This window comes from Glaciihabitans arcticus, from assembly GCF_004310685.1.
In the GTDB taxonomy this organism is placed as follows: domain Bacteria; phylum Actinomycetota; class Actinomycetes; order Actinomycetales; family Microbacteriaceae; genus Conyzicola; species Conyzicola arctica.
In genome coordinates this window covers 2,703,531-2,926,791 of sequence record NZ_SISG01000001.1, presented here as the reverse complement: position 1 = coordinate 2,926,791, position 223,261 = coordinate 2,703,531, and the positions used below count along the sequence as shown (strand labels likewise).

The 223,261-nt window shown below is 66.9% G+C and carries 217 protein-coding genes, 4 tRNA genes and 1 pseudogene (1 of these 222 running past the window's edge); 91 read left to right on the top strand and 131 right to left on the bottom strand.

Going from position 1 to position 223,261, the window contains the following annotated elements; genetic code table 11:
- The coding region (locus tag EYE40_RS14265) for an HNH endonuclease signature motif containing protein (RefSeq protein WP_130982655.1) at positions 1-508 on the top strand (508 nt) is incomplete at its 5' end.
- Between the two features lie 216 nt (positions 509-724).
- On the opposite strand, the gene EYE40_RS14260 is transcribed toward EYE40_RS14265, so the two are convergent.
- From EYE40_RS14260 to EYE40_RS14245, 4 genes are all read right to left on the bottom strand, one after another.
- Complete coding sequence (locus EYE40_RS14260; protein WP_130982653.1) at positions 725-1,879, bottom strand: M23 family metallopeptidase; 1,155 nt, start codon at positions 1,877-1,879, stop codon at positions 725-727.
- A gap of 317 nt (positions 1,880-2,196) precedes the next feature.
- Complete coding sequence (locus EYE40_RS14255) at positions 2,197-3,015, bottom strand: inositol monophosphatase family protein (RefSeq protein ID WP_130982651.1); 819 nt, start codon at positions 3,013-3,015, stop codon at positions 2,197-2,199.
- Between the two features lie 108 nt (positions 3,016-3,123).
- Positions 3,124-3,519: a hypothetical protein gene (locus EYE40_RS14250; RefSeq protein WP_130982649.1), complete on the bottom strand. Its 396-nt coding sequence runs from the start codon at positions 3,517-3,519 to the stop codon at positions 3,124-3,126.
- Between the two features lie 118 nt (positions 3,520-3,637).
- Positions 3,638-3,722 (bottom strand) — tRNA-Tyr (locus EYE40_RS14245).
- A 147-nt stretch (positions 3,723-3,869) separates the two neighbouring features.
- Between EYE40_RS14245 and EYE40_RS14240 the strand changes: the two genes are divergently transcribed.
- A complete protein-coding gene (locus EYE40_RS14240) occupies positions 3,870-4,895 on the top strand; it encodes a LacI family DNA-binding transcriptional regulator (protein ID WP_130982647.1) in 1,026 nt (341 codons plus the stop codon).
- On the opposite strand, the gene EYE40_RS14235 is transcribed toward EYE40_RS14240, so the two are convergent.
- A complete protein-coding gene (locus EYE40_RS14235; RefSeq protein WP_161972405.1) occupies positions 4,879-5,655 on the bottom strand; it encodes a lytic transglycosylase domain-containing protein in 777 nt (258 codons plus the stop codon). The genes EYE40_RS14240 and EYE40_RS14235 overlap by 17 nt on opposite strands.
- Before the next feature lie 23 nt (positions 5,656-5,678).
- Here EYE40_RS14235 and EYE40_RS14230 point away from each other — a divergent pair, with 23 nt between their 5' ends.
- The 4 genes from EYE40_RS14230 to cls are packed head-to-tail and all read left to right on the top strand — an operon-like array spanning position 5,679 to position 8,329.
- Complete coding sequence (locus tag EYE40_RS14230) at positions 5,679-6,167, top strand: YajQ family cyclic di-GMP-binding protein (RefSeq protein WP_130982643.1); 489 nt, start codon at positions 5,679-5,681, stop codon at positions 6,165-6,167.
- Positions 6,168-6,170: 3 nt separating this feature from the next.
- On the top strand, positions 6,171-6,416 hold the full coding sequence (locus EYE40_RS14225; protein WP_130982642.1) for a hypothetical protein: 246 nt from the start codon (positions 6,171-6,173) through the stop codon (positions 6,414-6,416).
- Positions 6,413-6,865 carry a DUF6176 family protein gene (locus tag EYE40_RS14220; protein ID WP_240034829.1) on the top strand — a complete coding sequence of 151 codons (453 nt, stop codon included), beginning with the start codon at positions 6,413-6,415 and terminating at the stop codon, positions 6,863-6,865. Before EYE40_RS14225 ends, EYE40_RS14220 begins: the two co-directional genes overlap by 4 nt.
- 9 nt (positions 6,866-6,874) lie before the next feature.
- Positions 6,875-8,329 carry a cardiolipin synthase gene (gene cls, locus EYE40_RS14215; protein ID WP_130982640.1) on the top strand — a complete coding sequence of 485 codons (1,455 nt, stop codon included), beginning with the start codon at positions 6,875-6,877 and terminating at the stop codon, positions 8,327-8,329.
- An 8-nt stretch (positions 8,330-8,337) separates the two neighbouring features.
- On the opposite strand, the gene EYE40_RS14210 is transcribed toward cls, so the two are convergent.
- Genes EYE40_RS14210 through ubiE form a run of 3 tightly spaced genes read right to left on the bottom strand, consistent with a single transcriptional unit; the run spans position 8,338 to position 11,626 of the window.
- Positions 8,338-9,690, bottom strand: coding sequence for an FAD-dependent oxidoreductase (locus EYE40_RS14210; RefSeq protein ID WP_130982638.1), 1,353 nt, complete (start codon positions 9,688-9,690; stop codon positions 8,338-8,340).
- A gap of 26 nt (positions 9,691-9,716) precedes the next feature.
- On the bottom strand, positions 9,717-10,808 hold the full coding sequence (locus EYE40_RS14205) for a polyprenyl synthetase family protein (RefSeq protein WP_130982636.1): 1,092 nt from the start codon (positions 10,806-10,808) through the stop codon (positions 9,717-9,719).
- Between the two features lie 50 nt (positions 10,809-10,858).
- On the bottom strand, positions 10,859-11,626 hold the full coding sequence (gene ubiE, locus EYE40_RS14200; protein WP_130982634.1) for a bifunctional demethylmenaquinone methyltransferase/2-methoxy-6-polyprenyl-1,4-benzoquinol methylase UbiE: 768 nt from the start codon (positions 11,624-11,626) through the stop codon (positions 10,859-10,861).
- Positions 11,627-11,678: 52 nt separating this feature from the next.
- On the opposite strand from ubiE, the gene EYE40_RS14195 reads away from it, so the two are divergent.
- On the top strand, positions 11,679-12,929 hold the full coding sequence (locus tag EYE40_RS14195) for an isochorismate synthase (RefSeq protein WP_130982632.1): 1,251 nt from the start codon (positions 11,679-11,681) through the stop codon (positions 12,927-12,929).
- A 14-nt stretch (positions 12,930-12,943) separates the two neighbouring features.
- Here EYE40_RS14195 and EYE40_RS14190 read toward each other — a convergent pair whose 3' ends face one another.
- Genes EYE40_RS14190 through EYE40_RS14180 form a run of 3 tightly spaced genes read right to left on the bottom strand, consistent with a single transcriptional unit; the run spans position 12,944 to position 15,900 of the window.
- Positions 12,944-13,762, bottom strand: coding sequence for a PPK2 family polyphosphate kinase (locus tag EYE40_RS14190; RefSeq protein WP_130982630.1), 819 nt, complete (start codon positions 13,760-13,762; stop codon positions 12,944-12,946).
- Between the two features lie 10 nt (positions 13,763-13,772).
- Positions 13,773-15,560: a 2-succinyl-5-enolpyruvyl-6-hydroxy-3-cyclohexene-1-carboxylic-acid synthase gene (menD, locus tag EYE40_RS14185; RefSeq protein ID WP_130982628.1), complete on the bottom strand. Its 1,788-nt coding sequence runs from the start codon at positions 15,558-15,560 to the stop codon at positions 13,773-13,775.
- Positions 15,538-15,900 carry a PLD nuclease N-terminal domain-containing protein gene (locus EYE40_RS14180; RefSeq protein ID WP_240034828.1) on the bottom strand — a complete coding sequence of 121 codons (363 nt, stop codon included), beginning with the start codon at positions 15,898-15,900 and terminating at the stop codon, positions 15,538-15,540. Before EYE40_RS14180 ends, menD begins: the two co-directional genes overlap by 23 nt.
- A gap of 39 nt (positions 15,901-15,939) precedes the next feature.
- Between EYE40_RS14180 and EYE40_RS14175 the strand changes: the two genes are divergently transcribed.
- Positions 15,940-16,191, top strand: coding sequence for a DUF4229 domain-containing protein (locus tag EYE40_RS14175; protein ID WP_161972404.1), 252 nt, complete (start codon positions 15,940-15,942; stop codon positions 16,189-16,191).
- Between the two features lie 20 nt (positions 16,192-16,211).
- On the opposite strand, the gene EYE40_RS14170 is transcribed toward EYE40_RS14175, so the two are convergent.
- Together EYE40_RS14170 and EYE40_RS14165 are read right to left on the bottom strand one after the other, a co-directional pair.
- Positions 16,212-17,186, bottom strand: a complete 975-nt coding sequence (locus tag EYE40_RS14170; RefSeq protein WP_420810058.1) for a 1,4-dihydroxy-2-naphthoate polyprenyltransferase — start codon at positions 17,184-17,186, stop codon at positions 16,212-16,214.
- A 9-nt stretch (positions 17,187-17,195) separates the two neighbouring features.
- Positions 17,196-18,302, bottom strand: a complete 1,107-nt coding sequence (locus EYE40_RS14165) for an AMP-binding protein (protein WP_130982624.1) — start codon at positions 18,300-18,302, stop codon at positions 17,196-17,198.
- A gap of 55 nt (positions 18,303-18,357) precedes the next feature.
- Between EYE40_RS14165 and EYE40_RS14160 the strand changes: the two genes are divergently transcribed.
- Both EYE40_RS14160 and EYE40_RS14155 read left to right on the top strand, forming a co-directional pair.
- Complete coding sequence (locus EYE40_RS14160; RefSeq protein ID WP_130982622.1) at positions 18,358-19,599, top strand: ATP-binding protein; 1,242 nt, start codon at positions 18,358-18,360, stop codon at positions 19,597-19,599.
- The gene (locus EYE40_RS14155) at positions 19,589-20,608 is read left to right on the top strand and encodes a hypothetical protein (protein WP_130982620.1); all 1,020 of its coding nucleotides are present in this window, start codon (positions 19,589-19,591) and stop codon (positions 20,606-20,608) included. The genes EYE40_RS14160 and EYE40_RS14155 overlap by 11 nt, the downstream gene beginning before the upstream one ends.
- On the opposite strand, the gene EYE40_RS14150 is transcribed toward EYE40_RS14155, so the two are convergent.
- Genes EYE40_RS14150 through EYE40_RS14140 form a run of 3 tightly spaced genes read right to left on the bottom strand, consistent with a single transcriptional unit; the run spans position 20,602 to position 22,119 of the window.
- Positions 20,602-21,498 (bottom strand): 1,4-dihydroxy-2-naphthoyl-CoA synthase, encoded by an 897-nt coding sequence (locus tag EYE40_RS14150; RefSeq protein WP_130982619.1) that lies wholly within the window; start codon positions 21,496-21,498, stop codon positions 20,602-20,604. The two genes, EYE40_RS14155 and EYE40_RS14150, sit on opposite strands and share 7 nt — an antisense overlap.
- Before the next feature lie 16 nt (positions 21,499-21,514).
- On the bottom strand, positions 21,515-21,730 hold the full coding sequence (locus EYE40_RS14145; protein ID WP_130982617.1) for a hypothetical protein: 216 nt from the start codon (positions 21,728-21,730) through the stop codon (positions 21,515-21,517).
- Between the two features lie 14 nt (positions 21,731-21,744).
- Positions 21,745-22,119 carry a hypothetical protein gene (locus EYE40_RS14140; protein ID WP_130982615.1) on the bottom strand — a complete coding sequence of 125 codons (375 nt, stop codon included), beginning with the start codon at positions 22,117-22,119 and terminating at the stop codon, positions 21,745-21,747.
- Positions 22,120-22,188: 69 nt separating this feature from the next.
- Between EYE40_RS14140 and EYE40_RS14135 the strand changes: the two genes are divergently transcribed.
- Positions 22,189-23,169 carry an o-succinylbenzoate synthase gene (locus tag EYE40_RS14135; RefSeq protein ID WP_130982613.1) on the top strand — a complete coding sequence of 327 codons (981 nt, stop codon included), beginning with the start codon at positions 22,189-22,191 and terminating at the stop codon, positions 23,167-23,169.
- 53 nt (positions 23,170-23,222) lie between these two features.
- On the opposite strand, the gene EYE40_RS14130 is transcribed toward EYE40_RS14135, so the two are convergent.
- The 6 genes from EYE40_RS14130 to EYE40_RS14105 form a co-directional block, all read right to left on the bottom strand.
- Entirely contained in the window at positions 23,223-23,999 is a 777-nt protein-coding gene (locus EYE40_RS14130; protein ID WP_130982611.1) for a CHAP domain-containing protein, read from the bottom strand.
- A gap of 320 nt (positions 24,000-24,319) precedes the next feature.
- The gene (gene ccsB, locus EYE40_RS14125) at positions 24,320-25,237 is read right to left on the bottom strand and encodes a c-type cytochrome biogenesis protein CcsB (RefSeq protein ID WP_130982942.1); all 918 of its coding nucleotides are present in this window, start codon (positions 25,235-25,237) and stop codon (positions 24,320-24,322) included.
- Between the two features lie 50 nt (positions 25,238-25,287).
- A complete protein-coding gene (gene resB / locus EYE40_RS14120; RefSeq protein WP_240034827.1) occupies positions 25,288-26,880 on the bottom strand; it encodes a cytochrome c biogenesis protein ResB in 1,593 nt (530 codons plus the stop codon).
- Positions 26,858-27,595 (bottom strand): cytochrome c biogenesis CcdA family protein, encoded by a 738-nt coding sequence (locus EYE40_RS14115; RefSeq protein ID WP_130982940.1) that lies wholly within the window; start codon positions 27,593-27,595, stop codon positions 26,858-26,860. Before EYE40_RS14115 ends, resB begins: the two co-directional genes overlap by 23 nt.
- Entirely contained in the window at positions 27,592-28,185 is a 594-nt protein-coding gene (locus EYE40_RS14110; protein WP_130982610.1) for a TlpA family protein disulfide reductase, read from the bottom strand. Before EYE40_RS14110 ends, EYE40_RS14115 begins: the two co-directional genes overlap by 4 nt.
- Entirely contained in the window at positions 28,182-28,820 is a 639-nt protein-coding gene (locus EYE40_RS14105) for a histidine phosphatase family protein (RefSeq protein WP_130982608.1), read from the bottom strand. Before EYE40_RS14105 ends, EYE40_RS14110 begins: the two co-directional genes overlap by 4 nt.
- 64 nt (positions 28,821-28,884) lie before the next feature.
- On the opposite strand from EYE40_RS14105, the gene aspS reads away from it, so the two are divergent.
- Both aspS and EYE40_RS14095 read left to right on the top strand, forming a co-directional pair.
- Entirely contained in the window at positions 28,885-30,210 is a 1,326-nt protein-coding gene (gene aspS / locus EYE40_RS14100; protein WP_130982606.1) for an aspartate--tRNA(Asn) ligase, read from the top strand.
- 75 nt (positions 30,211-30,285) lie between these two features.
- Positions 30,286-30,465 (top strand): YegP family protein, encoded by a 180-nt coding sequence (locus EYE40_RS14095; protein ID WP_130982605.1) that lies wholly within the window; start codon positions 30,286-30,288, stop codon positions 30,463-30,465.
- Here EYE40_RS14095 and EYE40_RS14090 read toward each other — a convergent pair.
- The 5 genes from EYE40_RS14090 to EYE40_RS14070 form a co-directional block, all read right to left on the bottom strand.
- The gene (locus EYE40_RS14090) at positions 30,462-30,761 is read right to left on the bottom strand and encodes a Dabb family protein (protein WP_130982603.1); all 300 of its coding nucleotides are present in this window, start codon (positions 30,759-30,761) and stop codon (positions 30,462-30,464) included. The two genes, EYE40_RS14095 and EYE40_RS14090, sit on opposite strands and share 4 nt — an antisense overlap.
- The gene (locus tag EYE40_RS14085; RefSeq protein WP_130982601.1) at positions 30,758-31,012 is read right to left on the bottom strand and encodes a glutaredoxin family protein; all 255 of its coding nucleotides are present in this window, start codon (positions 31,010-31,012) and stop codon (positions 30,758-30,760) included. Before EYE40_RS14085 ends, EYE40_RS14090 begins: the two co-directional genes overlap by 4 nt.
- A gap of 63 nt (positions 31,013-31,075) precedes the next feature.
- Entirely contained in the window at positions 31,076-31,174 is a 99-nt protein-coding gene (locus EYE40_RS14080) for a 30S ribosomal protein bS22 (protein ID WP_003792170.1), read from the bottom strand.
- Positions 31,175-31,281: 107 nt separating this feature from the next.
- Positions 31,282-31,476: a helix-turn-helix domain-containing protein gene (locus tag EYE40_RS14075; RefSeq protein WP_130982599.1), complete on the bottom strand. Its 195-nt coding sequence runs from the start codon at positions 31,474-31,476 to the stop codon at positions 31,282-31,284.
- A gap of 89 nt (positions 31,477-31,565) precedes the next feature.
- On the bottom strand, positions 31,566-32,036 hold the full coding sequence (locus tag EYE40_RS14070) for an ArsR/SmtB family transcription factor (RefSeq protein ID WP_130982598.1): 471 nt from the start codon (positions 32,034-32,036) through the stop codon (positions 31,566-31,568).
- Between the two features lie 72 nt (positions 32,037-32,108).
- On the opposite strand from EYE40_RS14070, the gene EYE40_RS14065 reads away from it, so the two are divergent.
- On the top strand, positions 32,109-33,530 hold the full coding sequence (locus EYE40_RS14065) for a TrkH family potassium uptake protein (protein ID WP_130982596.1): 1,422 nt from the start codon (positions 32,109-32,111) through the stop codon (positions 33,528-33,530).
- Positions 33,523-34,194, top strand: a complete 672-nt coding sequence (locus tag EYE40_RS14060; RefSeq protein ID WP_130982594.1) for a potassium channel family protein — start codon at positions 33,523-33,525, stop codon at positions 34,192-34,194. The genes EYE40_RS14065 and EYE40_RS14060 overlap by 8 nt, the downstream gene beginning before the upstream one ends.
- A gap of 67 nt (positions 34,195-34,261) precedes the next feature.
- On the opposite strand, the gene EYE40_RS14055 is transcribed toward EYE40_RS14060, so the two are convergent.
- Together EYE40_RS14055 and proC are read right to left on the bottom strand one after the other, a co-directional pair.
- Positions 34,262-34,771 (bottom strand): hypothetical protein, encoded by a 510-nt coding sequence (locus EYE40_RS14055; protein WP_130982592.1) that lies wholly within the window; start codon positions 34,769-34,771, stop codon positions 34,262-34,264.
- A gap of 112 nt (positions 34,772-34,883) precedes the next feature.
- On the bottom strand, positions 34,884-35,720 hold the full coding sequence (gene proC / locus EYE40_RS14050) for a pyrroline-5-carboxylate reductase (protein WP_130982591.1): 837 nt from the start codon (positions 35,718-35,720) through the stop codon (positions 34,884-34,886).
- Positions 35,721-35,734: 14 nt separating this feature from the next.
- Between proC and EYE40_RS14045 the strand changes: the two genes are divergently transcribed.
- Entirely contained in the window at positions 35,735-36,697 is a 963-nt protein-coding gene (locus EYE40_RS14045; protein WP_130982590.1) for a cation diffusion facilitator family transporter, read from the top strand.
- Here the strand turns inward: EYE40_RS14045 and tadA are convergent.
- Positions 36,694-37,146 carry a tRNA adenosine(34) deaminase TadA gene (tadA, locus tag EYE40_RS14040; protein ID WP_240034826.1) on the bottom strand — a complete coding sequence of 151 codons (453 nt, stop codon included), beginning with the start codon at positions 37,144-37,146 and terminating at the stop codon, positions 36,694-36,696. The two genes, EYE40_RS14045 and tadA, sit on opposite strands and share 4 nt — an antisense overlap.
- A 24-nt stretch (positions 37,147-37,170) precedes the next feature.
- On the opposite strand from tadA, the gene upp reads away from it, so the two are divergent.
- Together upp and EYE40_RS14030 are read left to right on the top strand one after the other, a co-directional pair.
- A complete protein-coding gene (upp, locus tag EYE40_RS14035) occupies positions 37,171-37,803 on the top strand; it encodes a uracil phosphoribosyltransferase (protein WP_130982588.1) in 633 nt (210 codons plus the stop codon).
- Positions 37,804-38,067: 264 nt separating this feature from the next.
- Complete coding sequence (locus tag EYE40_RS14030) at positions 38,068-38,784, top strand: winged helix-turn-helix domain-containing protein (RefSeq protein ID WP_130982586.1); 717 nt, start codon at positions 38,068-38,070, stop codon at positions 38,782-38,784.
- A 72-nt stretch (positions 38,785-38,856) separates the two neighbouring features.
- On the opposite strand, the gene EYE40_RS14025 is transcribed toward EYE40_RS14030, so the two are convergent.
- The 4 genes from EYE40_RS14025 to EYE40_RS14010 form a co-directional block, all read right to left on the bottom strand.
- Complete coding sequence (locus tag EYE40_RS14025) at positions 38,857-40,863, bottom strand: glycosyl hydrolase family 28-related protein (RefSeq protein WP_130982584.1); 2,007 nt, start codon at positions 40,861-40,863, stop codon at positions 38,857-38,859.
- A gap of 158 nt (positions 40,864-41,021) precedes the next feature.
- Positions 41,022-41,801 (bottom strand): arginase family protein, encoded by a 780-nt coding sequence (locus EYE40_RS14020; protein WP_130982582.1) that lies wholly within the window; start codon positions 41,799-41,801, stop codon positions 41,022-41,024.
- 44 nt (positions 41,802-41,845) lie between these two features.
- Positions 41,846-42,871: a hypothetical protein gene (locus EYE40_RS14015; RefSeq protein ID WP_130982580.1), complete on the bottom strand. Its 1,026-nt coding sequence runs from the start codon at positions 42,869-42,871 to the stop codon at positions 41,846-41,848.
- Positions 42,868-43,227, bottom strand: a complete 360-nt coding sequence (locus EYE40_RS14010; RefSeq protein WP_130982579.1) for a PadR family transcriptional regulator — start codon at positions 43,225-43,227, stop codon at positions 42,868-42,870. The genes EYE40_RS14015 and EYE40_RS14010 overlap by 4 nt, the downstream gene beginning before the upstream one ends.
- 147 nt (positions 43,228-43,374) lie before the next feature.
- On the opposite strand from EYE40_RS14010, the gene EYE40_RS14005 reads away from it, so the two are divergent.
- Complete coding sequence (locus EYE40_RS14005) at positions 43,375-43,755, top strand: hypothetical protein (protein WP_130982577.1); 381 nt, start codon at positions 43,375-43,377, stop codon at positions 43,753-43,755.
- 78 nt (positions 43,756-43,833) lie between these two features.
- Here the strand turns inward: EYE40_RS14005 and EYE40_RS14000 are convergent, their stop codons facing one another.
- From EYE40_RS14000 to EYE40_RS13990, 3 genes are read right to left on the bottom strand one after another with little or no spacing between them, the layout of a single operon-like run.
- Positions 43,834-45,897, bottom strand: coding sequence for a S9 family peptidase (locus tag EYE40_RS14000; protein WP_130982575.1), 2,064 nt, complete (start codon positions 45,895-45,897; stop codon positions 43,834-43,836).
- 29 nt (positions 45,898-45,926) lie between these two features.
- Complete coding sequence (locus EYE40_RS13995) at positions 45,927-47,111, bottom strand: hypothetical protein (RefSeq protein WP_130982574.1); 1,185 nt, start codon at positions 47,109-47,111, stop codon at positions 45,927-45,929.
- A gap of 45 nt (positions 47,112-47,156) precedes the next feature.
- Positions 47,157-47,912 carry a hypothetical protein gene (locus EYE40_RS13990; protein WP_130982572.1) on the bottom strand — a complete coding sequence of 252 codons (756 nt, stop codon included), beginning with the start codon at positions 47,910-47,912 and terminating at the stop codon, positions 47,157-47,159.
- Positions 47,913-48,777: 865 nt separating this feature from the next.
- Here EYE40_RS13990 and EYE40_RS13985 point away from each other — a divergent pair.
- Positions 48,778-49,212 carry a MarR family winged helix-turn-helix transcriptional regulator gene (locus tag EYE40_RS13985; protein WP_130982570.1) on the top strand — a complete coding sequence of 145 codons (435 nt, stop codon included), beginning with the start codon at positions 48,778-48,780 and terminating at the stop codon, positions 49,210-49,212.
- On the opposite strand, the gene EYE40_RS13980 is transcribed toward EYE40_RS13985, so the two are convergent.
- A complete protein-coding gene (locus EYE40_RS13980) occupies positions 49,209-50,114 on the bottom strand; it encodes a hypothetical protein (protein WP_130982568.1) in 906 nt (301 codons plus the stop codon). The genes EYE40_RS13985 and EYE40_RS13980 overlap by 4 nt on opposite strands.
- Positions 50,115-50,172: 58 nt before the next feature.
- On the opposite strand from EYE40_RS13980, the gene EYE40_RS13975 reads away from it, so the two are divergent.
- Both EYE40_RS13975 and EYE40_RS13970 read left to right on the top strand, forming a co-directional pair.
- Positions 50,173-51,540, top strand: a complete 1,368-nt coding sequence (locus EYE40_RS13975; RefSeq protein WP_420810057.1) for a cryptochrome/photolyase family protein — start codon at positions 50,173-50,175, stop codon at positions 51,538-51,540.
- Positions 51,541-51,698: 158 nt separating this feature from the next.
- A complete protein-coding gene (locus EYE40_RS13970) occupies positions 51,699-53,861 on the top strand; it encodes an acyl-CoA dehydrogenase family protein (RefSeq protein ID WP_130982564.1) in 2,163 nt (720 codons plus the stop codon).
- Between the two features lie 16 nt (positions 53,862-53,877).
- On the opposite strand, the gene EYE40_RS13965 is transcribed toward EYE40_RS13970, so the two are convergent.
- Genes EYE40_RS13965 through EYE40_RS13955 form a run of 3 tightly spaced genes read right to left on the bottom strand, consistent with a single transcriptional unit; the run spans position 53,878 to position 55,887 of the window.
- Positions 53,878-54,756 carry a carbohydrate kinase family protein gene (locus EYE40_RS13965; protein WP_130982562.1) on the bottom strand — a complete coding sequence of 293 codons (879 nt, stop codon included), beginning with the start codon at positions 54,754-54,756 and terminating at the stop codon, positions 53,878-53,880.
- On the bottom strand, positions 54,749-55,657 hold the full coding sequence (locus tag EYE40_RS13960) for a pseudouridine-5'-phosphate glycosidase (RefSeq protein WP_130982560.1): 909 nt from the start codon (positions 55,655-55,657) through the stop codon (positions 54,749-54,751). Before EYE40_RS13960 ends, EYE40_RS13965 begins: the two co-directional genes overlap by 8 nt.
- Positions 55,654-55,887: a TM2 domain-containing protein gene (locus EYE40_RS13955; protein WP_130982559.1), complete on the bottom strand. Its 234-nt coding sequence runs from the start codon at positions 55,885-55,887 to the stop codon at positions 55,654-55,656. Before EYE40_RS13955 ends, EYE40_RS13960 begins: the two co-directional genes overlap by 4 nt.
- 259 nt (positions 55,888-56,146) lie before the next feature.
- On the opposite strand from EYE40_RS13955, the gene EYE40_RS13950 reads away from it, so the two are divergent.
- Positions 56,147-56,662 carry a hypothetical protein gene (locus tag EYE40_RS13950; RefSeq protein ID WP_204742254.1) on the top strand — a complete coding sequence of 172 codons (516 nt, stop codon included), beginning with the start codon at positions 56,147-56,149 and terminating at the stop codon, positions 56,660-56,662.
- A 155-nt stretch (positions 56,663-56,817) separates the two neighbouring features.
- Here EYE40_RS13950 and msuE read toward each other — a convergent pair whose 3' ends face one another.
- The gene (gene msuE / locus EYE40_RS13945) at positions 56,818-57,420 is read right to left on the bottom strand and encodes an FMN reductase (protein ID WP_130982557.1); all 603 of its coding nucleotides are present in this window, start codon (positions 57,418-57,420) and stop codon (positions 56,818-56,820) included.
- Positions 57,421-57,520: 100 nt separating this feature from the next.
- Between msuE and EYE40_RS13940 the strand changes: the two genes are divergently transcribed.
- From EYE40_RS13940 to EYE40_RS13915, 6 genes are all read left to right on the top strand, one after another.
- Positions 57,521-58,834, top strand: a complete 1,314-nt coding sequence (locus EYE40_RS13940) for an O-acetylhomoserine aminocarboxypropyltransferase/cysteine synthase family protein (RefSeq protein WP_130982555.1) — start codon at positions 57,521-57,523, stop codon at positions 58,832-58,834.
- Positions 58,831-60,147, top strand: coding sequence for an LLM class flavin-dependent oxidoreductase (locus tag EYE40_RS13935; protein WP_130982553.1), 1,317 nt, complete (start codon positions 58,831-58,833; stop codon positions 60,145-60,147). Before EYE40_RS13940 ends, EYE40_RS13935 begins: the two co-directional genes overlap by 4 nt.
- A gap of 117 nt (positions 60,148-60,264) precedes the next feature.
- The gene (locus tag EYE40_RS13930) at positions 60,265-61,254 is read left to right on the top strand and encodes a MetQ/NlpA family ABC transporter substrate-binding protein (protein ID WP_130982552.1); all 990 of its coding nucleotides are present in this window, start codon (positions 60,265-60,267) and stop codon (positions 61,252-61,254) included.
- Positions 61,255-61,261: 7 nt separating this feature from the next.
- A complete protein-coding gene (locus tag EYE40_RS13925; protein WP_130982550.1) occupies positions 61,262-62,290 on the top strand; it encodes a methionine ABC transporter ATP-binding protein in 1,029 nt (342 codons plus the stop codon).
- On the top strand, positions 62,290-62,952 hold the full coding sequence (locus tag EYE40_RS13920) for a methionine ABC transporter permease (protein WP_130982548.1): 663 nt from the start codon (positions 62,290-62,292) through the stop codon (positions 62,950-62,952). The genes EYE40_RS13925 and EYE40_RS13920 overlap by 1 nt, the downstream gene beginning before the upstream one ends.
- Before the next feature lie 19 nt (positions 62,953-62,971).
- Positions 62,972-64,042 carry a DNA glycosylase AlkZ-like family protein gene (locus tag EYE40_RS13915; protein ID WP_130982547.1) on the top strand — a complete coding sequence of 357 codons (1,071 nt, stop codon included), beginning with the start codon at positions 62,972-62,974 and terminating at the stop codon, positions 64,040-64,042.
- A 10-nt stretch (positions 64,043-64,052) separates the two neighbouring features.
- On the opposite strand, the gene EYE40_RS13910 is transcribed toward EYE40_RS13915, so the two are convergent.
- Positions 64,053-64,541, bottom strand: a complete 489-nt coding sequence (locus EYE40_RS13910; protein ID WP_130982545.1) for an FBP domain-containing protein — start codon at positions 64,539-64,541, stop codon at positions 64,053-64,055.
- A gap of 226 nt (positions 64,542-64,767) precedes the next feature.
- On the opposite strand from EYE40_RS13910, the gene EYE40_RS13905 reads away from it, so the two are divergent.
- Positions 64,768-64,986, top strand: coding sequence for a hypothetical protein (locus EYE40_RS13905; RefSeq protein WP_130982544.1), 219 nt, complete (start codon positions 64,768-64,770; stop codon positions 64,984-64,986).
- Between the two features lie 6 nt (positions 64,987-64,992).
- On the opposite strand, the gene EYE40_RS13900 is transcribed toward EYE40_RS13905, so the two are convergent.
- The 3 genes from EYE40_RS13900 to EYE40_RS13890 are packed head-to-tail and all read right to left on the bottom strand — an operon-like array spanning position 64,993 to position 67,633.
- Positions 64,993-66,633 (bottom strand): MDR family MFS transporter, encoded by a 1,641-nt coding sequence (locus tag EYE40_RS13900; protein WP_240034825.1) that lies wholly within the window; start codon positions 66,631-66,633, stop codon positions 64,993-64,995.
- A gap of 18 nt (positions 66,634-66,651) precedes the next feature.
- Positions 66,652-67,260, bottom strand: coding sequence for a TetR/AcrR family transcriptional regulator (locus tag EYE40_RS13895; RefSeq protein ID WP_130982542.1), 609 nt, complete (start codon positions 67,258-67,260; stop codon positions 66,652-66,654).
- 40 nt (positions 67,261-67,300) lie between these two features.
- Positions 67,301-67,633 carry a nuclear transport factor 2 family protein gene (locus EYE40_RS13890; protein ID WP_130982540.1) on the bottom strand — a complete coding sequence of 111 codons (333 nt, stop codon included), beginning with the start codon at positions 67,631-67,633 and terminating at the stop codon, positions 67,301-67,303.
- A 54-nt stretch (positions 67,634-67,687) separates the two neighbouring features.
- On the opposite strand from EYE40_RS13890, the gene EYE40_RS13885 reads away from it, so the two are divergent.
- Complete coding sequence (locus EYE40_RS13885) at positions 67,688-68,086, top strand: PIN domain-containing protein (RefSeq protein WP_130982539.1); 399 nt, start codon at positions 67,688-67,690, stop codon at positions 68,084-68,086.
- Here the strand turns inward: EYE40_RS13885 and EYE40_RS13880 are convergent.
- The 5 genes from EYE40_RS13880 to EYE40_RS13860 all read right to left on the bottom strand — a co-directional run bounded on the left by EYE40_RS13880 (position 68,083) and on the right by EYE40_RS13860 (position 71,198).
- Positions 68,083-68,979, bottom strand: coding sequence for an SDR family oxidoreductase (locus EYE40_RS13880; RefSeq protein ID WP_130982537.1), 897 nt, complete (start codon positions 68,977-68,979; stop codon positions 68,083-68,085). The two genes, EYE40_RS13885 and EYE40_RS13880, sit on opposite strands and share 4 nt — an antisense overlap.
- A 90-nt stretch (positions 68,980-69,069) precedes the next feature.
- Positions 69,070-69,780 (bottom strand): MBL fold metallo-hydrolase, encoded by a 711-nt coding sequence (locus EYE40_RS13875; RefSeq protein WP_130982535.1) that lies wholly within the window; start codon positions 69,778-69,780, stop codon positions 69,070-69,072.
- A gap of 4 nt (positions 69,781-69,784) precedes the next feature.
- Complete coding sequence (locus EYE40_RS13870) at positions 69,785-70,114, bottom strand: TFIIB-type zinc ribbon-containing protein (protein WP_130982534.1); 330 nt, start codon at positions 70,112-70,114, stop codon at positions 69,785-69,787.
- A 62-nt stretch (positions 70,115-70,176) separates the two neighbouring features.
- The gene (locus EYE40_RS13865) at positions 70,177-70,677 is read right to left on the bottom strand and encodes a hypothetical protein (protein ID WP_130982532.1); all 501 of its coding nucleotides are present in this window, start codon (positions 70,675-70,677) and stop codon (positions 70,177-70,179) included.
- Positions 70,678-70,772: 95 nt separating this feature from the next.
- The gene (locus tag EYE40_RS13860) at positions 70,773-71,198 is read right to left on the bottom strand and encodes a VOC family protein (protein ID WP_130982531.1); all 426 of its coding nucleotides are present in this window, start codon (positions 71,196-71,198) and stop codon (positions 70,773-70,775) included.
- Between the two features lie 99 nt (positions 71,199-71,297).
- Between EYE40_RS13860 and EYE40_RS13855 the strand changes: the two genes are divergently transcribed.
- Positions 71,298-72,269 (top strand): helix-turn-helix transcriptional regulator, encoded by a 972-nt coding sequence (locus tag EYE40_RS13855; protein ID WP_130982529.1) that lies wholly within the window; start codon positions 71,298-71,300, stop codon positions 72,267-72,269.
- Positions 72,270-72,275: 6 nt separating this feature from the next.
- On the opposite strand, the gene EYE40_RS13850 is transcribed toward EYE40_RS13855, so the two are convergent.
- Positions 72,276-73,391 (bottom strand): zinc-binding alcohol dehydrogenase family protein, encoded by a 1,116-nt coding sequence (locus tag EYE40_RS13850; RefSeq protein WP_130982527.1) that lies wholly within the window; start codon positions 73,389-73,391, stop codon positions 72,276-72,278.
- A gap of 81 nt (positions 73,392-73,472) precedes the next feature.
- On the opposite strand from EYE40_RS13850, the gene EYE40_RS13845 reads away from it, so the two are divergent.
- On the top strand, positions 73,473-74,036 hold the full coding sequence (locus tag EYE40_RS13845) for a TetR/AcrR family transcriptional regulator (protein WP_130982525.1): 564 nt from the start codon (positions 73,473-73,475) through the stop codon (positions 74,034-74,036).
- A 141-nt stretch (positions 74,037-74,177) separates the two neighbouring features.
- Positions 74,178-74,426 carry a hypothetical protein gene (locus EYE40_RS13840; RefSeq protein ID WP_130982524.1) on the top strand — a complete coding sequence of 83 codons (249 nt, stop codon included), beginning with the start codon at positions 74,178-74,180 and terminating at the stop codon, positions 74,424-74,426.
- On the opposite strand, the gene EYE40_RS13835 is transcribed toward EYE40_RS13840, so the two are convergent.
- Positions 74,423-76,954: an MMPL family transporter gene (locus EYE40_RS13835; RefSeq protein WP_130982522.1), complete on the bottom strand. Its 2,532-nt coding sequence runs from the start codon at positions 76,952-76,954 to the stop codon at positions 74,423-74,425. The two genes, EYE40_RS13840 and EYE40_RS13835, sit on opposite strands and share 4 nt — an antisense overlap.
- Before the next feature lie 76 nt (positions 76,955-77,030).
- On the opposite strand from EYE40_RS13835, the gene EYE40_RS13830 reads away from it, so the two are divergent.
- Entirely contained in the window at positions 77,031-77,597 is a 567-nt protein-coding gene (locus tag EYE40_RS13830) for a TetR/AcrR family transcriptional regulator (RefSeq protein ID WP_130982520.1), read from the top strand.
- On the opposite strand, the gene EYE40_RS13825 is transcribed toward EYE40_RS13830, so the two are convergent.
- The 16 genes from EYE40_RS13825 to EYE40_RS13750 all read right to left on the bottom strand — a co-directional run bounded on the left by EYE40_RS13825 (position 77,594) and on the right by EYE40_RS13750 (position 88,831).
- The gene (locus EYE40_RS13825; protein ID WP_130982518.1) at positions 77,594-77,956 is read right to left on the bottom strand and encodes a hypothetical protein; all 363 of its coding nucleotides are present in this window, start codon (positions 77,954-77,956) and stop codon (positions 77,594-77,596) included. The two genes, EYE40_RS13830 and EYE40_RS13825, sit on opposite strands and share 4 nt — an antisense overlap.
- Before the next feature lie 84 nt (positions 77,957-78,040).
- Positions 78,041-78,421: a response regulator transcription factor gene (locus EYE40_RS13820; RefSeq protein WP_130982517.1), complete on the bottom strand. Its 381-nt coding sequence runs from the start codon at positions 78,419-78,421 to the stop codon at positions 78,041-78,043.
- 73 nt (positions 78,422-78,494) lie between these two features.
- A complete protein-coding gene (locus tag EYE40_RS13815; RefSeq protein ID WP_130982516.1) occupies positions 78,495-78,710 on the bottom strand; it encodes a DUF1232 domain-containing protein in 216 nt (71 codons plus the stop codon).
- Positions 78,711-78,763: 53 nt separating this feature from the next.
- On the bottom strand, positions 78,764-79,426 hold the full coding sequence (locus tag EYE40_RS13810) for a response regulator (protein ID WP_130982514.1): 663 nt from the start codon (positions 79,424-79,426) through the stop codon (positions 78,764-78,766).
- Positions 79,423-80,613, bottom strand: coding sequence for a sensor histidine kinase (locus EYE40_RS13805; RefSeq protein WP_161972403.1), 1,191 nt, complete (start codon positions 80,611-80,613; stop codon positions 79,423-79,425). The genes EYE40_RS13810 and EYE40_RS13805 overlap by 4 nt, the downstream gene beginning before the upstream one ends.
- A gap of 20 nt (positions 80,614-80,633) precedes the next feature.
- Entirely contained in the window at positions 80,634-81,731 is a 1,098-nt protein-coding gene (locus EYE40_RS13800; RefSeq protein WP_130982511.1) for a fatty acid desaturase family protein, read from the bottom strand.
- Positions 81,732-81,807: 76 nt separating this feature from the next.
- The gene (gene ppk2, locus EYE40_RS13795; RefSeq protein ID WP_130982509.1) at positions 81,808-82,614 is read right to left on the bottom strand and encodes a polyphosphate kinase 2; all 807 of its coding nucleotides are present in this window, start codon (positions 82,612-82,614) and stop codon (positions 81,808-81,810) included.
- Between the two features lie 94 nt (positions 82,615-82,708).
- The gene (gene msrA / locus EYE40_RS13790; protein WP_130982508.1) at positions 82,709-83,224 is read right to left on the bottom strand and encodes a peptide-methionine (S)-S-oxide reductase MsrA; all 516 of its coding nucleotides are present in this window, start codon (positions 83,222-83,224) and stop codon (positions 82,709-82,711) included.
- A 2-nt stretch (positions 83,225-83,226) separates the two neighbouring features.
- A complete protein-coding gene (msrB, locus tag EYE40_RS13785) occupies positions 83,227-83,685 on the bottom strand; it encodes a peptide-methionine (R)-S-oxide reductase MsrB (RefSeq protein ID WP_130982506.1) in 459 nt (152 codons plus the stop codon).
- Positions 83,686-83,798: 113 nt separating this feature from the next.
- A complete protein-coding gene (locus EYE40_RS13780) occupies positions 83,799-84,344 on the bottom strand; it encodes a hypothetical protein (RefSeq protein WP_130982504.1) in 546 nt (181 codons plus the stop codon).
- Positions 84,341-85,210 carry a methyltransferase family protein gene (locus EYE40_RS13775; RefSeq protein WP_130982503.1) on the bottom strand — a complete coding sequence of 290 codons (870 nt, stop codon included), beginning with the start codon at positions 85,208-85,210 and terminating at the stop codon, positions 84,341-84,343. Before EYE40_RS13775 ends, EYE40_RS13780 begins: the two co-directional genes overlap by 4 nt.
- A gap of 15 nt (positions 85,211-85,225) precedes the next feature.
- Entirely contained in the window at positions 85,226-86,302 is a 1,077-nt protein-coding gene (locus EYE40_RS13770) for a DNA glycosylase AlkZ-like family protein (RefSeq protein WP_240034824.1), read from the bottom strand.
- Positions 86,303-86,311: 9 nt separating this feature from the next.
- Positions 86,312-86,914 (bottom strand): phosphoribosylanthranilate isomerase, encoded by a 603-nt coding sequence (locus EYE40_RS13765; RefSeq protein ID WP_204742253.1) that lies wholly within the window; start codon positions 86,912-86,914, stop codon positions 86,312-86,314.
- Positions 86,915-86,942: 28 nt separating this feature from the next.
- Complete coding sequence (locus EYE40_RS13760; protein WP_130982500.1) at positions 86,943-87,923, bottom strand: zinc-binding alcohol dehydrogenase family protein; 981 nt, start codon at positions 87,921-87,923, stop codon at positions 86,943-86,945.
- On the bottom strand, positions 87,920-88,342 hold the full coding sequence (locus EYE40_RS13755) for a MarR family winged helix-turn-helix transcriptional regulator (RefSeq protein ID WP_161972402.1): 423 nt from the start codon (positions 88,340-88,342) through the stop codon (positions 87,920-87,922). The genes EYE40_RS13760 and EYE40_RS13755 overlap by 4 nt, the downstream gene beginning before the upstream one ends.
- 48 nt (positions 88,343-88,390) lie before the next feature.
- Positions 88,391-88,831 (bottom strand): MarR family winged helix-turn-helix transcriptional regulator, encoded by a 441-nt coding sequence (locus EYE40_RS13750; RefSeq protein WP_130982497.1) that lies wholly within the window; start codon positions 88,829-88,831, stop codon positions 88,391-88,393.
- A 71-nt stretch (positions 88,832-88,902) separates the two neighbouring features.
- On the opposite strand from EYE40_RS13750, the gene EYE40_RS13745 reads away from it, so the two are divergent.
- Genes EYE40_RS13745 through EYE40_RS13725 form a run of 5 tightly spaced genes read left to right on the top strand, consistent with a single transcriptional unit; the run spans position 88,903 to position 93,133 of the window.
- Positions 88,903-89,943 (top strand): LLM class flavin-dependent oxidoreductase, encoded by a 1,041-nt coding sequence (locus EYE40_RS13745; protein ID WP_240034823.1) that lies wholly within the window; start codon positions 88,903-88,905, stop codon positions 89,941-89,943.
- Positions 89,936-90,640: an NADPH-dependent F420 reductase gene (locus EYE40_RS13740; RefSeq protein ID WP_130982495.1), complete on the top strand. Its 705-nt coding sequence runs from the start codon at positions 89,936-89,938 to the stop codon at positions 90,638-90,640. Before EYE40_RS13745 ends, EYE40_RS13740 begins: the two co-directional genes overlap by 8 nt.
- A 9-nt stretch (positions 90,641-90,649) precedes the next feature.
- On the top strand, positions 90,650-91,774 hold the full coding sequence (locus tag EYE40_RS13735; RefSeq protein ID WP_130982493.1) for an epoxide hydrolase family protein: 1,125 nt from the start codon (positions 90,650-90,652) through the stop codon (positions 91,772-91,774).
- A 19-nt stretch (positions 91,775-91,793) separates the two neighbouring features.
- Positions 91,794-92,153 carry an ArsR/SmtB family transcription factor gene (locus EYE40_RS13730; protein ID WP_130982491.1) on the top strand — a complete coding sequence of 120 codons (360 nt, stop codon included), beginning with the start codon at positions 91,794-91,796 and terminating at the stop codon, positions 92,151-92,153.
- A gap of 2 nt (positions 92,154-92,155) precedes the next feature.
- Entirely contained in the window at positions 92,156-93,133 is a 978-nt protein-coding gene (locus EYE40_RS13725; protein WP_130982489.1) for an SRPBCC family protein, read from the top strand.
- Positions 93,134-93,169: 36 nt separating this feature from the next.
- Here EYE40_RS13725 and EYE40_RS13720 read toward each other — a convergent pair whose 3' ends face one another.
- The 3 genes from EYE40_RS13720 to EYE40_RS13710 are packed head-to-tail and all read right to left on the bottom strand — an operon-like array spanning position 93,170 to position 96,350.
- Positions 93,170-93,991 carry an SDR family NAD(P)-dependent oxidoreductase gene (locus EYE40_RS13720; protein WP_130982487.1) on the bottom strand — a complete coding sequence of 274 codons (822 nt, stop codon included), beginning with the start codon at positions 93,989-93,991 and terminating at the stop codon, positions 93,170-93,172.
- A 41-nt stretch (positions 93,992-94,032) separates the two neighbouring features.
- On the bottom strand, positions 94,033-95,616 hold the full coding sequence (locus tag EYE40_RS13715; RefSeq protein ID WP_130982486.1) for a transporter: 1,584 nt from the start codon (positions 95,614-95,616) through the stop codon (positions 94,033-94,035).
- Entirely contained in the window at positions 95,598-96,350 is a 753-nt protein-coding gene (locus EYE40_RS13710; protein WP_130982484.1) for an ABC transporter ATP-binding protein, read from the bottom strand. The genes EYE40_RS13715 and EYE40_RS13710 overlap by 19 nt, the downstream gene beginning before the upstream one ends.
- A gap of 171 nt (positions 96,351-96,521) precedes the next feature.
- Between EYE40_RS13710 and EYE40_RS13705 the strand changes: the two genes are divergently transcribed.
- Entirely contained in the window at positions 96,522-98,489 is a 1,968-nt protein-coding gene (locus tag EYE40_RS13705) for an APC family permease (RefSeq protein WP_240034822.1), read from the top strand.
- Here the strand turns inward: EYE40_RS13705 and EYE40_RS13700 are convergent.
- Together EYE40_RS13700 and EYE40_RS13695 are read right to left on the bottom strand one after the other, a co-directional pair.
- Entirely contained in the window at positions 98,482-99,024 is a 543-nt protein-coding gene (locus EYE40_RS13700) for a DUF6611 family protein (RefSeq protein ID WP_130982482.1), read from the bottom strand. The genes EYE40_RS13705 and EYE40_RS13700 overlap by 8 nt on opposite strands.
- Positions 99,021-99,560 (bottom strand): hypothetical protein, encoded by a 540-nt coding sequence (locus tag EYE40_RS13695; RefSeq protein ID WP_130982480.1) that lies wholly within the window; start codon positions 99,558-99,560, stop codon positions 99,021-99,023. The genes EYE40_RS13700 and EYE40_RS13695 overlap by 4 nt, the downstream gene beginning before the upstream one ends.
- A 171-nt stretch (positions 99,561-99,731) precedes the next feature.
- On the opposite strand from EYE40_RS13695, the gene EYE40_RS13690 reads away from it, so the two are divergent.
- From EYE40_RS13690 to EYE40_RS13675, 4 genes are all read left to right on the top strand, one after another.
- A complete protein-coding gene (locus tag EYE40_RS13690; RefSeq protein ID WP_130982478.1) occupies positions 99,732-100,226 on the top strand; it encodes a hypothetical protein in 495 nt (164 codons plus the stop codon).
- Between the two features lie 14 nt (positions 100,227-100,240).
- On the top strand, positions 100,241-101,257 hold the full coding sequence (gene corA, locus EYE40_RS13685) for a magnesium/cobalt transporter CorA (RefSeq protein ID WP_130982477.1): 1,017 nt from the start codon (positions 100,241-100,243) through the stop codon (positions 101,255-101,257).
- 101 nt (positions 101,258-101,358) lie between these two features.
- On the top strand, positions 101,359-101,904 hold the full coding sequence (locus tag EYE40_RS13680) for a PadR family transcriptional regulator (protein ID WP_130982476.1): 546 nt from the start codon (positions 101,359-101,361) through the stop codon (positions 101,902-101,904).
- Positions 101,905-101,956: 52 nt separating this feature from the next.
- Positions 101,957-103,627: an ABC1 kinase family protein gene (locus tag EYE40_RS13675; RefSeq protein WP_130982933.1), complete on the top strand. Its 1,671-nt coding sequence runs from the start codon at positions 101,957-101,959 to the stop codon at positions 103,625-103,627.
- Here the strand turns inward: EYE40_RS13675 and EYE40_RS13670 are convergent.
- On the bottom strand, positions 103,624-104,415 hold the full coding sequence (locus EYE40_RS13670; RefSeq protein ID WP_130982474.1) for an SDR family NAD(P)-dependent oxidoreductase: 792 nt from the start codon (positions 104,413-104,415) through the stop codon (positions 103,624-103,626). The two genes, EYE40_RS13675 and EYE40_RS13670, sit on opposite strands and share 4 nt — an antisense overlap.
- An 85-nt stretch (positions 104,416-104,500) precedes the next feature.
- On the opposite strand from EYE40_RS13670, the gene EYE40_RS13665 reads away from it, so the two are divergent.
- Genes EYE40_RS13665 through EYE40_RS13655 form a run of 3 tightly spaced genes read left to right on the top strand, consistent with a single transcriptional unit; the run spans position 104,501 to position 106,116 of the window.
- Positions 104,501-104,977, top strand: coding sequence for a MarR family winged helix-turn-helix transcriptional regulator (locus EYE40_RS13665; RefSeq protein ID WP_130982472.1), 477 nt, complete (start codon positions 104,501-104,503; stop codon positions 104,975-104,977).
- A gap of 28 nt (positions 104,978-105,005) precedes the next feature.
- Positions 105,006-105,392 (top strand): MmcQ/YjbR family DNA-binding protein, encoded by a 387-nt coding sequence (locus tag EYE40_RS13660; protein ID WP_130982470.1) that lies wholly within the window; start codon positions 105,006-105,008, stop codon positions 105,390-105,392.
- Positions 105,393-105,447: 55 nt separating this feature from the next.
- Positions 105,448-106,116, top strand: a complete 669-nt coding sequence (locus tag EYE40_RS13655) for a VOC family protein (RefSeq protein ID WP_130982468.1) — start codon at positions 105,448-105,450, stop codon at positions 106,114-106,116.
- Position 106,117: 1 nt separating this feature from the next.
- On the opposite strand, the gene EYE40_RS13650 is transcribed toward EYE40_RS13655, so the two are convergent.
- Positions 106,118-107,026 (bottom strand): DMT family transporter, encoded by a 909-nt coding sequence (locus EYE40_RS13650; protein WP_130982467.1) that lies wholly within the window; start codon positions 107,024-107,026, stop codon positions 106,118-106,120.
- 137 nt (positions 107,027-107,163) lie between these two features.
- Between EYE40_RS13650 and EYE40_RS13645 the strand changes: the two genes are divergently transcribed.
- From EYE40_RS13645 to EYE40_RS13635, 3 genes are all read left to right on the top strand, one after another.
- A complete protein-coding gene (locus tag EYE40_RS13645; protein WP_130982465.1) occupies positions 107,164-107,892 on the top strand; it encodes a VIT1/CCC1 transporter family protein in 729 nt (242 codons plus the stop codon).
- Between the two features lie 114 nt (positions 107,893-108,006).
- Positions 108,007-108,576: a DoxX family protein gene (locus tag EYE40_RS13640; protein ID WP_130982463.1), complete on the top strand. Its 570-nt coding sequence runs from the start codon at positions 108,007-108,009 to the stop codon at positions 108,574-108,576.
- Entirely contained in the window at positions 108,576-109,007 is a 432-nt protein-coding gene (locus tag EYE40_RS13635) for a pyridoxamine 5'-phosphate oxidase family protein (protein ID WP_130982462.1), read from the top strand. Before EYE40_RS13640 ends, EYE40_RS13635 begins: the two co-directional genes overlap by 1 nt.
- A 1-nt stretch (position 109,008) precedes the next feature.
- On the opposite strand, the gene EYE40_RS13630 is transcribed toward EYE40_RS13635, so the two are convergent.
- Together EYE40_RS13630 and EYE40_RS13625 are read right to left on the bottom strand one after the other, a co-directional pair.
- Positions 109,009-109,647: a response regulator gene (locus EYE40_RS13630; protein WP_130982460.1), complete on the bottom strand. Its 639-nt coding sequence runs from the start codon at positions 109,645-109,647 to the stop codon at positions 109,009-109,011.
- Complete coding sequence (locus tag EYE40_RS13625; protein WP_161972401.1) at positions 109,644-111,185, bottom strand: GAF domain-containing sensor histidine kinase; 1,542 nt, start codon at positions 111,183-111,185, stop codon at positions 109,644-109,646. Before EYE40_RS13625 ends, EYE40_RS13630 begins: the two co-directional genes overlap by 4 nt.
- Positions 111,186-111,495: 310 nt before the next feature.
- On the opposite strand from EYE40_RS13625, the gene EYE40_RS13620 reads away from it, so the two are divergent.
- Positions 111,496-111,756 (top strand): DUF3253 domain-containing protein, encoded by a 261-nt coding sequence (locus tag EYE40_RS13620; RefSeq protein ID WP_130982456.1) that lies wholly within the window; start codon positions 111,496-111,498, stop codon positions 111,754-111,756.
- Positions 111,753-113,216, top strand: coding sequence for a cryptochrome/photolyase family protein (locus EYE40_RS13615; protein ID WP_130982454.1), 1,464 nt, complete (start codon positions 111,753-111,755; stop codon positions 113,214-113,216). Before EYE40_RS13620 ends, EYE40_RS13615 begins: the two co-directional genes overlap by 4 nt.
- Before the next feature lie 3 nt (positions 113,217-113,219).
- On the opposite strand, the gene EYE40_RS13610 is transcribed toward EYE40_RS13615, so the two are convergent.
- On the bottom strand, positions 113,220-113,528 hold the full coding sequence (locus EYE40_RS13610) for a biopolymer transporter Tol (protein WP_130982452.1): 309 nt from the start codon (positions 113,526-113,528) through the stop codon (positions 113,220-113,222).
- A 78-nt stretch (positions 113,529-113,606) separates the two neighbouring features.
- Here EYE40_RS13610 and EYE40_RS13605 point away from each other — a divergent pair, with 78 nt between their 5' ends.
- From EYE40_RS13605 to EYE40_RS13595, 3 genes are all read left to right on the top strand, one after another.
- Positions 113,607-114,284, top strand: coding sequence for an HAD family hydrolase (locus EYE40_RS13605; protein WP_130982450.1), 678 nt, complete (start codon positions 113,607-113,609; stop codon positions 114,282-114,284).
- 14 nt (positions 114,285-114,298) lie between these two features.
- Positions 114,299-114,730 carry a VOC family protein gene (locus EYE40_RS13600; protein WP_130982449.1) on the top strand — a complete coding sequence of 144 codons (432 nt, stop codon included), beginning with the start codon at positions 114,299-114,301 and terminating at the stop codon, positions 114,728-114,730.
- Between the two features lie 71 nt (positions 114,731-114,801).
- The gene (locus tag EYE40_RS13595) at positions 114,802-115,383 is read left to right on the top strand and encodes a DedA family protein (RefSeq protein ID WP_130982932.1); all 582 of its coding nucleotides are present in this window, start codon (positions 114,802-114,804) and stop codon (positions 115,381-115,383) included.
- Between the two features lie 3 nt (positions 115,384-115,386).
- Here the strand turns inward: EYE40_RS13595 and EYE40_RS13590 are convergent, their stop codons facing one another.
- From EYE40_RS13590 to EYE40_RS13580, 3 genes are all read right to left on the bottom strand, one after another.
- Complete coding sequence (locus EYE40_RS13590) at positions 115,387-115,836, bottom strand: MarR family winged helix-turn-helix transcriptional regulator (protein ID WP_130982448.1); 450 nt, start codon at positions 115,834-115,836, stop codon at positions 115,387-115,389.
- 10 nt (positions 115,837-115,846) lie between these two features.
- Positions 115,847-117,520 carry a DHA2 family efflux MFS transporter permease subunit gene (locus EYE40_RS13585; protein WP_240034821.1) on the bottom strand — a complete coding sequence of 558 codons (1,674 nt, stop codon included), beginning with the start codon at positions 117,518-117,520 and terminating at the stop codon, positions 115,847-115,849.
- A 69-nt stretch (positions 117,521-117,589) separates the two neighbouring features.
- Positions 117,590-118,258 carry a dihydrofolate reductase family protein gene (locus EYE40_RS13580; protein ID WP_130982447.1) on the bottom strand — a complete coding sequence of 223 codons (669 nt, stop codon included), beginning with the start codon at positions 118,256-118,258 and terminating at the stop codon, positions 117,590-117,592.
- A 113-nt stretch (positions 118,259-118,371) separates the two neighbouring features.
- Between EYE40_RS13580 and EYE40_RS13575 the strand changes: the two genes are divergently transcribed.
- The 3 genes from EYE40_RS13575 (at position 118,372) to EYE40_RS13565 (ending at position 121,159) form a co-directional block, all read left to right on the top strand.
- A complete protein-coding gene (locus EYE40_RS13575) occupies positions 118,372-119,178 on the top strand; it encodes a DUF1206 domain-containing protein (protein ID WP_130982446.1) in 807 nt (268 codons plus the stop codon).
- Positions 119,179-119,303: 125 nt separating this feature from the next.
- Positions 119,304-120,584 (top strand): HNH endonuclease signature motif containing protein, encoded by a 1,281-nt coding sequence (locus tag EYE40_RS13570; protein WP_130982445.1) that lies wholly within the window; start codon positions 119,304-119,306, stop codon positions 120,582-120,584.
- Positions 120,585-120,652: 68 nt separating this feature from the next.
- On the top strand, positions 120,653-121,159 hold the full coding sequence (locus EYE40_RS13565; RefSeq protein WP_130982444.1) for an AAA family ATPase: 507 nt from the start codon (positions 120,653-120,655) through the stop codon (positions 121,157-121,159).
- Here EYE40_RS13565 and EYE40_RS13560 read toward each other — a convergent pair.
- Together EYE40_RS13560 and EYE40_RS13555 are read right to left on the bottom strand one after the other, a co-directional pair.
- Complete coding sequence (locus tag EYE40_RS13560) at positions 121,156-121,797, bottom strand: winged helix-turn-helix transcriptional regulator (protein WP_130982443.1); 642 nt, start codon at positions 121,795-121,797, stop codon at positions 121,156-121,158. The genes EYE40_RS13565 and EYE40_RS13560 overlap by 4 nt on opposite strands.
- Positions 121,798-122,232: a VOC family protein gene (locus EYE40_RS13555; protein ID WP_130982442.1), complete on the bottom strand. Its 435-nt coding sequence runs from the start codon at positions 122,230-122,232 to the stop codon at positions 121,798-121,800.
- 136 nt (positions 122,233-122,368) lie between these two features.
- Here EYE40_RS13555 and EYE40_RS13550 point away from each other — a divergent pair, with 136 nt between their 5' ends.
- Positions 122,369-123,268 carry a serine/threonine-protein kinase gene (locus tag EYE40_RS13550; protein ID WP_161972400.1) on the top strand — a complete coding sequence of 300 codons (900 nt, stop codon included), beginning with the start codon at positions 122,369-122,371 and terminating at the stop codon, positions 123,266-123,268.
- Here the strand turns inward: EYE40_RS13550 and EYE40_RS13545 are convergent.
- The gene (locus EYE40_RS13545) at positions 123,239-124,081 is read right to left on the bottom strand and encodes a helix-turn-helix transcriptional regulator (RefSeq protein ID WP_130982440.1); all 843 of its coding nucleotides are present in this window, start codon (positions 124,079-124,081) and stop codon (positions 123,239-123,241) included. The genes EYE40_RS13550 and EYE40_RS13545 overlap by 30 nt on opposite strands.
- A 106-nt stretch (positions 124,082-124,187) precedes the next feature.
- Here EYE40_RS13545 and EYE40_RS13540 point away from each other — a divergent pair, with 106 nt between their 5' ends.
- Positions 124,188-125,111 (top strand): SDR family oxidoreductase, encoded by a 924-nt coding sequence (locus tag EYE40_RS13540; RefSeq protein WP_130982439.1) that lies wholly within the window; start codon positions 124,188-124,190, stop codon positions 125,109-125,111.
- Here EYE40_RS13540 and EYE40_RS13535 read toward each other — a convergent pair.
- From EYE40_RS13535 to EYE40_RS13525, 3 genes are all read right to left on the bottom strand, one after another.
- Positions 125,108-125,902, bottom strand: a complete 795-nt coding sequence (locus EYE40_RS13535; protein ID WP_130982438.1) for an alpha/beta hydrolase — start codon at positions 125,900-125,902, stop codon at positions 125,108-125,110. The two genes, EYE40_RS13540 and EYE40_RS13535, sit on opposite strands and share 4 nt — an antisense overlap.
- Before the next feature lie 26 nt (positions 125,903-125,928).
- The gene (locus tag EYE40_RS13530; protein WP_130982437.1) at positions 125,929-126,723 is read right to left on the bottom strand and encodes an SDR family NAD(P)-dependent oxidoreductase; all 795 of its coding nucleotides are present in this window, start codon (positions 126,721-126,723) and stop codon (positions 125,929-125,931) included.
- A gap of 61 nt (positions 126,724-126,784) precedes the next feature.
- Positions 126,785-127,597 (bottom strand): helix-turn-helix domain-containing protein, encoded by an 813-nt coding sequence (locus tag EYE40_RS13525; protein ID WP_161972399.1) that lies wholly within the window; start codon positions 127,595-127,597, stop codon positions 126,785-126,787.
- A gap of 64 nt (positions 127,598-127,661) precedes the next feature.
- Between EYE40_RS13525 and EYE40_RS13520 the strand changes: the two genes are divergently transcribed.
- Complete coding sequence (locus EYE40_RS13520) at positions 127,662-129,044, top strand: MFS transporter (protein WP_130982435.1); 1,383 nt, start codon at positions 127,662-127,664, stop codon at positions 129,042-129,044.
- On the opposite strand, the gene EYE40_RS13515 is transcribed toward EYE40_RS13520, so the two are convergent.
- The 3 genes from EYE40_RS13515 to arr all read right to left on the bottom strand — a co-directional run bounded on the left by EYE40_RS13515 (position 129,041) and on the right by arr (position 131,398).
- Positions 129,041-129,895, bottom strand: coding sequence for an AraC family transcriptional regulator (locus EYE40_RS13515; protein ID WP_130982434.1), 855 nt, complete (start codon positions 129,893-129,895; stop codon positions 129,041-129,043). The genes EYE40_RS13520 and EYE40_RS13515 overlap by 4 nt on opposite strands.
- A 90-nt stretch (positions 129,896-129,985) precedes the next feature.
- The gene (locus EYE40_RS13510; RefSeq protein ID WP_130982433.1) at positions 129,986-130,843 is read right to left on the bottom strand and encodes a patatin-like phospholipase family protein; all 858 of its coding nucleotides are present in this window, start codon (positions 130,841-130,843) and stop codon (positions 129,986-129,988) included.
- Positions 130,844-130,987: 144 nt separating this feature from the next.
- On the bottom strand, positions 130,988-131,398 hold the full coding sequence (arr, locus tag EYE40_RS13505; RefSeq protein WP_130982432.1) for an NAD(+)--rifampin ADP-ribosyltransferase: 411 nt from the start codon (positions 131,396-131,398) through the stop codon (positions 130,988-130,990).
- A gap of 38 nt (positions 131,399-131,436) precedes the next feature.
- Between arr and EYE40_RS13500 the strand changes: the two genes are divergently transcribed.
- Together EYE40_RS13500 and EYE40_RS13495 are read left to right on the top strand one after the other, a co-directional pair.
- Positions 131,437-132,591, top strand: a complete 1,155-nt coding sequence (locus EYE40_RS13500; protein WP_130982431.1) for a N(5)-(carboxyethyl)ornithine synthase — start codon at positions 131,437-131,439, stop codon at positions 132,589-132,591.
- Between the two features lie 21 nt (positions 132,592-132,612).
- A complete protein-coding gene (locus EYE40_RS13495) occupies positions 132,613-133,110 on the top strand; it encodes a GyrI-like domain-containing protein (RefSeq protein WP_130982430.1) in 498 nt (165 codons plus the stop codon).
- A gap of 5 nt (positions 133,111-133,115) precedes the next feature.
- On the opposite strand, the gene EYE40_RS13490 is transcribed toward EYE40_RS13495, so the two are convergent.
- Both EYE40_RS13490 and EYE40_RS15560 read right to left on the bottom strand, forming a co-directional pair.
- Positions 133,116-133,493, bottom strand: a complete 378-nt coding sequence (locus tag EYE40_RS13490; RefSeq protein WP_130982429.1) for a bleomycin resistance protein — start codon at positions 133,491-133,493, stop codon at positions 133,116-133,118.
- A gap of 40 nt (positions 133,494-133,533) precedes the next feature.
- Entirely contained in the window at positions 133,534-134,988 is a 1,455-nt protein-coding gene (locus EYE40_RS15560) for a methylglyoxal synthase (protein WP_204742251.1), read from the bottom strand.
- Positions 134,989-135,060: 72 nt separating this feature from the next.
- Here EYE40_RS15560 and EYE40_RS13475 point away from each other — a divergent pair, with 72 nt between their 5' ends.
- The 3 genes from EYE40_RS13475 to EYE40_RS13465 all read left to right on the top strand — a co-directional run bounded on the left by EYE40_RS13475 (position 135,061) and on the right by EYE40_RS13465 (position 138,152).
- A complete protein-coding gene (locus tag EYE40_RS13475; protein ID WP_130982428.1) occupies positions 135,061-135,951 on the top strand; it encodes a LysR family transcriptional regulator in 891 nt (296 codons plus the stop codon).
- A 38-nt stretch (positions 135,952-135,989) separates the two neighbouring features.
- Entirely contained in the window at positions 135,990-136,574 is a 585-nt protein-coding gene (locus tag EYE40_RS13470; protein ID WP_130982427.1) for a GNAT family N-acetyltransferase, read from the top strand.
- A gap of 135 nt (positions 136,575-136,709) precedes the next feature.
- Positions 136,710-138,152 (top strand): MFS transporter, encoded by a 1,443-nt coding sequence (locus EYE40_RS13465; protein ID WP_130982426.1) that lies wholly within the window; start codon positions 136,710-136,712, stop codon positions 138,150-138,152.
- Positions 138,153-138,200: 48 nt separating this feature from the next.
- Here EYE40_RS13465 and EYE40_RS13460 read toward each other — a convergent pair whose 3' ends face one another.
- Genes EYE40_RS13460 through kduI form a run of 7 tightly spaced genes read right to left on the bottom strand, consistent with a single transcriptional unit; the run spans position 138,201 to position 145,994 of the window.
- The gene (locus EYE40_RS13460; protein ID WP_130982425.1) at positions 138,201-139,685 is read right to left on the bottom strand and encodes an aldehyde dehydrogenase family protein; all 1,485 of its coding nucleotides are present in this window, start codon (positions 139,683-139,685) and stop codon (positions 138,201-138,203) included.
- Between the two features lie 26 nt (positions 139,686-139,711).
- Entirely contained in the window at positions 139,712-140,719 is a 1,008-nt protein-coding gene (locus EYE40_RS13455) for an ABC transporter permease (protein ID WP_130982424.1), read from the bottom strand.
- Positions 140,716-142,257: a sugar ABC transporter ATP-binding protein gene (locus EYE40_RS13450; protein WP_204742250.1), complete on the bottom strand. Its 1,542-nt coding sequence runs from the start codon at positions 142,255-142,257 to the stop codon at positions 140,716-140,718. The genes EYE40_RS13455 and EYE40_RS13450 overlap by 4 nt, the downstream gene beginning before the upstream one ends.
- Entirely contained in the window at positions 142,254-143,297 is a 1,044-nt protein-coding gene (locus tag EYE40_RS13445; protein ID WP_130982423.1) for an ABC transporter permease, read from the bottom strand. Before EYE40_RS13445 ends, EYE40_RS13450 begins: the two co-directional genes overlap by 4 nt.
- Positions 143,298-143,299: 2 nt before the next feature.
- Positions 143,300-144,379, bottom strand: coding sequence for a sugar ABC transporter substrate-binding protein (locus EYE40_RS13440; protein WP_130982422.1), 1,080 nt, complete (start codon positions 144,377-144,379; stop codon positions 143,300-143,302).
- A 32-nt stretch (positions 144,380-144,411) separates the two neighbouring features.
- Positions 144,412-145,173 carry an SDR family oxidoreductase gene (locus EYE40_RS13435; RefSeq protein WP_130982421.1) on the bottom strand — a complete coding sequence of 254 codons (762 nt, stop codon included), beginning with the start codon at positions 145,171-145,173 and terminating at the stop codon, positions 144,412-144,414.
- Positions 145,170-145,994 carry a 5-dehydro-4-deoxy-D-glucuronate isomerase gene (kduI, locus tag EYE40_RS13430; RefSeq protein ID WP_130982420.1) on the bottom strand — a complete coding sequence of 275 codons (825 nt, stop codon included), beginning with the start codon at positions 145,992-145,994 and terminating at the stop codon, positions 145,170-145,172. The genes EYE40_RS13435 and kduI overlap by 4 nt, the downstream gene beginning before the upstream one ends.
- Before the next feature lie 116 nt (positions 145,995-146,110).
- On the opposite strand from kduI, the gene EYE40_RS13425 reads away from it, so the two are divergent.
- From EYE40_RS13425 to EYE40_RS13405, 5 genes are read left to right on the top strand one after another with little or no spacing between them, the layout of a single operon-like run.
- Positions 146,111-146,893, top strand: a complete 783-nt coding sequence (locus tag EYE40_RS13425; RefSeq protein WP_240034820.1) for an IclR family transcriptional regulator — start codon at positions 146,111-146,113, stop codon at positions 146,891-146,893.
- Between the two features lie 19 nt (positions 146,894-146,912).
- On the top strand, positions 146,913-147,146 hold the full coding sequence (locus tag EYE40_RS13420) for a tautomerase family protein (RefSeq protein ID WP_130982419.1): 234 nt from the start codon (positions 146,913-146,915) through the stop codon (positions 147,144-147,146).
- Complete coding sequence (gene eda, locus EYE40_RS13415; protein ID WP_130982418.1) at positions 147,139-147,774, top strand: bifunctional 4-hydroxy-2-oxoglutarate aldolase/2-dehydro-3-deoxy-phosphogluconate aldolase; 636 nt, start codon at positions 147,139-147,141, stop codon at positions 147,772-147,774. Before EYE40_RS13420 ends, eda begins: the two co-directional genes overlap by 8 nt.
- Positions 147,771-148,688, top strand: coding sequence for a sugar kinase (locus tag EYE40_RS13410; RefSeq protein WP_130982417.1), 918 nt, complete (start codon positions 147,771-147,773; stop codon positions 148,686-148,688). The genes eda and EYE40_RS13410 overlap by 4 nt, the downstream gene beginning before the upstream one ends.
- A 24-nt stretch (positions 148,689-148,712) precedes the next feature.
- The gene (locus EYE40_RS13405) at positions 148,713-149,237 is read left to right on the top strand and encodes a GNAT family N-acetyltransferase (protein WP_130982416.1); all 525 of its coding nucleotides are present in this window, start codon (positions 148,713-148,715) and stop codon (positions 149,235-149,237) included.
- 67 nt (positions 149,238-149,304) lie between these two features.
- Here the strand turns inward: EYE40_RS13405 and EYE40_RS13400 are convergent, their stop codons facing one another.
- Together EYE40_RS13400 and EYE40_RS13395 are read right to left on the bottom strand one after the other, a co-directional pair.
- Entirely contained in the window at positions 149,305-159,474 is a 10,170-nt protein-coding gene (locus EYE40_RS13400) for a beta strand repeat-containing protein (protein ID WP_130982415.1), read from the bottom strand.
- A gap of 76 nt (positions 159,475-159,550) precedes the next feature.
- On the bottom strand, positions 159,551-161,782 hold the full coding sequence (locus tag EYE40_RS13395; protein ID WP_161972398.1) for an Ig-like domain-containing protein: 2,232 nt from the start codon (positions 161,780-161,782) through the stop codon (positions 159,551-159,553).
- Between the two features lie 196 nt (positions 161,783-161,978).
- Between EYE40_RS13395 and EYE40_RS13390 the strand changes: the two genes are divergently transcribed.
- Positions 161,979-163,094 (top strand): family 20 glycosylhydrolase, encoded by a 1,116-nt coding sequence (locus EYE40_RS13390; RefSeq protein ID WP_130982413.1) that lies wholly within the window; start codon positions 161,979-161,981, stop codon positions 163,092-163,094.
- Positions 163,095-163,179: 85 nt separating this feature from the next.
- Positions 163,180-163,575, top strand: a complete 396-nt coding sequence (locus EYE40_RS13385) for a hypothetical protein (protein ID WP_130982412.1) — start codon at positions 163,180-163,182, stop codon at positions 163,573-163,575.
- Between the two features lie 100 nt (positions 163,576-163,675).
- Here the strand turns inward: EYE40_RS13385 and EYE40_RS13380 are convergent.
- From EYE40_RS13380 to EYE40_RS13345, 9 genes are all read right to left on the bottom strand, one after another.
- A tRNA-Arg gene (locus tag EYE40_RS13380) sits at positions 163,676-163,748 on the bottom strand.
- A 55-nt stretch (positions 163,749-163,803) separates the two neighbouring features.
- Positions 163,804-164,196, bottom strand: a complete 393-nt coding sequence (locus tag EYE40_RS13375) for an MmcQ/YjbR family DNA-binding protein (RefSeq protein ID WP_130982411.1) — start codon at positions 164,194-164,196, stop codon at positions 163,804-163,806.
- A 39-nt stretch (positions 164,197-164,235) separates the two neighbouring features.
- Positions 164,236-164,391, bottom strand: a complete 156-nt coding sequence (locus EYE40_RS15410) for a hypothetical protein (RefSeq protein WP_154071866.1) — start codon at positions 164,389-164,391, stop codon at positions 164,236-164,238.
- An 82-nt stretch (positions 164,392-164,473) separates the two neighbouring features.
- On the bottom strand, positions 164,474-165,145 hold the full coding sequence (locus EYE40_RS13370) for an ABC transporter ATP-binding protein (RefSeq protein WP_130982410.1): 672 nt from the start codon (positions 165,143-165,145) through the stop codon (positions 164,474-164,476).
- Positions 165,145-166,035, bottom strand: a complete 891-nt coding sequence (locus EYE40_RS13365; RefSeq protein ID WP_130982409.1) for an ABC transporter ATP-binding protein — start codon at positions 166,033-166,035, stop codon at positions 165,145-165,147. Before EYE40_RS13365 ends, EYE40_RS13370 begins: the two co-directional genes overlap by 1 nt.
- Positions 166,032-168,575 carry an FtsX-like permease family protein gene (locus EYE40_RS13360; protein WP_130982408.1) on the bottom strand — a complete coding sequence of 848 codons (2,544 nt, stop codon included), beginning with the start codon at positions 168,573-168,575 and terminating at the stop codon, positions 166,032-166,034. Before EYE40_RS13360 ends, EYE40_RS13365 begins: the two co-directional genes overlap by 4 nt.
- The gene (locus tag EYE40_RS13355) at positions 168,575-171,778 is read right to left on the bottom strand and encodes an ABC transporter permease (RefSeq protein WP_130982407.1); all 3,204 of its coding nucleotides are present in this window, start codon (positions 171,776-171,778) and stop codon (positions 168,575-168,577) included. Before EYE40_RS13355 ends, EYE40_RS13360 begins: the two co-directional genes overlap by 1 nt.
- A 62-nt stretch (positions 171,779-171,840) precedes the next feature.
- The gene (locus tag EYE40_RS13350; protein WP_130982406.1) at positions 171,841-172,563 is read right to left on the bottom strand and encodes an SDR family NAD(P)-dependent oxidoreductase; all 723 of its coding nucleotides are present in this window, start codon (positions 172,561-172,563) and stop codon (positions 171,841-171,843) included.
- Between the two features lie 41 nt (positions 172,564-172,604).
- On the bottom strand, positions 172,605-173,375 hold the full coding sequence (locus EYE40_RS13345; RefSeq protein ID WP_161972397.1) for a LuxR family transcriptional regulator: 771 nt from the start codon (positions 173,373-173,375) through the stop codon (positions 172,605-172,607).
- Positions 173,376-173,503: 128 nt separating this feature from the next.
- Here EYE40_RS13345 and EYE40_RS13340 point away from each other — a divergent pair, with 128 nt between their 5' ends.
- Both EYE40_RS13340 and EYE40_RS15695 read left to right on the top strand, forming a co-directional pair.
- Positions 173,504-174,877 carry an FAD-binding oxidoreductase gene (locus tag EYE40_RS13340; protein WP_161972396.1) on the top strand — a complete coding sequence of 458 codons (1,374 nt, stop codon included), beginning with the start codon at positions 173,504-173,506 and terminating at the stop codon, positions 174,875-174,877.
- Between the two features lie 46 nt (positions 174,878-174,923).
- Complete coding sequence (locus EYE40_RS15695; RefSeq protein WP_130982403.1) at positions 174,924-176,384, top strand: FAD-dependent monooxygenase; 1,461 nt, start codon at positions 174,924-174,926, stop codon at positions 176,382-176,384.
- 39 nt (positions 176,385-176,423) lie between these two features.
- Here the strand turns inward: EYE40_RS15695 and EYE40_RS13330 are convergent.
- Positions 176,424-178,466 (bottom strand): annotated as a pseudogene (locus tag EYE40_RS13330) (MMPL family transporter); the annotation flags it as partial.
- Positions 178,467-178,553: 87 nt separating this feature from the next.
- On the bottom strand, positions 178,554-181,868 hold the full coding sequence (locus tag EYE40_RS13325; protein WP_240034819.1) for a 3-keto-alpha-glucoside-1,2-lyase-like domain-containing protein: 3,315 nt from the start codon (positions 181,866-181,868) through the stop codon (positions 178,554-178,556).
- 319 nt (positions 181,869-182,187) lie between these two features.
- On the opposite strand from EYE40_RS13325, the gene EYE40_RS13320 reads away from it, so the two are divergent.
- Genes EYE40_RS13320 through EYE40_RS13310 form a run of 3 tightly spaced genes read left to right on the top strand, consistent with a single transcriptional unit; the run spans position 182,188 to position 184,067 of the window.
- Positions 182,188-182,799, top strand: a complete 612-nt coding sequence (locus EYE40_RS13320; protein WP_204742249.1) for a hypothetical protein — start codon at positions 182,188-182,190, stop codon at positions 182,797-182,799.
- Positions 182,800-182,805: 6 nt separating this feature from the next.
- Positions 182,806-183,792: a COG1361 family protein gene (locus EYE40_RS13315; RefSeq protein WP_130982400.1), complete on the top strand. Its 987-nt coding sequence runs from the start codon at positions 182,806-182,808 to the stop codon at positions 183,790-183,792.
- A complete protein-coding gene (locus tag EYE40_RS13310; protein WP_130982399.1) occupies positions 183,789-184,067 on the top strand; it encodes a hypothetical protein in 279 nt (92 codons plus the stop codon). Before EYE40_RS13315 ends, EYE40_RS13310 begins: the two co-directional genes overlap by 4 nt.
- Here the strand turns inward: EYE40_RS13310 and EYE40_RS13305 are convergent.
- From EYE40_RS13305 to serS, 7 genes are all read right to left on the bottom strand, one after another.
- A complete protein-coding gene (locus EYE40_RS13305) occupies positions 184,028-184,615 on the bottom strand; it encodes a DUF6624 domain-containing protein (RefSeq protein ID WP_130982398.1) in 588 nt (195 codons plus the stop codon). The two genes, EYE40_RS13310 and EYE40_RS13305, sit on opposite strands and share 40 nt — an antisense overlap.
- Positions 184,616-184,648: 33 nt before the next feature.
- On the bottom strand, positions 184,649-185,149 hold the full coding sequence (locus tag EYE40_RS13300) for a cysteine hydrolase family protein (RefSeq protein WP_204742248.1): 501 nt from the start codon (positions 185,147-185,149) through the stop codon (positions 184,649-184,651).
- Positions 185,150-185,217: 68 nt separating this feature from the next.
- Positions 185,218-185,306: transfer RNA gene (locus EYE40_RS13295), tRNA-Ser, on the bottom strand.
- A gap of 93 nt (positions 185,307-185,399) precedes the next feature.
- Positions 185,400-186,635 (bottom strand): LCP family protein, encoded by a 1,236-nt coding sequence (locus tag EYE40_RS13290; RefSeq protein WP_130982397.1) that lies wholly within the window; start codon positions 186,633-186,635, stop codon positions 185,400-185,402.
- Between the two features lie 31 nt (positions 186,636-186,666).
- Positions 186,667-186,751 (bottom strand) — tRNA-Ser (locus tag EYE40_RS13285).
- Positions 186,752-186,854: 103 nt separating this feature from the next.
- Positions 186,855-187,658 (bottom strand): HAD family hydrolase, encoded by an 804-nt coding sequence (locus EYE40_RS13280; RefSeq protein WP_130982396.1) that lies wholly within the window; start codon positions 187,656-187,658, stop codon positions 186,855-186,857.
- Entirely contained in the window at positions 187,655-188,920 is a 1,266-nt protein-coding gene (serS, locus tag EYE40_RS13275; RefSeq protein WP_130982395.1) for a serine--tRNA ligase, read from the bottom strand. The genes EYE40_RS13280 and serS overlap by 4 nt, the downstream gene beginning before the upstream one ends.
- A gap of 52 nt (positions 188,921-188,972) precedes the next feature.
- On the opposite strand from serS, the gene EYE40_RS13270 reads away from it, so the two are divergent.
- On the top strand, positions 188,973-189,947 hold the full coding sequence (locus tag EYE40_RS13270; RefSeq protein ID WP_130982394.1) for a diacylglycerol/lipid kinase family protein: 975 nt from the start codon (positions 188,973-188,975) through the stop codon (positions 189,945-189,947).
- Positions 189,948-189,953: 6 nt separating this feature from the next.
- Here EYE40_RS13270 and pheA read toward each other — a convergent pair whose 3' ends face one another.
- Both pheA and EYE40_RS13260 read right to left on the bottom strand, forming a co-directional pair.
- Positions 189,954-190,886, bottom strand: coding sequence for a prephenate dehydratase (gene pheA, locus EYE40_RS13265; RefSeq protein WP_130982393.1), 933 nt, complete (start codon positions 190,884-190,886; stop codon positions 189,954-189,956).
- Positions 190,887-190,938: 52 nt separating this feature from the next.
- Positions 190,939-191,640 (bottom strand): hypothetical protein, encoded by a 702-nt coding sequence (locus tag EYE40_RS13260; RefSeq protein ID WP_130982392.1) that lies wholly within the window; start codon positions 191,638-191,640, stop codon positions 190,939-190,941.
- Between the two features lie 134 nt (positions 191,641-191,774).
- Between EYE40_RS13260 and EYE40_RS13255 the strand changes: the two genes are divergently transcribed.
- A complete protein-coding gene (locus EYE40_RS13255; RefSeq protein WP_154071865.1) occupies positions 191,775-193,151 on the top strand; it encodes a protein kinase domain-containing protein in 1,377 nt (458 codons plus the stop codon).
- On the opposite strand, the gene EYE40_RS15405 is transcribed toward EYE40_RS13255, so the two are convergent.
- Positions 193,152-193,307, bottom strand: a complete 156-nt coding sequence (locus EYE40_RS15405) for a hypothetical protein (protein ID WP_154071864.1) — start codon at positions 193,305-193,307, stop codon at positions 193,152-193,154. It abuts the gene before it with no gap.
- Positions 193,308-193,408: 101 nt separating this feature from the next.
- Between EYE40_RS15405 and pgm the strand changes: the two genes are divergently transcribed.
- On the top strand, positions 193,409-195,040 hold the full coding sequence (gene pgm / locus EYE40_RS13250) for a phosphoglucomutase (alpha-D-glucose-1,6-bisphosphate-dependent) (protein WP_130982390.1): 1,632 nt from the start codon (positions 193,409-193,411) through the stop codon (positions 195,038-195,040).
- Positions 195,041-195,196: 156 nt separating this feature from the next.
- Here pgm and EYE40_RS13245 read toward each other — a convergent pair whose 3' ends face one another.
- The 3 genes from EYE40_RS13245 to EYE40_RS13235 all read right to left on the bottom strand — a co-directional run bounded on the left by EYE40_RS13245 (position 195,197) and on the right by EYE40_RS13235 (position 198,706).
- Positions 195,197-195,793, bottom strand: a complete 597-nt coding sequence (locus tag EYE40_RS13245) for an amidase domain-containing protein (RefSeq protein WP_130982389.1) — start codon at positions 195,791-195,793, stop codon at positions 195,197-195,199.
- Complete coding sequence (locus EYE40_RS13240; RefSeq protein ID WP_130982388.1) at positions 195,793-196,566, bottom strand: M15 family metallopeptidase; 774 nt, start codon at positions 196,564-196,566, stop codon at positions 195,793-195,795. The genes EYE40_RS13245 and EYE40_RS13240 overlap by 1 nt, the downstream gene beginning before the upstream one ends.
- Before the next feature lie 106 nt (positions 196,567-196,672).
- Complete coding sequence (locus EYE40_RS13235; RefSeq protein ID WP_130982387.1) at positions 196,673-198,706, bottom strand: hypothetical protein; 2,034 nt, start codon at positions 198,704-198,706, stop codon at positions 196,673-196,675.
- Positions 198,707-199,044: 338 nt separating this feature from the next.
- Here EYE40_RS13235 and EYE40_RS13230 point away from each other — a divergent pair, with 338 nt between their 5' ends.
- The 7 genes from EYE40_RS13230 (at position 199,045) to EYE40_RS13200 (ending at position 207,100) form a co-directional block, all read left to right on the top strand.
- Positions 199,045-200,796: an MDR family MFS transporter gene (locus tag EYE40_RS13230; protein WP_130982926.1), complete on the top strand. Its 1,752-nt coding sequence runs from the start codon at positions 199,045-199,047 to the stop codon at positions 200,794-200,796.
- 207 nt (positions 200,797-201,003) lie between these two features.
- On the top strand, positions 201,004-202,284 hold the full coding sequence (locus tag EYE40_RS13225; RefSeq protein ID WP_240034817.1) for an ABC transporter substrate-binding protein: 1,281 nt from the start codon (positions 201,004-201,006) through the stop codon (positions 202,282-202,284).
- A 96-nt stretch (positions 202,285-202,380) separates the two neighbouring features.
- Positions 202,381-203,403 carry a carbohydrate ABC transporter permease gene (locus EYE40_RS13220; protein ID WP_130982385.1) on the top strand — a complete coding sequence of 341 codons (1,023 nt, stop codon included), beginning with the start codon at positions 202,381-202,383 and terminating at the stop codon, positions 203,401-203,403.
- A complete protein-coding gene (locus EYE40_RS13215; RefSeq protein WP_130982384.1) occupies positions 203,400-204,290 on the top strand; it encodes a carbohydrate ABC transporter permease in 891 nt (296 codons plus the stop codon). The genes EYE40_RS13220 and EYE40_RS13215 overlap by 4 nt, the downstream gene beginning before the upstream one ends.
- Positions 204,287-205,729, top strand: coding sequence for a GH1 family beta-glucosidase (locus tag EYE40_RS13210; protein WP_193554515.1), 1,443 nt, complete (start codon positions 204,287-204,289; stop codon positions 205,727-205,729). Before EYE40_RS13215 ends, EYE40_RS13210 begins: the two co-directional genes overlap by 4 nt.
- Before the next feature lie 44 nt (positions 205,730-205,773).
- On the top strand, positions 205,774-206,796 hold the full coding sequence (locus EYE40_RS13205) for a LacI family DNA-binding transcriptional regulator (RefSeq protein ID WP_130982383.1): 1,023 nt from the start codon (positions 205,774-205,776) through the stop codon (positions 206,794-206,796).
- 19 nt (positions 206,797-206,815) lie between these two features.
- Positions 206,816-207,100, top strand: coding sequence for a GNAT family N-acetyltransferase (locus tag EYE40_RS13200; RefSeq protein WP_130982382.1), 285 nt, complete (start codon positions 206,816-206,818; stop codon positions 207,098-207,100).
- Positions 207,101-207,112: 12 nt separating this feature from the next.
- Here EYE40_RS13200 and EYE40_RS13195 read toward each other — a convergent pair whose 3' ends face one another.
- The 5 genes from EYE40_RS13195 to EYE40_RS13175 form a co-directional block, all read right to left on the bottom strand.
- Positions 207,113-207,430, bottom strand: a complete 318-nt coding sequence (locus EYE40_RS13195; RefSeq protein WP_130982381.1) for a hypothetical protein — start codon at positions 207,428-207,430, stop codon at positions 207,113-207,115.
- Positions 207,431-207,467: 37 nt separating this feature from the next.
- Positions 207,468-208,517, bottom strand: a complete 1,050-nt coding sequence (locus EYE40_RS13190; protein WP_130982380.1) for a lipoate-protein ligase LplAB — start codon at positions 208,515-208,517, stop codon at positions 207,468-207,470.
- 9 nt (positions 208,518-208,526) lie between these two features.
- On the bottom strand, positions 208,527-209,405 hold the full coding sequence (locus tag EYE40_RS13185) for an alpha/beta fold hydrolase (RefSeq protein WP_130982379.1): 879 nt from the start codon (positions 209,403-209,405) through the stop codon (positions 208,527-208,529).
- 65 nt (positions 209,406-209,470) lie between these two features.
- A complete protein-coding gene (locus tag EYE40_RS13180; RefSeq protein WP_130982378.1) occupies positions 209,471-216,118 on the bottom strand; it encodes a family 78 glycoside hydrolase catalytic domain in 6,648 nt (2,215 codons plus the stop codon).
- A 46-nt stretch (positions 216,119-216,164) separates the two neighbouring features.
- Positions 216,165-222,176, bottom strand: a complete 6,012-nt coding sequence (locus EYE40_RS13175) for a family 78 glycoside hydrolase catalytic domain (protein ID WP_130982377.1) — start codon at positions 222,174-222,176, stop codon at positions 216,165-216,167.
- 192 nt (positions 222,177-222,368) lie between these two features.
- On the opposite strand from EYE40_RS13175, the gene EYE40_RS13170 reads away from it, so the two are divergent.
- Both EYE40_RS13170 and EYE40_RS13165 read left to right on the top strand, forming a co-directional pair.
- Positions 222,369-222,785 (top strand): MarR family winged helix-turn-helix transcriptional regulator, encoded by a 417-nt coding sequence (locus EYE40_RS13170; protein WP_240034816.1) that lies wholly within the window; start codon positions 222,369-222,371, stop codon positions 222,783-222,785.
- Positions 222,786-222,790: 5 nt separating this feature from the next.
- Positions 222,791-223,261, top strand: the beginning of a protein-coding gene (locus EYE40_RS13165; protein WP_130982375.1) for an MFS transporter. 822 nt of this gene lie beyond the right edge of the window; the window shows 471 of its 1,293 coding nt (coding positions 1-471); its start codon is at positions 222,791-222,793; its stop codon lies beyond the right edge, outside the window.

Genomic DNA, 223,261 nt, shown 5'->3' with positions numbered 1-223,261 from the left:
TGGACCGGTGGTGAAGATTCTCGTGGCCGCTGAGTCGCTCGACACCCGCACCGGTCACGCCCGGATCGAGGGCTCACCGACGCCGGTGTCCGTGCAGACGGCGGAACGTTTGGCGTGCACCGGCACCACCGTCCCGATCCTGTTCGACAGCGCCGGTCAGATCCTCGACCTCGGACGGGAACAGAGACTATTCACCAAACGACAAAAACAGGCCCTCGCCGCCCGGGACGGTGGCTGCATGTGGCTCGGCTGCGACCGACCCGCCTGCTGGACCGAAGCCCACCACATCGACCACTGGGTAAGAGACGGCGGCAACACCAACACCGCCGACGGCATCCTGCTCTGCAAACACCACCACCTGCTGCTCCACAACAACCACTGGGAGATCCTCCGCACCGGGCCCGAATACCGGCTGGTTCCGCCACCGGATCTCGACCCCGACCAGACCCCCATCCTGCTGCGCTCCAAAAGCGCCGCCCTCACCGAACTACTAGCCAGAACACGATGACCGGCGCCAACCTGCCCACGGTCAGCTCAGGCGACCTAAGCCCCCACCCGCTACGAGAAGGACCCCGCCACCACACCCCACCCGTTGCTCATCCGGGCGCTCACCAAGCGATCGAGAAACGGTTCTTTGATCCGTGCAATCAACCGGCGCCCGGGACCACGAGCACCGCACTCACCTCACGCCCGTTACCGGCACGCGTCATCACTTGTGCTGAGATCAACCCGCGTTGGTGGCGTTCTTGGTCAGCCAGGCGAAGGGGTCGACCTTGATCTCGCTGACCATGAGTTCGAAGTGCAGATGAGGGCCTGTGGCTACGCCGGTCGCACCGACGAGACCGACGAAATCGCCGACCTTGACGAGATCACCGACCTTCATTGGACTCGAGTTCATCTGCATCCCCGCGTAGACGCTCGTGATCTTGGAATTGCCGATCAGGTGCTCGATACGCACCTGGTTGCCGATTCCACTGTTCGTCACCTCCGTGAAGACGACGGTACCCGCAGCGATGGCGGTGATCGGCGTACCATCACCGGGAGTGAAATCGACACCCTGGTGGAAGGTCGAACACCCACGGCACGGGGCCACCCGCTCGCCGTACCCGTCCGTAATCGGCACCGCGTACGCGAATGGCCAACGGATCGCACCCGTCGTCGCCTTGTAGGTGTAGCTGCGATTGCCGTAGCGCTCCCGCAACTGCTCAGCGTAGGAGGTGACTGTCGGCAGTTCCCGTTTTGGAGATGCCGCCGCTGCGACCACGTCACTGGAGACGGCCAGTGCCTGGCCGGGCACGAACTCAGTCTCCGCGAGAGCCTCCGGATCGGCGACCGGCCCCATGATCGCATTCGCCGGCACCGAGACACCAACCAACAGGGCGCCCGCGAACAGCATGGCGACCATGGAGAAAAGGCGGGAGGAGACAAGAGCCGACCGAGGCGAGCGTGCCGCGGCAGCCCGAAGACGGGACTTCTCGCGCGCGGTCAGCCGTCGCTTACGAACGGGGCCGCCTGTGCGCTTCGGGTAAGCGGTGGCGACGAAGGGCGGTAACTCCACGCTCTCCGCGTGCGTGGTCGATGGCGAGGGAAGAGCCGGGACGACTGCGGAGCCCAGACTCGCTGGGTCGGATGCGACCGAAGAAGCGGCCGCGTCGATCGGCACGGCGTGCTCGACCCGCGAGTGCTGCACGGCAGCGACAGTGGGTTCGCTACCGGTGCGCTCCGACGCATTCACGGTGAAGAACTGCTCGAACGGGTGGGAAGCATCAATCGGCGGGCGAACCGCCGCGGATGACGGAGACGGGGCCGACAATCCAGCCGCCTCGAGCTCGCGGCGCTGGCGGCGAGTGAGAGGCTGCTCGGTCGAAGGATCGGTCACGGGCGAAGCGCCCCCGTGCCCAAGGCGGATACGAAGAACGAGCCGAATGAAGCCGAATCGAGGTTCCGCGAAATGCCACGCACGCGTAAGGCCATCTCGGGTACTCCTCTAAAAAGTTATCGGCGCACAGCACGGGCCGATCCAGTTCTTCGGGTGGTCACCGCGGGGCTCACAGGCCTCCGGGCAACGGATTTCTCCACGTTAGCCCCTTTGCCCACGACCAGCCACCCCACGAAGAGGAGGGGGAGACCGCCGGAGCCACTGCGAACTCTTGGGCACGACTCGTTCAGACTCTGAACGCGCGGGACAAGCGGCGGTCAGACGCCGAGCTCGACCAGGCGTGCCTCGAGCACACGCGCCAACTCCGGCTCGGCGGCGAGGATGAAGTCGCGGCTGGGAGCGGCATCCCGAAGCCCCTTGACTGTCGCACCCGCCTCACGGGCGATCAGGGCGCCGGCCGCATGATCCCACGGGCTCAACGTGCGCTCGAAGTAGGCGTTGAGGCGCCCCGCCGCGACAGCGCACAGGTCGAGGGATGCGGTGCCCATACGACGGATATCCCGCACCTGAGGCAGCAGGCTCGCGACGAGCGCACCCTGCACTCCACGCATATCCGAGTCGTAGGCGAAACCGGTGCCGACCAGCGCCTGTCCGATCGGTACGGGCGGGGCGACGGCGAGCCGGGCGGGCGTGACGGCCGCGGCATCCCCGAGGTATGCGCCACCGCCCTCGGTCGCGGTGTACACCTCTCCGGTCGCCGGGTTGAATACGCATGCGGCGAGCGCACGCCAGACGAGCGGGTCCGGTCCGCCCTCGACAACAGCGATGCTTACCGCGTAGTGCGGAAACCCGTACAAGAAGTTCACCGTGCCGTCGATTGGATCGACGATCCAGGTGAGCCCGCTTGCGCTCTCGCTCGCGTCGCTCTCCTCGCCGTAGAAGCCGTCGTCCGGCCGCGCATCGGCGAGCAGCGCGCGGATGAGCGCCTCGGTCTCCCGGTCCGCCTCCGTGACGATGTCGACCGGGCTTGACTTCGAGGCCGCAACCGAGACACCCTCCCTGCGGCGTCGAGCGGCCAGTTCGCCCCCGGCCAGGGCTGTGTCGCGCGCTATCCGGAGCAGATCGTCGAAGGACATAGAACGAGCGTAGGCCGCGCGGCCGGGTTGTGGTGTGTGCGCGGGCCCATCCACCGCGGCCGAACAAGCGCTGGCCCGATCAACCAGGACGAGCTCACAGCCGCCGAACTATTGCTCCGTGTCCCACGCGTAGTACGCACCCTGAGTCTCGAACACCATCCAGCTCCCGCAGTCGTAGCCCTCCGTGAGTACCGTTTTCGGCCACCAGCCCACCCCCAGATCGGTCGGCGTGCCCGAGATCGGCCCGGGCTCACAGTAGGTCGCGGTGATCCCGCCCGGCGACGTCCAGCGCAGCCGAGCCCCCGCCGACGAGCTCACCGCGAGATCGACGTTTTCGGCATCCAGCGGCAGAATGCCCGGGATGTGCGCCGCCAGCTTCGAATTGAGCGCCTCCGCGTCGTCGGCGAAGTGGGTGTCACTCACGGTCGGGCCGCCGAACGCCGCGCAACCGCCGAGGACCGTAGACGCTGCGACAACGGACAAAGCGAGCGCGATGCGATTCATAACAGCAGTTCACCGCAGGAGCGGTGGGGCCCGCGTCGGGCGGGAGGGTGAGCGGTGTCATCCTCAGGACTGAGTAGTTAACCAGCAAAGGCCCCGGCGAACCGGGACCTTCGTGTACTGGTGGCAAGTGAGGGATTCGAACCCCCGAAGTTGAAAACGGCTGATTTACAGTCAGCTCCCTTTGGCCGCTAGGGTAACTTGCCAAGGCGCCCTCGTCCACATGTATTCATCTGACCGAACGCGCTGAATAAGAATAGCGTGCCTTTCGCCTGAGCAAAATCGCGCCGCCGGCGAGGGGCGTCCGAGAAGCGTGCAGCTAGGATTCGGACAGCGAAAGAGGTACCGCACCCATGCCTGGAATCATCGAAGTTGCCCAGCTCGCCGGTGTCTCGACGGCCACCGTCTCCCGCGCGCTGAGCGGCAACGGCCACGTGTCCGCCGCGACCCGCGACCGCGTGCAGGCTGCGGCCCTCGAGCTCGGCTACGTCGTCTCATCCAATGCGTCGAGTCTCGCGACCGGACGCACCAAGAACGTCGGTGTGGTGATCCCGTTCCTCAACCGCTGGTTCTTCAGTTCGGTCATCGAAGGCGCCGAGCAGGCTCTGCTGACCCACGGCTACGACCTGACCCTCTATAACCTGAGCGGTGGCGGCGACGAGCGCAGGCTCGTGTTCGAGCACTTCCTGCTGCGTAAGAGAGTGGATGCCGTGATCGCCATATCCCTCGAACTCACCCCGGGAGAGGTCGGCCGCCTCCTCGCAATGAACAAGCCGATCGTCGGCGTCGGCGGCCCCCTGCCCGGGGTGCGCACCCTGAGTATCGCGGATGTCGAGCTCGGCCGTCTCGCCACGGAGCATCTGCTCTCGCTCGGCCACCGCAGCATCGGGCACATCGGCGAGACCGAGGAGTCGGAGACGGACTTCCACGTGCCCACCAACCGCCGGGCCGGCTACGAGTCAGCACTGCTCGCTGTCGGTGTGCCTGTCGACCCGGAGCTGTTCCGCTCGGGCGACTTCACCATCCAGGGCGGCTATGCCGCGGCGAAACAGCTGCTCGGCAATCCCCGCAAGCGCCCGACCGCGGTGTTCGCGGCATCCGACGAGATGGCGATCGGTGCGATCCTCGCCGCGCGCGACCTCGGACTCACCGTGCCGGGCGACGTGTCGATCATCGGCATCGACGACCACGAGCTGGCCGAGTTCTTCGGCCTGAGCACCATCGCGCAGTTCCCGGCGGCGCAGGGCCGACTCGCGGTCGAGATCCTCATGGACCAGCTGCACCCCGGCCACCGCGACCAGAGCACGGTGAACACGCCCCTCAACTACGAGCTGGTGGTGCGCTCGAGCACCGCGCGCCCGGCTACCCCTCGTCGTTAGCCCGGGCCGCGTCCAGGTACTCATTCGCCTTCGCCGCGACCTTGATGAGGTAGGAAGGCGCGGAGTTGTACGCGGCGATCGCGCGCTTCCAGCCCTCCTCGGTGCGCAGGTCCCCGCCCGCTCGGCACAGGTAGTGCGCGGCGGCGAGGGCCGCGTCGTCGATGTTCTGCGCGTCGGCGACACCGTCGGCGTTCGCGTCGCCCAGCCAGTTGGCTGCAGCCTGCGGGATGAACTGCATCGGGCCGACCGCACGGTCGATGTCGTCCAGCCCATCGAAGGCGCCGCCGTCGGTGTCGGGGATGTTGGCGGTATCCCCGCCATCGAGGATCACGCCGTAGATCGGCGGCGTCGTCACGCCATCCTCGTCAATGATCGAACCGCCGTGCGTGCCGTGTCGGCTCTCGACATAGCCGATCGCCGCGAGGGTGTTCCAGCCGATGCCGCAGCCGGAGGTGAACTCGTTCTTCGCGATCGCCGAACCCGCGTAGGCGGTGAGTGCGCGCTCCGGGATGCCCGTCTCGGCCGACAGGGAATCCAGCCACACCGGGTCGGTGAGCAACCCGATGTTGCCCGGCGTGCGATCGTCCCAGAGCGGGGGCAGGGCAGCCTGCTGCGACCAGGTGGGCACATTGGCCTCGACCGGTTCGGACGGATGACTGAGCCGCTCGATGGGCGCGAGCAGCACCCACACTCCCGCGACCAGTACTGCGAGTCCCCCGATGATCGCTGCGGCAATAATCGCTATTCGTCTCGAAGGCACGGTCTTGGTTCTACCATGGGGGCATGGCAGATTCCACATTCGACATCGTCAGCAAGGTCGACAAAATGGAGGCGGACAACGCCGTCAACCAGGCGCAGAAGGAGATCCAGACGCGCTACGACTTCAAGGGCGTCGGCGCATCGATCGAGTGGAGCGGCGAGAAGCTTCTCCTCAAGGCGAGTGCCGAGGAGCGCGTCAAGGCCGTTCTCGAGGTGCTCGAGCAGAAGTTCATCAAGCGCGGCATCTCGCTGCGCGCCCTCGACACCGGGGAGCCGTTCGCGAGCGGCAAGGAATTCCGCATCGAGATCTCGCTGAAGAACGGCATCTCGAGCGAGGACGCGAAGAAAGTCTCCAAAATCATCCGTGACGAGGGGCCGAAGGGCGTCAAGTCGCAGATCCAGGGCGACGAGCTGCGCGTGCAGTCGAAGAGCCGTGACGACCTCCAGGCCACCATGGCCCTGCTCAAGGGCAAGGACCTGGACGTCGACCTGCAGTTCGTAAACTTCAGGTAGTACATGGACGTCGGCCTGGTCGCCCTGATCGTTGTCGCACTGTTTGCTGCGAGCATCGCGTTCTGGCCGACCTGGTTCCGGTGGGAGAACGATCGCAAGCGCGCGAAGGATCCGAGCTACCGCGCGCCCACCGTGCTCGGGGTCTTCGACGAGATCTATCGCCCGGACGCGCATGCCGCGAGCCAGATCGCCGAGGCGGAGAGCGTCATCCCGGCACCCGCACCGAAAGCAGGGGGCAAAAAGAGATGACGGAACCGTTCACCCCGTTTCGCCCGGATTTCGAGTTCGTCGGGCATCCGATGCCGCCGACAGTGCCGGCCGGGCTGAGCCTCGAGCTCAGCCGCGCGAAGCTGCTCGACGGCAAGGAGGCGCAGCTCGACGAGTGGATGCAGATGCTGACCGATCGCTACGAGGAGTGCGTCGCCACCCTGCCGGCCGAGCGAGCGGCCTTCGAGGCGACCTTCAAGCACACCGAGGCGGACGGTTCGGTGTGGATGTACCACCTCGCTGTGATCGGCACGGAGGGCGGCGGTCTCGACACGAGCAACCCGGTGGATGCCGCACACGAGGACTATGCGAAGCGCACGAAAGAGCGCGGCTGGGAGGAGCTTCAGCCGCTGTTCATGCTCGCACCGACCCATATCACCGACGCCCTCGCAAGCTGGGGGAACACCGGGATAGCCCCGAGCCCTCGGTAGACTTCGGCCATGACGGCTGATGATTGGTGGAAGATCGCCCTCGGCGTCGGATTCGGCATCGACCTGGTCATCCGGGTGCTCTCGGTCATTATCATCCCGCGCAATCGACGCCCGCAGACGGCCATGGCCTGGCTGCTCGCGATCTTCTTCCTGCCCTTCGTGGGCATCCTGCTGTTCCTGCTGTTCGGCAGCCGACGCCTGCCGAAGAAGCGTCGCCTGAAGCAACGCGAGATCAACGACTACATCCTCGACACCACCGAGGGATTCGACGACGTCAGCCACGACCACCCGTGGCTCGACCCGGTCGTCGAGTTGAACCGAACGCTGGGCGCCATGCCGCTGGTCGGCGGAAACACCGCGAAGCTGTTCGGCGAGCCCGTCTCCTCACTCGCCGCGATGACCGAGGCGATCGACGGCGCCAAGAAGTACGTGCACGCGGAGTTCTACATCTTCGCCCACGACAAGACGACCGCACCGTTCTTCGACGCGCTCGAGAACGCCGTAAAGCGCGGCCTGCACGTGCGGGTGCTGCTCGACCACGTCGCCGGCCTGCGCACCAAGGACTACTACCGCACGGTGCGCCGGTTCAACCGGATGGGCGTGGACTGGCACCTGATGCTGCCGATCCAGCCGCTGCAGGGCAAGTGGCAGCGCCCCGACCTGCGCAACCACCGCAAGATCCTCGTGGTCGACGGGACCGTCGCCTTCACCGGTTCGCAGAACATCATCGACCCGAGCTACAACAAGCGCGGCAACATCAAGCGCGGACTGCAGTGGAAGGACCTCATGGTGAGGTTCGAGGGTCCGATCGTCGCCGGCATCAACGCGCTGTTCGTGACCGACTGGTATTCGGAGACCGACGAGCTGCTGCTGCGCGAGACAAGCGACGTGCCACGGCCGAAGCTCACCAACGCCCTCGACGCGCAGGTGGTGCCAAGCGGTCCGGGCTTCGCGGGAGAGAACAACCTGCGCCTGTTCAACTCACTGCTCTACATGGCGCAGGAGCGCATCATGATCTCGAGCCCCTACTTCGTGCCCGACGAGTCGATGCTCTACGCGATCACGACAGCCGCGCAGAAGGGCATCCAGGTCGACCTGTTCGTCTCGGAGATCGGTGACCAGCCGCTCGTCTACCACGCCCAGCGCAGCTACTACGAGGCGCTGCTCAAGGCCGGCGTGCACATCTGGCTCTACCGCTCGCCGACCGTGCTGCACTCCAAGTTCTTCACGATCGATGACGAGGTGGCGGTGATCGGCTCGAGCAACATGGACATGCGCTCGTTCAGCCTCAACCTCGAGATCTCGGTCATGGTGCACGGCCGCAGCTTCGTCGAGGATCTGCGCGGCATCGAGGCGGAGTACCGCTCGAAGAGCCGCGAGTTGAGCCTCGACGAGTGGATGGAGCGCCCACTCCCCGCCCGCGTGCTCGACAATGTCGCGCGCCTGACCGCCGCGGTGCAGTAGCGGTCAGCTCAGGCCTTGTTGCTGACCGTCACCATCTCGTCGCGGGGCACAACCTTGATGCGGGTGCGACCCACGGCCTCGCCGAGCGCGAGCTCGTGCTGGTCGAGGTTGTGCCAGCCGTCGAGGTTCGTGAACTCGACACCGCGGTCGCGGAGCAGGGCAACGATGGCCTCCTCCTCGGGGTGTGCCGGAGCCCACCAGTTGGCCTGATCGTTGATGACGTGGCGCACGGTCTCCATGGCGTCGCTCTTCGTGTGGCCGATGAGGCCGACCGGTCCACGCTTGATCCAGCCGGTCGCGTAGACCCCTGGCACCAGCTCGTCGTTGTCGTCCAGCACCTGGCCTTCGCGGTTCGGGATGACGCCGCGCTTCTCATCGAACGGGATCCCATCGAGCGGCGACCCGAAGTAGCCCACCGCGCGGTACAGCGCCTGGATCGGGATCTCGCGGATCTCCCCTGTGCCCACAACGCCGCCGGCACCGTCGGGCTTCGTGCGCTCCCAGCGATAGCCGGTCACCCGGCCCTCTTCACCGAGCACCTCGAGCGGCTTGGCGTAGAAGTGCAGGTGCAGGCGACGGGATGCGCCACCGACCTCGCGCTCGCGCCACTTGGTGAGCACCCGGTCGATGACCAGCACCTGCTTGTTCGTGGCGATGGCCGCCTTCGACGCCTCGTCGTAGTCGAAGTCCTCTTCGTGCAGAATCATGTCGACGTCGTTCAGTTCCCCGAGCTCGCGCAGCTCGAGCGGCGTGAACTTGACCTGGGCGGGTCCGCGGCGTCCGAAGACGTGGACGTCGGTGACCGGCGAGGCGGCGAGACCGGCGTGCACGTTCTCGGGGATCTCGGTCGGCAGCAGGTCTTCGGCGTGCTTGGCGAGCATTCGAGCGACGTCGAGGGCGACGTTACCGTTGCCGATCACGGCGACCTCCTTCGCCTCGAGCGGCCACTCGCGCGGCACGTCGGGGTGGCCGTCGAACCAGCTCACGAAGTCGGCGGCGCCGTAGCTTCCGTCGAGGTCGATTCCCGGGATGGCGAGGTCGGCGTCGCGCACGGCACCGGTGGAGAAGATGACGGCGTTGTAGTGCTGCTTGAGATCGTCGAGCGTCACGTCGCGACCGTAGAGAACATTGCCGAACAGGCGGATGCGACCGGTATCCAGAACCTCGCGAAGGGCCGTGATGATGCCCTTGATGCGCGGGTGGTCGGGGGCGACGCCGTAGCGCACCAGCCCGTAGGGCGCGGGCAGCTGCTCGAACAGGTCGATCGAGACGTCGAACTGCTTCTCGGCCTTGAGGATGATGTCGGCCGCGTAGATGCCCGCGGGTCCTGCTCCGACGATGGCCAGCCTGAGCTTGGTCACAGTGTTTCTTCCGTTCCTGGGTGGGGTTAGTTGCTGCGCTCGACGACGGTCTCCGCGAAGCGGGACAGCGCCTTCTTCACCGGACCGTTGGGCAGGGGCGCAAGCGCGTCCACGGCCTCCCGGGCCCAGCGGTGGGCTTCGGTGCGGGTTCGGGATGTCACGTCGTGCTCGCGCAGCTCGGCGATGGCCCCGGCGAGAGCCGCGTCATCCACCGTCGTTCCCTGCTCGGCAGCGTAGAAGGCCGCGTTCACGTCGCGCTCGAGTCGGGTGAGCAGGTCGGCCGCATCGAGGTCGGTCGCCGCGAGCTCGCGCAGGTAGAGCAGGGGCAGGGTGGAGACACCGCTGCGCAGGTCGGTGCCGGCGATCTTGCCGGTCTCCTCGGTCTGCGGGGAGAGGTCGATGATGTCGTCGATGAGCTGGAAGGCGACACCGATCTTCTCGCCGAACTCGACGACCGGCAGGCGGTACTCTTCGGGGGCGTTCGAGAACAGCACACCGATCTCGGCCGCGGCCGCGATGAGCGAGCCGGTCTTGTCGGCGAGCACCTGCAGGTAGTGCTGGATGGGGTCCTCGCCCGCGCGCGGGCCGAGTGTCTCGTGCAACTGCCCGAGGCACAGGCGCTCGAAGGTGTCGGCCTGCAGGCGGATGGCGCGCTCCCCCAGGCCGGCCACGAGTTTGCTCGCGCGGGCGAACAGTAGGTCGCCGGTGAGGATCGCGACCGAGTTGCCCCACACCGCCTGGGCGGAGGGGACCCCGCGGCGCATCTGCGCCTCGTCCATCACGTCGTCGTGGTACAGCGAGGCGAGGTGCGTGATCTCGATCGCCTTCGCGCCCTTCATCACGTTGTCGTTGTTGCCGTCACCGAGCTGGGCGGTGAGGAGGGTGAGCACCGGGCGAACGCGCTTGCCGCCGGCCTCGAGCAGGTAACGGCTCGTCACGTCGGCCATGTCATCGGCGAAGGACATCTCCACGAGAAGTCCCTGCTCGACGATCTCGAGGCCGTCTTCGATCGCCTTGACGAAGCGGCGCTCATCGCTCGAGGCGAAGAGTTTCTCCCCGAGTCCGAGGGATGAGCTCAGCGTGTTGCTGCGACGAGCAAGCGGAACGCTCGAATTCACTCTCTGGCCGATCTGCAGGGAAGCCGCGACGGCCTCGGTGGGTGGAAGTTCTAGGACGCCTGGGTCTTCACAGGACGGGTGACGGCGCTCTTGCGCTTGGCGACGGAGGCGAGAACCGTGGCCTCGATCGGCTTGCGACCGCGGTGCAGGGCGACGACGCCGGCAGTGAGGTTGCGGTAGGCGACGCGGGTGAATCCGACACCGCGGATCCAGCGGCTGAGCTCGCCCTGGTCGGGCCACGCCTTGATCGACTCGTTGAGGTAGGTGTACGCCTCGGCGTTGGAGCTCGTAACGCGCACGATGGTCGGCATCACGTACTTCATGTATGCGCCGTAGCCGGCGCGGAGGATCGCACGCGGCGGTTTTGAGAACTCGCAGATGACGAGGCGGCCACCGGGCTTGAGCACGCGGTACATCTCGGCGAGCGCGGCGCGCGGGTCGTTGATGTTGCGCAGTCCGAAGCTGATGGTGACGGCGTCGAACACGTTGTCGCCGAACGGCAGCTTCTCGGCGTTGGCTTCGATAAACTCGAGCATCGGGTGCTTGCGGCGACCCTCGGCGACCATGCCGGCCGAGAAGTCGACGGCGACGACGCGAGCGCCGGTCTTCGTGAGGGCTATGGATGACGTTCCCGTGCCCGCAGCGATATCCAGGATGCGCTCGCCCTCCTGCGGGTCGATCGCCCGCACGGTCGCGAAACGCCACAGAACAGCGTTGCCCGCCGAGAGCACATCGTTGGTGCGGTCATAGTGGCGTGCAACGCCGTCGAACATTCCCGCGACCTCGTCGGGCTCCTTGTTCAAGTCGGCTTTCGTCACCCCCCAAGTCTAGTGAGAAAGCTGTTCGCCAAGCGGGGAGTACGCTGGAGAGGTGAGCGAACCAGCGGCAGTCCTACCCGCCCTCACCGTCCGAACCCTCGCGCTCGACGAGATCGGACCACTCGTCCCGCTCCTCGATCCCCGCGATCCGCTGCTGTTTGTGCGCCGCGGACAGGGCGTGGCTGGCTTCGGCGAGGCCGTTCGCCTCGAATTCACCGGCGAGGACCGAATGCGCGAGGCCTCCGCAGCCTGGCGCGAACTGGTCTCCCTGTCGGAAGTCAGCGATGCTGTGGATCTGCCGGGCACCGGCCTCATCGCGCTCGGCTCCTTCGCCTTCTCCCGTGACTCGGCCGCGACAAGCGTGCTGATCGTTCCGTCGGTGATCGTGGGTCGCCGTGACGGCAAGGCCTGGATCACCCGGATCGTGACCACCGGCTCCGATGCTCCGGATGCCCCGGTCCCCACTCCCACCGCATTCGGGCCTGAGTACCGTATCTCCCTGCTGCCGGGGGCCATGAAGGCCGAAGCCTTCACTGCCGCCGTGGACTCCGCGATCGCGGCCATCGCCGCCGGTACCGTGCGCAAGGTCGTCATCGCCCGCGACCTCGTGGGCCACCTGCCCGAGGGCGCCGACCTGCGCCGCGTGCTCAGCGACCTCGCGGTCGGCTACCCGGACTGCTTCACCTACTCCGTGAACGGCTTCATCGGTTCCAGCCCCGAGACGCTGGTGCGCGTCGATCACGGCGAGGTCAGCGCTCGCGTTCTCGCCGGGAGCATCGGGCGGGGCAGCGACGCCGACAGTGATCAGGACGCGGCCGTTGCGCTCGCGACATCCACCAAAGACCTGGACGAGCACGCGTTCGCCCTCGCCAGCGTGCTGCGCGTGCTCGAACCGCACAGCAACACGCTCATGGCGAGCGAACTGCCGTTCACCCTCAAACTACCCAACCTGTGGCACCTCGCAAGCGACGTCGAGGGACGCCTGAGCGACGGATCCAGCTCGCTCGATCTGATTGCGGCACTGCACCCGACGGCCGCGGTCGCGGGCGCGCCGACCGGTGAGGCGATGGACCTCATCGAGCAGCTCGAACCCTTCGACCGCGGACGCTACGCCGGACCGGTCGGCTGGGTCGGCGCGAATGGCGACGGCGAGTGGGCCGTAGCGTTGCGCTGCGCTCACGTGTCGAGCACCGGACGCATCACCGCCTACGCGGGCGCCGGCATCGTGGTCGGGTCCGAGCCCGAGCGGGAGCTCGCCGAGACGAAGATGAAGTTCCGGCCGATCGTCGAGGCCTTTAGGTAGCGCGGGGCTTACCGCTAGCTATCCGCGAGCCGCGCCTTCTGCTCGTCCACGTCGTAGTCGGCCTTCGGCCAGTCCAGCTTCAGTTCGCGCATCTTCTCGAGGAGCAGGCGCTGCACCGCGAGGCGGGCGTACCACTTGTGGTTCGCGGGAATGACGTGCCACGGGACATCCCCCGTTCGCTCGATCGCGACCTGGTAGGCCTGCTGGTAGTCGGCCCACAGGGCGCGCTCGTCGAGGTCGCCGGGGTTGAACTTCCAGTGCTTGGTCGGGTCGTCGAGGCGGGCCTCAAGGCGCTCCTTCTGCTCGTCCTTCGAGATGTGCAGCATCACCTTGATCAGGGTGGTTCCGGATGCCACCAGCTCGGCCTCGAACTCGTTGATGAGCCCATACCGCTCCTCGATCGCCTCCGGTGTGGAGAAGCCGCGGACGCGGTGGATCAGCACGTCCTCGTAGTGCGAGCGGTCGAAGACACCGATGTAGCCCGCCGGCGGAAGCTGCTTGCGGATGCGCCAGAGGAAGTCGTGCTGCTTCTCCTCGTCGGTGGGCGCCTTGAACGCGAACGCCTTGACGCCCTGCGGGTTGGTGTCGCCGAGCACGTGGTCGACAATGCCGCCCTTACCCGCCGTGTCCATCGCCTGCAGCACGAGTAGCACGCTCTTCTGCCCGCCGAAGCGGCTCTCGGCAAAGAGCTTCTCCTGCAGCGTCGCGAGTTCGCCCGAGCCGAGCTCGAGAGCCTTCTCGCCGTCGGCCTTCTTGCCGGTGAAGCCGGGCGTCGAGCCGGCGTCCAGTGTCGAGAGGTCGAATCCTTCGTTGGCCCGCAGCAGCTCTTCCATGCGGTTCAGGTTAGCGCGGCAGCGGCACTTCCACGATGGTCGGGAGGTTGCCGGGGGTGAGCTTCTCGTCGAGCTGGCCACGGTTCTCGACGCGGCGGTACTCCCAGCCGTAGGCCTTCGCGAGGTTCTCGATCGACGCATCGTGCGGGGTGAGCAGCACGCGGTCGAGGTCCTCGGCGTTCGCGGATGCCGCCACCTCGAGCCCGTCGAAGATGGTTCCGCCACCGTCGTTGCCGACGATCACCTGGATGCGGGGACGCGTCTCCCCGGCCCCGATCAGCAGCGCACCGACATCGTGCAGCAGGGCCAGGTCGCCGAGTAGCACCCGGGTGACACCGCTCGCCGGGGCGCCCTCGCGGGATTGGCTGGCAAGGGCGATGCCGACCGCCGTCGAGATCGTGCCGTCGATGCCGGCGAGTCCGCGGTTGGCGTGCACGCGGACCTTCTTGCCCGGCACCACGGTGTCCGTTTCGCGGATGAGGCGGGATGCCCCGAGCACCAGCCGATCGTGCGGCCAGGTCATCCGCCACACGGCTTCGACCAGCGCACGCCTCGTCACCGGCGCTTTGAGACCGGCGAGCACGGCGCGGTTGAACGCGGCCTGGTCGGCCGGTTCGCTAGAGATCGCGATCGCGATGTCGGGGGCATCGTGCTGTTCCAGTTCGTTGCGGGATGTCGTCACCCAGCGCCCGAGCCACGACCGCGCGGCGGGCGAGTCGTCCGGCGCGGTCGTGACGCGCACGTCATCGACAAACGTATGGACGCGGTGGCCGGGGTTGTAGTCGTCGGGGGCGGCGGAGCTCACGACGATCGTCTGCACGCCCTCGCGCTGGATGAGCGCCGGCACCTGGCGGCTCAGCGTCGGATGCCCGAACACGATCACGCGCTCGACCCGGTCACCGAAGTTGGCGCGGTCGAGCAGGGCGCGGTAGTTCACGACGAGGTTGGGGCCGAAGTGCGCACCGCTCGCGACCTCAGCGAGCAGCGGTGCGCCGAGTGCGCGGGCGACGGCCTCGGCACGCTGGCCGGCGCCTGTGCCTGCGACGACGACGGTGCCGGGGGCGTAGGCGAGGTCGGCGATCCGGACGCCTGTGGCCGTTGGCAATTCAGGGCTTTGGTCAGAAGCTTCCGTTGGCTCCGCAGCGGCTGGCGTTGGAACTTCAGGACTTTGGTCGACCGGGGCCGGCGGCACGGCGCCCGAGAGCGGCTCGGTGAACGCGAGGTTGAGGTGCACGGGACCGCGCGCCGCCGCGGCGAAGGCGTCACGGGCGAGGGAGGCCGCGGCATCCCGTTCTCCTGAATTGCCAACAGCGCCCGATGAGCCCGATGAGCCCGATGGCAAGAGTCCTGAATTTCCAACGGGGGCGGGGACGTCCCATTCGGCACGGACGGCCGCACCGAAGATGCCCGGCTGCTGCGTGGTCTGGTTGCCGCCGATGCCGCGCAACTCGGCAGGTCGGTCGGCAGAGAGCACGATGAGCGGCACGCCCGAGTGGTGCGCCTCAAGCACGGCCGGGTGCAGGTTCGCGACGGCCGTTCCCGAGGTGGTGATGATCAGCACGGGGGCCGCCGTCTCCACCGCGAGGCCGAGCGCGAGAAATCCGCCGACGCGTTCGTCGATACGCACGTGCAGGCGCAGCGAGCCGGTGCGGGCGCGGTCGGCGGCGACGAGGGCGAGAGCCTGCGAGCGGGATCCCGGGCTGAGGACGACGTCGCGCACGCCGAGCCTGACGAACTCGTCGAGCAGGGCTGCAGCGAAGTCCGTGGCGGGCGCGCTAGCCCCGCGTGCTGCGGTCATCGCCGGGCTTCTCGTCGGGGTCGTCCAGGTCGCCGAGCTGGGCTTCGAGGTCGCGGATGCGATCCTGCTGCTCCTGCTCGCGGGCGAGCTTGCTCAGGTAGGCCGGGTCGTCGTCGGGCGCGACGGTACGACGGGGCGCTGAACCCTGCGCCGAGTCCTGGCCGCGGTCCTTTCCGAAGATGAACCAGAGGATTCCGCCGATGACGGGAAGGAGCAGGATGATGATGATCCAGAAGACCTTGTTCAGCGTCTTGATCTGCCAGCTCTTCGAGAGGATCACGTCGACGATGCAGAAGATGTCGAAGGCGATCACGAGGAACGGGAACAGGATGCGGAGCATACGGTCAATTCTAAGTGAGCGCGTCCTTACACTGGGATGGTGAAGTCCTGGGTCGTCTACAGCATCATCCGCGTCGCGCTTTTCTTCGGGGTGTTCGCGATCCTCATGGTGGCGAATACGCCGTTCTGGCTGGCGGCGATCATCGCCGCCGTGTTCAACCTGTGCTTCTCCTACCTCTTCCTGCGAGGTCGCCGGGATGAGCTGGTGACCGACCTGCAGGCGCGCAGAGCCGCCGGAATCGACGCGAAGTCGGACGAGGCCATCGAGGATGCGCCGGAGCCGCGCAGCTGAATAAACAGCCGCACAGCTGGCTACAGTGCGATGGCGAGCGCCAGCACGATCCCGTATACGAGCGACGCGAGGCTGGCGAGCTTGAGCGCGAGGATGAACTCGGGCGGCGTTTTGGCGGTGGACACGATGATGACCGCGGGCAGGGCGAGCATCAGCGCGACGAACCCATAGGCGGTGTTGAAGTAGAGCAGCGTGAAGCCGACGAGGATCACGAACGGCAGAATCATAAAAATGCCGAAGAGGATGCGTGACGCGCGCGCACCGATCAGCACACTCAGGGTGCGCTTGCCGGCGATGCGATCCTGCTCGATGTCGCGCAGATTGTTCACGATGAGCACGGCACAGGCGAAGAAGCCGAGCGCGGTGCCGCCCGCCCACGCCTCGACACTCACGGTGCCGGCCTGCACGAAGGTGGTGCCGGCGGTGGCGACCAGCCCGAAGAAGACGAAGACGAAGACCTCGCCGAGTGCGTTGTAGCCGTAGGGCCGCTTTCCACCCGTGTAGAACCAGGCGGCGACGATGCAGACAGCGCCCACGGCGATGAGCCAGTAGTAGCCGGTGCCGATCGCGAGCACGAGGCCGGCGACCGCGGCGATGCCGAAGAACGCGAGGGCGACGGTGAGTACGGTGCGCGGCTTCGCGGCTCCCGACCCGGTGAGGCGGGACGGACCGACGCGGTGCTTGTCGGTTCCGCGCACTCCGTCCGAGTAGTCGTTGGCGTAATTGACGGCGATCTGGATCGAGAGCGCGACGATCAGGCAGAGCAGGGCGCGACGCCAGTGGAACTCGCCGTTGTCACCGAGGATGTACGCGACCGCCGTTCCGACGGCGACCGGCGCGATCGCCAGCGGCAGGGTGCGCAGGCGGGCTCCGGCGATCCAGTCGCGAGCGGTCGCCTTCTTCACGACGGGGGCGCCGGGCGGTCGTCCGCCGGGGCGTCCGCTCACGCCACGCTTGGGGGGAAGTCGGACCTCGGTCTTCTTCGGTGTAGCCACGGCCCGATTCTAGCGAGGCGGCGCTGCGAGCAGCCTCAGCGCGACCCGATCGGGCTTGCCCGATGACAGCTGCGGGATGCCCGCAACGCTCACGATCCGCGCGGGTGCCGCATGCCGCCCGAGCGCTTCGGCCACGGCGGCCCGCACGTCCTCGAGAGAGGCACCGTCCGCCGTCGTGACGACCACGGGAGTCTCGCCCCACTCGTCGCTCGGCGCCGCGACCACAACGGCGTCTCCGAGTCCGGGCAGGGAACGCACCACGGCCTCGACTTCACCGAGCGACACCTTCAGCCCCCCGGAGATGATCACGTCGTCGAGCCGGCCGGTGACCGCGAGCACACCGTCGACGAGGGTCCCCGCGTCGCCCGTGCGGTACCAGTGCTGGCCCGCATCCACGAGGAACGTAGCGTCGGTACGCTCGGGGTCGTCGAGGTAGCCCTCCGCGAGAACCGGCCCCGCGAGCTGGATCTCGCCGTCGACGATCCGCACCTGGGTCGATCCGATCGGGACACCGTCGTACACGCAGCCGCCCGAAGTCTCGCTCGAGCCGTAGGTGCGGGTCACCCGGATCCCGCGTTCGGTGGCGAGCTCCAGCAGCGCGGCGGGAGTCGCCTGGCCGCCGAGCAGCACACGGTCGAACCGGCGCAGGGCGGCGGTCGCGGCATCCGATTCGAGAAGACGGTGCAGCTGGGTGGGGACCAGCGACGTGAAGCGCAATGGCTGGTCGAGTCGCGCAGCGGCCTCGGCGAAGCGCTCAGCGGTGAAGCCCGACGGGTCGAGGATCACCGGCTCGGTGTCGGCGGCGGCCGAGCGCACGAGCACGTTGATGCCCGCGATGTAGGTGGTGGGCAGGGCGAGCAGCCACTGCCCGGGGCCGCCGAGGGCGGACTCGGAGGCGGCTGCGCTCGCGAGCAGGGCATCCGCGGAGAGGGCGACGCGCTTGGGCCTGCCGCTCGAGCCACTCGACTGCACGACCACGCTCACGCGGCGCGCGACCTCGGCCGGGAGACCGGCGGGAGCCTCGCCCGCGAACACGGCGGGGCCGGAGCCGTCGAGTGCCGCACGCAGGGCAGGAACGAAGTCCGGTCCGGAGACCGCGCGCAAAGGTCTCGTCATCCAGCAACTGTAACCACCTTGGCTGGTAGCGAAACGTGTCACGGTAGACCGATCTGTGACACGCTTGTTGCCGAACGTCAGCGGAGTGGGGGTGCGCGTGGTCATCGAAAGTGCGTACGACCGCATCTTCCGTATTCTTGTGCTGTCGATCGGGCTCGGCAGTGTCGTGTTCACGCTGCTCGGACTACCCGGGGTGATCGAGCAGCACTACTACCTGCACCCGGCCTTCTCGATCCTCGCGATCACCATCTACCTGGGGCTGCCGCCGCTGATGGCGACCATCGCGTTCCGCGCTCCCGTACGGGTGCTGCGCGTGCTCGCGGTCACTCAGGCAACCTCGGCCGTTGTCTTCCTCGCGTTGTGGAAGCCGTCGATGGTCAGCGAGTACCTGCCGGGCGACCGCATCCCGTGGATCATCAACATCATCACCATCTCGGCCTGCGTCGCCGGGTTGGTGCTGCGGCCGGTGGTGGCGTGGCTGTTCCTCATCGTGCTCGCGGCCGAGAGCGGCGTGGTGCGGTTCCTCGCCTACAGCAGCGACGATGCCTCGCTCGCCTTCCAGGACGCCGTGATGATCACGCTGATCAGCGGGGTCATGCTCTCGCTTATCATCCTCGCGCTGCGCGCCGGGCGGGACCAGGACGCGGCGGCCGCGAAAGCGCACGACGCCGTCGCCCGGGTCGCCACGGTGCAGACCCTCGAGAGCCAGCGCGCCCGCTACCAGGCATTTATGCACGATGACGTACTCGCGACCCTGCACGCGGCCTCCCGCAACGTGCCCGGAACCATGGAGCTCACCCAGCGCAGTGCCCAGCTCGCGCTCGACAAGCTCGACGAGTTCCGCGACGGCACCCCGACCCACTCGCAGTTCACTGCGGAGGAGCTCGAGAGTCACCTGCGAAGTTCTGCCCAGCGCTCCGGTCACGAGCTCGAGGTGATCTCCCGGGCGGATGCCTCGTCACTCACGATCCCCGTCGACACCGGTGACGCGCTCGCCGAGGCGCTCGCTGAGGCCCTGCGCAACAGCGTTCGGCACGCCGACTGGCCGGACGGACGCCCCGTCACTCGCCGCGCGCAGGCCACGTTCCGCCCGGCCGGGGTCGACATCGAGATCTCCGACGACGGTCGCGGCTTCCTCGCGCGCCGCGTCGGCCTCGACCGGCTCGGCATCCGGGTCAGCATCCTCAAGCGGGTCAACTCGCAGACCGGCGGCTTCGCCTCGGTCGACTCCTCGCGCGGACACGGCACTACCGTGCGGCTGTCCTGGACGGCGGAGGGGGCCTACGGTGCCGAATGACACAACGGCAATCCTGCGGCTGACCGACTTCAGCGGCCGGCTGCTGCTCGCCTTCTACGGTCTCGCCACGACCCTGGTAGCGATCCTCAACCTCCCGGGCCTGCACTGGCCGGTGACCGGCATCGCCGCACTCGTGATGCTCTGGGTCTCGCTCGTGCTGCTGGGCCTGCCCGGCCTGCAGCCGTTCTCGCTGCCGCCGACCATCGCGCTCGTGGTGCTCACCACCCTTATCTCACTCATCTCGCCGTGGAGCATCAGGGACCTCGCCAACCCCGGCTACGCGACCTGGCACATGGGCACGGTGACCTTCATCCTGCTCGTGCTCGCGCTGCGCGGTCGGCCCGGATTCGCCTGGCTCGGCTTCGGGCTTTTTACTGCCCTCACGCTGTTCTGGACGGTGTCCACCGACCAGGCACTCATCTCCGGGGTCGAGAACGTGCTGCGGCAGGGCGCCAACCTGCTGATCGGAACCCTGTTCGCCCGCTTCCTCGTGCGAGCCAGCGAGACGATCACCGCCATCCAGTCGAAGCAGCTCACCGGTACTGCGCAGCACGCCGCCCGCGCCGCCGAGGTCGAGGAGCGCGAGCTGCAGGTCGAGCGACTCGAGCGCAACGCCCGCCCTGCGCTCGAACAGATCCTCGCGAACAAGACCTTCACCGACCGCGAGCTGCTCGACTTCGATCTGCTCGAGGCGACCCTGCGCGACGGCATCCGGGCCGCCGGGTTCAGTAGCGAGCGTCTCGCCGCTGAGACCCGCGCAGCCCGCGAGCGCGGCCTGCACGTTGTGCTGCTCGACGACCGCGGCGAAGAACTCGTCGACGGCGACCGCGAGCGCGTCGAGAACGCCCTGATCGCCGAGCTGCACGCGAGCGCCGGCGGCACCATCACGGCCCGCCTGAGCCCCTACGGCCGCGAGGACGTCGCCACGATCGTCGTTGATGAGGATGGCGTCTTCCGGCGCATCGTCGTCGGACTCGACGAGGTCGAGGTGACCTACCTGGGTCAGTAGTGCCAGGGGTAGGGCGACCAGTCGGGCTCGCGCTTCTCGAGGAAGGCGTTCTTGCCCTCGACTGCTTCGTCGGTGCCGTAGGCGAGCCGCGTGGCCTCTCCCGCGAAGACCTGCTGGCCGACCATGCCGTCATCCACCGCATTGAAAGCGAACTTCAGCATGCGGATGGCGGTCGGCGACTTCGTGAGGATATCCTGCGCCCACTCGTAGGCGGTCGTCTCGAGCTCGGCGTGCGGCACCGCGGCGTTGATCGCCCCGGTGTCGAGCGCGCGCTCGGCGCTGTACTCGCGGGCCAGGAAGAACACCTCGCGGGCGAACTTCTGGCCGACCTGTCGAGCGAAGTAGGCGCTGCCGTAGCCGGCGTCGAACGAGCCGACGTCGGCATCGGTCTGCTTGAACTTTCCGTGCTCGAGCGAGGCGATCGACAGGTCGCAGACCACGTGCAGCGAGTGACCGCCGCCCGCAGCCCAGCCCGGGATGACCGCGATGACTACCTTGGGCATAAAGCGGATGAGTCGCTGCACCTCGAGGATGTGCAGGCGTCCGGTGCTCGTGGTGCCGTCAGGGTATTGGTACCCGTCCCGGCCCCGGATGCGCTGGTCTCCCCCGGAGCAGAACGCCCAGCCGCCATCCTTGGGGCTCGGACCGTTTCCAGTCAGCAGCACTACGCCAATGCGCGGGTTCTGCCGGGCGTCGTCGAGAGCACGGTACAGCTCGTCGACCGTGTGCGGGCGGAACGCGTTGCGCACTTCGGGCCGGTTGAACGCGATGCGGGCGACCCGCCCCGCGACATCCTGGTGATAGGTGAGGTCGGTGAGGTCGGTGAACCCCTCCACCTCGCGCCAGGTGTCGGCGTCGAACAGTTCGGAGACAAAACCCTGGGCGGCCATGCTGCCAGCCTAGGTGTTAGTTCAGCACCCCGGCGATGACCACGATGCCGAGAGCGACGACCACAAGGCCGATCACGCCGACCACGATGCTGCCCAACGAGCCGGAGCGCTTCTGGCGAGCCGCGGCATCCGAAGCCCACGTGCCCTTCTCGGCGAGGGGCAGCGTCGTCTGCATGCCGAGCGCGAGGCGCTGCTGCGTCTGTTCGAGCGTTTCCTGCCGGTAGCCTGCCATCGCTCTGCCTCGTTCTAGGAACTGATCGTGTCGAGAACCCCAAGAATGCGGGTGAGGGCCAGGGGGTTGGCCAGAATACTGAGCACCACGGCGATCGCGCCCCAGCGACGGCCGAAGCCGAATAGCAGGGCGACGAGCCCGAGCAGGCCGGTGATCACCGTGCCGACGATCGCGACCGTGGCGAGGGTGCGGGCTATCGAGTAGTCCCCGCCGCCGACCGCAACGATCGCGTAGCCCTGCACGGCCGCGAAGAGAAGGGCGAGAAGGGCGGCACACGCGCCCATCAGCCAGGTGCCGCTGTCCGACTGCTCGGCGGGGGCGGCGCTGCGCGAGGTCACGCTGCGGGACAGGGGACGGAACACCTCGATGCCTGCGGTTCGCTGTGCCATGTTTGTGCCTCCCCTGTGCGCTTCACCCTAGTCCACCCTTTCCCAGCCGAACCTTGCGAGACTGGGGACATGATTCCTCAGCTTTCCGACCTGTTCGCGACGGCCCGAGTTGTGTCACTCCCCCTCGCCACCCGTTTCCGGGGCATCGACAGTCGCGAAGCCCTGCTGTTCCGCGGGCCCGAAGGCTGGAGCGAGTTCTCCCCCTTCGCCGAGTACGACGACACCGAAGCCACAGCCTGGCTCGCCGCCGGCATCGACTTCGCCTGGAACCCCACTCCCCCGCTGCTGCGTTCGAGTATCCCCGTGAACGCGACACTGCCCGCCGTTGCCGTCGCCGAGGTCGCCGCCGTGCTCGCGCGCTTCGGCTCGTGCCGCACCGTCAAGGTGAAGGTCGCCGAGCCCGGGCAGTCGCTTGCAGATGACGTCGCCCGCGTCGAGGAGGTGCGCCGCATCCTCGGGCCGGAGGGCCGCATCCGTGTCGACGCGAACGGCGCCTGGAACGTCGACGAGGCCGAGCACGCCATCCACGCGCTCGCATCGTTGGACCTCGAGTACGTCGAGCAGCCGTGCGCCACCGTGCCGGAGCTCGCCGAGATCCGCGAGCGCGTGAAGTACATGGGTGTGCCGATCGCCGCGGACGAGAGCGTGCGCAGGGCCGTCGATCCACTCGCCGTCGCACGGGCCGGGGCCGCCGACCTGCTCGTGATCAAGGCCCAGCCACTCGGGGGCATCGTGAGCGCCGGTCGCATCGTCGCCGAGGCCGGCCTGCCCGCGGTCATCTCGAGCGCGCTCGACACATCCATCGGCATCTCCATGGGCCTGCACCTCGCGGCGACCATTCCCCGGCTCGACTACGACTGCGGTCTCGGCACCGCCGCCCTCCTCGCCGCAGATGTGACGGATGAACCGCTCCTGCCCGTCGACGGCGAGCTGCCAGTGCGGCGCGTGACGCCGAGCCCCGCGCTGCTCGAGCTGCACGCGGCCTCCGCAGAGCGCACGTCGTGGTGGTACGCGCGATTGATCCGCGTCTGGGACGAGCTGACCGCTTAAACCACAACGGCCATCTCACCCGAGGGTTCGATGGCCGGTGGTCACGCCGCCGATCAGGGAGGCGGGTACAGGAAGAGTGCGACGGAACTCGAGGGGATCGTTCGCGTGTGGTACGACGCGGAGCCGTTCCAGTTGTACTCCTCGAGGAACACGGAGCCACCGGAGACGGACTTGACGTAGGCGACATGGTTTCCGTTGAACCAGGCGACGGCACCTACCACTGGGGTCGTGCTCGTCTTCCAGCCGTTGTTGGCCCAAGCGCGCGCCCACGCGGAGGCCGAACCGCCGCCGGGGGTCATGTTTGCCCAGGTGTAGGCCCACGGCTCACCGGTGACGCCCTTGTCGCGGTTGATTCGCCAGGCGACGAAGTCGGTGCACTGGCTGCCGACGTAGCGCAGCGAGGTGAGGCCGTACTGGCCGCGGAACGGGTAATCGTCGCCGGCCTGGCGCGGTCCGACGACACCGAAGGCCCCCGCACGGGCCGTGGCGCGCAGAGTCGCGGCCTTGCGCGACATGAGCTGGGCGTGAGTCTCGGCGGTGAATGCCTGGCGTTCGACGGCGATCTCAGCGGAAGCGCTCACGCTGACCGCCTGCAGGTCGATCGGGTCGACGTGGCCTTCGGCGGAGAGCAGCTCGGCCTCACCGAAGCTGGGCGGGGTTCCGATCGCGAAGGCGGGGATGGAGGTGGCGGCGAGGAAACCGGGGATGACGATGACGGTCAGGAGACCGAGGAGCTTCTTGGGGCCCTGGCGCTTGGCGGGGACAACACGCCTGACCGGGGTCGCGGAGCGGGAGGAGCGGGTCGGATACGCTGCGTTTGCAGGCGCCACGGTCGAGGTGGACTGAGCCGTGGGAGCCGCGGGAATGGGCAGCGCGAGCGCGGCCTTATCGGGCTTCGAGAGGGCTCGCCTTCTCGCAGGGGAACGCTTAAAGAGCACGGGTTTCCTAACAACTTAAAGATACAAGCATTGGCTCGCGCACCTCTAGGGAGGCACCGGCCAGCAACAGTTACGAATCGTCGGACTCATCCACGGTACGCACTTTGGGCCGTTTTGTCGCCCCTACGCCGAAAAAAGTCGTCCTCTTGGGGGATGCGCACAGCGTTTTGGCCCCCGCTCTGGGGCAGAATCGGCCGAAACCGGGTATGCGGTTAGAGCCCGCTGTACGAGTGGAGCCCCTTGAAGAAGAGGTTCACGATGGTGAAGTTGAAGAGCACGGCACCGAACCCGACCAGCGCGAGCCAGGCCGATCGCGAGCCTCGCCAGCCGCGGGTCGCTCGCGCGTGGATGTAGCCGGCGAAGATGACCCAGATGATGAACGTCCAGACCTCCTTGGTGTCCCAGCCCCAGTAGCGGCCCCACGCGCGCTCCGCCCAGATGGCGCCGGCGATGAGGGTGAAGGTCCAGAACACGAATCCGATGAGGATGACGCGGTAGGCGAGATTCTCGAGCTGGGTCGCGGTCGGCAGCGTTTCGAGAAAGCGGGGCCCGGCGCCGGTGCGCTCGCGCCGGTCCTGCAGCAGCTGTACGAGGGACAGGCCCGCGCCGATTGCGAAGAATGCCGTCCCGAGGGTCGCCACGAACACGTGGATGACGAGCCAGACCGACTGCAGGGGAACCGGCTGCGGAACGATGGCGACGTAGAAGTTGACCGTGCCGAGCCCGAGGAAGACTAGGGCGAAGCCGATGATGTACGCGCCGAGGAAGCGCAGATCCTGCCAGAACTGCACGGCGAGGAACACTCCGACGGCGATACCCGTGGCGGTGAGCGCGAACCCGTACATGTTCGACCAGGGCACATAGCCGGCAGCGATGCCGCGAGTGATGATTCCAGCGACGTGGAGGAGCCATCCAACGACCGTGAGGGCCATGGCGACGCGAAGAGAGCGCGAGCCCTTCGGGGTCGCCTCGGCCGGTACGTCCGTCGCGAGTCGCGTGAGGAGGCCGGTGCGGCCGTTCTGTCCCACCGCTGCAGCAACGGGTGTCGCCCCGACAAGCTCGGGTGCGGGCGCCGACCGGCGGGCGAGGTCGACCGTGAACGCGATGAAGGCGAACGTGTACACCGCCATCGCCGAGTACACGGAGATGAGGGAGATCGTTGCGTAGAGTTCGGTCACGTTTACACCTTATTCGGGAAGTTCGCGGCGTGCGCCGTCGCGAGGTCGGCCACAGCTTCATCCAAGCGGGGGTCCTCGCCGCGGGCGAGCCCCGCGTACTCGAGGAGGGTTGTTCCGTCGGCCTGCTGCTTCGCCTTCACCCAGACGCGACGGCGCGGGATGAAGAGTCCCGTGAGCAGGCCGCCGAGGATCAGCAGCGCGAACACGAGCACCCAGATCTGGGTCGGGTCGTGATGGATGTCGAACGATGCGAAGCGCTTGACCTCGGTGAGCTCGATGCTGCCGAGGCCGCCCGGCAGGTCGACTTTGTCGCCGAGGCCGAGCTGGATGGCGGGCACATCGGCGCCGTCGCCGGCGATCGGTGTGAGTCCGGTCGGGTTGAGCTGGTATACCGAGCGACCCACGCCGTCGTCGAGGCCGAGGTCGCCGGTGTAGACGCGCAGACTCAGCATGGGGTTGAGCAGGCCGGGAAATCCGGAGGTGAACGCCCCGGTGTCGAGCTTCGCCGCGGTCGGGTAGAAGAACCCGATCATGCCGACCTGCTCGGCAAGTCCGTCGGGGATCTTGATGACGCCGCTCGAGGTGAGCTTGGCGTCCTGCGGGAGGAACGGCGTCGAGTCGGTCCAGACGACTTTGCCCTCGGGGTCGCGCACAACGACGGTGGGCGCGTAGCCGTTGCCGAGCAGGTAGACGTCGGTGTCCTGGATGCGCAGTGGTTCGTTGACCTTGATGGTCGCCGTGGCGTCCTTCTGGCCGGGCACCGTCGTAGAGATGTAAGCCGTGTAGTCGGTGGCTTGCCCGACCGCGTCCTGATTCTCCAGCTCATAGACCGACTCGAAGCGGTCGAGGCTGATGCGATAAGGCTGCAGCCCGACAGCACTCGTCACGAAGCGTCCCGGGTTGAACGCGTCATAGTCGGCGCGCACGTTGACGAACTTCTGGCCCTCAACGATGACACGCTGGCCGGTGTAGACGAACCCGCCTCCGATGCCGGCCGCGACGAGGATGCCGACCAGTGCGGTGTGGAAGACCAGGTTGCCGGTCTCGCGCAGGTAGCCGCGCTCCGCGCTGACGCTGGATCCGTATTGTTCGACGCGGTACCCCGACTTGCGCAGCAGGGCGCGAGCGCTTGCGAGGGCTGCCTCGGGAGTGGCATCCGTTGTTCTGGTCGTGAAGCCGGCGAGACGTTCGAGGCGCGCGGGAGTCTTGGGCGGGCGAGCACGCAGCGCGTTCAGGTGGAATTTGGTGCGCGGGATGATGCAGCCGATGAGCGAGACGAACAACAGCAGGTAGATGCTCGAGAACCAGACCGAGCTGTAGGTGTCGAATACCTGCAGGGCGTCGAGCACAGGGAACAGATCGGGGTAGGCGGCCTGGTAGGCGATAACGCCATTCGGGTCCGCGGAGCGCTGCGGAACGAGCGATCCCGGGATCGCGGCGAACGCGAGCAGGAGCAGAAGGAACAGCGCCGTGCGCATGCTCGTGAGCTGGCGCCAGAAGAAGCGCAGGTAGCCGATGACGCCGAGGCGCGGCTGGGCGATGCCCGGGTCGGGAGCCGGGGAATCGATGTGGTCAGAGGGCCGGGAGGAAGCCAAGGATCACCGCCTGCAGAGAGTTGAGCCACAGCGACCACAGGCCGGAAACCATGAGCACGCCGATGAGGATCAGGATGGAGCCGCCCACGATGTTGACGATGCGGATGTTGCGCTTCACCCAGGCGACGCTCGTCGCGACCCAGCCGAAGCCGAGCGCGACAAGAAGGAACGGGATTCCGAGCCCGAGGGAATAGAAGACCCCGAGCAGGGCGCCCTGGGCGGCCGACCCGCTGTCGAGGCTCATCAGGGTGATGGTGGTGAGGGTCGGGCCGAGGCACGGCGTCCAGCCGATGCCGAACACGATGCCGAGCAGCGGTGCGCCGGCGAGGCCCGTCGCGGGCGCCCAGCGGGGCTTCACCGTGCGCTGCATAAAGCCGAACTGCCCGATAAAGACGAGGCCGAGGGCGATGACGATGACCCCGGCGATGCGGGTGATCAGTTCGCGGTGGATGACGAGCCACAGCCCGGCCGCGCCCGACAGCGCATTCATCACGGTGAAGACGACCATGAAGCCGAGGATGAACAGGCCGACACCCAGCAGGAGTCGACGGCGCCCGGCCTTGCCGTCGGAGTCGGCGAGTCCCCCGACGTAACCGAGGTAGCCCGGCACCAGCGGAAGGATGCACGGTGACAGGAACGAGATGAGCCCTGCGAGCACGGCTATGGGTATGGCGACAAGCAGCTGTCCGTCGCCGACGAGCTCCCCCACGGTCAGCCCTCTTCCGCGAGGGCGTCGCGGATGAGGGTCTTGAGCGTCGACGGACCGTCGAGACGGCCGAGGATGCGCGCGGCGACCCGACCCTCGCGGTCGATCACGAGCGTGGTGGGCACGGCGTTCGCGGCGACCGTTCCGGAGAACGCGAGCAGCAGGTTGCCGTCCTCGGCGTCGAGCACCGAGGGGTAGGTGATGCCGTACTTCTCGGCGAAGGTCAGGGAGTTCGCCGCCTGGTCGCGGGTGTTCACGCCGAGGAAGGACGCACCGTCGGAACCGAACAGCTCGTTGAGCTCCTGCAGGTCGGGAGCCTCGGCGCGGCACGGCGGGCAGCCGGCGTACCAGAAGTTGAGCACCAGCACCTCGCCGCGGTAGTCCTCGGAGGACACCGTCTCGCCGGTGTCGGTCGTCGCCTCGAAGTCGACGGCCGACTCGCGCTCGTCGACGGCTATCTCGGTGACCGTGCCGTCACCCGAGATGTAGTTCTGCTCGGTGCCCTCGCGGTATTGCTCGGCGAGGGGGTCGTTGGCACAGCCCGCGAGAAAGAGGGCTGCCGCGGCAAGGAGGGCCACGGTCGGGAGGGGGCGTTTCACACTGCTCCAAGATCGACGGATGCTGCCAGCAACTCTCGCGCAGGATCCTGATAGTTGACCTCGACGAAGCGGCCATCCCGGTGCTCGAGGGTCGTGATGCTCGAGAGCGAGCAACGGCGTTTGCGGGGGTCGTGGTACAGGGGTTTTCCGGCGACGGTGCGGGCGATCATCCAGATCGGCATCTGATGGCTGACCATGACAACCTCGCCGCCGTCCGCTTTCTCCCACGCGTCGTGCATCGCTGCCATGACCCGGGCGGCAACGGTGACGAAGGGCTCGCCCCAGCTCGGCAGGAACGGGTTGACCACAAACGGCCAGTTGCGCGGCTGGGTGAGCATCTTGGGGCCGAAGGCCGTGCTCTGGCCCTCGAACTTGTTGGTGGGCTCGATGATGCGTTCTTCGGTCTGGATCTCGAGTCCGAAGTTCTTGGCCCAGGGGGCGGCGGACTCCTGCGCTCGCTCGAGCGGGCTCGCATACAGGGCGGTCACGTTGTTGCCGGCGAGGGACTCGGCCGCAAGGGTCGCCATGCGCACACCCAGTCCGCTGAGGTGGAAGCCCGGGATACGCCCGTAGAGCACACGATCAGGGTTGTGGACCTCGCCGTGACGGACGAGATGCAGGAGCGTTGCTGGCACCCCACGAGTCTACGTTCTACAGCCTGTAGAGAAGACGAGCGCGCCACCCGAGTAAACTCTTGGGGTGACTGAACGCACCCTCATCAAGGACCTCGCCGCGGCATCCGACGGCGCCATCTCCGTATCCGGCTGGGTCGACACGATCCGGGACCAGAAGAAGGTGCAGTTCGTTGTGCTGCGCGACGAGTCGGGTGCCACCCAGCTGGTGCACCCGAAGAACTTTGCTGAGGATGGCACGCCGCTCGCCGATGAGCTGGCCGACACGATCAGCGCCCTCACGGTCGGCACCTTCCTCACCGCGACCGGTGAGCTCAAGCACGACGAGCGCGTGAAGCTCGGCGGAGTCGAGATCAAGCTCGATGGTCTCGCCGTCGTCTCCGAGGCAGCCGTCTCCCCCATCGCCGAGGACTCCAGCGGCGACAAGCGCATGGACTGGCGCTTCCTCGACCTGCGGGTTCCGAAGAACTCGCTCGTCTTCAAGGTGCAGACCACCTTCCTGCACGCGCTGCGCACCTACTGGGTCGAGCGCGACTTCATCGAGATCCACACCCCGAAGCTCATGGCCTCGGCGAGCGAGTCGAAGGCCGAGCTGTTCGAGGTCGACTACTTCGAGCGCAAGGCGTACCTCGCCCAGAGCCCGCAGTTCTTCAAGCAGATGGCGCAGCCCGCCGGCTTCGGCAAGATCTTCGAGGTCGGGCCGGCCTTCCGCGCCGACCCCTCCTTCACGAGCCGTCACGCCACCGAGTTCACGAGTGTCGACACCGAGTTCAGCTGGATCGACAGCCACGAAGACGTGATGAAGGTGCACGAGGAACTTCTTGTGGCCGGCTTTCAGGCCATCAAGGACAAGCACGGCGACGAGATCAAGGCACTCTACGACGTCGATGTCGTTGTGCCGACCGTGCCGTTCCCGCGCGTGCCGCTCGCCGAGGCGAAGCGCATCGTCGCCGAGCGCGGCTACGAGGTGCCGAGAGCGGATGACGACATGGACCCCGAGGGTGAGCGCCAGATCGCCGCCTGGGCGCTGGAGACCTACGGCCACGAGTTCGTGTTCCTGACCGACTACGCCTCGAGCATCCGCCCGTTCTATCACATGCGCCACGAGGGCGATGCTGCACTGACCAACAGCTACGACCTCATCTTCAACGGCGTCGAGATCTCGACCGGAGCCCAGCGCGAGCACCGCATCGACGTGCTGATCGAGCAGGCAAAGGAGAAGGGCCTCGAGCCCGAGGAGCTCGACTTCTACCTCGACTTCTTCCGCTACGGCGTTCCCCCGCACGGTGGTTTCGGCATGGGCCTCAGCCGCGTGCTGATGCTGCTGCTGAAGATGCCGAACATCCGCGAGGCGACCTACCTGTTCCGCGGACCGACGCGCCTGCTGCCCTAGCGTGTCGGGTGCTCTTCGGAGCACACTGGTCTCGACTCCACATCGGGAGCCACTTCACCCACAAAGGAGTGCGCCATGGCTGGAACGTTCGAGCTCTATAAGGACAGCAGGGGCGAGTACCGCTTTCGCCTGAAGGCCGGAAACGGCCAGGTCATCGCGATATCCGAAGGGTACTCATCGAAGGCGAGCGCCCAGAACGGCATCGAGTCGGTCAAGACGAACGCGCCCGGTGCGGAGACCGTCGAGGTCGACTAGACCTCGAAGTCGACGTTCGAGCGCGCCCCGACGCGGGGCTTCACAATCGCCACGACCCGCTGGTGCTCGGGATGCACCTGGTACGCCTCGAGTGCGTCGAGCGAGTCGTAGTCGGCGACGAGCGTGAGATCCCAGTTGTCGGCGTACGGCGCCACATTGCGGCCGACCTGGAAGAACAGAATCTCGGGGATCAACGCGGGCAGCGACTCGAGGCCCTCGATGATCGCGGCGGCATCCAGCTCGCGCTGCGCCGCGTCCGTTGCCGCGAGCTTCCATGAAACGACGTGCCTGATCATGCGGTTGCCTCCTCGAGGGAGCGGCGGAGCCGGTCGGCATCCACTCGCCAGATGTTGTGCACGCGGCCGTTCAGCAGCAGTACGGGTATTTCTTCGACGTATTGCTCGTGCAGTGCGGCGTCATCCAGTATCGACAGTTCGTCGAGCGTCACGGACTCGAAGTCCGCGAGCACCGTGGTGACCACCGCGCGGGCGTCGTCACAGAGGTGACAACCGGGCTTACCGATGAGGGTGAGTTTCGCGGCGGACACGGGACAAGCCTAGTTAACGACAAACAGCGCCAGGCGATGCCTGACGCTGTTCGTGGAAAATCTCTACTTCTTGTTACGACGCTGGTGACGCGTCTTGCGAAGCAGCTTGCGGTGCTTCTTCTTCGCCATACGCTTGCGGCGCTTCTTGATGACTGAACCCATAGGGACCTCACTGGTTTTTCGGAACGGACCAATCGGTCCGCTTACAGAACCGTGGAAAATATACTGCGCAAGTCTAGCGCACGAAGCAAGGGCGGAAACTCCGGGGGTCAGCCGACCTGTGAAATCGGGGTCTGGATCGCGGTCGCGACAGCAGACTCCGGGATGCGGAACGACCGGCCGAAGCGGATCGCCGGCAACTCGCCGGCGTGCACGAGCCGGTAGACGGTCATGTTGGAGACGCGCATCATGTCGGCGACTTCAGCGACAGTCAGGAACCGTACGTCGGAGAGATCTCCCGACATCGACCCACCCCGTTTCCCGTTCCGCGCACGTGTTACCAGTGTTACTGGTGTGCTGAGACGTAAGAATAGGGGTTCGCGCAACCCCGTGTCTACGACCCTTTCGGGGCATCCTTCGAGCCCATGCGGGCGAAGCGTTCGGTGACGGTCTTCGGCAGCTTGCTCGAGACGATATCCGATACGTCCTGGATGACCGTGCGCGCCTGATGCGAACGGTCCGCGGCCGCCCGTCCGATGGTGCCACCGACGTCGGCGCCCGACCATGCGCCGAAGACCGAGGGCTCACCGGAGCCGTGGAACGAGCCCGCCGCGTCGAGGAACGGAACGAGCCATCCATCAAGCTCCTGCAGGGGCGCGGGGTCGAGGTGGTGCGTCTTCTTCGCGCCCTCGCCGGTCGACACCACGAGCCCGGCCTTGCGCAGGATGGCGAGCTGTCGGGTGACCTCGGCGGCCTCGAGCGGCACGGCCGCGGCGATGGCCGAACTGGACGCGTCGCCCTCGAGAAGCACCTGCAGGATGCTGCGGCGGGCGGGGTTGGAGATCGCGTCGAAGATGTCGGCCATGGCAACAGGTTAGCGATGACCGGCTGGGGGTACCATGACATCCAGTTCGGCGTCTGCAGCGAAAGGAAGTTCATGCGCACGAAGCCTGTGTCGCGTGACTCGATCTTCGCGCGCACGCGTGACTATTTCGAGCACTTTGCGGCGGCAACGCCCGCCCGCTTCGCGATCCTCATCTTCGCGGGATTCGTGCTCGTCTTCACCGCGATCTTCCTGCTGCCGATCTCGACGGCGACGGGCGAGGTCCCCCCGCTCGCCGACGCGCTGTTCACCGCGGTGTCGGTCATCTGCGTCACGGGTCTGGCGACCGTGGACATGGCCACCTACTGGTCGCCGTTCGGGCACGCGATGATCATGCTCGGTGTGCAGATCGGTGGCATCGGGGTACTGACGCTCGCGTCCATCCTCGGCCTCGTCATCTCCCGCAAGCTCGGGCTGCGCCAGCGACTCCTCGCGGCGAGCGACTCGAATCCCCTGCGCATGAACAAGGGAGTGGCCGAGAGCCAGGCCGTGCGCCTCGGCGAGATCGGGCAGCTGCTCATCACCGTCGCGCTGAGCGTTCTGGTGATCGAGCTGTTCATCGCGATACTGCTGTTCCCCCGCATCCTGGCCGAAGGCGTGCCGCTCGGGGGCGCGGTCTACCAGTCGTTCTGGTACTCCTTCATGGCATTCACGAACACCGGATTCTCGCCGACCGTCGAGGGCATCGCGCCCTACGCGTCCGACTACTGGTTTCTCAGCGTGCTGATGCTCGGCGTCTTCCTCGGGGCCGTCGGCTTCCCGGTGATCTACGTGCTGATGCGCAACCTTCGCCGCCCGAAGCGCTGGTCGGTGCACGTCAAGCTCACCCTCGCCACAACTCTGCTGCTGTTCGCGCTCGGTGGACTCGCCTTCTTCGTTCTCGAGTTCAACAACCCGCGCACCTTTGCCGGCCTTGATCCCGGCCAGCGTTTCTTCCAACCGTTCTTCCTGTCGATGATGACCCGCTCGGGCGGCTTCTCGACCATCGACATCGCGGAGCTCAACGGCTCGAGCCTTCTGGTCGGCGACATGCTGATGTTCATCGGCGGCGGCTCCGCCTCGACCGCCGGCGGCATCAAGGTCACCACCCTGGCCGTGCTGTTCCTCGCGTCCTTTGCCGAGGCCCGGGGAAACGTCGCCATGGAGGCGTTCGACCGCCGCATCCCCGGCGACGTGCTGCGCCTCGCGGTCAGCGTGGTGCTCTGGGGGGCCACGACCGTGGCCACAGCGTGCATCATCCTGCTGCAGATTTCGGGGGCGACGCTCGACGTTGTGCTCTTCGAGGTGATCTCCGCCTTCGCGACCTCCGGCCTCAGCACGGGACTCACTGCGTCACTTCCCGACTCGGGGGTATACGTTTTGGCTGCGACCATGTTCCTGGGGCGCGTGGGAACCGTGACCTTCGCGGCGGCCCTCGCGGCGAGCCAGCGCAGGCAGTTGTTTACGAGAGCAGAAGAGAGGCCCATCGTTGGTTGACAGGATTCCCCACGACGCACCGGTGCTGGTGATCGGCCTCGGGCGCTTTGGCGCTGCAACGGCCGGACAGCTCGACCGCCTCGACCGCGAGGTGCTCGCCGTCGACGAAGACCAGGGCCTCGTGCAGAAGTGGTCGGAGCGCGTGACCCACGCGGTCCAGGCCGACGCCCGCAACATCGACGCACTGCGCCAGATCGGTGCGCAGGAGTTCGCGATCGCGGTCGTAGCGGTCGGGTCATCCATTGAGGCGTCGGTGCTCATCACCGCGAACCTCGTCGACCTCAAGATCCCGCAGATCTGGGCGAAGGCGATCAGCCAGTCGCACGGCAAGATCCTGTCGCGCATCGGCGCCAACCACGTGATCTATCCCGAGGCCGAGGCCGGCGAGCGCGTGGCCCACCTCGTCTCGGGTCGCATGATCGACTTCATCGAGTTCGACGACGACTTCGCGTTGGTCAAGATGTATCCGCCGAAGCCGATCCGTGGCATCCCGCTCGCAGAATCGCAGGTGCGCAGAAAATACGGGATAACGGTCGTCGGGGTAAAGGCTCCGGGTAAGGACTTCACCTACGCGACCCCCGAGACGGTGATCTCGAACCACGACCTGATCATCGTGAGCGGCAACTCGGCCGACATCGAGAAATTCGCGAGCCTGCAGAGCTGACCGCCGAGGTGCCCACTTCCGTGCCTCGAAGGTGGTTCGAGGCAACAGAAGTGGGCAATTCCGGAGCTTAGCCCTCCTCGGGCGTCGTCTCCTCGGTGGTGCCGTCGTCGGAGCCGCTACCGCCATCGGTCGAGCCGTTGCCGGGTCGCGTCGGGCGCGTGCCCTGCTCGGCGCCGCCGCGGCCGCCCTGGCCGGACTGCGGTCCACCCTGGCCGGGCGTGGTGCCCTGGCCGGGTCCGCCGCCGGGGAAGCCGCCCTGCTGGGCGCTGCCCGGTCCGCGACCGCCGTCAGGTATCGCGAGGCCCACGGCCAGGCCACCGCCGAACAGGAGTCCGGCCGCGAGCACGAATCCGACGGCTATCGCGGCTATCACCTTCTTCGCGAGGCGGGGGCGAGCCGGAGCCGCGACAGTCGCAGCCGCGGGGGCGGCGGTCGGGGCATCCGGAGCAGCTATCGCTGCAGGCTCGATCGGCGTCGCAGCCGCGGGAGCTATTGCCGCCGACTCGACGATCGGGGTCGTGGCGACGGCATCGTCGGGGGTGGGTTCGGTCGCGGGGCCCGGCTTCTTGGCTGCCATGTTCGTTCCTCCATCGGGCGCCTCGTGGCGCCATCTCGTGGAAACGACTCTGGAGGTCGCGGCTATCAGGACCCTATGAACGGGCTGCGGGTTGCCCCTCGTCGTGCGAGGCTCAGCCGGCGGCGAGTTCCTTCGCCCGGGCGAGCGCGGCGGTCGTTGCACGGTCGAACACCTCGCTGAGGTTCGCGTCCTGCAGCACGGCGATCGCCCGCTCCGTTGTGCCCTTGGGGCTCGTGACGCGGCGGCGCAGCTCGGCGGGATCCTCGTCGGAGTGCGCGAGCAGCTCCGATGCCCCGCGGAAGGTCCCGTTCACCATCACCGCTGCCTCCTCGGGCGTGAAGCCCATGCCGACAGCCGTGCGGGTGAGCTCCTCGATGAGGAGGAAGACGTAGGCAGGACCGGATCCGGAGATGGTCGAGAGCGCGTCGATCTTCTCCTCCGGAACGGCGAGCACATCTCCGACCGTCGCGAAGAGCGCGCGGGCCAGGTCGAAATCCTCGGGGGTCGAGCGGGTGCCCGCCGAGAGGCCGGTCACCCCGCGGCCGACGACGGACGGCGTGTTCGGCATCGCCCGCAGCACGGCGCCCGGAACGAGCGACTCCATGGTCGCGATCGTGACGCCGGCGGCAACGCTCACGATGATCGCGTCCGGCTCGAGCGCATCCGCGACCTCGCGCAGCAGGTCGGGAACCATGGCGGGCTTCACCCCGACGAGCACGATTCGCGCTCCGGCGACGGCGGCACGGTTCGCGTCGGGGTCGCGCTCGGTCGACAGCGACGTGACGCGATTGGAGGCGAGGGCATCCGCTTTCACAGCAGTGCGGTTGGTGACCCGGATGCCACCGCTCACCGTCACGTCCGGATCGAGCAGCCCGGCGAGGATGGCGCCTCCCATCGACCCGGTTCCGAGGATGGCGATGGAAGGAAGAGTTGTGCTCACGAAGGACATTCTAGGATTGGGCCATGAGCGCATCAGGTGGAACCAGGGCAATCGTCGCGGCAATGCTCGCGAACGCGGGAATCGCCGTGACCAAGTTCGTGGCCGCGGCCTTCTCGGGCTCGAGCTCGATGCTCGCCGAGGGTGTGCACTCGCTCGCCGACACCGGCAACCAGGCACTGTTGCTGCTCGGCGGTCGCCAGGCCAAGAAGAAGGCCGACGCCACCCACCCCTTCGGCTTCGGTCGAGAGCGCTACGTCTACGCCTTCGTCGTCTCGATCATCCTGTTCTCCGTCGGTGGCGTGTTCTCGCTCTACGAGGGAATCGACAAGCTGCAGCACCCGCACCCGCTCGAGAACTGGTGGATCCCGATCACCGTTCTGCTCATTGCGATCGTGCTCGAGAGCTTCTCGTTCCGCACCGCGATCATCGAGTCGAACCACGTGCGCGGCAAGGAGAGCTGGGTGAACTTCATCCGCCACGCGAAGGCCCCCGAACTTCCCGTTGTGCTGCTCGAGGACTTCGCAGCCCTCATCGGCCTGATCCTCGCCCTCGTCGGCGTGGGCCTCACCGTGATCACCGGCAACTCGACCTTCGACGCCATCGGCACCATCGCGATCGGCGTGCTGCTTGTACTCGTCGCGATCGTGCTCGGCATCGAGACCAAGAGCCTGCTGGTCGGTGAGGGCGCTAGTGCCCACGACACGACGGCGATTCGGGATGCGATCAACGCGCAGCCGCAGGTCGAGGCGCTCATCCACATGAAGACCCTCTACCTCGGCCCGGACGAACTGCTCGTCGCCGCCAAGGTCGCCTTCGGTCGGGCCGAGCGCCTCGTCGATGTCGCGACGGCGATCAACGAACTCGAGGGAAGCATCCGGGCCGTGGTCCCCGCTGCCCGGGTCATCTACATCGAGCCGGATGTCTACTCCGCACCGAACGAGGCGAACCCCGCGACCGATGCGTTCGTCATCAAGGCCGCGGATTAGCGGCGCGCGCGGAAGAACTCGAGCAGCAGGTCGGCACAGGCCTCCGCTTCGACGCCGGCGAACACCTCCACCTGGTGGCCCAGCCGCCGATCGCGCAGCAGGTCGTGCACGCTGCCGACCGCGCCGGCCTTCTCGTCCCACGCGCCGAACACCACGCGCGGGATGCGGGCGTTGAGGATCGCGCCCGCGCACATCACGCACGGCTCGAGCGTGACGACGAGGGTCGTTCCCAACAGGTGCTTGTCGCCGAGGGCCGCGGCCGCCTCGCGAATGGCCAGCACTTCCGCGTGAGCCGTTGGATCGTGCAGCAACTCGCGCTCGTTGCGACCCGAGCCGATGCGGTTGCCCGCGGCGTCGAGCACAAAGGCTGCGACGGGAACGTCGTCGGTCGCGAGCGCGAGCCGGGCATCCTGAATCGCATCGCGCATGAGCTGCTCGTAGTCGGGCATCCTGACCTCCAGTAGATTGAGCCTATGCGAGTACACGTTGCCGACCACCCGCTCATCACGCACAAGCTCACCGTGCTGCGCGACAAGACCACCCCGTCGCCGACGTTCCGTGCGCTCGCCGAGGAACTCATGACGCTGCTCGCCTACGAGGCGACGCGCAACGTGCGGGTCGAGACCGTCACGATCCAGACCCCGGTCGCCGAGACCCAGGGCCTCGCAATCTCCTCGCCCCGCCCCCTCGTGGTGCCCATCCTGCGCGCCGGGCTCGGCATGCTTGAGGGCATGGTCAAGCTCATCCCGACGGCCGAGGTCGGCTTCCTGGGCATGGTTCGCAACGAGGAGACCCTGCAGCCCGAGACCTACGCCGAGCGACTGCCTGACGACCTGTCGAACCGCCAGTGCTTCGTTCTTGACCCGATGCTCGCAACCGGCGGCTCCCTCATCGCCGCGATCGACTTCCTCTTCGCGAGAGGCGCAGTGGATGTCACGGCCGTCTGCCTCATCGCATCGCCCGAGGGTCTCGAAGCAGTCGAGGCGGCCACCGAAGGTCGCGACGTGACCATCGTGCTCGGCGCCCTCGACGAGAAGCTCAACGACGTCGGCTACATCGTGCCCGGGCTGGGCGACGCGGGAGATCGCCTGTACGGCACCGTTTGACAAATCTTGCATCGATGCAAGATAGTTGCTGTATGACTGTTCACGCGTACGCCCAGACCACCCTTGTGGTGAGCGGGTCTGCGGTGATGTGTTGTCGAATGTGTGCGTAACTGCCACCCTTCGCCGAGATCCGCAGGCAACTGCGTAGAACTCCCGGGTGACGCCTTTCATTACGGCGTTCGCCTTTGACACACCGAAGTATCCAGAAGGAATCACCCCCTCATCATCAGAGGCCCTTCACCCCCAGTCCCCAAGGACTCCACCATGTCACTTGCAACCCTTGACCGTCCCACCACTTCCTTCTCCGCACCGCGACCGGTAGCGGTTCCGACCGAAACCCCGACTCCGGATGCAGCGGCTCCCCGCCTTCGCGCGGTACCCGCCGGCACCGAAGCTCGCGGCTTTGTGCTCTACGTTGGCGTCGATGAGCTGAAGGCCGAAGCGGCCGGCACCGACCTCGGCCACCTCGTCGAGCAGCTCAAGCAGCTCGTCGCGCAGCTCGTCCCCTCCGCCGAGACCCACGCGGCTGTCGCCCTCGCCCCCCAGGGTGCCGGTGGACGCGACGTGGACGTTGTGCGCCTCGCCCTGCAGGACCCGGCAGCACTCGCCCGCCAGCGCCAGACCCCCGCCCCCGAGCTCGTCAAGCCGCGCGGCGGCGTCGTCATCGACATCTCCCGAAAGCGTGTTGCGCTCGACGGCGAGACCGCCGGCCTCACCTACAAGGAGTTCGAGCTGTTGCAGTACCTCGTCCTCCGCGAGGGCCGCACGATCGACCGTGCCGAGCTGATCGCCTCACTCTGGAACGCGAACGACGACGAGATCCCCAACGAGCGAACCATCGACGTGCACGTTCGTCGCCTGCGTTCCAAGCTCGGCGCCTACGAGGACATCGTGCGCACCGTGCGCGGAGTCGGCTACCGCTTCGACCGTCACGCCGACGTGTCGATCCGCCAGGCCACCACGCCCTCGCCCGACTTCTAAACAGGCACCAACCGGCGAAAAGTGCTCCAAACTTTCTGGTTTGGAGCACTTTTCGCTATTCGGCGGGCGTCGTCACCACGGGCTCGGGGCCGGCGGCGCGACCACCGGCGGGCGGTCGTCGCAGGTGATCGTGTTCGGCAGCTGCCACGCTCCGAACCACGGACCCGTCGTTCCCCCTCCATCGTTGCCACTGCCGCTCAACGAGAACTCCGATCCTGCGGGACCGAAGCCGAATGAGCCGCAGTTGTTGATGCCGACGGCACCGACGCCCCGGGCATCCACATTCTCGAACACGGCCGAGCCGGCGGAACGTGCGCTCACCACGGAGGTGCCCGTGCCGTCGACCCGCACATCGCGGAACACGACATTGCTGATCGAGTAGAGGTCCTTCACCGGCCAGTCGGTGACGAGCATGATCGCGTTGTAGGTGTTGTCGAGATAGTGGTCTCCGCTCACAGTGATCGCGGCATCAATGTTGCGCTCGAGGGCGAAGAACCAGATGGCGCCGAGCCCGATGTTCCAGTTGAGCTCGTAGGTGCCTGCGCGCACGGTCGTGTTGTTGGTGATGTCGAGGAAGCCCGCAAACGGCTCGGCACCGAACCGCGATCCGACCTGGATGCCGCTGCCCTCGCGAATCGGGTCGGCGATCAGGTTGTTCGAGACGGTGTTGTCAGTGCCGCCGTAGATCGCGATGCCATTGGCGAGCGTCGGGGTCTGCACAGTGTTGCGGTCGAAGGTGTTGCCCGAGTTGGTGGTCGTCTCAGCCCACATGGCGAGGCCGTCATCCCCCGTGTTGCGGATGAAGCTGTTCGTGACGCTCGAGTTCGTGACCCCGGTGTGGAAGTTCACGGCGTCCGCGATCTGGTCCACGATCTGGGTGTTGCTGATTTTCAGGTTCTTCATCGGGCCGTCGAGCCAGATGCCGACCTTGGTGTGCTGGATGTACAGCCCCTCGATCACCGAGTTGCTGAGCGCTCCGCCGATGCCGTTGACCTGGTCGGTATCGATGCGCTCACGCACGTCGCCCTGGATCGTGAAGCCGGAGAGGCGCACGTTCGCACTGCCACCGGCCGCGGCGTCCTTGCCGTAGAAACCGACACCGGTGTGCACGGATCCGTCGGGCGCCGGGGTCGTCAGCGCGACTTCCTTGCCGAAGATCGTGGTGTACCAACTGCCGGCACCCTCGATGGTGACGTTATCGACGATCACGTGGCGGTTGACCTGATACCGCCCCGGCGGCACGTAGACCTTCAGCTTCTTCGCCTTTGCGAAGGCGATGGCCTTGTCGAAGGCGACTGCGGAGTCGCGCCTACCGGTCGGGTCGGCACCGAACAGCAGCACGTTCGAGGCGACGAGCCGCACGTGCGGGGAGCCGACCTGCTGCGAGTCGAGCAGGTCGATGACGGTCCACGCCGCTGCGTTCGCCGGCGCGGTAAGCCGGATGACGTCGCCCGCGCGATACGTCTTTCCGAGCAGCAGGCGCTGCTCGTCGTAGAAGTGCATCGGCCGGAACGGCTTCGTGATCTGCGGTGTCGGGGTGGTCTGCGTGGGCACACAGGCGCACTCGGTGATCCACCAGTCGGGGTGCAGCAGCCCCGCGTTCGGGTCGTTCGTGAAGGGGTACTGGTTGTAGAGGTATGAGTATTTCGACGTGAGCGTCATCCTCTTGGTGCTGCCCTTGATTGACACGGAAAGGGGTGATTCGATGCCGCCGCCGGTCGTCGAGTCCGGGATGCTGTATCGCACGGTGATGGCGTTCGCGTTCTTCGGCAGGGTGAATTCGACGTACTGGCCGGGGAGCAGTTTCACGGCCTTGCGACCGGAGGCCTCTGCCGCGAGCGAGTATGCCATGCGGTCCGGACCGATGATCGAGCCGGTAGTGGTGGCGTTCTCGGCCTCCTGCTCGAGGAAGTCGACGGCGGCTCCGCGTCCGGCGACAAGCACGGGATCGAGTGCGGCCCGTGTGACGACCGGGGCAGCAGCTGCGGCAGCCGCCTCACCGCTCACACCCACGATCCCGGCGGCCAGGGCCACGGCGGCAAGTGCGGCCACGCCGCGGGTCAGTCTTCTCGAAGTCATCGTCGACTCGTTCCTCGTTGAGGGGAGCGCACCGTTGCGCCCGTGGCGCGGGGGACGCCGAGTGCCGCCACTGTAGAACCGTGTCCGCTCGACGCACAAGGCTTTGTGATGAATTGCCGTCGTTTTGTTGATTTCTTGCAGAACTTGCGAAAGTGCCGCTAGTGCAACGCAAGCAAGGGCTGCAGCGCGTCCGCAAGCTTCGTCGCGTCCGCGGCCGACTCGAGCTCGGCGACCTCGAGTCCAACGAGTTCGGTGCGCGCCAGAATCCCGCACAGCTCGCCGAGTTCATCAAGCGTGAACCCGTCGGCAACCCGGTATTCGGTCGCGACCTGGCCGGGCTCGAGTACGTCGCAATCGATGTGCACGTAGACGGGCCGACCGGCGATGGCCGCCTCGAGATCCTCGGGCGCGACGAGCTGCACAGCTCCGCCAGCGATCAACTCCTGCTCGGGCGGATCGATATCGCGAGCGCCGACGAGGATCGCGCGATCGGCGGAGACTCCGGCTCCGAAGCCGCTGTCCCACAGCCCCAGGCTCGCGGAGAAGGCGATGCCACCGAGGTACCAGGTGTCGGGATGGCCGGGAAGGTTGATATCGGCATGGCCGTCGAACCAGACCACGACCGCGTCGGGGCGGTAGCGCGCGACGATCGGCAGCGTTGCGATGGCCGCGGCGCAGCGATTGAGCGCGGTGATCGGGCGACGGCCGCCCTCGAACACTTCGACGTAGCGCTCGGCGAGGGATCGGAATCCGTCACTCGCCGCATCGAGTTCCGTGCGCCAGTCGGCGCCGATGGGGGTGCCGCGCGTGCCCACGGTGACCACGTCGGTCGCCAATCGGGTGGCGAGCTCCGCGCCGAGTGCGGCGGCACCCTCCCATCCACGAACGTTGCGGTCACCCGCGAGACCCTGGAACACGGTGAGGCCGGGAGCTGACATGTCTCCAGTCTGCTCCCGGCCGCGCCGTGGCGGAAGGGGGGGTGTTACTTGTCGTCGTCGTCGGCTGTCGGCACGTTCGTCGGTGACATCGGCAGCGTCGCTCCGATGAGCGGCTGCACGCGCTCGAACGGCGGGGTGGTGTCGCTCGAGCGTCGAGCGCAGGCCAGCGTCTCGTCATAGCAGTCGGCCTCGCGCTGCATCAGCGGAAAGACGTTCCATCCCCCCGCACCGGGTGCCGAGTCACGCGGAACGAGAATGACGTATTCATCGCCTTGGTTGCCCTCGAAGAAGCTCTCGCCGTATCGGGGATCCGTGATGTTGAGGGGCTCGCCGTTCTGGTCGAACAGTTGCACGTCGGTGAGCAGTTCGCCGTCCGCGCCGTAGGCGAAGACGTTGCTCACCGTCTGCCCCTCCCGCTGCAGGCCGAGCGGGCCTTCAACCTCTTCGCCGTAGCGGTAGTAGTCCTGCTGGGTGTTGTAGGTGTTGATGGCCACCCACACCGGTCCGATCGAGAGAAGGGCGAAGATCGTCGCGATGACCGGGATCACGCGACGACCGGTTTTGGGCAACCATCGACCGCGGCCCCACTGCACGCTGACCACGACCCAGGCTGCAGCCACCAGCCAGATGGCTTCGGGGATGCTCTCCCCTGAGGAGTTCAACCAGCTGATGCTGAACAGGCCGAACAGCAGCAGGCCTCGCGCGACCCACCACGCCGGCCGCATGGACGCGAGCAGGTCGGCGGTGCCGCTGAGGAACGGATTCGAGCGGATGACGCGAGCGGTGTCATCCCGAAGCTGTCGCAGGTTGTGGCGAATCAAGTCGACGTCGACCAGGCCACGGTGCTGGGTCGGACCTCGGACGGGCAGACCCGCAGCGGCGCGGAGCTCTTCCGCATAGGCGGCGGGATCACCGAGGGCGGGACCGCCGTCGGCTGCCCGCTCGGTGAGATCGGCCTCGAGACCGTCGGTCAGGTCGTCGACATCGTCAGCAGGGAGGTCATCGAGCGCAGCTCGCACTGCAGCCGCGAACTCCTCGATGGCCGGGTCGGTGGCTGTCATCGTCGTCATTTCTTCTCCCCGATCTTGCGGACGCGCGTGGCTGCGACGGGTTCGTCGAGCAGTGTGGACATGGTGCCGGCGAAGCGGTTCCAGTCGGTGGTGTGGGCTGCGAGCATGGCCCGACCCTGCGGGTTGATGCCGTAGTACTTGCGGTGCGGGCCGCCTTCGGACGGCACGACGTAACTCGTCAGCATGCCGGCCGCGAACAGGCGACGCAGGGTGCCGTACACCGACGCATCCCCGATCTCGTCGATGCCGGCCGCGCGCAGTCGGCGCACGATGTCGTAGCCGTAACCGTCGTCGTCGCGGATGACCGCGAGCACCGCGACATCCAGAACACCTTTGAGCAGTTGGGTGGTATCCACGCTCGTCCTTCCTCTATGACGGTTGTGACACTACTACGGTCTGCACACTAGTGCGGTAAGAAAGGCATGCGACACGCCGCGTTCTGCCGCTAGCCTGAGTCGGGCTCGAATCGAGCCGATCACCCCCACTCGCTGAGGAGCGACCCCATGGCATCAGTTCACGACTTCTTTCTGACCGGCGACCACGACGCCGCCAAAGCCCAGGTCGCGTCAGCGCTCCAGGCCGAGGGCTTCGCCATCACCCCCACCCCCAAGGGCGGACTGCTCGCCAAGCGCGGCAGCATGCCGATCACGCTGCTGCTCGGCGCGATGGCCGGCAAGAACTTCCAGGTCACCTTCACCGTCGAGTACCTCGTCGACGAGAGCGGCCAGCTCGTCGCGCGCCTCAGCCGCGACATCGCTGCCGGAGCCCTCAAGGGCGGCGCGATCGGCGCCAACATGACGAACAACAAGTTCGTCGACACCGCGGCTGCCCTGAGCACCGCGCTCGGCGGCACCGGCATCCTGGCGTCGTCCAAGTCCAACTAGTGCGCCTCGGGCACGTGTCCGATTTTCCGGCGAGTGTTCGAACACGCGCCCGGGACTCGGGCACGTGCCCGAACGGCTCTAGCCGAGCAGCTCGGGGCGCTTCCACTCAGCACCGTGCACGTGCTGGTCAAGGAACGCGAAGACCGTCTCGTACCAGACGACCGAGTGCTGGGGCTTCAGAACCCAGTGGTTCTCGTCGGGGAAGAGCAGGAACCTGTGCTTGGTGCTGCCGTCATCCAGAGCATGGTGCTCGGCGAGCTCGCTCCACAGGCGCAGGCTCTCACCGATCGGCACCCGGTAGTCGTGGTCGCCGTGGATGACCAGCATTGGCGTGACAATGTCGCGCACGCTGTGGTGCGGTGAGAACTCCTCCATCGCCTCTGCGGTGAAGATCTCCTGCCAGTACTGCGAGTGGTCGGTGGTTCCCGCGAACTGGTCGAGTGCCCACAGGCTCGCGTGGCTCACGATCGCGCGGAAGCGGTCGGTGTGCCCCGCGACCCAGTTGGCCATATAGCCGCCGAACGAGCCGCCCATTGCCGCGGTCTTCGTCTCGTCGATGTCGTCGCGCGCTTCCACCGCATCCGTGATCGACAGCAGGTCGGTGTACGGCTTCGCGCCCCACGAGTTCCATCCACGGGCGATGAAGTCGAGCCCGTAACCGGTCGACAGCGCGGGATCGGGCAGCAGCACCGCGTAGCCGCGCTGCACGGCGAGCAGCGGCGCCCAACGCCAGCTCCACGCGTTCCAGCTGCCGAGCGGGCCACCGTGAACCCAGAGCAGTAGCGGGGCGGGCGTCGACGCGGACGCGCCCTCGGGCAGCAGCAGCCAGCCGCGAACGCGTGCGCCGTCTTCCGCCGTCGCCTCGACCGCGGTGATGCTGCCGGGCGCCTCCAGTGCCGCCGCGGGGTTGGCGAGCGGTGTGACCTCACCCGATAGTGCGATGCGCACGGGATGCGGCGGAGAGACCCAGGAAGACCGGAGCGCCACGAGGTCACCGCTGACGGTGTCGACGGTCACGTTCGTGTACGTGAACTCGTCGTGGGTGAGTTGCTCGACCGGTCCATCGAGCGGCACCCGGAACACCGGCCCGCGACCGTCGTGGTCCGCCGTCACGATCAGCGAGGCGTCATCCGCCGCGAAGGCGATGCTCGTCGGCCAGCGATCCCAGTCGGCGGCGAGCCGGCGCGGGTCACTGCCGTCGATGCCCGCGATCCACAGCTCGACGTCCTCCGGGCCGGCGGGCGTGCTACGCACCAGACGCGTGTAGGCGATGCGGGTTCCGTCGCGGCTCACGGCGGGCGACTCGAAGTCGACACCGTCCTCCTCGACAATCACCGTCTGGATGCCCGTCGCAACCTGAACGGACACCAGCGCGAACCGTCCCGCCCGACGCTCGCGCACCTGGAGGGCGACGATGAGCGTGCTCGCGTCGGGGGTGAGTGCCTGTCCGGCGGTGTCAGCGGTGCGGCCGGGCGCGGGGGTCAGGTCAGTCGGTCGCGGGAGGTCGGCGGGGTAGCTCGGTTCGGCGTCCGGCGCCACGGCGGCCCGTGCAACCGCGGTCTCGGGCAGCTCGGACAGGTCCAGCGCGAGCAGGTGCGGTTCGGCGGGGCCGAGGTCGGCGTCCCAGTACCGCACCGGATACCCCTCGTGCAGGATCGCCGAGACCTTCTTGTCCTTGCGCTTGCCGCGCAGCTTGGCGTCGGACTCGAGCGTGTCCGAGCTTGCCAGCAGGTCGGCGGCGAGCACCACGACATCGGAGCCGGACGCGGTTGCCGCGATCGACGAGACTCCGCCCGCAAGGCGCGTGACCGCGCGAGCCTCGCCCCCGGCGGCGGGGAGCAGCCAGAGCTGGGGTGCTTCGGGATCCTTGTCGGCCGCGGCATCCGGTCTCGCAGACACGAACAGGATGTCTCCCGAGCCGGTGAAGCCCACACCCGACTCGCCCTTGGCCGAGCGGGTGAGGCGCACGGGCGCGCCCGAACCGTCGGCCGGAACCGACCACAGGGCCCGTTCGTAGGCCGTGGCATCCCGATTCAGCGTCGCGACGGTCAGGATGGCGCGCTCGCCGTTCGGGGAGAGCGCGATGCCGTCGACGCGGGAGAGAGCGATGAAGTCGTTCAGGTCCGAATAGGGGGAGGTCATGGTTCCACGCTACCCGCCTCCCCTGCAGCTCAGTCGAGCAGCACGAAGTCGCGAACGAACAGGTCGGGACTGAGTATCCCGCCGAGATTGTCGATTCGCAGCGCCTCCGTGCTCGTGCCCGAAAGAAGGTCGGTTTCAGTGATCACGAAGTCGACATTGTCGCCGAAGGGTTCTTCGGCTGTCCACATGACGTTGCCGCGTTGGTCGAGAAAAAGGCTCGCTTCCTCCGACTCGTGCGCGACGGTCGAAACCACATCGGTGACTCCGGTCTCGAGATCGGTGCTGAGGATTCGACCGCCTGGGACGATCCAGACGACTCCGTCATCGACGGGTTCGGGAGCCATCTGTGCAAACAGCATGTCCTCAGCCGTCATCGGAAACGGCTCTCCCGTTTCGGTCACGAGCGGCTTTTCGATCAGGACGCCGCTTGCGATGTTCCAGGTCTTGAGAACGGCGGCGCCGTCACCACTCTCGCCGCCGGAGACGTTGAAACTCGGGTAGCTCACACCGTCGTTGACACACGCAGCGGCACCGCCGGGTTGCAGAGAGTCGACGACACCGACCGTGCCGATCAGGAGTTCCGAATCGCCTGGGGAAATCCGGGTGAGCATTTGTCCCACCGCCCCGTCTCCCGCGTCGAACCGTTCGCGTGCCTCGCCGGTGAGGTATGGTCCCGAAGTCGGCGCGATGCCGAAGATCGCGTCGCCGCAGCGTGCGGTGACCGCGTACGCGCCCTGCACGTCGGTCCGCGCACTCTCCCCCGCCCCGGACGTCACAACGACTTCGTTGTAGCCATCGTCGGTGAAACCGTCGTTGTAGAGGCCGACCGCCTCGTCGTCGATGACGTACAGGGCCTCCTGCACATTCGGCTTCGGGCTGGGGGAACTCACCAGACGATCTGCCAGCACATAGTCGTTATCGAAGTCGGAGAAGAACAGTTCAGAATCCGCGAATTCGAGGAGTCCGCGGTCCATGCCCTTGGTGGGAAGCAGGCTCAAGGATCCGTCGCTCGCGGCGAGAGCGATGTAGCCGGGTTTTCCTTCATCGATTCCAGCGGTCTGCGGGCTCAGCACCAGCGCTGCGGTAACGCCATCGAGAGAAGCCTTGTCCGGGTCGACGAAGACACTGCCTGCTGTCGGATCAGGGCCGGAACAGGCTGTGAGCGCGATGCAGGACAGCACGAGGGCTCCCAGGAGCCGGGGGAGAGAGTGCATGGGTGAGTAAAGGCGGGCAAGGAATCCCTGCCCGCCCTATTCCTTTCAGAAGGTTTTGTACGTGGTCGTGTAGGTCGAGTCCTTGATGTCGTACGGGTACACGCCGGTCCCGCCGTTTCCGTCAATGTCGATTCCGCCGGCTTTTTTGTAGGCCGCCCACACCAGCTGCGAGCAGTTCATGTCGTCGCCATTCGCGTCTCGGTTGATGGCGAAGTTGGGGTTGTAGTCCTTGCCGCGCAGATTCGTCTGCGCGTAGGCACCCGCAGCGTTACGCTTTGTGGTCGTCACCTTCACGGACTGCTTGACGCTGGTCTTGGCCACCTTATAGTCGGCAACGGTGATCGAGCGGCTCTTCTTGCCGAGCCCCGGAGCCTCGATGAGCGTACCCGTGGTGAAGAAGATTCCCGCATGGCCGTGATTGATGGGTCCGGTATAGGCCGGCGTGACAAAGACGTCGCCACGGTTGTTGGCCAGTCCGAGGCTATAGCTCCCTCCACCGGGGCTGGAAAGCACACCGACCTTGCCGGGTCCGGTGACGGTCACCGCAGGGGCTGCAGCCGCCGCGGCAGAGACCTCAGCCTCGCGGAGGGCTTGCGCCAGCACCGCGTCGAAGGATTGTCCGGACGTCGCAGAGTAATCGGCGATGGACTCGGTCAGCAGCGCCTCGGTCGATCCGGGATTCAGCTCGACCAGCCGATCGAGCGAATCCTGCGTCGGCGCGGCAATAGCGGGGGCGGCCAGGCCCACTGCAAGCATTGCAGCGCAGGTGACGCTGGCCGTAAACAACTTGGAAATTCTCATTTTCTCTCCAGTTTCGATGGGTGGAAAGGAAAGCGACACAGAGGTCTCCTGCTCGACATCTTTCGAATTTGAAGACCCCTCACGACTCCCCCGGCGTAGAACCTATCGGCATAGCGACATCCTCGTCTACCCCCAAGCGGGAGTAGACGAATCGTGCCACGATTCATGGTTCCCCTGACGGACAGCGCGACCGCTATCGTCGTTTTTCGACCAGCGTCGCCATCTTGTCGAGACACTGCTCGAGGCTGGCCAGCGAGCTCGCTGAAGGTCCTCCTGCTGTGCTGCTCGAACCCGCCATACTCGGCGGGAGCTTTCATGGTGATGAGGATGCGCCCGCCCAGGCGCGCGTCGTTGTGTGGGATCGATCCACGTTCGCAGACGCCCTCGACAGGTGCCGCAGAACCGCCGGACCACATGGTCGTCGCAGGTTCCTGTCTCAGACATCTCTAGCTCCCTCGGTCGCTGTTTGCACGGTGCCCCTGAACGACACCCCAAAGAGAATGCGAGGGCCGCGCGATCGGAACGGTTTCGCAGACCGCCGTCAGCTAATTCCAGTCCGCAGGAAATTCTTTGACGCCGGAAAGCCCGGATTTCCGCGGAAATCCGGGCTGTCTACCCGGCCCCAGCAAACTCGCAGAAAAATAACGTTTGTATAACTAGCGCTCCGTTACCTCACCGTTATATATTCGTTGCAGCAGAAGTTGTTTGCTGTGGCAGCTGATGCGGAATGTGATTGCAGGACACTCTTGGTGCAAGGGAGAGGGTCGGTTTCTAGCCTCTGAAACCGGCCCTCAATCCTTTTAATACGTCAACTCCTCTTCACCCGATTTTCGCGAAGTCGGTGCGCGTGCATAGAGTTAGCCGCGTGAGTGACAAATCGCTGGCCGTCGATGCCTGGGAGTCCCTGTTCCGGGCGCAGGTCACGGTGCTACGAACCCTCAACACGGAGTTCCCCACCGACAAGCTGTCGTTCAATGAATACGACGTGCTGTTCAACCTGTCCCGCCAGCCCGAGCACCGGCTGCGCATCCGGGACCTGAACCGTCACCTGCTGCTCACCCAGCCGAGCGTGAGCAGACTTGTCGACCGCCTCGTGCAGCGCGAGCTCGTGCGCAAGGAGAGCGACCCGGGCGACGGCCGCGGCACCATCGTGTGCCTCACCGACGAGGGCTACGATCTGTTCCGTCGGGTTGCGGTTGTGCACGCCGACTCCATCTCGCGCCGCGTGGGCGGAGCGCTCAGCGCCGCAGAACTGCGCCAGCTCACCGCGTTGACCGAGAAGCTGCGGCTGCAGCCCTAACCGCTTCTCGAAGACTCCGGCAGCAGGGCAGCGAGGCGCCGACCCGCGCCGCGGAGCCGCACGAGTGATGCGACGCCGGCACCGTAGGCACCGATCATGCCGCCCAGCGTGCGCGGCATCTTCGCCCGCACGAGCTCGGGGCGCTTCGCCGGTGGCAGTTCGATGAAGGCGAGCAGGCAGCAGTCCGCCTGGGTGACGCGATGAAGCCCGAGCCGCCATCGGGTGTACTCGTCATCGGGCAGCACGGTCTCCCCCGGATCGAGCCCGAGACCCTCGAGCAGCGGACGCAACTCCTCTCCGCCGCCGACCCGCTGGACGAGCTCGAGCAGTGACCGGCACTCGGCCGGATCCAGCGCCTCGCGGAACTGACCGAGGAAATACTCGAGGTTGCTGTCGGCGGAGGGGCGAATCCGATCCCCCGTGAGCCGGTCGTGCGCCGCGAACATCACCGTCGTGATCTTGTCGAGCACCGGCACCTCGATGCCGTGCAGGGTCATGAACGTGCGACGCTCCCACAACTCGTCGAACGCGTGCCGCGGGTCGGTGAAGAAGCCGGGGATCACCGAGTGCACCCGAAGCGAGCAGGGCCACCCGACGTGCGTGAGGCCGAGGGTCGCTCGCGGTAGCAGCGCAAGGCCACGGCGAGGCTGTTCGAGCACCCACCCGCGCGCCCGAAGCACGCGCACAAAGGCGGACAGGTCCGACGGCGCGACAATGACCGAGACTGCACGCGAGACGCGCGGCGAGATCAGGCCGTGAACGGGGAAGACACTTCCGCCCCCGGCGACCGCGCGAATGCCGGCCTGCGCGGTTTCGAGCGCGACGAGAGCCAGCAGGCGATCCTTGCTCGCACGGAGCGCAACACCCCGCGCGGAACCATCACTCTCACTACGTCGGCCCACGTTCCCTCCCGGTAAGCGATACCACCCTACTCGGGCTGTCAGGCGCGGCACTTATCGTATGAACATGAACTCCGCGGTGCTCTCCCCCTCGATCGTTTGGCTACGTGACGACCTGCGCATCGCTGACAACCCGGCCCTGGCCGCGGCCGTTGAACGGGGCGCTCCGGTCGTTGTGCTCTATCTGCGGGATGACGTGAGTCCGGGCATCCGGCCGCTCGGTTCTGCGACGAGGTGGTGGCTGCACCACAGTCTCGTCTCGCTGACCGAGTCGTTGCGCGTCCTCGGTGCCGAACTCACGCTGCGCAGCGGCGCGGCCGAAGAGGTGCTGCCCGCCCTCGTCGCCGAGGTCGGGGCTGGAGCCGTGTTCTGGAACCGCCGCTACGGCGCCGCCCGCGAGATCGACGCACGCCTGAAGACCCGGCTTCGGGACGACGGTCTCGAGGTCACGAGCTTCCACGCGAACCTGCTGTTCGAGCCGTGGACCGTCACCACCGGCGAGGGCAACCCTTACCGCGTGTTCACGCCGTTCTGGCGTGCCTGCCTCGAGCGCGGCGTGGATCGCCAGCCGCTGCCTGCCCCGACCGCGATTCAGGGTCTGGATGTCCCGAGCGACACGCTCGACGACTGGACCCTGCTGCCCACGCGGCCCGACTGGGCCGGAGGCCTGAGAGACACGTGGACTCCCGGCGAGCAGGGTGGGCGCGAGAGGCTGGAGCGCTTTGCCGAGGACATCCTCGAGGACTATCACCGCCGCGACGAACCGGGCATCGAGTCCACGAGCGGGCTCAGCCCGCACCTGAGATTCGGCGAGGTGAGCCCGTTCCAGGTCTGGCACTACCTGCGCGCGCGGCCCCAGCCGAATACCGCCAAGTTCCTCAGCGAGATCGGCTGGCGCGAGTTCAACTGGAGCATCCTCTACGGTTTTCCGGAACTCCATAAGAAGAACTACCGCCCGGCGTTCGACGCGTTCCCCTGGGACGAACCCGACCCCGCCGAGCTTGCGGCCTGGAAGAGCGGGCACACGGGCATCCCCCTGGTCGATGCGGGAATGCGCGAGCTGTGGCACTCGGGGTCGATGCACAACCGGGTGCGCATGGTCGTCGCGAGCTTCCTCATTAAGAACCTGCTGGTCGACTGGCGGGTGGGCGAGGCGTGGTTCTGGGACACCCTGGTCGACGCCGACGAGGCGAGCAACCCGGGCAACTGGCAGTGGGTCGCGGGCAGCGGCGCGGATGCCGCCCCCTACTTCCGGGTGTTCAACCCGATCCTGCAGGAGGAGAAGTTCGACAAGGGCCGCCGTTACGTGCGGCGCTGGGTACCGGAGATCGATTCGCCCGAGTACCCCGAGCCGATCGTCGACCTGAAGAAGTCCCGCAACGACGCACTCGCCGCGTACGAGGCGGTCAAGGCCGCCCAGCCGTTGTAGGCAGTGCTGCCGTTTGGGCGGGCTCGACTGTGGAAACCTACAGCCCGATCACCCGCTCGCGGCATAGCGTTATAGCCCCTTCACGCACTGTTTCGTGTCGGCTGACGACGCTCGTACCGTGTGGAGTGAGAGCCACAGCGAGACAAAGGACACCAACGATGGTCGACACAGCTACCTCCATGCCCACATCCGGTGCCGCGGCACCAGTCGGCCACGGCGCTCCGGATGAGCCCATCGAGCGCGTCGACACCGGACCCATCGACATCTCGGGCGCGGTATTCGACTCCGAGGCTCTCGGCCGACAGCTGCTCGGCACCTGGGCGGAGATCCGCTCCGGCGCCCGCAAGCTCGCCGCCAACCCCGACCTGCACCGCATTGAGGGCCTCTCGATGGCGGAGCACCGCGAGCGTGTGCTCGGCCAGCTGCACCTGCTCGTCGCGGACGGCCAGGTCAACCTGTCCTTCCCCAAGGAGCTCGGCGGCCAGGACAACCACGGCGGCAATATCGCCGCCTTCGAAGAGCTGGTCAGCGCAGACCCCTCGCTGCAGATCAAGGCGGGCGTGCAGTGGGGCCTCTTCGCCGCGGCAATCCTGCACCTCGGCACCGAGCGTGCCCACAAGGCATTCCTGCCGGGCGCGATGAGCCTCGAGGTTCCGGGCGCATTCGCGATGACCGAGACCGGTCACGGTTCGGACGTCGCGAGCATCGGCACCACCGCGACCTATGACGAGGCCACCGACGAGTTCGTCATCCACACCCCGTTCCGTGGCGCGTGGAAGGACTACCTCGGCAACGCGGCCCTGCACGGCACCGCAGCCGTCGTCTTCGCGCAGCTCATCACCCGCGGGGTCAACCACGGTGTGCACGCGTTCTATGTTCCGATCCGCACCGCCGAGGGCTTCCTGCCCGGAGTCGGCGGCGAGGACGACGGCCTCAAAGGTGGCCTCAACGGCATCGACAACGGCCGCCTGCACTTCGACAACGTGCGGGTCCCCCGCATCAACCTGCTCAACCGCTATGGCGACGTCTCCGAGAATGGCACGTACTCGAGCTCGATCGAGTCGCCCGGCCGCCGGTTCTTCACCATGCTCGGAACCCTGGTGCAGGGGCGGGTGTCACTCGATGGAGCTGCGACCGCGGCATCCGCCATCGGCCTGCAGATTGCACTCACCTACGGCAGCGAGCGTCGGCAGTTCACCGCGGGCAGTGACACCGACGAGGAGGTGCTGCTTGACTACCAGCGTCACCAGCGCCGCCTCATCCCCCACCTCGCAACGACCTTCGCCCAGACCTTCGCCCACGACGAGTTCCTCGTGAAGTTCGACGCCGTATTCAGTGGCAAGGCCGACACCGACGACGACCGCCAGGACCTCGAGACTCTCGCCGCAGCCCTGAAGCCGCTCAGCACCTGGCACGCGCTCGACACCCTGCAGGAGGCCCGCGAGGCCTGCGGCGGGTCCGGCTTCCTCGCTGAGAACCGCCTCGTCGGACTGCGCGCCGACCTCGATATCTACGCGACGTTCGAGGGCGACAACAACGTGCTGCTGCAGCTCGTCGCCAAGCGCCTGCTCACCGACTACTCCCGCAAGTTCGTCGGCGCGGAGCCCGGTGTGCTCGCCCGCTACGTCGTCGAGCACGTCGCCGAGCGCGCCTACAACGGTTCCGGCCTGCGCTCACTGGCCCAGACCATCGGCGACTTCGGTCGCGTCGCCCGCTCCGTCGGCCAGCTGCGCGAGACCCAGGTACAGCGCGAGCTGCTGACGGATCGCGTCGAGACCATGATCGCCGAGATCGCCGGTCGACTGCGGGATGCGCGTCACCTCTCGAAGGCGGACGCCGCCGCCGTCTTCAACTCGCAGCAGAACGAGCTCATCGAGGTCGCCCGCGCACACGGCGAACTGCTGCAATGGGAGGCCTTCACCCGCGCGATCGCGGCCGCCGACCCCAACAACGTCACTGTGCTCACCTGGCTGCGCGACCTGTTCGGACTCGGCCTCATCGAGAAGCACCTCGCCTGGTACCTCATGGCCGGCCGCCTCTCGCCGCGTCGCGCCCAGGCCGTGACCGCGTACATCGACCGCCTCATCGCCCGACTGCGTCCGCACGCCCTCGACCTGGTCAAGGCCTACGGCTACACGGACGCCCACGTGCGCGCGCCCATCGCGACCGGCGCCGAGCGTGCTCGCCAGGACGAGGCGCGCGCATACTACGCAGCGGCCCGCGCTTCGGGAACCGCGCCCCTCGACGAGAAGCAGATCCTCGCGGATCGCAAGGCCGCCGAGAAGGCGGCACGCAAGGCGGCGTCGCCGAAGAAGAAGTAGCCCCGCCGGGGACGCTCTAGTGCGGGCGGGCGCCGAGGGACGACACGGCGCGGGACGCGAGGGATTCCCCGGCGCGCGCCGCGGCATCCAGATCATGGGAGACCAGCAGCGTGTGCAGGAAGCCAGCCGTGAACGCGTCGCCGGCGCCGGTCGGGTCGAGGATCGTCGTCGCGACCGCGGGAATGACCACGGGTGCGCTTCCCCGGCGGGCGACGACCACGCCGTCCGCGTCGAGGGTGAGCGCCACGATCTCGAACGATTCTGCAAGAGCGGATGCCACGGCCACGGGTTCCACGAGGCCCGTCAGCGCCCTGCCCTCCTCGAGGTTGGGCACGAGGATCGAGGCGCCCTCGAAGAAGCCGAGCGCCTGCTCGACCCCGAAGTCGGCGATGTAGCCGGCCGAGCCCGGGTCGAGGCAGACCTGAACCCCGGCGGCTCGAGCGCGCGCCATCAGTGCGGTGAAGCGCTCGGGGGCGTCCATGCCGAACAGGGTGTGCCCGGTCAGGTGTAGCAGGTCGACGCTGGCGAGCAGCTCGTCGGTGACGAGAGCAGGATCCAGAACCGCGTTCGCGCCCCGTTCGGTGAGCATGGTGCGCTTCTCACCCTCCACAATGACCACGATGGCGCCGGTCGGCAGCGACGCGTGCGTCTGCAGCCGGGACGTGACGCCGTGGCGCTCGAGTTCGAGGGTGTGGCGGGCCGCGTCATCCTCACCGACGATGCCGATGAAGGTGACGTCCGCTCCGACCGAGCCGAGCCAGCTCGCGGTGTTCGCGGCCGACCCGCCCGGGCGGAAGCGGATCGACGAGACGGTGTCGGTGTCCGTGCGGATGGGACCGCTCGGCACCGCGACCACGTCGTCGATAATGTCGCCGAAGACCAGAATTCTAGGCATGCAGCGCGGACCAGGCGGTCGCGATCTCGCCGGCGACCCGCACGTTGTTGCGTGCGAGGTCGAGGTTCACCTCGAGGCTGCGGCCCTCGGAGAGCTCCACGATGCGAAGCAGCAGGAACGGCGTCACGGCCTTGCCGCTGATGCCCTTTTCGTCGGCCTCGGCGAGCGCGATCTCGAGCACACGGTTGTGCTCGGCAGGATCCCACTGCTGGTCGAGCGGAATCGGGTTCGCGACCACGATGCCCTGGCCGTGGCCGAGGGAGTCCTGCGCGAACATCACGTCGGCGACCTGGGCCGCGTTCTCGACCGACCAGTCCAGCTGGAATGCCGACTCGCGCAGCCAAAAGCTTGGGAAGGTCTTTGTGCCGTAACCGAGAACCGGCACGCTCAGCGTCTCGAGACGCTCGAGGGTCGCCGCGATGTCGAGCACCGACTTCACACCGGCCGACACCACGGTGATCGGCGTGACGGCGAGAGTCGACAGGTCGGCAGATTCGTCGAAAGTGGATGACGCTCCACGGTGCACGCCTCCCAGGCCGCCGGTGGCGAAGACCCGGATCCCGGCCAGTGCGGCAAGGTGAGACGTCGCGGCGACGGTGGTCGCGGCGCTCGATCCCGCACCCGCAATGATCGGCAGGTCGCGCACGCTCGCTTTGGCGAGCTGCTCTTCGGAGATGCGGCGCACGCCCTCGGCGTCGAGGCCGATCTGCGCGACACCGTCGAGCACCGCGATCGTGGCCGGGGTGACGCCCTGCTCGCGCAGGATGTTCTCGAACTCGATGGCGGCCTCGTGGTTGCGCGGGCGCGGCAGGCCGTGGGAGATGATGGTCGACTCGAGGGCGACGACGGGCTTGTTGGCGGCGAGGGCCTCGGCTACCTCGGTGGAGACGACGAAGCTCACTGGATGCCCGCAGCACGGAGTCGGTTGACCTCGCGGGTCTGGCCGGCCAGCGTGAACAGGTCAATGATCGTGCCGATGCCGAAGAGCCCCGCAGTGAGGATCCAGATCACGCCGCGCGCGATCTTGCCCAGGTAGAAGTGCTGCAGACCGCAGACGAGAACGAACGAGGCGAGCCAGAAGAGGTAGGCGGTGCCGACATCCTTGGGGGGCAGCTGGGTGGTTGAGGTCATGGCTCCATCGTATGGGTGGACAGCCCGGACGACTTTCCGGGCCACCCAGCCAACTCCGGTTGCCTGCCAGCTTTCTTTGAGGTTAGGGATGGACAGCTCGGTCCCGTCGCGGAAAGCCGGGGATCGGGACATCCCGAATCTGACACCTCTGCACCCATTCGGGGGCCATTTCAGCGAGCGCCGCAATCCGAAATCGGGGGTCGCCCCGGAGTCCTATTGCACCAGGGAACGACCGGACCAAGCAGGTTCGGGGAGTCCCATGGACAAACGATTGAAGGAGTTCACCATGATGAACAACATCACGAAGAAGACCATCCTCGGCACGACCGGCGTTGCAGCAGCAGCTCTTATGGTGGGTGGCTTTGCAGCCCCCGCAATGGCTGACACCACCTCCAGCCACGACACCACGTCGTCCTGGACACAGACCACCACGAGCCTCCTCGACAACGTGTCGGCCATGGTCGGCGACATCTCCAACTCCTCCCCCGTCGTTGTAGCACCGGAGGTCGGTGACATCGGCAGCGGAAACGCCATCGGATCGGGCAACGACATCACGGCCCCGATCACCGCACCGATCGCTTCGGGCAACGACACCGCCGTTGGTTCGGGCAACGACACCGCTGTGGGAAACAACAGCGGAAACGGCAACTCGGTCGGTGGAGACACCTCCGTCGGTTCCGAGGTAGGCGACCTGGTTGATGGCGTCGTTGACGTCGACGGCCTCGTCGACGACGTGCTTAACGACGTCGACCTCAACTCGATCCTCGGCGACTAATTCCTCCCAGTAGTCCCGCAGAGGGCCCCGCGCTTCGGCGTGGGGCCTTCTGCGTGTGCGGAACACATCCCGAATCAGCGCGGGGTTCTGCCAACCGCGCGCACTCCCGCCGGGCAGCGCCGATCGCAAAACGCCGCGCGGATGCGGCGCGCGAGCTAGAGCTCGGCCTCTTCGCCCGCGAGGGTGCGCTCAATGCTCTCCTTCTCGATGAGGCTGGAGCGCACGAGCGGCAACGCCCGGGCGATCGCCTTGTCGATGCGCTCGGTGAGCTGCTCGTTCGAGATGCGGTAGTCGGTGAAGTCGGAGTCGTGCGCGTACACGCCGACCGGCAGCGCGAGCGACTGGAAGAAGCCGAACAGCGGACGCAGCTGGTGCTCGATGATGAGCGCGTGGCGCTCGCTGCCACCGGTCGCCGCGAGCAGCACGGGGGTGTCCACGAGCGCGTATTGGTCGACGAAGTCGAAGAAGTGCTTGAACAGCCCGGTGAAGGATGCCCGGTACACGGGTGTCGCGACAATGAGGAGGTCGGCGTTCTCCACGACCTGCAGCTCGGCCTCGACCTCGGCGGGTAGCCCCTTGCGGGACAGGGTGCCGGCGAAGTGCGGTCCCAGCTCGTGCAGCTTGATCACGCGGATCTCGACGGGGATGACCTTTCCGAAGGCCTCGGCGATGGCCTCGACGAGCGCTGTCGTGCGGGACGGGTCGGTGAGACTGCCGGAGACGGCGACGACGCGCAGTGCCCTCGATGATGTGGTCATCCTCCGAGCCTAGGGAGGGGGCCGCGAGCGGTCATCCCGCATGACGAAGTGTGAAGCGCGGCAGAGCCCAAACGGGGTCGTCCGTGTCACCCTGTATCGCATGACTCTCCATCGCCCGCTCGACACGGCTGTCGGGTTCTCGACCCGCCAGCTGCACGCCGGCGCGCGCCCCGGAACCACGGTGAATCCGCGAGTCACCCCGATCTACATGACCGCCGGTTTTGTCATCGACGACTTCGACCACGCGGGCGACATCTTCAACGGTGCGGAGGGTTACTCGTACACGCGCGTCGCCAACCCCACCGCAGAGGCCGTCGAGCGCACCGTTGCGCATCTCGAGAACGGCGCTGAGGCGCTGCTCGTGGGCAGCGGCCAGGCGGCGGTTGCCGTCACGCTGCTCGGCCTGCTGCAGGCCGGCGACCACCTGCTGTCGGCGAGCTCCCTCTACGAGGGCACCCGCGGCTTCCTCATCGACAACCTCTCGCGCTACGGCATCACCACCGATTTTGTGGATGACGCGAACTCCCCCGAAGCGTGGGAACGAGCCATCCTGCCCTCAACCCGCGCCCTCTTCGCCGAGTCGATCCCGAACCCGAAGAACGACGTGTTCGACATAGAGGCGATCGCGGAGGTTGCGCACCGTCACGGCATTCCGCTCATCATCGATTCGACGCTCGCGACGCCGTACCTGCTGCGTCCGCTCGACTTCGGGGCGGACATCGTCATCCACTCGGCCAGCAAATTCCTCGCCGGGCACGGTGCCGCCCTGGGCGGGGTGATCGTGGACAACGGCCTGTTCGACGTCGAGCGCTCGGGCGACCTCTTCCTTCACCTGACCACGCGCGACCGCCACGGCAACCCGAGCTTCGCGGAGCGCTCCGGCGGCCTCGCCCGCATCGCCTACCTGCGCGAGGTCATGGCCCTGCGTTTCGGACCGACGCCGTCACCGATCAATGCGTTCCTCATCAACCAGGGCATCGAGACTCTCTCGCTCCGGGTCGAGCGCCAGTCGCAGAACGCCCTCGGCGTGGCCCGCTGGCTCGAGCAGCAGCCCGAGGTGCACTCGGTCGACTACTCGGGGCTCGAGTCGAACCCGTTCCACCCGCTCGCGCTCAAGTACCTGCCGCGTGGGCAGGGCTCGGTGTTCTCCTTCACCCTGCGCGGCGGACTCGACGCGGCGCGCGACTTCGTGAACGCCCTCGAGACCTTCACCCACATGACCCACCTCGGTGACGTGCGCTCGTTGATCCTTCACCCCGGCACCACGAGCCACAATGCCCGCACCGACGACGAGCTCAGCCAGTCCGGCATCTGGCCCGGAACCCTGCGCCTCTCGATCGGCATCGAGGACCTCGCCGACCTCCTCACAGACCTCGAACGCGGTCTCGCCGCAACCCGTACGGTTGTTGCATGAGCAAGCTGCAGCATTTCGGCTGGTTCCTCGCCCGCGGCTTCGGCCCACACGGCTGGGGCCACCCGTACCTCGACTGGAACTACCGCTGGACCGAGCCCGAGCTCTACCAGCAGTCGATCCGCGAGTTGGAGCAGGCCGGCTTCGACCTGCTGATCATCGAGGATGCCCCGTCCCTGGGTAACGCGTCGACGATCGATCTACGCATCCGCCAGGCCTTCGGCGGCCCGAAGCACGATCCACTGCTGCTCGCGCCGTACCTGTTCGGGGCGACGTCGCACATCGGCGTGGTGCCGACGGTGAATCCGGCCGCGTACCTGCCGTACACCGCGGCTCGCCAGTTCGCGACGCTGCAGCACCTGAGCGGTCACCGCCTCGGCCTCAACGTCGTCACCGACACCGGCAGCGCGCGTCACTTCGGCAGCGCCGGCCCCCTCTCGCACGACGCCGCCTACGACCGCGCTGAGGAGTGGCTGGGCGGCATCCGCGACCTCTGGCGCAGCTGGGGCGACGGCGCCCTCATCGCCGACCCTGCGGCCGGCCGCTACGCCGACGGCTCGAAGCTGACCTCCGTGCAGCACCGCGGCGAGTACTTCGATTTCGACGGGCCGCTCAACGCCATCCCGTTCACCGATGGGGAACCGGTCATCGTCTCGCCCGGCGGTTCGGGGCGCGGCCTCGGCTTCGCCGGCGCCAACTCCGAGGTGCAGCTCGCGCTCGCGCCGCTCGACCCCGACTCCATTCGCGAGTACCGCGCGAAGATCCACGCCGCGGCAGTCGAGCGGGGTCGCAACCCCAGCGACGTGAAGATCCTGTTCGCGATCCAGCCCGTGCTCGTCTCGAGCGCCGAAGAGGCCGACCGGCTCGTCGCTGCCTCCGCGAATCCGGATGACGCAGCACTCCTGCACATCGCCGAGCGCCAGTCGAGCGACCTCGAGACCGACCTCACGCAGCAGGACCTCGACGCCCCGTTGGACCTGTCTATCTTCGGCGACCATGTGTCGCAGGGGAGCATCAAGCGCCTGCTCGGCGGCTACGACCCCGCCACCACCCCCCTGCGCGCAATGCTGGCCAAGCAGGCGAAGCTCGGCCGCATCGGGCAGGGCGGCTTTGTCGGAACCGCCGAGGAGTTCGCCGATCTCATCGAAAACCTGGGCGAGACGGCCGACAACGACGGCGTGCTGCTCTGGGGCGACCTGCACCCGGTGACCGTGCACCGCATTCTCGACGAACTCGTGCCAATCCTGCGTCGCCGCGGCATCCTGCGCACCGAGTTCGGCGGCGGCGGCCTGCGCGGCAACCTCAGCGACTTCTAGAACGTCACACTTCTCAACACGTTTTCGTATCCCCAGCTGGGCGACACACACTGGTAACGGCCCTCCACGAGAGAGTGCCGATCCCATCCCCTGTCCACACAGCCAGAGAGCACAGCCATGTCTGCAACACCTCCCGCCGGTGCCAACCCGGTCATCGCGCCCCCGAAGAAGAGCCGCACCGGCCTGATCGTCGGCGGCATCATCGTCGCCATAGCCGCGATCATTGCCGCGGTGCTCATCATCGTGAACATCAACGCCCCGAAGGATGCCCCGGCAGCCGAGGGGTCGAACGCCATCACGAGCGGACTCGGCTCGCCCGAGCAGCCCGTGCGCATCGGTACCGTCGGCGCGAGCGAGCCCTGGTGGACCACGTTCAAGGGCGCGGCTCTCGAGGAGGGCATCTCGATCGACGTGATCGACTTCGCCTCCTACCCGGAGCCGAACCCTGCACTCGCCGCGGGAGACCTCGACCTCAACCAGTTCCAGCACATCGTCTACCTCGGCGAGCACAACGCCGCAACCGGTGATGACATCGTTCCGATCGGCGCAACCGCCATCTACCCGCTCGGCCTGTACTCGACGAAGTACGGCTCGGTCGAGGAGATCCAGGCCGGTGACACCGTCGCCATCCCGGACGACCCCTCCAACCTCGCGCGCGGCCTGCTCATCCTGCAGTCGGCCGGCCTCATCACCCTCGAAGGCGGCGGAAGCATCTTCTCGACCCTCGACGAGGTCAGCGCCGACTCGAAGGTCACGGTCACGACCCTCGACGCGGCACTCACCGTCACGTCGCTGCCCGATGTCGCCGCCGCGATCATCAACAACGACTTCGTGACCGATGCGGGACTCACCGCCTCGGACGCGATCGCCCAGGACGACCCCTCCGACCCCAACGCGCTCCCCTACGTGAACATCTGGGCAGCGAACGCGAAGGACAAGGACAACGAGGTGCTGCTCAAGCTCGTGGAGATCTACCAGACCAACCAGGACGTGCTCGATGGCGTGCTGGAGACCTCCGGCGGAACTGCTGTCTTCCTGAAGACCGCGGTCGCCGACCTCGAGGCATCGCTCGAGAAGGTCATCGCCGACAACAAGGCCCAGGGCTAACCGGCTTATGCCCATCGTTGCCCTACGCGACGTCTCGAAGACCTATCCCGCTCGGGGACGCAACGAGAAGGAGGTACGGGCGATCCAGTCCGTCGACCTCGACATCGAGGCGGGTGAGATCTACGGGATCATCGGTTATTCGGGGGCGGGCAAGAGCACGCTGGTCAGGCTGGTCAATGCGCTCGAGCGCGCGACATCCGGAAGCATTCAGGTGAACGGCACGGAGATCACCACGCTGCCCGAACGTGAGCTGCGCAAACTGCGACTGGGCATCGGGATGATCTTTCAGCAGTTCAACCTGTTCAACTCGAAGACCGTGTGGAAGAACATCGAGTACCCGCTCGAGGTCGCCGGGGTGCCGGTCGCCGAGCGCAATGCGCGCATCTCCGACCTGCTGCACTTCGTGGGTCTCGCCGACAAGGCGGGCAACTACCCCGACCAACTCTCGGGCGGGCAGAAGCAGCGCGTGGGCATCGCGCGAGCGCTCGCCACGAGCCCGAGCATCCTGCTCGCTGACGAGGCGACCAGCGCGCTCGACCCCGAGACCACGCTCGAGGTGCTCGCGCTGCTCAAGCGCGTGAACGAGGAATTCGGAACCACCATCATCGTCATCACCCACGAGATGGACGTCATCAAGACCATCGCCCACAAGGTCGCCGTGATGGAGCAGGGCCGCGTGATCGAGACCGGAACCGTGTTCGACGTGTTCTCCGATCCGCAGACCCCGGCCAGCAAACGTTTCGTCTCGACCGTGGTGCGAGCCGTGCCCGAGGCCGACGAGCTCGCCGTGCTGCGCGCGAAGCACCCGGGCCGCATCGTGACCCTCTCCTTCGCCGACGGCAACGTCTCCCAGGCCGCCGTCTTCCTCGAGTTCGGGCGCAAGGGCGTTGGCTTCGAACTCATCTACGGCGGCATCAACGACGTGCAGGGGCGCACCTTCGGCCACCTGACCCTCGCTCTCACCGGCGAGGACTCGACCATCGACGCCGCGCTCGAGATCGTGCGCAACTCCGTCGTCGTCACGGAGGTGAAGTAATGGACCGCCTCATCAACGACCTGCAGCCGCTGCTCTGGCAGAGCGCGTGGGAGACCCTGTACATCGTCGGCCTGACCCTGCTGTTCGGCGGATTCGGCGGACTCGTGGTCGGCCTCGGCCTGTACGTGACCCGCTCCGGCAGCCTGCTGCCCAACCGCTCGGTCTTCGCGGTGCTCAACGTGCTGGTGAACACGATCCGACCCATTCCGTTCATCATCTTCCTGGTTGCGGTGCAGCCACTGATCCGCCAGCTGATCGGAACGGGCATCGGAAATACGGCGATCATCGTCACCATTTCGATCGCCGCCTCGTTCGGCATCAGCCGGGTGGTCGAACAGAACCTGCTCACCGTGCAGCCGGGCGTCATCGAGGCGGCTCGCTCGGTCGGCGCGGGCCCGTTCCGCATCATCCGCACCGTGCTGCTGCCCGAGGCGTTCGGGCCGCTCATCCTCGGTTACGCGTTCGTGTTCGTGGCGCTCGTCGACATGGCGACGGTCGCCGGCCTCGTCGGCGGTGGCGGCCTCGGTGCGTTCGCGCTGAGCTACGGCTACAAGCAGTTCAACCCGGCCGTCACGTGGACGGCCGTGCTGCTCATCGTCATCCTCGTGCAGGTCATTCAGACGCTGGGCAACGCGTGGGCGAAGAAGGTGCTGCGCCGGTAGCAGGTCGTAGGGTGAGGGCATGCACGAGCTGACCCGTGAGCAGGCGAGGCGCATCGCGGTGCGCGCGGCCGGGCTCGACGCCCGTCGCCCCCACGACGTAGTCGGCATGGTGCGGCAGACGGCCATGCTGCGCATCGAGCAGACGCCGACCGTCGCCCCCTCCGCCGACCACATCGCCTGGTCGCGGCTCGGGGCGTCCTACGAGCCCCCCGACCTGACCGGCGCCATCAGCTCGGGCCTGCTCTTCGAGCGGGGCTGGATGCTGCGACCCATGTCCGACCTGCCGCTCTTCCTCGCCGGCATGCGTACCTGGCTCGACCGCGCGAGCGCCCGCGGCTGGTTCGATGCCAACGAAGACTTCGCGCAGTCGGTGCTCGATCGCATCGAAGACGAGGGGCCGCAGACGTCCCGCGCGATCCCCGACGAGGCGGCGGTGCCCTGGCCGTCGACCGGCTGGACCAACAACCGCAACGTCACCCAGATGCTCGAGCTGCTGCACATGAGCGGCCGGCTCGCGGTCGTCGGGCGGGTCGGGCGGCTGCGCGTCTGGGATCTTGCCGAACGCGTCTACCCGGAGGTGCCCGAGGTGCCGGCCGACGAGGCGCGACTGGTGCGCAGCCAGCAGTTGCTCGCTGCGTGCGGCATCATGCGCGACAGCATCGCCGTGGCCCCGACCGAACTGCATGGGATCGTGCCCGTCGGAGAGGCCGCAACCATCGAGGGCGTGAGAGGCAAGTGGCGCGTCGACCCCGCCCAGCTCGACCTACCGTTCGAGGGGCGCGCGACGCTCGTCTCCCCCTTCGACCGGCTGATGACCGACCCGTACCGGGTGGCCAGGCTGTTCGAGTTCGACTACCTGCTCGAGACCTACAAGCCGGCGCGGTCGAGAATCTGGGGACAGTTCGCCCTGCCGATCCTGCACGGCGACCGGCTGATCGGCAAGCTCGACGCCCGCTCAGATCACGACTCGGGGCGCTTCCTCGTGCACCGTGTGCACGAAGACGAGCCCTTCAGCGCGAGAGTCCGAGCGGACGTCGACGAGCAGATCGAGCAGTTCGCCGGGTGGCTCGGGCTCGACCTGCAGCGCTAGTCCTCGGTGCTTATTCGACGCTCGCCACTCCTGCAGCGAAGTCGGAGGCCCGCACCCGCAGCGTGGCGATGCGCTTTTCGCGAGCCGCCTCGACGTCGAACCCGATGTAGGCCATCGGCGGCGTCTTGCGCACGTTCGCCGAGCACTCGAAGTTCGCACAGAGCAGCGTGCCCACCGAGTTGCCGTTGCGACCGCCGGCACCCGCACGGCGAGCTGCGTAGAGCAGGACGTCGTTGGGCAGGTGCACATCCTCACACCACGTGCACTGTGCGCGGCTGCGCGGTGCAGACTCCGCCTGCTTGAGGATGACGCCCACAATCTCATCGCCCACGGGAACCACGACGTACGCGCGGCGAGCCAGGCGAAGATCGCGCCAGCCGAGGTAGTCGATCTTGTCCCAGGCGATGGCGCTCAGGTCGGGCAGGGTCAGGTCGTTCAGTTCGCGCTTCGTCGCGTTGGCGAAGGATGCGCGGATGGTCGTGTCGCTCAGAGCGAGCATGGTTGTTCTCCAGTCGTTACAGCCCTTGAGGGCTGGAAATAGCGTGCGGGGCGCGCGGAGCTGGGGCATCCGCGCGAGGGCAGGGCTATCTCGAGCCGGCGCGTGAAGCGCCGGTGACCTCCGAACGCCCTGAGGGCTCCGGGAACGACTGGGGGAATCTCACGTCGACGAGCCTACGCCTGTAACTGTTCTCCCGCAGTTAACCTTCGCTGCGTATCGTGCCCGCATGAGCCGACCCCGCGACTATTCCGACGCGAGCACCGTGACCGGGCTGCTTGATGCCCGCCGCCTGCTGAGCGGCCTCGCGAAGAAGCACCCGAAGCGTTCGGCACAGTTGCGGCTGCGGCTGCTCGAAGCCCAGACCGACTTCAACAGCGACATGATCGACGAAGAAGAGCTGCAGGGGCGGATCGCCGAGATCGTCGACCTCGGGACCCGTTCCTAGGCGCAGCTATCTGGGGGCGTCGGCCTTTTCGCCCTCCACGGCAGCCGTCGACACCATGCGGTGCGCGGACTCGAGCTCCTCGGCCTCGGCCCCGCCGACGGCTTCACCTCGTGCGACCATGCCCGCGACATCCGACAGCTTGATCTGCTTGAGGAACAGCGACAGCAGGAACGCGAGTCCGATGAACGGCAGGAGGTACCAGAAGACCGGGGCGAGCGCGTCGGCGTAGGCCGTGACGACCCCATCCCGAATCGCATCAGGCAGTGTGGCGAGAGTCTGCGGATCGAGGGTCGCCGTCGCACCGGCGGCATCCCCGGCGCTCGCGCCTGCACCCGTGAACACGTCGGTCAGGTTGCTGGTGAGCCTCGTGGTGAAGATCGTGCCGAACACGGCGACACCGAGCGACGCACCCACCTCGCGGAAGTAGTTGTTCGTGCTCGTGGCTGTGCCGATCATGGACGGGTCGACCGAGTTCTGGGCGACCAGCACCACGACCTGCATGATAAGGCCGAGCCCCGCACCGAAGACGAACAGGAACACGCAGATCAGCCAGATGGGTGTGTCGGCGCTGAGCGTCGTCATGGCGACCATTGCGGCACCCGTCACCAGGGTTCCCAGGATCGGGAAGATCTTGTAGCGCCCCGTCTTCGTGATCGCGATGCCCGCGAAGATCGAGGTGCCGATAAGGCCGGCCATCATGGGGAGCATCAGCAGGCCGGACGCGGCCGCCGAGGTGCCCGAGGACATCTGCAGGAAGGTCGGCACAAAGCCGATCGCCGAGAACATGCCGAGGCCGAGGGTCAGACCGATGAGAGTCGCGTTGACGAACGTCGGGTTCTTGAACAGCGACAGCGGGATGATCGGGTCCTTGGCCTTCGACTCCACGAGCACAAAGAGCAGCGCGGCGGCGAGCATGCCGATGCCGAATGCCCAGGTTGCCATCGAGTCCCAGCCGAACTCGGCGTCGCCGCCGAAGTCGGTGAAGAAGATGAGGCAGGTGGTAAACGCGGAGAGCAGCACAACACCCATGATGTCGATCGGCTTGGTGGCCTTCTTGCTGGGCAGCTTGAGGGTGAACCAGGCGATCGCGAACGCGGCGATGCCGACCGGGATATTGATGTAGAACGCCCACTGCCAGGTGAGGTGATCGACGAAGAATCCGCCGAGGAGCGGGCCGCCGACGGCGGAGAGTCCGAAGACCGCGCCGAGCGGGCCGAGGTACTTGCCACGCTCCGAGGCGGGAACGATGTCGGCGATGATCGCCTGCGAGAGGATCATGAGTCCACCACCACCAAGGCCCTGTACAGCACGCCAGATGATGAGCTGCGTGAAGTCACCGGCGAAGGCACAGCCGACGGAGGCGATCGTGAACAGGGCGATCGCGACCAGGAACAGGTTGCGCCGACCGAGCACGTCACCGAACTTGCCGTAGATCGGCATAACGATGGTCGTCGCGAGGAGGTAGGCGGTGGTCAGCCAGACCTGGTGCTCGACACCGCCGAGCTGGCCGACGATGGTGGGCATCGCCGTGGAGACGATGGTCTGGTCGAGGCTTGAGAGCAGCATGCCCGCGATGAGGGCACCGAAGATGATCCAGATGCGGCGTTTGGTGAGGAGGAGTGGTCCCTCGATTGTGGTCGTGGTCACTGCGTGGCCTTTCAGGCTTTAGGGGTTCAGCACCGCACGGAGCGCGGTGAGTGATTCGGTGAGCGCGGAACCGAAGTTCTCCGCGCCATTCGGTTCGAGCAGTCGCCCGGCGGCGGAGCGCATCAGCGTACCGAGCACGTCGACGGCTGCGCGGGCTCGAGTGTCGTCCACTCCGACGCCCTCCCTCGTTGCTATGAGGGCCAGGATCTGGCCCTCACGTTCCTTGCCCATGCCGATGAAGCGGGCGAGAAGTTTGGGTTCGCGTTCGACGGCGGCCATGACCTCGAGGTGGTCCTCGACGCTGAGGCCGGCGGAGGTGACGTATCCGGAAACGATGTCGACGAGGTCGTCGATCACGTCGGGCCAGCCACGCGAGCCGCGGGCAAGGAAAACCTCGCCGAGCGCGCGGGTCTCCTCGGCCTCATCGACGCCGAGCACGGCCTGCTCTTTCGAGGGGAAGTAGTTGAAGAAGGTGCGACGGGATACGCCGACTTCGTCGCAGACCTCCTCGATGGTGAATCCGCTCAGTCCGCGCGCTGCGGTGAGCCGACGGCTCACGGAGCTGAGGCGCGACGACGTCTCGAGCCGGCGCTGCTCGGCTCGCGTGAGGGTTGCACTCTCGGTCATAAAGTGCAGTATTGCACTATATGGCTACGAGTGCAATTTGTTACCCGACCTGCCCGCCGAAGAACACCTGCGTCTCGACGAGCTGGTCGCCCTCGACGCGAATCAGCTCGACATTGCGGTAGCGCCCGCCGTCGGTAAGTTCGTACTCGTAGACATAAAGCACGCCGGTCGGGGTGGACACGAGTTCTAGCACGGTGCTCGTCGAGAAACGGTCCGCGGTCGGAAAGCAGCGCTCCATGAATGCGTCGCGGTCGATGTGATCGTCCTGCGGGCTCGTGAAGCGATAGTCGGGTGAGAGCACCCGCAGCATGGCGTCGGCGTCCTGCCGCCGGTAGGCGTCGAACGAGGCTTTGGCGACATCGATGTCTGACATGGCAGCCACGTTACGCCCGCTTGCGGTGTCAGTCGAGAGGGCGAGAATGGAGCCATGACCCGCTACGCGATTGACGCCACCACGGCCATCCGCATCGTGCGCGACGGCATCGACGTGCCCGCACACCACCAGCTCGTCGCGCCCAAGATGCTTCACTCCGAGGCGCTCTACCAGCTCTACACCGCCGTACGGCGGGGCGAGATCACCGAGAAAGACGCACACGCCGTGCTGCTCGGAATCACTACGATGAAGATCCGCCTGCTCGGAGACCGCGTCTCGCGAGCTAACGCCTGGAAGGTGGCGACACAACTCGACTGGCCCGATACCGCGCGCGCCGAATACGTGGCGGTCGCGTTGTTACAGGCCGACGCCTTCGTCACGGTGGATGACGACCTCGCCCGCGAGCTCGACGGAGTCGTCGAGCTCGCGCCCTTCGAGTCCCTCACCGACTAGGGCGTCGGCGACCCGCCGTTCACGTTCAGGGTCTCGCCCACAACGTAGCTCGACTCCCCCGACGCGAGAAACACGAAGGCGGGTGCGAGCTCTGCGGGCTGACCGACGCGACCCAGGGGGCTGTCCTGACCGAACTCGGGGAGCGCCTCGGGCGGCTGGCCGCCGGAGGCCTGGAGCGGCGTCCAGATCGGACCAGGAGCCACAGCGTTGACGCGGATCCCCTCCGGCGCGAGCTGCTGCGCGAGTGCTTTGGTGAATCCGTTGATCGCGTACTTGGTGGACGCGTAATCCACCAGTTCGGCTGATGGGCTGTAAGCCTGCTGCGAAGTCGTGTTGATGATCGTTGAGCCCGGCGACAGGTGCGGGAGCGCTGCCTTGGTCAGCCAGAACATCGCGTAGACGTTCGTCTTGAAGGTGAGATCGAACTGCTCGTCGCTGAGGTCGGCGAGCTTCGGCACGAACACCTGCTTGGCGGCGTTGTTGACGAGAATGTCGAGCCCGCCGAGTGCGGCGACGGCGACGTCGATGACGCTGACCGCGAAGTCGTGGGAGCTGATGTCGCCCGGGATGGCGTGAGCCGTGCGACCCTCGGCCTCGATGAGCCCGATGATGCGGTGCGCATCCTCTTCTTCTTCGGGAAGGTAGCTGATCGCGACATCCGCGCCCTCGCGCGCGTAGGCGATCGCAACGGCCGCTCCGATGCCGGAATCACCGCCGGTGATCAGGGCCTTGCGACCCGTGAGCCTGCCGGATCCGCGGTAGCTGTGCTCGCCGAGATCGGCTTTGTCATCGAGCTTCGTGTCGAGACCGGGGGCCTCCTGCGGCTTCGCCTTGGTCTCGATGTCGGAGAACTTCTCGGCCGGGTTGTCGAAGGTGTACTGGTCGTCGCTCATGCCTTCCACTGTCGCAAATGTGGGAACGTTGCGTGTGAAACTGGGGACTGCCCGGAGGTTGGCTGTGGTTCCGCTACAGGTTCGAGGGAACTATTGACCTGCCACAATCACGAAGTCGTCGAACACGTGTCGCCCGGGCTCGAGCGCGACGTGGGACACCGACCGGAGCCGGGAAAGCTGGGCCGGCGTCATAGGAAGAGCCGGTTCATCCGGTTGAAAGAGCGTGCCGGTCGGGTAGTCGACACCCGACTGGTTCGTCATCTCGATGTGGCAGCCCATCAGCGCGGTCACGTCGTGCGACCGCGCGAAGTCGTCGAGCAGGGCGATACTCGCGATCCAGGCCGGGGCGTCGTCGACGTAGAGCCGGCCCGGATACACCGTGTCGCCCGTCAGCAGCCAACCGGTCACCGGGTCGAAGATCGCTATTGACGTCGCATCGTGCCCCGGGATGCGCAGCACCTCGAGCACGCGGTCACCCAGATCGAGCGTGTCACCGAGCGATGTGACCAGCCCCGCGAACTGCGGGTCGCCCGCGATGTGGTCGCCGTGCTCGTGACTGTGCGCGACGACGAGTTCGCGCGAGCCGATGATGTCGTCGACGGTCTGGCGAAGGAGTGGCGCCTCGACGGTCGCACCCGTGTCGAGCAGCAGCGCCTTGGATATTCCGAGCAACAGGTAGAGGAACGGCGCCTCGTAGTCGACCGCCTTGCCCTGCCGCAGCACCCAGGTCGCGTCGTCGACGCGCTGCGCCTGGAGAGGTGGCTCGCCGGGGGCTCCGTGGATCCAGGGCTCGAAGGTCATGCGCCTAGTCAAACAGGTCGCTGAGCCAGCTCTCCTTCTTCTTGGGGCGCTGGTTGTAGCCGTTGTTATAGCCGCGGTCGGAGTCGCGCTGTCCGTACTGCGACTCGGGAGCGCGGTACTGCGGCTGCTGGGCCGGGAACTGAGGCTGCTGCGGAGCTGCCGCCGCACGGTTGAAGTCCTCGGCCGCCCGGGTGAACTCGCCGGCTGCGCGCTCGAGGATCTTGTCGAGCTCGCCACGGTCGAGCCACACTCCGCGGCACTCGGGGCAGTAGTCGATCTCTACGCCGCTGCGCTCGCTCATGACGAGGGTCGCGGAGTCGTTGGGGCACTTCATGATTCCTCCAGAGGTGGTTGCGCTCCGATTTTAGGCAACGACCGGCGGCTCATCCTGAGAGGTCACCCGTGCGCGAGCAGCTCCAGTCCGATCACCGCGAGACCGAGCACTCCGAGCGCCAGCAGCACGAGGCCTCGCTGCCACCAGGGGATGCGCGCCCGGCGCACAGCAAGGAAGCCGAAGAACACGAGGGCGATCACCAGCGCGATCGCCGAGGCGCGCAGGGCGCTGGTCGGCTCCCACACGCCGAACGCACTCACACCGAGGAAGACGATCGGCAAGGCGACCGCGCCGATCGCGCCGAGAGAGACGCCGGCGACGTGCGCGAACTCCTGCCTCGAGAGCAGGCGCTCGTTGGCAGCGATGCGCGCGATGATGTCGGCGATGAATACGGCGAGCAGCGTTCCGACGACAGCGATCGCGAGTGTTCCGATCGCCTCACCGGCGGTCACCTCGCCATGCGACATCATCGCGAGGATGACGGCGAGCGCCGTGAAGGTCACGTAGATGCGCTCCTTGAGGCGCTCGGTGATTTCCTGTCGGTCGCTGGGCGCGGATGTCATGCCCCCAGTCAACCACCGCATCAGCGCGGGCCTCTGCTAACAGTGCGCCCATGGTGGAACGCTCGCGGCTAGCAAGGGCCCGCGCGGATGGCGCACTACGACGGGTCGTAGGCGACCGCGACGTCGAGCACCCAGACGACACCGAAGGCGTCCTTGAGCATTCCGTAGGCCGGAGAGAACATCGAGGGCGCGAGGTCGGCGAGGATGGTCGAGCCAACCGCGAGCTTGCCCCACAGTTCGCTGATCTCGTCAACGGAGTCACCGCGCACCGAGACGAACAGCGACTTGTCTCCCTGGTCGTAGGGCACGCTGGCGGGCACGTCGTACGCCATGACCTGAAAGCCGTTCTCGCCGATTACCTGGCCGAATTTGATCTGCTGGGCTTCTTCGGGGATCTCGGCGCTGTACGCCTGCTCGTTAGTGACGGCGACCAACTGGCCGCCGAACACTGAATGGTAGAAGTCGAGGGCGCCCTTGGCGGTACCGCGGAAGTTGAGGTGGGGTGTGGTGATGACGGTCATGTGTACTCCTGTGTGGTGAGCCGGGCTTTCTCCGGGCAGAATCCACCCTTTCAGCCGTGTAGGACAGTTATCGTCCTAGACTCAACCTAGTGTTGAGCCATGAGTTCGGCATCCACAACTTCGCGCCTTCTGCGCCTGCTGTCGCTGCTGCAGACCCGACGGGACTGGCCGGGCACCCTGCTCGCCGACCGCCTCGACGTCAGCTCCCGCACCGTCCGCCGCGATGTCGACCGCCTGCGCGACATGGGCTACAACATCCAGGCCGCCATGGGACCGGACGGCGGGTATCGCCTCGACGCGGGATCCGAACTGCCGCCCCTGCTCTTCGACGATGAACAGGTGATCGCGCTGGCCGTTGCGCTTCAGGGCGCGACCGCCGCGGGTGCCGGCATCGAGGAAGCAGCGGTGCGCGCGCTCACCACGGTTCGTCAGGTGATGCCCTCGCGCCTGCGACACCGCCTCGACGCCCTGCGGTTCACGACGCTGCCCAGCGGTCGGGGCGAGGCGGACCCCGATGTCCTCGTCGCGCTGTCCACGGCCATTCACGCCCGGGAGGTACTGCGCTTCGACTACGCGAGCACCATTTCAGAAGAGGATGACGTCACCGTCCGCCCTCCCCGCCGCGTCGAACCCCACCACGTGGTGACGTCGGGCAGCCGATGGTACCTCGTCGCGTGGGATCTCGACCTGGGCGACTGGCGCATCTTCCGTGCCGACCGCATCATCCCGCGCACGCCGACCGGCCCGCGGTTCACGCCGCGCGAGATCCCGGGCGGCGACGTGGGCGAGTACGTGTCGGCGCGCTTCAAGGGGGCGGCCGAGAACCGCTGGCCGTGTGTGGGCACCGTCATCCTGAACCTGCCGGCCAGTCGAGTGCTGCAGTTCGCCGGAGACGGAACCGTGGTCGAGCTCGGCGCCGATCGCTGCAGCCTCGAGCTCGGGTCGTGGTCGTGGGGCGCCCTTGCGGCCTCCTTCGGACGCTTCGAGACAGCAATGGAGGTTGTCGGTCCACCGGAGCTGACGGAAGCCTTCGGCGTACTGGCCGAGCGCTACCGGACAGCCTCCGGGTAAAGACGCCTACAGCGTGACCACGAGTTTCTTCGCGGAGACTCCTCCGCGCAGGCGGTCCAAGGCGACCTGCACGTTCTCGAGTCCCGACCCGACGACTTCGGCGGCGGGCGCGGGCAGGTAGCGTCCGTCGGCGAGGGCCGCGGGCAGGAAGTCCTGCCAGAGCATTGGTCCGACCTCGTTGTTCATGAGCGTGCTGCCCCAGACGAAACGAGCCCGAACGCCGTGGCGCAGGCATCGCACCTGGAGCGCGACATTCGCCGCCACAAGCCGCGTCATGGTGCGCACGAAGGTCGCGTTAAGACCGCGGCGGCGGGGCAGATCGCCGAACGACACCGACGGGCTCGCCATGCTCACACGCTTCGCACCGGTGGCAGCCGCGATCGCGACGGCCGGCTCGGCTGACCCGGTGCCCACGGCGAGAATGCCGACAACTCGTGAATCAGCGGCGAAGCGGACGATGTCGGAGACGACCGTGGGACTCGCATAGTTGAAGACTTCGGCGGCACCGAGCTCGCGCATGCGGCCGTGGTTGCGCGGTGACGCTGTAGTCACGACCCGATAGCCGGCCGCTACCGCGAGCTGGATGGCGTTGCTGCCCACGCTCGTCGATCCGCCCCAGACGACCACGGTCTCGACGGCGGCGGGTGACGTCGCCGTGGGGTGCCGGAGGCCAAGCTGGTCCCGCTGGAACAGCGCGGACGCTGCCGTCGAGATCGCGAGCGGAAGGACTGCCGCATCCTCGAATGCCATGGTGGCGGGTATCGGCGCTGCAAGCAGCGCGCGCACCACCGTGTAGCGCTGAAAACCTCCCTCGGCCGCGTGGTTACGCCCCTTCTCCATGCCGACGGCATAACCGAGAACCCGGTCGCCGACGGCGAACCGCGAGACGCCCGGTCCAACCTCGGCCACTTCGCCGGCGACGTCCTCGCCGAGTATGGCGGGGTGCGGCAGCCAGCCGTACATCATCTGCCCTGTCGTCTGCTTGATGGCGTCGAGCGGGTTGACGGCGATGGCGCGGTTCTGGATGACGATCTCGCCAGGACCGGCGATCGGCATCGGAGCATCGCCGACCACAAGGTCGCCGTAGGGCTCGCGGAGGAAGGCTGCTGAGTTGCTGTTCATGGGTGATCCGTTCGTTATGACATTGCGTGTCATCACTGTACGGGTTATGACACACAATGTCATCACCGCTAGGATGAACCCGTGAGTAGATGGCAACCGGACGCGGGATCACGCCTTGAGCGCGCCGCCCTCGAACTGTTCATCGAACAGGGCTTCGCCGAGACGACGGTGCCGCAGATCACCGAACGCGCCGGCCTCACCACCCGCACGTTCTTCCGACACTTCCCCGACAAGCGGGAAGTGCTTTTCGCCTTCGACACTCAGCTGCCCGGGATCGTCGAGAGGCTGATGGCCGAGGCAGCGCCCGGCCTGAGCGCGATGGGCGTCATCCGGTCGGCGCTCGAAACCGTGGCGACCGTCAACCTGGTTGGCCAGCGCGAGCACCTCGAACTGCACCGCTCGATCGTGCAGTCGGACGGCGGCCTGCGCGAACGGGAACTACGCAAGCACTCGATCCTCGCCGAGGCGACCCGGCTCGGGTTCCTCGCCCGCGGCTGCGACGAACTCACTGCGACGCTCGGCGCCCACGTCGCAACCACCGCCTTCAACGTCTCCATCGACCGCTGGCTCGACGCGGGCGGCGAGCGTACCCTCGAGGCCGTTCTGCACGACGTGCTCGACGGGCTCGAGGGGCTGCTCCGCTAGTTGCCCGCGGTAGCTTCATCCGCGCGGGTTTTTGCTAACAACGAGCCTTGGGCGGTGCGCACGCGGTTACCAGAAGGCCGCGCTGATGGGCCGCCGGGAGCTGTTCATCGGTCGTTCGCCCTGGGCATTTAGAGTCCGCGCATGACCACTGACGAATTTCGCGACGTGTGGGCGAGTGACACAACGCTTCTCAGCTTCGATGGACGGGTCCTGGAGGTGTTCGGGTTCTCTGACACCGCGCGGTACCACGTTGCCCACAAGCCGACCATCACCGTCGGCAAGAAGATGGTGACCATTCGCACCGAGGGCCTCGGCCAGCATTCGTTCTTCTTCGATCAGCATCGCCGCAGCGAACTCGAGGCGTATGCCGCGAGGTTCGGCCCTTTCTAGCGCGACGGTGCAGTGACCGGCTCCGGTGTTTCGGTTGGGGCCACCGCGTGGTGCCGACGTTCGAGAGCAGCACCCTCGACGTCGACGTTCGGCAGCAGGCGGTCGAGCCAGCGCGGAAGCCACCAGGCCGAACGACCGAGCAGGAGCATCAACGCGGGCATCAGCAGCATGCGCACGATGAAGGCGTCAAAGAGCACACCGATCGCGAGACCGAACCCGACCGAGCGGATCATCGCCGACTCGGAGAAGATGAACCCGCCGAAGACCGAAATCATGATGAGAGCCGCCGCCGTGACAACCGCGCGTCCAGCATGGAATCCCTCGACCACGGCCATCTTCGCGGTGGAGCCGTGAACGTACGCCTCGCGCATTCCCGAGGCCAGGAAGAGCTGGTAGTCCATCGCCAGCCCGAAGAGAATTCCGACGAGGATGACGGGTAGGAAGCTCAGGATCGGCCCCGTGCTGTGCAGCCCGATGAGGTCGGCAAACCAGCCCCATTGGAACACCGCGACCGTCGCGCCGTAGGTCGCGAACAATGACAGAACGAATCCGCCGGTCGCGATGAGCGGCACGAGTAGCGAGCGGAAGACCAGGATCATGATGAGCAGCGAGAGTCCGACGACGAGGGCGAGGTAGGTCGGCAGCACGTCCGATAGACCCTCAGAGATGTCGATGTTGATGGCGGCCTGGCCGGCGACCCCGAGCGTGATGCCGCTGCCGATCGAGGGCAGGGTACGCAGATCGCGCACGAGCTGCTCGGTCGAGGCGCTGTTCGGTCCGCCCTCGGGGATGACCTGGAACGCTGTCAGTCGCGAGTCATCGGAGACGGCAATGGGCGCCACGGCCGTGACGTGCTCGACGTCGGCGACGGTGCGGGCGATGAGCGCCTGCTGCTCGAGCACCTCGTCATCGTCGAGACCGTCGGGCAGGGTCGCGGTGACGAGGAGCGGGCCGGTCGCGCCGGCGCCGAACTCCTCTTCCGTGACGCTGAACGCGAGGTACGACGACGACTCCTCCGGCTCGGTGGAGCCGTCGGGGAGCCCGAGCCGCATCGAGAGCGATGGGATCGCGATGACGAGCAGCACAGCCACGGCGAGCACGGCGGTGACGACGGCGCGCACCGTCGACATCTGGCGCACCGGTTTGGCCTTCGCGGCAGCCGTCACCGAGGCCGCACGCGAGCGCTTGCCGATGATACGTTCCCCCATCAGTCCGAGAAGTGCCGGGGTGAGGGTGATGGCGATGAGCACGGCGACCGCAACACACACGGCACCGGCGGTACCCATGAGGCCCAGGAAGGGCACACCCGTGACGTTCAGCGCAACGAGGGCCACGATGACCGTCATCCCGGCGAAGACGACGGCATTGCCCGCGGTGCCGTTGGCGAGTCCGATCGACTCGCGCACCTCGGCGCCCTGCAGCAGCTGCTTGCGGTGGCGGTTGATGATGAAGAGCGAGTAATCGATGCCGACCGCGAGGCCGAGCATTACGCCGAGCACGGGGGTGACCGAGGCCATCTGCACCACGCCCGAGAACGACATAACGCTGAGCACGCCGATGCCGACGCCGACGAGCGCCGTCAGAATCGGGATGGCTGCCGCGAGCAACGAGCCGAGCAGCACCAGCAGCACAACGCCCGCGAAGACGAGTCCGACCGCCTCGCCGACACCGAAGATCTGCGGCACGCCCTGCGCGATATCCGTGGAGAAGCCGACCTCGACGCCGTCGATGGGCTCGGACTCGAAGTGCTCGATCACGCCCTCCTTGGTCTCGGCGGAGAGTTCGAGGCGGGGCTTGTCGAAGGAGACGTTGACGAGGGCGGTCGAGCCGTCATCGGAGACCTGGCGGATGCCGGCGGCGAGGCCGAGCAGCTCCTCGCCGAGCTCGAGCTGGGTAGTGGCGTCGGCGAGGTCTTCGCGACCCGCGTCGACCGTGTCCTGCTGGTCGTCGAGAGCGGTGACCTGCGTCTTGAGCGCGGCGAGCTGGGCCTCTAGAGGGGCGGTCTGGGCGGCAGGAGCTCCGGCCGCCTGAGCCTGCTTGATGCCGGCTTCGAGCTGGGCCTTGCCCGCTTCGAGCTGTTCGCGACCGGCGTCCAGCTGCTTCTGGCCGTCATCCAACTGGGTGATGCCGTCTTCGATCTGGGTGCGGCCGTCTGCGACCTCGGCAGCCTGGTCGGCACGCTGCTGCTCGGCGTCGAAGGGGTCGATCACGTCGGTGACGTCAGGCAGGTCCTTGCCGTCGTCGACGAGCGCGCTGATCTGCGACTTCTGGTCGTTGGTGAGGGCCGAGCCGTTTTCCGTGGTGAACAGCACAACGCCGGAGGCGCCGGCGAAGTCGGGCAGCTTGTCCTCGAGCTTGCTGATCACGTCGCCCGATGCGGTGCCGGGAACGTCGAAACTGGAGACGAGGCCCTTGAACCCGATGGCGAAGGCGCCACCGGCCAGCGCGAAGATGATGACCCACGCGATGATCACGGACCAGGCGCGACGCGCAGAGAAGGTACCCAGTCGGTAGAGCAGTTCAGCCACAGTTTTCCCCCAAGAGAATCAGACTTCATAGACTATACGCAACGTCTCGTCTATGAACTGAACATATGATGTGAGGATGACGGACCATCGACAAGGCCCGGTCCGCAGTGAAGCGGCACGGCTCGCCATTCTCGAGGCGACAGCGCGCCTCTTCATGTCGAAGGGCTACGACCACCTCACGATGGAGGGCATCGCCGCCGAAGCTGGAGTCGGCAAGCAGACGATCTACCGCTGGTGGCCCTCGAAGGGCGACGTCGTCGCAGACTGCCTCCTCGATGGGCTGCTCCTGCCGGACAGCTTGCGTCCGCCGGAAACCGGCGACATCCGCGCCGACCTCGTCGACTGGATCACCGGCATCTTCCACGTTCTGGCCCGGCCGGACGGCGAGGGGCTGCTGCGCTCGATCATCGCGGCCGCGGCAGGCAACGCCGACGTCGGCCGCCGGATCTACTCGAGCCTCGGTGCGACCTCATCAATGGCCGATCGCATCAGGAAGGCGATCCACGAGGAGGGCCTCGCCGTCGACACCCCGATCGAGGAGGTGGGCGAGGCGATCGTGGGCGCGGTAATCCTTCGCGCGCTCAGCCGGTCGACGATCGAGGAAGCCGGAGCCCGGCGACTGGTGGGTGCGCTGCTCGGTTAGCAGCCCGCCGACTCGAGGGCCGACCGGGTCTGCTCGTCGCGCGGCTCGACGATGATGCCGCCCGCGTTCAGGCGTCCAACATCCCAACTCAGCGGGCCGGTCGATCCCTCCGCGCTGACGACGCCCACCATCTTCATGCCGGTGTTGCCCTCGACGTAGCTGAGCGGCTGCGTCACCCCGAGCTCGGCGAAACAGTCGCCGGCCTGCTGCTCGACGGCGGTCGTATACGCCTCCGGGGTCGGATTCACTGTCACTTCAGGTTCGATCACGGCCGAGGGAACCGGGTCGGATGGAGACTGCGCCGTGCATCCCGCCGAAGCGAGCACCACCAGCAGGCCGACCGCGATACGGAGCTTCATGGCACCCAGTATCGACCATTCCACCGCTGACGAGATGATCGCCGAAGGCAAGACCACCGCAGCACGCGCGATGGAGCAGACGGACTAGACCAGCTGGCTCACGATCGGCTTCAGCGCGTTCACGAGTTCGTCGAGACCGAACGGCTTGGTCAGGTACGCGTCGGCGCCGGACGCATAGCCGGCCATACGATCTTCGTGCTCGGAGCGGCCGGTCAGGAAGACGATCGGCGTCTCAACGCCGGCGGCCCGCAGCCTGGTCGCCACCTCGGTGCCGAGCATGTCCGGCAGCATCATGTCGAGCAGGATGATGTGCGGTTCGAAGGTGTCCACGGCTGCGATCGCCTCGGCGCCGGTCGGGGCGATGGCTGTGACCCAGCCCTCGAGCTGCAGTGCGCGGCGTACGATGTCGGTGAGCCCGTTCTCCTCGTCCACAACGAGGATTCGAACGGCGTGCGATGGGTGCATGGTTCTACTCTCGTCGATCGTCGCTGGGAGAACGTCCGCCCGGAGGATGCACTCGGCTACTCCATATGAAGTACTAGACCTTCGGCCGCGGCGGGTCGACCGGACCCTGGCCGCGGTTCTTGAGCAGGTTGTAGATCCAGACGGCGGCGCCGACCCAGACGGCCGCGTCGTCGACGAGACCCAGCGGACCGGTCAGCAGCTCAGGGATGACGTCGATGGGCGAGGCGCCGTAGACGATGGCGCCGACGGCGACGAGGATCGCGGAAATGGTGCGGCGGCGTGGGGTCATGCGTCGAGAATAACCGACGACGCCGACCCCACGCCCAACTCTCAGGCTCCCGATCACTCCCCCGCAGGCACGACGAGTCTGCTCTCGTAGGCGGCGACAACGGCCTGCGCCCGGTCGCGCGCGCCCAACTTCATCAGCACGTGGCTCACGTGACTCTTCACCGTCTGCTCGGCCAGGGTGAGCGCGTCGGCGATCTCGGCATTCGAGAGCCCGCGCGCGACGAGGAGCAGCACCTCACGCTCGCGACCGGTGAGGGGCGGCAGTTCTTTCGCGGCACGCGGCTTCTCCAGTCGGGCGAAGCGCTCGATCATCGTGCGGGTGACCGACGGGGAGAGCAGGGCATCACCGCGCAGCACGATGCGGACCGCGTCCACGAGCTCCGCGGGGGTCGCATCCTTGAGCAGGAAGCCGCTGGCCCCTGCCCGGATCGCCTCGAAGACGTACTCGTCCGCGTCGAAGGTCGTGAGCACGATGATCGCCGGCGCAGGGTCACTGCCACTCGCGAGGATGCGACGGGTCGCCTCGATGCCGTCGAGCACGGGCATCCGGATGTCCATCAGGACCACATCGGGACTCAGCTCGACCGCGAGGCGCACCCCTTGCTCGCCGTTCTCCGCCTGACCGACCACCTCGAAGTCGTCCTGCGCCTCCAGAAGCGCCGCGAATCCGGCACGCACCATGGCCTGGTCGTCGACGATGACTATGCGAGTGCTCATGCGCCTGCCTCCCTGCGCGGTATGCGGGCGACGACCGAGAAGCCGCCGGCCTCTGTCGCACCGGTTCGGATGTCCCCACTCACGGCCGCGACCCGCTCGCGCATACCGGTGATGCCGTGTCCGCTACCGACAGGCCGGATCCCATGCTCGCTCGCATCGTTGACCACCTCGACCGTCATGGCTGTCGGGTCGTGACTGACCCGCACCCGGATCGCCGCGTCGGGGGCGTGGCGGATCGCGTTACTGATCGCCTCCTGCACCACACGGAAGGCAGCGAGCGCGGCCGGCTCGCCGACCGGCGGCAGCTCGCGGGAGTCGTCGCCCTCGAGGGCGATCGTGACCCCGGAGCGCGAGGCCGCCTCGACCAGTGCGGGGATCTCCTCGAGCCCCGGCTGCGGGGCGAGTGCCAGCGGGCTGCCGTCCTCGCGCAGAACCCCGAGCACACCGCGCAGTTCCGCGATGGCACCTCGCGCGGCCTCCGCGATCTCGCCGAACTCCCGGGCGACCGGCTCCGGCACGCCCTGATGGCGGAACACCGCGGTGGAGGCCTGCACGTTGATGATCGACATGCTGTGGGCCACGATGTCGTGCAACTCCCGGGCGATGCGGGTCTTCTCCTCGGCGATCACGCGAAACTCGTGCTCTTCGCTCGACTCCGACCGGGCGCGGATCAGCTGCGCGCGGATCTCCCGCCATTCCCGCCAGACGATGCCGCCTGCCACGGCCACCCCGGAGATGGACGCGGCGATGATGATGTTGATCGCGGGGGCGTCGACGTACCGGGGCAGCACGAGGGCCACCGCGATGGTCGCGAGCGAAGCTGTCGCCCAACTCGCTACCGCAATCCAGCGGCGGGCCTGCAGGCCGACGAGCACGAGCGTTACCGAATGGGTGACGAGGGTGACGACCGCCCACGGCCAGGGCGCTGCATCCGAGCCGGACTGCACTACGGCGAAGAGCAGCACGCTCGCCGCGGAGATCACCCCGGCGAGTAGCGGACGCGGGATCGCGAGTGGGATGGACGAGGCGTGCAGGGCGGCGAGCAGGAAGGAGATCGCGATGGGCACACCGTAGAGCGTCGTCGACAGCGTGGCCCCGACGGCGAGCGCCGCGATCGCGATGGCGACACCGGCGACCATGAGCCAGCCGATCACAATCGACGATCGAGCGGCTTTCAGGGAGGGCACGCCCACCATTGTCCTCGCGTCTAGCGGGTTCGCAACTGCGCGGTCACCGGGCACTCGAACGGGTCGGCGTGGCCCAGCCCCACCTTCTGGAGGTAGGCGAGCACGATCCGGTAGGAGCCGACGAGCGTGGTCTCGGTGTAGGCGATGCCACGCTGCTCGCAATAGGCCTTCACGAGCGGACGAGCCTTGCCCAGGTTGCTGCTCGGCATGGTCGGAAAGAGGTGGTGCTCGATCTGGTAGTTGAGTCCGCCCATGCCGATCGCCACGAGCGGTCCGCCGCTGATGTTGCGGGACATCAGCGTCTGGCGCCGCAGGAAGTCGATGGTGAGCGTCGGCGGCACGATGGGCATGCCCTTGTGGTTGGGAGCGAAGCTGCCGCCCATGTAGACACCGAACACCGCAACCTGCACGACGAGGAACGCGAGCGCCCACCACGGTCCGATCGCCCAGACGACGAGCGCGGGGAACCCGACGAGTCGAATGGTCAGCAGCACGGCCTCGAGTGCGCGGTGCTTGACGGGCTCGGCACCAGCGACCGCCTTGATCGCATTCACGTGCAGGTCGAGTCCGGCGAGCGTCAGGATCGGGAAGAAGAACCAGTGCTGGCGAGCGAGGAAGAAGGCGGCGAGACCCGTGCGCTGGCGAGCGTCCTCGGCGGTGAAGACGATGGCACCGGGGGCGATGTCGCCATCCTTGCCCACCTTGTTCGGGTTGGCGTGGTGCTTGCCGTGCTTGTTCATCCACCAGCCGTAGCTCAGGCCGACAACGACATTGCTCAGGATGCGCGCGAGCCGCTCGTTGTTCTTGCCCGACGCGAACACCTGTCGGTGCGCGCCGTCGTGGCCGAGGAACGCCGCCTGGGTGAAGAGGATGCCGAACACCGCGGCCACAACGAGCTGGATCGGCCCCGCGCCCAGGGTGAACAGGGCGACGAAGGCCGCAGCAAACAGGGCGATCAGGATGAGACCGCGCCCGAGGTACCAGCCGTAACGCCGACGCATCAGACCGAGGTCGGTCATCGCGGCGACGAGGTCGACGTAGTCCCTGGCGTACTGCGCCTGGACGTCATCCCGATCGCGAACGGTTCTCGGGGCTTTCGTCGGGCTGATTGTGGTCATACTCCGACGCTAGATCGGCGTGTGCGGCAGCGCGTCACCCTGCGGAGCCGACCCGACCCCCTACTGCGGTACCGGTTCAGTCATCGACCAAGCCGGTAGCGATGTCCGGCACGAATCGCTGGGACTCCACCGGGGGCCGCACGTAATCCTCTGCGCTCGGCCGCTTCGGGATCTTCACCGGCTCCGGCTCGGTCACCTCGAACTCGATCTGCGAGATGAGGTGGCTCATCACATTGAGCCGGGCCGCGCGCTTGTCGTCGCTGTCGATCGTCCACCACGGGGCGTGCTCCGAGTCGGTCGCCTCGAACATGGCATCCTTCGCGCGTGAGTAGTCCTCCCAGCGAGTGATCGACTGAAGGTCGGTGTCCGAGAGCTTCCAGCGCTTCATCGGGTCTTTGAGCCGCGCCTTGAAGCGCTTCTGCTGCTCCTTGTCGGAGACCGAGAACCAGTACTTGATCAGCACGATGCCGTCATCCAGCAGCAGTTTCTCGAAGATCGGTACCTGTTGCATAAAGCGCTCGTACTCCTCGTCGGTGCAGTAGCCCATCACGCGCTCGACGCCGGCGCGGTTGTACCAGGAGCGGTCCATGAGCACGATCTCGCCGGTCGTCGGCAGGTGCTCGATGTAGCGCTGGAAATACCACTGCCCCTTCTCCCGCTCGCTCGGCTGCGGGAGCGCGACGACCCGGGCCGACCGCGGGTTCAGGTACTGGGCGATGCGCTTGATCGCGCCGCCCTTGCCCGCCGCATCGCGCCCCTCGAAGATCACGACGACGCGAGCACCGGATGCCCCGATCCACCGTTGCATCGTAACGAGCTCGACCTGGAGCCGCTCGAGTTCCTTCTCGTACGCGGCCTTGGGGGTTTTCTCGGGTTTCGACATGCGCCGAGCCTAGGCGCGTGGACGGGATTCTCGGAGGGCTTGCGTTTAACGCAGGGACGGCCCACCGATGTGGTGGGCCGTCCTGGTGGTGACGTTAGTTGGCGAGCTGGTCTTCGCGGTGCGGGAGCTTCCATCCCGGACGCACGTAGTGGCAGGTGTAGCCATTCGGCAGCTTCTCCAGGTAGTCCTGGTGCTCCTCCTCGGCCTCCCAGAACTCACCGGACGGCTCGACCTCGGTCACGACCTTGCCCGGCCAGAGACCGGAGGCGTCGACGTCGGCGATCGTCTCGAGGGCGACGCGCTTCTGCTCGTCGCTGGTGTAGAAGATGGCCGAACGGTAGGCGCGGCCGACATCGTTGCCCTGGCGATCCTTGGTCGACGGGTCGTGGATCTGGAAGAAGAACTCCAGAATGTCCCGGTAGGAGATCACGCTCGGGTCGAATACGACCTCCACGGCCTCGGCGTGATCGCCGTGGTTGCGGTAGGTGGCGTTCGGGGTGTCGCCACCCGAGTATCCGACGCGCGTCGAGATGACGCCGTCGCGACGACGCAGCAGCTGCTGCGCCCCCCAGAAACATCCTCCGGCGAGGTTCGCGGTTTCAGTGGCCATGATTAGGACTCCTTCGTGGTGAACAGGCTGCGGTAGTCACCGTAGCCCTGGCTCTCGAGCTCGGCAGCGGGCACGAAGCGCAGCGCAGCCGAGTTGATGCAGTAGCGCATGCCGCCCTCGGCGGCGGGTCCGTCATCGAACAGGTGGCCGAGGTGGCTGTCGCCGGCTGCCGAACGCACCTCGGTGCGCACAGACCAGAAGCTGCGGTCGACCTTCTTGACAAGGTGTGCGGGCTCGATCGGTCGCGTGAAGCTCGGCCATCCCGATCCGCTGTCGAACTTGTCGGTGGATGAGAACAGCGGCTCCCCGGAGACGATATCGACGTAGATACCGTCGTCGTGGTTGTCCCAGAACTCGTTGCGGAAGGGCGGCTCGGTAGCGTCGTTCTGCGTGACGGCGAACTGCTGGGGCGTGAGCTGCTCGATCGCGGTCGCGTCCTTGCGGTAGTCGGTTGTAGTCATGGGGGTGTAACTCCTTTGTGCCGCTGGCTGCGGCGCTCGTCAACTAGAACAGTGATACGTCGCGATAAGTTCCCGCGACAGGGCACTGTGCCTGTTTGTTTGCTGTGAGACCCTTAGCCGAGGAACCGTTCGACGGCGGAAAGCCAGATCGCCTTCGTCTCGGCAGCGACCTCGGCCGAGGCCAGTCCGCCGTGCTGCACCACGATGCTCGCGATGTCGCCCTTGGGTTCGCTGATCACGGTGATGGCGGTGTCGTGCGTTCCCTTGACCCGCCAGGTGATGCGCTTCTCTGTTCCACTCACGCGCGGTTCGGCTGCAAGCAGGGCCAGCACCTCTGGGTCGTTCGCCGCGAACGGCGTCCAGGTGTCGATGAGCTGCTGCATCCCGAGCTTCGTAGCCCGGCTGACACTGAGACGGAAGGTTCCGTCGGGCTGCTGGCCGGGCACGCGCCGGCCGATGTGGTGCTCGTAGGTGTTCGCCGTGGCCTGCGCCCACCAGCCGAGGTTGTCGACCATGCCGTCGAGTTCGGTCAGCAGGTGGGTGGCGATGGTGTGGTGGTCGAGCTCGGCGGCACTTATCGAGTCGAACCAGGCCAGCCAGTCGGGCCACGCGCGCCCGGTTGCTCGCTCGATGCTCTCGATTCTTGACGTCGTGGTCACGGTATCCAGCATCGCACTGTGGCCGCGTACTCGCGAAAATCTTCGCCAAAACGATGCTCGAGGTCCGCCTCCTCGAGCGGGCGCACGGCGTAGTTCCAGAGCAGCGAGCCGACGATCGCGTAGGTGACAACCAGCCACGACGAGAGGATCAGCCCCACCGCCACACCCTGCACGATGCCGGCGACGGCCATCGGGTTGCGCACGAAGCGGTACGGGCCGGCGATGACGAGACTGGTCGGCATCGCGGACGGCAGCGGCGTGCCGTGCCCGACGGTCGACATCGTAACGGCCGACCACAGACCGAGTGCGCTGGCTGCGATGAGGATGACGACCCCCGCTGCCGCGACCGGCCACCCGAGGGTGAGGTGTAGCTGCCAGCGCTGCTCGAGGAACACGATCGCGAGCGGCGCCATCACCAGGAAGAAGCCCCAGAACACCACAAGCTGGGCGACCGTGTTCGAGACGTGCCGGGTGCCCGTCGCCGACGTGAACGCGAAGGGGCCGGTCGTCATCCACTCGGTCGGAATACGGCCGAACAGCATGAGCAACAGCGCGAGCACTGAGGCGCCGGCCGCCGCCACCATGACCAGCACTCCCCAGCCGGCCTCGGTCGTGACCGTCGCGTAGAGCGCCAGGGCGAGCGCGACGAGAATCGTCCAGCCGGTGGCGACCGCCGCGGCGGGCCTCCAGCCCATGGCCGCTATCGCCGAGGCGATCACGAACAGCGGTATGTCGAAGGCGGCGACCAGCACGGGGTCGAGACTGCCGAGGGTGAGCGTTCTCACCGCCGGGACTGTGAAGACTCCGACCCACCATGCGGCTCCGGCGAGCGCCTGCACCGCGAAGTAGAGACGCGCCCAGAGCATGCGGTCAGGCTACCGTCACCACGCGCGAATGCCGACCCCGAGCCACTCCGCGAGGTTGTCGATCTCCGCGCGCACCATTTCGTACTCCTCCGCCTCGAATGGCAGGAACTCGTGCACGGCCTCGACGGTGAGGGTGTCGCGATCGCGATTGACCTCCGCCTCGAGCATGCCGACGAAGCGGTCGCCCATGAGGATCGGGTGCGAGAAGTAGCCGTATCGGCGCTGCGGCTTGGGCTTGAACTGCTCGAGCACGTACTCGAACTCGAACAGCTCTTTGAGGCGCGGGCGGTCGAACAGCATCCCGTCATAGGGGCTGAGGAAGGCGACACGACCGCCGTCGTCCTGCTTGAGCGTCGCGAGGGCGTCGGGGTGCACGCGGTACTTCTGACGCATTCCCTCGACGACGGCCGACTCGCCCGCCTCGCCGACAGGCGTCCACGGTGATCTCTGCTTGGCGATGCCGAACGCCTGCAGGCGCCGCTCGTTGCGCAGGCGCTCCGCCTCGTCGAGCTCGTACTCGGGCAGGTTCTGCGGATACACGCGCTCCGCGAGATCCCACAGGCGATGCCGTCCCTCGCGCCTGGCCACAGCCACCTCGCCCTGCCGCTGCAGCAGGTCGAGCATGTGCACCACCTGGTTGGAGCCGTACCAGCCGTCCGGCGGCACCGTCACCTCGGCCGTGTCCGGGATGTCGGTCGCGAGCAGCGGACCCTCCCCGCGCAGCCGGGCGAGCACCTCGGTGCGGAAGGTGCTGTTCGCCTCCAGCCACGCTCGTGTGCTCGCCCGCTTCGGCCACTCCCGCATGCTCGGCAGCATCAGAGGCAGCAGACTGATCGGCCGGAAGGCGCCGTCGTACTCGAACAGGTTGTGGTCCAGGTCGACGGCCTTCGTCAGCTGCGACCCCTCGTAGGCCGATCCGATGCGCGACCACAGAATCGTCTGCTCGGCTGGCGCGATCGTCGCGGTCGGGTCGATCTTGATAGCGCCGAGCTGCTCGGCTACCTCGACGACGTCGCCCGGCCGGAAGGCGTCGAGCAGCTGCGCACCCACCGCGATGCGCCGCGCCTGATCCTTCGTGAGGTGGTGCACCACGGGTCGAGGCTACCCTGAGGCTCGTGCCGCCGCCACGAAGGCCTCGATGAGCGCCGCCGACTTCACGCCACGCTCCGATTCGACACCTGACGAGACGTCGACTCCGGATGCCCCGAACTCCCGAACCCGCCGCGCGACGTTCTCCGGGGTCAGCCCTCCCGCAAGGATCCACCCCTCCGGCAGCGCGCGGCCCGCGAGCAGCGCGGCGGGGAACTCGGCGCCGCTCCCCGGATGATCGCCGTCGATCAGCACGCGACCGGGTACGGGCTCTTCGGAGACGAAGGACGAGACCGACCGGGCGCGGATCACCCGGAGGCCGGCGGCCTCGAGGGCAGCAACGTCATCCCGGCTGTAGTCACCGTGCAGCTGCGCGGTACCGATGCCCGCCTGGGCGAGCTCGGCGACGATCGAATCGACCGGCTCCGACTGGAATACACCAACGGCCTCGACGGACGGTGGAATGCGAGAAACCAGAACCCGGGCATCGGCGGGCGCGATGTAGCGCGGGCTCTTCGGCGCGAAAACGAAGCCGACCGCATCCACGCCGAGCGCTACACAGGTGTCGACGATCTCTGGCGTACGCAGGCCGCAGATCTTGATGAAGGGGGTCACGGCCCCAGTCAATCAGACCGGGCGAACGTCACGGGATGACAACGAGCTTGCCACCGCCGACCCCCGCCTCCATGTCGCGGTGCGCCTGGGCGATGTCGTCCATCGCGTACACGCGACCGATCGGCACCCGAGCGTGGCCAGACGCCACCGCGTCGATGAAGGCCTGCAGGTCGGCGCTGCTGAGGTCAGAGGCCTCGCCGGAGTAGGCGGTGAGGCGCACTCCGTTGGGAAGCCAGTCCATCGGGTAGAACTCGGGGATTGTCCACTCGTCGGAGAGCATGCCCGTGAAGCACACGGTGCCGCCGGTTCGCACCGACTGCAGGGTGTCGCGCATCACGTTCGTGCCGACGAGTTCGACCGCGCCGTCCACACCGTTCGGCACGATGTCGCGCACGGCGGCAGCGATCTCGCCGTCGTCGATCAGCACGTGGTCGACCCCGGCAGACCTCAGGAGGTCGGCACGCTCCGGGTTCCGCGTGGTGGAAAGTACCGTCATACCCCTCGCCGAACCGAGCACAGCAAGAGCGAGACCGATGGATGACGTTCCGCCGCGGATGAGCAGCGACTGCCCATCGACAGCCTGCAGCCCGACTCGCAGGGACCCTGCCGCCGTCTGCAGCATCTCGGGAATCGCGCCGAGCACTTCCCAGCCCAGGTCGCTGACGAACGGGACAACGCTTGTCGTCGGCACGGATACGTACCGGGCATAGCCGCCGTCGAACGAACGCCCCATCCCGCCCATCAGGGCGGCGACCTGTGTGCCGGGCTCGAACTCTCCGCCCGGTGCGTCGACGACGGTTCCGACGGCCTCGAGGCCCGGGATGCGCGGGAAGCTACCGCTGTAGGCAACACCTGAACGGAAGTGCAGTTCAGAACGGTTGAGGCCAAAAGCCTCCACCTTGATGAGTACCCAGCCGTGCTTCGGGGCAGGGATTGGAACCTCCTTGACGGTAAGGACCTCGGGGCCGCCCGGAGCCTCGATGACTACCGCGCGCATACTGCCGCTCACAGCGCACCGCGCAGGGAGGAGAGTTCGCTGGTCAGTGCGATCGCCCGGGCTTTCGGAATTGCTGCGCCGAGCACGGAGGCGATGTGGTCCTCGGCAATGGACCGGGCGCTCTCAAGAGACGAGGAGCCGGCCGGAGTGAGCACGATGATCGACGATCGACGATCGGTCGGATTCGATTCGCGGGCGGCCAGCCCGGCGCGTTCCAGTCGGTCCACGAGCTTGCTCGTGGCGCCGACGGTGATGGACATCCGTTCGGACACGTCCTGCACGCGCGCTCCGGATCCGATGAGGTCGATCGCGTCCAGGGCCTGGAACCGGGCGAGCGTCAGCTGAACTTCAGCGCTCAGGTGGTTATCGAGAGAGTTCCAGAGCTCGATCTCGGCTCGGGTCAGTTCGGTGAACAGGGCAACGTATGTCATGCCCGGTCCAACTGGATGCACGGGAACTATATTCCCGGGAATACACATTCACCTCGAATTGATGTGGGCACGCAGCGCGCGGGTCACGTCATCCACCTTGGCCAGCAAGTCCTCATCGAGCGCGTCGAGGAACAGCTCCTGCACGGCCCGCAGGTGCGGGGCCGAAGCACGACGGAAGAGCGAGGCGCCGGTTGCGATGAGCACGATCTCCGAGCCACGGCTGTCGGTGAGGCACTTTTCGCGACCAACCAGTCCTCGTGATTCCATGCGGCCCAGGTGGTGCGAGAGTCGGCTGCGCTCCCAGCCGACGTGGTCGGCGAGCTCGGAGGAGCGCATCCTCCTGCCGTCGGCTTCTGACAGCGCGAGCAGAACCGAGTAGTCCGCGGTGGAAAGATCTGACTCCGCGAGTAGTCGCGAGGCGAGCAGAGCGCGCAGTTCGTCACCGGTCTCGACGAAGTCGCGCCAGATCCTGAGCTGTTGGGAATTCATGTCGCCCTCCTGTAGTTGACATGTCAATCATAACGACGCATGATTGACACGTCAATTACTTGGAGGACGCAGTGAGCTTCGAAATCGGGCTGAACACCTTCGGCGACGTACCCACCGAGGGGGGCCGCACGTTCAGCGACGCCGAGACGGTGCGCCTGCTCATCGAGGAGGCGAAGCTCGCCGAGTCCGCCGGCATCGACGTCTTCAGTGTCGGAGAGCACTACCGCGAAGGGTTTGTCGATTCGGCCGGGGCCGTATTGCTCGCCGGCATGGCCACCGCGACCGAGAGCATCAAGCTCGGCACCTCGGTGACGGTGCTCAGCACCAATGACCCGGTTCGCCTCTACAACGAGTTCTCCACCCTCGACGCGATCTCGAACGGTCGCGCGCAGCTTGTGCTCGGCCGCGCCTCGCAGACGCAGTCCTTCCCGCTGTTCGGCTACGACCTGGCCGATTACGAGCAGCTGTTCGAAGAGAAGCTCGAGCTGTTCATGCAGCTGCAGTCCGGGATGCCGGTCACGTGGTCGGGCACCGTGCGCGCACCCCTCGTCGACCAGACGCTGCATCCGACCATGCGCGCCGGAGGCATCCCGACCTGGATCGGCGTCGGCGGCAGCCCCAACTCGGTCATCCGCGCGGCCCGCTACGGACTGCCGCTGATGCTCGCCATCATCGGCGGCGAACCACAGCGCTTCGCCGGGCACGTCGACCTGTACTACCGTGCGCTCGAACAGTTCGGGATGCCCCGCCAGCCCGTCGGCCAGCACGCTCTCGGCCTCGTAGCCGACACCGACGAAGAAGCCGCCGACCTGTGGTGGGAATCGTGGAAGCCCATGGTCGAGCAGATGGGCAAGGAGCGCGGCTTCTACGCCCCGACCCGCGAGCGCTACGACCTCGAGCTCGCGACCGGTGCACTTTTCGTGGGCTCCGCCGACACCGTCGCGCAGAAGATCGCGCGCATGACCCGCGAGCTGCGGATCAGCCGCTTCGACCTCAAATACGATGTGCCCGGGCTGCCGGTCGGGGCACGCGCCCGCACGATCGAACTGCTCGGCACCGAGGTCGCGCCGCGCGTGCGCGAGATCCTTGCGGAGGAGAACGTCAATGCCTAAGCCAGTCATCGGCATTTTGGGCGCCGGCAAGGTCGGCACCGTGCTCGGCCGCCTGTTCGTCGCCGCCGGCTACCGTGTCATCATCGCCGGCTCGCGGGAGGCCTCGAGGATCGCGCTGACCGTCGAGGTGCTCGTGCCGGGGGCCGAGGTCGGCACCTCCGAGGAGGTCGCTCGCAAAGCGGAGGTCGTCATCCTCGCCCTGCCGCTCGGAAAGTACCTGACCATTCCGCGCGACGCGCTGCGCGGCAAGCTGGTACTCGACGCGATGAACTACTGGTGGGAGATCGACGGATTCCGTGACGACCTCAGCGACCCGCGCGTCTCGACGAGCGAACTGGTGCAGGCGTATCTCCCCGAATCGCGAGTCCTGAAGGCCTTCAACCACATGGGCTACCACGACCTCGACGAGGGTCCGCGGCCCGCGGGTGCCCCCGGCCGCAAGGCCCTGGGCATCGCCGGTGACGATGCCGCCGACCTCGAGACCACCGCCGCCCTCGTCGATGCCGTGGGCTTCGACCCGGTGACGGTCGGCACCCTGCGCGACAGCATCAATCTCGAGCCAGGCAGTGCCCTGTTCGGCGCGAACTTCGAGAGGCAGGCGGTTCGGGATGCCGTTACCGCCTTCCCCGAGACGGAGCGCGGCCTGCTCGTGGCCGCAGCCCGCGCAGACTCGCCGTGGGTCGGTGGTGCGGCATAGCGTAGCTGCATGAGCGAGCCAGAGCTGTTTCTCATTCATGTCACCGATGCCGAATTGGCGGACCTGCGCCAGCGCCTGCGCGCCACCCGTTTCCTGCCGGACTCACCCCGACGACCGGCATCGGGCATGACCGAGGCGTACCTGCGCCAACTCGTCCACTCCTGGCTCGAGCTGGACTGGCGAGAGCGCGAGGCACAGCTGAACGCCTACCCGCAGTTCCTCGCGCAGGTCGACGGCGAGTTCCTGCATTTTGTGCACCGCGCCGCCGACCGGTCGGGCGCCCCGACGCTACTCGTGATGCATGGCTGGCCCCACACCTTCGCGCTGCAGCTCGAGCTCGTGGACCGGCTGCCCGACTTCAATCTTGTTGTACCGAGCTTTCCCGGCTTCGGGTTCTCGCCGCCCTACGCAAACGGACCGATCTCCGAAGACCGGCTCGCCCACAGCATGCACGTGTTGATGACCGAGACGCTGGGCTACGCCTCGTATTTCACCTACGGCGAAGACGTCTCCGCGAACGTCAACGACCTGATTGCGGCGACCTGGCCGGAGGAGGTCGACGGCATCATCGCGACGCACGCGCACTTCGGCACGAGCGAGGAGCGCGCCACGTATGCCGACCCGGCGGCGACGGCCTTCTTCGAGAGGATCGCCGCCACCCACGGCCCCGACGGGGCCTACGGACACGTGCAGGCGACCCGTCCCGATACACTCGCGGCTGCGCTGGGCGACTCCCCCGCCGGGCTGCTGGCGTGGCTCGCAGAGAAGCTCGTCGAGTGGAGCGACACCCCACCCGGCGACCCGAGCGGCGTCGAGAAGCGGATCGCCCGCGAGCGCATCCTCACCGAAGCGATGATCTACTGGCACACGCGGTCGATCGCCACGTCGTTCCGGCCCTACTACGAGGGCGCTGACACTCCCGGCCGAACACCGCCGGTCGAGGTGCCGGCCGCTGTGTTCATCCAGCGGCACGAGCACGACTATCCCGAGTCGGTCGCGCGCGACTTCTACCGAGACCTGCGCGTGTTCGAGCGTCTCGATGAGGGCGGTCACTTCACCGCGGCCGAAGTCCCGGATGCCATGGCAGGGCGCATCCGGGATTTCGCAAACTCGCTCTTGCGCGACTCGGCATAGGGGCGTAACGTACAACCAAATGGTTGTACAACAGGAACTCACAGACGAAGACGTGAACCGGATGTTCCGGGCTCTCGCCGATGCGACGCGACGCGACATCGTGCGCCGAACGCTGCTCGCCGAGGTATCGGTCACCCAGCTCGCTGAGTCGTACGACATGTCATTTGCGGCAGTGCAGAAGCACGTCGCCGTACTCGAGGAGGCGAGGCTCGTGACCAAGGAACAGCGCGGCCGCGAGCGGATGGTGCGGGGAGAGCCCGAACGCATCCGCCAGGCGCAGCGCCTGCTCGACCGATTCGAGGACATCTGGCGCTCGCGCGTCGATCGACTCGACGCCCTGCTCGCCGAAGACGGCACCCCACCAAACCAGAAAGGCTGATCATGCCCGTCACCTCCGTCGAGAAAGACCTCGACAATCTCACCATCACCATCGTCGCCGACTTCCCCGTGTCGGTGCGCCGGCTCTGGGACGCCTACGCCGACCCCCGCCAGATCGAGCGCTTCTGGGGACCGCCGATTTATCCGGCAACCTTTCTCCGCCACGATGCAGCGGCCGGCGGTCGCAGCGTCTACAAGATGACCGGGCCCGAGGGAGACGAGCATTACGGCTGCTGGGAGTGGACGTCCGTTGACGCACCCAACACGTTCACCGTCGACGACTCGTTTGCCGACGAGAAGGGCAACGCGAACACCGACCTGCCGACCACCCGCATGGACTTCTCGTTCGCCACGACGGATGACGGCAGCCGGCTTACCACGGTGTCCACCTTCGGGTCCCTCGAACAGCTCGAGCAGCTCGTCGAGATGGGCATGCTGGACGGCACCAAGCAGGCCATGGCGCAGATCGATGACGTGCTCGCCGACCTCGCCGCCTTCGCGACCGAGAGGGGCGCTGAGGCGCAGATCCTGAGCGACACGCAGGTACGCGTGGCACGCGTCATACGGGGCAGTGTCGAACAGGTCTGGCACGCCCACAACGACCCCGACCTCATGAAGCAGTGGCTGCTCGGACCCGACGGTTGGACGATGCCGGTGTGCGAGATCGCGACGAAGGTCGGCGACAGCTACCGCTATATGTGGGCACCCGAAGGCGGCGGCGAGGGCTTCGGCTTCACCGGCGAACTGCTCGAGGAGGACGCACCCCATCGCGCCGTCACGACCGAGGCGATGATCGGCATGGACTTCCCGGCGACGCTCAACGAGCTCAGCCTGACCCCGGTCGAGAACGGCACCCTGCTCTCGCTCGTGATCACCTACGCCAACGCCGAGCAGCGCGACGCCATCCTGGCGACCGGGATGACGGACGGCATGGAGACGAGTTACGCCCGGCTCGAGGGGCTGCTCGGCGCGAGCGTGTAGGCACCTTTGGGAGAATGGTCACGCGGCCACTGCACCCTAGGCACCGAAGCGCGGGTCCTTGTGGTAGTCCTCGCGGCGGCGCTTGAGCGCCTCGGCAACCTGGCCCGGCGAGTCATCGCCGACCAGCAGACGCAGTCGTTCGTCTGCTGGGTCGTCGATGTGGGCGAGGATGTCGGCCGCCGCATCCCCGGCACTCGTTCCCCCGCCGGTGCCGCCGTCGTTCGGCCACGGGATCTCCGCCGACCCGAACAGCTGCGTCCGCAGTTCGTCGTAGGCGGGGTTCGGGGTCGCGAAGCGCATGCTCGTCGTCCCCCAGGACGTGTCGACCCCACCGGGCTCGACGATCGTCACGCGGATACCGAAGCCGGCCACCTCGGCCGCGAGCGCCTCGCTGAATCCCTCAAGCCCCCACTTGGCCGCGTTGTAGAGGCCGAGCGTCGGCACGGTTCCGACGGCGCCGACCGTGGAGATCTGCACGATGTGCCCCGAGCCCTGCTCGCGCATTCCGGGCAGCGCAGCCTGCGTGAGCCACAGCGCCCCGAGCAGGTCGGTGTCGAAAATCTCGCGCGCCTCCTGCTCGCTCACCTCCTCGACGGCTCCGACGAGACCGTAGCCGGCATTGTTCACGAGAACGTCGAGTCGACCGAAACGTGAGACCGTGACATCCACAGCCTCGAAAGCTCCGGCCCGGTCGCGCACATCGAGGTTCTGGATGACCAGCCGCTCGTTCCCCGGCAGATCATGCTCGCCCCGCACGGTTGCGACGACGGTGTGGCCGGCGTCCAGCGCGGCGAGGGCGATCGCCCGCCCGAGTCCGCGTGAAGCGCCGCTGATGAGGAAGGTCTTCTGCGAGTCCATCACCCCACGCTAGGGCGGGTCGCTGGCAGATTCCAGAGCGATCAGGCGCGAATGACCCGCAGCCGCGCAAGCACCGACGAACCGGTGCGATCGAGAACGCGGCCGCCGATCACGACTCCGGCCCAGGCGATGCCGAAGCCCAGAACCAGCGCTGCGGCGAGCGCGAGCCAGCCGAGCAGCGGGATGCCGGTGGCGAGTGCCGCGACCCCGAGGGCGATGACGGGAAGCACGAGGGCGACGGTTGCCCCAGACACGACGTACGAGCCGACAATCGACACGGTGGCCGCACCGGGCTGGGCCGCGAACGGATTGCGGCCGGCTCGCGTGACCGGCACAACGATCCACGCCGAAGAGACGCTCACCACGCCGATCGAGACGAGGAGCGTACCGAGCGAGATGCCGAGCAGCGCGGGCAGGTCGCCCGGGCGCCCGATGATCAGGGCGACCGTCACCTGCACCACGATCACGGACGGCCCGGCGATGGCGAGCAGCGCGATCGCTCGGCCGAGCCGGTCGTGGCGGCCGCGCACGCCGGCGGCGAGCTCCGCGGCAAAGGCGGTTCCGTCATAGGAAAGGCCCGCGAACACGGCGAGCGGCAGCAGCGAGGCCACGAAGGGGCCTGCGGCGAAGGCCAGCGCGTCAATGCGGATCAGCCCCCACAGTGTGAGCATCAGCGCCGGCAGCACCGGGATGAGGATGAGCTGCCGCGCCTGCCGCGCGTCACGGAACCAGTAGATGAAGGTTCGGGCGGCCACCGCGCCGGTCGGGGATGACGGGAACCAGCCGAGCGCGCCGAGCCGACCGCCGGCGACCGCGCGAACGGGCGCCTCGCCACGCACACGGAGGTTCGCGCCGAGGGCCAGCCGCCACAGGAGCAGCAGGCCGACCAGCGTGCCGATCGCGATCGCCGAAGCACCAAGTACGCCCGCGCTGTCACCCATCGCAATACGGCCGGGGATCGACCAGACAGCACCAAACGGCGTCCAGCCGAGCACCGTTGCAACCGATCCGAATCCCTCGAGCAGATCGGACCCGCGCACCTTCGCCTCCCCGAGTCGCGCGAGAGCGAACGGGCCGGCGATCACCAGGAGCACCAGCACGGCGGTCACGATTCGTGATGCACCCCGACCGCGCAGCAGCATCCCGGCGACGGATGTCGTGAGGCGGGATCCGACGATGCAGGTAGCGGCACCGAGCAGTCCGGTGATCACGGCGACGAGAGCGGAGACCGGGTACTCGCGCCAGGCCAGGGCGGTGCCGATCGAACCCAGCACGGTAGTGACGCCGGGCACCCAGGCCAGGCCGACAAGGAACATCGCCGTCATGAGCTGCGTCGTGGTGACGGGGAACCGCGCGAGCTTCACCGGCTCGAGGGTGCGGTCGACGCCGTCGAACACCAGCGGCAGCAGCATCCAGCCGAGCACGAGGGCGCTTCCACCGAACACCACAACGGTCTGGGCGGCGATGGGGAGTGCGGTGGACGTGAACAACAGGGCGCCGAGCGCGACCGCCAGGAGACCTGCGCCGAGCATCCCGCCCACAATCACCGCAATGAGTTGCGCGGGGTTGCGTCTCAGCGAGTTGCCGAGCACGCGGAAGCGCAGCCTCAGGAGGACAGCAACCACGCCGGACCCTCCCCGCGACGGCGTCCGCCGACCAGGTCGAGGAAGCGCGTCTCGAGGTCGCCGTCGCCGCGCACCTCGTCGATGGTTCCGGCGACGAGCACGCGCCCGGCCGAGACGATGGCGACGTGGTCGCACATGCGCTGTACCAGGTCCATTGAGTGGCTCGAGACGACGACGGTGCCACCGCCCGCGACGAAGCCGTCGAGGATGTCACGGATGTTCGCGGCCGAGACGGGGTCGACCGACTCGAAGGGCTCGTCGAGCACGAGCAGTCGCGGCGAGTGCACGAGGGCAGAAGCCAGCGCGATCTTCTTGGTCATGCCCGCCGAGTAGTCGGCGACGAGACGGCCGGCCGCAGCCTCGAGGTCGAGCAGCTGCAGCAGGTCGGCTACGCGACCGGCGAGAGTCGCCCGGTCGAGGCCGAAGAGCTGTCCGGAGAAGGTGATGAGCTGCTCGCCGGTCAGCCGGTCGTAGAGGTCGACGCCATCGGCGAGGTTGCCGATCAGGCGCTTGGCTTCGAGCGGCTGCTCCCAGACGTCGATGCCGCCCACCAGGGCGGTTCCGGAATCGGGACGCAGCAGCCCGGTCGCCATCGACAGCGTCGTCGTCTTTCCCGCACCGTTGGGGCCGACCAGCCCGTAGAACGAGCCCGGCGGAACCGCCAGATCCAGTGAGTCGACGGCCGTTGCTCCGCCGAAACGCTTGGTGAGGCCGCGGAGCTCGAGAGCGTTCATGGGGCCACACTACTGCTCTGTCGACGACAGGACGCCGGGGTGAGCGGCTCGAAAATCCTCACGGAATCCTTACGCCCACACGGCTCGGCGATGCCGCGCGCAGGCGTACGATCAGGAGCCATCTGGCTCGCCATCACTTCGGCTCCCGAATTTCGCCCGCAAAAGGAACGCATGTCTGCCCCCACTGATGTCGTCGCCGCCGCTCCCACTACCGACCCGCGGGGCCCCTTCCGGCGCTGGCTGCTGAGCGGCCTGGTCGACAGCAAGGGCCGCCACGAGGGACCCTACGGAGCAGCTCCGGAGAAGGCCCACTCGTGGTGGCGGGTCATGTGCCTCACCGGCGTCGACTACTTCTCGACCCTCGGCTACCAGCCGGCGATCGCTGCAGTTGCAGCCGGACTCCTCTCCCCGATCGCGACGATCGTGCTCGTGCTGCTCACTCTGTTCGGCGCACTCCCCGTCTACCGACGCGTCGCCCGCGAGAGCTTCCGGGGTTCCGGATCCATAGCCATGCTTGAGAAGCTCCTGCCCTGGTGGGCGGGCAAGATCTTCGTCCTGGTGCTGCTCGGCTTCGCGGCGACCGACTTCATGATCACCATCACGCTGTCGGCGGCGGATGCCACGGCGCACGCTATCGAGAACCCCTTCGCCCCGGCGTGGTTCGAAGGCAATCAGGTGATCATCACCCTCGTGCTCGTCACGCTGCTCGCCATCGTATTCCTCAAGGGCTTCCGCGAGGCGATCGGGATCGCCGTCGTACTGGTCGCGGTCTACCTCGCCCTCAATCTCGTCGTGCTCGTGGTCTCGCTCGCGCACGTCGCCGAGAACAGCGTGCTCGTCACCGACTGGTGGGCGGCCCTCAACACCCAACATGGAAACCCGCTCGTTATGGTCGGCATCGCGCTGCTGGTCTTCCCCAAGCTCGCCCTCGGTCTCTCCGGATTCGAGACAGGCGTGGCCGTGATGCCGCAGGTGCGCGGCGATGCGAGCGATACCGAGTCGAAGCCGATCGGGCGTATCCGCGGAACGGGCAGGCTGCTCGCCACGGCCGCAATCATCATGAGCTCCTTCCTCATCACATCGAGCATCGTCACCACCCTGTTGATTCCGCAGAAGGAGTTCCAGTCCGGCGGCGAAGCAAACGGCCGCGCCCTTGCTTACCTCGCCCACGAGTTCCTCGGCGCCGGCTTCGGTACGGCCTACGACATCAGCACGATCTGCATCCTGTGGTTCGCGGGCGCGTCTGCGATGGCCGGTCTGCTCAACCTGGTGCCTCGATACCTGCCCAAGTACGGCATGGCCCCGCAGTGGGCGCGGGCGGTCCGGCCGCTGGTACTGGTGTTCACCGCCATCGCCTTCCTCATCACGATCGTATTCCAGGCCGATGTGGACGCTCAGGGCGGCGCCTACGCGACCGGCGTTCTCGTGCTGATCACGTCCGCCTCGGTCGCCGTCACCCTCTCGGCGCGTCGCAAAAAGCAGCGCAAGCGCACGATCGGGTTCGCCATCATCACCGTGGTCTTCCTCTACACGACTGTGGTCAACGTCATCGAGCGCCCGGACGGCATCCGCATCGCCGGGCTGTTCATCCTCGGCATCCTTGTCATCTCGCTCGTCTCGCGAGTGCGCAGGTCGTTCGAGGTACGCGCCACATCGGTCGCCCTCGACGAACAGGCCCGGGCCTTCGTCAGCGCCGACGCCGAGCGTGGCGTGATCCGCATCATCGCCAATGAACCGGATGACGGCACCGCAGCCGAGTACAAGGCGAAAAATGACGACGAGCGTCGCTACTCGCACATCCCGCGCAATTCGAAGACGATCTTCCTCGAGGTGCACACCACCGACTCTTCAGAATTCGAGGAAGACCTCGTGGTCACCGGCGAGTCAGTTCACGGTTTCCGCGTGCTGAAGGTCTCGAGCGGCAATGTGCCGAGCACAATTGCCGCAGTACTGCTGGAAATCCGGGACGTGTCGGGCGTTGTGCCGTCCGTCTACTTCGAGTGGACGGAGGGCAACCCGATCTCCAACATGCTCAAATTCCTGTTCGTCGGCAATGGCGAGATCGCGCCCGTCACCCGTGAAGTTCTTCGCGAGGCGGAGAGAGACGTCAAGAGGCGTCCCTCGGTGCACGTCAGCTAGCGCCGGCCTTGTCGGCAGCGAGTCCCTCGGCCAGTCGCTCGTACTCGATCGCCCACCGGCGTTGGAATTCCAACTCCGTGATCAGTTCAGCGCGTCGAAGGTGCTCCATCCATCGCAGCGAGTACGCGACATCCCGACGCAGTGACAGATCGCCGAGCACCTCGGTAGTGCCGTTCGCGTCCACCTCGGCGACCACCAACACGAGGGTCGACTGGCGCAGCCGGCGTGCCCGGGCGCGCACCGCCGAGACGATGAAGACACCCGCCGGCACGACCAGCAGGATTCCCAGTGGCGGCACGTCCGGGCGGAGGATCACCGCGAGCAGGAGCGCGACGCCCGCGACCAGCAGCGGGGCATTGCGGTCGAGCGCCAGCAGTCGGCGCTCCGCGGCGGTGGTTCCGGGGGCGTATACCGTGAGTCGGTAGGTGCGCCAGCCGTAACGAACCGGGGAGGTGACCTCGAGGGTTCCCCACCGGCGGCGACGACGCTCCGGTCGGGGAATGTGTTCGGCGAAGCGGTGCGCGAGAGTGCTCATGGGAGCTGGGCAAGCCATGCGGGCACGCTGTGCTCGTCGGCTCGGGACGCCCGTCGCCCGTTCATCGTCGCCGCGGCCGGCCGCGTGGGCGCGGCGAGCAGGTCGCCGATGACGAGGTCGAGCGGAAGGTCGGCCACCGCAGGATTCTCGGAGCGACCAGCGATGAGCACCGTCCCACTGTGCGCCGTGGAAACCCGTCGAATGAGGCGCAACTCGGACCAGACCACCCGGTGCTCGTCGAGAGCTGCGTCGGCCGTGATGACGAGCGCACCGGAAGGATGCGTCGCGATGCCTGTGATCGCCGTCACCAGCACGGATGTCACACTCGTCGGCGAAGGACGACCGGCGGTGCCCGGAATCACTGCCGCCCCCGTGTGCACGCAGGGTGTGCCACAGACGTCGGCCAGGTGGGACAGGGAGACGCCGGCGATCATCACGTCGTGCACCGTCGTCACCGTCGCCTCCGGCCAGAAGTCAGTGCGGAGCGGATCGGGAAGCGTGCGCCTCAAGGACGGGATCATGCGGGTCAGAGTCATGGAACAGGTCTACGCCGAGCAGTCGCAGCGTCCGCATCCCTAACGACATGCTCACGGCGTGACGACGTTGCCTAACGGAATCTTCACGCTCGGGGTGTCCCCCGTAAGCACAGGTGTGTGGATTCCGTTAGGCCCGGCGATCGGTCGCGAATCGGGTGGAAGAGTGAGCGCATGACACCATCGGATCCTCCTCAATCGCTCGCGACACAGAACCCCGTCGAGGCAAGTGAAGCCTGGCCGGCCCACACCGTTATCACCGAGGACGACGTGATCATCGCCGCAGTTTCCCTGGTGCGGCTCGCTGAGATCTGCGGCACCCCGTGCGTGCATAACGATGAGGCACATCCCGCACACCCGCACAGCGAACCGTCGAAGGGCGAACTCGCGTCAGTGGTGGTCGCCGAGGTGCAGTCGGCTGAGTGGCGCAGCGACCTGAGGCTCCACGTGACCATCAACGCCGACCTGAGCGGCTGCTCAACCGACCTCACCGAGACCCGCCTCATCGGACGTCGATCGGGCGCGTACCGGGCATCGGTCGTGCTCGAGTGCGCCACCCCGGGCGCCTTTGGATTCGCCACCGACCTGCCGGCAGACGTCTCGCGAGGCGACCTCATCGTTGTGCCTTGCCAGGGCATTTCACTGCTCCACACTGTCAAGACCAGCTGAACGATCGGAAACTCATGGCTCTCATCGACAACGGCATCTACGTGCAGGGTAAACGCACCGGCAACCCCGACACCCTCGACGAGACGTACGAGCTGATGCGGGAGCGAGACGGCATGGCGTGGATCGGGCTGTATCGTCCGGACCCGGAGGAGATCCGTTCCGTCGCGACCGAGTTCAGCCTGCACCCGCTCGCAGTCGAGGATGCATTAAAAGGGCACCAGCGCGCGAAGCTCGAGCGTTACGGCGACACCCTTTTCATCGTGCTGAGGCCGGCACGCTACCTCGACGCGGAGGAGTCCGTCGAGTTCGGAGAGGTGCACCTCTTCATCGGTCCCGGCTTCGTTGTCACCATCCGTCACGCGGAGAACCCGGACCTCAAATCGATTCGCAAGCGGCTAGAAGCAGAACCCGAGCTGCTCTGCCTTGGCCCGGAAGCGGTTCTCTACGCTGTGCTCGACGATGTGGTCGATGGGTACATCCCGGTCATCGCCGGGCTCGAGAACGACATCGACGAGATTCAGGACCAGCTGTTCGGCAACGACACCCAGGTCTCCCGTCGCATCTTCCAACTGCTGCGCGAGGTGATCGCCTTCCAGCGCGCGGCGGCGCCATTGCGCGACATGCTCGAGTCCCTGCAGAGGGGATCCGACAAGTACAAGGTCGACATCGAGCTGCAGCGTTCACTCCGGGACATCCTCGACCACGCGGTCCGCATAACTGAGCGGACACACTCCTTCCGCTCGCTGCTCGAGAATGCACTCACCGTGCACTCCACACTCGTCAGCCAGAAGCAGAACGAAGAGACGCGCAGGATGTCAGAGGCCGCACTAGCGCAGAACGAGGAAGTCAAGAAGATCTCGTCCTGGGCGGCCATCCTGTTCGCCCCTGCGCTCATCGGCACGATCTACGGCATGAACTTCACCTTCATGCCCGAGTTGGACTGGCCACTCGGCTACCCCATCGCGCTCGCTGCCATGTTCGTGAGTGGGTTCATCCTCTGGCGAGTGTTCAAGAAACGCCGGTGGCTGTGATCGAAAGCTGAACGACTGCCTCCAGTTCCCGGAAACCCGGCAATACGGGCACGCTCCGATATATCGTTGAGCGCAGGCGAACCCACAATCAGGAGGTCATCATGAGCAACCCATTCACGAGCGACTCACGCAAAGGCGACGGCTGGCCCGGCACCGCGGTGTGGGAGGCGATGGAGCAGCTGCGCGGCCAGTTCGAGCAGAAGGCCAGCTCCCGCATGGGACGCGGCGACGTGCGCGCTGCAGTACTCGCGATTCTCGCCGAGCGGCCGATGCACGGTTACCAGATCATGGCCGAGATCGAGGAGCGCAGCGGTGGCGCATGGAAGCCCAGCCCCGGCTCGGTCTACCCGACGCTGCAGCTGCTTGCGGATGAGGGACTGATCCTCGCCGAGGAGTCGAACGGTCGCAAGACGTATTCGCTCACCCCCGAAGGTCGCCTCGTCGCCGACACCGCGGGCTCTGCCCCGTGGGAGACGCAGGAGTCGCGCACGGGTGCCCGCCACGGCGCCCTGCCGAAGGCCGGCATCGACCTCGCCCAGGCTGTCGCGCAGGTCGGTCGCACCGGCAAGCCCGCCCAGGTGAACGAGGCCGTCGCCGTGCTCGACGAAGCTCGACGTAAGCTCTACTCCATCCTCGCCCAGGACTGACCGAGTGCCTCCAGCACGTCGGCAAGGAGAACAATTGACCGACGCCCGGAGCATGCGCGCCCGCTACCGCAGGATCCTGCGGTTTGCGTCGCGCTATCTCGTTCAAACCTGGTGGTACGAGCTGTTCCTGCCTCGCCTCGGGCTGCAGGTTCTCGCCGATCGCACCCGTTCGCGCCGCATGCTGCACATCGCCCGGCGCTTCCGGGTGCTAGCGATCGACCTCGGCGGTCTCATGATCAAGGTGGGGCAGTTCATGTCGTCGCGCCTCGACGTACTGCCGCCCGAAGTCACGAGCGAGCTCGAGGGGCTGCAGGACGAGGTGCCGCCGGTCGCCTTCCCGGCCATCCGAACGCTGGCGGAAGCCGAACTCGGGGTGTCGCTCGAGCGGGCGTTCCCGTTCGTCGATCCGGTGCCGGTAGCCGCGGCATCCCTCGGCCAGGCGCATCGCGCCCGCCTGTCCGAAGCCGACGCCGCCGAGAGCGGCCTGCTCGACGTCATCATCAAGATCCAGCGTCCGGGTATCGACCAGATCGTGGACGTCGACCTTTTGGCGCTTCGCAAGGTCGGCGGCTGGCTGAGCCGGGTGCGACTCGTCTCCGACCGGGTCGACATGCCCGCCCTCGTCGAAGAATTCGCGCACACGAGCCTCGAGGAGATCGACTACCTGCACGAAGCGCAGAACGGCGAACGCTTCGCGCAGAACTTCGCCGGCGACGCCCGCGTCGGTGTGCCCCAGCTGGTCTGGGAGCGCACCACCCGGCGTGTGCTGACGATGCAGGATGTCACTGCCATCAAGTCCAACGACGCCGTCGCCCTGCGCGCGGCCGGCATCGACCCGAGCGAGGTCGCGCACGAGTTCGCCGCGGTGATGTTCGACCAGCTGTTCACGCACGGCTTCTTCCACGCCGACCCGCATCCCGGCAACATCTTCATCACCCCGCTCACCGAGGGCGAACGGAAGTGGCAGTTCACCTTCATCGACTTCGGCATGATGGGCGAAGTGCCAGACGGCCTGCGGCAGGGACTGCGCCAGCTGCTCATCGCCGCGGCGTCGCGCGACGGCCGCGGCATGGTCGACGGCATCCGTCAGGTCGGCGTGCTGCTGCCATCCGCCGACACGACCGAGCTCGAACGCGCCATGACGAAGCTGTTCTCCCGCTTCGGCGGCATGGGCTTCGCCGAGTTGCAGGAGGTCGATCCGCGCGAGTTCCGCGCCTTTGCCAACGAGTTCAGCGATGTGGTGCGAACGCTGCCGTTCCAGTTGCCGGAGAACTTCCTGCTGATCGTGCGCGCGATGTCGCTCACTTCGGGGCTGTGCAGCTCGCTCGATCCGGCCTTCAACATCTGGGATGCCGTGGAGCCGTACTCGGCCCAGCTGATCCGCTCCGAGGGCGGCAACCTCGTGCAGGACGTCGCGAAACAGGTCGTGTCGGTCGCCGGCGTGCTCGCGCGACTCCCCCAGCGTCTCGACGACCTCACAACCCGCGTCGAGGAGGGCCGCGTAGCGGTTCAGACGCCGCGCCTCGACCGGCGCCTCGGCATGCTCGAGCGCACGGGACGCCAGCTCATCTCCGCAGTGCTGTTCGCCGCTCTTCTGATCGGCGGCATTGTGCTTCGCTCCGACGATGCGGTCTTCGGCACAGTGCTCATGTGGCTGTCCGTCATCCCGTTGCTGCACGCCCTGTTCGCCGGCATCGTGGCCCGTCGCGGGCCTCTGCCCTAGAACATTGTCGTGAGAACGCCGCCGTCGGCGCGGAGGGCGGCGCCGTTAGTCGCCGACGACCGCGGGCTTGCGAGGTATAGCGCGAGGTTCGCGATCTCACCCGGCTCGAGGAAGCGCTGCACGAGCGAAGTCTGGTTGCCGGCGGCGATAGCACCCTTGAGGTCGTCGGCGGCCATGCCCTGCGCTGTGGCGATTTGTTCGACGGCTGCCGCGACGCCATCGGAGTAGGTCGGCCCTCCGAGGATCGTGTTGACCGTGACTTCCGTGCCACGGGTCAGCTTCGCGAGGCCGTTGCCGAGCGCGATCAGACCCGCCTTGGTCACGCCGTAGTGCACCATGTCGGCGGGAACGTTCACGCCCGACTCACTCGCGACCATGATCACCCGACCCCAGCCGCGGTTGAGCATGCCGGGCAGCACGTGTCGCGACAGCCGCACCGCGCTCATGAGGTTCACTTCGAGGTAGCGCTGCCAGTCGTCATCCACAATCGCATCGAACGGCGTCACCTCGAACAACCCGACGTTGTTGACCAGGATGTCGACGTCGCCCAGCGCGCCCAGGATCGCCTGCACCTGTGACGGGTCTGCGAAGTCTGCGGCGAGACCCGACACCACTGCTTCGGGATGTCCCAGCCGCAGCCTTGCTACCGCCTCACGCACCCGGGCCTCCGTTCGCCCGTTGATCACCACGTCGACGCCCTCTCCGAGGAGGGCCTCGGCGATCGCGTAGCCGATCCCCTGGGTCGAGCCACTCACAAAGGCGCGCTTGCCGGTCGCTTGCAGGTCCATGACTTCCCTTCGATTTACTTGCTCAGTCACGTGAACGATAGGGCGGTTTACTTGACTGGTCAAGTTAATGGTTTACGCTTGGCGTATGACTGATGCACTGGATGGCGAGGACCTCGCGACCTGGTCGACCCTCGCGACGGTGCTCGAGTGGCTGCCGCCCGCCCTCGACGCGCAGCTGCAGCGCGACGCCGAGCTCACCCATTTCGAGTACGGCATTCTGTTCGCCCTCGCCACTGCCCCCGACCGCACGCTGCGCATGAGCGTGCTCGCCGGTTTCGCCAACAGTTCCCTGTCCCGTCTGTCGCGCGCGGTGCTTCGGTTAGAGAAGCGCGGTTGGGTGGCCCGAACCCCCGATCCGTCCGACGGCCGATCAACCCTGGCCGCGCTCACCGAGTCCGGATTGGAGCGCTACGAGCTGGCGAGTCCGGGGCACGCCGAGACCGTTCGCCGCCTCGTGCTCGATACCCTCACCCGGGCACAGGCGCGCCAGCTGCGCGAAATCTCGCGACGCATCAGCTCCGCCATTCGCGATGAAGAGGGCTGGCAGCCTCCCCTCCCCTGAGTCGCAGGTCGGGCGTACCCTGTGTGGCATGGCGACGTGGGATGACGTGAGCAGGCTCGCCCTCTCCCTGCCCCGCGTGGTCGAGGGATCGGACACCAATGGCCTCAAGTGGGAGATCAGCCGCAGGTACTTCGCATACGAGCGGCCCGTGCGCAGGCGCGACCTGGAGGAACTCGGCGACGCGATGCCCACCGGCGACCTGCTCGGCGTGCTCGTACCCGACCTCGCGGACAAGCTCGGGCTCATCGGCAGCGATCCCGAGGTGTTCTTCACCATGCCGCGCTACGCCGAGTATCCTGCAGTGCTCGTAATTCTCGACAGGGTGAGCCTTGACCAGTTGAACGAGGTGCTCATCGAGGCGTGGCTCTGCCGGGCGCCCAAGCGACTCGCGGCCGAGTACCTGGCCGGCCGGTAAGCCCTTTCCAACGTCGGCGGGTGCTACTAACGTCGCCTCACAACGGGAGGATGACATGGACGACGAATCGCAGTATCCGCAGATCCAGCCGCTGGAGTTTCACGCCAGCCCGGGAGTCGAAGACTGGCGCGTGCTGTTCTGGGGCGCGCAGGCCTTCTACTCGACCACCTCGTTTGTGCAGGGTGCCGAGTTCGTCTCAGCCATCGCCGAGATCTCGACGCGCATCGGTCACAACCCCGACGTCGACCTGCGTGCGGAGGGTGTCACCGTGCGCACCGCCTCCCAGCGCAATGGCGCGCTCAGCCACAAGGACGCCGAGCTCGCCGCCGCCATCAGCGAAGCGGCCCACGGGCTGGGCTTGGAGGCCGACCCGAGCAGGCTTATGTTCATCGGCATCGCCATCGCGCAGGACACCGACGTCGACACTCGCCCCTTCTGGGAGGCGATCACCGGCTACGACCGCCTGCTCGATGAGGACCTGATCGACCCACTCCGTCGTGGGCCGCACCTGTGGTTCCACGAACTGAACTCCCCGAGGCCGGGTCGCGGGCGCACGCACATCGACGTGTCCGTGCCGGCCGACCAGGCCGAGAAGCGGGTGCAGGCAGCCGTGGCGGCGGGCGGGCGCATCGTCAACGACACGTACGCCCCCAAGTGGTGGACTCTCGCCTCCCCCGACAATCACGGGGTCGACGTGGCGGGCTGGGCCGACTCGCAGGCCTGAGCTACTCCAACCGCGCGGATGCCTCTTCCGGTCCGGCCACGGGCACGACTTCGCGTTGGTGACGCGTGACCAGGTAGGAACCCGAGAGCACCAGCACGAACCCGATGATCGTCCACACGGTGATGCGCTCATTCAGCACGACCACCCCCGCAAGAATGGCGACGGCCGGATTGACGTAGGTGATGGCCGTCGTCCTGACCGGCCCGATCTCGGAGATGAGGGCGATCATGAGCACAAAGGCGAGGGCGCTGCAGATCACGGCCAGCACGACGATCGCGACGATGACCTCGGTCGACGGCATCGCGGTCGGCCATGCGCCCGTCAGCAGTACGACCGGCACGTAGAAGATCGCGGCCCCGGCGAGGGATACCGCCACGACCCCGACTCCGGGGAGGTCGGGCATGTACCGCGAGAGGATCGCCGGACCGAGCGCGTAACCGATGACCACAATGGCCATCTCGAGCACGCTGGGGAGGTCGGACCCGCCGACATCGAGGCCGACGAGGGCAGCGACCCCGATCATCCCGATCACGATGCCGAGCCAGTTGAGACCCGACAGCTTTGCGGGCCGACCCATGAAGAAAGCGATCGCGACACCGGCGAGCGGAACGGCGGCGAGCAGCAGCCCGGCCGTCGAGCTGGGCAGGTTGCGTTCGGCCGAACTCAGGAAGTACCACGGCACCACGATCTCGATGATCGTGTACGCGAGCATCGGCTTCCAGCGCTTGATCACGACCCAGACCTCGCGACGATAGAACGCGAGAGGCAGCAAAAGGATGGCCGCGAGTCCCGAGCGCGCCAGCACCACCATGGCCGGCTCAAGCTCCGCCACGGCGATCTTGATGAACAGGTACGGGATGCCCCAGGCCAGCCCGAGGGCGGCGAAGAGGAGGAGGGCGCGGCGATTCACGCTCTCATTGTGGCCTCGTGCACCGACACCTGGTCAGGTGCGGCAGGTACTCGTCGAAGAGTGGCTGAAACCCGTCAGTTGCCCATCGACGCGACGCAACTTAGGACATTCCATGTCGAAGTGGTTGGCTGGGCCCCATGACCGCAGCACCCAGGCCCGCGTCCCACGCGAACGAATCGCACGATTCCGGTCTCGCCGGACGACTCAACTGGCTTCGCGCCGGGGTTCTCGGTGCGAATGACGGCATTGTCTCGGTTGCCGCCATCGTCGTAGGTGTGGCAGGAGCGACGTCGACCCTTGGTCCGATCGTCACGGCGGGCACGGCCGGCCTCGTGGGCGGTGCAATCTCCATGGCCCTGGGGGAATACGTCTCGGTGAGCAGCCAGCGAGACAGCCAGCGCGCGCTGATCGCGATGGAGCGCCGCGAACTCGTCGACCAGCCGGAGGAGGAACTCGTCGAGCTCGCCCAGCTCTACGAAGCGAAAGGGCTCTCCCGAGAAACAGCGAGGGCGGTCGCCACAGAGTTGACGGCTCACGACGCTTTGAGCGCACACCTCGAGGCTGAGCTTGGAATCAGTGAAACCGATGTCGTGAGCGCATGGCAGGCGGCAGGCGCGTCAGCAGCGGCATTCCTCATCGGGGCAGCTCTTCCGATGCTCGCAATCCTTCTTCCCCCCGCAGATGTGCGGATTCCGGTCACGTTCGCGGCCGTGCTACTGGCGCTCGCCGTCACGGGAGCGACGAGCGCCCGTATCGGTGGAAGCCCCGTTATGCGCTCGACCTTCCGTGTGGTCGTGGGTGGCGGAATCGCACTAGCGGCGACATTCCTGGCCGGTTCGCTCCTCGGAAACACCGTCATCTCATGATGCTGAAGGCGCAGGACCTTCGGCCCTAACGGCAATCCCCTTGTGGCATCACCCTTGCATCATCGATCATCCGGCTCCCGCCGGGCCGTGGTCGCCCAAGGAAATGAGTTTCTGATGACCGCAACATTTGCCACAACGTCCATGCCGATAACGGCCGCCGCCGCTATCGTCCGACCACGCACCGAGACCGCGTCGCGCTACACTCTCGCCACGCTCCGTCTCGCCACCGGCTTCATCTTCCTGTGGGCTTTCCTCGACAAGACTTTCGGTCTCGGCTTCTCGACGCCCATCGAGCGCGCCTGGATCAACGGCGGCACACCCAGCCAGGGCTTCCTCATGAGCGAGGCGGTCACGGGGCCCCTCAAGGGCTTCTTCGCGAGCATCGCGAGTCCCCTGACCGATGTGCTGTTTATGGCAGGGATGCTGGGCATCGGCCTCGCGGTCATGCTCGGAGTGGGTCTGCGCATCAGTGCGATTGCGGGCACGGTGATCATGGTGCTGATGTATCTCGCCGAATGGCCCTTCACGGCTTACGCGTCATCCACCAACCCTCTCGTCGACTACCACCTGATCTACGCGCTCGCACTCATCGTGGTGGCTGCGACAGCCGCCGGTGACACCTGGGGGCTCGGAAAGATCTGGAAGACCCTTCCCGTAGTGCGCACGCAGAACTGGCTTCGCTGATGCAGGTCAGTGCCGCCAACACCGAGCTGCTGTCGGAGGCGGAGTGCTGGAACAACCTGCATTCCGTCGGGCTCGGCCGGCTCGCAACCGGCGCCAAGGGGATGGTCGACATTTTTCCTGTCAACTATCTCGTGCACGACGGGGCGATCCTATTCCGCTCCGCCCCCGGCACGAAGCTCGTCAATCTCACCGCAGCCCCGGCCGTGGCCTTTGAGGCTGACGGATTCGACGGGAGGTGGCACTGGAGCGTTGTGATCCACGGCAGGGCGACGCGTCTCTCCGAAGAGGCCGACATCGTCGAATCCGGAGTAATGAAGCTCGTGTCGTGGAGCTCGGCGCCGAAATACAACTACGTTCGCATCACTCCGACGGACATCACGGGAATCCGGATCGACCGTTTCGTCTTTCCCCGCACGAGTCTTGCCGGGTGACCTAGAGGCGTTCGTCCCCAAGCCGCGCACCGTAGACCGCGGCCTGGGTACGTCGCTCCATGCCGAGCTTCGCGAGCAGAGCTGAGACGTAGTTCTTGACGGTTTTCTCGGCAAGCTCCAGTCGCTCGCCGATCTGCCTGTTGGTGAGTCCGTCGGCGATGAGCTGCAGCACCTGGCTCTCGCGCAGCGTCAGGTCCACACCGGTCGGGTCTGAGGGAGACGGCCGATGCAACTCGGCAGCGACTCGATCGCGAAGACCCGGTGCGAGCAGTGACCGGCCGGCGGCTACAACCCGGATCCCATCCAGCAGGTTCCTGCCCCGAATGTCCTTCAGCACGTATCCCGCAGCGCCGGCGAGGACCGCCAGACGGCTCGCGTCATCATCGTCGAAAGCCGTGAGCATCAGGCAGGCGATGTCCGGGAAAGCCGAGCGGATATCGCGGCAGAGGTCGACTCCATTGCCGTCGCCGAGTTGCACATCAAGCACCACGACGTCGGGTAGCGTCGCGGCGACCCTGCCAAGGGTGCCGCGAACCGAACCTGACTCCCCGACGACTTCGAGGTCGGCTGCCGCATCGATGATTCCGGCGATCCCCCGACGCACGATCTCGTGGTCATCGACGAGGAAAACACGGATCACGGGTCACCGGTGATCGGAGCGGTCCAGATGAGAAGCGTGCCGCGCGGCGCGCGCGGATCAAGGGCGAAGGTGCCGCCATAGCGTGCGGCACGATCAGCGAGGTTCGCTGTGCCACTCGAACGCGAGGTGCCCTGCGGGACGCCCACACCGTCGTCCTCGATGCGAACGACTACGGTCGCGCCCGAGACCGAGACGTCGATGCTGGAGTCGACCGCGGCCGCGTGCCGGGCGATGTTGCTGAGGCCCTCGCGAACGACAGCGATGACGTCGGCGGCGAAATCCCCGTCGATCATGAGGTCGACCGGGCCACCGAAGGTGAGTCGCGGGGTTGCCGCGAGATGCGGCGTCAGTTCGCTGACGACCTCGAGGATACGGCTCCGCAGCCCCGGGGGCCCGGCGATCGAGCGCGACCCGAGGGTGAACACCGCGGTGCGGATCTGCGCGATTGCGGAGTCGATGGCGTCCACCTGGTCTCCGAGCTCGCCGCGGAGATCCGACGGCACTCTGCCTACCATGGATTGGAGGGTGAGCCCTGAGGCGAACAGTCGCTGGATGACATGGTCGTGCAGGTCGCGTGCGATCCGGTTGCGGTCTTGTACGAGTTCCAACTGCACGGAATCGACCCGAGCGCGAGCCAGCTCGATCGCGAGGCTCGCCTGCGCGGCGAATTCCGTGGCCATCTCGGTCTCGGCCGCGCCGTAAGCCGGCGCTCCGACCTCTCGAGCGATAGTGATGAGACCGATGGGGAGTCCGGTCGCGGAGAAGGAGAGAAGAAGGGTGGGGCCGTGCTCGAGGGCGGAATCATCGGTGACCACATACACGCGATCCGCATCCACCGCCGACGCCACGTGTTCGACGATCAACTCGAGCACATCGACCGCTGGCTCGGCCAGAAGCGCGGAGGTCACCGCAGCCGTGGCAGCACTCCACCGTTGGCGTCGTCGTGTCTCGTCGAACAGTCGTGCATTGTCGATGGCGATGCCCGCGGTCGCCGCGAGCGCCGTGACCAGATCCTCGTCTTCCTGGCTGAAGGCGCCCGCGGCCGGGTTGGTGAGGTAGAGGTTGCCGTAGACCTCGCCGCGCACGCGAATCGGGACGCCGAGAAATCCATCCATCACCGGATGATGTGCGGGGAACCCCGATGATCGCGAGTCCGCCCCGAGCTTGTCGAGTCGAATGGGCGCCGCCGCACTAACCACGGCACCGAGGATGCCGTGGCCTCGCGGCAGGTGCCCGATGGTCTGCGCGTCGCTGTCGGGAATGCCTACGTGGATGAACTGCTCCAGAAGACCATCAGGCGCGATGACGCCGAGCGCGCCGAATTGGGCGCCGACGAGTGTGACAGCCGCTTCCACGATGCGCCGGAGAACCTGTTCGAGGTCGAGCTCCTCGACGACCGATCGGTTGGCGTCAAGCAGGTGCCGCAGCCGGCCCTGGGTGGCGAGAACCCTCTGTGCGCTCACGACGAGTTCGTTGATCGTGCGCTCGAGATCCGACCGGGGGGCGTCGGGGAAGTCGAGGTTCTCGAATGTGCTCACCGTGCCTCGCTTCGTCGTGACTCGCGTGCGTGCCCTCGGAGTGTACTCCCCCATATATCCCCACGCGTGAGCGTTGCTTGAGTGCATTCCACTCTTCTGCCGTTACACGCTTCATGGTGTTGGCCACGACCCCATCTCCGTTGTGTGCTCTCGTTGCCCTGACAGGCCCGAGAACACACGATCCCGTGCGCGACGACAATCGGTAAGGGCCGAAGGTCCTTTGGTGCGCCCTGGTGGCGCTCGGCTGTGACATTGGCGGGTGTGCGCGCGAACCGGGCAGATCTTTGTCGGAACGTGGCAGCCTGAAGAGATGACTGACCAGCACGAAGAGGATGCCGCTCTCGAAGCCGCGATCCTCGAGCTGCTCGCGAAGCGCGCGGTGGGCGCCACGATCTGCCCGTCCGATGCCGCGCGAGCCGTTCGTCCCGAGGGCTGGCGAGAGCTCATGGAGCCGGCACGCCTGGCCGCGCGGCGGCTGGTCGCCGACGGAACCGTCACCATCACCCAGGGCGGCAATCCCATCGACCCGACGACGATTCACGGGCCGATCCGCATTCGACTGAACCCGTGAGCGAGCGCACGAGGTGGCTGTTCGCCGGGCAGCTTGGGGAGCGGTTCGATGACGGCGCCCGCGTCCTCATCATCGAGGCGAGGTCGGTGTTCGCGCGGCGCCCGATGCACCGCGCGAAGGCGCACCTGATCCTCTCTGCGATGCGGCACCGGGTGCGCGAGCTCGGAGACCGGGTCGAGTTCCACCAGGTCGAGCGGTACGCCGATGTCGTTGATGGGCGGGATGACCTCGAGGTCATCGACCCGACGTCGTGGAGCGCGCGGCGCTTCGTTCGCGAGCGCGGTATCCACGTGCTGCCGAGTCGCGGGTTCGTCACCAACGAGGAGGACTTTCGCACCTGGGCGCAGTCGCGCGGCAACGCCCGCCTGCTGATGGAGGACTTCTACCGGGACATGCGCGCGCGTACCGGCATCCTCATGAATGGGCCCGACCCGGTGGGCGGCACCTGGAATTACGACCACGACAACCGGCAGCCCCCACCCAAGGCGCCGACACTCGGGCTGGCGCCGTGGTGGCCCGAGGAGGACGACATCGACGCCGATGTGCGAGCCGACCTCGATCGCTGGGTCGCCGAAGGCGCGGTGACGCTCGTCGGCGACGACGGCCCGCGACGCTTCGCCGCGACCGGAGCCGAGGCCCGGCTCGCGCTCGACGACTTCCTCAGCTACCGGCTGCCCGACTTCGGCCCGTACGAAGACGCGATGCTGCAGGGTGACTGGACCATGGCGCACTCGCTGCTCAGCGCGCCGATGAACCTCGGCCTGCTCGACCCGCGCGAGGTGGTCGATGCCGCAGAGGCGCGCTATCGCGCAGGGGACGCGCCGCTCAACAGCGTCGAGGGCTTCGTCCGGCAGATCTCGGGATGGCGTGACTACGTCTGGCACCTGTACTGGCATCTTGGCGAGGGCTACCCGACGCGCTCCAATTACCTGAACGCCACAACGCCACTGCCCGAGGCCTTCCTCCAACTGGACCCCGACCTGATCACCGCCAACTGCCTGCGAGAGACGATCGACGGGATGCGCCGGCACGGGTGGGCTCACCACATCCAGCGCCTCATGGTGCTCGGAAACTGGTCGCTGCAGCATGGCTACGACCCGGTCGCCCTCAACAACTGGTTCGTCGACATGTTCGTCGACGGCACACCCTGGGTCATGCCGGCCAATGTGATCGGGATGTCGCAGCACGCCGACGGCGGCATCGTTGCGACGAAGCCCTACGCGGCGGGCGGTGCGTACATCTCGCGCATGTCGGACTACTGCGGCGGCTGCCGCTTCGACCCCAAAGTGCGTGTCGGCGAGAACGCCTGCCCGTTCACGGCCGGCTACTGGGCCTTCCTCGACCGCAACGAGTCCCGGCTGGCAGGCAATCACCGCATGGCCCAGCCCCTCGCCGGGCTGCGGCGACTGGCGGATCGCGAGGCGGTCGTCGACCAGGAGCGCCGCCGCGAGGAGTGGTGACGGCTAGTCGAGCTTCTCCAGCTCGGCGAGCGCCTCACGCGCTCGCGCTATGCGGTCCTCGACCTCGGAATCCCACCAGCGCGGACCGCGCTCGCCCAGCCCGTGCTTCGCGAGGCCGACCCGCTTGCGCGCTGCAGCGGTCGCCACGTCGTCACCCGCGCGACGAGACACCCCGACGGCGGAGCGACCCCGCCCCAGGTGGGACTTCAGCGCCTCGACGAGGTCGTCGGATAGCGCGGGGTCGGTGCGACGCCAGCGGCGTCCATTGATGACGAGCCAGTGGTCGTCATCCTGCGGCTCGGGCTTCGTCATGCCTCAACCGTAGTGACGAAGCTGGCAACCGCCCGAAGGGGCTGGCCACCGGTCGGCAGTGGGGCGTAGCGTCCTCGGATGGCATCTCCCTTCGCAGTGCTCCTCGACATCGACGGCACACTCGTCGACTCCAACTTCCTGCACGTCGACGCGTGGCAGCAGGGTTTTCAGCAAACCGGGCTGACGGTTCCCGCCTGGCGCATCCAGCGCGCGATCGGTGCCGACTCGAGCAAGCTGCTTGACCTGCTCATCACCTCGGAGTCCGATGCTGTTAAGAACGAGGCGAAAGCGCGCAACTCCGCTGTGTTCGAGACACTGATTCCGCGCCTCGAGCTGTTCGCCGGCGCGCGGGAGTTCATCGAGGCGCTCGCAAGCGAGGGCGCGCGGGTCGTGCTCGCCACGTCCGCCCCGCCCGAGGAGCTGAAGGCGCTTCTGAAGGTTCTGGATGTCGACGAGCACCTGCACGCTGTGACCAGCGCCGACGACGTGGAGACCGCGAAGCCCGAGCCGGACATCATCCACGTTGCGCTCGAAAAGGGTGAGGTTGCTGGTGACCGGGCGGTCATGATCGGTGACTCGGTGTGGGATGTGATCGCGGCCGGCAAGGCCGGGGTGCCCTGCATCGCCCTGCTCTCGGGCGGCACCGGCCGCGCCGAACTGCTCGAGGCGGGAGCCGTCGCGGTGTTCGACGACATCGCCGACCTGCACGAGCACGCGGGCGATCAGCCACTTCACGAGTTCCTCAGCGCCCTCTGACTATCCTCAATGCCATGACCGCACGGATCGCCAACATCTCCATCCACGCCGAAGACCCGGCCGCGCTTGCCAACTTCTGGGCGGCGGTCATGGGCTATCCGACGTGGGTCAGCTGGCCCGAAGACGAACTCGCGGAACTCCGGACGGCGGGAATGAGTGACGAGGAGATCGCCGAACGCGCCGAGGCGTGGGATGGCAACCCGAACCATCAGCGGTTCTACTTCACCCGCTACAACCGCGAGCGCCGACAGCGCAATCGAATGCACATCGACGTAACACCCTTCGAGGATCGCCGGGCCTCACGCCTCGAGCTCGAGACCGAACGTGATCGGCTTGTCGCGCTGGGCGCATCCCTCGAAAAGGAACTGGTCGGCTCCTGGGGCCCCTACGAGGAATACGCGATCATGATGCGCGACCCCGAGGGCAACGAATTTTGCCTGCAGTGAGTCTCGTGATCGCCACAGCCGCCCCCGCCGATTCGGAGATCGGCGGCCTCGTGGGCTTCGCACTCTCGCTCATGCAGAACATCGGCGAGTGGGGCGTCGGCCTGTTCACGTTGCTCGAGACGGTGTTTCCGCCCATCCCGAGCGAGATCGTTCTGCCACTGGCGGGGTTCCTCTCCCAGCAGGGCGACCTGAACCTCGTACTCGTCATCGTGACGAGCACTGTCGGCGCCTACCTCGGTGCCCTGCTGCTGTACTTCCTGGGCGCGAAGCTGGGGCTCGAGCGGTCGATCCGCGGTCTGTCGAAGCTGCCGCTCGTAGACCGCTCCGACTTCGAGAAGGCGGCGGACTGGTTCGGTCGCCACGGGCGATCCGCCGTGTTCTTCGGTCGGCTCATCCCCGGCGTGCGGAGCCTCATCTCGCTGCCGGCGGGTGCGGCTCGAATGAACTTGCTCACGTTCTCGATCTTCACCGTTGCCGGCAGCGCGCTCTGGAACACCCTGCTCATCTCCCTGGGCGCAGCACTCGGAACCCAGTACAACCTGATCGAGCAGTACTCGAGGTACCTCAACTACGCGGTGTACGTCGCGATTGCGGGGGTCGTCGTGTGGCTGGTCGTACGGCGCATCCGTCGCAACCGTCTCCCGGCGGATTGAGGCTCAGCTGCCGCTGATCAGCTGCAGCATGTTCACGAAGGCATGCAGGTCGTCGACCGGCTGGCTGCGCAGCAGTTCACGCAGTCGCTCCTGCTGGGCGCCCCGAATAGCGCGCACCTTGCTCACGGCGTTGGGGGTCGGGGTGAGCACGCGGGCCCGGCCGTCCTTCTCGTCGGCGCGACTGCTCACGAAGCCGAGGTCTTCGAGCACGCGTACCTGGCGACTGACGACGCTCTTGTCGGTCTCGAGCAACTGGGTGAGCGCGAAAGCGTTCGTCTCTCCCAGGCGCACGATGGTGCTGAGGAGCTTGTACCCGACAGGCTGCAGTTCGGGATGAATCTGCGCCGCCGAGTCCTTCCAGACGGCCCGGGCCCGGCCGAAGAGCATACCGAGCTGCTCTTCGACGTCAGCGATGGCCTGGTCGGAATCGCTGTGGGCCTCGGGCGCTGTCATGACGGACACGTTACCGTCCGCTAGCCGAGGTCACGCGCTCGGTGCCGTCGGCGTTCACGAGGGTGATCGTTCCGGTGGTGGTGGCCCCGACCTCCGCCTCGGCCTGGTCGATGGCCGACGACTCGGCGCTCTCGGTGATGGTCTGCGCCGCCGTCTTGGTGGAGAGCGGCTTGTTGGGCAGGAAGATGACCGCGATGAGGCTGACCAGCGCGAGCGGAACGGCGACGAGGAACGCGTCGGCGATGCCCGCACCGTAGGCGGATTCGACGATCACGCGCACTGCGTCGGGCAGCGAGCTCACGTTGGGAAGCGTTCCCGTCGCGAGCTCCTTGAGCGCGGTGACCTCGGCGGGCGAGGAGGGAACGAAGTCCTTCAGCGACGAGGTGATGTGGGTGGTGACCTGGCTGGCCAGGATCGATCCCATCACCGTCACACCGATCGCACCGGCCACCGAGCGGAAGAAGCTCACATTGGAACTCGCGGCTCCGAGCTGCTCGGGCGGAGTGTCGTTCTGCACGACAAGGGTGAGGTTCTGCATGACCATGCCGAGGCCGGCACCGAGAAGCACCATGTACGCCGAGACCAGCAGGAAGTCGGTGTCGTAGGCAAGCGTCGCCATAAGGCTCACGCCGGCGAGGATCATGACGGAGCCGAGCACCATCCAGCGCTTCCACGCGCCGAACCGGCTGATGAACTGGCCGATCAGGATCGAGGCACCCATCTGGCCGATGACCATCGGGATCGTCATCAGTCCGGACTGGGTCGGGTTGGCGCCGCGAGCGAGCTGGAAGTACTGCGCGAGGAACACACTCGTGGCGAACATCGCCACACCGACCGCGATGCTCGCGATGACCGAGAGCGTGAAAGTGCGGTTCTTGAACAGCGACATCGGCACGATCGGCTCGGCCACCATGAACTCCACGAGAACGAAGGCGAGCAGCGAGACGACCGAGACGCCGATCAGCAGGTAGCTCATCATCGAGTCCCACTCGAACTGGGTGCCACCCATGGAGACCCAGATGAGCAGGAGCGAGACTCCGAGGGCGAGCAGCGCGGCACCGAGGTAGTCGATGCGCACCTTACGGTAGCTGCGCGGCAGGTGCAGTGTGCGCTGGATGATGATCAGCGCCAAAACGGCGAAGGGTACGCCGATGAAGAAGTTGGCGCGCCAGCCGAATGCGTCGGTGATGACACCACCGAGCAGCGGTCCGCCGATGGTGGCGACGGCCATCACGCCGCCGACGATCCCCATGTACTTGCCGCGCTCGCGCGGGCTGATGATGAGGGCGACTGCGACGAAGACGAGGGATGTGAGACCACCGACACCGATGCCCTGCACCACGCGGAGGGCGATGAGGGTGGCGGTGTCCTGCGCGAATCCGGCGACGGCCGTCGCGAGGACGAAGATGCCGAGCGAGAGTTGCAGCAGCAGCTTGCGGTCGAGCAGGTCGCTCAACTTTCCCCAGATCGGGGTGGAGACGGCGGTAGCGAGCAGGCTCGCGGTGATGACCCAGGTGTAGCCGGCCTGGTCTCCGCCAAGGTCCGCGATGATGCGCGGCAGCGAGGTGGAGACGACGGTGCCGGAGAGCACCGCGACGAACATGCCCATAACAAGGCCGGACAGAGCGAGGAGGATCTCGCGCTGGCGGCGCTTCTCATCGGTCTGGGGTACAGAAGAAGACACAGGAATCCCTACAATGACAAAGTTGATTTACGTCAACTATATGTCGATAGATGACCGGTGTCAACTAATTCAGGGCGCTGCCAGCTTTCGGGTGAACTCGATGTGCGCGACACCGGACGGTGACGACGTCGTGGTGATGTCGAACCGCTCCTCGAGACCCTCCTGCCCATCCCACAGGCGAACGCCGCGGCCGAGGATGACGGGCGACACCACAACGTGCAGGTAGTCGACGAGGTCCGCTTCGAGGAACTCGCGGATCACGGTCGGGCCGCCACCGAGTCGAACGTCGAGTCCGCCGGCCTGCTCCGACGCGAGAGTCAGCGCCTCGCGGGGTGACGCATCCCGGAACAGGAAGGTCGTTTCGCCGACGAGCAGGTCGGGCCGGGAGTGGTGAGTGAGCACGACGACCGGGCTGTGGAACGGCGGCTCCTCGCCCCACCAGCCACGCCAGGACTCGTCCTCCCACGGGCCCTCCTGCGGACCGAACTTGCCGCGGCCCATGATCTCGGCGCCGATGCCGACGTTGGTCGCCTTCGCGAAGTCGTCGTCGAGCCCGGTAGTGCCAGCGCCGACGGCTTCGTCTTCGTGGCCGGACCCGCTCACGAAGGTTCGCGTCGGGAAGAACCAGTGCATCAGTCGCTGGCCGGCGTGACCGAACGGCGCCTCGAAGGTGCGGTCCTCGCCGGTCGCGAAACCGTCGAGGGAGATGGCGATGTTGTGGGCGCGGAGCTTTGTCATGGCATGACGGTAGCGCGTGCATGTGGACGTTGTACACATCCGTGGTGCCTACCGACCCGGATGGACGCGCGCAAGGGGCTCCCCATTCGGGATGCCGCCCGTAGTCTGGCGACATGAGCCCAACCATGAAGAATGCCGCCCGCTCGTCCCGCAACAGCACAGCACTGAACGTCGCGGCACGCGCCGGCTTCGCCGTGAACGGCGCGGTGAACGCCGTGATCGGCATCATCGCGATCGGCATCGCGGTCAGCGGCGGAGGCAGCGCCGACCAGTCGGGGGCCTTTGGGGCTATCGCGTCCAACCCCGGCGGACTCGTCGCGCTCTGGGTGATGGCCGTCGCGCTCGGCGCCCTCGGCCTCTGGTATCTCATCGCGGCCTTCTTCGTCACCGAGCAGGACACGAAAAAGCGCGTCGCAGCCATCGTCGTCTCCGCGGGCAAGGGAATCGCCTACCTCGCCCTGGCCGCAGCCGCCGTGAGTTTCGCAACCGGAGGTGGCAGCGACAGCTCAGAGCAGTCGACGTCGTTCACCGCGACGCTCATGGCCTCGCCCGGGGGCATCATCCTCATCGTTCTGATCGGGCTGGTGTTCTGCGGAATCGGTGCCTACATGGTGCACAAGGGCGCAACGAAGGGCTTCGAGGAGGACCTCGTGATGCCCGGCGGCACGGCCGGCAAGGGCGTTCGTGTGCTCGGGATGTTCGGCTACATCGCCCGGGGAATCGCACTGTTCATCGTCGGCGTGCTGTTCATCGTGGCCGCGTTCACGGTCGACCCGGAGAAGGCGACCGGTCTCGACGGAGCACTCAAGGCGCTCGCCGCCCTGCCGTTCGGCCAGGTACTGCTCGCGCTGGTCGGGCTCGGCTTCATCGCCTACGGTGCGTACAGCGTCGCCCGCGCGAAACTGGCCCGACTGAACTAGGCCGCTTTGCGCGACGCTCGGAGGGGCGTGGCGTGTCTTCTCCTCCACAGCCTTCGTCTGCGCGACTTATTCACAAATTATGCTGGTCAGGGCCTGTATTGCATCTCCGGTGATATTATTGGGGTATGTCTTCAGCCACCCTCACCGACGCCGAACTCCTCGCCGAGTTCGAGCAGGCCTTTGCGCTGCGTCGGCAGGTGGATGCCCGGCTCGTCGAACTCGCGGGCGAACTGTCTGCGCGGTCGCAGGCCTCCGACGGTCTCGCCGGCAGGCACGGCTGCACGAGTGCTGCGGCGTTCGTGGCCCAGCTCGGGCGCATCTCGCAGTCCTCGGCCGGGCAGCTCTGCCGATTGGGTGCGGCGACGCAGCCGCGCCTGTCGTTGCTGGGCGGCGAGATCCCGGCAGCGTTCCCCACGGTCGGCGCGGCGCTCGGCGACATCTCCCTCGATGCGGCCTCATTCATTGTGGGCGCTCTCTCCTCGGTATCGAGTCGAGCGGCAATCGACGACCTCGAGGTCGCCGAGGCAGCGCTCGTGGAGTTCGCCACCGACAACTCGGCCGACATGGTGCGCAAGCTTGCCGCGCGGTGGTGTGATGCGCTCGACCCCGACGGTGTGCTTCCCGAAGAACTCCCGGCCCAGCGTTTCCTGCGTCGCACGCAACTCGCCACCGGCATGAAGCGCTACGTCATGGAACTCGACCCGGTCAACGCTGCCTACGTCGATGCGGTCATCGATGCCGCCGTGGGTGCCGCCATCCGCAAGCCGCAGTTCGAAGATCGGGATGTCACGGCTCCCGCCACCCCCGCCGACGAGACCCCGGCGCTCCCCCTCGCCCAGCTCGCCGCCGATGCAATCGTCGACCTCGCCCGGCACGGAATCGCCTGCGACAACCGGAAGGTGCCGCTGCCCTCCACCACCGTCGTCGTACGCGTGTCGCTCGAATCGCTGCAGACCGGCATCGGACTCGCAAGCATCGACGGCTGCGACTACAGCATCCCCGCCGCCGTGGCCCGAGTCATGGCAGCCGACGCCAACATCATCCCGGCGGTACTCGGCGCGAACAGCGCGATCCTCGACTTCGGGCTCTCCCGCCGGCTCTTCTCCACAACCCAGAAACTCGCCCTCATCGACCGCGACGGAGGCTGCGGGTGGCCCGGCTGCTGCCGACCACCGAGCTACACCGAAGCACACCACATGAAATGGTGGATGGCCGACGGCGGACCCACCGACCTCAGCAACGGAGTCATGCTCTGCTCCAGGCACCACCACACCATCCACGACCTCGGCTGGACAGTATCCGTCGAAAACAACGTGCCCTGGTTCGTGCCACCCTCCTCCATCGACGCCACCCGCACCCCGCGCCGAGGCGGACGACTGCCTCAGCCCGACCTCGCCGCTGCATAGACGCTTCACGGGCAACCGATGCGCTCAGCCCGGTTGCCCCGGTTCGAGATCTGGCCTAGAACTGACGCGTGGACACCATCTTCATCAACGGCACGGTCGGCGTGGGCAAGACCACGCTCGCCGAGGCCCTGAGCGAGCTCGAGACCGAACCGCACGCGATCATCGACCTCGACGCGATCCGGCGTCTGTATCCGGCGCCACCCGACGACCCGTTTCGCCACGAACTCGAGCTCGAGAATCTCGCGGCTATCGCGGTGAACTACCGGCGGGCTGGCGCCGAGCGTTTCATCGTCGCCGGCGTGATCGAGGAAGCAGACGAGGTACGGCGCTACGTTGCTGCCCTGCGATCGACTGGTGTGTTCGTCTGCCGCCTCGTCGCCCGACCCGACGTCCTGGAAGCGCGCATCCGCCGCCGACACGCCGACGATCCCGACGGTATGACGTGGCACCTCACACGGGCCGGGGAACTGGCGAAGATCCTCGAGGAGGAGGCCCTCGACGACCTCGTACTGGATGCGTCGGACGCCTCGCCGGTCACCCTTGCGAACGACGTGCGACGGGCCGCGTGGGCCTAGGCAGCCAGGTGGAAGGTGCTCGCGAACCGCTCGAGCAGCGCGCCGCGACCGCCGAGCACCTCGACCACACCGGTCGCGATCGCGTGCTCGGGGGCGAGCTCGCCCGAGATGAGTCGGCGGATGTCCGGCCCCGCGGCGAAGGTCAGGTCGGACGGCCCGTCGCCGCGTGAGACTTCGAGGCTGGGACCGTCGACCCGGATGAACAGTTCGGCGTCCCCGATTCGCGCCGCGTACGCGGTGGACGGCAACGATGCCGCGACGTTCGACCGGAACGCGGTGCGCAGGTCCATGGTCATCGAGTCCGGCGTGATGACCTGCTCCTCGCGCGCGTCGCCGAGGGCCTTGAATCCCCAGGCGCCCAGCGCGAGCACGGCCGGCTCGAGCTCCCGACCGTAGGGCGTGAGCTCGTAAACGATCACGCGGGAGTGCGGCACCCGCCGGATGACGCCCGCGGACTGCAGGTCCTTGAGTCTCGCCGCGAGAATGTTGCTCGGGATGCGCGCCAGCCCGCCGGCGAGCTCGCCGTAACGGCGCGGCCCGACCAGCAGGTCGCGCACGATGAGCAGCGACCAGCGCTCCCCCACGAGCTCGAGGGCTCGGGTGATCCCGCCGTACTGCCCGTAGTCGCGGGCGGCCACCTAGTCCTGCTGGTTCGCGAGGGCCTCGGGCCCCTGCGCTGCGGCCACCGGGTCCATCCAGCCGAAGTCGAGGATGTTGCCGTCGGGGTCGGTCACGCCGCGCTGGTACATGAAGCCGTAGTCGGTCGCTTCCTGGGGCTGCGTGCCGCCGGCCGCAATGCCCGCTTCGACGGCTGCGTCGACGGCTTCGCGTGTGTCGAGGAAGATCGCGACAGAGGAGGTGGGGTTCGCGGCCGGGTCACCAATCGGCAACTCGGTGAAGGTCTGGAAGTACTCGCGGGTGTGCACCATGAAGTAGTTGTGGTCCTCCGAGACGACGAAGCACGCGGCGTTGTGGTCAGAGAAGTTGGGATTCAGCGTGAAGCCGAGAGCGGAGTAGAAGCCTTTTGCACGCTCAAGGTCGGTGACGGCGAAGTTGAAGAACATCTGGGGCATGGCGAACTCCTTCGTTGGTTGTGGAGTACATACTTGCAAATAACAAGTACCTCGTCAATGCCCCCAAATTGCTGGGTGAGAGCAACACCTGATGGCTGACAGCACCATGCCACCTACAATTCGAAGGTGCGTATCAATGAATAACCCCGTCACCCCCACACCCCTCGTTGCCCCTCTTCTCCTCGATCGCTACCGCCCCCAGTCGCTCATCGCGCGCGGCGGCAGCGCCCGCGTCTACCTCGGAAAAGACACCACACTGGGTCGGGATGTCGCGATCAAGGTCTTCAACGCCGGCGTCGACCTCGACGGCTACCGCGAGGAGATCGAGCTGCTGGCCCGGCTCAGTCACCACGGCGTCGTCTCGATCGTGGATGCGGGCATCGACGACTCCTCGGCGAACGATCCGCGCCCCTTCCTCGTGATGGAACTCATTCGCGGCCGAACCCTGCGGGCCGCCCTGGCCCAGCACCCGCTGTCCAGCAGGCAGGTGTCGGAGATGGCGTTCGAGGTGGCCGAGGCGCTCGACTACGTGCACGCCCAGGGCGTCGTGCACCGCGATGTCACGCCGGCGAACATCATGCTGACCGACTACGGCACACCCCTCTCACGACCCCGCGCCCGACTGACAGATTTCGGAATCGCGGTCACCAGCGAACGGGCCATGGGCCCGACGGGTCTCATCGAGGGCACCACCGCCTACCTGAGTCCTGAGCAGGCACGCAATGAGCCGCTCACCTCCGCGACAGACATCTACTCCCTGGGTCTCGTCATGCTGGAGAGCTTCACCGGGGAGCGCAGCTTCGCCACCGTGGGACGCAACGGCGCGGCGGTGCGCGTCGAGGGCGAGCCGGTCATCCCGAAGCAAATCGGGCGAAGCTGGCGTGCACTGCTGCGGGACATGACGCGCCAGGAGCCCTTCGAGCGACCCACGGCTCTCGAGGCCGCCAACGCGATCAGGGCAGCTTTGCGCCAGTCGACGCGGTCGACCGGCCCGATCAGGCTGAGGTCAACGCAGGGACTGCGCCCCAATCACTGACAGCAGCTGCAGTCGCTCATAACTCGGGCTGCCCGGGATGGCCGTGTAGACGAGCAGCGAGTGGGTGTCGGCCGGATCCTGCAGAATCTGGCAGGTGAGTTCGAGCTCTCCGACCTCGGGGTGTACGTAGTGCTTGACCGCGTTCGGCCGGATGCCGACCTCGTGCGTGGCCCAGACGTCGCGGAACTCCGCGCTCTGCTCCAGCAGGAGCTGCGCCAGCTCGGCCGCGCGGGACTCGGGGCCACGGGCCGCGATGCGCTCGCGCAGGCCCGACGCGAACATCCGGCCGAGGTGGGCGTGGTCATCCGGCGCATAGAGAAGCCGGGTCGCGGGGTCGACGAACCAGCGGTAGCCGATGCTGCGGAACGGCCCCTTCAGCGAGACCAGGTCTCCAGTGAGCGCAACCGCGAGCGGCGTCTGTTTGAGGGTCTCACCCAGCTCGGTCACGATCTCGGCCGGGGTGTCGTGCAGGCGGTCGAAGATGCGCAGCATGCCGGGGCTGATGTGATCGCCGCCCGCACCGGTGGCCGGCGGGTTGTGGCCGGCGAGGCGGAACAGGTGATCCCGCTCTTCGCGGGAGAGGTGCAGACCCTGCGCGATCGCGGCGACCATCTGCTCGGAGGGCTGCGGTCCGCGCTCCTGCTCGAGCCGCGAGTAGTAGTCGGTGGACATGTAGGCGAGAGCGGCGACCTCCTCGCGGCGGAGCCCGGTGGTGCGGCGCCGTTGCCCGCGCCCGAGCCCGACATCCTCGGGCTGCAGGGCTTCGCGGCGTTGGCGGAGGAACTCGGCGAGCCCGGTGCGGTCGATGTCCATGCACCCATTCTGCGGCCCGGCGGCGAGCGCATCCACGGATCGCCCATCCCTGTATAGATCTCCCGGGCTGCGACACGGTTGTCTCAACCGACCGACTGGAGCATCCATGCCATCCCCCACCTTCACCCTCCCCGACCTGACCGGAAAGCGCGCCCTCGTTACCGGCGGCAGCGACGGCATCGGTCTCGGCATCGCGACGAGACTCGCGGCCGCCGGGGCAGACGTCATCCTGCCCGTTCGCAATCGCACGAAGGGCGAAGCCGCCGTCGCCGCGATCGTTCGGGATGTCCCGGGCGCAAGGATCACCCTGCGTGATCTCGACCTGTCCTCCCTCGCCTCGGTCGCGTCTCTCGCCAAGACCTTGAGCAACGAGGGCGCGCCCCTGCACCTGCTCATCAACAATGCGGGAGTCATGACACCCCCGCAGCGGCAGACCACCGCCGATGGCTTCGAGCTGCAGTTCGGCACCAACCACCTGGGCCACTTCGCGCTCGTCGCCGGGCTGCTGCCGTTGCTGCGGGCCGGGCGGGCGAAGGTCACCTCGCAGATCAGCATTGCGGCGAACTCGGGCGCCATCAACTGGGACGACCTGAACTGGGAGAAGTCGTACAACGGCATGCGCGCCTACAGCCAGTCGAAGATCGCGTTCGGGCTATTCGGGCTCGAACTCGACCGCCGCAGCGTGGCGGGAGGCTGGGGCATCCGCAGCAATCTCTCCCACCCCGGCATCGCCCCGACCAGCCTGCTCGCGGCGCGGCCGGAACTCGGTCGCGAAACGCGGGCCGGCGGGCGCGGCCTCATCGGCGAACTGTCGCGGCGCGGCATCCTGCTCGGCACCGCCGAGAGCGCGGGACTGCCGGCCCTCATGGCAGCGACCGGCAGCGGACAGTTCTACGGTCCGGGCGGGTTCGCCCGGCTCGGCGGAGCGCCCGCACCGCAGAAGCTGTACTCGCGGCTCACCAGCACGGAGGATGCCACTCGCATCTGGCAGGCCTCGGAGGAGCTCGCAGGCACGAGTTTCCCGGGCTAGAAGCCCTTCGCCGCGAGCCAGGCGAGCACGTCGTCGGCGACCTCGCGCCAGCCGGCGTCGAGGGTGAGCGAGTGCCCCTTGCCCTCGTACTCGTGGTACTCGGTGACCGACGCGGTGTTGTCTGCGTAGAGCTTCGACACCTCGACCGTTACGACTTTCGGCACCGTGTGGTCCTCGGTGCCCGAGGTCAGCAGCAGCGGTCCGCGCACGGCGGTGTGGGTGTCGACCTCGGCCGGGGAATTGCGCACGAAGTTTGCGGCGGCGTCCTCGAACAACGGGCGGCCCGGGCCGGGGATCGTCCACGCGGCGTGCAGCGCGTTCGACTCCTCGTCGCTCAGCACGTTCCCGAACGCGTACTTGAACTGCTTCACGTTGAGCGACACCGTGCGGGACTTATTGGCCGGGTTGCCGAGCACCGGGAAACCCGACTTCAGCTGCGAGAAAGGGAGGACCTTAACGCCCTTGATCGGCGCGGGGTCGATCGCGACCGCCGCGGCGACCAGGTCGTTGGCGAGCAGTTCCTGCGCGATCAGCCCGCCGAAGGAGTGCCCGACGACGATCGGCTTCTCGTCGAATCCCTCGATGATGTCGGCGTAGTGGTGGCAGATCTCTGCAATGCCCTGGTCGTTCAGCCCATCCGGGTTGGCGCGCGTCGCCTCGACGGTGTCCAGGTCGCCGGGCCAGCCGGGAGCGACCGTGGTGTACCCCTTCTGCTCGAACAGGTCCTGCCACGGCTTCCATGCGGCGGAGTGGATCCAGAGTCCGTGGATGAAGACGACGTGCTTGGTCATGCGCTCTCCTTGATGGGTTCGGTGGATCAGAGGGTCTTGATGAGCCCGCCGTCGATGAGGAAGTCGGACCCGGTCACGTTGCCGGCCCGATTGCTCGCGAGCAACAGCACGAGGTCGGCCACCTCACCGGGCTGGGTGAAACGCCCGGTGGAGAAGCCGCCTTGACTGGCCACGACCGTGTCGCGGGCCGTCTCAAAATCGACCCCGAGGTTCTTCGCGGCCGTGGCAGCGACCCCGTTCTCGCCCAGCCACAGCTGGGTGGCGACCGGCCCCGGGCTGATCGTGTTGAAGCGGATGTTGCGGTCGCCGAACTCCTTCGACAGCGATTTCGAGAGATTCCAGACCGCGGCCTTCGCCGCCGAGTAGTCGACGACGGGCGGGTCAGGCAAAAAAGCGTTGACGGATCCGATGGTCACGACGTTCCCACCGCCACGCTCTACGAGCAGCGGGATCGCCGCACGCGTGGTGCGCACGGCGGCGAGGAAGCTCAGGTTGATGGTGTCGAGCCACTCCTCGTCGGTGATAGCGAGGAAACCCTCGAAGCGGAAGGTGACGGCTCCAACGTTATTCACGAGAATGTCGAGTCCGCCCCACTCGGCGGCTCGCGCGACGAGGCGAGCCGGGGCATCCGGAGTCGACAGATCAACACTCTCGAACAACACGGATCCTGCCGCGACTAGCTCATCGAGCTCCGGCGACGACGATCGCGACCCGGCGATGACCCGTGCACCCTCGGCGACCAGCTCCTGTGTGATGGCCAGCCCGATGCCCTTGCTCGCTCCGGTGACGACGGCGACTTTTCCCGAGAGACCCAGATCCATGGGGCGAGACTAGGGGTGGATGGTTGCGCCCCGCGTGCCCCGGCTGTGGCTAGTACTGCGGCTACCTGCCTGAGACGAGGCGGGCCAGTGCTAGTTCGTGGGGCGTGCCCGGTTCGGCGTAGTAGAGGAAGATCGTGTGGTCCTCGGCGCCGACGAGCGGCAGGTGGGCGTAGTGCAGGTCGAGCCGCCCCACCTCCGGATGGTTCATCGGGTGAGTGCCCTCGGTCATTCCCTCGATGTCGTGGCGGCGCCAGAGCTCGCGGAACCGAGGGCTGTCGCGAGTCAGCTCGGCGATCAGCTCCTGCACACGGGGCTGGTCGGGGGCCAGGCCGACGCGGGAACGCAGCAGCCCGATCGACCGGCCACTGAGTCCCTCCCACTCCAGGTAGAGCTCACGCAGCTCTGGATCGGTCAGCAGCACGGTGAGCGCGTTGCGCCCCGGGCGGTAGCCGGCGACCAGGGCGGCCATCAGAGGGTTCATGGCGAGAATATCGTTGTACCGGTCGAGCACCATGGCCGCCGTCATCGGCCACGAGTCGATGAGCCACTGCGTGCGGTCGATAGCCGAGGAGGAGGCCTGCGGCGCGGGCCGCTCGGTCGCCTTCACAAGCGCGTGCAGGTAGACGGTCGCCGTGTCGTCCAGTTTCAACGCCCGCGACAGTGCGTCGAGCACCTGCGTCGTCGGATTCGCCTCCTGGCCCTGCTCGAGTTTCACGTAGTACTCGGTGCTGATCCCGGCGAGAATGGCGACCTCCGACCGGCGCAGTCCGGCGACCCGGCGGCGACCCGGACCCTCGGTCAGTCCGACGTCGTGGGGTCGCAGGAGTTCGCGGCGCGCTCGGAGGTAGTCGCCGAGTTGGTGGGTACTGGGCATGCCGGATTCTATCGGCCAACAACCAACCCTCGACATGTTCACACTGTCCACATAGGATGGTGCGATGACTGCGGCAACTACCCACCAGCCCCCGGTCGATGGCGCGCGCACCTTCGCGCAGGTACTCGTCAACACCGCGGTCGCGAACGTCACCACGAGCTACCTCTGGTGGGCGCTGACCTTCTGGGTATACCTCGAGACGAGGTCCGTGCTCGCGACCGGCATCATCGGCGGCGCCTACATGCTGCTGGTCGCGATCTGCTCGATGGCGTTCGGCACGATCGTCGATCGGCACCGCAAGCACCGGGTCATGGTGTTCGCGGGTGCGTTCACGGTCGTCGCCTTCGCAATCAGTTACGGCTTGTTCGTCGCGTTCCCCGAGGCCACCCTGCTCGACCTCGGTGGTCCGATGTTCTGGATCTTCAGTGGCGTCATCCTCATCGGTGCAGTCGTCGAGAACATGCGCAACATCGCGCTGTCCACGGTCGTGACGCTGCTGATACCCGTCGACCGGCACGCGAATGCCAACGGTCTCGTGGGCACGGTGCAGGGCATCGCGTTTATGGTGACGAGCGTGTTCAGCGGTCTCTCCATCGGACTGCTCGGGATGGGCTGGACGCTCGTCATCGCCGTAGCCCTCTCGGCCGCGGCGCTGGTGCACCTGCTCTTCCTGCGCATCCCCGAAGAGGAGCCCGAGCGCGACGGCTCCCAGCCCCTCATCGACCTGCGCGGCAGCATCACCGCGGTGCGCGCGGCCAAGGGGCTCTTCGCCCTCATCATCTTCTCGACCTTCAACAACCTGGTCGGCGGCGTGTACATGGCGCTGATGGATCCCTACGGACTCGAGCTGTTCGCCGTCGAGTGGTGGGGCATCGTGCTCGGCATCTCGTCGACCGGCTTCATCATCGGCGGCCTGCTGGTAGCGAAGTTCGGGCTCGGCAAGAATCCGATCCGCACCCTGCTCACCCTCGCCGTCGTGATGGGCGCGCTCGGTGCCCTGTTCACGATCCGCGAGTGGTGGCTGCTGTACGCGGTGGGCATCTGGCTGTACATGACGCTGATCCCGGCGATGGAGGCTGCCGAGCAGACGATCATCCAGAAAGTTGTACCGTTCCAGACGCAGGGACGGGTCTTCGGATTCGCGGCGGCGTTCGAGTCGGCGGCGGCACCCGTGACCGCGTTCCTCATCGCACCGATCGCGGAGTTCCTGATCATCCCGTACATGAATTCCGACACCGGCCGCGCCTCCCTGGGGTGGCTGCTCGGAGATGGCCAGGCGCGCGGCATCGCCCTCGTCTTCCTGGTCGCCGGCCTGATCATGGTGGCGATAGCGCTGCTCTCGTTCCTCACGAAGTCGTACCGCACCATCTCGGCCCAATATCTCGAAGCGGACGACGTTGCGCCAGTCGACACCTCCGCCGAAACGGAAAGAGCCGAGCGCAGCTAGTCGCGTTCGACGGGCAGCCACAGATCGGTCGTCGCCGTGCTGAAGTCCTCCGCGCGGTCGAGCACGGCCACGATCGACGGGCCTTCTCGCAGCCGCCACGGGTTCGAGGGGAACCAGTCCGTCGCCGTCGCTGCCCACGTCTCCTGTAGCGCTGCCGGGTACGCCCCCGACGTTCGGAATACCGCCCACTCCCCCGCCGCGACCTCGATCACGTCGAGTTCATCGGGCGCATCAGTGACGGCCACCCCGTGCAGGTAGGTGAGCTCGCTCCCCTCGGTGTAGTCCGGGTCGACGTCGGCGCTCACCTGCAGCAGTCCGGCTGGCTCGGTGTCGCTGAGCGCCTTGAGTCGGGCGTGCTCAGCGGACGGCAGCGAGGCGATGAACTCCTGGATGTGCGGATTGGCGCCGCGATGGATGAGCGGCACGCGAGTGGAGTGCCCGGCGAGCCGGAATGCGGGTCGGTTGGTGATGCGAGTGTCCATGGGGTTCGTCCCTTCGACGGTCAGGCGGAACCTGAGCTGTGATTGTGAGCGAAGGGGGCCGCCGTTGCGCCGAGCCTCTGCCGGGCTGATGCCGTGCACCGCCCGGAACGCCCGACCGAATGCCTCGGTCGATCCGTAGCCGTAACGCACCGCGATGCCTAACAGGTCGCCGTCGCCGAGCTCGGCGGCGGCAAGCGTCATCCTGCGTCGCCGAATATATTCGGACAGCGGCATACCCGCGAGAGACGAGAACATGCGCCGCAGGTGGTACTCGGTGGTGCCGAGATCACTCGCGAGGCCGCTCACATCGATCTCGTCGACAAGATGCTGTTCGACGAACTCGACAACGCGGTTCAGGATGACGATCACGGGCTCCCCTTTCACAGTCAACCCTGCCTGTCGGACGAGGCCTTCACCCAACTATCGCTGTTCGATATGGTCGGGTGGGACCCCGTGCGCTCAGCCCCAGAACTCCCGGAGGGCGTCGGCAAGCTCGCCACCCTGCTCGTGCCCCGCCCGCGCTGCGGCCGGACGCAGGGACGCGTCCATCGCGTGAGCGCCGAACAGCCCCTTGTCGCTGTCGCGCGGGATAACCATCTCGACCGTGCTTCCCTGTGCGCGAAGGTCGTCGACCTGGCTGGCGAGGTGCGTGCCCCAGTCGACCGGATGCAGCGACCTGCCGCCCAGCGGCGAGAGCACGAGCACCCGGGCGTATCCCGAAGCAAGATCCGCGTTCTCGGCGTTGGAACGATAGCCGCCGTCGATGTAGCGGCCCTCGCCGATGGTGAAGACCGAGCCACCGCCCGACGTGCTCGCCGCAACGGCGTCAACGAGGTCGATGCCGCTGTCCCGGTCGAAGATGACCGGCTCACCCGTCGTGGCGTCCACGGCCGTGATCAGCAGCCTGCGGTGCGGCCACTCGCGCGCGCCGAACCGGGCAGCCACAATCCCGCGCCACTGTTCCGTCGCGTCGCTCTCGAGGGCGATTGCGCCCATCGTGCGGCGCATATCCTCGATGTCCGCAGATGCCGCGATGATGCTGCGGAATCGCTCGAGGTGATCGGACATCGGCCGGGCAGCGGCGGGTCGGGGCGGTACCGGGGGTGCGTCAAGGATGTTCGCGAACAGCTCGGGCGGTGTCGCGCTGGCCAGCTGTGCGGCGACCGTCGCGCCCGCAGAAGTGCCCACGGTGAGGTCGGCTGTTGTGATATCCAGCCCCGAATCATGGAGACCGGCGAGCAGACCGATCAGCCAGGCGTTGCCGGTGGAACCGCCGCCGCCGAGAACGAGCGCGCGGTCGTAAGAAAGTGAATTCATGGAGTGCCTTTCGCGATGTGCGTTGGGGCGCCCAGCCACAACTACGCGAATCGCGCGATGCTGTCGACGGGGGCACCCACTGGGAATACTGCGTTCATGGATGTCACCCCCTGTCGATCGGCCACGACGATGTTCGTTCGTGTCTCAGTTGATGATCTCGCCCCGCGCCTCCGAGCGCAAGTGCGCTAGCCGCTCGTGCCACGCGGCGAGAGCCTCGGGTGTCAGCCGCGTCCAGTCGGTAACCTCGCCCACGACACGCAGCGGCTCGACGCTGCGGTAGGAGCGGGTCGGGTTGCCCGGAAACTTCTTGTCGGTCACGTTCGGGTCGTTCTCGAACTCTCCGGTGGGCTCGATCTCGTAGACGCGCGGCTCGGCGTCGCCCGGGGCCAGCTCGGCTGCAAGACCCGCGCCGTTCGCGACGGCGGTGAAGTAGATGTGGTTCATCACCACCTCGGGCCGGTAGTTCGAGTTGAACCCGGCGGTGAGCAGGTCGCCCGCCCTGAGGTCGGCTTTGGTGCCGTGAAAGAACGGTCCGTGATCCAGCGGTTCGGTCATCCCGACAGTGTAAAACTCCGTGGCGCGTAGGGTTCAGTATGAGCAAAACCGAACTTCTGCGCCTCGGCGTGCTGGCCACGTCGCGCAAGGCGGACGAGCGCCGGCTGCCCATCCATCCCGCGCACCTCGAGCGCATCGACGCCGACCTGCGCGATCTGATGATCCTCGAACGCGGATACGGTGAACGCTTCGGCATCCACGACGACCAGCTTTCTCCTTTGGTCGGTGCGATGGCGACCCGGGAGGAGATCATCGCCCAGGCGGACGTCGTGCTGCTGCCGAAGCCGCAGGCCGAAGACCTGCGCGAACTGCGCGACGGCCAGGTGCTGTGGGGCTGGCCACACTGCGTGCAGGACCGCGAGATCACCCAGCTCGCCATCGACAAGAAGCTGACCCTGATCGCGTGGGAGGCCATGAACCACTGGCAGTCCGACGGCGGCTTCGGGCTGCACGTCTTCCACAAGAACAACGAGCTGGCCGGCTACTGCTCGGTGATCCACGCCCTCCAGCTGTGCGGTTCGACCGGTGACTACGGCCGCCGCCTCACCGCCATCGTCATCGGGTTCGGCGCGACGGCACGCGGCGCGGTCACCGCGTTGAACGCCCACGGCATCCACGACGTTCGAGTGCTCACCAACCGGGACGTCGCGGCCGTCGGATCCCCGATCCCCTCGGTGGACATCATCCAGTTCGAACACAACGATGAGGCGCCGTTCGAGAGCATCGTGAATACCGACGACGGCCCGGTGCATCTCGCGCCCTACCTCGCGGAGAACGACATCGTCGTCAACTGCACGCTGCAGGACCCGAATGCTCCGCTGACCTACCTGACCCTCGACGACCTGGGCGCGTTCCGCCCGGGCAGCCTCATCATCGATGTCTCGGTCGATGAAGGGATGGGCTTCGGTTGGGCCGTGCCCACGACCTTCGCCGAGCCGATGTTCACGGTCGGCGATTCCACCAACTACTACGCCGTGGACCACAGCCCGTCCCTGCTCTGGAACTCGACGACCTGGGAGATCAGCGAGGCACTGCTGCCGTTCCTGCGGGTTGCGATGGAGGGGCCGACGGCATGGGCGGAGTCGGAGACCATTCGCCGGGCCATCGAGATCGAGGATGGGGTGATCCGCAACGAGGCGATCCTGACCTTCCAGGGGCGCTCGGCGGAATATCCGCACCTTCCCAGTGACTGACGCTCGGGTCATAATCATGATGTGAGTGATCTCGAAATCGTCAGCGGTCCAGCCCTCGAGAGCCGCGGTGACGTCGCAACACTCGGCATCCGCGAGACCGTTCCATTCCGCACGATGCTGTCGAACCGCGACCGGCTGCTCGCCGAACTCGTCGAGTGGATCACGCAGCGCGGCGTCGAACCCTCTGGCCCGTTCTTCCTGCGCCTGCACGTCGTCAACATGGCCGCGGACATGGACGTCGAAGTCGGGGTGGCGGCGACCGGCCCGGCAGACGACCGGGTGCGAGCGGGAGTCCTGCCCGCGGGCGACTATGCGGTGCTTGCCTATCGCAACAAGTCGATGGCGGCGAACAAAGCCCTGCATGGCTGGATCCAGGATCAGGGTCTGGTGCTCGATACCCATCCCGAACCTGCCGGCGAAGCCTTCGCGTCTCGTCTCGAAACCTATCTGACCGACCCGCGCACCGAGCCGCGTAAAACGAAGTGGGTCGTGGAACTCGCGTTCAAGGTGCGGCGGTAGCGACCTCAGTCGCGCTGTTCGATCAGCGTGAGCTGCGTTCCGTCGATATCGACGAGGTATCCGGCCCGCAAACCCCAATCCTGCATCCGCACGGGATGAAGTCGCGGCATCCCGACCGTTCCCACCGGCACGCCTGAACCGCTCATCGAGTCGTACAGCTCATCAACATCGGCGACTCTCAGGCAGCACATGAAGTTGCTCGATGGCGGATCCAGGTCTGGCAAGGGGAAGAACTCGAGGTGCAGGTTGCCCCGAGTCAGGATCATCCAGCCGGTGTCACGGAACAGCCGTTCAAAGCCGAACCCGCCATAGAAGGACTCGGTCTCGTCGAAGTCGCGGGAAGGGAGGTTCGGCACGGCGCGGTCGCGCGAGGTAGCAGCCATGTTTTATGGTCGCAGACCAGAGCGGCTGCCGACAGTGTCGCTACGGCGCGACCGGCTCGCTGGCGAAGATCTCGGCCGGACGATCCCCAAAGTCGGGGCGGGTGAATTCGTAGTCGCCGGTGAGCAGCGGCGACGAGATCATGAAGTCCGCGCTCGAGATGTTGCACGCGACGGCGGTGTTCCAGACGGCGGCGATACGCAGTAGCGCCTTCACGTCGGGGTCGTGCGGCTGCGGTTCGAGCGGATCCCAGAAGAAGATCAGCAGGTCGATCTTGCCTTCGGCGATCAGGGCGCCGATCTGCTGGTCGCCGCCGACGGGGCCGCTCAGCAGTCGCGTTACCGACAGGCCCAGTTCGAACTCGAGCAGGGTGCCCGTGGTGCCTGTCGCAAACAGGTCGTGATGCACGAGCGTCTCGCGATTGAAGGACGCCCAGCGGATGAGCTCGGCCTTCTTGTTGTCGTGCGCCACCAGCGCGATCCGCCGCTTGATTGTCGTCGCCATGTCGACCTCCGATTCAGAGACTGCCCTGCTGGTCAGTGTACGGAACGGTTGTTGCAGGAGGGGCTTGGCGTTTACCTCGTGCACGGGAGGAATGTCGGGAGCCAGGCGGTGCCGCTGCTCGACCGACCGACCCCACGCGGTACCCGCGAGGATGAGGGCGATGCCGAGATATCCCGCGAGCCCCATGCTGTCCTGGGCGATAGTGATACCGATGATGGCGGCCCAGACCGGCTCCGTGCCGAGCAGCAGGCTGACCCGTGACGGCGAGGTACGCCGCACCGCCCAGGTCTGCACGAAGAAGGCGAAAACCGTGCAGACGAGCACGAGGTAGAGAAAGAGCAGGCCGCTGCCGGCATCCATGTTCGCGATGTACTGCGGAATCGATCCGCCCGAGGATAGCGATGCCACGGAGAACAGGGCGGCGCAGGTCGCGAGTTGCACCGTGGTGAGGTGCAGCGAATCCATCGGGCGTCTCGCGCTGAGTCGGTGCATCGCCGTGACGTGCACGGCGCGCACGATCGCCGCCACGAGAATCAGCAGGTCACCAAGGCTCGGCGGCCGGAGTGCACCGTTGCCCGCGAGCAGCACGACACCGATGACGGCGAGCGCGGCGGCGAGAAAGAACCTTCCGGACAGCCGGCGACGGGATGTCACGGACTCGAGCACGGGCGTGAATACGATCGTCAGGCTGATGATCAGCCCCGCGTTCGTGGCCGAGGTGTGCGCGATGCCGAAGGTCTCGAACGCGAAAACCGCCGCCAGCAGTACGCCGAGGATGAGTCCCACCCTCAACTCCGCTCGGGTGATCCTCGTGCGCCGTGCGATGACTATCGCGGCCATCGCCGCGGCAGCGAGCAGCATACGGAGCGCCAGGAGAGCGGCGACGGAGTCGGGCGTAACCAGCTCCTTGGCCACCAGGTAGGTGGATCCCCACGAGGCTGCGACGAGGAGCAGGAGGAGGTCGACGCGGTATCTCGCCAGGAGGGAAGTCACGTGTCTAGGTTGGGCGGGCAGCGAGCGTAAGACAAGACGGCAGTTTTCGCACGAATGGATTAGTTTGACCTTATGGAATTGGGTCAACTGCGCGCACTCCGCGAGCTCGGCGACCGCGGCAGCATCGCGGCAGTCGCTGCGGCGATGCACGTCTCGCCGTCCTCCGTCTCGCAGCAGATCAGTGCACTTGAGCGCCGCTCCCCCGTGCCGCTCACCTTCAAGGACGGACGTCGCACCGCTCTCACCGATGCCGGTCGCGCGCTGGCGGCCGCCGCGATCGACGTGGAGGTGGCGCTCGAACGGGCCGAACAGGCGGTGGCCCACTTTCAGGGCGACCCGACGGGCACCGTCTCCGTGGCGGGTTTCCACAGCGTGGGGCTCGCGCTCTTCGGCCCACTGATCGCGGCCATGCCACAGGTACGGGTGAGCGACTTCGATGTGGCGCAGGAGGACTTTCCCGGCCTCACCGCACGGCACGACCTCGTGCTCGCGCACCGGCTGGTCGGCAGCCCGCCGTGGCCTTCATCGGTGCGGGTCGAGCCCCTCCTGTTCGAGCCGCTCGACATTGCGGTGCGACGCGACCACCCGCTTGCCTCGAGAGCGTCGATCGACCCCGCGGATCTCGCCGACCAGCGGTGGGTCGCGGTGCACGAGGGCTTCCCGCTTGAGCAGGCGCTCGCGGTGATCGCGGGCGCCGGGGGAAGTCAGCCGCGCATCCAGCACCGCATCAATGAGTTTCGGGTCGCCGCCGCGGTCGTCGCGGCCAGTGGATGCATCGCGCTCATGCCCCGCTACACAACCGACCTGCGCGAGCACCCCGACGTGATTCTGCGTCCCCTCGCGCACCCGGGCCTCGGTCGGCACATCGACTGCCTGGCTCGCCCCGAGACCCTCGAGCGCGCCAGCGTGCAGGCGGTTCTGGCGCAGATCCGAATCCTGACAGCGGGTTTCGCCGAGCGCTAACCATTGAACCCGCGTTCAATGAGTCGCACAATGGTCGCATGATCGACACACACGTGATCAAACCGCTCACACCCGAGACCTTCCCCGCCTGGCAGGCGCTCGCGGACAAGCACAACGGAGTGTGGGGCGGGTGCTATTGCTCGTACTTCCACTCGGACACCGCCGACACCGTCAAGAGCGAGTACCCGCGGGTGGAGTTCAAGGAGCGTCTCGTCCACGAGGGGGTCGCCCATGCCGCGCTGGTCTTCGACGGGGATGACGCGATCGCGTGGTGCCAGTTCGGCAGCCCGGAGGAGCTCCCCAATATCTACCACCGCAAGCAGTACGACGCGGGCGAGCCGAACCCCGGGCCGTGGCGCATCACCTGCTTCTTCGTCGATCGCGACCACCGCCGATCGGGCGTCGCGTACGAGGCTCTCGAGGGAGCCCTGCAGCTCATCGCTCAGGCAGGCGGCGGCGAGGTGGTGTCGTTCCCCAACGAGCTGGTCGAGGGCAAGCGAACGTCATCCTCATTTCTGCACAACGGCACCCGCGCCATGTTCGAGAAGGCGGGCTTCACTTTCGAGCGCCATATCGGCACGAGCAAGACGGTGATGCGCAAGACGATCGCCGCCAGCGCCTAGTCGAATGGAGTTCATGCGTTAGTATGAAAGCCTGTTCGATCATGTCGATCGTAATTGGCGCAGGCATCCGTGCCTGTCTGTCAGAGGCTTGAAACCTTCAGCACTTCGTTTTCTAGAAGCCTGGAGGCTTTTTTTATGTCCGCAAACCCGCCCACCAACCGCCGCTGGTGGACTCTCGCCGTTCTGGCACTCACCCAACTGGTCGTCGTGCTCGACGCGACCATCGTCACCATCGCCTTGCCGCAGGCCCAGCAGGAACTCGGGCTCTCCGACCTCGAACGCCAGTGGGTCATCACTGCCTACGTTCTCGTCTTCGGCGCGCTGCTTCTTCTCGGCGGCCGCATCGCCGACTACTGGGGACGCAAGCGCGCCTTTATGGTCGGGATGATCGGCTTCGGCCTCGCATCGGCCTTCGGTGGACTCGCCCAGAACGGCACCGAGCTGATCGTCGCGCGCGGCCTGCAGGGGCTGTTCGCTGCCCTACTCGCCCCCGCTGCTCTCGCCCTGCTCACCGTGACCTTCGCGTCGGGTCGGGACCGCAACACGGCCTTCGCCGTCTTCGGCATCATCGGCGGAACCGGTGCCGCCGTCGGCCTGCTGCTCGGCGGCGTGCTCACCGAGTTCACGAGCTGGCGCTGGTGCCTGCTGGTGAACGTGATCTTCGTCATTCTCGGCATGATTGGCGGGGCGTTCTTCCTGACCGAGAGCAAGGCTGAGGGCGACAACAGGTACGACGTGTGGGGAACCATCACAGTCGCGCTGGGCCTCGGCTCCCTCGTCTACGGTTTCAGCCTCGCCGAGGAGGGCTGGGGATCGATCAACACGATCGGATTTCTCGCGCTCGGCGTCGGGCTGCTGGCACTCTTCGTGCTGATCGAGTCGCGGGTCGCGCAGCCGCTGCTGCCGTTGCGCGTCATCCTGCACCGAGTGCGCGGCGGGGCCTTCCTCATCCAGGCCATCGTCGGAAGCGTGCTCATCGGCGCGACGCTCTATCTCACCTTCCACTTCCAGATTGTGCTGGGAATGACGCCCCTCGTCGCCGGCCTCGCCAACGTCGCGATGACGGTCGTTATCCTGGTCGCGGTGCCGATCCTCACCAAGCAGCTTCCGGCCATCGGCCCGCGCCTGCTGATGATCGTCGGCCCGCTGTTAGCGGCGGCCGGACTCGTGTACCTCAGCTTCATCACCCCGGGCGGCAACTACTTCGTCGAGGTGCTTCCGGGACTCGTGCTGCTGGGAATCGGCCTCGCCGGCCTGTTCGTGCCGCTGCAGAATCTCGCCCTCACCGGCGTCGCCCCGCACGACGCCGGCGCCGCGTCAGCGACCGTCAATGCGGCAACGCAGATCGGTGGCTCGATCGGACTCTCGGTCTTCACCGCGATCTATGCACAAGCGGCCGAGGAGTCCGCGGCATCCGGAATCTCGCAGTTTGCCGCTTTCACCGATGGCTACTCCGCGGTCTTCATCGCCTCCGCGATCACCATGATTGCTGCGTCACTGCTGGCGGTGTTCCTCATCCGCGGCAAGAAGAGCGAGCTGCTGCCCCAGGGCGACCAGGCCGCGCCGCATCTCGGCTAACGCTGCACCTCATACCGGTTCATCACGACACCGCGGGGTGTCACCCGTCTACAGCTCGGCGATGACGGTCTTCAGCTCGGTGTAGTCATCGAGGCCGAATGAGCCCAGCTCGCGACCCCAACCCGACTCCTTGTAACCGCCACGCGGCAGCGTCACGTCATCGGCGTGCCAGGTGTTGAGCCAGACGGTACCCGCGCGAAGGCGTGCTCCGACCTTGTGGGCGTTGCCGAGGTCACGGCTCCAGAGACCAGCAGCCAGTCCGTACCGGGTGTTGTTCGCGGCCCGCACGACCTCGTCGGTCGAGTCGAACGGAATGGCGGTCACGACCGGGCCGAAGATCTCGTCGGTCTGGATCGCCATCTCCTCGGACACGTCGGTGAAGACCGTCGGCTGCACGAAGTAGCCATCGCGGTCGACGGCAGAACCACCGGCCGAGGCCGTGGCGCCCTCTGCGGCACCGCCGGTCAGGTAGCCGACGACCTTGGTGTACTGCTCGTCGGAGATCAGCGGGCCCATCTCGGTCTCGGGGTCGAAGCCGTTGCCGACCCGGATCTTCTTCGCGATCTCGGAGACGCCCGCGACCACCTCGTCGTAGACGTCGCGGTGCACGTAGAGGCGCGAGCCGTTGACGCAGCACTGGCCCTGGTTGAAGAACGCGGCGTGGGCGGATCCGACGATCGCCTTCTCGAGGTCGGCGTCGGCGAACACGATGTTCGGAGCCTTGCCGCCGAGTTCGAGCGACACCTTCTTGAGGTTGCCACCGGCGGCGGCGACGATCTTCTTGCCCACCTCGGTCGACCCGGTGAAGGCTACCTTGTCGACGTCCTGATGCGACGACAGGGCGGCTCCCGCATCGCCGAAACCGGGAACGACGTTGAGTACGCCGGCCGGAAGGCCCGCCTCGAGGAAGAGCTCGCCCAGACGCAGCGCGGTGAGAGGAGTCTGCTCGGCGGGCTTCAGCACAACCGTATTGCCGGCCGTGAGCGCGGGGATGACTTTGAAACACGCCATCACGAGCGGAAAGTTCCAGGGGACGATGCCCGCGACCACTCCGACCGGCTCGCGCCGAGTGTAGGCGTGGAACTGACGGATCTCGCTCGACATCGGGATCGTGGTGCCCTCCATCTTGGTCGCCCATCCCGCGAAGTAGCGGAACAGCTCGGCAGCCGTCGCGACGTCCCCGTCCTTCGCCGAGCCGACCGGCTTGCCGTTGTCGAGGCTCTCGAGCTGAGCAAATTCGTCAGCGTGCTCCTCGAGCAGGTCTCCCATCTTCCAAAGCAGGCGCGCACGCATACGCGGGGTGAAACGGTCCCACGCCGAACCCTCGTCGAACGCTCGCCGCGCAGCCTGCACCGCCAGGTGCACATCCTGAATACCGGCCTGTGCAACCGTCGCCAGGGGCTTGGCAGTAGCCGGGTCGATCGTCTCGAAGGTGCGACCGTCGGCTGCGTCGACCAGCTGGCCGTCAATGAGCAGCTTTCGCGGGGAGGCGAGGTACGCCGTGACGTCGTCACGGACAGCGATGGTGGGCATGGTGTGCCTTTCAGTGTGGAGCGTCGTCATTTGACGAACGCGAATTTGGAACGGTCGATGGTGAGGGAGACTGCGAGGATGACGAGGGATCCGTAGACGATCTGCTCGTACGACGGGTTGACCCCGGCGACGGAGAGTCCGACGCGCAGGACGGTGATGATCAGGACTCCGATCAGCGTACGTCCGACCCCGCCGTAGCCGCCCGTGATCGCGGTGCCGCCGACGACGATCGCGGCGACTACCGGCAGCAGCAGGGAGTCGGCGAGGTTCGGCGCGCCGCTGTAGGTGCGCGCGACCAGCAGTCCTCCCGCGAGTCCGGCGCACAGCCCCGAAGCGGTGAAGGCGCCGATCTTGAGAGCGGACACGGGCACGCCGGCGATGGCGGCCGCGGGCTCGGCGTTGCCGATCGCCTCGTACCAGCGCTTGAGCGGTGTCGCCCAGAGCAGGAGTGCGAACACGCCGACGACGGCGAAGGCGATCAAGGCCGCACTGGGGATCTTGGCCGGGCCGAGCCGCATAAAGGCCCACTCCAGCTCGTTGCCCGTCACGCCGATGGTCGATGCCCCGGACACGATGAGCCCGATGCCGGACCAGACGGCGAGTCCGCCGAGAGTGACGATGAACGACGGAATCTGCGCGATCACGTGAACGAGGCCCTGCACACACCCGGCGATGGCGCCCGCCAGGGCTGCGGCCGGTATCGCCCAGCCGCCCAGGGCGGGCACCCAGAGGGCAACCAATACCGAGCACATGGACGCCAGTGCGGCAACGGACAGGTCGATGCTGCCACAGAGGATGACCAGCATCGCTCCGACGGCAAGTACGAGCAGCGGCGTTGCTGAGTCGAGAGCGGTGAGCAGGCTGTTGGGCCGGAGGAAGTTCGGGTTCGCAACAGAGACCGAGATGATCAGGAGGGCAAGCACTCCAATCGGCATAAACCGCAGCACCTGGGCACGGATGCCGGGGGTGCGTCTCAAATCGATGGTCGTGATCGCCTCGGTGGGCTTCATGCCGGGCGGGTGCACGGTGGTCATATCATCGCCTCCAGGACGTCGACGGGGCTCGGTTTCGCGCCGGGGTCGCAGGCCAACTCGGCCGCGACCTCGCCGTCTTTCATCACGATGATGCGATGGCTCATGGCGATCGTCTCCTCGAGGCTGTCGGCCATCAGCACCGTTGCGATTCCCTGGTCACTGAGGTCGCGGATGAGCCGGTACACCTCTGACTTGGCGCCGACATCGAGGCCGCGCGTCGGGTGATCGAGGATCAGCACGCGCAGGTCGCCCGACACCATCCAGCGGGCAAGCACTGCCTTCTGCTGGTTGCCTCCCGACAGCGAGGCGAGCGGGGCCGATGTCGTGGGCGTCTTGACCCGGAGCGATTCGACCCAGTGGTTCACCACGGTCGCCTCTGCTCGGCGGTCCAGGAACGGCCCCCGGGAGACCGACGCGATGTGCGGCAGGGTGATGTTCTCGGCGACCGACATGGTCGCGACCATGCCCTCGGTGCGACGCTCGGCAGGGACGAAGCCGAATCCCTCGCGGATTGCGGGGCGGGGTGAGGAGAAGTTGACCACCTTTCCGTCGACCGCGATCTGGCCACTCGTGAGGGCCATGGCGCCGAACAGCGCGCGGCACAGCTCCTCGCGGCCCGATCCCTGCACGCCGGCCAGGCCCAGCACCTCGCCCTTGCGTATGTCGAACGAGACGGCCTGGCAGACGCCCTTGAGCGTCGCGCCCGTGACACTCAGGCGCACCGGCGCCTCGGCCACCGGGAGCTGACGGTCCTCGTGGTAGTGGCTGCCCTGGGCCTCGCGGCCGATCATCATGCGGTGGAGCTCGGCGGCATCCGTCGTCGCAGGGTCGTACTCGCCGACCGTCTGGCCGTTGCGCAGCACGTAGACCCGGTCGGAGATGCGCAGTACCTCGTCGAGGCGGTGCGATACGAAGACGACGGAAGCGTGCTTGCGCAGTCGCTCGATCTGGGCGAAGAGCAGCTCGATCTCGTCTGCGTCGAGCACCGACGTGGGCTCGTCGAGCAGCACCACCGGTTCACCGTTGCTGCGTTCCTCGATGGCCAGGACCTTGGCGATCTCGACGAGCTGCCGGTCGGCGAAGCTCAGAGTCTCGGTGATCGCCCGCGGGTCGATGTCGCAGCCGATCTTGTCCAGCTGCACCTGCGCTCGACGCGCGAGCTCCTTCCAGCGGTAGAAGCCGCCGCGCACCCCCGAACCCTCGGCGCCCAGCAGGATGTTCTCGGCGACGGTGATGTTCGGGATGAGCGACTGCTCCTGGAACACCATGCCGATGCCCGCGGCACCCGCCTGCGAGATCGAGCGCAGTTTCACCTTCGACCCGTGCAGCCGGATCTCGCCCGAGTCGGGCTGCACGAGACCGATCAGCGACTTCAGAAGCGTCGACTTGCCGGCCCCGTTCTCCCCGATCAGGCCGACGACCTCGTGGCGACGCACCTCGAACGAGATGCCGTCGAGGGCGATGGTCTCGGAATAGCGCTTGCGAAGATCGACGATCTCCAGCATCGGCGGCTCGGCAATCATCTCCTGGACGGTCATTTCACGACTCTCAATCTGCGGCGCAGGGGCCAGTTCGTGATGGCGACCGCCGCGACGACGACGAAGCCCTGCACGGCGGTCTGGAAGTTGGAGTCGACCCCGATGAGCACGAGGCCGTTGGCGAGCACAGAGACGATGAGCACTCCGACGATGGAGTGCAGCACGCCGCCACGGCCGCCCGAGAGCAGCGTGCCACCGATGACAGCGGCGGTGATCGCCGCGAAGTTGAGACCGCTTCCGACGGCCACGATGCCCGAGCCGAGCTTGATGGTGACCATCACGCCGGCGAGCCCGTAGATGGCACCCGCGAATGCGAACACCAGGGTCTTGTAGCGTCGGACCGGGATACCGGACAGCAGCGCGAGGTCCTCTGCGCCACCGACCACCCGCGCGTACCGGCCGAACCGGGTGTACCGCTCGAGGCCGACGCCGAGCAGGATCACGCCGACCGCGACGAAGGTGAGGGGCGTGAGGCCGACGATGTCGCCGGTGGCCCACGCGGTGACGCCAGCGGATCGGATCGTCGGTTGCACGCCGCCGAACAGCACAGTCGCCACCCCGATGCCGATCGCCGAGACCCCGAGCGTCGTCATGAATGACGGGATGCGCAATCGTGTCGAGAGCAGCCCGTTGGCCCCGCCGAACACGGCACCGACTCCCACCGCTAGTACGACCGCGAAGAAGCCGAGGTCTATGTCGTTGCGATTGTTGGCGATCAGCAGCGCGAAAGAGAGCGCTGACGCGGCCATGATGCCTTCGACTGAGAGGTCGATGGCGCCGAGCATCAGCACGAAGGTCAGCCCGACGGCCACGACCGCGAGCACGGCCGCAGTGTCGAGGATGCTGCGGAAGTTGCCCATGGTGCGGAACTGGGGATTGAGGATCGAGAAGCCCACGATCAGAAGAACGAGGGCGACGGGTGGGCCGAAGACGCTGATCCGGTCGGAGCGTCGCCAGGCGGCCAAACGGTTGGGCCGGACGGGACGCTCGCTGTCGCCCCGTCCGGCCGGGGGTGCTTCCCCCGGCCGAACGGTTGTCATCACTACTCCAGCGGGCCGGCGACGCGGTCGAACAGCTTGCCGCACTCGAAGTCGGCAAGGTTCGCCTTCGGCGTGAGGTAGTCGGCCGAGTTGTCGGTCGTGATCAGCACCTGCTCGGCGAAGAACTCACGGTTCTCGTTCGACAGGTCAGCTACATCCAGCTCACCGGTCAGGGCGCAGTAGCCCATCGCCAGGCCGATTCCACCCTGCCACGGGCCGTCGCTCGAGACGGTCGCGACCATGGTGCCGTCGGCGATGGCCTGCACAGCCTCCGGGACGGCGTCGATGCCGACGACGCCGACATCATCGCGGCTCGCTGCCTCGAGGGCCTTGTACGCGCCGAGCGCCATGTCGTCGTTTGCAGCCCAGACGCCGCCGATCGCGTCACCGTGCTTGGTGAGGAGCGTTCCGGTGGTGTCGAAGGCCTTGGTGCGATCCCAGTCGGCCGCCTGCTGGTCGAGCAGCTTGATGTCCGGGTACTCGCTCAGTGCCTGCTCGAGGCCGGCGAACCGGTTCTCGGCGGTCACGTTGGCGGCCTGGCCCTGTAGGGCGATCACGCCGCCCTTGCCACCCATCGACTCGAACAGGGCGACGGCGATCTGGTAGCCGGAGTCCTTGCCGTCGTAGGTGATGTGCGCGATCCACTTGTCGTAGCCGTCCCACGGGTGCAGGTCGGCCGGCTTGTTCCACTGGGTGACGACGTAGGCGCCGGCATCCTGTGCCGCCTTGACGACCGGAGTCGTGTCGGCGTCGGTGTTGGTCAGAACGTTGAGCACCATGCACTCGGGGTTGCCGGTGCTGAGCTCCTGTCGGATCTGCTCGAGCTGCTTCGGCGACTCGCCGTCGTACGTGAGGCGCTTCTGCTCGAGGTCGACCGAGGTAGCGAACTCCTGGCCACCGTCGAGCCACGACTTCTCGTAGGGGTTGGTTTCGTTGCGGACCTGGCCGACGAAGGTGATGTCCTCGGGGGCGCAGGCTGCATCGCCGCCGCCTCCACCTCCGCCTTCGGCGCTACATCCGGCTAGCGCAAACAGTGCGGCAGCGGCGGTCGCTAGGGCGAGCGCGCGGTGCGAACGCGTCATTGTGTTCACTGTGCTTTCTCCATTCAGTTTGGTCATCTGGCCATCCACCCGCCGTCGACGACGAGGGTGTGCCCGGTGACATAGTCAGACGCGGAGGATGCGAGGAATATCGCGGCCCCTCCGATGTCTGACGCCTCACCCCACCGACCGCTGGGTATGCGGCCGAGGATCTCGGAGGCCCGCGCTTCGTCTGAGCGAAGCGGGGCCGTGTTGTCAGTAGCTATGTAGCCGGGTGCGATCGCGTTGACCTGAACACCGGACGCCGCCCATTCGTTCGAGAGGGCTCTCGTGAGTCCCTGCAGACCGTGCTTGCTCGCGGTATAGCTCGCCACGCCGATGCCTCCCTGGAACGAGAGCAGGCTGGCGACGTTGATGATTTTGCCGCGACCGCGTTCGACCATCACGGCACCGATTGCCTGGCTGAGCAGGAACGCCGCGGTGAGGTTCACGTCGACGACACCGGCCCAATCCTCGGGGGTGACGTCGATCGCCGGTCCGCGGCTGATGTGGCCGGCGTTGTTGACCAGGATGTCGATGGTGTGGCTGTGCGCAAGCTCGGTGGCCACCGCGTGGGTCGCGCTCGCGTCGGCAAGATCGACGGTGACCGTGCCGGCGTATCGGCCGAGTTCGGTGAGGGCATTCTGGGTGTCGGTGCCATTGCCGTCGCGCACCGCGAGGATGACGTCTGCCCCGGCGTCCGCGAGTGACAGCGCGATTGCCTTGCCAATGCCTCGGCTCCCGCCCGTGACCAGGGCCGTGCGCCCCTCGAGCGAAAAGTGGGCGAGCGCGCTCACCTTAGTTCCGTCACGGGCACACCGGAGGTGTCGCCATAGTCGGTGTTCTCACCGGCCATCGCCCAGACGAAGCTGTAGGGCGCGGTACCCGCGCCCATGTGGATGCTCCAGGCCGGTGCGATCACTGCCTCGCCGTCAGCGACGACAAGGTGGCGGGTGTTGCTCGGCTCGCCCATGAAGTGCATAACGCGCGCGTCGGCGGGCACGTCGGTGTAGAGGTAGACCTCGGTACGACGCGGATGCAGGTGGGGCGGAAGCGTGTTCCAGACCGAGTGCGGCTCGAGGACGGTGAAGCCCATCTGCAGCTGGCAGGTCGGCTCGCCGCCGCCCCAGATGACGCGGTACAGGCGTCGGGCGCCGGCACCGCGGTCGTCGCTGATGACAACCGGTTCGACCTCCGAACGCAGGATGACGCGCGTCGGGTAGGTGGTGTGCGCGAGGGCCGAGACGAGATAGAAGCGGGCACCCTTGCCCCGGACCGCAATCTCGGATCCGCGACCGACGTAGATCGTGTCGAAGTTATCGAGGTCGTGAGCTGTGCCGTCGACCACGACCGAGCCGGGGCCTCCGAGGTTGATGATGCCCGCTTCGCGGTGCTCGAGCAGGGACTCGGTGCCCAGCACCTCGAAGCCGGAGGGCACGAGATCGTCGTCACCAGGCACTGCGCCGGCAACGAGCATCCGGTCATCGTGGATATAGGAGCCGCGGAATTCTCCCTCGGCGAAGAGGGACTCGATGAGGAACTGCGAGCGCAGTTCATCGGTCGTGGCTCCATCGACGTGGCGAGGGGAGCTTGAGTAGCGGGTAGTGATTCTCTGCATGTTTGTCACGGGCCTGTCTTCATCCTTGAACGGCATCCAGCATCTTGTACATCTGGACGATATGCCGGATGATGAACTTAGTCAAGTACAAGAACGCCATCCGATATGCTGAACGGGTGAGTGCAGATGAAGAGGATGTCGAATTTATGCCGGTCAAGTCCGCCGACCGCACACTCGAGGTGCTGGAGTACCTCAGTGCGCACGGCTCGGGCGGCCTTGTCACTATGTCGAAAGACCTCGGGATTCCGAAGAGCAGTCTGCACGGCCTGCTGCGCACGCTCGAGCATCGCGGCTGGGCGGAGTCGGATCCGACGCGCTCCTTCTACCGTCTCGGACTCAACGCCCTGATCACCGGGGCGTCCTACGTCGAGCAGGACATGGTCGTTTCCCGCACATCCGAAGTGCTCGACGAGCTCGCCGACGCGACAGGCGAGACCGTTCACCTCGGCCGCCTCGAGGGCGGCGAAGTCGTCTATATGGCCAAGCGCGAGTCGAAACATCCGCTGCGCATGTTCTCCGCGATCGGCCGACGTCTGCCGGCGCACGCGACGGCTCTCGGCAAGGCGATGCTCGCCGAGCTTCCCGACGAGCGAATCCGCGCGATTCTGCCCGAGACGCTCGCGCCTTCGACCGAGTACACGATCACGACCACCGCGGCACTCGTCGACCACCTCGCGGGCGTACGCCGGTCGGGCTACGCGATCGACGACCAGGAGGCGACACTCGGCCTCCGCTGCTTCGCCGTGACCCTGCCATTCGGCCACCCGTCGAAGGACGCGATCAGCTGCTCCGTGCCCTTCGCCCGACTGACCGAATCCCGCGAGCAGGAGATCGTCGATCTGCTGCTCGCAGCCCAACGCCAGCTCACCAACCAGTACGACTCCCGTCGCACCGGTTGAACCCCGAGAGGAAATACCCGTGCCGAACATCACCGTGCAGTTGCTCGCAGGCAGGTCGATCGACCAGCGCCGCACCTTCGTCGAGGCTGTGACGCAGAGCGCCGTCGACGCGCTCGGCGCACGCCAGCAGGACGTGCGGATCGTGTTCGAGGAGATCACGCCCGACATCGTGGCCAACGGCGGAGTTTTCGCCAGTGAAGACGCGAGCCGGGCCGGCGTCGTCGCAAGGCACGCCTCCGGAAGCGATGACTGACAGCATCGCTGCTGCGGTCGCATCGGCCGGCATCGTGCCGGTGCTCGTCATTGACGACGTGGCAAGCGGCCCACAGCTGTTCGCGGCCCTGAGCGAGGGCGGCATCCGGTGCGTGGAGATCACCCTCCGCACGGACGCGGCGCTCGGCCTCATCGAGCTCGCCGCGCGCGACTTTCCCGAGCTGCTGGTCGGCGCTGGCACGGTGCTGTCCGTCGCCGATGTCGACCGGGTGGCGGATGCCGGAGCACGTTTCGCAGTGAGCCCCGGCTTTGATGACGCGGTCGTCGCGCACTCCCTGGCGCGAGGAATGCTGCCCGTGCCCGGCGTCGCCACGGCGACCGAGGTGACTCGCGCTCGCGCGGCCGGCCTCTCGCACCTCAAGTTCTTTCCCGCCGAGCCCCTCGGCGGCGTGGCCGCCATCTCGGCGCTGTCGGGACCATTCGCCGATGTGCGCTTTATGCCGAGCGGGGGCCTCACGGCCTCGAACTCGGCGGCGTACCTCCGGAGCCCCGCGGTCTTCGCGATCAGCGGCGCGTGGATGGCGACGCGAGAGATGATCGCCGCAGGCGACTGGTCGACGATCACGCGGCTGAGCCGTGAGGTCGTGGATGCGGTCGGAACACGATGAGCGGCCGCATCGTCACTCTCGGCGAGGCGCTGGGTGTACTTCGCACCCGCGAAGTCGGCACGCTCGCTCACCTTTCTGAACTCGCCTTCGGCACCGGCGGCGCCGAGGCGAACGTTGCGATCGGGGCATCCCGTCTCGGAGCCGCGGCGGTCTACATCGGGCGCGTCGGCGCGGACTCGGTGGGCCAGCGCATCGCGCGGGAACTCCGCGCGGAGGGCGTCGATGCACGCCTGGCCATCGACCCCTCGGCCGCGACCGGAATACTCATCAAGGAGTCGCCGCGACCGGGCCAGACCGATGTCACCTTCCATCGCAGGGGCAGCGCGGGCAGCCGCATCGATCCGGCCGACCTCGAAACGCTCGAACTCACGAGCGACGACATCCTGCACGTGACCGGCATCCTCCCGGCCCTGTCGCCGAGCGGGCGGGCGACACTGGAGCGGGCTCTCGACCTGGCCGAATCGGCCGGCGCCGCGATCTCGTTCGACGTGAACCACCGATCGAAGCTGTGGTCGAGCGTCGAGGCGTCTGCCGTGTATCGGGCGACCGCCGCGCGCGCGACGATCGTCTTCGCCGGCGAGGATGAGGCCTTGCTCCTCGGTGACCTGGCATCACTCGGCGTCGCCGAGTTCGTTCTCAAGCGCGGCGAGCGCGGAGCGGTGGCCACGATCGACGGGCAGGCCTACTCGGCCGACGCCGTGAAGATCATGCCGGTCGACACGGTCGGTGCCGGGGACGCGTTCGTTGCCGGGTACCTTGCCGCCCGGCTGGAGGGAGCCACCGTGCCCGAGCGCCTCGACCTGGCAGTGCACTGCGGGGCGCTCGCGTGCCTGCATCCCGGTGACTGGGAAGGCGGACCGACCCGCGCCGAGATCGCCGCCTTCGGATCGGGAGCGGATCCCGTACGGCGCTGACCACGGACGTTCTACAGTGAACAGATGCTTCGACTCGTGGAACCAACCGCAGAACTCAGGGCCGGTTGGCTGGAGGCGCATCTCGAGTGGGGTCCGGGACTGCACGAGGACGGCTTCGGCATTCGGCCATCCGACGAACTGGCCTCGGAGACCGGGTTCTCCGCTTGGCTCGAGCGGTTGGAACGTGAGGGACATCCCGCGATAACCGAAGGGTATCAGTGCCACTACCGATGGATTGTGGACGGCGATTCCGTTGTGGGAGGCATCGCCCTGCGGGTCGGCGATGACGAGTATGTGCGGCAATCGGGTCACATCGGCTACGGCGTTCGTCCGTCAGCGCGCGGGAAGGGGGTCGCCAGCTGGGCGCTCGGTGAGATCCTCCGCCTTGCCCGCGCCAACGGCCTTGAACGAGCCCTGCTGGTGTGCGAGACAGACAATGAGCCCTCGGTAGCGACCATCACGCGCAACGGCGGCGTTCGTGAGGATGCACCCCTCCGAGCCATGAGCAGGTACTGGATTGACCTCCGCGAGGACGCCGGGCGAGGCTAGCCGCCGAATGCAGAACGGACCCGACCACACTCACGAGGAGTGCCGGTCGGGCCCGTTTTGGCTGGTGTTAGCGGGTCTCGCAGATGAAGGTGCCGGTGTTCGGGTACTTCGTCAGGCGTTCGGTGCCGGGGATGGCCAGTTCGGCCGATCCCACTGCCCCGGACGCGGCGGCCAGCTGGCGCAGCATCGACGTCATCGACGCGGACTGCGTGTTCGAGATCTTGCCGACGCCACCTCCCGACTCACACGACTTGAAGAAGTTGATCTTCGATCGCCAGTCGATCAGTCGGTCGCCCTGCACGCGGACAGCTCCACCCGTGTCACCCTGGTCGGCCTGGAGCGCGTCGGTACCCGATCCGCCGTAGAGGATGTCGCCGCCGTTGAGCGTCTGCCGAAGTCGGTCGGTGTCCTCGATCGGTGCGGCCACCTGCCACAGCTTCGAGTCACTGGTTCGGCGCTTGATGTCGAGCAGGTCGCTACCGGCCCCTCCGAATATTCGGTCGTGGTCAGCACCGCCCCACAACGCGTCCGCGTCATTGCCGCCGAAGACGACATCATTACCGGCGCCCGCGTTGACGACATCCTTGCCGGCTCCGGCGTGGATCGAGTCCGCTCCGTCATCGCCGAGGATGAGATCGTCGCCGCCGACTGCAGCCTGGGTCTGGGTGACCACCGGGATGAGCGTGCCGCTCGGACGAACCGATGCCTGCACGAAGGACTTGCTGTCCTTGATGGTGCGGTCGACAGCACCGAGCGCGGCCGCAGGAGTCGGCACGTTGAGGGCCTGATCGCCGATCAGCGCGTCGTCCCCTTCGCCACCCTGCAGGATGTCTCCCGGCACCGTCGCTCGCTCGTAGACCTGCATCGGCCGCTTCGTGCGGGTGGTGTCGAACTGGCCGTACAAGTCATCGTCACCCGTTCCACCCATCAGCTTGTCGCTGCCGGACCAGACACCGGGCACCTTGTCGGCCATGGCGACCTGTCGAACGGTGTGTGTGCCGCTGGCTCCACCGTCAAGGGTGAGGTTGGGGCCGTGACGCGTGATCCGGCCGTTGTCGCCGAGGAGCACGTCGCGGGCGTCGCCGCCCTCGAGAGCGTCGTTGCCGTCCAGCAAGCCGGCGGACGAGATGTCCGTCGCCGTCTTCGGTGCCGTCAGCAGTCGATCGACGATGCCGCTCGCGGACGACGTGATGATCGCACCGCTCGCGCTCGAGCCACCACCGACCAGATCGTCTTCACCCTCGTTGCCGAAGAGCTTGTCGGCTCCGTTGTTGCCCTCGAGGTAGTCAGCGTCCGTACCGCCGGCGAGCTCATCGTCTCCGGCCTGGCCGAACAGCAGGTCCCGACCTTCGTCGCCGAACAGGACGTCGCTGCCGCCGGTGCGAGCGGGAGCAGCCTTTTTGGACGTAGCCAGGTCGAAGAGCAGAACGGTTCGCAGTCTTGTGCCATCCGTCCGACGCTCGTTCGTCGTCTCGAGGCGGGCATTGTCACCGGCGAGCACGTCGTCGCCCGATCCACCCGACAGGCTGTCAGCGCCGTCGAGCTGGCCTGCGCCGGACCGTGCGGGCGAGATCACACCGTCGCGCGACGAGCTTCCACCGGTCAGGACGTCGTCGTCGGCCCATCCCGACAGGTCGTCGGCGCCGGCGCCACCTTCCAGCGTGTCCACGCCGTCGTTGCCGCTGAGGGTGTCGTCGCCGCCCTGGCCGAAGATCCTGTCTTCGCCCGTGCCACCCGACACAACATCGTCACCGGAGAACGCGGCTGATGCGCTCGCACCGGGGGCCGGGGCATCCAGCAGCTTCACGAAGATGCCGAGAAGGCCATTCGTCGGGATGCCGTTGTCGCCCAGGAGCAGGTCGTCGCCGCCACCGCCCGTGAGCGTGTCGCCGTCATCGGTGGTAGCCGCGGTTCCCGAGCCGCCGACGATCTCGTCGTTGTCGGTACCGCCGTCGATGACGTCCTCGCCGTCGCCGCCCTCGATGCCATCGGCACCGCTTTCGCCGGCGATGGTGTCATTGTCGCCCTGACCGAAGATCAGGTCCTCGAAGCCGCCGCCGCGCATGGTGTCATCGCCGCTCGCACTCGCGGGCCGGGTTGTGGTCGGTACATCGAACAGCTCGATCGCCACGTCGATACGGATGCGCTGCCACACGGTCCTCGTGTTCGGGATGACGATCTGCAGTCTCGCGTTGTCGCCCACGAGAACGTCTGAACCGTCCTTCTTATCCACGCCCTCGTCACCGACGACCACGTCATTGCCGTCGTCGACTCCGACCGCCGTGCGGGTCAGTGTCACGGCGCCGGTCGTCGAGGACCCGCCGATCACGAGGTCGTCTCCGTCGTCACCCTGAACGTGGTCAGAACCGGGTCCACCCTCGACGACATCCTTGCCCGGTCCACCGTAGGTGCGGTCATCGCCGGTCTGGCCGAAGACCCAGTCGTCGCCCATGCCTCCGTAGACGATGTCGTCGGGATGCTGTGCCGGGGCCGAAGCCAGGAGCGTCACGCTGGCACCGGCGATGGCCGTGCCCGTCATCGCAGCGTGGGACAGTCGGGCGTTGTCACCCAGAACGACATCGTTGCCGCCATCTCCGAGCACCTCGTCGGCGCCGTCCGCGGCACCGGCGATTTCGCTGCCGCCGGCCAGGAGGTCATCGCCCGAGCCACCGCGAAGAACGTCAGCGCCGTCATTGCCGAACAGGATGTCGTTGCCGTTGTCGCCGACCACGAGGTCGTCGCCGGCGTCACCGTTGATCAGGTCGTCGCCGGCACCGCCGCGAACGAGGTCCCTGCCTGCATCGCCGTGAACATTCACGTCGTCGCCGGCACCCGCATCGATGTAGTCCGCTCCGGCGCCGCCATCAAGGTTCGCGTCAGCTTCGTCTCCGCCGAGGATGCAGTCGCCGTTGCCGACGGCTCCGGTCATGCCGCTGAGCGGAATCGAACCGGAGTCGCCGAGCACGGTGCTCGTTCCTCGCTCGATCTTTCCGTTGCCGTCCAGGTCGACCTTGCCGTCCATGAACACAACGCCGCCCACGATTCCGGTGAAGTTGCCGGTGCCGTCCTTGACGATGCCGTCGGCGACCTTCAGTCCTTCGAGCTGGCCCGCGTTGCTCTCGCCGGAGAGGTCGCCCCTCAGGTCGACCAGTCCGTTCACGACGCTGGTCGATACCGCACAGGTGATGTCACGTGCGTTGGCGTCAGCGTCAGCATCGGCAGCCGAGCCGGTCGCGGCGACCGGTCCGTCGGCGGCGAAGTTGTCGCCGACCACGATATTGATGCCCTTCTCACCGAGGAGGAGGTCCGATCCCGCGCCGCCGGCGATGGTGTCGTCACCCTCGCCACCACGCACGAGGTCGTCTCCGGCCTCGCCGTACAGCACGTCCTTGCCGCCCGATCCGTTGATGCGGTCGTGGCCCGCGCCACCGCGGATGAGGTCATTGCCCTGGACCTTGGCCACGACGTTACTGCCGTCTCCGTCGAGCAGATCGTTGCCGTTTCGACCGCAGACGACATCGTCGCCCGCTCCGCCGGACAGGGTGTCGCTGCCCGCTCCCCCGATGACGAAGTCGCGATCGCCGCCGCCGGATACGACATCGGCACCGATGTCGCCAGACGCGCCCCCGGAGTCGCACTCGAGCTTCACTGCCTCGTCGCTCGGCAGTGTCAGTGTCGTGATCCCGGACACATTAAAGGTCTGGATGGTGTTGAGCGCATCGACGCCGCTCACCTTGACGGTCGCCTGGCTGGTGAAGACACCGCTCGCCGCGTAGTTTCCTCCCACGACGACGTCGGAGCCATCGCCTCCCGTGACGTTGTCCGAACCGTTGCCGCCGATCACGAGGTCGCCGGCGTCGAGGAGTGGTCGCACCACGTCCGGCCTGTCGGTCGGGAACAGCATGCCCGGATCGGCGCCGATGCCGCCGTCGAGAGTGTCGTCGCCGTTGTCGCCGCGCACCTCGTCAGCACCGGGGCCGCCACTGATACGGTCGTCGCCCTCGCCACCCTCGAGTTTGTCCTGGCCCTGGCCGCCGTCGAGTTGATCGACGCCGTCGCCGCCCTTCAGCTCGTCGTCGCCCGCACCCGTGCTGACCTTGTCGTTGCCATCTCCACCATCGACGTAGTCATTGCGGTCACTGGTCTCGATGGTGTCGTTGCCCGTTCCGCCCCAGATGGTCGCCCTGGGGTTGAATTCGGGAGCGACGAAGCCGTCGTCGCCTGGGCTCAACATCACCGGCTCGTTGGCGCCCTTCGTCGTCAGAACCGGCATCGCGTACATGCGCACGGTGTCGGCGTTCTCGCCGGCGTCGGCGGTGATGACGATGCCCTTCGGCACCACGTAGTTCTGCACCACGTCGAAGGCGCTGACCTGGAGAGTGATATCTCCAACGCTGTTCGCCGGAGCGAGCTGGCGAACCGTGTACTTCTCCGCCGTCTGGCCGGGGAAGGCCAGTCGATCGGACTTGCCGGACTCACCCATCGTGAGTTTGATCTCGGTCTTTGCCGCGTTCACGACGGCCAGAACCGGATCCGGCTGCTTGGCGCAGTTGAACTCGAACAGGGTGAGCCTGGGGCTTCGCACGATGTCGAACGATGTCGAGTACGAGTAGAAGAAGAGCTCGAGCTCGAAATAGAACTGCAGGAAGAACGAGATGCCCGAGGAGACGTTGAAGGCACACGAGGGGCCTGTTGCAGATCCCGCGAACTCGTCGGTGTAGATCTTTCCGTCGCCGTTCGGGTCGAACGCGTCGAGGGAGAGATCGAGGACGACTCCACCCTGGATACCCGCCGAGGCGAATCCGATGCTCACCCCGGCGCCAGCCGTCACGGTGAAGGTCAGACTGATCTCCGGGACATCCACGCCGTCTTCGAGGTCACTGATGTAGAAGCCGTTGCTGAGCAGCGCGGGATCGGAGACACCGTCGACCACGTCGTCGAATGCCTCGATGTCGCCGGGCTCGAGTCCGTTGATCTTCTTGGTCAGGCCGCGAGTGTCGAATCCGAAGGCGAAACGGCCATCGAGCTCTGCCTTTCCGCTGATCTTCGCCGTCACGGGAACCGGTCCGACCGCGAACGGTCCGAACTTCTTCGAGATCTCGGCCGAGACCCCGGCGTGGCCGAGGTCGACGTAGATGAGCGTGGCGTCACCGGTGTTGCTGAGCATGGAGAAGATCTGCTGAGTGTCCTGCAGAACGGGTACTGACACACTCGGCAGGCTCAGGTAGGCGGACTTCGTGCTGGCCTTGTCGACCTTCGTGCCCTTGGGCAGCTTCTCGTCAGCAGCCGCCTTCTCCTTGCGCGCCTTGCGCTCGTCGGGCTCGCACTCGCCCGACGACCCGCTGCCGTCGAACTTACGGGTCGAGGTGGTGCCGTCCTTCGCCGCCAGGGTCTCGGTGCACTTTTGCTTGTCGATCTGGATCGGGGACAGCGCGAAGCCGCCCAGGAAACCGGTTCCGATGGGCCGCAGGTCGGGCTCGTTGTTGTCGCCACCGCCGGCCACGAGATTCTGCAACTGCAGCAGGTTGAGAATCAGTTGGATCTTGGGATTCTTCGCGCTCGAAAGGAGCGTCATCAGGGATGTCGGTCCCTGTCCCACCATCTCGGAGAGCTCAGACACAACCGGAATGGGACGCGCAAGCGTGTCCACCACGGGGTTCAGGGGTGCCAGCCACTTCTTGGCCTTTTCGAATCCCGGGATGAGCGCCGAGTTGAACGTGGTGACGTCCACCCGCAGCACTCCGAAGCTCAGGTCTCCGTACACGCCGTCGGACCAGGTCTGGTCGATGGCACCCAGGACGTCGAAGAACTTCGCCTTGGAGGCGAAGGCTTCGAAGTAGACCGAGATCTGTCCCTCTCCACCGACGTGGGTGGCCGGCTCGACGCTCTTGTCGAACAGGTCGGGAAGGTAGGCGAGCGAGCCAGCGGGATCTGCGGGCAGCACGTCCACCCCGATAGTGGCGTCCAGCTTTGTCAGGGGTGTTGCCACGGCTTCACCGGCCTTCTGGCGGTCGACCAGGACGGAAGGGAATTTGCCGACGAAGGCGTCGATGCACCGTGCCGAATTCACATCGGCATTGACGCCGGGGTTCACGAGTGTCTCGTCGCCCGTCGGCGCCCAGCCCGACGCTCGGGTCCAGGAATGGCAGCTGTCGGCGTTGTACTTCGGCAGCTCTGCGTGAACGGTCACCGACAGCATCGGCTTCACCGGGTCGACCGGTGCCAGCGTGACGAAGGGCCCGGAACCGCGCTCGATTCCCACCGTGACGCCGAGCTTCCAGCCCGTCTTGGCGGGCACGTTGAGGTTGCTGATGATGGTCGAGCCTGCGGGGCCGACGTGGAAGGGCACCTCGACGGAAGTCGTCGGGACGGCCTTCTCCAGGGTGAGGGCGACCGTGACCTTCTGCACATCCGCGACCGTCATGGACGACTCGCACAGTTCGTCATCCGCACAGAAGATCTGCATGGGTCCTGCGGCGACGGTGAAACCGCTGACCTGGCTGTTTGCGCTGGTGAATGCGGCGGCAAGTGCGGTGTTGAGCTCGCTGATCGGTGCCGTCTCGCCGATCGACTCGACGTCGGTCAGTGCGGCCCGCGCCTGCGAGACGAACCTGTTCACGTCAGCGGGCACGTCGGCGCCTGCGTCGAGGTTCGTGCCGACCAGCGGCAGGCTCGTCGGTGCGCCGTTGGCGTCGAGAACCAGGTCGCCTTCGAGTGCGTCGGCGAGGGTAAGGGCGAGGCCGCTGAGGCCGTCGGTGAGGAACCGGTAGGCGATCGGCAGGGTGGCCGTGGCGCCACCCGTGCCACCCGAGCTCTGGTCGGCCGGGAGTGCGACCTTGACCGTCTCCATGACGGTGCCGTCGGTCGCCTTGAGCGGAAGCTCAATACATGCAGCGACCTCGGGTGCTTGCTGCGGAGTGGGATCGCCGCAGGTCTGCGGTGCTCCGGGACGAGTGCGCTCCTGGGTGAGCGAGGTCTTCACTGCGGAGATAGGAGTCCAGTTCGCGTCCGCCCCCGGCAGGGAGATGGTCGACTGAACGCCGATACCGAGCTTGATCTCGGCGGCGTCGCCGGTCTTAACCTGGGCGGATCCCAGTTCGGCATCCCGCGTCTCGAAGTTCTTGGCGACGTCGGCATCTGCGCCGTCGAGCCCGGTGATCTTTTCAGAGACACTCGTGTCGCCGCGGACCTGGGAGGTGGCATCGACCAGGTTGACCCCGACGACGTACTTCGCGGATGAGTCGAACTTCACCGGCAGGGCCACGATCTTCTGCTCGTCGTCGGTGAGCGCGCCGAGAACTCGCAACTCCTGGGTGCCTGTGGCCACCCGCAGCGGGGGCTTTCGATCACCCTTCGCCGCCAGTGAGGATTCCAACACGAGGGTCGGCGTTGCGCCGGTGGTCAGGATGAACTTCAGCTCGGGCGCGCTAACCAGCGTGTCGGGGAGGATGACCTTCTTCATCAGCGACTTCAGCGTGGTCGAGAACTCCTGCATCGATGAGACGTCATCATCCTCGGCCAATGCCTTCTTCTGAATGCCGAAGATGGCGTTGCCCAGAGTGTCGCGGGCGACGCTGATCTCGGTGGGCAGCAGATCGACCAGCGGGAAGGTGCGATCGGCACCCAGATCGGCATCCGGCGACACGAAGGAGCTGTGGACGGCCGCGAGGTCCTCGATGAGGATGTCGCGAAGTGCGTCGGGGTCGCCGTCCATGACGTAGGAGTGGCCGGGAGCCATGCCGGTGTTGGTCGCTCCGGCGAGGGCCAGCGGACCCTCGAGGCAGGTCAGTTCGTGGATGGAGTCCACCGAGAACTGCGAGCAGATCGTGCTGGGGGCACTGGGGATGCCGAGGTCGTAGAACGGCCGGGTCACGACGCGGTCTTCGCCGGTGGCACCGGTGAAGCCGAACTGCGTGATGAAGTCAGCCGTGGGGTCGACCAGTTTGTTGCCGCTGGTGCCCGTGCCCATGACGCTCTGACGGGCGGGCACCACATCGAGCAGGCGAAGCGCGTCGTAGGCGCCGGGATCGGCGGCCGTACCCGTGGTGGTCACGGTCGGGAGGCTGTCGGGAACGAGACGGGCCCATTCCGCCTCGACCTGGCCCGACTTCTGAAGCGGTCGGGTGCCGCCCTCCTGGGCTGAGTCCGACACTTTCAGCGTGGCCTGAGCGGACAGGCCGCGCTTCACGATGGGTGCCACGGCGGCTTCCTCGGCCAGAAGTCGGCTGACCGACACCACGCCGGTGGTCGAGTTGCCGCTGGGCAACGTGAGCGTCGACGTCGGAACCTTCACCGAAGCGGCGGTATCACCGCTCTGGTCGAGGGAGTATTTGGTGACATCGACATCGACCTGCAGGAACCCGATGCGGGCGACGAGCTGCGCCTCGCTGGCCAGCTTCGCCTCGACCTTTTTGATCTCGTAGACGAGTCCGCTCGTGCCCGGGCGCAGGAACACAGTGGGGTCGACGGGTGCCGCCTCGCCGTCGGTCGGCGCTGGGGCGGGCTTCTCGAGGCCGATCCCGAAGTCGGCGCTGAACGACCGACCGCTGACCGTAACCTTGGCATCGCCGGTCTGCAGCGGGTCCGCTCCCGGAGCTGCCTCGCCGGTCTGGGTGCAGTGTCGCGGCTCGTTGGGACCGGAATCGGCGGCCTGGCACAGGCCGGTGAGTCCCGTCAGTGGGGCCAGGTTGCCGTTGCCACCGGTGTTGACCGTGGTGGGCCCGGCATCCGGGAGGTCCTGACGGACCTTGATCTCAAAAGCGCCGGCCGCGTTGTCGTAGGTGACCTCGCCGCCCAGCTTAAGACCGTGGATCGCCTCGCCCAGAGACTGGATCGACGAGACAGCGGACCGGGCAGCGTAGTCGGAGCCATCCGTACCCGTGAACGTCACACGCAGTGCGGGAAAACCATCGCCGCCGGAGACGACCACGTTGTTCGTGGGCGTGCGCCCGACGGTGCCGGCCACGCCTTCCGGTGCCGTGATCGTGACGGTGTCGTCATCCGGAGCCGACCAGACGATTGCCTCGCCCGGTGCGGCGTCGCTGCCGGCGATCGCCTGGCAGTAGCGGACCTGCCCGGGGCGAGGAGCACCGGTGGGCGGGTTGGTGTTCGCGGCGCCACAGGCGATCGTGGCGGCGGCCTGCTCGGTCAGCAGTCCGAGAATCTGCGCCGACGGCGAGTAGACGCCCCCGAGCGAAAGGTCGAGGAGCGGCAGCTGCTGGTCCACTGATGCTTCGAGAGCTTCGAGAGCGCTGGAGTACTCGGTGAAACCGACGATCGCCTGGAGCTTCGTCAGGGCCGAGATGTCGGCAAGGGCTTCGTTCCGCACGGTGATCGGCTTCGAGTACGGCGCGGTCTCCGCGGCCGGACGCTTGCCCACTGTCAGGGTTCCCGTTGCGGATGCCGCCATCGTCGTGCTCAGGTCGATGCTCATCGCTACGTCGTCATCGCCGGGACCCTCTGTCGCGAAGAGGTCGGAGGCGCTGCTGAACTTGAGGTCCTCGGTGGTGATCTGTCCGCGGCCGTTGGGGTCGCGCATCTCCAGCACGGTGGTGCTGTCGATCTTCGCCGCGCCCTCGGCGTCGAGCCGAACGAATCCGTCGATGGCGGTGAAGGGCTGGATGTCGACCTGCGTGGCGGTGTCGCCCGCGTTGACGGCCCGGGTCCAGACGTGAGTGGTGAGAGTCGGAAGTTCGGGGCTTTCGACGACCGCGAACCTGCGCAGCTCGACGGCGCTCGGGTCATACCGGAATCGGATCTTCGCCTCGAGGGTCGCGGCGACTTCACCGTCGAGAGCGGCGGTGCCGAACTGCAGCTGCGCGTCCTGGTAGGACAGGGCGACAGGCCGGGCCGACGCGAGCTTGACCGTCATGATCCAGTCGCGACTATTCGCCGGCGCGCCAGCGGGCGACGTTGCATCCGCCACCGACAGTTCGTTCGTGGTGAATGCGGAGTGCAGGGTGTCGAGCGTGACGCTGGGGTGGTCGAGCAGGGCAGCGTTCACCCTCGTACCGATGGCCGTGTCCAGGGACAGGAGGTCACGCACCGACGTGTCGGTCAACGGCAGGTTGTCAGACAGCGCCGGCTGCTCCGCCGCACCAGCCAGTGCGCTGCCGAGCTCGATCAGTCCAACACGAACGTCGGAGACGGCCGGGTCAGGAGCGGCCGCCGCCGCAGGCTGAGCGACCAGGAGGGTCGATGCCATGGCGAAAGCAGTCACGGTGGCGAATGTGGCCATCGAAGCTGTACGGCGGAATGTGAGCACGGAGAACCGAGAAGTGGACACGTGTGACCTTCAGTTTCGGGTTGACAGGTCAGCGGATTCTGGCGGTGCCCGAATAATCAGCCACCGTCTTCGGCGTCGACCGAACGAGAGCTACGTAGGAGGTGTAGGCGTTGGCGTTCCGGTCCTTGATGGTGAACTGGGCCTTGCCCGAACCGCCCAATTTGCCGACCGCGACACGAGTGTGGATACCGCTGACGACGCGGTAGAGCTCCACCCGCGTGCCGGGTGCCACGGAGGCTGCGGTCACGGTGAGGCGATCGGCCCCCTTTCCACCCTTGCCGGCGACAAGGCGCGCAGTGACGGCGGATCCGAAGCGCACCGCGACATTCAGCTCCTGGCTGCCCAATCCGTCAGTGACCGTTGCCGTAACGAGAGCCCTGCCCAGCTTGGTGCCGATGAAGGTATAGGACGCCTCACCGCGAGCGTTGGTCGTACCAGTGTCCAGGGCCTCACCGCTGACCTTGTCCGGTCCGTATCGGAAGAAGTCCACCTCGTAGCCGCGGACCGGGTTGCCCAGCTGGTCGACAACCCGAACGGTCTGGGTGACCGCGGTGCCGACCCGGACGACGTCAGTGGCCGAAGAGGTGAGGGTGAACGTCGAGGCGTCGAAGTCGACATTGTAGAACGAGGCAGATGTTGCATCGCCTGCAATGTCGGTGCCCGCCTGCGAGCTTCCGGCGGCGTCGATGTACAGCTCAGTCGGCGCGTCTTCCCATGTTCCCGTTGCGGTGATGGTTGCGGGATCGAAGGAGGTCAGCCAGATGTCGCTGGCTGCGGTGAAGTCGGAGAGCTTGGAGTCATCGCTGTAGTCCCAGTTGTCGATATCGCCGGTGTAGGCGAGTTCGATGAGGTGCCGGCCGGCGCGGTTGCCGAACTGGTCGAGCGCGAGCACGTCGTAGTTGACGCTGTCGCCCGACACGGTGGGATCCACCGGATTGTCCTGCTCGCTCTCGGCCGACAGGGCTACCGACACCCGCCCGTTCAACGGGTTGGTCGAATCCCACACGGCACTCCTCGTCTGAGTGACGCCACCGACGAGGGCGGTGACGGTCGCCGTGACATTGCCGTCGTCATCGAACCCCGCGTCGCGAGCCATGCCGACCTTGAAAGGGATCTGTCCGTCGGGGCCGGTGATGCCCGTCAGCGTGGTTCCGAGCTGCTCGAGGTCGCCTGCCGGGGTGCCCACAACTGAGGGCAGGGGGCCGTGTCCGGTGGTGAAGAAGCCGTGGTCGAGAGTGATCGCATAGACCTGCCCCGCGACCGGGTCGCGGTCGGTGTCCTGGTCGCCCTGCATGCCGGGCGCCGGATCGGCGTCGAAGGTGTCGTCCGGTGCGGTGATCTCCAGCGCGCTGGAGAACGACTCTCCGGGCGTGCCGCCGCCGAGCGGGTAAATGGTCGCGCTGGTTCCCCTCGGCGAGGTGGTGTTCCACACGTAGTCGACGGCAAGGGACACCGGCGTGGCACCGGCGTTGCCGATGTCGGGAGTGGTCGCGGTGGCCGCGTGGATGACGTCGCCCAGCTCCGAGCCCTGGCCGTCTTCCGTCGGGTCGGCGAGGAGCGCGGAGAACTCTCCGGTAGGCAGGGTCGCAACCTGCAGGGTGTCCTGAACCGGGTCGCCCGCGATCGGCACGAAGCCGGCGTCGGCATCGAGGTCGGATCCGACGGTTCCGCGCGTGATGCCCAGATCGATGAGACGCCCGGCCAATCCGGTGCCGTCTTCGAGCTTCAGGCTGCCCTTCAGAGTGCGGGTCGTGCCGGGTTCGGCGCGCAGTGGGCTCGCGTCGGCGAACGTGCTCACCGCGTTGCCCACCTTGAGCGCGCGGGTGACGCCGGTGACGAGGGCGGATCCCGACTTGCCTGCCGAAATGGCGGCGGTGAGCGTGTAGGTGCCCGAAGCCTGGCCCTGAGGCACCGGCACGGCGAACTTTCCGAGGACGTCATCAGTCTGGACGGCGGTGCCGGTGGCCGGTACACGGACCACGGCGGCGGATGCGGCGAACGGCTTGATCGTCCAGAAGTACTTGAGATCGCGGGCGTCATCCACATCGACACCGGCCTTGGCCGAGTTGGTCACCTGAACGGCGACATCCCCGTCAACGTATTCGTCGAAGTCGAATGCGGCTCCATCAGTCGAGCTCGCCGCCAGAAATAACCTGACCGGTGCCTTCGCGGCCACCGCTCCAGCGGTGGGCACCACAGAGATGGCGAGGGCCACGGCGACACCGAGCCCGAGGGCGCGACCGAAAGTAACAGAGTGCATGTGATTTCCGATCATTGCGGCTCGGCTAGGGCGCCGTGGAGCAGGAAGTAAGAGTCCGGGATGTAAAAGGGTGCGGCTGAACGTAACACATAATCGCGTATTGACTGAGCAACTCGATAGCACCCGTTGGGGGGACTTTTCGGCCTCGAGTCAGGCTGGTACTTTCACTGGCCATCTGGCGAGATAGCGTGGCGCTGTGCAGACTTTCACCTCCGTGACCCGAGCGCTTTCTCGACTCGTCGTCACTTCCCTCATCATCCTTTGGGCGAGCGGGTGTGCGTCGACCGAGCAGGGCGCCGCAACCCGCGCACGCCCCGAAACCGGTGTGATGCTCGACGTCGCTCGCGCCTACTACCCGGTGGCGCTTATCGAGGGATACATCGACCTCCTCGCCGACAGCGGCGGCAGCTTTCTTCACCTGCACCTCACCGATGATCAGAACGTCGGAATTGAGAGCGAGGTTCTCGGCCAGACCCTCGTGAATGCCGATCTCGACAACGGCGTCTATACGAGTCGAGTGACCGGTCGTTCATTTCTGAGCGCCGCGCAGGCGCAGGAGATCTCCGACTATGCGGCGCAGCGAGGCATCGCCATCGTGCCTGAGATCGACACTCCCGGCCATATGGCTGCCGCGTTCGCCCTTCTCGAGGCGCGACACGGCAAGGAGTGGGTAGATCGTGTTCGGGCGGGTGAGAGTGAACTCGATACGGCGGCGCCGGAGAGTCGCGCGCTCGCAGCCGACCTCTTCGCGGAGGTGACGCGAACCTTCCCGTCGAGCCGCACCGTGCACATCGGCGGTGATGAATGGGGCGGTGACGTTTCCGCCGATGAACGCGTCGAGTGGCTGAATGCGATGGCGGCCACTCTGGGCGACCGCGAGGTGTGGGCCTGGAACGACGGGATCGATGGGGCCGCAGTCGAGCAACTGAATCCGCGCATCCACATCACGTATTGGAGCTTCGACGGCGACACAGAGAACGACGCGGAGCGCCTCGAACGCCGAGAGAGCCGGGCGAGCGCGGACGACCTGCAGACGGCGGGGATCAAGCTGCTCAACTACAACTCGTACTACCTCTACGAGGTGCCGAGCGACCTCGACACGGCAGACAGCGAGTACACCACCGCCGATCTTCGCAAGAACTGGTCACTACGGGCATGGGATGGGGACTCAGGTGCGCTGCTCGCTGCTCCCATGGCGGGTGCGGCCGTTGCGATCTGGGGAGAGGACGTCGACGATCCACCCTCTGACGATCTCCTGCGCTGGAGCACACCACACGTGATTGCGATGATCGAGACCGCGAGCTCCCACTAGTGCAGTCCAGACGGCGGCAGTCGTTGAGATGCGGGCCATCGGCTGCCGCGCCCGGCGAGGAATAGACCTCACTAAAGTGGGTGCCATGTCGACTTCTGCGGCCAGGCGGCGGGCTACCGCCTGGGCGGTTGTCGGGGTGGTTCTTGCGTTCGCTCTCGTTTACGGTGTGCGCGTTGCCTGGCTGTTCATGATGGCGACGGAAGGCGACGTCCCTGTGTCGTCCTCCGTCCAACTTCCGAGTGGCGCGACGATCGTGAGCGAGAAGAAAGACTGTGCGAACGGTGGCTGCTGGGTGGTGTTGCGGGTTGAGCCTCCAGAGGACCAGTCAGCGGAGGACCTTGCGGCGACGCTCGGGGCCACTCCGCAACTTCAGATCGCGGGTAATTTTGTCGATCCAAGAACGATCAGCGTCCAGGCTCATCCGGTCGGCCGAATACTGGAGCTCCGGCTCGACTACTGGTCACAGAAGTGGGTTCCCTGAAACTGACCAGCCCACGTTGGGGCACTTGTCTGACGCACAGGAATGCAAAAACCCCCGGCTTGACCGGGGGCTTTTCCATGACAGCGTCACGCGGGATCGGTGCGCCCGGAGGGATTTGAACCCCCGGCCTATTGATCCGTAGTCAATTGCTCTATCCGCTGAGCTACGGGCGCATCCGTGACTTTTCGCAGTTACCTGCAGAAGCCAACCTGAAAACTATACCAGCGTTCAGGGGTCGCGCGAATCCAGTGCCGCCAGCTGCCTCGAGTTGGCCATCCCGCGGTACGACGTCTCGACCAGTTCGGCCAGGAACTGCCAGTCCACACCGTCGCCGTCGATGTCGGTGCCCAGCCAGCCGAACGCCCCGGAATACTTCGGGATGAAGAAGCGCGAGTCCTCGAGGAGGGCGGGCCGCTCGGCGTCATCCGCTCGGAAGGCAAGGGTGAACGGGCGGTCCATCGAAACAGCGATGGAGGCAAAGAGATTGCCCTTGCCGGCGCGGAAGACGGGGCGGCCGCGCGAAATGACCTCCGTCGCCTCGGGCAGCGGCAGGCAGATGGCGCGCACGCGATCGACCAGCGGGTGCGCCGGATCGATGGCTTGGGGGTGCGGCTCGGCCATGGGGACAGGGTACGCCCGGGGGCGGACACTTCGACAGGTTCAGTGGCCGAGGGTCCGACGACCGGCGGAGCGCGGCACGGCGTCATTCGCCCAGTGCTCGGGGTCGACATGCATCAGCGCGCGCAGTTCGGCCTGGTGCAGGTACCAGGAGAGGGAGAGGCGGAAAGCGGAAACGAGAGCGGGGAGGAACGTCATCCCTCGACGCTAGAAGTGGGCCGAGTCTCCGGCATCGGTGATTACTCGGAGACGTCCACGGAGATCGGTGCTCCGACGAGGCTCAGGGAACGGGCAGCAGCACCCCATCGGCGAGGTGCAGCGAGGAGTCGGCGAGTGCCTGCAACGACGGATCGTGGGTCGAGATCAGAGCGGTCATCCCCTCGGCGCGCACGACGTCCTGCAGCAGCGCCATTATGGATGCCCCGGTCTCCGCATCAAGCTGGCCGGTCGGTTCATCGGCGATGAGCAGCCGCGGCGAGTTGGCGAGTGCTCGCGCTATCGCGACCCTCTGCTGCTGGCCTCCCGAGAGTTCGGCGGGGCGCTGCGCGGCGTGCCCGGACAAGCCGACGAGGTCGAGCAGGTGAGCCACCCGGGCGTTGCGTTCGGCATGGGGCACGCTGCGCAGCCGCAGCGGCAGCCCGACGTTCTCGGTGGCGGAGAGTCCGGGCAGCAGCCCGAAGTTCTGGAAGACGAACGCGAGTTCATCGCGTCGCAGGGCGGTGCGACCGGGTTCATCGAGGGCGGTGACCTCGATGCCGCCCAGATGCACCGTGCCCGAGGTAGGGGTGTCGAGTCCACCGAGACAATTGAGCAGGGTGGTCTTGCCCGAGCCCGAGCGGCCGACGAGCGCGACGATGCTGCCGCGCGGCACGCTGAACGACACGTCGCGCAACGCGTGCACGTCGCCCGCGCCCGATGTGTAGGTGCGGCTGAGATGAGAGACCTCGATCATCAGTCATCCTCCTTCGATGACGGCCACACGCCGACATGGTCGCTCTCGAGTTCCAGCCGTACCCGCCTCTTGAGGCCGAGCGAGGAGCGGAAGTCGGAGGGCAACTGCAGGCGCCCGGCCCGATCGAGCACCGCATACTCGCGCGCGATCACGGCGGAGGCACCGAACTCGTCGACCTCGGTGCGACGCACGACCTCGGAGGAGGTGCGGCCATCCCGAATGGCCACGGTGCGCTGCACCTGGCTGGACACCGCAGAATCGTGGGTGACGATCACGACGGTGGTACCAAGGTTGCGGTTGGCGGTGCGGAGGGCGGCGAAGACGTCTTCGCCGGTCGCTGTGTCGAGCTCGCCGGTCGGTTCGTCGGCGAACAGCACCTCGGGCCGGTTCGCGAGGGAGACCGCAATCGCGACGCGCTGCTGCTCGCCGCCCGACAGTTCGCCGGGCCTTCTACGAGCCTTGTCAGCCAGCCCCATCGCGTCGAGCAGTTCCGCGGTGCGCCGGATGCGACGCCGGGAACGCATGCCGGCGAACGACATCGGCAGCGACACGTTCTCCTCCGCGCTCAAGTAGGGAAGCAGGTTGCGCGCCGTCTGCTGCCAGATGAATCCGACCACCTTGCGGCGGTAGGCGAGACGGGCGGCGGGAGTCATGCGCAGCAGGTCCCAACCGGCCACCCGCGCCTGGCCTGCGGTCGGGACATCCAGCCCCGAAAGCACGTTGAGCAGCGTGGACTTGCCCGAGCCCGAAGCCCCCACGATCGCGATCATCTCACCGCGATCGACGGTCAGGTCGAGGCCCTGCAGCGCTTGCACCTCGATGTTCTCCACCTGGTAGATGCGCACGATGTTGTCGCAGACGATCAGCGCGTCCGATCCGTATTCGGTCATTCGGTTCCTCCCACACGTAGAACATCAGACAGGCGATCGCGGCGGCGCACCAGCACCTCGGCGAGCATCGCCAGGACAAGAATCAGCAGGGCCGCGGCGGCCAGCCCCACGAGGACCAGCGGCGAGATCAGGAGTGTCGGCTGCCCGACGCCACCCGTCAGCACAGCGAGGCCGAGCGACGAGCCGAGCGCGAGGATGATACCGACGCCGGCGAGCGCTCCCCCGACGACCGCCGCGACCACCACCGGGGCGATCTCGGCGAGGGCGAGCCACCAGCCGAATCGCGGTGTGATCCCCAGGGTGCGCAGCAGCGCGAGCGTCGTCGCCCGGCGACGGCTGGTCGCGAGCACCGTCGACAGCAGGGCGATCAGGGCGAGTGCGCCCGCGGCCGCGGCAGTGAGGGCGATCACCGTCGTCACCCCGCCGGCAAGTGCCGAGTCCCGCCGCTCGGCGAGCCAGCCGGAGCGGGTCAGCACGTCACCGAAATCGCCGACGGCGGCATCGGTGCCCGGTCCCATCACGAGGAGGGTGTCCGGCTTCAGGTCCGACTTCAGCCGTTCGTTGAGCGAGTCGAGATCCACGTACACGAACCTGCCGCTCAGGTAGCCGCTCGGGCCGCGCGACTGCACGCCGACGACCTCGACCGCCACCTCGTCCTGTCCGAAGCGCAGGGTGATCTCCTCCGCGCCGATTCGATCGGCAAGCTCCGGGTCCACCACCATCGGCAGCGGTTCGTTCGAGGATGCCAGCTGCCGAAGGCTCGCCGCCGGTGCCGGGCCGGGCAACTCTTCGGCGACGTCCGGGTAGCCTTCGTCCACGGCGATCGCCGTCACGAGCACGATGCTGCGCAGGCCGCCGAGTTCGACGGACGATGAGGCGACACTCCGGCTGCTGAAGGTGACGCCGGGCGCCGAGGCGACGGCCGCGACATCCTCTTCGGAAAGCACCCCGGTGACCCGCGCATCGGCACCGACCCGCTGCCAGGACGCGTCGACCTGCCCGGAGCGCACGGTGTCGACGAGCAGGCCGCTGCCGACGGCGAGCGCCATCGCGAGGGTCAGGGCGAACAACGGAAGCGGCGCGAGCGAATGCCGAGCCTGCGAGGCGCCGAGCACACCGAGCGCACCGCGCGACCGCTGCGCGAGGGCGCTGAGCCCCCGGATCACGAGCGGGTACAGCCGCATCAGCGCGAGCGTCACGACGGTCGAGAGCAGCAGCGGCGTCGCGGCGAGCAGCGGGTCGATGCCCTCCGTGGTGGTCTGCAGCAGGCCGCGCGACCGCACAGACACGATCGCGCCGGCCGCGAGGGCCACGACGGCCAGTTCGGCGACGATGCGGCGCACCCGGGCGCGCTGCACCGCGTCGTGCCGATCCGCCCGGTTCGCCGGCTGCCGAGTGCTTCGGGATGCCCCGCGCGCAAACAGCACCGCCTGCACGGGCCCGGCGAGCAGGGCGATCACGAACACCGGGATCACGGGAGTCACGGCGACCAGGAAGGGCAGCGCAATCGCAACGCCGAGCCCACACCCGACGAGGGCGGTGAGCGCCGACTCGGCGAGCGCCCGCACCCCGATCGCGGCGAGGGAGGAGCCGCGCGCCCGCTCGAGCAGCAGGTCACTCGCCCGCCGCTCCACGATCAGGCGGGAGAGCAGCACCAGCACGGCGGCGAGCACGCCCAGCGGCCCGGCGGTGAGCAGCGACAGCTGGGCGAGGGCGGCGCGCTCTCCGCGGGGGAAGTCCTCGAGCGCGTCGCCGAACTGGGTCTGCACAAGGAGCGTGGCCGTGCCCCCGGAGAGCCGGTAGGTATTCAGTTGCAGGGACCTGATGGAGCGCTCGACCTCGGCGATTCGCGCGCTTGAGAACGCCTCCGGGCGGATGGACAGTCGGATGGTCGCCTCGAGGGGCTGGAATGGCGCTATGCCCTCCGCGGTGGCGAACATGGTCAAGGGCTCATCGACGTCCCACACGCCGGGAAGGTCGCACCAGCACTCGTCATCCCCGGGCTCGACGATCCCGGAGACGACCAGGGCACCGAGCGGGCTGCCCACCTTGAGACCCTTCAGCTCCGCTCCGGCGACGGTGACGGCGACCTGGTCTGCTGTGCGGGGAAGCTCGCCGTCCACCACTGTCAATCTGTGCGACTGCGTGAGCAGAACGAGCCGGGAGGCGATCGCACCGTCGTCGGTGAACAGACTCACCGGCGGTGCGACGACGGTCAGGGACCGCTCCCCCGTGACTCGGGCTATTTCGGGGGGCAGCACCAGGTTGTCGACCAGCGCGAGGAGGTTCTTGATGGAGATGTACTGCCCCGAGTAATTCTGTTCGTTGACATCGGCCAGCACGAGAATGTCGGCGGCGGTACCTGCGGCCGCCACGGCCTCGCGTGCACCGCGATCGACGGTGCTGAGGATGATCCCCGGGATCGCGAGCGCAAGCACGGTGGCGATCGCCAGGAGGCCCGTCCAGGCGGCCAGCAATCCCGCGTTTCGGCGGAGGCGTCGACGCACCAGGAGGCCCGTCGCCGAGAACAGTGAGCGCATCAGGATCCCCCCTCGCGCAGCAGCTCGGCGGGTTCGGCGAATCGCTGCACCCCTGCAACCAGCAGCACAACGGTGGCAAGCACCAGGCCCATCTCCGCGACAAGGAGGAGGATCGAGACGACCGGCACCTGCACGATCACGGCAGGAATCGTGGGGGTGCCATCCGCGGACACGGCGACCAGAGGGCCGACGAGGAAGACGAGCAACAGGCCGATACCGACTCCGAAGAGGGCGCCCAGACCGGCCATGAGCAGTGACTCGCCGCCGATCAGTCCCACGAGGCGGCGACGGGTGAAGCCGATGGCGCGCAGCTGGGCCAGCTCGAGACGCCGGGCGCGCAGGGTTGCGGTACTGTGCGCGGCGAAACCGACAGCAGCGAGAAGCGCTCCCGCGGCGATGGCGAGCCAGAGCGCCGCCTGGGTGCCCACACGTAGCGGGGCTTCCTGCAGGGTGGTGCCGAGCACTTCAGAGCTGATCGCACCGTCGTGGGATGACACATACGCGGCACCCTGACCCGGCGCGACATCCAGCCACCACTCGTCGACCAGGGGATCCGTGGTGCCCTGCTCTGCGAGCGCCCGCGCCAGCAACTCCTGGTCGACGACAATTGTGTCGCCCTGGCTGCCCACCGCGCCGAGACCGGAGCTTCCGGCCTCGAGGTCGCTCAGCGTCGCCACGCCCGGAACCATCGGAACGATCCCGTCGAGGGAGAGTCGCACCGACGCACCACCTACTTCCGCGGAGAGAATCGCCCCGTTCTGCAGGAACAGGTCGTCGGCGAAGCGCTGGGTGGAGACGGCGGGTATGGCGGCATAGGGCTTCCAGCCGACACCGGAGACCACCAGGTCGCTCACGTTCGGCGGAACCACGAGATCCATCGCGAATTGCCATCCTTCGGGAGGCTCGACGATCTCGGGCGCGAGTCCGAGCGTGTCGGTGGTCGACGGGTTCCACTCTGTGGGGCTGTCTGGAATCCCCTTCACCAGCATTCGAATAGGGGCTCCCGGTGACTCGGCTTCATTGTCAGCGAAGAACCTGGCTTGGATCCCGACGAGTGTTTGTACGCCCTCGAATCCAGCGGAGACTTCGTGGGCGAGGCCGTCTATGGGGACCTTGCCGATCGGTTCCACCGACAGCACTCCAGCTCCATTGTCGAGGATGGCGCGCATGTCGCCACTCACACCCGAGAGCGGCGCTGACGCGTCGCCCAGCTGAACGGTGAACGTCAACCTGTCCGCGGGGAGGGTGATCCCGGTAGCGTCACCCCCGTTTGGTGCGAGCACCCTGACTAATGCATCCCCGCCCTCCTCGCCGACGCGTCCTCGCCCCATAAGTTCGCGGGCACCCGCGCTGAGTCCGAGCAGGATTGCTGAACTGCTGCTGCCTTCCGTACCGTTCTGGCCAACGCCGGCGGTACGCCGCATCACGGGTTCTGCGGCACCCCGGGCACCGCGTTCCAACTCCGTCACCTGGGCCGCGGGTACCTCGCGGTCCGCGCGGACGCGCACGGGAGCGCCCGCAGCCAATTCGGCCTGATCGACCTGCGACTGGCGCCAGGTGTCGAGGAACGCGAGTCCGAATGTTCCCACGGCGAGGGTGAGGCTGAGCAGCAGCACGGCCGCCGTCGCACGCTGTGGGCGACGACCCACCTCCCACGCCGCGAGCGCGAGTACCGCCCCGCGCGATCCTTCACCGATGCGTTCCACCAGTCGGGATGCGGCAGGAATGAGACGCACGCAGACCAGGGCGGTAGCCAGGAGCACAAGCGCGGGACCGGCTGCGAGCACCGGATCCACGGACAGCGACGACCCTGACGCCACCGGGCTGCGGTAGGACTGCAGCTGCCAGACAGCGACTCCGGCGAGGATCACGAGAACGACATCGACCCCCGAGCGCATGATGCCGGTCGCAAGGCGCGGCCGCGCTTTCGCCTGCTCGCTCGAGACGAAACTGCGCTCCCGCCCGAGCAGCGGCAGCACCAGTGCGGAGACAAAGGCCGCGGCGATGCCGCCGGAGATGATCCAGGCGATCGGCGGCAGGCCTGCATCGACGGGCATCCCGGCCCGGACCATCGGAGGCTGCGCCGCGAGCACACGGTAGGCGAGGGCCGCCAGCGGAGCGCTGGCGGCGGCTGTTACCGCGCCGACGAACACCGCCTCGACGAAGGCAAGCGCAATGATGTGTCGAAGCGAAGCGCCGCGGGCTCGCATCAACTGGCGCTCCGATGACCTCGCGTCCACAAACAATCGAGCGATCTGCGCCATCGCGGCGATGCCCAACACGAGCAACAGCAGTCCGACGACGACCACGGTCGACCGGGTTACGACCAGGCTGCCGGCAACGGCCTGGATGGAATAGGTGACATCGCTCGAATAGAAGATCGCCTCGGATCCCGATGTGACTGCGGCGGGCACGTCGGTGTTCGCGTCATCGAGCCGCTGAAGCAGTGGCTCGAGTCCCTCCACCGTGACCGCGCTGAACGTGGGCAGGTACTCGACGTCGACGAAAGCGATTCCCGCGAAGAAGGCGTCGAGTCCGCCCGGTGCGACGATCAATGGGCCGAACGCATTGGTGGGTTCGTAGAAGCCGACATCAGGCCGTGGATACACCGGATCGTTGCCCTTGCCGTGAAGCCAGTCCCTCGACCAGTACGACTCCGACGAGTCGTTCGCCAGATAGGTTCCGACAACGGTGACGTCCTGACGCGCCACCTCGATCGTGTCACCAATGCCCAGGCGCAGGGCCTTCGCAGCAGCAGCGGGGAGGGTCACGTCCTGTCCGCCCGCGGCCCATTCACCGTCCACAAGGGCGGCATGTTCGGTGATGCCGTCCAGGTCCCCCAAGTAGCCGATGGCAGGAAGTTCGCCCACGGCAGGCACTTCCTCGAAACCGCTCAGCGCGACACCCACCGCGGTGGTCGTGGCGGAGCCGGCCAGCGCGTCGGTCACCGCAGCATCCATAGCGGGGCGCACGTCGGCGATGTCGAGCGAGGGGCGGATAACGCGCAGCTCGATGGATCTCTGGCTCTCGGGAATGTCGGCGAGCGCTCCACGGATGCCGCCCTGCTCGGTGGCCGTGACGAGTAAGCCCAAAGACGTGATGAGAGAACCGGCGATGAGGGCGACGGCGATAACCGCGGCGAGGAGGCGCCATTGGGCGCCGGTTCGGCGCAGCAGCGTGCCGAACAGCCAGCTCCGCTTCACCGGGACATCTCCGTCACCCGCTCACACTACTGTGCCACGCCCTTCGACAAGATCAGGGAGTGTCAGCTCGGCGCCATGCGCAGCGCGCCATCCATGCGGATGACCTCGCCGTTGATGTAGTCGTGCTCTGCGAGCATCAGCACGAGCTGGGCGTACTCCTCGGGGCGGGCCAGCCGATGCGGGAACGGCACACTCGCCGCCAGGGACGAGCGGATTTCCGGAGACATCGCGGCCATCATCGGGGTGTCGACGATTCCGGGCGCGATCGTGTTGACGCGGATACCCGAACTGGCGAGGTCGCGTGCGGCCGGCACCGTCATCCCGACCACGCCGCCCTTCGAGGCGGAGTAGGCGATCTGCCCGATCTGCCCCTCGAAGGCCGCGACCGATGCCGTGTTGACGATCAGGCCGCGCTGGCCGTCGGCATCGGGTTCGGTTGCAGCGATGACCTCGGCCGCGAGTTGCATGACGTTGAAGGTGCCCACGAGGTTCACCTCGATCGCCTTGCGGAACAACTCCAGCCCGTGCGTTCCCTTCGATGAGAGGATGCGTCGCCCGGGCGCGATGCCCGCGCAGTTCACAACGAGTCTGAGCGGGGCATCCACGAGCGTGAGCGCCGCGGCCACATCGGCCTCGCTCGTGACGTCCGCCGCGATGACGCCGGGCGCCTCACGCAGGTCGAGACCGAGCACGGTCACGCCGCGAGCAGTGAGAGCCGCAGCCGTGGCCGCTCCGAGTCCGGATGACGCCCCCGTGACGAGAGCCGTAGTGCCGTCGAGTTTCATCGCTGCTCCATCGTCGTCGGTGAGCGGGTAGTGCTGGAAGTTTAACGCGCGGCGCCGGTCAGCTCACTGCGGGAGCGGAGTCCGAGCTTGCGGTAGGCGGCGGACAGCTGCGTCTCGACGGTGCGCACACTCACGAACAGGCGCTCGGCGATCTCCCGGTTGGTCGCCCCCTCGGCGGCGGATCGGGCGACGAGCAGCTCACGAGGGGTAAGCACAGCCTCGAGCGGGTCCTGCAGCGGCGGAATCGTCACCACCTCCGACGGCGAGCAGCGCGCAAAGGACATGTGGGCGGCATCCCCGAGCGTGCGGGACGCGAGGTACGAGGGGCGCTGCGCGCGGGTGGTCGGGCGGTGGATGAGGAACCGGGCGAGCTCGAGCGAGTCGGGGTCGAGCCGATCGATGTCGTCGAAGACCACAACGACCTGCGCCTCGCGGGCGAGCGCGCGAACCACAACGTCCATGGCCTGGTGCACGTGGGCGGGAACGAGCGGCCCGTCGGATCGGGCTCGACCCGCGGCGTGCGCGAGGGCATCCCGTTGCGTCCGCGGCATGTCTATGGCGTCGACGTTCACCTCGGCGAGCAAGTCGTGCACGATCTGGAAAGGCAGCCGGTCCGGTCCGAGATCGGCACGCGTGTACAGCACGATGACGCCCTCGCGAGCGGCGATCTGCTCGACCACGGCATCGAGCACGGCGCTCTTGCCGACACCCGACTCACCGAGGATCACCGAGCGGGTGCCGGGGGTGCCGACGCTGGAGACGAGGCGGCTGACGATGGCCAGGCGTTCCGGGGGGAGCGCGACGGGAGGCATAGGGAGAACCTTTCGGGGGCAGAGAATCAGCGGCGACCCTACCATCCGCGAATCGGCAACTCCCATACGTATGCATTTACGTGTCGCCCCGGATGCCCCGTGCTTGCCCGCTTCGTAGCGTCGATGTCATGACAACTCAGCACACCGCCCCGCTCGCATCCTCCCCCGGTGAACCGGGTTACACCGACGCGATCGCCGCCTTCAACCTCCTCCCCTCCATCACCCCAGCCCGCACGGTCGTCGCCCGCAGCGCTCTCGACGCCCAGGCAGCCATCCGCTACGCAACCGAGCGCGGCCGCCCGGTCAGCGTGATCACAACCGGCCACAGCCTCGGGTCGTCACAGCCCCTCGACGGCGCGCTCCTCGTGCGCACCGCCTTCGAGGCAACCGTGCGTGTCGACCCGCTGCGACGGACGGCTCAGATTCCGGCCGGTGCCACCTGGGCCGACGTTGTGGCCGCGGCCACCCCGCACGGGCTCGTCGCCCTGCACGGCTCGAGCGGCACCGTCGGCGCTATCGGCTACCTGCTGCGCGGCGGCCTCAGCTTCTATGGCCGCGAGTTCGGCATCGCGGCGAACAGCATCACCTCGATCACCATCGCTCTCGCGGACTCGTCCATCGTCACTGCCAGCGCGACGAGCGACGCCGAGCTGTTCTGGGCCCTGCGCGGTGGTGGAGGTGGCTTCGGGATCGTGCTCGAGATCGAGATCGAACTCAGACCCATGTGGAAGGTGCTCACCGGCATCACCATCTGGGACTCGACCCACGCGGCAGACATCATCCCGCGCTGGCTGGACTGGGCGAAGACAGCTCCGCCCGAGATCTCCACCTCGCTGCGCGTGCTCAACCTGCCACCGCTGCCCGGTATCCCACCGATGCTGCAGGGCCGGCAGGTGATCGCGATCGACGGCTCCGTCTCGATCGTCGGCCCGAACCTGCTCGGCCAGAGCGTGAGCATCGCCGACGAACTGCTTGCTCCCCTGCGTGCGTCCGCCGAGCCGATCCTCGACACCTGGGATGCCGTCGAGCCCGACGCGCTGCTGCTCACCCACATGGACCCGCCCGAGCCGCTGCCCTACATCGGTGACCACTTCCTCGTGAGCGGCGTCGACGAGGCGGACGTCACCGCACTTCTCGCCCTCATCGGCCCGGGGAGCGACTCCATGCTCTCCGCCGTCGAGTTCCGTCAGCTGGGAGGCGCAATAGCCGAGCCGTCCGCCGCGGGTGGGGCCTTCGACCGCACCGGAGCCGAGCATGCCTTCCTCGTCGTGGCCGCGATCGGCGGCCCCGCGACGGTCGAGGCGCAGCACGCGACCATGGCCGCCGCGCGCGCGGCTCTCTCCCACCGCGACACGGGATACACCGCTCCCACGTTCGTCGAATCGACCGACCAGCCGAGCCGCACCTTCGACGACTACACGGCCGCGCGGGTCGAGTCGATCCGCAGCCGAGTGGACCCGACGGGCCTGTTCTCGCTGATGGTCTCCCGCGCCAACCGCTAGCGCCGCCGGGCTATCGGGAGCAGACTCGTATCGAGGTGATTCCCCCATGGAGACCCTGAGCACTTCAGTGGTGATCGTCGGCGCCGGCCCGACCGGGCTGATGCTGGCCACTTGCCTCGCGCGGCTCGGTGTGCCGTATCTCATCCTCGATCGCAAGAGCGGCCCGACCCGCGAGTCACGCGCGGTTGTGCTGCACTCGCGCACGCTGGAGATTCTCGACCAGCTCGGCCTCGCCGATCGGGTGCTCGCCGAGGCGACCGTCGCCAGCGCCTTCCGGCCCGGATATCGGAGCACACCGTTCCGCCGCATCAACCTGCGCGCGCTGGCCGAGGGCACCACGCCGTACCCGCACCTGTACGTGCTCGAGCAGAGTCGCACCGAGGCGATCCTCGGCGAGCGGCTGCGGGAGCTCGGCGGTTCGGTGCTCTGGGAGCACGGCGTCGACGGTGTCGAGGAGACGACTGACGGCGTGCGCGTCACGGCGAGTGAGATCTCGATCGAGGCGCGGTACCTGGTCGGTGCGGACGGCAGCGCGTCACCCGTGCGCGAGCTCGCCGGCATCGCATTCGAAGGCCGCACCAATGAGCACACCTTCTACGTGATGGATGGGCACGGCGTGCGCGGCCTCGACCCTGAAGTCGTCAACGTGCGACTCGGCGAGCGCGACTTCCTGCTGACCTTTCCGATGGGCGCGGTCGACCACGCGCGACTCATCGGTGTGGTTCCCACCGGTACCGGCGTAGCGATCGACGAGGCGGATGCGCGGCTCGCCATGCAGCGCGCCTTCGGCGTGAGCTACGAGGAGTCACCGTGGTTCTCGACTTACCGCGTGCACCACAAGGTGGCGCGCGACTTCCGCGCCGGGTCCATCCTGCTCGCCGGGGATTCGGCGCACGTGCACTCCCCGGTTGGCGCGCAGGGCATGAACACGGGCCTGCAGGACGCCCACAACCTGGCCTGCAAGCTCGCCGACGTGTTCACCGGCCGGGCGCCCGACTCCTACCTCGATCGATACGCAGCGGAGCGCCGACCCGTTGCGCTGCGCCTCGTGAGCACCACCGATCGTGTCTTCGGGGCGGTCACTTCCGATCGGCTCGCAGCCCGGTTCGGCCGGCGCTGGGTGCTGCGCTTTGTGCTCCCCGTGGTCGCCGCGACGGTGCCCCGGCTCCGCGGCTCCGCGCGGATCTTCGAGTACCTGTCACAGACGCGCATCCACTACTGGATGACGCCCGGCGCACACGGCAAACGCGGGGTGGTCGTCGGGCGGCGGCTGCCCTGGAACGGCGACAACCACGAGTCGCTGCGAGCCATGGCGTGGCAGGTGCACGCCTACGGCGCCGCGCCCGAGGTTGACCTGGACCTTCCCGTCGAGCGCTTCCCGCTAGTGCGCAACAAGCGTCTTGTCGACGGAATGCTCTACCTCGTGCGGCCGGACGGGTTCGTCGCCGCCTCCGCCACCGCGGACGACGCGGCTGCGGTCTTTGCCCGGTCGCTTCCGCGGCCCTAGCCAGTTGTAGCGGCCGAGCAGCGTCATCAAAGCGGGCAGCAGCAGGCCGCGCACGATCGTCACGTCGAGCACGATCGCGAGTGTCATGCCGACGCCGACCTCCTTCATGGCGAGCAGGCTGCCCGAGGCGAAGGCGATGAACACGACCGAGATCGCGAGGGCGGCCGTGGTGACCACGGGGCCGGTCGCGGTGATGCCGCTCAGCACGGCGCGATTATTGGCAACCCGGGGATCGAGGGCGAGATCGCGACCCCGCCACTCCTCACTGATGCGCGCGAGCAGGAACACCTCGTAGTCCATCGAGAGCCCGAAGGCGAGCAGGCCGATGAGCAGCGGCGTCGTCACGTCGACGGCGCCCCACGGCTCGAAGCCGAGCAGCGTCGCCCCCCATCCCCACTGGAAGATCGCAACCACACCTCCCAGCGTCGCCGCGACCGAGAGCGAATTGAGCAGAACCGCTTTGATCGGGATGACGTACGACCGCGTCAGGTACAGCAGCAGCCCGAAGGTCGCGAGCAGCACGACCCCGAACGCCCACGGCAGGCGGGAGAGCAACTGCGACTCGGTGTCGACCACTTCGGCCGCTGAGCCCGCAACGTGCACCTCAAGGTCTGTGGGCAGCGCGCGGATGTCGCGCACGAGCCGCTGGGCGCCCGAGTCGCTCACGTCGCCCGCGGTCGCGAACTCGACGACCGTGACGTTCGGGTCGAGGTCGGGCACCGTCTCGGCGTCGGTCACGAGCGGGTGCCCGCCGATCTCGTCGAGCAGCTCCACGACGCCGGGCGCGGTGAACGGCGCCTCGATGACGACGGTGGCGGAGGGCTGGTCGAGCACCGAGAACTCCGAGAGCACAAGCTCCTGGGTCTGGCGCTGCTCCGAGGCGACCGGCAGCGAGCGGATATCCGAGCTGCCCAGGGTGAGCGAGGCGAGCGGCGCCGCGAGCAGGAGCAGCACAGCGGATGCCCCGACCGTCACGAGCACGGGTCGCTTCTGCGCGAACCCGGCGAGGCGGGCGAGCAGTCCGCGGCTGGTCTCAGCAGAGGCTGCCGAGCGCAGCGGCCAGTACCGCTTTCCCTGCACCGGGATGTGCTTCGCGAACACCGAGATCAGCGCGGGCACGAGGGTCACCCCCGCGAGTGCGGCGAGCAGCACGGCGGCCACTCCGCCCACGGCCATGCCCGACAGCAGCGAGTTGCCGAGCAGCATGAGACCCACGAGCACGATGAAGACGGCGAGGCCCGAGATGAGCACGGCCCGTCCGGAAGACGAGACGGTGCGCGCAACGACATCCTCGATCGCACCGTCTGGTGTGCGGCGACGCTCCTCGCGATAGCGGGAGATGACGAGCAGGCTGTAGTCGACCGCGAGGCCGAGACTCAGGATCGTGACGATGTTCACGGCGAACTCGTTCACCGGAACGAAGACGATGAGGGCCGAGAGCGCGAGCAGCGAGACGGCGATGACCGCGATCGCGGCCACGATCGGGAACGAGGCGACCCGGAAGCCGCCCAGCACCACAACGAGGATCAGGAAGAGCACAAGGATCGCGACACCCTCGCCGATCGACGACTCGATGATGGCTCGGTCGACGAAGTCCTGCTCGGCGAGGAACTTGCCGCCGATGAGCACGTCGGCGGGCTCGATGGTGCGCAGCAGCATGGAGACCTCTTCGGCCGCGGCGCGCAGCTCGTCTTCGCCGAGACCCTGTTCGAGCTCGACCGTCACGAGGGAGCTCGAGCCGTCATCTCCGATGAGGCCGCCGGACGTGTACGCGTCCAGAACCTCGACGACATGGGGCACGTCGCGAAGCTGCGGGATGACGTTCGTCGCGCTCTCGCGGAGCGCGGGGCTGTAGAAGTCGGTGCCGGTGATCACGGCGGTGATGATCTCGCCCTCGGGGTCGAGTGCGTCGAGTCGCTGCTGCGCGAGGGCGGAGTCGCTGCCGACCGGTGCGTCCTCGACGGGTGTGGTGTTCTCGAAGATGCCGCCGCCGAGCACGAAGCCTGCAACCACCAGGACCGCCCAGGCGGCGAGAACAACGCCGCGGCGTCGTGCGACAAAACGTCCGAGTGCTTCAAGCATGATCGGGGTGAATCCTTTCGGGGGTGGTGCACTGCGAAGTCGGGGGCGGGACGAACCCGCCCCCGACTCTGTAATCAGCTACTCAGATCAGCCGCAGTTCTTCGCGACCCAGGGCACGTCGACCGCACCTGTGCGACCGCCGCCGGTCGCCGTCACCTTCGCGACACCGGCCGGCAGGCTGGCGAGGCGCGTGGTGAAGGTGTTGAAGAGGGCAGCGCCCGGCTTCACCGCCGCCAGCGTCTTGTCACCGTAGGGGGTGCTGATGGTCACGTCCGCGTTGATCGTGTCGTTGTTCGTCGCCCGCACGGCGACGAGCGCCTTGCCTGCGACACAACGGATCTCGACGGTAGCTGCGATGTTCAGGTCGGCCGCCAGCTCCTTGATGCGGATGTTGCGGTAGGAGACCGCCTCGCCCGCACCGTGGTTCTGCACGCCCACGAAACCGGTCGAGATGTCTCTCGCGGGATCCGTGCTGGTGAACTGGTTCACGACGGTGCCGTTGAGCACGACCTTGATGGTCTGGCCCTTCACCACGATCTCGTACGAGTTCCAGCTGCCGACCGGCTTGAGAGCCGCCGTGACCGCTGCCGGAGTCGCACCCTGGAAGGTGTAGATCGAACCCGTGGTGCGATCGGCCGCGTCAGTCGCGTCGATCTGGATCTCGTAGCCCTTGTTCACGGCCACGAACGGGTCGTTGCCCGGGTCCGGGAATCCGACGAACACTCCACCGTTGTGGTCGGCGACGAGCTTCCAGTCCAGCTTGAGGCTGTACGAGTCGAACTTCTTGTCGCCGTACCAGAGCAGGCCCAGACCGCCGCTGCCCCGGAGGGAGCAGTCGTCGGTGATGCGCCCGAAGGAGCCCGGACCGGACATCTTCCACTTGTCGAAGCTCGCGAGAGTTCCGTCGAAGAGTCCGGTGTAGCCGGCCTCACCGGCGACAGGTGCGCAGATGTCCTGGCTCGCTCCGATCGACAGGGCGTCGAAGTTCACGTTGCCCTGCACGTCCGCGTCGAACTTCAGCGCGATCGTGTTGCTCCCCGCCGTGAGGGCGAGGTTGCGGGTGGCGGTGGCCCACGTCTTCCAGTTGGCGGTCTTCGGGAACGACCACGCGGGCTGCTTCACACCGTTCACGTAGAGGGCGTAGGTCTTCGTGCCCTCGAACGGGTTGGGACCGTTCGCGTAGCGCACGTTGACCGGGTAGGTTCCCGCAGTCGCGACGCTCGTCGTGAACGTGACCGACGCGCCCGCGTTGAACGTGCCACCGGCGAAACCGGAGCCCGAGTAGCCGTTGTGCTCGGTGTCGACCTTGGCGCCGCTCGCGAGAGCGGCATCCTCTGCCTCGTACCAGCCCTTGTCGGCCGGAGGAACGTACCCGGGGACCGAGTTGGCCGTGTACCAGGCCTCGGTATTCCAGAGTTCGGTGCCCGTGGACGACGCGAACGGACGCGGGGAGCGGATGTGCACAACGCGTCCGGGCTTGACGCCCGGGACCGTCACGGAGACGGTCTTCTTGTCCGCGGAGACCGACGCGCCGGAGACGACGAGCGTCTCCTCGTCGACCTTGGGTCCGCCGTAGTCGGGCGTTGCGACATAGCGCCACTGCTTCACCTTGTACGACGCAGCGATCTTGGCGATCGTCTCGTCGGAGACCGGCTTGGTGTAGTCGATGTCGAATCCGGTCGCGGTGATCTTCACGGCCTTCATGTCGAAGGTGTTGTCGCCGGCGGGGGTGAGCTTCTGCAGTCCGAAGCGGAGCTTGTCCGACTCTCCCCAGTTGCCGCCCTCACCGATGCCGCCGATGTAGATGGCGCCGTCGGGACCGGTGATCGTGCGGTTGACGCCGGCTTCGAGTCCAGCGGTGTGGCGGAAGATCGCGCCCTGGTACTCGCCGCCGACCTTCTCGAGGAATGCGCGCTGCAGTCCGCCGTAGGTCACGTCGCCGATGAGCATCTGGCCGACGAACGGTCCGTTCTTCACGAACATCGGGGAGCTCGGCGAGTTGCCGATCTCGTTCTGCGGGATCCACAGCACGGGAGGCGTCACGGGTGCGGTGTCGAACTGACCGGCAGGAGTCGTGAAGTGGTTGAAGAAGCGACCCTGCTTGATCTGAACGAGCTTGCTGGCGGGGAGCCAGCCGCCCTGGTTGTCCGTGCCGAACAGTTCGCCGGCTTCGTTCAGCACAACGCCGTTCGGGGTGCGTAGACCACCGGCGACATAGCTGACCGCACCGGTCGACCGGTTGATCTTGATCGACGTTCCGCGGTTCGCACCCGGCTGCGGCACGGTGGACGCGCCACCGTTGTTGATCGCGACCGAGAGGTTCACGTAGAAGTTCGTGTCGTCGTGCACGAGGCCGAAGGCGAACTCGTGGAAGTTGCCGCCGTCGGGCCAGCCCGCGACCTTCGTCTTGACGTCGTACTGTCCGTCGCCGTCGGGGTCGGTCAGCTTGGTCAGCTGGTACCGCTCGGAGACGTAGATGTCGTTGCCGATCACGTCGACGCCCATGGGGTTGAGCAGGCCGGTCGCGATCTTCTTGTAGGTGACCTGTCCCTGCGTGGTTGCACCGACCACGTTGTCGAGGAGGAAGACCTCACCCGGCTTCGGGTTCTGCACCCAGCCACCCGAACTCACGGAGCCTGCGGTGGTGACGACCAGCTTGTCGCCGAGGAAGGCGAGTCCGGTGACCTCGGGCTCGAAGCCCTCGGGGCGGAGGTTCGTCAGGGTGTAGTTGGGGTTGACGGCGTCGAGGCGCAGTCCGTCACCGGCGGTGTCGGTTGCTCCCTCGCAGTACTTGGTGCCGGGGGCCGTAACGCGCACGACGCCTGCCTCTGTGCTCAGCGCCGTGCTCGGCACGATGGCAAAGGCGGCGTCGCCGGGCTTCTTCCACTCGAGCTTGAGCTCCTGGCCGTCGCCGGCCTCGAAGTAGTCGATGCGCAGCGCGTGGGCACCCGCGGTGAGCGTTGCGGTGCCCTCCTTGGACGTGTTGCCGTGCAGCCCGCCGTGGTCGACGACGAGGTTGTTGTCGATCTTGAGGCGCGAGCCGTCATCGCTTGTCAGGCGGAACGTATAGACGCCCTGGTTAGCGATGTTCAGGTTGGCGGTGACGATCGACAGGAAGTTGTCGCTCAGCCCGAAGTCACCGGTGGTGACGTAGTTGATGGTCGGGGTGAGCTTGTCGACGTTCGGGGTCGTGGCCGACTTGAGCGTGCAGAAGTCCTGCAGCCCCGGGGGGAGCTGGTACGAGCGGAGCGTGACGCCCGGCTCCTGCTCGGGCTCCGCCGCCATGGCGGTGGGGGCCCATCCGGTCAGGGCCAGAAGGCCGACCAGTGATCCGGCCAGGATGGCTGCGGACCTGCGCCGAGAGAGGGGTCGTCTCTCAGCCGGGGGAATGTTAGAGGGCACCATAGCTCCTTGTTTCGAGCCAGGCGGAAGCGTCCATGCATCCTGTCGGCGTCAAGGTTCGTCAGTCTAGGCACCTTTTGACGTGTAGGTCTACAACTTTGTGATGTTGCTCGACAAATCTCCTCACGTTCACATATAGTCCTCGTGAGTCGTTGCGCTCGAAATCTGCTTGACTGGCAACAATTCGCCCCCCGTGACTCACCCGAGTCAGAATTACCCGCACGATCGTGTCAGCGAAGCCACGAGACATCCTCTCCAGGCTCCGCGCACGCTATTGCGACTGCTCTCCGCTCACGCGGACATACCCTGGAGTAAGACTTTGAACACTCGTGCATTCGGATACCGCGCCACCATCGCGGCCGTAGGAGCAACGACGCTCGCCCTCATCGGTGGCAGCGCACTCACCGCAGTCGCGGCCGATTATGGAGACGACGACGTCGCCGTGTCAGTCGCCATCGACCCGCTCGTCGCCCCCGGCAACCTCGCCATGACCGTCGCGAGCGGCACGGCAGCGCTCACCGAGAACGGCTCGACGGACGACACGCGCCAGTTCACTGGCCAGCTGCCCACCGTCACCGTGACCGACACCCGCGACGCGGCCGACATCCCGGCCGGCGCCTACTGGTACGTGCTCGGCTCGATCACCGACTTCACCGGCACCGCCGGCCAGCCCGTCATCGACTCGTCCGACAGCTTCGGCTGGGTGCCTCAGTTGGCAGCGGGCACCGATGAGGGCGCGGTGGCCGCCGGTTCGCCCGTGGACCCCGGCGAGGGCTTCATCGACGCCGAGATCTTCGCCATAGCCAACGAGTCGGCTGCAAGTGTCAGCCAGGGTTCCTGGTCGGCGAACGCGGGCCTCAAGCTCCTCACCCCGTCAACCGTCGCCCCGGGGCAGTACTCGGCAACACTCACGCTCTCGCTGTTCGAGTAGAGCTTGATGAAGCAGTTCACCCTCATTGCGGCCGCCGTCATGGCGGCCGCAATGGTCGTTCCCGCGGCACCCGCGCTCGCAGCCGGCGAGGCGTCCGTCACCTGGTCGGTCGCCCCGGCGACCGCTGACGGACCGGACGGCCGCGCCTGGGTCGAGCAGAAGATCGCACCCGGCGATTCGGTCACCGAGCATCTCGCCGTGCGCAACCTGGGCAAGACGGCCACGACCTTCGCGCTGAGCGCCGCCGACGGATACTTCACGAAGACGGGGCGCTTCAACATGCTGCAGGCCGACCAGCAGTCGGTCGCTGCCGGCACCTGGATTTCTGTGGTGGATGACGTTCTGATCGAACCGGGAGCCACGGCTGTCATCCCGTTCACCATCAGCGTTCCCGCGAACGCGACCCCGGGCGATCACGCCGCGGGCGTCGCCGCTTCGATCACCAGCAGTGGCACGACCGAGGACGGTGCGCAGATCGGCGTGAACAGCCGCGTCGGCTTCCGCGTGATGACGCAGGTGACGGGCGACCTCGCCCCCGCGCTCACCGTGACCGACCTCGACGCCGACTATTCCCCCTCGTGGAACCTCTTCTCGCCCGGCACCGTCGACGTGAGCTACGCGGCGCAGAACACCGGCAATACGCAGCTGACCTTCGGCGAGAGCGTCGACGGCGTCAGCACACCGCGGGGCGACCTGTTCCCCGGCGACTCCCGTACCGTCGCTACTGAGCCCATCAGGACCTGGCCGCTCGGGCCGATCACGATGGAGGTCGCCGTCGAGTCGACGGTGCCCTCCGACGGATCGCTTGCCGTGGCTCCCGTCACCCGCAGCGTCGTCGTCTGGGCCATCCCGTGGCTGCATCTGGCCGTGCTGCTCGGCGTCGCCATCGTGATCACCATGCTGGTGCTCGGTCGCCGCCGCAACTCGGCAAAACTCGAGCGCCTGCTCGACGAGGCGCGCGCCGAGGGACGCCAGGAGGTGATGTCGTCGTGAGGCGGCGCACGCGCGTCATCGCCGCCGGCGTGCTGGTCGCCGCAGCGCTGGTCGTCATGCCGCAGCCGGCTGTTGCAGACACCGACGGAAGCATCTCCGTCGGGGTCGACATCGCCCCGCGGCAGGAACCGACCGAGCTCGCGCGCACCGGATTCGAGCCGCTGCCCGCAGTGCTGCTGATGCTCGGGCTGACCGCCGGAGGAACTGTGGTGATAACCGCGGCGAGGCGGCGTGCTCAGTCCTCCGCACAGATCGCGGCCATCTCCTCGAGGTAGTCGGCGAGCGACTCGAGGTCGGCTGCCGCCCGGCGGGCCTCGACGTTGTCGGCATCCTTGATCGGTGTTGCGGGCTCCGGTCCGTTCGGGCCGCAGCCCACCTGCGTGCCGTAGCTCTGCTGCTTGCCCGCGCCCACCGCGACCCGGTCGGTCAGGTAGGCGAGGTTGCCGGGCGATGCCTGCCCGCGCTCGACCGCCACCTCGAGCAGCGCCAGGGCCTCGGCCTGCACCTGCGGCTGCAGGTCGGAGTGCTGGGCGATCGCCCACGCGGCATCCTCGCCGTCCTCGCCGACCAGGTCGAAGGTCGGCCAGCCGTGCTCGTCGAGGATCTCCTTGAGCCGATTCGTGCGCGCCTGGTCGCCCTCGTTGTCGACGCCGCCGGTACGGCCGGCCTGGTCCCGCTCCAGCATGGCGAGCAGTTCGTCGTGCAGCTCCTCGTCAAAGGCGACGGGGGTGGATGTCGGAGCCTCCGTGCCCCCCGGTGCCTCAGGCTGCGCGGCGCAGCCCGTGAGCAACGCGACTGCGAGCAGTACGGAGAGCCGTTTCATACCCTCCAGTTGTACTCCGCACGGAGCACAACGTCATCCCTTTTTCCAGACGCTAGCCGAGCAGCGCGACGACCTCGGCGGCCGTGCCCGTCTCGCCGAGCATCGGACATTGAAGCCGGCGTCGTAGGCGTCACGTGCCGTGGGCTCGATGCCGAAGCTCGTTGCCAAGCCCACGATGACGACCTGGGTGACCCCCGCATTGTTCAGCTGCTGCTGCAGGTTGGTTGAGCTGAACGCGCTCCAGGCACGACGCGTCATGAGCATGTCGCCCTCCTCGACGGTGACCTCGGGCACCAGCGTCACCAGTTCGGCGGGCCATTCGGATGCGCAGCGGCCGAACTCCGCGCGTCCCGGTCCGGTGCCGTCGATGGTCGCGATGACGACCGGCAGCTTGCGCTTCCGGAACTCGGCGATCACCGAAGCCGCGTTCGCGACCACGTCGGCGATCGGGTGCACCGTCGGGTTGCCGACCGTGCCGGCCTGCAGGTCGACGACGATGAGTGCCGTGCGCGCGTCGATGGTGGTGACGGTCATGTTCGACTCCATCGTGCGCAGCGGAGAAACGAAAAAGCCCCGGTCAGACCGGGGCTTTTCGAGAACTGCGGAGACGGAGAGATTTGAACTCTCGGTACCCGTTAGGGTACTCCACCTTAGCAGGGTGGTGCACTAGGCCGGACTATGCGACGTCTCCCGGGCTGCCTGTGCGGGCAGTTCCGTCAGTAATCGTAGCCGATTACCGGGGGTTGTACGAACGAGCGGATGCCGCGGCATCCGCTCGTATCGATCAGAACGGGTTGGAACAGGTCGCGTCCGCAGCGGTCTGGCCCGAGATGTTCAGCTTTTCGAGCGGAGCGCCCGTCGCCGCGGGGTCCGGAGTTACGGGCTCGGCGTTCGGGTCAACGACCGAGCCGTTGCCGTCGCCCACAGAGGCGAGCGCAAACGGCTCGTCCGCGCGGATCTTCGAGAACAGCTGGTCGACCTTGTACTGCACGGGCGCGACCTTGCCCTGGTAGATGCCGCCCTGGCCGGTGACGCCGGGGAACTGGACGAAGGTGACAGCCTCGAGCGGGATGTCCTTGAGCTTCGCAGCTATGGACAGCATGTTGTCGAGCTGACGGAGACCGCTCGACAGTTCCATCGACGAGGTCGCGGCCTGGGCGAGCGCGTACACCTTGAGCGGGTCGCCCAGGGTGTCCTTGCTCTTGAGCGTGCGGACCAACGACGAAAGGAAGACCTGCTGCGAGCTGATGCGGGTCAGGTCGCTTCCGTCGCCGACACCGTGGCGCGAACGCAGGAAGGCGAGTGCCTGCCAGCCCTTGAGGGTATGAGTACCCGCTGCCATGTCGAGGCCGGTCTTGTCATCCTTGACCGGTCCGGCGAAGCAGACGGGCACACCGCCAACGGCGTTGGACATCTTGATGACACCGTTGAAGGTGATCAGGCCGGCGAACTGGATCTTGAGTCCGGTCAGCGCCTCGACCGTGAGCACGGTGCACGCGAGTCCGCCGTAGTAGAGGGTCTCGTTGATGGGGCGACCGGTCATCGGGGAGCTCATGGCTCCGGTCTGGTTGCCGTCCTTGTCGACGCGCGGGCAGGAGGGGTAGGGGACGACGAGGTCGCGCGGGAAACTGACGGCCGTTGCGTTGGTGCCATCCGCGGACACGTGCAGGAGCATGGTCACGTCGTTGAGGTTGGCGGAGCCGCGACCGCTGCAGCCGTCATCCTCCTCGCACTTGTCGCTGCCGACGATGAGCATGTTGAATCCACCGGGGTAGGCGCCGACGCTGGGCGGTGGTGCGTCGGTGGGCTGAACGAGCTCGACACCGGGCTTGAGGTTGTTATTGAGCTGGTTGACGACGATGCCGGCGAGGGCGGCACCGCTGACGAGGACAACGACGACGCTGGCTCCGAGGAACGCGAGGATGGCACCCCAGGGGCCGGCCTTACGCAGGCGACCGTGGCGGGCTATGCCGGTCGTCTTGACTACTGATCTGTCCGAACGTGGGCGGAGTTCGCTCATCGGAGATCCCTTCGATAATGGTGCAGGGCAGCGGAGGGCGTGGGATTCGAACCCACGAATGCTTTCACATCACCAGTTTTCAAGACTGGCTCCATCGGCCGCTCGGACAGCCCTCCATAAGGAAACCAAGGTCTGAGTGTAACCGAGATCAACCCCGGCATCCTGTAGATCGACCGGTAGAAGTGACGGGGCCTCAGCATTGACCCCCGTTCGGGGGTGCTACAGCGATGCGAAGAGAGTTGCTACACCGTCGTCGAGATCGGTGCCCGTCGACTCGTTGGCCGCGGCGGTCACCTCGTCGGGCGCCTGGCCCATTGAGACACCGCGCCCCTCGACCGATGCCCACTCCAGCATCTCGATGTCGTTGCGTCCGTCGCCGACCGCGATCACCGATGAGCGCGGGATGTCGAGCAGGCTGCGCACGCGCTCGAGCGCGGTCGCCTTGTTCACGCCGTCCGGGGCGATGTCGAGCCAGGCCGTCCAGCCGACGTTGTAGCTCACGCGATGCAGGCCCATTCGCTCGACGACGGCGAGAAAATCCTCCATCTGGTGATCGGGAGAGATCACCACAACGCGAGTGGCGCGATGCGCGGAGAGCTGCTCGAACTCGACCTTCTCGCTGGACGCGCCGAGCGTGCCATCCGGAAACCAGCCGGTGTAGCGGTACAGGCCGGTCTCGTCTTCGACCGCGTAGTTCGCGTCGGCGAGGCTCGCCTTGATCGTGGTGAGCACCTCGCTCGGATCGAAGCTCTCGACGAAGGCGCGTGAGTATCCGGTGGGCGCACCCGCATCACGACCGAGCGTGATGGCGCCGTTCGAGCACACCACGTACTGCGGGGTGATCGAGAGGCGTTCGAGGATCGGCAGGGTCATCGCGACCGAGCGTCCGGTGGCGATCATGACCTCGTGGCCGAGGTCGCGCACGCGCTGCACCTCGGCGATGACGGCCTCGCTCAGGGTCCCGTCCTCGTGCAGCACGGTGCCGTCGATATCGAGCGCGATCAGCAGGCGATCGGCGCTCACGCGACGGGCTCGAAGGTTTCGAGGCCGCCCAGGTAGGGCTGCAGTGCCTTCGGGATGCGTACTGAGCCATCCGCCTGCTGGTGCGTCTCCAGAATGGCGACTATCCAGCGCGTGGTGGCGAGTGTGCCATTGAGCGTGGCAACCGGCGTGGTCTTGCCCGCTTCACCGCGATGGCGGATGTCGAGTCGGCGCGCCTGGTAGGTCGTGCAGTTGCTGGTGCTCGTGAGCTCGCGGTAGGCGCCCTGGGTCGGAACCCAGGCCTCGATGTCGTACTTGCGGGCCGCGCTCGACCCGAGGTCACCGGCGGCGACGTCGATCACGCGGTAGCTGAGCTCGCACGCCTGCAGCATCGCCTCCTGGAAGCTGACGAGGCGGTCGTGCTCGGCCTCGGCGTTCTCGGGCAGCACGTAGCTGAACATCTCCAGCTTGTTGAACTGGTGCACACGCAGGATGCCGCGGTTGTCCTTGCCTGCTGAGCCCGCCTCGCGGCGGTAGCAGGTCGACCAGCCGGCGTAGCGCAGCGGCGCCTTCTCCACGTCGATGATCTCGTCGGAGTGGAACCCGGCGAGCGCGACCTCGCTCGTGCCGGTCAGGTAGAGGTCGTCGGCGGGCAGGTAGTAGATCTCGTCGGCGTGCTCACCGAGGAACCCGGTGCCCGCCATGATCTCGGGGCGCACGAGCGTCGGGGTGATGAGCGGAACGAAGTCCTCGCTCAGTGCCTTGTCGAGCGCCATGTTCATCAGCGCGATCTCGAGGCGCGCGCCGACACCCTTGAGGAAGTAGAAGCGGCTGCCGCTCACCTTCACGCCGCGGGTGATGTCGATGGCACCGAGCAGCTCGCCGAGCTCGGCGTGATCGCGGGGCTCGAAGTCGAAGGTCGCCTTCTCTCCCACCTCGCGCAGGGTGACGAAGTTCTCCTCGCCGCCGGCGGGAACTCCCTCGATGATCGGGTTCTGGATAGCTCCGGCCAGCGTGACGAACTCGGTCTCGGCGTCTATCGACAGCTGCTGGGCTTCCTTGACCTGTGCGGCGAGCGCCTGGGCCTGCAGCACGAGGGCCTTCTTGGCCTCCTTCGGAGCGGTCGCGACCGTGCGCCCGAAGGCGTTCTGCTCGGCGCGCAGCTTCTCGAAACGCTGGATGGAGGACCGCCGCTGAACGTCTGCCGCGATCGCGTCATCGACGAGAGAGACGGACGAACCGCGTGCCTCCTGTGAGCGTCGGAGCAGGTCGGGGTTGTCGCGCAGCAATTGAGGGTCGATCACAAGCCCCATTGTACTTTGGGCCTATGCAGCCGGGGTGCCGTACCGTGAGACCGTGAACAACCAGAGCCTCCATGCAGCCGTCGTGTACAACCCGATCAAAGTAGACCTTGAAAACCTCAAGTCGCTGGTGAATGCGGCGGCGACGGAGGCTGGCTGGGGAGACTCGATGTGGTTCGCCACAACCGAGGAAGAAGCTGGCCAGCGCGCCACCGCGAGCGCCCTGCGCCGAGGTGCCGACGTTGTGCTCGCGGCCGGCGGCGACGGCACGGTCCGCGCCGTCGCGGAGGGCCTCCGCGGCTCCGACGTTCCTATCGCCCTGCTGCCCTCGGGCACGGGCAACCTGCTCGCGCGCAACCTCGACCTCGACGTGACCGACCTCGAGGGTGCTATCCGCAGCGCCTTCACAGACGGCGAGCGCCGCGTGGACCTCGGGCTCGTCGAGGTCACGCGCGAGTCGGGTGAGAAGGAGACGCACGCGTTCCTCGTGATGGCCGGACTCGGCCTCGACGCGAAGATGATGGCCAACACCAATCCAGAGCTCAAGAAGGCAGTGGGCTGGCTTGCCTACGTCGACGCCGGGGTGCGCTCGGTCGCCGAACTGAAGCCGATGCGCCTCAACTATCGCGTCGACAAGAAGGACGTGAAGACCGCGAGCGTGCACACCATTCTCATCGGCAACTGCGGAAAACTCCCCGGTGGCCTGATGGTCATGCCCGACGCGATGCCGGACGACGGGATCCTCGACATCGTCGCGATGCGGCCGCAGGGCCGATTCGGCTGGCTGCGCGTCTGGAACAAGGTCGCGTGGGAGAACGGCGTACTGCGCAAGAGCGCCATGGGCCGCAAGATCATCGACCTCTCGAAGGACGTCAAGGACGTTATGTCCTTCCGTGGTCGCGAACTCAACCTCGAGGTCACCCCTGCACAGGAGTTCGAGCTCGACGGCGACGAGTACGGCGAAGTCGTGGCGATGAAGGCCTGGGTCGAGGAGCGCTCGCTGCGCGTCAAGGACCCCGTCGGCGTCTAGTTCGGTCTAGTGCTCGCCGCTGATGAGGCCGCGCAGCCAGTCACGCGCCTCGATGAAGACCTCGTCGCCGTAGCGCTGCGTCACCTCGATCTCGAGCTTGTCGGCCCGCGGGTAGCTGCCCAGGAAGATGACGTTCGGTGAGAAGCGCTTGAGGCCGAGCAGGGCATCGGCGACACGCTCATCGAGGATGTGGCCATCCAGATCGATCACGAAGCGGTAGCGCCCCATCGCATCACCGATCGGACGCGACTCGAGCAGGCTCATGTTGACGCCGCGAGTCGCGAACTGCTCGAGCATGTCGAGGAGGCCGCCGGCACGGTCATCCGGAAGCTCGGCAATGATGCTCGTCTTGTCGCTGCCCGTCTTCTCGGGAACCGCAACCGTGCGACTCACCAGCACGAAGCGGGTCTGCGCGTTCGGGTTGTCGCCGATGTCACTCGCAAGCACCACCAGGTCGTGGTGATCGGTGATGCCGGGGGGCGCGATCGCGGCGTCGGCCGTTTTATCCAGTAAAAGGGATGCCGCGGCCGCAACATTCGACGCCGCCGGGATGTGACCGTGGGTCGGCAGCTGCGCGTCGAGCCACAGGTGCGTCTGTGCGTAGGCGACGGGATGCGCGTTCACGACCTTCACGTCGGCGAGGGTCGTTCCCGGCCGCGCGACGAGCACGAAGTTCACCGTGACGAGGAACTCGCCGATGATGCGGAGGCCCGGAATGTTGGCGAGGGCGTCCTGCGTGGCGCTCACCCCGCCCTCGACCGAGTTCTCGATCGCGATCATGGCGGCGACACTGCGCCCGGTGACGACGTCATCGAGCGCCTCGCCCACGTTGTTCACCGGGTGCCAGACCTTGCCGGCCGCCTCGGGAACCTGCTTGAGCGCGGCCTCGGTGAACGTACCGGCCGGTCCGAGGTAGCTGTAGGCGGGGGCTGCTGACATGGCTCCGAGTTTATGGGGTGCGCGCGATCGTGACGGCGTGCACGCCAACCGTCTAAGTGACGAGTCGACCGATCGCCTGGACCAGCCAGACCGCGGCGATCGGCGCGGCGACCACCAGATTCCCGATGCCCAGGCCGACGGGCGCGACGCTCCGGCCGCTCTCCGGTCGGCTGCGCCACGGGCGGAGGAGTGTCAGCCCGGCCGTCAGTACCGCTGCCGCGAGCAGCGCGAGGCCGGCCATGGCGAACATGAAGTAGTCCGGTGTGAGCGTGACACTCTCGTCGTGCAGGGAGGTATAGAAGAGAAATGGCACCAGCAGGCCGAGCACCCCGAGCGTCGCGGCATGACCGACGATCAGCAGCCACCACCCCGCGGCCGACCGCGCGGAGCGACGCAGCGGCGGTATCGACAGCTGGTTGACCGCAATGCCGGCACAGATGGGTGCCGCGACGATCGCCAGCCACGGCAACCAGCTCGCGGGAAGCGCGAGCGCGCAGAGCGGAACGATAGAGAGACTGCCGAGCACCGCGCCCACCGCAGCAGACGTGCGCGGGGTCGACGGCCACAGTCGCAACGCGATCAGCACACCGAGAGCGCTGATCGCGCCGACCGCGGAGCTCACCGCGATGGTCAACACACCCGCCAGAAGGATCACCAACGCCCCACCCAGGAACATGGCGAACACACCCACGAAAGCGCCGAGGGTCATGCCGCGGGCGATCGTCGCGGCGAACGGTAGGCGCGAGCGGGTCATCTCTCGAAAGTAGCCGTGCAGAGCCGATGAATCGTCAGCACTCTGGATGACGGGGGTAGTCCTCGCGTCGCTGCTCATATCAGGCAATCGCTGTCAACCGTCTGCTCGAAATCGACGCCCACCATAGGATTCAGATGAAACGGAGAACGATGAGCCTGCCTGAAACAGCCCCGATGCCGGCACTCGTTCTCGGGGGCCGATACCGTCTGGAACAAGTGATCGGAACCGGTGGCATGTCCACCGTCTTCCGCGCGCGCGACGAACACCTGCACCGCGACGTCGCGGTCAAGCTGTACGACGCCGACGCCGCTGAGGTCGCCCGCCAGGAGAGCGAGCTCTCCGTGCTCGCGAGCCTCGACCACCACAGCCTCGTGACCCTGCTCGACGCGGGCGTCTCCGAGGACGCGTCACGCAGGGCGAACCGATTCCTGGTGATGGCCCTCGTCAATGGCACGAACCTGCGCGACCGCCTGCGCGGACCACGCATCGCCGCGCGCAACATCGCCGAGATCGGGTACGACATGGCGGAAGCCCTCGAATACGTGCATTCGCGAAACGTCATCCATCGCGATATCAAACCGTCGAACATCATGCTGGTGGATTACGGCCTGAGTGCCCGACGTGCGCGTGCGCGGCTCACCGACTTCGGCATCGCGCTCACGGACACCGCCGAGCGGCTCACCCTCGACGGGCAGACCACCGGTACCGCCGCCTACCTCAGCCCCGAGCAGGCCTCGGGCGGGACCATCACCTCGGCGAGCGACGTGTACTCCCTCGGGCTGGTGCTGCTGCAGTGCTTCACGCGGTCGATCGAGTTTCCGGGCACGATCGTCGAGTCGGCGATCGCCCGTCTGTCGCGCGACCCGGTGGTGCCCGACTACCTGCCGGCGCACTGGAAGCAGCTGTTCGCCGCCATGCTCAGCCGCAACCCGGCCAAGCGACCGAACGGACGCGACCTCGTCTCGGTGCTGCGCCAGGTCGTCATTGCCGAGAGCGGTCGTCACGCCGACCCGTCCGAGGCTCCCGCGCCGACCGTTGTGCCGGGCACCGAGGACGGCGAGCCCACCACGCTCATCGACACCATCCCCGACGAGGTGCTGCACCGCGTCACGGCGATGGCGGCGCGACTGTTCTCCGCCCCGATCTCCGCGGTCAGCCTGGTCGAGAACGGTGTCACGCGCCTCGTTTCGCACTTCGGTGAGAACGTCGAATCCATCGGCGACGACATCGACCTGTCGAACAACCGCCCGCCGTCGCCCGAACCGGTGCTCATCACCGACGCCCGCAAGGACCCGCGCTCGAAGGACAGCCGACTCGTCAAGGGACCGCTCGGAATGCGGTTCTACGCGGGTGCACCGCTTCTGCTCGGCGACGGCACCGTGATCGGCACCATCTCGGTGATCAACACGACCAGCCACAAGCCGAAGCCCGAGGACATGGCGAGCCTCGTCGACCTGGCGGCGCTCGTCGTCGCGCAGCTCGAACTGCCGAGCGAGGAACGAACCTACTAGTTACGGACGGTACTCTTTCGGCGGCTGGGTGGGCCGCTCGGGTGAGACTCGCGAACCGTTCAGCGCGTTGAGCGCTGTGCCGAAGGCCGCGGTGACGACGTGGATGATGCGACTGAGAATGCCACCGGCCTCGCGGTGTCGTGCGTGAGTGCTCATCGATGAACCTCCTTCACCTCACGGTACCCCCTGTTCGAGGTTCACCCCGGAAAATGGTGAAAGGGCTCCCGCCGCGTGTCGTGGGCTGGGAGGATGAAGCCATGACCTCGCGTGCCGGAACCCCCGCCCAGACCGAAGACCTTATCGACGTGGAAGCTCTCGTCGCGGCCTACTACTCGCTGGTTCCGGATGTCACGAATCCCGACCAGAAGGTCGTCTTCGGTACCAGCGGGCATCGCGGGTCATCCCTCGATGCGGCGTTCAACGAGACCCACATCGCGGCCATCACCCAGGCGATCGTCGAGTACCGGGCCTCGCAGGGCACCACGGGCCCGCTCTTCATCGGGCGGGACACCCACGGCCTCTCCCGCCCCGCCGAGACCACTGCACTCGGGGTGCTCGAGGCGAACGGCGTGCACGCCCTTGTCGACGAATTCGACGACTACGTGCCCACCCCTTCACTGAGCCTCGCGATCATCACCTACAACCGCGGGCGCACCACGGACCTCGCCGACGGCATCGTTATCACGCCCTCGCACAACCCTCCCCGCGACGGCGGCTTCAAGTACAACCCGCCGCACGGAGGGCCGGCCGACTCCGACGCGACCGGCTGGATCGCAAACCGCGCCAACGAACTCATCGCCGACGGCAACCGGGGAGTACTGCGCGCCGAGCCGTCCGCCGTCGACACCTACGACTACCGTGGCGCCTACGTCGACGACCTCGCGAACATCATCGACTTTCCCGCGATCGCGGCCGCCGGAATCCGCATCGGTGCCGATCCCCTCGGCGGCGCGAGTGTCGGCTACTGGAAGCTCATCGCCGAGAAGTACTTCACCGGCACCCCCTCCTCGCTGACCGTTCTCGGCACCGGCGTCGACCCGCAGTGGGGATTCATGACCCTGGACTGGGACGAGAAGATCCGCATGGACCCGTCATCGGCATCGGTCATGGCCTCGGTCGTTCGCCACCAGCGCGAGTTCGACATAGTGACCGGCAATGATGCCGATGCAGACAGGCATGGGATCGTGACACCGGATGGCGGCCTGATGAATCCCAACCATTTTCTGGCCGTGGCCATCCAGTACCTCTATACGCACCGTCCTCAGTGGCGCGAGGATGCCGCCATTGGCAAGACACTCGTCTCGAGCACCATGATCGACCGGGTCGCCGCCGCGCTCGGGCGCACCCTGTGGGAGGTGCCGGTCGGCTTCAAGTGGTTCGTGCCCGGGCTCATCGACGGGTCGGTTGCGTTCGGCGGCGAGGAGAGCGCGGGGGCGAGTTTCCTGCGATTCGACGGCACCGTGTGGACGACGGACAAGGACGGCATCATCCTGTGCCTGCTCGCGTCGGAGATCCGAGCGGTGACCGGCAAGTCGCCGTCGGAGCTGTATGCCTCGCTTGTCGCTCAGTATGGCGACCCCGCCTACGAGCGTGTGGACGCCGCCGCCACCAAGGCTCAGAAGGCCGCGCTCGGAAAGCTCAACGGGTCGGCGATCACGGCCTCGACTCTTGCTGGCGACCCGATCATCGCCCGGCTCTCGGAAGCCCCCGGCAACGGAGCCGCCGTCGGAGGGGTCAAGGTCGTCACCGAGCGCGCGTGGTTCGCAGCCCGCCCGTCCGGCACCGAGGACGTCTACAAGATCTACGCGGAGTCGTTCGCCGGCCCGTCTCACTTGAAGCAGGTCCAGGCCGAGGCGCGTGCCATCGTGGATGAGGCGCTCGGCGGGTAGCTCCGCCGCACACCGCCCCACCCCAGCACGTGCTTCCCAAATGCGGACCGAATTCCGCCAGGTGGCAGAAGTACGGGGGTGGACCTGACCTGCTACCCCGTTTGATCCTGCATGTGGGAACAAAGTACGGGGGCGCGAGGGGTGCCGGGGCGTGCGTCAGTCGGCGGGATGCCAGAAGTAGGCGGTGCCGTTGCCGTCAGCGTGGTCGGCGATGAGGGCGTCAACCGCCTCAAACTGGCGGTCGGCGGAGTGCTGGATGACGCGAATCGTGCCATCCGCATCGATGCGGGAGACGGTCGCGGTGTGGTCCCGGTTGCCCGAGTTGTCCCAATCGAACTGCACGATGTCGCCGAGCTGGGCATCCGCCGCTTCGACAGAGGAGCCCAGTTCGGGATGGGCGGCCACGTAGTCGCGGAAGGCGGTCGAACTGACCCACGGCTTCGCGTACCGGTTCCACCCGAACACGGAGAGCTGCCACCAGTCCGCATTCATGGTCCACCCGCGCGCGAGCAAACCCTGGCTGGTGAAGTTGACGCAATCGGTGTCGGCGAGAGAGCCGAACTGGGACGTGTTGCGCTCCTGCCAGTGCTCGTCGAGGTAGGCGAGCTGGGCATCCACACCGGATGTGGCAGCGCCGCCGGACGGGGTGACCGAACCCGGCCGCACGCCGATGGCCACCGCAGCGACCAGCACAAGAACGCACCCGCCCGCGACGAGCCAGACGCGGAGGCGGCTTCGGCGGCGCTCAGGCATCAGCCGTAGGTGGGTGCTGCCGGGAGGTCGAAGAACTCCTCGAGGGTGGCGGTGCCGGTGTTGTGCATCTCCGTCGACAGGAGGACGCCGGTGTAACGGTAGTGCCAGGGCTCGTACTCGTATCCGGTGATGGACGTGAGGCCGTTCGGGTAGCGCAGGATGAAGCCGTACTTGTAGGCGTTCTCGGCGAGCCAGATGCCCTGCGGAGTGTCACCGAAACAAGCGGAGAGGGCGCACTTCGCGGGCTGGGCACTGATGTCGATGGAGAGGCCGGTCTGGTGCTCGCTGTGACCCGGGCGCGCACTCGTGAGGTCGGCGCCAGCCTGTCCGAGTTTCGCGACCCAGCCGTTATAGACAGAGACCTGTGCGCCATAGCTGCGGTAGGCGCTCTGCGACTGCATCTTCAGTCCGGTCTCCGCGGTGAAATCGGCGAACATGGTCACGACGGCATCCGAGGCCTCCGCACGCAGTTTCGGTGCATAGATGTAGGGCACCGGCACGTCGACCAGGTCGGGCGCCGCATAGTCCTGAGGGTCGAGCGGACGCAACTTGTTCACGACCACCCAGAGGCTCGCCGGGTCATCGATCGAGAACGCGGTCGTGTCGAACGTCGGCGTCGGGGTCGGCGTGGGCGTCGGCGTCACGACCGGCGGAGGCGGAGTCGTGGGATCGGCCGTCGGGAACGGTCCGCGATCCGGGGCGCACCCGGAAAGAGCCGCTGCCGCGACGAGGATGAGCACTGCAGCGCGAGCGACGCGGGGTAATTTCGACACCCCCCGAGTGTAAACGCAGCGCCCCGCCCCACTGCGGCCTCGGCGGGTGGGGGCGACACACAAAAGGGGCCGCCCGGTGAACCGGACGACCCCTCTCAGGAGCTAACTACTTGATGGGAGCAGTCGTCGGTGACTCCGGCGTGGTCGCCGTGATGTAGCCCTGCTTCGAACCCGTCACCTCGACGGAGATCGAGTGGCCCTTGTGTTCCCAGGTCAGCAGCAGCTTCGGCGAAGTGGAGTACTGGATGAGCTCTCCATCGGCGAAGAATGCGTACCGCAGGGTGGGAGCGGCGGACCAGGCGCCCGGTGCGACGACCAGGGTCTGGCCGACAACGCGCTTGCCGACGATCTTCGGCGTGCCAAGAACAAAGGTTCCGGGAACGACCGCAGCGACGGGCTCGTTGCGAGCGCCGGTGCTGGCGTAACCGGCGAGCTTTGCGACGACCTTGACCGAGACGACCTTGCCCAGGTCAGCGAAGACCGGAACGTAGGTCTTCGCGGTTGCACCCTTGATGGCGACGTCGTTGCGGTACCAGATGTAGCTGTAGCCGGAAGCCGGCTTCTCGTTGACCTCGCCCCATGCAAGACCCGAGGCGGTGAGCTTGACGCCGACCTTGGGCGTTCCCGCGATGTTCGCCGGGGCGCGGAACTGGAGGGTTCCGAGGGCGATCCGTACGATCTTCGGGCTCGTGACGGCCTTCTTGACCAGACCGGCCTTGGCGAGAGTCACAACGACCGTGATGCGGGTGTTGAGGTCCGCAGCCCCGGGCGCGTAGGTGGAACGCGTGGCGTTCTTGATGGCCTTGCCGTCGCGGTACCACTGGTACGTCTTGGTGGTTCCGGTGTAGTTGGCGGTGACGCTTGCGGTGAGCGTGTTGCCCACAGCCTTGACGCCCGTGACTGCAACGGAAGCGACGATCTTGGCCTCGTTGGCGAAGACGGTCTTCGAGGTTCCCACCTGGAGGGAGGACACCGTGGTGAGGCCGGTGCCGGTCGACGTGTCGGCGAATGCTCCGACAGCGACGTACGTGAACGAGCCGGCTGCTGCAGTGTCGATGAGGCCGACGAGCTGGTCGAGCGTGCCCGTGGTGACGCCACCCGTGAGGGCCTTGGACGAGATCCACTCGGCACCGAAGTCGGCCACATTCTCACCGTTGGTGGTTGCGGCGGGACGCAGTGTGGTCCAGCCACCCGTCCAACCGGCGGCGATCTGCAGCGACGCGGAACCGACGGAGGCTTCGGTGGTCGTCACCGCGAGGCCGTTGGAGACGAGCGAGCGAAGGCTCGTGACACCGGAGACGGCGTGGAGAAGCTGCTTCTTGGCAGGGAGTACGAGGTTGCCGCCAACGACGGTGGGCTTGGCGGTTGCCGCGCCGGCGCCGTAGAACCACGAGGTGGCCGGGTAGCCGGCTGCGGTCTCGGTGCCGATGTCGGAGAGCTGCACCTTGGTGGTGCTCGAGGCGGCGGGGAGGCCGTCGACGAAGACGTACGGGACCGCGTTCACAGTGATCGAGTCGATCGACGTGTCCACCCCGGGGTCGTTGTTGACCAGGGCGCCGACCGCTGCGTATGCGAAGGACTTGCTCTCCGTGCCAGCGACCGACGCATCGATGGCGGCGGCCAGTTCGCCCAGCGTGCCGGTCGTGAGTCCACCGACGCCTCCGATGGGCTTGCTCGAGATCCACGGGTCGGCGGGATCGAGATCTTCCAGGTTCTGCACACCCGGACGAAGGGTGGTCCAGTTGCCTGCACCCTGCCAGCCGAGGGCGATCTGGAGGGCGACATCGCCCTCATCGGAATCGGTGATGCCGACTTCGACACCCTCAGTGATGATCTCGGCGACGGTGGCGGGAAGCTCCGTACCCTTGAGCTGTGTGAGCACCTGCGTGAAGGGCTTCATCACGAGCTTGTCATTCACAATCGCGGCACGGATGCCGGGGCGGCTGGAGGCTCCGATGAACCACTTGTTGCCTGCGGGGTACGAGGAGGTCTCCTGGCCGATCTCGGCGAGGTGGACGCGCACGGCGGCGGGCGCTGCGGTGGCGGGAGCGGCGGCCAGGCCGAGCCCGGTGATCGCTACGGCGGTCGCCAACGACCCCGCAGCGACGCGCTTCAGGCGCGAGGCAGATTCTGATGACATGGGAGTTTTCCTTCGGATGTTGGGTAAATGAGGGTGGCTCAAATGGATCGCGAAAATCAGCATAGGTAGACAGGGGGGTATTCGCGAGGAAAGTTAACGAAAAAGTCGAGGAAACCCCCGGACTGGGGGTGCATGTGACCCGGCCGTGGACGGTTGCAGATCCCCGACGGCGGGTGTAACTTTGCGCTCTACGCAATATTTCTGCCGCCGCCGGCATGCATTGTCCAGCGGCGGCATTTGCGCTTAACCCACCCACTTTCGTAACAGAGGTTGCCATGTCACGCGCCGACTCCAAGGGCAAGATCCAAGCCCAGGCCATCAAGGATGCCGGCGGCGTTATGACGCACCGCCAGATCCTCTTCATCATCTTCGGACTTATGGCCGGGATGTTCCTCTCGGCACTCGACCAGACCATCGTGGGCACCTCGATGCGCACGATCGCCGACGACCTCAAGGGCCTCGACGCGCAGGCCTGGGTCACGACCGCCTACCTGATCACGTCCACGATCGCCACGCCGATCTACGGCAAGCTCAGCGACCTCTTCGGTCGTCGCCCGTTGTTCATCATCGCGATCGTGATCTTCCTGATCGGCTCGGTGGCCGCCGGGTTCTCGAGCTCGATGTACGAGCTGGCGGGCTTCCGCGCCCTGCAGGGCCTCGGCGCTGGCGGCCTCATGGCCCTTCCGCTCGCCATCATGGGCGACATCCTCGCCCCGCGCGAGCGCGCGAAGTACCAGGGCTACTTCCTCGCGGTCTTCGGCATCTCGAGCGTCATCGGCCCGCTCGTCGGTGGCCTGTTCGCCGGAACCCCGGAGATACTGTTCGTCACCGGCTGGCGCTGGGTGTTCCTGATCAACCTGCCGATTGGCGTGATCGCGCTCGCGATCGTGCTGCGCTTCCTGCATATCCCCCACACCCGTCACTCGGTGCGCATCGACTGGTGGGGTGCGGCAACCGTCATCCTCGCTCTCGTGCCGCTGCTGCTCGTCGCGGAACAGGGCCGCACCTGGGGCTGGGACTCCCCCGCCGCCCTCGCCTGCTACATCATCGGCGTGCTCGGCGTCGCCGCGTTCATCGTGAGCGAGCGTCTTATGGGGGACGACGCGCTGATCCCGCTCAAGCTGTTCCGCAACCAGACGTTCAGCATGTCGACGGTGCTCGGAGTGCTCGTGGGGTTCGGCATGTTCGGTGCCATGATGACGATCCCGCTGTACCTGCAGCTCGTGAACGGCGCGACCCCGACGGAGAGCGGCTTCCTGATGCTGCCGATGATCCTCGGCCTGATGATCGCGTCCATCGTGAGCGGGCAGCTGATCGCCCGCACCGGTGTCTACAAGTGGTTCCCCCGAGTAGGCACGGCGCTGATGGCCCTCGGCTTCTTCTGGTTCACCTTCGCGACGGCCGACAAGCCGGTGTGGTTCATGATGATCGGGATGTTCATCATCGGTCTGGGGCTCGGCCAGATGATGCAGACTCTCACCATCGCAGCCCAGAACTCGGTGGGGCCGCGGGATATCGGTGTCGCCACATCCTCGTCGACGTTCTTCCGCCAGATCGGTGGAACGCTGGGCGTTGCGATCCTGTTCTCGGTGCTGTACACGCGCATCCCGGAGACAATCGCCGCCGCGTTCAAGGACAAGTCCAACCTGGCCGGCCTGCAGGCCGCAGCGACCGACCCCGATGTGGTGGCGGACCCCGCCAACAAGGGGATCCTCGAGCTGCTGTCCAGTGCGCAGGGCGGCGATTCCTCCTCGGTGAGCGAGTCGCTCAACGGAGACAGCTCCTTCCTCAACGGTGCCGACCCGCGTCTCAGCGCTCCCTTCCTGCAGGGGTTCAACGACGCCGCCGTGTCGATCTTCTGGGTCGGTCTGGTTGTGGTGCTGGTCGCCTTCGTGCTGAGCTGGTTCCTCAAGGCGACGCCGCTGCGCTCCAAGTCAGCGCTGCAGGAGAACGCCGAGGCCGAGGCTGCCGTGGCCGCTCAGCGTGCCGCCGACCAAACCGGTGCGCTCGTGGAGCCCGGAACGGGAGCCGTGAACGTGGTCGATGCAGGGTCGTCGGCCGCGACATCCGGAAGCATCGACAAAAAGTAGCCGATTCGAGATGCAGCCCGCCGCGCCCAGCAAATCACTGGGCGCGAGCGGGCTGCAATCGTTTGCATGTGCACAAGTCGTGGGAGCGCTTCCATGGCAGGCGTTGACAGGACTTCGGGCGTGTGGTTATGGTTACCTCGATCGCTGAGAGCGCTCCCATGGGAGCGCTCCCGCAATCTCCCTACCCACGCACACAAAGGAGTGACCGTGAAGATTTCACGACGCACAACGGCCGTCGCCATCGCAGGTGCCACAGCCTTCGCCCTCGTCGCCACCGGCTGTTCATCAGCCGCACCCGGCGAGACGGACCCGAACGAGAAGATCACCCTCACGGTCGCCACGTTCAACGACTTCGGCTACTCGGACGAGCTGCTCGCCGAGTACACGAAGGAGCACCCGAACGTCACGGTCAAGCAGACCAAGGCCAAGACCTCGGACGACGCCCGCGCCAACTACTTCACCAAGCTCGGCGCCGGCTCCGGCCTCGCCGACGTTGAAGCCGTCGAGATCGACTGGTTCGCCGAACTGCTGCAGTACTCCGACAAGCTGACCGACCTGTCGTCTGACGACGTGAAGGATCGCTGGCTCGACTGGAAGGCGAACGCAGCAACCGACGCCGACGGTCGCCTCATCGCCTACGGCACCGACATCGGACCGCAGGCCATCTGCTACCGCTCCGACCTGTTCAAGGCAGCCGGCCTCCCCACCGACCGCGCAGAGGTCGCCACCCTGCTCGAGGGCGACTGGGACCACTACTTCGAGGTCGGCCAGGGCTTCGTCGCGAAGAGCGACGCCGCCTGGTTCGACTCCGTCGGATCGATCATGCAGGGAAAGCTCAACCAGGAGGTTGAGACCCTCGAGTCGAAGGACGGCGAGATCATCGCCGGCACGAACCCGGTCGTCGAGGCCGCCTACAAGGACATCCTCGCCCAGTCGCCCGACCTCTCGGCTCACCTGAGCCAGTGGAGCGAAGACTGGTACGCGGCGTTCTCGAACGGCGCCTACGCGACCATGCTCTGCCCGAGCTGGATGCTCGGCATCATCGAGGGTGAAGCCGAGGGTGTCGAAGGCTGGGACATCGCCGACGTCTACCCCAACGGTGGAGGCAACTGGGGCGGTTCATACCTCACGGTTCCCGCCCAGGGCGCACACCCCGAGGCCGCTAAGGAGTTCGCCGCATGGCTGACCGCCCCCGAGCAGCAGCTCAAGGCGTTCGTCAAGACCGGCAACTTCCCCAGCCAGGTCGCGCTGCAGGATGCCCCCGAGCTGCTCGAGGTCACCCGCCCGTTCTTCAACGACGCTCCCGTCGGTGAGCTCATGGCCGGTCGCGCCGCGGCGGTTCCCGCTGACGCGCCCTTCAAGGGAGTCAAGTACTTCCAGGTCATGACCGCGCTGCAGAACTCCCTCACCCGCGTCGACGTCGACAAGACGCAGAACGCGAAGGAGTCCTGGGCACAGTTCCTGAAGGACCTGGACGCACTCAAGTAACCAGCGTTAGCACCGGGGTCGGGTCGCGCGAAGCACCTGCGCGGCCCGGCCCCCTGCACGTCCCCCGTCTTACCGACTCCCCAGAGGAAAGTTCTCATGACCCAGTCACTCGCGCCCGACGTCGTCGTCAGCCGCCCGACCGACAGCCAGCCGGCACCGTCCGGCCCCGACGATGAGCGCCGCATCCGTCGCATCGCCTTCGGCCACCGACTCAGCCACTGGGACGTCAAGCTCTCCCCGTACCTCTACATCTCGCCGTTCTTCATCCTCTTCGCCATCACCGGACTGTTCCCGCTGATCTACACGGGCGTCGTGTCGCTCTACGACTGGCACATCATCGGCGGCCAGGGCGACTTCGTCGGCCTCAAGAACTTCGAGTGGGTGCTCGGCCAGGAGAAGTTCTGGATCGCGCTGCGCAACAGCTTCAGTATCTTCCTGCTGTCGGCGATCCCGCAGATCATCCTCGCCCTCATCATCGCGGCGATCCTCGACCAGAACCTCAAGGCCAAGACCTTCTGGCGCATGGGCGTGCTCGTGCCCTATGTCGTCGCCCCGGTCGCCGTCGCCCTCATCTTCAGCAACATGTTCGGCGACCAGTACGGCCTCATCAACAACATCCTCGGCCAGATCGGCCTCGACCCGATCGGCTGGCACTCGCAGGTCGTGCCGAGCCACCTCGCGATCGCCACCATGGTCAACTTCCGCTGGACCGGCTACAACGCCCTCATCTTCCTCGCCGCCATGCAGGCCATCCCGCGCGACTACTACGAGGCTGCGGCCATCGACGGTGCGAGCCGCATCCGCCAGTTCTTCTCGATCACCATCCCCTCACTGCGTCCGACCCTCATCTTCGTCATCATCACCTCGACCATCGGCGGCCTGCAGATCTTCGATGAGCCCCGTATGTACGACTCGACCGGACAGGGTGGCGCATCAGCGCAGTGGATGACGATCACCATGTACATCTACAACCAGGGCTTCGGTGTCGCGGGTGGCGGGCAGTTCGGCCACGCGGCCGCAGCGGCCTGGCTGCTGTTCCTCGTGATCGTCATTGTCGGACTCATCAACCTCCTCGCCACACGGGCGATCGCCAGCACCGGAACCAGGAGCGGAAAATGACCACCGCAGTGAAGACCCGCCCCACCAGCTGGGGCTCCAAGCGCAGCGCACGTGCCGCCGCCACCAACAAGCCGACGATCCTCGGCTACGCGTTCCTCGTGATCGTCATCCTGGGCTCGCTGTTCCCGCTCTACTGGTCGTTCCTCATCGGCAGCGGCGACGCGTCGACGCTGCGCAACCTCGACGTCAACTGGCTGCCGGGCGGCAACTTCCTCGCGAACGCCGCCAAGGTGCTCGAGAACGAGAGCGTCGGATTCTGGCGCGCCCTCGGCAACAGCCTCATCGTCTCGACGACGGTCGCGGTGTCGGTCGTGCTGTTCTCTACCCTCGCCGGGTACGCCTTCGCGAAGCTGAAGTTCCGCGGCAGCCGCCCCCTGCTCGTCTTCGTGATCGCCACGATGGCCGTGCCCACGCAGCTCGGCATCGTGCCGCTGTTCATCGCCATGTCGCAGTGGTTCCACCTCAGCGGCAACATCCTCGCCGTCATCCTTCCCGCCCTGGTCTCGGCCTTCGGCGTGTTCTGGATGACGCAGTACCTCTCGCAGGCACTTCCCGACGAGCTCATCGAGGCGGCCCGCGTGGACGGCGCCAACATGATCCAGACCTTCTGGTACATCGCCCTGCCGGCAGCGCGCCCGGCGGCCGCCATGCTCGGCCTGTTCATCTTCATCGGCACCTGGACGAACTTCTTCTGGCCGTTCATCATCCTGGACAGCAACAACCCGACCCTCCCCGTCGCGTTGTCGCTGCTGCAGAGCAATTTCTTCGTGGACTACTCGATTGTGCTCGCGGGAGTTCTGCTCTCCACCATTCCCCTGCTTATCCTGTTTGTTGTGGCCGGCAAGCAGCTGGTCTCCGGAATCATGCAGGGCGCGGTGAAGGGATGACGCAGGTGTTCGATACAAGAATCGGCGCTGTGGTGGATGCGGGCACCCGTGCCTTCCCGAAGGACTTCCTGTTCGGTGTCGCCACTGCCGCGTACCAGATCGAGGGGGCGGCCCACGAGGGCGGTCGCACCGACTCCATCTGGGATGCGTTCGCCCGCGTTCCGGGTGCGGTCGTCGACGGCCACAACGGTGACGTCGCCTGCGATCACTACCACCGCTACGAGTCCGACGTGCAGCTCATGGCCGACCTCGGCCTGCAGACCTACCGCTTCTCGACGTCGTGGTCACGTGTGCAGCCGGACGGCGGACCGGTCAACGCCGAGGGCCTCGACTTCTACTCGCGCCTCGTCGACCAGCTGCTCGAGAAGAACATCAAGCCCTGGCTGACCCTGTACCACTGGGACCTGCCGCAGGCCCTCGAGGAGAAGGGCGGTTGGGCGAACCGCGACACCGCCTACCGCTTCGCCGAGTACGCGGCCAACGTGCACGATGTGCTCGGCGACCGCGTCGACGCGTGGACCACCCTCAACGAGCCGTGGTGCTCGTCGTTCCTCAGCTACATCGGGGGCGAGCACGCGCCCGGTCGCCAGGAGCCGGAGGCGGGTCTTGCGGCCGGCCACCACCTGCTGCTGGCCCACGGGCTTGCGGTGCAGGAGCTGCGCTCGCGTAATCCGGAACTGCAGCTCGGCATCACGCTCAACCTGACGGTCGCCGACCCGGCGGATCCGACCGATGCGGGCGACCTTGACGCCGCGCGCCGCATCGACGGGCAGTTCAACCGGTTCTTCCTCGACCCGATCTTTCGGGGCTCGTATCCCGATGACCTGCTCGCGGATGTCGCGCACCTCGGCTTCGACAAGTACGTTCTGCCCGGCGACCTCGAGATCACGAGTGCGCCGATCGATGCGCTCGGCGTGAACTATTACCACGGGGAACTCGTGAGCGCTCAGCCGTCGGTCCGCGAGGCGAGCACCGCGGCGCCCTCGGAGCGCCCCAAGCGCTCACCCTTCCCAGCCGCGGAGGGTGTGTACTGGCACGCGCGCGACCTGCCGACCACGGCCATGGGCTGGGAGGTGCAGCCCGAGGGGCTCACCCGACTGCTGAACCGCGTCAAGGCCGAGTACACCGGCACCGCCGTCAAGCTGTACGTCACCGAGAACGGTGCCGCCTATAACGACACTGTCGAGGATGACGGTTCCGTGCACGACTCGGAGCGCGCCGCCTTCCTCGAGCAGCACCTCGGCGCCATCCTCGACGCCATCGACGACGGCACCGACGTCTACGGCTACTTCTACTGGTCGCTCATGGACAACTACGAGTGGGCCTGGGGCTACCACAAGCGTTTTGGCATCGTGCGAGTCGACTACGAGACGCAGGAGCGGACGCTCAAGGACAGCGCTATCCATTACCGTAAGATCATCGCCCGGCGAACCCTATAAACCGAAGCGTTCCCGCCCGCGACCGTTTTGGGGAAGGAGAGTCGATGAGCAACCTGCAGACGAGACGCCCGGCCCCTACCCTCGAAGAGGTAGCGGCCGAGGCAGGGGTTTCCCGTTCCACGGTGTCCCGAGTCGTCAACGGCTCGAGCCAGGTGAGCCCTGAAGTGCTGGCGACGGTCGGCGCGGCCATCGAGAAGCTCAACTACATCCCGAACCGCGCCGCGCGTTCGCTCGCGAACCGGCAGACCATGGCGATCGCCCTGGTGGTGCCCGAAGAGACGACCCGGTTCTTCGGCGACCCGTACTTCGCCGCGATCGTGCACGGCATCACGATGGGCCTCGAGCCGAGCGATTACGTGCTCAACCTGCAGCTCGCCGGCGCAACCAGCCCCTCGCCGAAGACCATGCGGTACCTGCTCGGCGGCAACGTCGACGGAGCGCTCGTCGTCTCGCACCACTCGGGCGACCACTTCCTCTCCAGCCTCGACGAGACGATCCCGGTCGTCTTCGGCGGGCGTCCCCTACGTCACGCCGAGCAGAACAGCTACTACGTCGACGTCGACAACGCCGCGGCCGCCGCAAAGGGCGTCGACCACCTCGTGGCCCTCGGCCGCAAGCGCATCGCTACGATCGCCGGTCCGGCCGACATGCCCGCCGGCATCGACCGTACGGAGGGCTGGCGTCGGTCGCTGCAGAACGCCGGGCTTCCCGCCGACCTGATCTCCTACGGCGACTTCTCGATGGTGAGCGGTGCGCGCTCGATGCGCGAGCTGCTCGACCGGGCACCCGACCTCGACGCGGTGTTCGTGGCATCCGACCTCATGGCGACCGGCGCAGTGTCAGTGCTGCGCGAGCGTGGCCTGTCGATCCCGGGGAATATCGCGGTGATGGGCTTCGACGACAGCCCCGCTGCGATCGGCGGCGACATCCAGCTCACGACGGTGCACCAGCCGTCGATCGAGATGGGTCGCAGGATGGCGGAGACCCTGCTCGCCCTGTTGCGCGGCGAGACCCCCGAACGCATCTGCATCATGGAGACCCGCATCGTCCAGCGCGAGAGCGCCTAGCCCGCGTAGCCTTGGACGCATGACTCACACCGTTGTGCACTCCCCCGAGGTGAACCAGTACCAGCTGCAGATCGACGGCGAACGCGTCGGGCTGATCGACTACGAGCTCGACGGCGACGTCATCCATCTCACACACACCGAGATCGACAAGTCCGACCGCACCCGCGGGCTCGGTAGCGAGCTCGTTCGCGAGACCCTCGATCAGATTCGGGATGAGACCTCGTACCGTCTCGTCGCAGACTGCCCGTTCGTCGCGCACTTCGTGGGCGAGAACACCGAGTACCAGGCGCTGCTGTCGCGTTAGCCAACTCAGCCGTTAGGCGCGGCGTCGACCGCCGGTGGTCTCCTCGACGGGAGCTGTGGCCGGGAGTCTGATCTCGACCCTGCCGCCGAAGATGCCCTTGTCGCCGTCACCGGGCACGGGTGCGGGAGCCGGCAGGATCGTCTGGCGGTCAAGCTCGACCTGGGCCTCGAAGCGTGTCGGGTGGAAGACCTCGTCGCCGATGCCGCCGATGCCGCCGCCAGATCCACCCGAGCGGTTCTTGTTGGACAGGTCGATCCAACCGCGGTTCTGCGCGAGGGAGACGACAGCCACTACGCCCAAGAAGATTCCGAGTACCAGCCAGCCGTCCACACAACCACCCTATGCGTGGCCGGCGACAGATCGCCGTTTACGGCACGCGGTTCAGCCACTCCTCGGTGCCGAACTTCTCGGAAACCAGCGCCTCTGCCCGAGCGATCTCGTCATCAGTAAGCGATCCGGGGGTCAGTCCGTAGAGCTTTGTGAAAGTCTCCTCCATGCGGTCGATGATCTCCGCGCGGGAAAGGCCGGTCTGGCTGCGAAGTGGATCGACCCGCTTGGCGGCGCTCTTGGTGCCCTTGTCGCTCATCTTCTCGCGGCCGATGCGCAGCACCTGCACCATCTTCTCGCCGTCCATGTCGTAGCTCATGGTGACGTGGTGCAGCACGGCACCGTTGCCGAGACGCTTCTGGGCGGCCCCGCCGATCTTGCCGGTCGGGCTCGTGATGTCGTTGAGCGGCTGGTAGCTGGCCTCGATACCGAGGGACTTGAGGGCGACGATGACCCACTCATCGAGGAACGCGTAGGAGTCGGCGAACGTCATCCCATGCACCAGGTCGGCGGGCGCATAGATCGAGTAGGTGATGACGGACCCGGCCTCCATGAACATCGCGCCGCCGCCGCTGATGCGACGTACGACGTCGAAGCCGAACTTCTTCGCGTTCTCGAGGTCGACCTCGTTGCGCAGCGACTGAAAGCTGCCGATCACCACGCCCGGGCTGTCCCACTCCCAGATGCGCAGGGTCGGTTTGCGGATGCCCGCACCCACCTCCTCCGCGAGAACCTGGTCGAGTGCCATCTGCATGACCGGCGGGAAGGAGCGATCGTGGATGAGCTCCCACTCGTAGTCCTTCCAGCTGGTCGCGCGCTGCAGGGCCCGGCGCACCGTCGTCGCGACGGCCTCCGGGCTGAAGCCGAGCAGGGTCGCCCCCTCGGGCAGCGCGGCGCGCACGGCGGCGGCGATCTGCACCGATTCCGAGTCGGACGAGATGCCGTTCATCGCGGCGTTGATCGCCTCGAGGGCGTCATCGGGCTCGAGGAAGAAGTCGCCCGCGAGGCGGAAGTCGGCCAGTTTGCCGTCGATCACCTCGAAGTCGACGACGACGAGCTTTCCACCGGGGACCTTGAACTCACCATGCATGAGTTCAGCCTAATCTCGCTCCGGGGCCAATCGTTGGTCCACCCAGGCGATCAGGTCGGCCGTGACTTCGTTCTTGTTGGTCTCGTTGAAGATCTCGTGCCGTGCCTCGTTGTAGACGATGACCTCGACATCGGTGAGCTCTCCGCGACGGATGTAGCTGTCGGCAAGCTTTTGCACGCTGGTCTCGCCACCCAGGGAGTCTTCGCTTCCGATCATGATGAGCAACGGAACATCCGCCGGCATCGGCTTGCTCGGGCGGCCGAACAACCGGAGCCCGTCGGAAATGCCGAACAGCTTGAGCGCGTCGGCGTAGAAGGTGAGCGGGTCTTCGACGAAGGCGGCCGAGACCGCGGCGTCGCGACTCAGCCACTCGTAGCCGGTGGTGCCGAGCGACTTGTGCCGCGAGTTGAGGTTGCCGCCGTTCATCTGGCCCGGCACGCGATAGGCCGTGCCACTCAGGATGATGCCGGCGAAGTCGCCCGCGTGCTCGTTGACCAGGATCTGCCCCATGAGCGAGCCCCAGGAGTGGCCGAGGAACACGATCGGCAGGCCGGGGTTCTCGTCGGCGATGATGCCGGTCAGCTGGTGCAGGTCGGCGACGGCAGCGCGCAGTCCTCCGGGGCCGAGCTTGCCGAGGCGACCGTGCTCCCCGTTGTACTGGCTGAGTCCGGTCTGGCCGTGACCCCGGTGGTCGTCGGCGTAGACGGAGATGCCGGCGGCGACGAAGTCCTGCGCGAGGCGCTCGTAGCGTCGTGCGTACTCGCCGAGACCGTGCGCGAGCTGCAGCACGGCACGCGGCTTAGCGGCCTTCCACACGTAGTAGTGCACCGTGACGCCCTGGGCGTCGACAAAGCTGTGATCGCTGCGCTCGGCTGTGAACTTCGGCATCGGAGCCTCCTTGCTGAGGTCATAGTAGCGCGCGGCGGGAACCTCGGCCCCCGCCGCGCACCGTGCTACTTGACCTTGATGGAGACGTTCGGCGAGGAGTCACCGGCATAGGTCGTCGAGCCCGCATACACGGCCCCCACGACGTACGTCTTCTTCTGCCCGAACTTCACCGAGAGGGTGGCCTGGCCGTTCACCAGGGTCACCGTCTTGAACTTCTTACCAGCGAGGTAGACCGTCACGGTTCCCGCCGGCGTTCCCACCGGAGCGCTGACCGTCATCGACAGCACCACCGTGGAGTTGCGCGTGACCGAGGTCTTCGACGCCGTGAGAGTCGTGACCGTGACGACCTTGGGGATCGCCACCGTCGCCGCGGTCGTGACCGCTACTCCGAGCAGCTCGGGCTTCGACGCCGTCACTCGCACCGAGATCGTCTTGCCGATGTCGGCCGGTGTGATCAGGTAGGTCGTGGTTCCGGCGTTCGGGATGACGACCCCGCCCCGCAACCATTCGATCTCGATGTCGAGCCCGGTGGTGTTCCACGTGCCGGTCGTGGCGGTGAGCGTCGAGCCCACCTTCGCCGTTCCCGTCATCGTGGGCTTCGTGTAGTTGATCAGCGCGTCGACGTCCTTGATGGACACCGCGACCGATCGGGTCTTCTCGACGTTGCCGACCCGGTCTGTGGACGCGAACTCGACGGTGTGGCGACCGTAGCCGGTGACCGTCACGGTCGAGCCCTCGAGGGTCACCCAGTCATCGCCGTCGACGCTGTACTTCGTCGCGGCCACGCCGGACTCGGCGTCGGTCGCGGTGAGGCGCACGTCGAGACGGTCGCGGTTCGACGGGTTGCCCGCGACCACACTCGCCGTCACGGGGGCGGTGCCGTCGATCCAGACCGGCAGGGTGGCGATCGCCGAAGTGTTGCCGGCGAAGTCGACCGCGCGGGCCGTAACGGTGTGCTTGCCCGGCTCGAACTCGAGCGGTGCCGTGTAGTTCTTCCAGTCGGAACCCGGGAGACGGTACTGCAGGGTCGCGATTCCGACGTCGTCGGTCGCCTCGAGCGCAACCGTCGCATCCGCCGGGAGCCAGCCGCCCACGGGAGCGAGGCTCGTCGTAAGGGTCACCTCGGGGTCGGTCGCGTCATCGATGGTGATGTAGCTCACGTCGTGGGTACGGTTGCCCGCCACGTCGTCGGCCACGACCTCGACGCGGAAGGTTCCCGCACCGTCGAAGACGAATACGTCACCCTCGAAGGCAGCCCAGGGGCCGTCCGCGAGACGGTAGCGCACGCTTGCCAGACCGGAGGTCTCATCGTCCACCTCGAGCTGGAAGCCGTCGATGTTGACGCTCGGTGCGACGGAGTCGATCCTCAGGTCGAGGGTGTCGATGGCGCCCGCGTTGCCTGCGGCATCCGTCGCGCGCAGGCCGATGGCTGTGTCGCCCTCGTCCGAGACGGTGACCGCACCGCTGTGAGCCGTCCAGTCCGCCGAACCCAGCTTGTGCTCGACCGTGACGGGGGCGCGACGGTTGTCGCGTGCCGTTGCATCCACCGTCACCTCGCTCGTGTACCAGCCGCCGGCACCGATCTCTCCGGTGACGACCGGCTCGAGGGAGGGTGCGAGAGTGTCGGCTGCCGCCGGGGTGACCCAGACGTCGGCGAGCGAGGGGTCGTAGTAGGTGCCGCTCGACTCGCTCTGGAATCGAAGGGTCACCGTGCCGCTCGTGAGCAGCGCGGGGTTGTCGACCAGCACCACGGTCGTGGCCAGGCCCGCGCCCGAAGCGGTGCGGGTGTAGTCGTGGCGCTCGATCTTCGTGCCGTTGACGAACACGTCGTAGACCTTGCGCTGCGGACCGTCGAAGGTGTCGACCGTCTGGATCGTGAAGGGCTTGCCCTGCTCGATCTTCGCGGTGAACTGGATGAACCCGTTCGGGTCGAGACGATCCGCGTAGCGACGCGTGCGCCCCGCCTCAGTGTTCGTGCCCGACCTGCTCGAGAACGTCGTGGCGTGAGCGGTCTCGGAGGCCGTGTTGCCGAGGTCGACGTAGTCGGTGAACGCGGTGGTCCACAGGTCGGCGATCGACGGGTCGTAGGTGTTCGGCACCAGCGGATTGTTGTTCTCGATGCGCACCACAACACTGCCCGAGGCGCTGAGCGTGGTGTCGCTCACCGGGATCGAGTAGGTCACGAGGCTGAGGCCGCCGGTGTGCACGTTGATGCGGCGCTGCACGAGGGTGCCATTGACAAGGACGCGGTAGTCCTTCGTCTGGTTCCTGTCATAGGTCTCGGTCAGCTTGAGGGTGAACGGCTTGCCCGCGGGCACCGCGAGGCGGTACTGCATAAAGCCGGTCGGGTCGGTGATGCCCACGTAGCGACGGCTGCGTCCGGCTTCGGCGGTTACGCCCGAGCCGTTCGACTTGGTCATCTCGTGTGCGGCCTCCGAGACCGCTTCGCCGACATCCACATAGTCGTACTGGGTGAGGGTCGGGCCATCGAGGCTGAGGTTCACCGTCGCGCCGACCGTGACCGAGCTCCAGGTCTCGCCGCCGACCGCGAAGGCCAGGACGAGGGATGCTGCCCCGCCGTTCGCCGTCTCATCGACCTGCAGGGTCACCGGTACAACGAGGGAGCCGTTCGAGGGAACCGTGACCGGCTCACCGCTCGCGATACGCCATCCCGCGCTCGCGGTCTGGAGGGTTCCCCGAACCGCGGTGCCGGAGGCGTTGGTCACGGTCACGTTAGCCGTGACGGCGCTGCCGGGTGCTGCCGCCGGAATCGCGCTCGCGGTGAGGGAGATGGGACTCGTGACCGAGACCGCACCCGTCACCGGAATCGTCGCGGTTGAACCGTTGAACCGGTAGGTGGCCGTGCCCGCGAGCGGGTTGGATCCGAGCGGACCGGCGGCTGCGACTCGCACCGAATAGGCGCCTTCACGGGTTGCCCCCGGCGCCAGCACTGCCGCGACCGGGTGGCTCAGCGAGAGCACCTTCCAGCCGGCGGGTGCGGTGAGCGACGTGTCGACCGAGGCGAGCTCGGAGTCCCCGTCGTTTTCGACGGCGATGGTCGCCGTCGCGGTACCGGAGGGCGACACGGCACCCGCGCTGACGACGATCGACGCCGAGACGTCGAGGAAGCCGGCGGAGAGCCCGGAGAGATCGGCCGAGACCTCGGCAACCGCGTCGAGCAGCTCCGCGTCCGACTCTGCAGCGATGAGCAGGGTCGTCAGGGAGGCCAGGCGGGCAAGAGCCGTGTGGACGGCGAGGGCTGCGGCCGAGTCGGTGGTCGCGGCATCCGCTGCACCCACTGCGGCGCGTGCGTCGTCGACATAGCCGTCGGCGAGCGCGCGGTCAGAGACCGACAGCCCGGCACCGTCGAGCGCGTCGTCGATGGCGGCGAGGCCGTCGGTGATCGTGCCGAACGTGCCGGCCACCTCGTCGATGCTGAACGCGTAGTGACCGGAGCCGACCTCGATGACGGCGTCGGAACCGCTCAGCGTGACGCTCTCGACACCCACGGCGTCGGCCACGGCGACGTCACCCTCGAAGACCTCGTGGAGGTTCTTCGCGGCGATGCGCACGGTCGAGGTGGTGTTGGCGGGCACGTCGACGGTGAGGGCCATGCGGCCGCCGGTGATGGTCCAGTCGCTTGCGACCCTGCCGTAGACGGACGTGTGTCCGACCGCCGCGTGGGTGAGTCCGCCGCCCGGCTGGGGCGCGATGACGGAGTGCTTGAACCCCGGTTCGGTCGAGCGGATGCCACCGATGGTCTGGTACATCCAGTCACCCACCGCACCGAACGCGTAGTGATTGAACGAGTTCATGCCGTAGTCGGTGGGCTGGCCGTTCGCACCGAGCGAGTCCCACTTCTCCCACATGGTCGTCGCACCCATCGCCACCTCGTAGCCCCAGGACGGCGCGGTCTCACTCATCATGAGCGAGTAGGCGACCTTCTCCTGGCCGGACTGGGTGAGCGCGGGAAGCAGGTACGGCGTGCCGAGGAAGCCGGTCGAGAGGTGACCGCCCTTGGCCGCGACGCGTGCGGCGAGCTTGGTGCCGGCCGCCTCGACGAGGCTCTCGGGAACGAGCCCCATGCCGATGCTGATCGCGTAGGCGGTCTGGCTGCCACCGGTCACCGTGCCGTCGGCCGCGACGAAGGCGTCCTGGTACGCGGCCTTGATGGCTGCGAACTTCGCGGTGTAGGCGGTCGCCTCGGCAGTCCTGCCGGTCGCCGTGGCCATCTGCGCCATGAGGTCGACGCTGTGCGCGTAGAAGGCGGTGCCGAGCACGTTCCCGGGGGTCGGGTCGCTCAGGTTGAGCCAGTCACCCCAGTGGCCGTAGCCGGGGCGCACGTTGTTCACGGCCTGGGCGTCGAGGAAGTCGATGTAGTCGACCATCGAGTCCCAGTTCTCGGTAATGATTCCGGTGTCGCCGTAGTTCTGCCAGACGACGAAGGGAACCGTCACACCGGCGTCGGCCCAGCCGGTCGAGCCCGCGTCGCACGAGTCGTGGACCGCGGGGTTCTTGCAGAACTGCGGAGCGACCTCGGGGTAGGCGCCGTTGGCGTGCTGTGCGTCGCGCATGTCGGTCATCCACTTGCGGAGGAACTCCTCCGAGTACATGTTGAACGCGGCGGTCGGGGCGAAGACGTTGATGTCACCCGTCCAGCCGAGGCGCTCGTCGCGGGCCGGGGTGTCGGTCGGAACCGAGAAGAAGTTGCCGCGCTGGCCCCAGACGATGTTCTTCTGCAGCTTGTTGAGCATCGTGCTCGAGGAGTCGAACGTGCTCGTCGCCTCATTGTCGGAGCCCTCGACGAGGCCGGTGATCGTGGCGAGGGTCGGGGTGCCGACGAAGCCGGTCAGCTCGACGTAGCGGAAGCCGTGGTATGTGAAGCGAGGCACGTAGGTCTGCGCTCCGCCGCCCGCAACGGGGGTGAAGTAGTCGGTGGCCTTGGCCGAGCGCAGGTTCTCCATCGCGACGGAACCGTCGGCGTGCAGGATCTCCGCGTGCTTGAGCGTGATGCGCGCACCGTTGTTGGCGTTCGCGCCGACGTTCAGGCGCACCTTGCCGACCATGTTCTGGCCGAGGTCGTAGACCCACGCGCCGTTCACATTGGTCAGCGTGATTGGGGCGAGCTCCTGCGTGATGCGCACGGGCGGCTCGGGCTGCGGCTCGAGCTTGCTCGTCGCGAGGGCGCCGGCGTCCAGCACGGCGTTCCAGCTGGAGTCGTCGAAGCCCGCCTCATCCCAACCGTCCTGCCACTTGTTCGCGTCGTAGGTCTCCCCCATCAGGAGGTCGGAGGCCAGGACCGGGCCCTTCGTCGTCGTCCAGTCGCCATCCGTACCGACGATCTTCTGTGAGCCGTCGGCGTAGGTGATGACGAGTTGGCCGAGCAGGCGCGAATCGGTGCCGTACTGGTTCGGACCGAACCAGCCGAGCGAGCCCGAGTACCAGCCGGCGCCGGTGAGGGCGCCGATGGCGTTGTCGCCGGTCTTGACGAGGTCGGTGACATCGTAGGTCTGGAAGGCGACGCGCTTGTTGTAGTCGGTCCAGCCCGGGGCGAGCTCGAGGTCTCCGACGCGCTCACCGTTGATGCGGAACTCGTACACGCCGAGCGCCGAGGCGTAGAGGCGGGCGCTCGCGATATCGGAGCCTGCGGTGAAGTCGGAGCGGAAGATCGGCTCGGTGTCGAGACCGTTCAGCAGTCCGTCGTTGACCGCATAGACGCGGCTGCCGGCGACGGTCTGGGATCCGCCGGTGAACGTGGTGTCGCCGAGCGGGAAGGCGGTGTTGACGAGCGTCTTCGGCGCTGCGCCGACAGTGGTGACCTTGAGGCTGTGCGCCGTGCCGCTCTCGCCCGCGCTCGAGCGGAACCCGACGTAGCCGCGCGCGAAGTTCGTGACGGGCGTGGTGACGACCAGGTGGTCGTTCACGTAGGTCGCGATGCTGTTGCCGACCACGTCGAAGCGGAAGGTGTTGGCGGTCGTCGAAGTGATCGGGCCGTTGAGGAACGTCGGGTCGATCTTCGTGCCGGTGGGGACGTTGTAGTTGCCGTTGGTCCTGATGTGCGGGCGGATGAACGCGTCGGTGCCGCTCACCGAGATCTGCCACATGTAGGCGTTGCTCGCCGAGGCGTTGGCGCGAAGGTAGACGCCGAGGGCTCCCGTGATCGAGCTGGCGGAGAGCTCGACGCTGTAGTCCTTCCACTGGTTGAGGGCTGCTTCCGAGTCCTCACCGATCCAGTCGGCATCCCACTCGGATGCGGCCAGCAGCGCGGTCTCGAAGGATCCGACCGTGCTCAGCGCCGACTCCCGCCCGTGGTTGTCCCGAACCTGCACGGCCCAGTAGTACGGGGTAGCCGATTCGAGCGCCGGACCCGCGTATGTGACATCCACCGACTGCTCGCTTGAAACCCAACCCGGGTTCCAAACGTCAGCGTCCCCGGCCGCGGCCTTCGCGCGGGTGCTGGACACGACGATGCGATGTGCGGTCTGCAGCGTCGCCCTCGTATCGGACTTCAGCTGCCAGGTGAACTCCGGGTCATCCCCGTTGATGCCGAGCGGGTTGACGAGCGAGTCGGTGCGCAGCCCGGCCGCTGCCAGGGGCGCGTCCGCAGCGGACGCGGCCCCCGCACCGATCGTCGTGCCACCGACGATCAGTGCCATGGTGAGCGCTAGAGCGGCGACCCGGGTGGGTCGGGTGAGGAATCGCTGAACAGTCATCGGAAGCTTCCTTGCTGGGTGACGTCGGGTGAAAGAGGAGTGGGGACTACTTGACGCGCACGTAGCGCACGGAGGAGGTGTCGGCGGCGACCTGAGTGTTGCCGACGTACCTGACCGTGATCGCGTGGGTGCGCTTGAGGCCGGTCGTGAAGGTGAAGGTGCCGGTGCCCGCCACCACCTTGGTATTGCCGATCAGCTTGCCGTTCAGGTACACGTGGGCGGTTCCGGTGGGCATGAAACCCGACGACGTGACCTTGATCGCGAGGGTGACCGGCGTCTTCGCCTTCACCGTGCTCGCCGACGTCGTGAAGCTGACCACCGATCCGCGCTTCGCCACGACCTTCGAGACCGAGAAGGCGAACACCTGCTCCTGCAGCGCCGTCGACGCACCCACCCGAACTGCGAGCTTCAGGCCGGAGTCGGCCGCCGCGACCTTGTACTTGTTCGACGTCGCACCGGGGATGACGACACCATTGCGGTACCACTGGTAGGTGGCGGATACCGTGGAGATGTTCCAGGTGCCCTTCGAAGCGGTGAGCGTGCTGCCCGCCTTTGCCGTGCCCGTGATGACCGGCTTCTTGGTGTTCTTCAGCAGCGTGACCTTGGCGATGGTCGCGGTCGGGTCGGAGACGGCCGAGGCCGCCTCGAATCCGGCCTTGGTCGCGGTGACCCGCACCGTGACCTGCTTGCCGCCGTCGTTGGCGCGCACCACGTAGTTTGCGGTCGTCGCGTTGCTGATGGCGACTCCGCCGCGCAGCCACTGGTAGCTGAAGGCGAGGCCGGTGGTGTTCCACAGACCCGTCGAGGCGCTGAGCGTCGAGCCGTACTTCGCGACTCCGGTGATCGCCGGGGCGACGACCGAGCCGATCACGTCGACGTCTTCGATGACGACCTCGGTGGCCTCGACCTGGCCGATGTTGCCGGCCACATCGGTCGAGAAGTACTCGACCAGGTAGCTGCCGAATCCGCTGATCGTGACGGGTGTCGAGCCTGCCGCGGTCCACGCGTCGCCGTCGATGCGGTAGTGAGTGGATGCAACGCCGCTCATCTCATCCTCGGCCTCAAAGGTCACTGTCGCACGATCCAGTGTCGCAACGTCGGCGGAGACCTCGGTCACCGCGTCCGTCTCCGGAGCTTCGGAGTCGAGTTTGACTGTGACGTTCTGGCGGGCCGTGGTGTGGCCGGTGCCGTCGCTCGCGCGGTAGCCGATCGTGGTCGTGCCCTGCGCGGTGACGGCGATGGGTGCCGTGTAGGCCGCCCAGCCCTCACCGTCGGCGACCTCGATCACGGGGGCGGTTCCGCTGTCGTCCGCGGCGGTCACGGTGACCGTCGCCGGTCCGCGCACCCAACCGTTGGAGCCGTTCGGGCCCGTGGCCGTCACGTTCGCGGAGACGAGCGGGGCGGCGTCCGCGGGAGCGGGCAGCGTCCAGACGTCGGCGATCGAGGGGTCGTGGAAGCCGGGGAGGCTGGTGAAGCGCATCTCGACGCGCACCGTGCCGCTCGTTGCCGCACTCGCCGGGACCAGCACGTCGTAGGTCTCGATGCCCGCACCCTTCGAGGTGTTCTGGCGCGCGTGCACGACAGTGCCGTTGACCTTGACGTCGTACTTCTTGGTGGCGATGCCGTCGTAGGTCTCGGTGGCCCGCAGGATGAACGGCTGTCCCTGGTTCACGTTGATCGTGAAGGAGAACCACGAGCCGGGGGTGCTCGCGCCGGAATAGCGACGCGAAAGACCGGCCTCGAGGGTGGTGCCGCTGGTTCCCGACTGTTGGATGGCACGTGTGCTCTCCGCGGTCGCGTCACCCAGGTCGACCCAGTCGATCACGTCGGCCGGGGTGCGGCTCAGCGTGATGGCGAGCGCCGCGTTCTTCTCGGCGATCGCGACGCTGCCGCGCACGAATCTCGTGGCGACCGTGTAGCTGCCCGAGTTGATCGTGGCCGGAGTCAGGAAGGGCACAACGACCGTGCGGGTGGCTCCCGGCGCGACCAGCAGGTCGGCCGAGGGAACCGCGGGGGTCCAGCCCTCGGGCAGTCCGAGCGTGATGCGGCCGGCAACCCCGACGGTGCCGGAGTTGGTCAGCGTGACCGTTGCGTCGGCGTGCCCGGATGAGGTCACCACGGCTGTTGCCGCGCTGATCGCGATGGGCGAGGCGACGGTGAGCAGTCGATCCGTCGAGCGCACGTGGATCTCGCGACCGGAGAGGGAGTAGCTGAAGGCGAGGGTCGCATCCACGGCCCCGACTTCGGCATCGGCCGGAACCGTCGTCGTGAACGCGAGCGCGGCGCTTGCACCCGAGGCGAGGCTCGCGAGCTCGAGCTCGTCGGACTCGACGGCCCAGCCGCCCTCGATGGCGATGGACGCCTCGAGGTCGCTGAGGTCCGCGGGTCCGTTATTGGCGACGGAGACCGCCGCGCTGACCTCGTCGCCGGCAATCGGGCTCGTGGTGAGCGGTGCGACGGCGATGGTCACCTTGATGATCGCGGAGATGGCGGACCCGAGGATCTCATCCACAGCACCGTTCTCGGCGAGCAGCAGCTTCTCGACGACGGGGTCGAGACCCGAGTCGGCGATCAGCACGTCGAGATCGGCGAGCCCGTCGACCACCTCGAGCAGGGGCGGTACGGCGTTGCCGTTCGAGGTGATGGCGGTGAGCGCGGCGAGAACGTTCCCGCGCGCGGCCTCGATGCCGGCGGTGATCGTCTCGGCGGTTGCGCCGTTCACGTCACCGAGGCCCGCCAGGCGGCCGACCTCTGCCTCGTAGTCGTCCAGCGCATCGAAGACCGAGTTCAGGATCTCGCCGCTGCGGTGCACCTCGAACGAGTAGCTGCCCGATCCGACGGTGAACGAGACGTTGCCGGTGCTGGATGTCACGTCGGTGACACCGTCCGCGCCGGCGAGCGGCGAGCCGCTCTCCGAGACCGTGAGCGCGCTCGAGCTGGGGATCGTCACCTGTGCGGTGGTACCGACGGGCACCTCCACGTCGAGGGTGAGCCCGGCTTCGGTGGTCTCCCAGTGGCTGGTGATCTTTCCGTACACGGAGTCGAAGCGACCCGATCCCTCGGTGAGTCCGCCGCCGATGGCGGGTGCGATGCGCACCGACTTGTAGCCGGCCTCGAGCGGCGCGATGCCGCCGATGTTCTCGTACATCCAGGTGCCGACCGCGCCGTAGGCGTAGTGGTTGAAGGAGTTCATGCTGACGTCGCCGAAGCTGCCGTCGGGCATGATCGAGTTCCAGCGCTCCCAGATGGTCGTTGCACCGTTGGCCACCTCATAGCCCCACGAGGGGTAGTCGGTGTGATTCAGCATCCGGTATGCGATGTCGTTATGACCACTCGCCGTGAGGGCCGGCAGCAGCCAGGGGGTTCCGAGGAAGCCGGTCTGCAGGTGGTAGTCGGTCTGCGCGAGCTTGGCGACGAACTTGTCGCCGACCGCCTGCACCTTGCCGGCCGGGACGAGTCCCATGCCGAGCGCCATGGCGTACGCAGTCTGGCTGTTGCCGCTCACGGTTCCGTCGGTCGCAATGAAGGTCGACGCGAAGGCGGCGCGGATGTCGGCCGACTTCTGCTTCAGCTCGTTCGCGCGGGCCGTTTTGCCCACTGCCTCCGCCATCTCGCTCAGCATGCGGGCGTTCTCGGCGTTGTAGGCGGTGGAGATGATGTTGCCGGCGGTCTCGTTCGCTCCGACCAGGTTCAGCCAGTCCGCGTACGGTCCGCGGGTGCCGCCGATGTTGTCGGATCCGGCCTCGGTGAGGACGAAGTTCATGAACTTGTCCATCATCGCCCAGTTCTTCTCGATGACGGCGGTGTCGCCGTAGGCCTTGTACAGCGAGTACGGCACGGTGATTCCCGCGTCGGACCAGCCGGCACCGCCACCACAGCAGCCCGGCATGGGAGCGACGCCCGGCAGGTCTCCGTTCGGCGACTGGGCCTCGGTGAGGTCGATGAGCCACTTGTTCAGGAACGCCTGCGTGTTCTGGTTGTACGCGGCGGTCTGGGCGAAGACGTTGATGTCACCCGTCCAGCCGAGGCGCTCGTCACGGGCGGGGGTGTCCGTCGGGATCGACAGGAAGTTGCCGCGCTGGCCCCACGTGATGTTGCTCTGCAGCTGGTTGAGCAGCGGACTGGAGCTCGAGAACGAGCCGGTCGTGTCGAGGTCGGAACCCCAGACGAGGCCGGTGATGTCGCTGAGCGCTGGGGCCACCGTGGTTCCGGAGACCTCGACGAAACGGAAGCCGTGGTGCGTGAACTTGGGCTCGTAGGTGACGGTGCCAGTGGTTGTGAACGTGTAGTAGTCGGTGACCTTGGCCCCGCGGAGGTTGGCGACATAGAGCGACTTGTCGGGGTTGACGACCTCGCCGTAGCGGATCGTCACGGTCTGGCCGGCCACTCCGGTGAGACGCAGGCGGGCGATTCCGACCATGTTCTGCTCAAGGTCGTACACGTACTTTCCGGCGACCGTCTCGGTCATCGACTTCGCCGGCTTCTCCTCGGTCTGGCGCACCGGCTCGTCGAGCTGGGGAACGAGCTTCGGCGTTGCGGTCGGCTGCAGCGCAACGGAGGCCCATCCCGAAGTCGACGAACTGGTCGTGTTCCAGTCGGCCGCGATCGCGTTCGCGTCCCACGCCTCGCCGTCGATGATGTCGGAGGACTTCATCGGGCCGGAGGTGGACTTCCACGAGTTGTTCGTGTTGACCCACTCGTGGGTGCCGTCGGAGTAGTCGATGCGCAGCTGCGCGATGAGCGAAGGCGTGTTGCCGTAGATGTTCTGGCCGAAGCTCGCGACGGTGCCCGAGTACCAGCCGGGTGCGATCAGGGCGCCGAACGCGTTCGCGCCGCTCTTCACCTGGTCGGTGACGTTGTAGGTCTGGTACTGGATGCGGTTGTTGTAGTTGGTCCAGCCGGGAGCGAGGTGCTGGTCGCCGACCTTGTCTCCGTTGAGGGTGAGTTCGTAGACGCCGCGGGCCGCCGCGTAGATGCGGGCGGAGGTGATGGTCTTCTCGGCGCCCAGCGTAAAGTCCTTGCGGAAGACGGGGAGGTTCTCGACCCGCTTCTTGAGGAAGCCGTCGGCGTCCGCGTCGAAGATCAGGTTGCCATTGGCGATGCGGCCGATGGTGAAGGGGTTCTCGGCGCCGTCGAAGGTCGAGTCGAAGAGAACGGTGCCGTCGGGCTTGGTGACGTTCATCGAGTGGATGGTCGCGCGCTCGGCGCCCGTGGTCGAGGGAGCCTGGCGGAATCCGACATACCCGGTGGTGCGCTGCGTCTCGGTGCGCTCGTCGATGAGGATGTCGTCGATCCACGTCTTGATGGTCGAGCCGATCGCCTCGATCTTCAGGGTGTGTGCGCCGTTCATGAGGGTTGCGCGGGAGATCAGGTTCGAGATGTTCTTGCTCGTGATGAGGCCGATGCCGCCGTTGATGGCCTTGTGCGGGCGGAACTGCACGGTCTGGCCGTCGTCGACGTTGAGCTGCCACATGTAGGCGTTGCGCACGTCGGTGCCGCGGAAGTAGACGCCGATTACATTCTGGTCGAGCGTGAAGTTGGTGGTGACGGTGTAGTCGTTCCAGCGCGAGAGGTCGCCGGCGGCGGAGATCCAGTCGGCGGTCCAGCTGGTTAGGCCGGTCTCGAACCAGGCCGAGTCGCTCCAGGCGGAGGCGTTCTCGTGGTTGTCCCAGGTGCGCACCTTCCACGAGTAGCGCGTCTGCTGCTCGAGGGCCGGTCCGTCGTAGACGAGGTTGAGCTGCTTATCGGAGTCGATCCTGCCCGTGGACCAGATCGTGCTGCCGCCGGCCGATACCTCGACCTCGTAGGCGGTCTGCTCGACCGACCGACCGGTCGACTCGTTCAGCCAGCTGAAGGTCGGGTCGGTGAGTCCGACGCCGAGGGGGTTCACGCGTCCGTCGGTGCGCAGGCCGCTGACGGCGAGGGCAGGAGCGTCCGCGGCGATCGCGGCGACTCCTGACGTGAAGGTGAGTCCCATCGCGAGCCCGGCGGTGAGCAGTACGGCAAGAACGCGCGTTGCAAGGCGGGGAGGCGTGGACAATTCCTGAGGCGTAGACATGAAGTCTCCTATTTCGACGCTGAAATGGGGCCTGGGAGATTGAAGTGTGGATAAACGATTGGGTTAATGAATCGTTTCATCGAACTGCCAGTTTTCGAAGCGTAACCGAGCGGGCTCACCGAGTGCAAGCTGTCTACTCGTATTCGTCGCAACCTATTTCATTAGCAACGCTAATGAGCTAGGCTAATGAACATGGCTAACGATCTTCCGCAGGAGCTGAGACTCGTCGTGCAGCGCCTCTCCCGGCGCGTGCGATTCGAGCGCACCGATGATGAGATCACCGACGGGCAGCGCTCCGTGCTCTTCCACCTGTTCGGCGACGGCGCGCAGACACTCGGCCAGTTGAGCGAGCGCGACCGGGTTTCGCCGCCCTCCATGAACCGCACCGTCAACGCCCTCGTCGCCCTCGAACTCGTGACCCGAGTGGCCTCCGAAACCGACGGACGCAAGGTGTCCATCGACCTCACCCCCGCCGGCCGCAGCCTCGTGCAGGAGACCCGCCGCAAGCGCGACGCCTGGTTCTCCGCCCGCCTCGCGAAGCTCACCCCGACCCAGCGCGCCGTGCTCGCCGAAGCCGCCCCGATCCTCCGGGAGCTCGCCGACAGTTGAGTGCCATGTTCCGTTCCCTCGCCGGGTTCAACTACCGCATCTGGTTCGCCGGTGCTCTTGTGTCGAACATCGGCACCTGGATGCAGCGCACCGCCCAGGATTGGATAGTCCTCACCGAGCTCACCGACAACGATGCCGTCGCGGTCGGCATCGTCATGGCCCTGCAGCTCGGTCCGCAGCTGCTGCTCGTTCCGTGGTCCGGCCTCATCGCGGACCGCTTCGACCGCCGCAAGCTGCTGATGGGCACCCAGGTTGTGATGGCCCTGCTCGGCCTCGGGCTCGGCGTGATCGTGCTGCTCGGGGTCGCCGAGCTGTGGCACGTCTACGCGTTCGCCCTCGCCCTCGGCGTCGTGAGCGCGATAGACGCCCCCGCCCGGCAGGCGTTCGTCTCCGAGCTCGTCTCCGAGAAGAACCTGCCCAATGCGGTGTCACTCAACTCGGCGTCGTTCAACGGCGCGCGCCTCGTGGGGCCGGCG

Excerpts from the sequence above, each read along its gene's own strand:
- menD (WP_130982628.1), bottom strand. The coding sequence starts at position 15,560 with ATGACCGCAGCACGCGGGGCTAGCGCGCCCGCCACGGACTTCGCTGCA.
- EYE40_RS13540 (WP_130982439.1), top strand. The coding sequence starts at position 124,188 with ATGCCATCCCCCACCTTCACCCTCCCCGACCTGACCGGAAAGCGCGCC.
- EYE40_RS13655 (WP_130982468.1), top strand. The coding sequence starts at position 105,448 with ATGGACGACGAATCGCAGTATCCGCAGATCCAGCCGCTGGAGTTTCAC.
- EYE40_RS14220 (WP_240034829.1), top strand. The coding sequence starts at position 6,413 with ATGACGGAACCGTTCACCCCGTTTCGCCCGGATTTCGAGTTCGTCGGG.
- EYE40_RS13360 (WP_130982408.1), bottom strand. The coding sequence starts at position 168,575 with ATGCGCTCACTGTTCTCGGCGACGGGCCTCCTGGTGCGTCGACGCCTC.
- EYE40_RS13645 (WP_130982465.1), top strand. The coding sequence starts at position 107,164 with ATGACCGCAGCACCCAGGCCCGCGTCCCACGCGAACGAATCGCACGAT.
- EYE40_RS13925 (WP_130982550.1), top strand. The coding sequence starts at position 61,262 with ATGCCCATCGTTGCCCTACGCGACGTCTCGAAGACCTATCCCGCTCGG.
- EYE40_RS13340 (WP_161972396.1), top strand. The coding sequence starts at position 173,504 with ATGACAACTCAGCACACCGCCCCGCTCGCATCCTCCCCCGGTGAACCG.
- upp (WP_130982588.1), top strand. The coding sequence starts at position 37,171 with ATGCGAGTACACGTTGCCGACCACCCGCTCATCACGCACAAGCTCACC.
- EYE40_RS13720 (WP_130982487.1), bottom strand. The coding sequence starts at position 93,991 with ATGGACTCGCAGAAGACCTTCCTCATCAGCGGCGCTTCACGCGGACTC.
- EYE40_RS13200 (WP_130982382.1), top strand. The coding sequence starts at position 206,816 with ATGACTCACACCGTTGTGCACTCCCCCGAGGTGAACCAGTACCAGCTG.
- EYE40_RS14250 (WP_130982649.1), bottom strand. The coding sequence starts at position 3,519 with ATGAATCGCATCGCGCTCGCTTTGTCCGTTGTCGCAGCGTCTACGGTC.
- EYE40_RS13365 (WP_130982409.1), bottom strand. The coding sequence starts at position 166,035 with ATGACCGAATACGGATCGGACGCGCTGATCGTCTGCGACAACATCGTG.
- EYE40_RS13595 (WP_130982932.1), top strand. The coding sequence starts at position 114,802 with ATGCAGAACATCGGCGAGTGGGGCGTCGGCCTGTTCACGTTGCTCGAG.
- EYE40_RS13860 (WP_130982531.1), bottom strand. The coding sequence starts at position 71,198 with ATGACCGTCATCACCACACCCCACCTCAACTTCCGCGGTACCGCCAAG.
- EYE40_RS13210 (WP_193554515.1), top strand. The coding sequence starts at position 204,287 with ATGACGCAGGTGTTCGATACAAGAATCGGCGCTGTGGTGGATGCGGGC.
- EYE40_RS13700 (WP_130982482.1), bottom strand. The coding sequence starts at position 99,024 with ATGAGCACTCTCGCGCACCGCTTCGCCGAACACATTCCCCGACCGGAG.
- EYE40_RS13990 (WP_130982572.1), bottom strand. The coding sequence starts at position 47,912 with ATGAGAATTTCCAAGTTGTTTACGGCCAGCGTCACCTGCGCTGCAATG.
- EYE40_RS13820 (WP_130982517.1), bottom strand. The coding sequence starts at position 78,421 with ATGCACCCATCGCACGCCGTTCGAATCCTCGTTGTGGACGAGGAGAAC.
- EYE40_RS13460 (WP_130982425.1), bottom strand. The coding sequence starts at position 139,685 with ATGCCCACCATCGCTGTCCGTGACGACGTCACGGCGTACCTCGCCTCC.
- EYE40_RS13965 (WP_130982562.1), bottom strand. The coding sequence starts at position 54,756 with ATGCCTAGAATTCTGGTCTTCGGCGACATTATCGACGACGTGGTCGCG.
- EYE40_RS13545 (WP_130982440.1), bottom strand. The coding sequence starts at position 124,081 with ATGGACATCGACCGCACCGGGCTCGCCGAGTTCCTCCGCCAACGCCGC.
- EYE40_RS13970 (WP_130982564.1), top strand. The coding sequence starts at position 51,699 with ATGGTCGACACAGCTACCTCCATGCCCACATCCGGTGCCGCGGCACCA.
- EYE40_RS14255 (WP_130982651.1), bottom strand. The coding sequence starts at position 3,015 with ATGTCCTTCGACGATCTGCTCCGGATAGCGCGCGACACAGCCCTGGCC.
- EYE40_RS13185 (WP_130982379.1), bottom strand. The coding sequence starts at position 209,405 with ATGCCGAAGTTCACAGCCGAGCGCAGCGATCACAGCTTTGTCGACGCC.
- EYE40_RS13400 (WP_130982415.1), bottom strand. The coding sequence starts at position 159,474 with ATGGCCACATTCGCCACCGTGACTGCTTTCGCCATGGCATCGACCCTC.
- EYE40_RS15695 (WP_130982403.1), top strand. The coding sequence starts at position 174,924 with ATGGAGACCCTGAGCACTTCAGTGGTGATCGTCGGCGCCGGCCCGACC.
- EYE40_RS13695 (WP_130982480.1), bottom strand. The coding sequence starts at position 99,560 with ATGACTCTGACCCGCATGATCCCGTCCTTGAGGCGCACGCTTCCCGAT.
- ppk2 (WP_130982509.1), bottom strand. The coding sequence starts at position 82,614 with ATGTCGAAACCCGAGAAAACCCCCAAGGCCGCGTACGAGAAGGAACTC.
- EYE40_RS13450 (WP_204742250.1), bottom strand. The coding sequence starts at position 142,257 with ATGACCGTCCAGGAGATGATTGCCGAGCCGCCGATGCTGGAGATCGTC.
- EYE40_RS13315 (WP_130982400.1), top strand. The coding sequence starts at position 182,806 with ATGAAGCAGTTCACCCTCATTGCGGCCGCCGTCATGGCGGCCGCAATG.
- EYE40_RS13905 (WP_130982544.1), top strand. The coding sequence starts at position 64,768 with ATGAGCCGACCCCGCGACTATTCCGACGCGAGCACCGTGACCGGGCTG.
- EYE40_RS13385 (WP_130982412.1), top strand. The coding sequence starts at position 163,180 with ATGTCGACTTCTGCGGCCAGGCGGCGGGCTACCGCCTGGGCGGTTGTC.
- EYE40_RS13910 (WP_130982545.1), bottom strand. The coding sequence starts at position 64,541 with ATGCTCGCTCTGAGCGACACGACCATCCGCGCATCCTTCGCCAACGCG.
- EYE40_RS14020 (WP_130982582.1), bottom strand. The coding sequence starts at position 41,801 with ATGTCAGCTCCCGGCCTCACCGTGTTCCAGGGTCTCGCGGGTGACCGC.
- EYE40_RS13930 (WP_130982552.1), top strand. The coding sequence starts at position 60,265 with ATGTCTGCAACACCTCCCGCCGGTGCCAACCCGGTCATCGCGCCCCCG.
- msuE (WP_130982557.1), bottom strand. The coding sequence starts at position 57,420 with ATGACCACATCATCGAGGGCACTGCGCGTCGTCGCCGTCTCCGGCAGT.
- EYE40_RS13470 (WP_130982427.1), top strand. The coding sequence starts at position 135,990 with ATGATCGACACACACGTGATCAAACCGCTCACACCCGAGACCTTCCCC.
- tadA (WP_240034826.1), bottom strand. The coding sequence starts at position 37,146 with ATGCCCGACTACGAGCAGCTCATGCGCGATGCGATTCAGGATGCCCGG.
- EYE40_RS13675 (WP_130982933.1), top strand. The coding sequence starts at position 101,957 with ATGCGCGCCCGCTACCGCAGGATCCTGCGGTTTGCGTCGCGCTATCTC.
- EYE40_RS13620 (WP_130982456.1), top strand. The coding sequence starts at position 111,496 with ATGACTGACCAGCACGAAGAGGATGCCGCTCTCGAAGCCGCGATCCTC.
- EYE40_RS14030 (WP_130982586.1), top strand. The coding sequence starts at position 38,068 with ATGTCACTTGCAACCCTTGACCGTCCCACCACTTCCTTCTCCGCACCG.
- ccsB (WP_130982942.1), bottom strand. The coding sequence starts at position 25,237 with ATGGCGGTGTACACGTTCGCCTTCATCGCGTTCACGGTCGACCTCGCC.
- EYE40_RS13950 (WP_204742254.1), top strand. The coding sequence starts at position 56,147 with ATGGACAAACGATTGAAGGAGTTCACCATGATGAACAACATCACGAAG.
- EYE40_RS13865 (WP_130982532.1), bottom strand. The coding sequence starts at position 70,677 with ATGACATCCGCGCCCAGCGACCGACAGGAAATCACCGAGCGCCTCAAG.
- EYE40_RS13370 (WP_130982410.1), bottom strand. The coding sequence starts at position 165,145 with ATGATCGAGGTCTCTCATCTCAGCCGCACCTACACATCGGGCGCGGGC.
- EYE40_RS14165 (WP_130982624.1), bottom strand. The coding sequence starts at position 18,302 with ATGACGAGACCTTTGCGCGCGGTCTCCGGACCGGACTTCGTTCCTGCC.
- EYE40_RS13440 (WP_130982422.1), bottom strand. The coding sequence starts at position 144,379 with ATGACGCGTTCGCACCGCGCGCTCGCCCTAGCGACCGCCGCTGCCGCA.
- EYE40_RS13850 (WP_130982527.1), bottom strand. The coding sequence starts at position 73,391 with ATGAACAGCAACTCAGCAGCCTTCCTCCGCGAGCCCTACGGCGACCTT.
- EYE40_RS13875 (WP_130982535.1), bottom strand. The coding sequence starts at position 69,780 with ATGACCTTCGAGCCCTGGATCCACGGAGCCCCCGGCGAGCCACCTCTC.
- EYE40_RS13600 (WP_130982449.1), top strand. The coding sequence starts at position 114,299 with ATGACCGCACGGATCGCCAACATCTCCATCCACGCCGAAGACCCGGCC.
- EYE40_RS13345 (WP_161972397.1), bottom strand. The coding sequence starts at position 173,375 with ATGCCTCCCGTCGCGCTCCCCCCGGAACGCCTGGCCATCGTCAGCCGC.
- cls (WP_130982640.1), top strand. The coding sequence starts at position 6,875 with ATGACGGCTGATGATTGGTGGAAGATCGCCCTCGGCGTCGGATTCGGC.
- EYE40_RS14005 (WP_130982577.1), top strand. The coding sequence starts at position 43,375 with ATGGCATCAGTTCACGACTTCTTTCTGACCGGCGACCACGACGCCGCC.
- EYE40_RS15405 (WP_154071864.1), bottom strand. The coding sequence starts at position 193,307 with ATGAGCACTCACGCACGACACCGCGAGGCCGGTGGCATTCTCAGTCGC.
- EYE40_RS13735 (WP_130982493.1), top strand. The coding sequence starts at position 90,650 with ATGAGCGAGCCAGAGCTGTTTCTCATTCATGTCACCGATGCCGAATTG.
- EYE40_RS14140 (WP_130982615.1), bottom strand. The coding sequence starts at position 22,119 with ATGGCACAGCGAACCGCAGGCATCGAGGTGTTCCGTCCCCTGTCCCGC.
- EYE40_RS13830 (WP_130982520.1), top strand. The coding sequence starts at position 77,031 with ATGACGGACCATCGACAAGGCCCGGTCCGCAGTGAAGCGGCACGGCTC.
- EYE40_RS13710 (WP_130982484.1), bottom strand. The coding sequence starts at position 96,350 with ATGAACGCTCTCGAGCTCCGCGGCCTCACCAAGCGTTTCGGCGGAGCA.
- EYE40_RS13490 (WP_130982429.1), bottom strand. The coding sequence starts at position 133,493 with ATGGCTGCTACCTCGCGCGACCGCGCCGTGCCGAACCTCCCTTCCCGC.
- EYE40_RS13535 (WP_130982438.1), bottom strand. The coding sequence starts at position 125,902 with ATGACCAAGCACGTCGTCTTCATCCACGGACTCTGGATCCACTCCGCC.
- EYE40_RS13175 (WP_130982377.1), bottom strand. The coding sequence starts at position 222,176 with ATGTCTACGCCTCAGGAATTGTCCACGCCTCCCCGCCTTGCAACGCGC.
- EYE40_RS14090 (WP_130982603.1), bottom strand. The coding sequence starts at position 30,761 with ATGATCAGGCACGTCGTTTCATGGAAGCTCGCGGCAACGGACGCGGCG.
- EYE40_RS14095 (WP_130982605.1), top strand. The coding sequence starts at position 30,286 with ATGGCTGGAACGTTCGAGCTCTATAAGGACAGCAGGGGCGAGTACCGC.
- EYE40_RS13995 (WP_130982574.1), bottom strand. The coding sequence starts at position 47,111 with ATGCACTCTCTCCCCCGGCTCCTGGGAGCCCTCGTGCTGTCCTGCATC.
- EYE40_RS13215 (WP_130982384.1), top strand. The coding sequence starts at position 203,400 with ATGACCACCGCAGTGAAGACCCGCCCCACCAGCTGGGGCTCCAAGCGC.
- eda (WP_130982418.1), top strand. The coding sequence starts at position 147,139 with ATGACTGACAGCATCGCTGCTGCGGTCGCATCGGCCGGCATCGTGCCG.
- msrA (WP_130982508.1), bottom strand. The coding sequence starts at position 83,224 with ATGGCCACTGAAACCGCGAACCTCGCCGGAGGATGTTTCTGGGGGGCG.
- EYE40_RS13920 (WP_130982548.1), top strand. The coding sequence starts at position 62,290 with ATGGACCGCCTCATCAACGACCTGCAGCCGCTGCTCTGGCAGAGCGCG.
- EYE40_RS13690 (WP_130982478.1), top strand. The coding sequence starts at position 99,732 with ATGACACCATCGGATCCTCCTCAATCGCTCGCGACACAGAACCCCGTC.
- EYE40_RS13375 (WP_130982411.1), bottom strand. The coding sequence starts at position 164,196 with ATGGCCGAGCCGCACCCCCAAGCCATCGATCCGGCGCACCCGCTGGTC.
- EYE40_RS14230 (WP_130982643.1), top strand. The coding sequence starts at position 5,679 with ATGGCAGATTCCACATTCGACATCGTCAGCAAGGTCGACAAAATGGAG.
- EYE40_RS14150 (WP_130982619.1), bottom strand. The coding sequence starts at position 21,498 with ATGGCCGCCCAGGGTTTTGTCTCCGAACTGTTCGACGCCGACACCTGG.
- EYE40_RS13935 (WP_130982553.1), top strand. The coding sequence starts at position 58,831 with ATGAGCAAGCTGCAGCATTTCGGCTGGTTCCTCGCCCGCGGCTTCGGC.
- EYE40_RS13475 (WP_130982428.1), top strand. The coding sequence starts at position 135,061 with ATGGAATTGGGTCAACTGCGCGCACTCCGCGAGCTCGGCGACCGCGGC.
- EYE40_RS13880 (WP_130982537.1), bottom strand. The coding sequence starts at position 68,979 with ATGAGCGACGACCAGTACACCTTCGACAACCCGGCCGAGAAGTTCTCC.
- EYE40_RS13405 (WP_130982416.1), top strand. The coding sequence starts at position 148,713 with ATGCTTCGACTCGTGGAACCAACCGCAGAACTCAGGGCCGGTTGGCTG.
- EYE40_RS13670 (WP_130982474.1), bottom strand. The coding sequence starts at position 104,415 with ATGGACCTGCAAGCGACCGGCAAGCGCGCCTTTGTGAGTGGCTCGACC.
- EYE40_RS13885 (WP_130982539.1), top strand. The coding sequence starts at position 67,688 with ATGACCCGCTACGCGATTGACGCCACCACGGCCATCCGCATCGTGCGC.
- EYE40_RS13640 (WP_130982463.1), top strand. The coding sequence starts at position 108,007 with ATGACCGCAACATTTGCCACAACGTCCATGCCGATAACGGCCGCCGCC.
- EYE40_RS13635 (WP_130982462.1), top strand. The coding sequence starts at position 108,576 with ATGCAGGTCAGTGCCGCCAACACCGAGCTGCTGTCGGAGGCGGAGTGC.
- EYE40_RS13955 (WP_130982559.1), bottom strand. The coding sequence starts at position 55,887 with ATGACCTCAACCACCCAGCTGCCCCCCAAGGATGTCGGCACCGCCTAC.
- EYE40_RS13235 (WP_130982387.1), bottom strand. The coding sequence starts at position 198,706 with ATGTCATCAGAATCTGCCTCGCGCCTGAAGCGCGTCGCTGCGGGGTCG.
- EYE40_RS13445 (WP_130982423.1), bottom strand. The coding sequence starts at position 143,297 with ATGACAACCGTTCGGCCGGGGGAAGCACCCCCGGCCGGACGGGGCGAC.
- EYE40_RS13730 (WP_130982491.1), top strand. The coding sequence starts at position 91,794 with ATGGTTGTACAACAGGAACTCACAGACGAAGACGTGAACCGGATGTTC.
- EYE40_RS14075 (WP_130982599.1), bottom strand. The coding sequence starts at position 31,476 with ATGTCGGGAGATCTCTCCGACGTACGGTTCCTGACTGTCGCTGAAGTC.
- EYE40_RS13570 (WP_130982445.1), top strand. The coding sequence starts at position 119,304 with ATGTCTTCAGCCACCCTCACCGACGCCGAACTCCTCGCCGAGTTCGAG.
- EYE40_RS14045 (WP_130982590.1), top strand. The coding sequence starts at position 35,735 with ATGAGCGCATCAGGTGGAACCAGGGCAATCGTCGCGGCAATGCTCGCG.
- EYE40_RS14055 (WP_130982592.1), bottom strand. The coding sequence starts at position 34,771 with ATGGCAGCCAAGAAGCCGGGCCCCGCGACCGAACCCACCCCCGACGAT.
- pgm (WP_130982390.1), top strand. The coding sequence starts at position 193,409 with ATGACCTCGCGTGCCGGAACCCCCGCCCAGACCGAAGACCTTATCGAC.
- EYE40_RS13740 (WP_130982495.1), top strand. The coding sequence starts at position 89,936 with ATGCCTAAGCCAGTCATCGGCATTTTGGGCGCCGGCAAGGTCGGCACC.
- EYE40_RS13260 (WP_130982392.1), bottom strand. The coding sequence starts at position 191,640 with ATGACCCGCTCGCGCCTACCGTTCGCCGCGACGATCGCCCGCGGCATG.
- EYE40_RS13755 (WP_161972402.1), bottom strand. The coding sequence starts at position 88,342 with ATGACATACGTTGCCCTGTTCACCGAACTGACCCGAGCCGAGATCGAG.
- EYE40_RS14225 (WP_130982642.1), top strand. The coding sequence starts at position 6,171 with ATGGACGTCGGCCTGGTCGCCCTGATCGTTGTCGCACTGTTTGCTGCG.
- EYE40_RS14135 (WP_130982613.1), top strand. The coding sequence starts at position 22,189 with ATGATTCCTCAGCTTTCCGACCTGTTCGCGACGGCCCGAGTTGTGTCA.
- EYE40_RS14190 (WP_130982630.1), bottom strand. The coding sequence starts at position 13,762 with ATGGAAGAGCTGCTGCGGGCCAACGAAGGATTCGACCTCTCGACACTG.
- EYE40_RS13245 (WP_130982389.1), bottom strand. The coding sequence starts at position 195,793 with ATGCCTGAGCGCCGCCGAAGCCGCCTCCGCGTCTGGCTCGTCGCGGGC.
- EYE40_RS13705 (WP_240034822.1), top strand. The coding sequence starts at position 96,522 with ATGTCTGCCCCCACTGATGTCGTCGCCGCCGCTCCCACTACCGACCCG.
- EYE40_RS13455 (WP_130982424.1), bottom strand. The coding sequence starts at position 140,719 with ATGACCACCGTGCACCCGCCCGGCATGAAGCCCACCGAGGCGATCACG.
- EYE40_RS13520 (WP_130982435.1), top strand. The coding sequence starts at position 127,662 with ATGACTGCGGCAACTACCCACCAGCCCCCGGTCGATGGCGCGCGCACC.
- EYE40_RS13680 (WP_130982476.1), top strand. The coding sequence starts at position 101,359 with ATGAGCAACCCATTCACGAGCGACTCACGCAAAGGCGACGGCTGGCCC.
- EYE40_RS13170 (WP_240034816.1), top strand. The coding sequence starts at position 222,369 with ATGGCTAACGATCTTCCGCAGGAGCTGAGACTCGTCGTGCAGCGCCTC.
- EYE40_RS13890 (WP_130982540.1), bottom strand. The coding sequence starts at position 67,633 with ATGTCAGACATCGATGTCGCCAAAGCCTCGTTCGACGCCTACCGGCGG.
- EYE40_RS13350 (WP_130982406.1), bottom strand. The coding sequence starts at position 172,563 with ATGAAACTCGACGGCACTACGGCTCTCGTCACGGGGGCGTCATCCGGA.
- EYE40_RS13300 (WP_204742248.1), bottom strand. The coding sequence starts at position 185,149 with ATGACCGTCACCACCATCGACGCGCGCACGGCACTCATCGTCGTCGAC.
- EYE40_RS13605 (WP_130982450.1), top strand. The coding sequence starts at position 113,607 with ATGGCATCTCCCTTCGCAGTGCTCCTCGACATCGACGGCACACTCGTC.
- EYE40_RS14180 (WP_240034828.1), bottom strand. The coding sequence starts at position 15,900 with ATGCTCCGCATCCTGTTCCCGTTCCTCGTGATCGCCTTCGACATCTTC.
- EYE40_RS14000 (WP_130982575.1), bottom strand. The coding sequence starts at position 45,897 with ATGACCTCCCCCTATTCGGACCTGAACGACTTCATCGCTCTCTCCCGC.
- EYE40_RS13750 (WP_130982497.1), bottom strand. The coding sequence starts at position 88,831 with ATGAATTCCCAACAGCTCAGGATCTGGCGCGACTTCGTCGAGACCGGT.
- EYE40_RS13590 (WP_130982448.1), bottom strand. The coding sequence starts at position 115,836 with ATGACAGCGCCCGAGGCCCACAGCGATTCCGACCAGGCCATCGCTGAC.
- EYE40_RS13975 (WP_420810057.1), top strand. The coding sequence starts at position 50,173 with ATGAACATGAACTCCGCGGTGCTCTCCCCCTCGATCGTTTGGCTACGT.
- EYE40_RS13895 (WP_130982542.1), bottom strand. The coding sequence starts at position 67,260 with ATGACCGAGAGTGCAACCCTCACGCGAGCCGAGCAGCGCCGGCTCGAG.
- EYE40_RS13940 (WP_130982555.1), top strand. The coding sequence starts at position 57,521 with ATGACTCTCCATCGCCCGCTCGACACGGCTGTCGGGTTCTCGACCCGC.
- corA (WP_130982477.1), top strand. The coding sequence starts at position 100,241 with ATGGCTCTCATCGACAACGGCATCTACGTGCAGGGTAAACGCACCGGC.
- EYE40_RS13510 (WP_130982433.1), bottom strand. The coding sequence starts at position 130,843 with ATGAATTCACTTTCTTACGACCGCGCGCTCGTTCTCGGCGGCGGCGGT.
- EYE40_RS13825 (WP_130982518.1), bottom strand. The coding sequence starts at position 77,956 with ATGAAGCTCCGTATCGCGGTCGGCCTGCTGGTGGTGCTCGCTTCGGCG.
- EYE40_RS14145 (WP_130982617.1), bottom strand. The coding sequence starts at position 21,730 with ATGGCAGGCTACCGGCAGGAAACGCTCGAACAGACGCAGCAGCGCCTC.
- EYE40_RS13395 (WP_161972398.1), bottom strand. The coding sequence starts at position 161,782 with ATGCACTCTGTTACTTTCGGTCGCGCCCTCGGGCTCGGTGTCGCCGTG.
- EYE40_RS13800 (WP_130982511.1), bottom strand. The coding sequence starts at position 81,731 with ATGACCACAATCAGCCCGACGAAAGCCCCGAGAACCGTTCGCGATCGG.
- EYE40_RS13410 (WP_130982417.1), top strand. The coding sequence starts at position 147,771 with ATGAGCGGCCGCATCGTCACTCTCGGCGAGGCGCTGGGTGTACTTCGC.
- pheA (WP_130982393.1), bottom strand. The coding sequence starts at position 190,886 with ATGTCAGCAGCCCCCGCCTACAGCTACCTCGGACCGGCCGGTACGTTC.
- EYE40_RS14240 (WP_130982647.1), top strand. The coding sequence starts at position 3,870 with ATGCCTGGAATCATCGAAGTTGCCCAGCTCGCCGGTGTCTCGACGGCC.
- arr (WP_130982432.1), bottom strand. The coding sequence starts at position 131,398 with ATGACCGAACCGCTGGATCACGGACCGTTCTTTCACGGCACCAAAGCC.
- EYE40_RS13870 (WP_130982534.1), bottom strand. The coding sequence starts at position 70,114 with ATGAAGTGCCCCAACGACTCCGCGACCCTCGTCATGAGCGAGCGCAGC.
- EYE40_RS14080 (WP_003792170.1), bottom strand. The coding sequence starts at position 31,174 with ATGGGTTCAGTCATCAAGAAGCGCCGCAAGCGTATGGCGAAGAAGAAG.
- EYE40_RS13230 (WP_130982926.1), top strand. The coding sequence starts at position 199,045 with ATGACGCACCGCCAGATCCTCTTCATCATCTTCGGACTTATGGCCGGG.
- EYE40_RS13465 (WP_130982426.1), top strand. The coding sequence starts at position 136,710 with ATGTCCGCAAACCCGCCCACCAACCGCCGCTGGTGGACTCTCGCCGTT.
- EYE40_RS13610 (WP_130982452.1), bottom strand. The coding sequence starts at position 113,528 with ATGACGAAGCCCGAGCCGCAGGATGACGACCACTGGCTCGTCATCAAT.
- EYE40_RS13725 (WP_130982489.1), top strand. The coding sequence starts at position 92,156 with ATGCCCGTCACCTCCGTCGAGAAAGACCTCGACAATCTCACCATCACC.
- EYE40_RS13525 (WP_161972399.1), bottom strand. The coding sequence starts at position 127,597 with ATGCCCAGTACCCACCAACTCGGCGACTACCTCCGAGCGCGCCGCGAA.
- EYE40_RS13775 (WP_130982503.1), bottom strand. The coding sequence starts at position 85,210 with ATGCTCTGGGCGCGTCTCTACTTCGCGGTGCAGGCGCTCGCCGGAGCC.
- EYE40_RS13180 (WP_130982378.1), bottom strand. The coding sequence starts at position 216,118 with ATGACTGTTCAGCGATTCCTCACCCGACCCACCCGGGTCGCCGCTCTA.
- EYE40_RS13550 (WP_161972400.1), top strand. The coding sequence starts at position 122,369 with ATGAATAACCCCGTCACCCCCACACCCCTCGTTGCCCCTCTTCTCCTC.
- EYE40_RS13665 (WP_130982472.1), top strand. The coding sequence starts at position 104,501 with ATGACTGATGCACTGGATGGCGAGGACCTCGCGACCTGGTCGACCCTC.
- EYE40_RS13915 (WP_130982547.1), top strand. The coding sequence starts at position 62,972 with ATGCACGAGCTGACCCGTGAGCAGGCGAGGCGCATCGCGGTGCGCGCG.
- EYE40_RS13500 (WP_130982431.1), top strand. The coding sequence starts at position 131,437 with ATGAGCAAAACCGAACTTCTGCGCCTCGGCGTGCTGGCCACGTCGCGC.
- EYE40_RS13575 (WP_130982446.1), top strand. The coding sequence starts at position 118,372 with ATGAGCCCAACCATGAAGAATGCCGCCCGCTCGTCCCGCAACAGCACA.
- EYE40_RS13255 (WP_154071865.1), top strand. The coding sequence starts at position 191,775 with ATGAAACGGAGAACGATGAGCCTGCCTGAAACAGCCCCGATGCCGGCA.
- EYE40_RS13290 (WP_130982397.1), bottom strand. The coding sequence starts at position 186,635 with ATGAGCGAACTCCGCCCACGTTCGGACAGATCAGTAGTCAAGACGACC.
- EYE40_RS13815 (WP_130982516.1), bottom strand. The coding sequence starts at position 78,710 with ATGACCCCACGCCGCCGCACCATTTCCGCGATCCTCGTCGCCGTCGGC.
- EYE40_RS13660 (WP_130982470.1), top strand. The coding sequence starts at position 105,006 with ATGGCGACGTGGGATGACGTGAGCAGGCTCGCCCTCTCCCTGCCCCGC.
- EYE40_RS13190 (WP_130982380.1), bottom strand. The coding sequence starts at position 208,517 with ATGCATGGTGAGTTCAAGGTCCCCGGTGGAAAGCTCGTCGTCGTCGAC.
- EYE40_RS13810 (WP_130982514.1), bottom strand. The coding sequence starts at position 79,426 with ATGAGCACTCGCATAGTCATCGTCGACGACCAGGCCATGGTGCGTGCC.
- EYE40_RS14025 (WP_130982584.1), bottom strand. The coding sequence starts at position 40,863 with ATGACTTCGAGAAGACTGACCCGCGGCGTGGCCGCACTTGCCGCCGTG.
- EYE40_RS14070 (WP_130982598.1), bottom strand. The coding sequence starts at position 32,036 with ATGGCCGACATCTTCGACGCGATCTCCAACCCCGCCCGCCGCAGCATC.
- EYE40_RS14065 (WP_130982596.1), top strand. The coding sequence starts at position 32,109 with ATGCGCACGAAGCCTGTGTCGCGTGACTCGATCTTCGCGCGCACGCGT.
- proC (WP_130982591.1), bottom strand. The coding sequence starts at position 35,720 with ATGTCCTTCGTGAGCACAACTCTTCCTTCCATCGCCATCCTCGGAACC.
- EYE40_RS14015 (WP_130982580.1), bottom strand. The coding sequence starts at position 42,871 with ATGACGACGATGACAGCCACCGACCCGGCCATCGAGGAGTTCGCGGCT.
- EYE40_RS13840 (WP_130982524.1), top strand. The coding sequence starts at position 74,178 with ATGACCACTGACGAATTTCGCGACGTGTGGGCGAGTGACACAACGCTT.
- EYE40_RS13305 (WP_130982398.1), bottom strand. The coding sequence starts at position 184,615 with ATGAAACGGCTCTCCGTACTGCTCGCAGTCGCGTTGCTCACGGGCTGC.
- EYE40_RS15410 (WP_154071866.1), bottom strand. The coding sequence starts at position 164,391 with ATGACGTTCCTCCCCGCTCTCGTTTCCGCTTTCCGCCTCTCCCTCTCC.
- msrB (WP_130982506.1), bottom strand. The coding sequence starts at position 83,685 with ATGACTACAACCGACTACCGCAAGGACGCGACCGCGATCGAGCAGCTC.
- EYE40_RS13220 (WP_130982385.1), top strand. The coding sequence starts at position 202,381 with ATGACCCAGTCACTCGCGCCCGACGTCGTCGTCAGCCGCCCGACCGAC.
- EYE40_RS13580 (WP_130982447.1), bottom strand. The coding sequence starts at position 118,258 with ATGACAAAGCTCCGCGCCCACAACATCGCCATCTCCCTCGACGGTTTC.
- kduI (WP_130982420.1), bottom strand. The coding sequence starts at position 145,994 with ATGCAGAGAATCACTACCCGCTACTCAAGCTCCCCTCGCCACGTCGAT.
- EYE40_RS13855 (WP_130982529.1), top strand. The coding sequence starts at position 71,298 with ATGAGTTCGGCATCCACAACTTCGCGCCTTCTGCGCCTGCTGTCGCTG.
- EYE40_RS13555 (WP_130982442.1), bottom strand. The coding sequence starts at position 122,232 with ATGCCCCAGATGTTCTTCAACTTCGCCGTCACCGACCTTGAGCGTGCA.
- EYE40_RS13205 (WP_130982383.1), top strand. The coding sequence starts at position 205,774 with ATGAGCAACCTGCAGACGAGACGCCCGGCCCCTACCCTCGAAGAGGTA.
- EYE40_RS13530 (WP_130982437.1), bottom strand. The coding sequence starts at position 126,723 with ATGGATCTGGGTCTCTCGGGAAAAGTCGCCGTCGTCACCGGAGCGAGC.